Genomic DNA, 230,686 nt, shown 5'->3' on the forward strand with positions numbered 1-230,686 from the left:
AGTAAGCGCTTTGTTTGTCGATAATGCGGATCTTGATCCTGTAAGAACTTCACCAGCTTCAGTTGCGGCTTGATAAAGATCACGGCGCTTAGGTTCAAAGTCAATGATGTGAGGGAAATTCTCTAAATCAGTTGCTTCTTCTTTTCCTAATACAAAATAGGCGAATTCGAGAAGTGAGGATTTACCTTCAAATGTAGTAATGACTACTTTTTGAATACCTTCTGCTTCAATGATTAGTTTATGAACTTGATTAGGTTGCAACTCTGATGATTTCGTACCAACCAAACCATCTGCAGAAAACGCTTCCATCTTTACAACTGTACTTTCTAAATAAATGATTTTAGCTTCTACAGCAGCTATTCCTGATGTATCCGGAATTTCTATAACCATCTCTTTTTTTAGGTCAAGTTCAGCATCTGTGTTGTTAGCCAAAGTTATAAGATTAACGAGGTCATTAGATGGTTGACCAGAGTTAAAGCTTACCCCGCTTTCTTCGTATGGGTCTTCTAGCTTGGTTCCCACTTTCAATGGGGGAGCATCGATTGGTGCGCCTTGTTCTCGTAGTTTAGAAAAATCTATTCTATTACGCTCTAATAGAGCTTTGTTAGCACTTGGGAAGACCGCAACGTTAAGCATAACTCCATAACAAGCAAAGTAGTCTTGTGCTATTCGATCTATAACACTTCTAAAACCTTCCTCCGGAAAATCAGGAAATTGAACTCCAGTTGGACCGACAATATGGTTTAATAAACCTATTTCTTTTTTGGTTGGCTGATAGCCTGTTATAGAAGTAGTAACCTTAATATAGGTGATTTGATCTCCACATAACTCCTCAGGTAACTCTTCGGGCTTGGGTTCATAAACTGATATGGCCATTGAAGATCGCCAAGGAAATGGAAATCGTTTGTTGCAGAATTTTTCATCCATCATATCCGGACTAACTGCAATTTGTCTCCAAGGAATACTCTTAGGTAAATTAAAATATTGTCCTGACATATATTTCTCCTTTAAAGTTTTGCCAACTGCCAAAACTTCTTACGTTTATCAAATAGGGTGGTACGGAAGCCTAAATGATGTATAAACTAGAGAGTACTCAATATTTAATGATAATAATTTTCATTATCAATTTTATTATATACAGGGTATTGAATGTAATGAAATGTCTATTTTGTATCCATCGCTTAGAGTTATTAGCGAAGATTAAAAACTAATTTAATTGAGAGCGTAATGTACTTGTTATACAACAGCATGTTCTATGAGAGTTCGTGATACGTCCCGAAAAAATTCTTGATCGTTAATTGTAGAGCTTCTCTAAGTGTGTTCAACTTATTCAAACCCTAAAGCCTTTTCGATTATTAGTATAAATTCTAGTATCAGCTTCGCTTCGTTTTTCATACGTATATAATTTAGAAAAATGTTCTTTCATACCATTATCATCATTTTTTTGAAAGCATTCGGCCTATGGTTACTCAACAACTTGTCATAAATCTTCTAAACAAAAACCACAGTAATACTCAAAAAACAGACAAAAAAAAGCCTCACTGCTCGTATAAAGAGTAGTGAGGCTTTTTAAGTATTTGGAGCGGGATAAGAGATTCGAACTCTCGACCCCAACCTTGGCAAGGTTATGCTCTACCACTGAGCTAATCCCGCTGATTCATCGTTTGATTAACTATCATCAGATGATGAAGGCGTATTATACGCGGTTTTTTTAGGTTGTCAACAACCACTATGAAAAAAAGTAAAATTTAATAAAATAGGCATGTCATCATACTAGCAATGTATGATATAACAGTTTTTTATAATATGTATTCCAAAAGATTTTTATCAGATAAATGATTTTGGGTTACGTTTTTATAATTACTTTCAACCATTTATATTATTGCTAGTGTTTATAAATATAATTCTTAAGGATAAGAGCTATGAGCCAACAGTATACCATCGCTGACTATTTGTTTGATCGCATCGCTGAGGCGGGTGCGACTGAGATATTTGGCGTACCAGGTGATTTTAATTTAACATTTTTAGACAATGTTATTGATTCTGATAAATTACGCTGGGTAGGTAATACCAACGAATTAAATGCAGGCTATGCTGCTGATGGTTACGCACGTGAGCGTGGGTTTGCAGCTATGGTGACGACTTTTGGTGTGGGCGAGCTGTCCGCGATTAACGCGACTGCAGGCTCCTTTGCAGAGTATGCGCCAGTCTTGCATGTCGTCGGTGCGCCTAGTACGGCGACCCAAGACTCTAAGCGACGCATCCATCATACGCTTGGTGACGGTGTGTTTAACCACTTTATCAAGATGGTAGAGCCAGTAACGGTAGCACGCGCGCGCCTTACTGTTGAAAACGCTGCTTCAGAGATTGATAGAGTCATTCGTGTGACTCTCAAAAAACACCGCCCAGGCTACTTGCTACTATCACCGGATGTGGCACGTCAGCCTATTTATCCACCTTCTACTAAGCTTGTCGATAGTGCAGAGAATATAACCAGCGAAGCTGCATTGGCTGCTTTTAAGAAAGCACTAAAAGCGTTTTTACCGAATAAGACCACCACTTTGATGGCGGATTTGATGGTGCATCGTTTGGGACTACAAGATCGGCTCAAAGCTTTGATCGCTGATACTGAGATTCCTTATACGACGCTATCATGGGGTAAGACTCTATTGGATGAGCAGAGCGATCGCTGGGCAGGCACGTATGCTGGTGTGGCATCTCGTCCAGTAGTGAAAGATGCGGTAGAAAACTGTGAATGTCTCATTAAGATTGGGGTGCAGTATACTGATACGACGACTGCAGGCTTTAGCCAAGACATTGACGAAAAAACAGTCGTAGATTTGCATTATGAACGCGCAACCATCAGTGGTCAAAACTTTGCACCCATTGCATTAGAAGATGCGCTACAGGCTTTGCATGAGGTTATGACCTCCGGTATCAATATCGTGCCAAAACCCTTTTGTAGAGAAATCAAGCCGCATGAACAACATGGCACTGATGAAGAAGCTATCCGTCAAGACGACTTGTGGCATGTCATCGCAGACCATTTGGATCATAACAATCTAGTGTTCGCTGATCAGGGGACTGCTTATTTTGGTATCAGTGATGTACGTCTGCCGGAGGGTGTGACTTGTTATGGTCAGCCAATGTGGGGCTCGATTGGTTATACCTTGCCAGCGAGCTTAGGGGCGGCTATTGCATCGCCTGACAAGCGTAGCGTCTTACTCATTGGTGATGGTTCAGCGTTATTGACCATTCAAGAAATAGCCATGATGATTCAAGAGCGTATCAATCCTGTCATTGTGCTTGTCAATAATGACGGTTATACGGTTGAACGCGCCATTCATGGTGAAAACCAGCACTATAATGATATTCCTAAGTGTAACTGGCAATTGATGCCGCAAGCTTTTGGTGCAGATGAACAAAACAGTCTTGTTCTCAAAGCAGAGACGATGGGAGAGTTAAAATCTGCTCTAAAGACAGCTGCAGCGACGACAGATAAAATGGTATTTTTGGAGGTGGTGACTGACAAGTATGATATCCCGCCGCTGTTGGCCGATATCAGCGCAGCATTTAAGCCAAAGGCAGACTAAGTAGTTGGATATATTATTTATAGTGTGAGCATTAAAAAGCCTCGTTCAAAGTTTGAGCAGGGCTTTTTTACTTTCTATTAAGCGGTATAACGGTTTTTTACAATGCTTAGAAATGAAATTTAACTAGAGCGCTAGGTACGCTCTGATTCACTCCATCAACACCAAACTTGTTTTTCCAATAGCTGTATTCCATACCGACTTCGATGCGATTATCAATACCCAGCATTTCTTGCAAGTTGTATTTGATCTGCGGATTAATATGCAGCTGGTTTGCCTTATCATCGTTATTAAAAGAATAATCAATATAACCATCAACGACGAAGTTACTCTTCTCCCAACCATAAGTTAAAGTAATCTGTTGATCATCAGCGTCACTAAAACTGTCATCGTTGAAAGCATGATATAAAGTAGCTGAAGCATACTTCATATCGTCAATTGGTATGTTTAGATCAGCACCAATACCAACTAAGAAATTATCTTGCTCAAAACCATTAGTATTCGAGCCAAACTCATAAGTACCTGCTAAGTTTACCTGCTTAATAAGACCGTTGCTGTAGTCTGAAATCTTAAACTTTGGAGACAGCTCACCATAAATATCTTTAGCGCGAGTACCATTAGCATCGCTTGCACCTTGCAAACGATCAACAAAGAAGAACACACCACCCCAGCTATGAGCAGACGCATGCTCTAAAGTGACTGTCGTCAGCTCACCATCTTCTGCTAGTTCGTAATCAGTACCATAAAGTGCAGAGATACTTGTATCTGTAAAAAAAGTCTTGGCATGAGTAGAGGTTAGACTACCCAAAGCACCAATAGTAGCCACCGCTATAAACAATGGTTGTAGATAGTACAGCCAGTTTTTAGCTAAACGGATATGAGTTGTTGCTATTAAGTTAAAACGCACAGTATTACTCCCTTAAGTACAGTCGTTAATTTCCCTTACAAGCGCAATTATAGGACCATGCAAAGTCCGGTTTTAACACCCTGTCCAAACGCGCTGTTATCTCTAAGAAAAATCAATTTTAACATAGTTGACCATTTGGTCAGGATTTATATTACTACAAAGAAATTACAATTAGTAGCATTAATGAATTAAATATTAGAAAACAAAAAAGGCTTACAATTACCTGTAAGCCTTTTTTGTTTTAAGGATTATAGCTTCATTTCAATTAAACTTAGAGAGCAGAATGTAAGCGTATGATTTATTGTGGAATTATGGTTTATTTATCAGCGATAGACCTTGGTTATTCCTCTCGGTTTTAGGTCATTGTGGCAACTGACTCTCTTATTTAAACTACTCGTTTAAATATAGTAGGTTTGGATTTTTGCAGCACAATCACGTAGTATTGGTAAAAACTGTTCGATTAATACGTCATGAGAGATACGAAGGGCATTGGTGCTAATATTAATAGCGCCAATGAGTTCGTTATTTGCTTTATAGACTGGAAGTGCTAGCGATAGCAGACCTGTATCTAGCTCTTGATTTACCACGACGTATTGCTGATCTTTAGCTTCTTTTAGCGCCTGACTGAGCTGATTACGATCGGTAATACTGTAGGGCGTATGAGCGCATAGCTCAACGTTATTAATATAATCTTTAAGCGGTTCATCAGGAAGACTGGCAAGTATCGCGCGACCCATAGAGGTATAAGCTGCAGGTAGTCTCGTGCCAATCGCGAGAGTAATAGACATCAAGCGATGTTCAGCCGCAGATCGGGCGATATATACCACTTCATCATCATCCAGTACGGCAAACGAACAAGATTCACCCGTTTTTTCAGTGACGCGTTCTAAATAAAACTGAATAATATCGTGATGATGGACGCCGCTTAAATAACTGGCGCCAAGGCTTAGCGTTTTCGGGGTCAAACTAAACTGACGCTTACTTTTATGAACGTAACCAAGAGCATGCAAGGTTAATAGATAACGTCGAGCCTTTGCTCGATCTATCTTGGCGCGCTCGGCTACTTCGCTCAACGTCATACTAGAGTGGTTTTCATCAAAAGTCAGTAATACACTCATCCCTGCCGCAAGCGATGCAACAAAATCTGGACTATCTACAGGTATTTTCTCATCTTGTTCTTTATACATGCTATTCAATGATTACCAAAATTAGAGATTCTAAATGAAAATTACTCAATTAATCAATCAGCCTTTTATACATTCTGATATTGCAAAGCGCTTTTCTGATCGTTTGTTTGTGCAGGCTATGTTGGATTTTGAGCTGGCCATTATAGAGGTCAGAGAATATCATAGCCTTATTCCAGCAGGCATTCTACAGCAAACTAAAGCAGCGTTAGCGATAGATTTGTTTGATATTGATAAGATTGGGGCGCAAACTTACCTTGGCGGTAATGCGGCTATTCCTTTCATAGCACAAGCCAAAGCCTTATTACCTCAAGACATAAAACCGTATTTTCATCAGACCGTTACCAGTCAAGATGTCATTGATACAGCGATGATGATGATGCTTAAGCCAGCTCTACAGCGTATCAATGATGATTTGCTTAATGTGCTTCAAGCTTGCGCTGTATTGATTGAAACTCACCGTGCCACACCGATGGCAGGTAGGACATTGTTGCAACAAGCACTACCAATTACTTTTGGGGTAAAGGCCTCTCAGTGGGCAGCATCACTAATCGCTGTTTTGCCAAATTTAATGCAATTAGAGCAAGCAGGTTTTTATTTACAATGGGGCGGCCCTGTTGGGGTTGGTAATGAAGAAAATGAACGTCATGAATTGCCTCAGCAAGTGGCGACATTACTCGGACTATCGTTGCCATTACTGCCTTGGCATACAAATAGGCAACCTATTCATGCGCTTGCTTCTGGGTTGGATGCTTGTGCTGGCGCTATGGAAAATATCGTTGAGGATATAGCCTTAATGTGTCAGTCTGAATTGGGTGAGTTGGCTGAACCTGCTATTGAAGGAATGGGCGGCTCATCATCGATGCCGCATAAACGTAACCCTGTGTTGTGTGCTTTAATTAAGACCGCTACGTTAAGAATGCACGGGCATCTAAGTGTGATTAGCAACACAACCGCTCAGCCTTTTGAGCGTGCGTTGGGCCAGTGGCATGCGAGCTGGATGCCTTTAATGGAAGGCGTCGCTTTGGTCGCTGGTGCCGCCGATTATCTAAAAACGTTGTTACAAGGAGTACAAGTACACCCCGAGCGCATGGCGGCCAATCTTGATTTGAATAGTGATGCGTATCTCATCGAACCTTTAAAACGCCATTTTTTAGACCGTCAAGAGCGAATCTATCCTTTAATAGAACAAGCTAGCCAACAAGCACATAGAGAACACAAAGGCTTTGTGCAAACTTTCTTTGAGTTCACAACAGAGTTATTGGTAGATGATAGCGATAATGACACAAATGAGCTTGCAACACTTCTATCTCCTTTGACTTACTGCGGTGCAGCAGATAGACAATGTCAGCTCACATTACGAGCAATCGAAACAATAGTTTCAAATTCATCCAGAATAAACAAATAACCACATTGACAGAAGCTTAGAAAAGGGTTACGTTAATTCACTATACGAACAAGAATTCTTATATAGAACAAGTTACGAAAATCTTAGTACATTTATCTTTGATCATCAAAAAAGGAACTTATGATGAAAAAAACGCTTCCTATTAGTATGGCGTTGACCGCTCTGATGAGTCTTACGGGCTGTTCAACATCGAATGATACTGCTAGCGATGCTACCAATGGCGATACTGCGTCAAGTTCTCAGGAGGCGACCACATTACGCTTTGCTCACTTTTGGCCAGCGACTTCAGCGACGCATAAAGATGTTTTTGAACCTTGGGCAAAACAGATTGAAGAAGAGTCAAATGGTCGCCTAAAAGTTGAAATCTTTCCTTCTGCAACACTCAGTAAAGCTGACGCTGCCTACGATGCCGCTGCTAAAGGTACTGTCGATATTGGCTCTCAACTCCAAGGTTATACGAATGGTCGCTTTCCATTGACTCAAATAACAGAGCTTCCTGGTCTCTCAAATTCAGCCACCCAAATGAACTGTATGCTACAGACCTTATATGATGATGGGGTGATTTCGAGCGAATATGAAGACACGCATTTGCTATTTATGATGGGTACTGGTCCTGGAGGTATTCATACAATCGATAAAGAGATTCGCAAACCAGAGGACTTAAAAGGCTTACGTATCCGCCGTCCTTCTGCCATCGCAGGTGACATTATTGAAGCGGCGGGAGGCACGCCTGTCGGTCTACCAGCCCCTGATCTTTATACTTCGCTGCAACGCGGTGTGTTAGATGGCCTAAGTCTGCCGTGGGATGCGACTGGTTCATTTAAACTCATTGAGCTTGTAAACACTCATACCAATATGCCTTTTTATAGCTCCGCTATCATGGTGACGATGAATAAAGACAAATATGAAAGCTTACCTGATGATCTCAAAAAGGTCATCGATGACAACTCCGGTATGGAGATGGCTGCTATGGCTGGCGAAGTGTTTGATGGTGAGGATGCCAAATTTATGGCTGAGGCCAAAGCCAAAGGCGATACCATGATAGATATCCCTGATCCATTAAATGATCCTGCATGGAGCGCACCATTGGAAGCTGGGACACAAAAATATCTAAAAGACACTGAGGCCCTTGGTTTGGACGCTCAAGCAGTGTATCAAAAAGCCAAAGAAGCCAGCGCTGCATGTAAAGCCTAGTTTATAAAATCATAATAGACTAATCTTATACAAGAAGTTTGCATGATTTTAATTTATCTACAAGGATGTGATAAAGATGTTTTTTAAAATTAAGATGGGCGTCATACCTTTATCTTTGCTAATGGCGTTAGGCATGTCAGGTTGCTCTAATCAATCTGAGCAAGGTGTCAATACCGATTCAGGCTCAGCAGATGTAGCGACGCAGGATGTTACGACGCTGCGTTTTTCACACTTTTGGCCATCTACAGCAGCTTTGCATACCGATGTGTTTGAGCCTTGGGCCAAAAAGATTGAAACAGACTCAGAGGGTAGGCTAAAAGTTGAGATTTACCCCTCAGCCACTCTAAGTAAACCTGATATTACTTATGACTCGACTGCTAAAGGTACTGTTGATATAGGGGCGCAAGTTCAGGGCTATATTAGCGGCCGTTTTCCATTGACTGAGATTACTCAGCTACCCGGTCTGTCAAGCTCAGGTGCTCAATTAAGCTGTATGCTACAAACCTTGTACAACGATGATGTGATAGCAGATGAGTATGAGGATACCCATCCGCTATTTATGATGGCTTCAGGACCTGGCGTTTTTCATACGATTGATAAACCTATTCGTAAACCAGAAGATCTCAAAGGCATGCGTATTCGCCGCCCGTTAGAGATAGCGGCTAATATTATCGAAGCGGCAGGCGGCACACCTGTTGGTATGCCAGCATCTGATCAATATACTTCCTTGCAACGCGGGGTAATAGATGGGGTGAGCACGCCTTGGGATGCGGCAGGCGCCTTTAAGTTAGCGGAATTGACCAACACGCATACGACCATACCCTTATACAGCTCAGCATTATTAGTGACCATGAATAAAGATAAGTATGAGAGCTTGCCTGATGATCTCAAAAAAGTCATCGATGACAACTCAGGTATGGAGATGGCAAAGGTTGCTGGCGGCTTATTCGATAGTGAAGATATTAGGGTTAAAGTTGAGTCCAAAGCTCGCGGCGATACGATGATAGAGATTCCGGATCCATTAAACGATCCTGCTTGGAGCGGTATACTTAAGACAGAAATTGAAAAATACCTCAATAATGTGGAAGCGCTTGGATTAGACGCACAAGGCGTTTACAAAGAGGCTCAAGAAGCGAGCGTTGCTTGTAAGACCTAGCTTGTAAGAGTCAGTTGGCAGAGCCAATTGTTAGAAGGAAGCATTAGAGCAAGTTATATACGATAATTATGAAAGGTTTTAGCCTATCTACAAGGATGAGATAAGGATGTCTATCAAAACTAAAATGAGCGCAATGTCGTTACTTATGACGTTAACACTGGGCATATCAGCTTGTTCCCAATCTGGTGACAATGAACAAGCGGCCAGTGTGGAATCTTCAGCAGCGGATACGACAGTTTTAAGGTTTTCACATTTTTGGCCAGCAACTTCTGCCATGCAGACTGAGGTATTTGAGCCATGGGCTAAAAAGCTCGAGACTGAATCAAATGGGCAGTTAAAAGTTGAAATCTATCCTTCTGCGACCTTAAGTAAGCCTGATGTGACCTATGACTCTGCTGCAAAGGGCACTATTGATATCGGCGCACAAGCTCACGGATATACTGCTGGGCGTTTTCCATTGACTCAAATAGCAGAATTACCGGGCCTGTCTAATTCAGCGGTACAGATGAGCTGTATGCTACAAACTCTGTATGATGATGGCACTATCGCTAGCGAATACGAAGACACGCATTTGTTGTTTTTAATGGGCGCAGGCCCAGCGGCTCTACATACCGTTGATAAGGCTATTCGCGTGCCAGAAGATATGAAGGGGATGCGTATACGTCGTCCTTCAGCTATTGCAGGGGACATTATTGAAGCTACTGGTGGCTCTCCTGTTGGTTTGCCTGCTCCTGATATTTATACCTCGTTACAGCGAGGCGTTATTGATGGGCTAAGCTTTCCTTGGCAGCCCACCGGCGACTTTAGAATCACAGAATTAGCCAATGCTCATACCAATATTCCTTTTTACAATTCAGCACTATTAGTGACGATGAATAAGGATAAGTATGAAGCTTTATCTGCCGATCTGCAAAAGATTATCGATGACAATTCAGGACGGGTAATGGCTGACATCGCAGGAAAGATGACGGATAGAGAAGATGCCAAGTTTATGGAAGAGGCGCGTGCAAAAGGAGATATTATGGTCGATATACCTGACCCACTTAATGATCCTGATTGGAGAGGTCCTTTAATAGAGGGCACACAAAAATATCTCAGAGATGTTAGCGCTTTAGGTTTAGATGCGGATGGTGTTTACGAAAAAGTCAAAGCAGTTAGCGCTGCTTGTAAGGTTTGACGGTCATAGTCTTCGTTATTGAACGTCAATATTATAGTTAAAGCATGTCTTTATTTTTTAGTTGATGTAGTAAAACTCAATCTTAATAATTTTTAAGGGATTAAAAATGGTTAATAGTGTTCACCCCACAGGACTTTTTGATAATAGTGCAAAAGATTATCAGCATATTACTGCCCATCCTTTAGCTTCTGCTATGGGCGCAGAGATTAGAGGCGTAAATTTAAGCGATGTCAGTGACGATGTCATGGCTGAGATCGAAGATGCCCTTTATAGACACAAAATGATCTTTTTCAGAGATCAGGAAATAAGCTTTACCGATCATGAAAATCTGATTCTTCAACTTGGTGAGTTCGGGACAGATGCCTATACTACTGGTGTTCCTGGTCATCCAAATATTCAACCGCTTATTAAAGAAGCAAGCGTAACTACCAAAAGCGTGTTTGGCAGTGGCTGGCATGTCGATTCAGCTTTTTTAGAGTGCCCACCTTCTATTGCCATTAATTATGGGGTAGATATACCACCATACGGTGGAGATACGATGTTCGCCAATGCTGTGTTAGCTTATAACTCTTTAAGCCCAGCAATGCAAGAGATGATAGCGCCACTAAAAGTATGGATGAGTGGTAAAAAAGTCCTTGCCAATATGCAATCAGAAAAGCAATCTCAAGAGTCAGGTAAAGTAGGCGCCATTGGCAATATCGAGCTTGATTTGAATACCCAGCAAATGCTAGAAGGTTTTTATCATCCAATGGTCAGAACCCATCCCGTGTCAGGTGAAAAGTCACTGTATGTCGACAAGATTTATGCTTGCGGGATAGAAGGCATGACAGAAGATGAGGCGCGACCTTTGCTTGATTTTTTATCGAGCTTTGCGACACAAGAGTCTTTTACTTGCCGATTAAGATGGGAAAATAATACCGTTATTATGTGGGATAACAGGATTTGCTTGCATCAAGCTTTTAATGACTATGATGGTTATAGACGTGAGATGTATCGTGCGATTGTCATGGGCGAGAGACCAGTATAATAGAATTATAGTAATAGGATTGTATTATGGAAGATATTTTTGCATCTACAGTAACCCCGCCAGGCTATAGTGACGTTGAGTGGCAAGCTCGAGTCGAATTGGCGCTGTGCTATAGAATGGTTGATTACTATGGTTGGACGACTCAAGTCTACAATCATATTTCTTATAGGATACCCGGTACTGATCATTTACTTATTAATGCTTTTGGGCTGCTATATAGTGAAATAAAACCGTCAAACTTAGTCAAAATTGACTTTGATGGAAATAAGGTCGACGACTCACCTTATCCTATCAATCAGGCAGGCAATGTGATTCATACTGCGCTTCATAAGGGTAGGCCGGATGTACACTGTGTTATGCATACTCACAATACTGATATCCAAGCGGTAAGCGCATTAAAGTGCGGTTTTATGCCTTTATACCAAGAAGCGTTTATGTTCTACGATCGAATTGGTTATCACAATTTTGAAGGTATTGTGTTAGATGAGAGCGAACAGCAACGACTGATAGCTTCACTTGGACCGACCAATCACACTTTGATGCTGAATAATCATGGGGTTATCACGACTGGACCTGACGTATCTTGGGCATTTATGAGAATGTATCAAATCATTCAAGGATGTCAAGTGCAGTTAAAAGCCATGGCATCGGGAGGAGAGATGATTCAAGTAAGTGATGATGCTATGAGAAAAACAAGAGAGCAATTTGAAGGTGGTGACGCTCAAGCTGGTGCTGCAGTGAGATTGCCTGAATGGCCCGCTTACTATCGCTTGATGAATAGATTGGATCCAAATTGGGATAAGTAATCGCTCTTTGAAAGTTACACGCGCAGGAGAACAAGCATGGCATTTTTTGCAACCGACGTACACCTTATCGCTTATCAAGATAGTGGTGAGGCTTATCTACCAGCATTATTTATGGCGCATCCACTTGGGATGAGTCGTGACGTCTGGGATAAACTCTGTGACCAATTACACGGACACTATCGTTGTATCCGCTGGGACTTACCGGGACACGGTCGTAGTGGGGTCGCAGCAGATGATGTCTCTGCAGAAGTGCTGGCTTACGATGTACTTGCCTTAGCCGATACGCTAGAGATTGAGAGCTTTAGTTTTATCGGTACATCGATTGGCGGTGTCATCGGTCAAAGCTTATGTCAGATAGCACCTGAGCGCTTAGAGCAAGTATGGTTAACCAACACTGGTGCTGTCATCGGTACTAAAGAAGCTTGGGCCGAACGTGCCAAAAATGTCCGTCATTTAGGCTTGGCTGAGATGGCTGAAGGCATCGTGACACGTTGGTTCGCTCCAAGCTATGCTAAACAATACCCCGAAACGCTACAAGGCTGGCAAGTACAATTGTTACGCAGCGATGATGAGAGCTATGCCAAGCTTTGTGAAGCATTGGCACAAGTCGATAACCGCGACAAACTAGCAAGCTATGCTAAAAGTGTTGCCTTACTTGCTGGTTCGGAGGATGTGTCGACCCCTCCTGCTACTTTAGAAGCATTACAGACGGCTTTTCCTGATGCCCACTTAACCGTATTTGCAGGGGTGGGGCATGTGCCGTCAGTTGAGGCACCAAGTCAGCTAGTCGACTATATTCAAACCAATGCTGCTCGTGCGACCGTCGGTCAAACAGGTGTCAGCTATGAGCAAGGGCTTGTACAACGTAAACGCATTCTTGGGGACGCTCATGTCGAAAGAGCGTCTAAGAATGCCACGACGCTAGACAGTCCGTTTCAACAGTTTATTACTCGTAATGCATGGGGCGAGCTATGGGGAGATCCCAGTTTGACTTTTCAGCAGCGTAGTATGATTACGACCGCTATATTAGCAGCACTAGGGCGCGATGGTGAATTGGGATTGCATTTACGCACAGCGCAGCGTTTGGGTATTACCGAAGCTCAGTTGCGTCAAGTACTGATGCATGTGTCTATCTATGCTGGTGTACCAGCGGCCAATCATGCGTTTTCTTTAGCTAAAGAAAATGGCTGGGGTGATGCAATATCCTAATATTAAAATATTCAATGCTCTAAGCCTTTTATAAAAATGGAGATACTCCTAATGAGTCAAAACTATCCTTATTTTGTCGCGCGCGACCGTGCATGGCAACCTGCACAGTATACACCAGGTTATAAAACCTCAGTTTCTCGTTCTCCGCGTCAAGCATTAGTTAGTATTCAAAATGCCAGCCCCTCAGAGCGCAGTGGTCCTGTCTTTCATAACTTAGACATGGGTCAACATGATAATGATTTATTGATGAATTTTCGTACAGAAGGCTCACAAGCAGGCTTACCTATTGGTGAGCGTATTGTAGTACATGGTCGTGTGATTGATCAGTTTGGCAAGCCAGTTCCCAATACACTAGTTGAGATGTGGCAAGCCAATGCTGGGGGCCGTTATCGTCATAAAAAGGACAGCTACCTTGCACCTCTTGATCCAAATTTTGGCGGGGTCGGCCGTTGTATGACAGATGCTGATGGTCGCTATCGTTTTCGTACAGTGCGACCTGGTCCTTATCCTTGGCCAAACGGTATTAACACCTGGCGTCCTGCGCATATTCACGTCTCAGTCATGGGACCGTCGATCTCGACTCGCTTAATTACTCAAATGTACTTTGAAGGTGATCCATTGGTTCCACTGTGCCCAATCGTACAGGTATTAAAAGACCCAGAAGCGGTAGAAACGATGATTGCGCGCTTGGATATGGCTATGAGCAAACCGATGGACTACCTAGCGTATCGTTTCGATGTGGTCGTTCGCGGCGCATTACAAACCTATTTTGAGGAGTAAAACATGTATAGCCAATACAAATCACAAGACGAGACGGGTTTACTGCGTGAAACAGCCTCACAAACGGCAGGGCCTTTCGTCCATATCGGGTTAGCGTTAGAGATTGCAGGCTTTGAGTCAAGATCAGACGAGATATGGCAGGATTTGGCTAAAGAAAATGCCGAGGGTGAGCATATCGAACTGGTTGGCTCTGTATATGATGGCAATGGTGACTTAGTACATGACGCCTTAATTGAGATTTGGCAAGCTGATAGCCACGGTAACTATGTTGCTGATTTTGATAATAAAAAACCCTTTAGCGGTTTCGGTCGTAGTGCCTGTGCGATGGATGGTGACTTTTATTTTAATACGATTAAACCTGGGCAAGTAGATTTCGACGGTAAATCAATGGCGCCTCATATCAATATTGCTATTTTTGCACGTGGTATCAATCTTCATTTGCAGACCAGAGCGTACTTTGATGACGAAGAGACTGCTAATGAAGATTGTCCAATCTTAAACAGAGTCCCGTCGCCTGTACGCCGCAAAACGCTGATAGCAGTAAAAGAGTCGAACAATGGAAAACCCCGTTATCGATTTGACATACACTTGCAAGGTGACGACGAAACGGTCTTTTTTGACTTTTAATTTGACTTTTAACATTGGGGCGGCATAGGACTCTAAACGGACTTTATTAAATATAGAGAGGGATTTCATGACTAAGACGCAGGCAACTTCAAATGCACAAGTAACCACCAAAACTCAAGTTGCCATCATTGGTGCAGGTCCATCTGGTTTGTTACTTGGGCAGTTATTGACCAAAGCTGGTATCGACAATATCATCTTAGAACGTCAATCAGGTGAGTATGTATTGGGACGTATTCGTGCAGGTGTGTTAGAGCAAGGTACAGCAGACCTCATTCGTGAAGCGGGTGCTGGCATGCGTATGGACAAAGAGGGCTTAATACATACTCACACAGACTTTAGTTTTCAAGGTGAGCACTATCAGTTGGACCTCGAAAAATACAGCGGTGGCAAACATGTGATTGTGTACGGTCAGACAGAAGTCACTCGCGATTTGATGGAGGAACGTGAAAAAGCAGGCGCTATCACAGTGTATCAAGCGGATAATGTCAAGCTACATGATATTGAGTCAGACAGCCCTTATGTGACTTACCAACATAAAGATGAAATATTTCGTGTAGATTGCGATTATATTGCTGGGTGTGATGGCTTTCACGGCGTTTCGCGCAAATCCATTCCTGCTAGTAAATTAGAAGAATATGAAAAAACCTATCCATTTGGCTGGCTAGGTTTGATGAGTGATACGCCACCAGTCAATGATGAGTTGGTTTATTGCGCCCATGAACGCGGCTTTGCACTGTGTTCAATGCGTTCCCCGACCAGAAGTCGTTATTACATCCAAGTGCCTGATACAGACAAAATAGAGAACTGGAATGAAGAAAAGTTTTGGGATGAGTTAAAGCGCCGTATTCCACCAGAAATGGCTGAACGCTTAGTGACTGGCCCAGCATTGGAGATGAGTATCGCTCCATTGCGCTCTTATGTATGTGAAACCATGCAGTATGGCAAAGTGTTTTTGTTAGGGGATGCCGCGCACATCGTACCGCCGACTGGGGCGAAAGGCTTGAACCTTGCTGCCAGTGATGTAGAGACTGCCTTTCGTCTATTTGCAAAAATCTACAAAGAAGGGCGTACTGATCTGATTCCACGCTATCAAGAAATATGTTTGGCACGGGTCTGGAAAGCGGTACGTTTCTCGTGGTGGATGACTATGTTATTACATCGTTTCCAAAGTGCGGGTCGTTTTGATTTCCGTGTGCAGCAAGCTGAGTTTGACTACTTTATTAACTCAGAAGCAGGTAAGACAACCATTGCAGAAAATTATGTGGGCTTGCCGTGTGAGGCATTGGAATAGTCTATAAATACTAGTTTATACTTAAAACGAAAAGGCTTTTAATGCTATGTTTACTATAGTATTAAAGGCCTTTTTATTATTTAAAAACCCATATGTTTTTCCAAACTCTTATAACACACAACTGCTACGATTGAGTACAGCAGTTGTGCTACGTTTAAACGTAATTATTCAATGTACCAAATAAACTAATCGTTTTCTTTCACTCTAATGGAATAGCTAGTCATATGAATATTAACTTTCCTGACCTTGAAAAGCTCATCAAAATAGCTGAACGCTCTAACATAAATTCCTTAGAAGTAACGGATGGTGACGCGTGCATCTCTATAGTATGTCGCTCTGATGACAACAAAGATATCAGTGATAACAACAATAACAACAAGCGCAATCTTGCTAGCACCTCCGGCTCAACACAGCGAACAATGACAAGCGCTGAGAGCAGTCAAAACGCTGTTAATGATAGCGATGCAGTTCTCAATAAAAAAGAGGTAAATGAAGACGCCCAAAATCGAGTAACAGCACCTATGCTAGGAACTTTTTATCGGCGCTCAGAGCCTACTGCTGACGAGTTTGTTAAAGCAGAGGATAAGGTAGATGAGGGACAGACGCTATGTATCATCGAGGCTATGAAAATGATGCATGAGGTCAAAGCTGATTTTGCTTGTACTATCAAAGACGTACTAGTAGATGAAGGTGATGTCGTAGAATATGGACAGGCCTTGTTTGTCATTGAACCAGCCAACTGAGATTGGTTCATCTTACTTACTGTATTTTCTATGAAGACCAGCTTAGGAAGACCGACATGTTCTCAAAAATCTTAATTGCTAACCGTGGCGAGATTGCCCTACGCATTGTGCGAGCTTGCAAACAGCTGGGTATTCAGTCAGTCATAGCGCATTCGGAGTCAGATAAAGACTCACTCCCAGTTCGCCTCGCTGATGAGAGTATATGTATTGGGCCTGCTAATGCAACACACAGCTACTTAAATCAAAGAGCCATTGTCGCCGCGGCAAAAATGACCAACGCTGACGCCATTCACTCAGGCTATGGGTTTTTGTCCGAAAATGCTGAATTTGCAGATTTGATTGAAAAGTCTGGTCTCATTTTTATCGGACCGACCGCAGATAATATCAGACAGATGGGAGACAAGGTCGCTGCCAAAAAACAGATGATTGCCGCAAGTGTGCCTTGTGTGCCGGGTTCCGAAGGTGCTTTGCCCGCAGATAGCGCTCAGATAATCAAGATTGCAAGTGATGTTGGCTATCCCGTTATTATTAAAGCGGCGAGTGGCGGTGGTGGCCGCGGTATGCGCGTCGTAGAAAAAGAGGCCGATTTATTATCCGCTATTTCTATGACGCAAACAGAAGCCAAAGCCAATTTTGGTAGTGCTATTGTTTATCTCGAAAAGTACCTACAAGCGCCGCGCCATATCGAAATCCAAGTGCTATCTGATACCCACGGCAATGCTATCTATCTTGGTGAGCGCGATTGCTCTATGCAGCGCCGCCACCAAAAAGTGATAGAGGAAGCGCCAGCGCCAGGTATCACAGATGAACAAAGACAGCGGATAGGTCAAGCTTGCGCGACTGCCTGCCAACAAATGAAATATAGAGGTGCGGGGACGTTTGAGTTTTTATACGAAAATGGTGAGTTCTTTTTTATCGAGATGAATACACGTATTCAGGTTGAGCATCCAATCACCGAGATGGTCACTGGGGTCGATATCGTCCAAGAACAAATACGAGTAGCCGCAGGGTTAGAGCTTGCGCATAAACAAAGCGATATCGTTATCAATGGACACGCTTTTGAGTGCCGTATTAATGCTGAAAATCCGGATACCTTTTTGCCCAATGCTGGCCGTATAGATTACTGTCATATGCCAGAAGGGCTTGGTATTCGAGTCGATAGCCATATCGAGTCGAACTATACCGTTCCGCCCTCTTATGACAGTTTAATAGCGAAAATATGCGTGCATGATCACTCAAGGGAGGCGGCGATTAAAAAGATGCAAGCGGCCTTATCAGAAGCGCAAATTATAGGCATTGATACCAATATCAGCCTTCACGAGCGGTTGTTTAAAGATAAAGCGTTTTGTCAGGGTCAAGTGAGTATTCATTATCTGACCGAATGGATAAAAGAGAATATCTAAATTGAGCTTTAATATTTCTAAAAATAGATCTGAAGCCGAAATGAGAAACAAAGATAACGGAGCGTGTGGTAATGGAATTACAATGGCAACTATGCAGTGAGACCAATCTAACTTTGTTTTTCCCTAAACCTATAACGTTAGAGAAGCAGCAACAGTGCTGGGCGCTCGCCGATACCATACAGCAGATGCCAGAAGTCTTAGAAGTCGTCATCGGCATGAATACACTAAGTGTCTTCACCGTCTCCTTAACATGGGTGGAGCTTGAAGCGTTTAAAGATAACCTATCAGCTTTGCTTAACGACATTCCTTCAAAAACCATAAACGGTAAGCATGTTGAAATCCCCGTACATTATGGCGGCAAATATGGCCCTGATTTAAAAACACTGGCCACTGAATTGGGTCTGTCCGTTGAAGCGGTTGTCAAGTTACACACCGAGGCGACTTATACGGTTTATTTCATTGGTTTTCAGCCAGGCTTCCCTTATCTTGGCGGCTTATCTGAATCCTTATATTTTCCAAGACATGCGACCCCAAGAACAAGAGTGCCTGCAGGTTCGGTCGGCATCGGTGGTGAACAAACCGGTGTCTATCCCTTTGAATCCCCAGGTGGTTGGCAGCTGTTAGGCCAAACTGATATACCTTTATTTGATTTAACAAAAGCGTCGCATGCTTTGCTTAACGCAGGCGATACCCTGAAATTTACCGCTATTGATATTTATGAATAAAACATCTTTAAATCAGATATCTGCTAATAACAATAAATAGGTGCTATCAATGAAGATTTTAACCACGAGTGCGCTTGCTAGCATCCAAGACTCAGGACGATTTGGCTACCGAAGCATGGGCGTGGATAGAAGCGGGGTGATGGATAGCTGGGCTTTGCAAGCGGGAAACGCGTTGTTAAAGAACGATCTTAACGAGCCTGCTATTGAAATAGCGGTCGGTAGTCTTACGGTACAGTTTGAAGAGGACGTCAGTTTTTGCTTAACGGGTGCGCTGTACGAGGCATATATAGATGATAAGCGTATTCCTTGCTATTGGCGTATTAATGCACAGGCGGGGCAAACGCTTAAACTACTGCGTCCATTGCAAGGTATGTATAGCTATCTGTGTGTACACGGCGGCTTTGATATCGAGCCGGTACTGCAATCGTCGAGCACCAATCTGAAAGCCAGTTTTGGCGGTTTTAAAGGCAGGTATCTTAAAGCAGATGATGTGGTGAAAGTGAGAACAGATTCAAGCTTACGGGTTATAGGGGTGGCTCGCCTTGAGCCGACCAATAGGATTAGAGTAATAAAAAACAGTGAGTACGAGTATTTTACCTCTGCCTCAAAAGCCGCGTTTGAATCACAGCAATGGCAATTACAAAGCAGTAGCAACCGTATGGGCTATCGCTTGGATGGTACCGCACTTGAGTTTAATGAAGCTGTGCAAATGAGCTCGCATGGTGTCGATATCGGCATGATTCAAGTACCGCCACAAGGACAGCCGATTGTTCTGATGGCTGATGCCCAAACGACAGGCGGCTATCCTAAAATTGCGACGGTAATTAACGCTGATATAGGGCTCATGGCGCAAATTCGGTTTGGTAAAAATTGTCAATTTGTCGTCGTAGAGGTAGAGCAAGCATTGCGTGAGCAGCAAAAAAGACAACATTATATTGAGCAAATTAAGGAGTACGCCCATGAAAGTTGATTTAAATGCCGACGTTGCCGAAGGCTGCGGACAAGACGATAAACTATTGACCATAGTAAGCTCGGCTAACGTGTGCTGCGGCTTACATGCAGGCTCCTATGCCGAGATGCTAACCACCTTACAGTTGGCAAAAAAAAATAACGTCAGGGTAGGGGCTCATCCCAGTCTAGACGATAGAGAGAACTTTGGTCGCAGTGATCAAGTTTTGAGTGAGGAGGGCTATCGTGCCTTAATGCGGTATCAGTTGGGCGCAACCAAAGCGCTTTGTGACTTGGTTGGTGTGCCGTTAGAGTATGTCAAACCGCATGGCGCTTTATATAACCAAGCCGCTGCCAATGAATCATTAGCAGATATTCTGGTCAGTGAAATTAAGAGTTTCGACTCCAATCTAAAAGTAATGGGTCTATCAGGTGGCTATCTAGTCAAGTCAGCAAAGAACCACGGTCTAGAGGCGATATCTGAAGTATTTGCCGATAGAAACTATGAAAAAGATGGCACGCTCGTCTCACGTAGCAAAGACAATGCCCTAATAACTGACACGAATGAAGCGACCAATCATGTCATGCAAATGATTACTGAAGGTTCTGTTACCAGTGTATACGGTGAAAAGGTGCCGGTAGATGCCCAAAGCATATGCTTACATGGTGACGGCGAACATGCCATTCTTTTCGCAAAAGAAATAAAGAAGCAGTTAGAACTAAAAGGTATTGAGATATCAGCTTAATATCAGATTAATAATCGCTTGAACCACCTACTCTGTATAAAACAAGGATGTTTATGAGTACCTTAAAAAAACACAATACAGCTTTTACCGAAAGCCTGATGGCAAGTTTTGGTTTTGTTATTTTAATCTCTATTATTATGGATATTGGCGTCCAGCTTAACGTTTGGCGAATAGTAGCCGTGTCTTGGTATCAATTAAGGAGTTTATGATGGATATAGAACAAGTGGCGCGGATAGTTAAACTGGTAGAAAGTAGCCAATTGTATAAAGTAACGATTGAAGCTAGTGGACAGTCAATTACGGTAGTGAATAATGTAAACCAGCAGGGTACTATCCATCCTTTAAAGACAAAGTCCATTCAAAAAACTGAAAACATTGGCAGTGCTCTATCACAGGTGCGCGCGACGCATGTCGGTCGAGTTTATTTAAGTGAAGATGGGGCAACTGATCATTTAGTTAGCAAAGGCGATCGCATTAAAAAAGGTCAAACGATTTGCTTTATTGAAGAATTGACTCGACTGCTACCTGTGGTCAGTGACAAAGAAGGTGTCGTGAGCGATATATTGGTTGAGGATGGGCAAAGTGTTGAATACGGGCAGTCTATTTTAGCTTTGGAAATATAAAGAAATTAAAGTGAGAAAATAGTCTTTATTAAGGCTATTATTTATATGTAGCTTAACTCTTTTTGTTAAGTTGCTTGAAAGGCGGATGACGGATTTATCAATAGTATCTAAAACAGGAATGTATGACATCATGGAAAACGAAACGATATCAGATGTAAAAGGAAGGGTAACTCAACAAGAATGGGATATGCGAGTCAATCTTGCCGCTTGCTACCGACTTATTGCATTATATGGTTGGGATGATTTGGTCTTCACACATATCTCAGCACGAGTACCAGATACTGAGGATGAGTTTTTAATCAACCCTTATGGTTTATTGTTTGAAGAGATTACTGCCTCAAACCTTGTTAAAGTTAATCAAGCGGGCGAAAAAATATTATCATCAGCCTACGATATCAATCCAGCAGGATTTACCATTCATAGTGCGGTCCATGAAGCCCGCGCCGACGCTCACTGTGTCATTCATCTACATACCAGTGACGGGGTTGCCGTCTCTACTCAAGTGCAAGGCTTACTACCTATTTCTCAGCAATCATTATTTCCGTTATCTAACTTGGCCTATCATGATTATGAAGGGGTAGCACTAAACCCTGCAGAAAAGGTGCGACTAGTCGATGACCTTGGCGATGCCAACTTTATGATTCTGCGTAATCATGGCCTGCTCACTTGTGCGAGCACCGTTGCCGATGCGTTTTTATTTATGTATATCATGCAAAGGGCGTGCGAAGTGCAAATTAAAGCCCAGAGTGGCGGTAGTGAGTTGACCCATATACCACCGCAAATCTTAGCTGGTATTAAAGCAGCATCAAATGCAGTCACTAAAGAGGCCAATGGTGATATCGCTTGGCCAGCCTTACTAAGGAAGCTACGCCGTACCGATCCGTCATTTGAGGAGTAATGATTGATGATCACTCTGAATGGCAGCAGCAGGGACAGCTACTCTACAGTTTAGAGAGCGTATTAGCTAAGGTATAAAGATAACATTGAATACTTTTTATATATTGTCTCAGATTAGGCTTGTTATGCATGTTGATTTGGCGCAATATACAATTTGGCTTGTATCATTATTCATTGCTTTGCAAGGTATGGATTATAGACCCCATCTCTGTTTTTAGTGTCGATCAGGGCGACAAGGGATTACTTATATTTTTTAGCTATCACTCGATTTATCACTCTGATCAAACTATAAACATAGTTACTTCTAATGGGTTATCTTATAAATTATTATGATATCGAATCCATTTACTCGCCTTATCAATGTTTGGATTGCTATTCTTGTTATAGTATTACATGGTGTCACTGTATGGGCTATGGTATCTATGAATAGTCCTGAACGTCCTATGATAAATGCTCTCGAGCCTAAGACAATTCAATTAGAGTTAATAACATTATCAGCACTATCCAACGAAAAACCTGACGTAAGACCAAAACTCAAGTCCGTTTCTCAACCTCAAGAGTCATTGCCACCAGTACAAGAAGTAACTGAGCAAACTGAAAACATCAAACTTACCAAATCTGCCAAGCCCGCACCCATATTAGAAGCTATAGAACCTGAATTAAAAGCAGAACCATTAAAGCCCATAAAAGAATCTGTCATAGCTACAAAAGAGCCTAAGTCAAATCAAGAGACCAAGGATTTTTCATCAGAGCAAAAGCTAGTAATCACAGAATCAAGAAAAATATCGAATGCCAAAGATGAGGCAGAGTCAGATTTATCCGCGATGATTCTGGCCGTGACAAAACAGTTCAATCGCGAACAAGCTATACAGCAGCAAGCTGTTCAAAGTCAGTCTAATAGGAAGCGTATCGAACAAGATAAATTGCAGCTGCAGGCGGTTAATGATGCCGTTTCTAAAGTGTTGGCAACAGATCAAGCGAGTGAACGAAAACCTGAACAATTAGCTCCAGACGACAAAATTGATGAGAGTAGTGAAGTAGTACCGTTTTTGGAAGAACAAGCCAGTTGGCTTGGCGAATACGAACCTAATACTAGCCTTCCGCTGCTAATATGGCGCAATACTACTGCCCGCTCGGGTGATATCTTTCATGTACTATTGGAGCTACATGTCGATAAAAATGGTCACATTACTGAGGTACAACTACTTCAGTCATCGGGCAATGTAATTATCGATGCGGTAGCAATGATTCAAATAAGAGAAGGACAGCTCAATCCATTTCAAAAAAACGGTGTGCTAGTAAATGCCACTGTACCCATGCAGTTAAATTATGAGATGCCTTGATGTAGACAATTATATCTAAAACTCTGCATATGAATAAAAATATATTTCTTGTCAATATGTTCATACTGACAAGAAATATGATGTGCTTTAATGAAGTTTAGTCGTTTTAAGATCATGAATGGAATTAATACACTAATTGATGACACAGCCTAAAAAACTCGCTGAAAAAACCACCATAATGCAATTAAAATACTAGCCACTGAACCTGCATAAAATATGATCGTTTTATAAAAACGCGTATGCCGTAGTAACAGCGCTATGGGAAATACCAAGGCGATAAATACAAGTTGTCCTAGCTCTATCCCTATGTTAAAACTTAATAATGCTAGTACACGCTCGCTTGTGGTTAGTGGCAAATCTACAAGTACATTAGCAAAGCCAAAACCGTGAATTAGTCCAAAAAAGAATGCTAGATAGACGGCGCGTACGCGTAGCAAAGGTACTAAGTTGTTTAATGCTGCGAACGCTATGGATAGAGCGATTAAGGATTCAATAAAGCGGGCAGGTATACTGACGATCTGAAGCGCCGCTAAACTCAAGGTAATTGAATGTGCTAATGTAAATGAGGTTGCAATCCAAAAGACTTCAAGTAATGCCGCTTGCGGTTTAGTAACGGCAACCAATGATTTTTGCTTACGTAAGTAGACTGCAGGGATTAGCAGTACAAATAAGAATAATAGATGGTCCCAACCAATCAACAAATGATGAATGCCACTTTTCAAAAAATTCGTTGCCGTGAACAACCAGCCAGATTCAGTCCCTGAACCTAAAGGAGTTTTTCCTACAGCCAACACTTGAAGGGGCGACTCATCACTAGCCCCAGTCAGGATTAAGCGGTGATTGGCATCGATACCTGCTAAGATCTGATAATTTAGATTATCGATTGGGGTAGCACAGTTTATCTCAAAGTCTGTGTATAGGTAATTAAACCCGCCGCGTGTATTAATTGCCAATGGGGCAAAGCTTGCTATCTCGCAGGCTTGCGTACCTGCTTCTAACTTTACTTGGGATTCGATTAGCTGCTTTATGAGTGGCGTTTGCGATTTTACCTCTATCCAACTTACTTTATGATCTTGGTTTGAATCTATATCCACTAGTAAAGCAAGGTCGCGTAATGACAACTCATATTCAGCGTTATAATTAATACTTGCTGTGTCTGTGGAATTGCTCGCTTGAAGGTTCAAGTAAGCGGTACTAGATTCGTGTGCCTGTAGGATCGTGCATGTCATCGCTAGTAACAGCAGCGTCAAGTAACGATAGCTATGATTCCAAAGGCGTCTACTAAGGGCGCTCATAAAGGCTTATCCTTGCTTGAAGTTTGCAGGCCTGAGATTGGGCAGTTTAAACAGTCACTAATTTTACCCAAACGTAGATCACGCTCAAGCGCTGGATATTCAAACTGAGTATCTTTGATGAATTGGCGTATCACTTCAATGTCTTTTTGGCTGCCAGCTTGGATGGCTGCTCTTGTATAAATCTCAATATCAGCTGTTTCGCGCTGCTGTTGCCAGTTGTTTCGAGCCAACTGGAGTGCCGAATCAATTTGATTAGCAAGCATAGCGTAAGTAGCCTGTTCACGCCTGTGTGCATTTTCTTTGCGTATTTGCCACACCTCAGTACGCTCTTGCATGAGTGCTAAGTTTTGTTCAGATTTAGGGTCGCGCAGTTTTATTTGTGCCGCGATAAGCCGCAGTAACAACGCATCTTTGTCAGTATGATCTTTAAGCAGTTGATGCACTTTTTGATACTCTCCTTTACTCAAAAGCCAGTCAGCACGAGCCATAAGTGCAGGCACAGTTTGAGCATCCATAACGCTAAAAACCTCATTAGCAAGAGGAGTATCTTGGCTTCTTAAAGCCGCATCTGCTTGCATCAAATATATCCAGCGAGCGGTTGATGTATCTAGTCCAGGCGCAATGGCCGCCAAGCCACTGAGCGTTTGTTTTGCCTGTTCAAGCTGTCCAGTCATGCTCTGTATCTGGGCTTGACAAGCCAACTCATACACGCGCAATTCAGGGTCAACAAGTTTGTTGCAATAATCGATAGCTTCTTCAAACTGGCCTTGAACAACTAATAGAGAGGAGAGAGTCAAAAGAGCATCTGGATTGGCAGTATCTTTAGTTAATATCTGTTTTAACATCTCTTTTGCTTCAGAGAACTTATGATCTGATTGTAAAGCCCGCGCTCGTAGCATGAGTGTCTCTACGCTTTGATCTGTTAGGTGATCAAGTTGCGCTTTTGCTTGGCCTAGGGCGCGCGGGTCGCCTTGCAAGTAAGCGCGTTCTAATAGCTGGCTGGTCTGTTTAGGATTATTTGTATTTTGGCTAGACAAAAAATCATCTGAGCTGAGGTAGCGTGCAGGCGGTGAATCTGAAGGTAGAGTTTCAAGAATTTGTTGGTCAGTTTTAGGAATAAAAGGTGCAGCATAAAGTAATTGGCAGCTGATGACTAATAAAAACAGTAATTTAATAATGTGCTTAATCCATTGCATAAGTTCTGTCCGTTCAAAACATAAAGGAACACCTGAACAGTAGCCTGATCAGGTGCTCGATTTACCTCATATCAGACTACAATGAGGCGTTGGCGCCCGTCACAGCGACAGGTTCTGCCAAGTTGGCTTCGGGAAGTATGATCCGATCGATGTCCTGTGGCTCATCGGTGTTTACATCTCTACTGACGTCGATGACGGTAGATGTCCTGCTAGCTGCCAATTCCGCTTTAGCTTGATCTATCGCTACTTTACTATCAGCCCGATCTTGCGAGCTAGAATTGTTATTATCATTAAAGCAACCAGAAAGAGCGGCCGATCCGGTGACTAATACTGCTAAAAGTACATAGCGCATCGTATTTCTCCTTGAGTTAGATTCAACTTATCGGCTACCTGGATTAGGGGTGGTTAGATAAGGAAAGACTGAGTCAAACTCGGTAGCGGGTTTAAGTGCACCGTCAGTAAATAGAGCTTTTCCGGCCTTGGCATCAGCAGGGACGCAGGTAACATCTGCTGGCAAGCCCGCGTGACATAAGGCACCCATAGATACCCTCAACGCGATATCAGTAACATCATCACCAGGTCTTCTACCGTTTGGAAATCCTGCAACGTCTTTGCTATTGGCACTAGGTCGACCATCGTTTTGACCAGGGATAATACTAATGACACCTAAGTCGTTTTGATTAGCAGCTGCTACGGCAGGTGTGCTGGTGTTTAAACGCAACATATCTGCTGGTACAACTTTGGCAGGCTTATTGATAGTCGGAACACCTGTCAAAAAGGCAGTGACTAAGTCTTGACGCGGAAAGTTAGTTGGTGCTGGTGCTTGTGGATACAAAGTCTGAATCAACGCAGGCAATGTAGGATAAAAGACATAAGGTGCAAATTTAGCCACATCATCTTTTGGCTCTGAGGCATTAAATTTGTCTTTATCTTTAAGACCGATCACAACTTCGTTTACCAGTGGCATACCGAGCCTTGAAACCTGCGTCCATGCACCGCCTTTTTTCGCTGTGGTACTGATGCCGGATTCAGGAGAAGGATTGACTAAGGTTGCTTGACGGACACTAGCGGTCGTCCAAGCTCCAATGACAGGGTCGTTACCTCATAACTCTACGATGGCTAGATGCTATAGCACTTGCACTAACGCATAATGTCATTGCTGCTATCAAAGCCTTAGTAGTATGTTTCATACGAAATCCTTGTAGAGAAACTTAGTAGGTACTAGCAATTAAAATGATTGAGCGTTACGTGTAATTAATAAGTAACTTAAACTAAACTATTCTTATGACAAATTAAACTAAACTATACACATAAGCAAGACGTCAGTTAGGAAGGTATGGGCAAGTTAATCAATAACAACAGTCAAAAAAGTACTAATTGTATTGTAATTTGTACATCATAATATAAAAATATATACTCTCTACAAGCTATATATTTTTTAGAATTTGATAACGCAAAGTTTCTACTTCTATAAAAATTAAGGAATAGAAGCTTTTTATAGGTAGCAGACTTTAATCAATACTTTAGCTTTTGTAATGAGTTTGATATAAATAATTCTTTGTAAATGAAACGTTTAGAATTTCTACGTTACTCTTAAAGGTGAATATTATTCAGCTTATTCTTATTAACATGAAAATTAATATTGCAAAAAGTGTCAATTTATTAACAATTTATTCTTATTTTCAATCAATTATGATAAAAATGCACATGAATAATAGTATCAATGGTTTGGTACGTTAATGACAGCATCGAATAATAAATAGTGCTCTTTCATTGGATTTTAGCAATTTAGTAAATAAAAATTAATGAAGGACTAATACTTTCAAAAGTATTATAGGTTTATTGATATATATGTATTAGTAAATATATATTTTTTATACCTTTATATTATATGCCTAAATTTAATCTTACTAAAACCCAATAAAACACCGCCAAATAAACTAATTATTTGGCGGTTCTAAAATACAGGGATTAGTTTGCTGATTATAACGAGATTTGTTGAGCTTCGCCTTTTTCAAGTGCAAGTTTAGCAGCAGCAGAAGCAACTGCTAAATCTTGTAAACCAACCCCCGTACCATCGAACAAGGTAATCTCATCATCTGAGCTGCGACCTGGATGCTCACCGTTAATGACGTCACCAAGCGTAGTGATATCACTTTCTTTGATAGCACTAGACTTAATAGCATGCTGAGCTTCACCGAGGCTAATCGATTGAGCGATTTCATCAGTAAAGACAGTAGCAGCGGATATCAAGTTGACATCAACTTCTTGTTTTCCAACAGTATCAGTACCCATACAAGCGATATGTGTACCGGGTTTGATCCACTCTTTCATAAGCAGCGGCTCAAACGCTGAAGTGATGGTAATGATTACATCGGCCTCGCTACATAATTGCTCGCGCTCAACAGATTCAAACGGTACGCCTAGTTCTTCAGCGACTGCTTGTAGGTTTTTAAGACGGTCTTTATTGTTGTTCCAAGCAACTACTTTTTCAAAGTTGCGTTGCTCAAGAGCGGCTCGCAGCTGAAAAGTAGACTGATGACCAGCACCGACCATGCCAAGCACTTTGCTGTCTTTACGTGCTAGATGGGCAATCGATACTGCTGATGCCGCGGCGGTACGTACCGCTGTTAGGTAGTTACCACCGACGAGCGCACGCAATTTACCATTATCTGGATTGAATAAGAAAATCGTTGACTGATGATTGGTCAAGCCCTTGTCAGCATTACCCGGCCAGTAACCTCCTGATTTTAGACCTAGGGATTTACCAGCGCGATCAAAACCTGATTTGAAGCCATATAGCGCATCAGCATAGCCAATTGCTTCACGGATGACAGGGAAGTTATACGCGTCGCCTCGTGACATTGACGCAAAAACATTTTCAACTGCGGTAAAGGCAGAAGGGCGATCAATCACTGATTTGCAAGCGTCTTCTGATACGATCAATAACCCTTCGTCACTATGAACACTATTTGCTTCACTCATGATAAATTCCTTTTTATTATAAGTTCATTAAATAAAAGAGACCGTTGCAGGCTAAAACTACAACAACCCCTTTGAACTAAACTGATAAAATGATACTAATTTAGCTGATAGGTCTTAGTACATTCTACCGCGTGCAGATACTGGCCATACGGTTTCAACTTTACCGTTACGCACACCAACATAAAAATCATGAACGTTACAAGTGGGATCACAATGACCTGGTACCAGTTTTAGTTTTTCATTAATTTTCAGCACGCCATTTGGATCGCTTACTACGCCATGCTCATCTGAACATTTAACATATTCAACATCGTCGCGACCATAGATAAAGGGCAGGCCACTATCAACTGACTGAGCTTTTAGACCTGCATCAACAATGGCTTTGTCAGGTTTTGCATGGCTCATAACGGAGGTTAGGATAAATAACGCATTTTCCCACTCACCAGCGTCAATACGGTTACCGTCTTCATCTAAGATACGACCGTAGTCGGCATCCATAAACGCGTAAGACCCGCACTGTAATTCGTTAAAAACCCCTGAATTACTTTCAAAGTAGTAACTACCTGTACCGCCACCAGAGATAAATTCTGGTTTTAGTCCGATTTCAGTTAATGCATCAATGGCTTCTTGTACTTGATCGATAGCAGCTTGGGTCTTAGCTTTACGATCGCTATAGCTGTCCATGTGCTGCATCGCACCTTGATAGGCTTGAATGCCAGTGAATTTTATATTTTCAGCCGCATCAATCGCTTTAGCAATCTCTATCACTGCTTCTGTCGTCGTGACACCGCAACGTCCTGCACCGCAGTCGATTTCGATGTAGCAGTTAAGCTCGGTGCCTGCTTTGGTTGCAGCAGCTGATAGCTCAGCAACGTTGTCGACATCATCGACACAAACGGTTATTTTTGAGCCCATTTTAGGCAAATTGGCTAAGCGCTCAATCTTGGCTGGATCGCGCACTTGGTTTGAGACCAATACGTCTTTAATACCGCCACGTACGAATACTTCTGCTTCAGAAACTTTTTGACAGCAAACACCAATAGCGCCGCCAATATCTTCTTGTAGCTCTTGGACATCAACCGATTTGTGCATTTTTCCGTGGCTACGGTGACGCATATTATGGTCTTTAGCGTAATCGCCCATTTTTTTGATATTGCGCTCAAGAGCGTCTAGATCTAATATCAAGCAAGGGGTTTGGATATCTGCCTCATCCATACCAACTTTAGCAGGGACGTTAAAACCAACTTCTAATTCTTCAGTAATCATGTTCAAGCTCCATTTGTTTTCATTGATTATATTTACGTAGTTACGGACAATTAATTCCAAGGCAACTTATCAAGATCGACGTTACCACCCGTGATGATGACACCAACCTTTTTACCTACAAAGACGTCTTTGTTCTTTAAGATAACAGCGAGCGGCACGGCACAGCTGGGCTCAATAACGATTTTCATATGTGTCCATATAAGCTTCATCGCTTCAATGATTTCTTGTTCAGTGGCAGTTAAAATATCAGTCACGTAATTGCTGACAAAATGCCAAGTCAAATCTTTAAGCGGTACTTTTAAGCCATCCGCAATAGTATCTGGTGCATCATCAGCGATAATGTGACCGGCTTTAAGTGAGCGCGCGGCATCATCAGCGTTTACCGGCTCTGCCGCATAAATTTTGACATCAGGTGCTAGGTTCGATAGCGTCAAGCAAGTACCTGAAATCATGCCGCCACCACCGATTGGTGCGACTACCATGTCAGGTTTTTGTCCCATCTCTTCCATTTGCTCTAAAAACTCACGTGAGCAGGTTGCTTGTCCAGCGATGACACGTGGGTCGTTGTATGGATGGACAAAATCACCGCCTGTTTCTGCTTGAACTTTGGCAAATACTTCTTCACGTGAAGTGGTTGATGGCTCGCATTCAGTAATGATGCCGCCATAGCCACGTACTGCCGCCTTTTTAGCTTCTGGTGCAGTATATGGCATGACTACATTACAGGGTATGCCGCGCCGACCAGCCGCATAAGATAAAGATAACGCATGGTTACCTGAGCTGTGTGTGCAGACGCCATTTTTTGCTGTTTCATCGGACAAGCCAAACACTGCGTTTGATGCGCCGCGTACTTTAAAAGCACCTGCCTTTTGAAAGTTCTCACACTTAAAGAACATCTCACAGCCTGCCATTTCATTTAAAAACCGCGAGGTTAAAACTGGTGTGCGATGGATATAAGGTTTGATACGCTCATGCGCCTCTACCATATCTTCAAGGGTTGGAATCACTAATCCATCATCGTTTGTTATCATAAAAAATATTCCTTTATTTTTCTGTTTAATCGCCTTTATTTAGTTGTTGCGATAATACTCTTGCGCAGCAGCGACGCCTTGACCCAGTTTAATAGGGTAATCTAGGTCAACCATCGCCATCTCAATAGTGGCAAGCCCTGCTAGTACCATGACTTCGGTCAATGAACCCAAATGTCCTATTCTAAAAGCTTTACCATGCATCTCACCTAAACCGATACCGAAAGATATGCCATATTTATTAAACGCATGATCGGTCAGCTCGTTACTGTCAAAGCCTTCGGGAACATATATTGCGCTAACAGTTTCAGAATATAAGTCAGGAGATGCTGCACATAGCTTAAAGCCCCAAGCGCTTACCGCTTGTCGTACGCCTTCGGCCAAGCGGTGATGACGCGCATAGACATTCTCAAGGCCTTCTTCAAAAAGCATATCGAGGCTTGCTCTCATACCATAAATTAGATTGAGTGGGGGCGTATAAGGAAAGCCACCGTTGGCGTTTGCTTTTAACATATCGCGAAAGTCAAAATAAGTACGGGGCAGTTTAGCCTCATCCATATGACTCAAGGCTTTTTGACTGACGCCTAATATAGCCATGCCAGTTGCGAGCATAAAGCCTTTTTGTGAGCCAGCGACAGCAATGTCTACGCCCCAATCATCCATCTCAAAAGGAACAGAGGCGATTGAGCTGACGCCATCGACGAATAATAAAGCGGGGTGGTCACTGCTATCCATGGCTTTGCGAACGGCGCCAATGTCACTTAAGACACCTGTCGCTGTTTCATTGTGCGTGACCATTACGGCTTTTATTTCGTGCGCTGTGTCTTCGCTCAAAATTGCTTGGAATTGATCAGCGGGAGCGCCCGTACCCCAAGCGCATTCAACGATTTGCACATCAAGGCCGTGACGCTGACACATATCAATCCAGCGATGAGAGAACATACCGTAGCGTGCAATCAGAACTTTATCACCAGGCGATAAAGTATTGCTAATAGCGGCTTCCCAGCCGCCCGTACCACTAGAGGTAAACAGGATGATTTCACCATCTTGCGTACCAAATACTTTTTTACAGTCGGCAAGTACCGGTAAGAAAGTGTCTGAAAAATCAGGCGCACGGTGATCTTGCGTCGGCACGTTCATCGCACGACGTAATCTGTCAGGAATATTGGTAGGACCAGGAATAAAAATTGGGTTTTGTAATGACATAATTTACATCCTTGTAATTGCATATAGAGGGGGGGCAACAGGTGTATAATCAGGATTCATACGAATTTAATGCAAGAGTCTTCCTGACTCATACAGTTTGGTTTGTTTTTTTTAGATTTAAAAAATTAACCATGTCAAAGAAAGGAGTTGCAGGTGATCGGTCACTTTACTACTTACTGCGTTCTTTTTATGGTGTTCTTGCGGTAACGATTTGTACGAAGGATAAACTAAGAGGTCTTGGTTGAAAAAGTGTAGAAACTTATCAACTGATCAAAATATAGCATCAAAAGTAAGTTGTAACAAGGTGTTTTTACATAACCTTTGTGCTAGACTTCTCACAATTATTACAATGACTATTTTGCTTCAAGAGCCAACATTAGGCTCTATGCTGATAAGCTTACTTTGATAGATTTTGTTGTACCAATCGAATAACGATTGCATCACGGTTCCTAATTGCTGACCCGTTACACTCAAATTAGCGTTATTATCTACTATCTTTTGGGCAATGTCTGCTTTAAATTTTGTACGATATAAACTGCTCATTGATTAGAGAGTCTACCAAGTTTATCTTTACAGTGCTTTTAGCAAAACTCAGCTTTTAACTTAATAATAACTGTTTATTTAATTAAATAAACACGTTAAAACCATCGCCTCATTATCAATATTGACAGCTTATAAAAGACATAAGTTTAAACAATTTCTATTGTTCAATGAATGGATAGAAACAACTGCGTATTTCATCTCGTACAATCCTATACCTTTAATAAGAAGACTTTATCATGCTAAACCAACGTCCTTTATATATTCCCTTTGCAGGTCCTGCACTATTAGAAACTCCTTTACTAAATAAAGGTAGCGCCTTTTCACCAGAGGAACGTCATAGTTTTAATTTGACAGGTTTATTGCCTCATGCCATCGAGACGATTGAGGAGCAATCATTACGCGCTTATCATCAACTTAGCTCCTTTACGAGTGATATGGATAAGCATATTTACCTGCGTAATATACAAGATACGAATGAGACTTTATTTCACCATTTGATTGAGCAGCATATTGAGGAAGTGATGCCGCTCATATACACCCCAACGGTTGGCCAAGCTTGCGAAAAGTTCTCTCAGATTTATCGCCGTAAACGTGGTCTATTTGTCTCTTATCCTGAGCGCCATAAAATCGATGACATGCTGCAAAATGCAACCAAGCAAAAAGTAAAAGTGATCGTTGTCACCGATGGTGAGCGTATATTGGGCTTAGGTGATCAGGGGATTGGTGGAATGGGTATTCCAATCGGTAAACTATCGCTATATACGGCCTGTGGTGGTATTAGCCCAGCTTATTGCCTACCAATTTTGTTAGATGTTGGTACCAACAACCAAAAGCTGCTTGACGACCCTATGTATATGGGCTGGAGAAATCCAAGAATTTCTGGCGATGAATACAATGAATTTGTAGACTTGTTCATTCAAGCGGTTAAACGTCGTTGGCCAGAGGTGTTATTACAATTTGAAGATTTCGCCCAGGAAAACGCCACGCCATTATTGAATAAATACCGTAATCAGCTATGTTGCTTTAATGATGATATTCAAGGAACTGCTGCTGTGTCAGTCGGTACATTGATTGCAGCATGTTTAAATAAGGGGCAAAAACTTAGTCAGCAAAAAATAGCCTTTTTAGGGGCAGGATCAGCAGGTTGCGGTATTGCTGAACACATTATTCGCCAGATGCAGCGTGAAGGGTTGACAGAAGAGCAAGCACGCAAACAGGTATTTATGGTTGATCGCTATGGCCTGCTCACTGATGGCATGACAGAATTGCAAGCATTCCAAGTACCGTTAGTACAGAAGGAGTCAGATATTGAACACTGGGATCACAGTCAGCAGCTTGGTTTAGCCCAAGTGGTTGAGCAAGCAAAAATAACGGTATTGTTTGGCGTAAGCGGACAAAAAGGTCTGTTTACACGAAAGGTGATCGAAACGTTATGTGCTAATACTGAAAATCCAATTGTCTTACCGCTTTCAAACCCGACGTCTCGTGTTGAAGCAACACCGCAAGAAGTGACAAGCTGGAGTAAAGGTCGCGCAATTATTGCAACTGGCAGTCCTTTTCCTCATACCACTTTTGAAGGTCAGTCTTTTGAGGTCTCACAATGTAATAACAGCTATATATTTCCAGGTATTGGCTTAGGCGTTTTAGCATCACGTGCGACGGGCATCAGCGATAACATGTTAATGGCTGCAAGCCAAGCACTTGCAGATATCTCAATAGAATATGAAAGAGCGCCAGGTGCAGTATTACCGCCAATCAAATTTATTAGAGAAATCAGTGAAAGGATAGCCTATGCAGTGGCATTGCAAGCGGTTGAAGATAAACTTGCATTACCAGTCACGGCAGAAAATTTAGAACGTCGATTAAAAGCTAATTTTTGGTTACCTAAATACCGCAACTATCGTCGTACCTCCTTCTAGCTAGTAAAAAGTATAGCCAATACTAACTAAAAGTGTTATGTATTTTATATGTAGGTCGCAAAGCTGATAGTAATTTTCTTGCTTGCTGTGCCTGCGCAGACAGAGGCTGCAAAAATTTATATCAGCTTTGCCATAACATCTATAATGAATTAACCATAGCTGCTAGAAAGTCTCTAAAAATTGCTCGAAAAAAGCGCTTATAAAAAAGCCGAATGTTATTAAAAATAGCATTCGGCTTTGCTTGTTATGACAATTCACTAAAAGTTAATCAACAAAACCCCCTTTAAACTCGACGATTCAAAGGGGTTAAACAATGACTAGTCTTAATAAGTCAACATGAGTGGTACGATTGAGATTTTTAATATCTGTATAAGCTATTAAAAAGCGGTTTAGCTTATGTAAATATTGCTTTCAATGGTGTTTTTCATGTGCAGCAAACGCGGAGCGATATCTTCTTCTAGTTTAGTACGGCTTAGAACAAAACTTGGCGCACCGCAATTAAAAGTCAGTAAGCCCTCAGTCGGGTGCAGCATTGCAGTGGCGACAGCATTGACGTCTTTTTGCCATTCACTAATCGAAAAACAATACCCATAATCCTCATAATCTTTAAAGGCTTTGTCCAGTCCTCGCCTAATTTTTAGCCAGTCGTCTTTATACTTACTACGAATAGCATCAAGGATGAATTCTTGCTCAGCAGGCGCCATACTGGCCAAGCACGCTCGTCCCATAGAGCTTAGATGAATAGGTAGGTATGAGCCGACATTGCGCTGCATCGTAGTCGTGCCAGCTCCTTGTACGACATTTAGATATACCATCATGAGTCGATCGCGGGTTGCCATTGCAACTGCACTATCAGCATAATTTGCCAATTCTTCCATGTAGGGGGTAACTAAGTTGTTGATAGAGATGTTTGCCATCATCGTATAGCCAAAACCGAGTACACCAGCAGAGAGCTGGTACTTACTACTGTTTGTTGACTGCTTTAGATATCCTAATTTGACTAAAGTATAAGTAAGGCGTGTAATCGTTCCTTTGGGTATTCCTGTCATCTGACTCAAGTCTTGATTGCCTAAATAAGGGCGCTGCGGGGTAAAGCAACGCAGCAGCTCTAATCCACGCGCCAAAGCGGTGACAAACTGTCTGTCGTTTTTATCTCTCATTTCACTGATTGGCTCTAACAATTCGACGTGTGCTGGATTATCAGAGTTTTCATCCGCAAGGGTTTTATTAGTCATATACGATTTTTTAGTCTCAATTAAGTTTATATGAATATTATAAAGAATACACTACTTGAGGGGCTTTATAAAAAAACAAAAAACATTAGTACGTGAATAGTAGTTTGCCCCTTTGATCATACTATATCAAAGGGGCATCAAAATTCTTAACACAGCCATTATAAGCTATTTCGCTATGCGGTATATGTATTGAATAAAATTATGCCTTTTGTGGATCGTATTGCTTTTCTTTGATAAATAAAGTCGGAATAAGACCACATAAGAAGTATGCGCCTGCCATAAGTAATAAACCTGCACCGATAGAATTTTGCATGGCCATATAACCGATGGCAACAGGTGCAATAACTGAGCCAAGGCGTCCAATGTTGAACGCACCACCAATAGCAGTCCCGCGAATAGCAGTAGGAAAGCTTTCCGTTAAGTAAGTGGCATTGATCGCATAAGGGATACCATATAGGAAACCAAAGGCTATCATCAACCAACCGATATTGTCTGGAGTATGCATATAGACCAATACTGGAATAAATAGGGCGGTGCCCATGGTGCCAAAAGCGAATACTATCTTGCGACCGATTCTATCAGCTACTATACCTGCCACTAATTTAGCAAACATCATGGTCAAATAAGTACCCGCCATATATAGAGCCATCTCCTTAAATTTGATACCCAGCTCAGTCTCTAGATAAGAAGGAAGCCAGTTACTTACACCAAAATAACCAAAGAGTAGTAAACCTGAACTCATGGACCATAAAATGAACATAATGCGATGTTTGGGATTTTCAAAAATTGCTTTGTAAGGGTTTTCTGGTTTTTGGAGCGAGTTTTTTGCGCCACTGAGTTTCAGTGCCCGTGCCTCTTTCCAAGAATTTGGTTCAGGTATAAGAAAGTACATCGCTACTGCGAGAATAATAGGTAGAAACGTTAAGAGATATAAGGTGCGCCAACCATAGCTGGGAATAATCCAGGCAGAGACGCTAGTGATCACTAAAGACCCTAACGTGAAACCTGTCATCAACATCGCAAGCACAGTCGTTCGATGTTGGGTAGGTACCATTTCAGACATCAAAGTATTGGTCGCGATATATAGACTACCAAGACCCAAACAAGCGGTGAACCGTAATGCTATAAACTGCTCATAGCTCTGCACAAATCCACTAAAACCAGATAATAAGGAGAAAAGCGCTGTCGCAAACACGATAACACGCACTCGGCCAAAGCGATCACAAGCCCAACCACCAAAAAATCCACCGATTGCCATGCCGAATAATGACCAACTGCCTAAAGCACCAGCTTGTACGTTGGTCAATCCGAATTCTAGCTTTAGGCTTGAAAGCGTAAAGGCGAGAATACCAATATCAGCGCCATCACATAATAAAACTAAAAAACAAAAAACGAATGCCAATTTCCAAGGTTGTTTTTGTACAGTATCTAAGCCTGGCTTTGAAGTTATAGCAGCACTTTTCACAATATATATCCTTATTGTTGTGATAATAGAAGACTACAGTTAAGGGTAGGGTTTGGTGGTATTAGCATCCTAGCAAACACCTCAATACTCTAATAACGTACATACTTATTAATCAGCGAATAAATATTACTTACTCGCTAGCTTCTTTAATCATGTTGCGGGCAATGATAATTTGCTGAATTTGAGTAGTGCCTTCATACAAACGATATAAGCGCACATCACGATAAAAACGCTCAATGCCATAATCCGCAATATAGCCCGCACCGCCATGAATTTGCACGGCTCTATCAGCCACGCGGCCGCACATCTCGGTGGCAAACATCTTGGCACATGATGATTCGGTCACGACATCTTTACCTTCATCGCGCAGACGTGAGGCATCTAGTACCATAGATTTGGCCGCATAAATCTCAGCTTTTGAATCAGCAAGCATCGCTTGAATCAGCTGAAAATTGGCGATCGGTTGGCCGAACTGTTTACGATCAACGGCATAACGTAGTGCATCATCTAGCATCCGAGTTGCAGCTCCAGTACTGGCTGCAGCGATATGTAGTCGACCTTTGTCAAGTACTTTCATTGCGGTTTTGAAACCAACACCTTCCACGCCCCCAATTAACGCATCAGCAGGCACCACACAATTATCAAAGATAACATCACAAGTATGCGCGCCTTTTTGGCCCATTTTTTTATCAATTTTACCTAGCGTAATACCAGGAGTATCACTCTCAACGATAAATGCTGAGATGCCACCAGCACGTTTATTTTGTGGATCAGTACGTGCCATCACAGTAAATATACCGGCTTCAGGAGCATTGGTAATATAGCGCTTAGTACCGTTAAGCACGTAAGTATCACCATCTCTAATAGCCGTGGTTCTCAAAGATGCAGCATCTGAGCCTGACTCTGGTTCGGTCAAACAAAATGAGCCGATAATCTCACCGCTGGCAAGCCTAGGTAGGTATTTTTGTTTTTGCTCTTCGGTACCATCAATGACTAAACCAGATGAGCCAATACCATTATTTGTCCCTATTAGTGAGCGAAACGCAGGGGAGGTGCGACCCATCTCAAATGCCACGATGACTTCTTCCTCCATAGTCAGGCCAAGTCCACCATAAGCTTCAGGGATAGTAAGACCAAACAGCCCTAATTCACGCATCTGACTAATAATGTCTTCTGGCAGGCGATCGTTCTCTGCTACCCAATCTTCTTTTGGAATCAGCTGATTGTTCACAAATTGACGGACCGTTTGTACGATGTGGTCGAGGACTTCCTTATCTCTGATCATATGATTTTCCTTATTGAGGTATAGATTGATAGCGGCTTTAGACTGCCTTGAATAAATAGCATAGTTGATAGTTTATTAAATTACAATACTTTTGGTTTAAATAACCGCTATGCGGTATATAGAAATTAGTTTTCTTCTCAATAGATAGAAAATTACTTAATTTAAGTAGATTTTATACTTCACAAAGGAAAATAAACAGTATATATTAGTCCTAAATATCGCTATGCGGTATTAATTTTTATAATTATCAATGTATTTCAAAAATTGCGGTATTTTATTTAACGATACTATTTAAAGGACAGCATCATGGAAGAGCCAATCATTATTTGTGAAACGTTAGAGAATGGTGTCAGTCTGATAACACTCAATCGTCCCAAAGTTCGTAACGCTTTAAATGCTGAACTACGTGAAAAAATGGCAAGTATTTTTATTCAATTAAACGATGACCCACAAACCAAGGCTATCGTACTAACTGGTGGCGAAAAAGTATTCGCAGCGGGTGCTGATATCAATGATTTCTTAACGGCAAAAACGGTTGATGTGTATCTACGTCGTAGTGAGCAATATTGGGATGCTATAACTAATTGTCGTAAGCCTATTATCGTAGCGGTCAATGGCTATGCGCTTGGCGGCGGCTGTGAGCTTGCTATGCACGCTGACATTATTGTCGCGGGCACATCTGCTAAGTTTGGCCAACCAGAAATAAAAATCGGATTAATGCCTGGAGCAGGGGGCACGCAGCGGCTGTTTCGCTTGCTTGGTAAACATAAAGCCATGAAGCTGATATTAACAGGTGACATGATAAGCGCTACCGAGGCGGATCAAATGGGGCTGGTCTCTGAAGTGGTCGAAGATGAGGCGACTATCAAGCGTGCTATTGAGATTGCTGAACAACTAGCGGGTTATTCACCGATTGCTTTAGAACAAATCAAAGAAGTTGCCAATCTTGGCGTTGACATGCCATTACAAGGTGCATTGGCTTTGGAGCGTAAAGCCTTTCAAATTCTATTTGATACCGAAGATCAAAAAGAAGGGGCGAAAGCCTTTTTGGAAAAGCGTGACGCAAACTATAAAGGGCAATAGCTTGTCAAAGCATAGACTTCTCAAAGCATAAAGAAGAACAGCAAATATACTTTGAAAACGAGATCATTCAACAAGACCCTATAAAGCAACAAGAGCTCATAAAGTAACGAGACCATATAAAGGATTATTATGACTGTTAAATCATTGGCCATTATCGGCACCGGTATCATGGGCATGGGTATTGCGCAAATCGCAGCGCAAGCGGGCATTCAAGTGCTGTTATTTGATGCTAAAGCGGGCGCCGCCGAACAAGGACGCCAATCCCTAAAAGCCACACTCGAAAAACTTGCGGCCAAAGGTAAATTTACTGATGAGCAGCTGCAATCTACCTTGTCCAATCTGACCGTGATTGAAGATATAGCCAACATTGCTGAGGTAGATGTCGTTATTGAAGCGATTATTGAGAATTTGGAGATAAAAAAACAGCTTTTTAAACAACTAGAAAGCATTGTTCCTGCTGAAACCATATTGGCAACCAATACCTCATCGCTCGCGGTAACCGCGATTGCCTCTGATTGTCAGCACCCAGAGCGCGTGGCAGGATTTCATTTCTTTAATCCCGTGCCACTAATGAAAATCGTTGAAGTGATTCCGGGACTCTCTACCGACCATCGTGTTGTAGAGACGCTTACGGATTTAGCCAAACGCATGGGTCATTTAGGGGTGGTGGCAAAAGATACCCCAGGCTTTATTGTCAATCATGGCGGCAGAGCTTATGGCACAGAAGCTTTAAAAATATTAGGCGAGGGGATCGCTAGCTTCGAGGACATCGATCGTATTTTACGTGAAGGCGCTGGCTTTCGGATGGGGCCATTTGAGCTGCTAGATCTCACTGGTATCGATGTGTCGCATCCAGTAATGGAGTCAATTTATAATCAATACTACTTTGAGCCCCGCTATCGTCCGCATCCGTTGACTCGTCAAATGCTAATAGGAAAAAAGCTTGGTCGTAAAGTTGGTGAGGGCTTTTATCATTACACAGAAAATAAAAAACAAGACGCTCAAAAAGCGACATCAAATACGAATCAACAATCATCTTATAAGACAGATTCCGATACCTCAAACATCTCGGTTTGGATTGGCGCAGATTTAGCAGAAGATAAAAAACAGCTGGTTGATTATCTAAACGCTAATGACATCACTATTGATAAAAACGACGAACCACAATCTGACAGCTTAATATTGCTCGCCATTTACGGCGAGGATACCACTAACGCTGCTATTCGCTATCAAGTGAACCCTCAACAAGCGGTCGCCATTGATATGCTGACTGACTTATCCAAGCATCGTACTCTCATGCCAAGTATCGTTACAGAGGATAAATTTGTGGCGCAAGCTTATGCTCTATTCGCTAGCAGTAATAAGTTTGCCAAGAGCTTAAATGATCACTCGGATGAGGGCTCAACTACTGCTGTCGATGCCACGCTAATTGCCGAAAGCACGGGCTTTGTAGCGCAGCGAGTGGTGGCTATGGTCATTAACTTAGGTTGTGATATTGCGATGCAAGGTATTGCCATACCAGAAGATATCGACAATGCCGTCAAGCTTGGATTGGGCTATCCGTATGGTCCTATCTCTTGGGGCGATGAGCTTGGTGCCGAGCGTATTTTACTTATCTTAGAGCGTATCTATGGATTAACAGGTGACCCGCGCTATCGTCCTAGCCCATGGTTGCAGCGCCGCGCCAAGCTAGGCATCTCATTATTTACTCAACAGAACAATTGCCAATGCTAGATTGCTGATGCTAAGAGCTAGACCAATTTAATAAACGCTATATTTTAATAATGCAAACTCTTAAAACACAACCAAAACACAACAAGGAAACGTTATGTTAGACGCCTATATTTATGATGGATTAAGAAGCCCTTTTGGTCGTCACGTTGGTGCTTTAGCCACCGTACGTCCTGATGATTTGATTGCTACGGTGATTAAAGATTTAGTTAAAAAGCATCAATTACCTGATGATATTTTTGATGAAGTGTTGCTGGGTAGTGCCAACCAGGCGGGTGAGGATTCACGCAATATTGCTCGCAACGCTACTTTACTAGCAGGACTTGATGTAAAAACGCCAGCTCAGACCGTCAATCGTCTGTGTGCCTCGGGATTATCCACCGTTGTTGATGCTGCTCGCAGTATTACCTGCAATGAAGGAGATATCATTTTGGCAGGCGGGGTGGAATCCATGACTCGTGCGCCCTTCGTATTTGCCAAGACCGAAAAACCTTTTAGTCGCGACTTTAAAGTATTTGACACCACTATTGGTACTCGCTTTCCCAATCCTCAGCTCATTAAAGAGTTTGGCGGCGATAGCATGCCGCAAACAGGCGATAACGTTGCTCATGAATATGGTATTAGCCGTGAAGAAGCGGACAAATTTGCTGCTAGCTCGCAAGCTAAATATGAAGCTGCCAGACAAGCCGGATTCTTCGATGAAGAGATTACTCCTATTACCGTCACTCAAGGCAGAAAACTGCCGGATAAAGTAGTAGCAGAAGATGAGCATCCCCGTCCCAGCTCTACTGTGGAAGCACTGCAAAAACTGAAACCTTTAAATGAAAATGGCGTAGTTACCGCAGGGAACGCATCGGGCATTAACGATGGGGCGGCTGCGCTAATTATTGGCTCAAAGCAAGCAGAAGAAAAGTTAGGCTTTAAGCCTATCGCCAAGATTATCTCATCTGGCGCTATGGGTGTTGAGCCAAATATTATGGGCGTAGGCCCTGTTGAGGCCATTAAACTGGCATTGAAACGCGCCAATCTGACCCTTGATGATATGTCCATCATCGAGATTAATGAGGCATTTGCCTCGCAGGTACTCGGCTGTCTAAAAGGTTTAGAGATTGACTTTGATGACCAGCGCGTCAACCCCAATGGCGGGGCGATTGCGGTCGGGCATCCGCTGGGTGCCTCAGGCGCAAGACTTGCGTTGAGTACGGCGCGCGAGCTACAGCGTACGGGTGGACAATACGCGGTAGTCAGTTTGTGCATTGGTATCGGGCAAGGGCTTGCCATGGTGATTGAACGAGTTTAACTCTTTCTATAGTCAATCCACTATAAAAGAGTGACAGCGTTAACCTCGTTTGAAGTATTACCTATACATCTGTACTCGGTTGCCTTGCCCCTCTTTTAAATTGAATCAACTATATGACCACGCCATACTCTTTTATTATCAAGGACGACAATAATGACAACCATACTCAACCAACATGAGGACTACCAACAAGCCGAAGAAGCGTATGGTTTTCCTTTGATTATTAAGCAGCTGCTAAACCGTGCAAAGATTGCTTCTACTCAGCAAACCATTAGTTATGCCGATAAGGTCACTTTTACCTATGCTGAATTTTTTAAGCGAGTTAATCGCTTGGCAAATGTACTTAAAAACATGGGATTGCAAGCGGGCGATGTAGTAGCGGTCATGGATTGGGACAGTCATCGTTACCTTGAAGCGTATTTTGCCGTGCCCATGTCTGGCATGATTTTGCAAACGGTAAATGTACGCTTGGCTGAAGATAAAGTGCTCTATACCATCAATCATGCTAAGCCTAAAGCCTTGTTATTAAATGCTGAATTTGAGCCCATGGCTAAAAACTATCGTCATGAAGCCCCTTCTATTGAGAAAATTATTTGGCTCGATGATGCTGGTTTCGATGTTGCTAATTTTGATGGTACTAAATATGGTGAAGATAATATAAAAACTAAGCAAGCTGACATGCCAGATTATGTCGAAGGTGAGTATGAAGCCATGCTAGCCGCGGCTAGTGATGCGTTTGATTTTCCAGATTTCGATGAAAATACCATCGCTACCACATTTTATACCAGTGGCACGACGGGAGACCCAAAAGGCGTCTTTTTTACCCACAGGCAAATCGTATTACAGACGCTATCGAGTACCCTAGCATCTGCACTCAGTGCCGAAGGTCAAGGCGCTCGCTACAATGATGTCTACATGCCGATGACGCCATTATTCCATGTGCATGCTTGGTGTTGGCCGTATGGGGCAACCATGATAGGGCTCAAACAAGTGTATCCTGGGCGATATGTCTCCAAAGTATTGGTCGACTTGATTGAACATCATAAGGTGACCCTCTCACATGGTGTCCCAACCATTTTACAGATGTTAATTAAAGAGATGGCAACACGAGGACGCAAGTTTAACGGCCTTAAGTTATCAGTAGGGGGTTCCAAATTAAACGAAGGCCTGGCTGAAGCTGCTCTTGAAAGCGGTATCGAGTTTATCTCAGGGTTTGGGATGTCAGAGTCCTGTCCTGTCCTTGCCAGAATGGCATTCGGTGATCAGACAAATGCGATGACAAAGACAGAAGAGATCAATTATCGTTGTCTTTCTGGCTCACCGATTATGCTGGTATCGATGGAGATTTGGGACGAGAATGGCAAAGCCCTACCAATGGATGGTGAGTCGACAGGGGAGCTGGTTGTGCGAGCGCCTTGGCTGACCCAAAGTTATTTTAAGAATGCCGATGCTGGCAATGAGTTATGGCGCGGCGGTTGGATGCATACCCAAGACATTGCTTGTATTTCACCTGATGGCACGCTAAAGATTACCGATAGACTCAAAGACGTCGTTAAGTCTGGCGGCGAATGGATATCCTCGCTTGAAGTCGAAAATATTTTATCCTTTCATCCGAGCGTTGCTGAAGTGGCCATAATCGGAGTAGCGGATGAAAGATGGGGTGAACGTCCTTTGGCATTAGTAGTCTTAAAACCTGAGCATGCCGATACCAAAGCGGAAGATATTTTAGCGATAGGTCATCAAGCGGTTGAAAAAGGCTATTTACCAAAGTATGGCGTGCCAAGTGAAATAAAATTCTTAACAGAAATGCCAAAAACCAGTGTGGGTAAGCTCGATAAGAAAAAGATGCGCATGATGTACACAGAAAAATTGATTTAACCCATAGCGATAATTGCAAAAAAATCATTTGAGCTTACTGATAATTTTAATGTTTGTTACTAATACCTGTGTTCATTGGCATAACTAGAAGAGAGAACTATGAAGGCTGTAGCGATATTACCAGAGATACAAGAGACGCTGAATAAAGATAAACACCATCCCATGCATGGTTTTGCGGTTATTTATTCTCAGCAAGTAGAGTGGGGCGATATGGATTCTTTTGGTCATGTCAATAATGTGGTCTATTACACTTATGCCCAAAACGCTCGCATTCACTATAACACTCAATTAAAACTATTCAATGAAAAGACTTTCTCCGTCATGGCAGCCTCATCCTGTCAATATTTCAAGCCAGTGACTTATCCCGACACCTTATGGATTGGGGTTCGAGTCAAGAAAATCGGCAATGCCAGCGTGATTCATGAATATACCTATTATAGTACGGCTATGAATACTATCGTCGCGAGCGGTGAGTCAGTGCTGGTATATCTTGATAAAGATACTGGACAAAAGAAAAACATCGATGAGACCAAAAAAGCCGCGATTACTGCTTTTGAAAGTCTTAACTAAATTAGGAGACAATTTTTCTATAAGGAGATAGTGCTGGTATTTACAGGGTTAAAAATACGGTAGCAGCAGAGATTTAAAGGGATTTAAATTAATTTAAGTGAATTTTAAAACAACACAAGGAATGTGTAGGTCATGCTTTATATCAAAAAGTTGTCTTTTGGTTTGGCTGTCTTGGGGGTATGCGTACAGGCACAAGCGATAGAGCTTGTCACCAACGGCGATACTACTTTAAGTATTGGTGGTTATGTTAAAGCGGAAGGTATATTTTATTCTCCAGATGAAGGGGAGTCTGAGTTTAAAGGAAGTGGACGACAATCTCGGATTAATCTTAAAACCACAAAGAACATAGAGGATAAAAAATTAACGGGTTTTATTGAAGGGGACTTTTATGGCAACGCTGCAAATGGCGGTTCAGACTTACGGCTTCGCCATGCTTATGCTCAAATCGATGATTTGACCGTAGGTAAGACATGGAATGGTCAATTCTTAGCGGTCTACCCACTTTTGACTGAGCAGCTTGACTTTCGAGGTACAGGTTTGGGCACTATCTCTGGTGGGGGCGCTTATATTCGTCCAGATTTGACGGTGCATTATACTCATAAAGGGTTTCGTTTTACAGCGCAAGAACCTGTTGATGACGAAGCTGATTTGCCGGATATGGTTGTTAGCTACAAAGATAATATATCTGATCTTAGCTATAACTTGGCGGTTACGGCTCGTGAGGCCAAAAATGGAGAAGACTCTGATATAGGTGTAGGTGTCTCTTTGGCTGGCAAGTTAAATTTGGGTAATGATTCACTACATGCGAGCGTCTATAATGGTAAAGGGATGGGCGCCTATTCCACCGTATGTGTTGGAAGAGTCCTTGGATCGACTGACAATGTAGATTGTGATGCCGAAGACGGTAAGCTTGTATCACAAACTGGCTTCACAGTAGGGTATAGGCATAAATTTACAGAAAAACTGATGAGCAACATGCGTTATGGTGAGATTAATGTAGATGATGCGGTAGATACCTCTGTGAATGTAAAAAGCATTAACCTTGTCTATGAGTATTTTCCAGATTTAGATATTGGTGTTGAGTGGAGAGACAGAAGCGATAGGACCACTTTAGAAGTAAGAAAAGGTCAGCAAGTTGAAATAATGGCCAAATATGAGTTTTAAGCTAATATGTTCTTATTGAACATTCAATAAAAAACCCCTTCAAGTCTAATAGATTTGAAGGGGTTTTTGTTTTTCAATATATGGTGGGCCCAGTAGGACTTGAACCTACGACCAAAGGATTATGAGTCCTCTGCTCTAACCAACTGAGCTATGGGCCCTAACGTTAGACGCATAATGATACCTGATTTTTTTAAATTTTCAAGTAAAAGATAACAACTAAACGAAATTATTCAGCTATTATCGCTTATTTGTTAAATATTACCACCAGCGAGGGTCAAACTACGGCCACCATCGACGTTAATAATCTCTCCTGTGACATAGCTGGCTTTTGCCAAATACAGCACGCTGTGGGCGATATCATCTGGCGTACCGATCCGCTGTATAGGAATAGAGTCGATAATACTCTGTTGCTGTGTGTCGTCAAGCGCTTGGTCACTATCGGCTTCAGGTAAAATGTTTACCCCAGGTGCAATCCCATTAACACGAACATAAGGCGCCATATCTAGCGCAAGAGACTGTACCATCATACGGTGAGCGGCCTTCGCCATATTATAGACAGTGTAGTGTTTAAACGGTTTATCATGAGCATGAATATCAAGTAGGCTAATAATGCATCCATGCTGCGTTTGCAAATGAGGTAGAAATGCTTGACTCAGTAACAAAGGTGCTTTGGCATTGCTCAAAAACAGCTCGTCCCATTGGACATTGTTAATATCATTGAGCGGAGTCGGGTAAAATCGTGATGCATTATGTACCAGTACATCAAGCCGTCCAAAAGTATCCATGATAGTTTGGACAAATTGAATAAGTAAATGGTCATCGTTGACAATTGCTAAATCCGCAACGACAATTGCCGCACTGTTATCGTGGAGGCTATTGAGCTCGTTTGCTAACGCGTTTGCTTGTTGCTCGCTACGATGACAATGGATAATGACACGATAGCCTTGATGATGTGCTGCTCGAATAATGGCTGCGCCAATACGCTTAGCACTACCAGTAACTAGCATGACTGGCCTGTTACTGTATGAATGGTGATTATTCACTTCAACAGATGGGTTTGTGTCGCTCTTCACTGCGGTTTCGATTGCCATAAAAATACAGTTTCCATCGTCTAATCGTATTTTGTTTAATAAAAAGAGTTAATAGCTATGCTATGACTCTTTTAGCTAGTATTGGCTACAGACTGCTCCAGAGTGACAAGATGCGCCGCACGTGCCTCATTTAACGCTTTGCCGATTGCAGCGCCTGTAATATCTGGATCTATGTTTTCTATACCAATGGCATGAAAGCTGTTTAATGCAAGCATCATTTGACGATGTTGTTTTGCTAACTGTAATACGTGACTGGTGACCAATAGCTGCGAGAGCTTGGCAGAATCTTTGTGAGCGCTACAAGCTTGGATAAGGTCAATTTTTTCAGCTGCAGACAGACGATCTATAGTATTTAGTCTGCTGGCTTGTTGAATAAATAGGGTTGCAAACTGGGTAGGCGCCTTAGGTACTTTGGCACTGTTGCTTATAGAGGTTATGGCTTTTAGAGCGGCTTTTTTATCCTCAGCCATAATACTTATATTTGGACTGCTTGATGGTATGTCAGGATTAGGGTTCACGAATAATGATTGATCAAGACTAGCCATTAATAATGTCCAGCGCTGGGATAAATTCAACTGCATTTGACCGGCAAAGTATAGCGCCGTCTGCACTGTTTCTCGTATGTGCACATTGCTCCAAGCATGATGCAATGGCGCAAAGTAATCAGTTAGAGCACCGATTGCATATAGCTGCTCCCAATAAACTTGAGGGGAGCTTTGCATGGTGGCACGGTTTGATTCTTGCCAAATGCGCTCTGCACTTAAATGTGCAAGCTCACCTGAGGCGACCAGTTGGCGCATGAGTATGAGAGTTTCCTCAGCGATGTGAAAACCTAAGCTATAATAACGTCCATAAAAGCGCGCGACTCGCAAAACCCGTAACGGATCTTCGCTAAAAGCCTGCGATATATGACGTAAAGTCTTGCTTTGAATATCATCGAGTCCACCATAATAATCAATCACTTCACCGATAAGAGGCGTATCGTCGGTGAGACTGGTTACTTCAATTGCCATCGCATTGATGGTTAAGTCACGGCGCTGTAAGTCATCTTGCAGTGTTACGTCAGGGCTAGCATGCACGCTAAAGCCTTTATAACCATGGCCAAGCTTGCGCTCGGTACGTGCCAATGCATATTCTTCTTGAGTGGTCGGATGCAAAAACACTGGAAAGTCTGCACCGACTTGAATAAAGCCCGCGGCTAGCATCTCATCTACGGTTGCACCTACCACCACAAAGTCTTTATCGATAATAGGGTGATCTAACAGCTGATCACGAACTGCGCCACCAACAAGATAAACTTGCATTGAAACCTCTTTTATTCGCCAAACAAATTTTAATCAGATAAATCTTGCCATCAATTTATTGGAACAAAAAAACCAGTCGATACCATTTGTGACAATGATATGGACTGGTCTTAGTATAGCAAACCACTACTATTAATAATAAATAGTAGTAGCTTATCGATAAAAATAATATGGCAACTATTTCTCGTTTTCTAAATCTTGCGCTTCAGTGACAGCCAGGGCCGTCATATTAACCACGCGACGAGCTGTCGCTGATGGAGTCAAGATATGAACAGGCTTGTTAGAGCCTAATAAGATTGGGCCAATAGAGGCACTGCTTGTTGCTGTTTTAAGCAAATTAAAGGCAATGTTTGCTGCATCGAGCGTCGGTAAAATGAGCAAGTTGGCAGCACCTTTTAAATGACTTGATGGCATATCTTCTAATCGTATATGCTCATTAAGCGCGGCATCACCTTGCATCTCGCCATCAAAATCGAAGTCTACATTCATCTCATGTAGTAGCTCATAGACCTTGCGCATTTTAACTGCACTAGCGCGATCAGAGGTACCAAAGTTTGAGTGTGATACCAATGCGACGCGAGGCGTAATACCGAAACGATGCAATTGATCCGCAGCCAATACGGTCATTTCAGCCAACTGTTCAGCAGTAGGGTCTTCATGAATATAGGTATCAGCAATAAAGATATTGCGATCTTGCATGAGGACAGCATTCATCGCATAAAAATCTTTAACGCCTTCTTTTTTGCCGATGACGTTTTGGACATATTCTAAGTGTAATTGATAATGGCTAAACGTACCACAAATCATGCCTTCAGCATCACCGTTTTCGACCAACAGTGAGCCAATCAAAGTGGTCTTACGACGAACATCGCGACGAGCAAGCTCAATACTAACACCGCGGCGCTTGTTTTTCTCATAATAACCTTGCCAATAGTCTTTATAACGAGGGTCATCATCTTGATTGACAATCGTGATGTTCTCGCCATCTTTTAGACGTAAGCCAAGCCTTTCGATGTTATTTTCAATTACCGCTGGACGTCCAACCAAGATAGGTTTTGCTAGCTTCTCATCAACGACAACTTGTACGGCAAGAAGAATGTTATTGTCTTCGCCTTCACAGTAGACGATACGCTTTGGATCTGACTTCGCACGAGAGAAGATAGGTTTCATCACAAACGCTGAGTTATATACAAACTCTGATAAGCGCTGACGATAAGCATCAAGATCATCAATCGGTAAGGTTGCGACCCCTGAATCCATCGCCGCTTTTGCAACTGCGGAGGCGATCTCGATGATTAAGTTTGGCTCTAGAGGTCCTGGAATTAGATAATCAGGACCAAAGCTTCTCATTCTGTCGGTATTTTTGACGTTTGTAGTTGGCGTCGCTTCAACATGTGCCATCGCGGCAATCGCACGTACGCAAGCGATCTTCATCTCTTCGTTGACAGTCGTTGCACCTACATCTAGTGCGCCGCGGAAGATATAAGGGAAACACAATGCGTTGTTAACTTGGTTTGGATAATCCGAGCGTCCGGTCGCCATAATGACATCTGGACGTACTGAATGCGCCAATTCTGGCATGATTTCAGGCGTTGGGTTGGCGAGGGCAAAGATGATAGGGTTTTTTGCCATACGGCGTACCATATCTGGGCTTAAAATGCCAGGCATTGACAAGCCTATGAACATGTCCACATCGTCCATCACCTCATCAATGGTGCTAGCATCAGTGTCACGAGCATAACGTTGTTTTGATTCGTCTAGATTCTCACGACTAGTGGTGATAATACCGCGTGAATCAGAAACAAAAATATTGTTCTGATCAACACCAAGTGCACAGATAATGTCTAGGCAAGAAATAGCGGCAGCACCAGCACCTGAACAGACGATTTTGATCTCTTCGATCTTTTTACCCGTCAGAATTAGGGCGTTGAGCATGGCAGCAGCAACAATAATTGAGGTACCGTGTTGATCGTCATGGAAGACTGGAATGTTCATACGTTTACGCAGTTCGCGCTCGATTTTAAAACATTCAGGTGCTTTGATATCTTCTAGGTTGATACCACCAAATGTTGGCTCAAGCGATGCCACTGCTTCAATAAATTTGTCAGGATCATTTTGTTGAATCTCAATATCAAAAACATCGATACCAGCGAATTTTTTGAATAATACCCCTTTACCTTCCATCACAGGCTTTGAGGCTAGCGGACCAATATCACCCAAACCCAGTACGGCAGTACCGTTCGTTATAACACCGACCAAATTACTACGTGCCGTATATCTAGCAGCTGTCGTTGGGTCTTTTTGAATTTCAAGACAAGGCACTGCAACACCTGGCGAATATGCTAAAGCTAAGTCGCGCTGGTTGGCCAACTGTTTAATAGGTGTTACCGAGATTTTACCAGGTCTTGGAAACTCGTGATAATGTAGAGCAGCCTGTTCGAACTGCTCTTTATCCGTATTAGGATTATCCGTATTCAAATTGGTATCGTCATTCATAATAATGGCCATTGTTGGAATAAATTGAAATAAAACAAAGTGAGATAAACAAAATAAATTAACGCTTAATCCTAAAACAATCGTTGAACATAAGCTCCAGCAATCGTCACACTAAGAAGCTAATAATCGATTATTAAAAGGAGATGCACAGTCAAAAAAGCGTTAATCTATGATTAGATGGTATCGTAAAGCAGAAAGCTAATAGACTTAGCTATTCTAGCACCATTGATAATTAACTGCCTAGTCACCCATAGCGAAATGCATAACTTATATAATAAATTGATAACGAACATTTAGCCAGTTGATAGTAACAAATTAAGCAAAATTTACAATATATATTCAATATCGTGACTATTGTTTTAAATTCAGTTTAAATTTTACTGTCAATTAAATGGGCTAGTGGTTTCGTCTCAAAATTTTTTAGAAGTGACACGATGATTAACAACGAAACAGAGGATAATAAAAGTCATTTATTACCCTCTGTTTAAGATTTAGTGTTAGCAATCAAAAGGAGATTTTGTAGTATTTATGAGGAGCAACTGATTGGCATTTGCGGTGCATTGGGAGCTGGAGGAGTGCTATCAAGCGCTGTTGCAATATCTTGTACCGTATATGGGCTAGCAAGCAACTCGTATAAACGTGCTACTTCTTCAAACTGGCCTTGTTCAGCAGCAGTGATAGCGCGCTGAGCCATACTATTACGAAGTACATAGACAGGATTGGTCGTTTGCATGTCATTAACGACTTGTTCAAGAGATAGTGCTTGCACATACTCTACATAACGCGCTGACCAGTCTTGCCATACTTGTAATGCTTCACCTGGTAGCTCATGAGTCAAGGTGGCTAACAGCTGTCGCTCATAAGCATGCTTTTCTGGGGCAATGAGACCTAATAAGGCACGAAAGCTATTGGTATAATCAAGTAAGTTGTCCTCTAGCAAGGTCAACCATTCAAAAGCCAGTGTCAGACTTTCTGGTTGATGAGGTAGTCCTAACTTACGACACAATCCTTGTTGATAGTGTTGCATAAAGGTTGGTTCATAAGGTGCTAAGCAATCTGATAAAGCTTCACGCGTCACTCCTTCTAAGCGCATAAAGTGTGGCAACCAGATATTGAGATTCCAGTGTCCAATAGCAGGTTGGTTTTGGTAAGTATAGCGCCCAGTATGATCTGAGTGGTTGTTGATCCAAGCGGGATTAAAACGTTCCATAAAGCCAAATGGCCCAAAATCCAAGGTACTACCAGTAATAGAAAGATTATCGGTATTCATCACTCCATGAGCAAAACCAATCAGTTGCCAGTCAGCTATCATACGTGCCGTACGCTCAACGACTGCTTGCAAAAATGCCAATACTGGCGCCTCACTATCACGACATTCTGGATAGTAAGTATCTATCATATAATCGGTAAATTCGCCAAGTAGGTCAGGGGCAAAGCTTGCAATCCACTCTATGTGTCCTAAACGAATATGACTATCGGCTACGCGCATTAAAGCTGCACCTGCCTCCATACGCTCGCGGCGTACAGGCGTATCGGATACGACAAAGCCAAGCGCGTTAGAGGAGGGGATACTGAGCTGGTTGAGAGCATGCCCGCATAAATATTCACGAATAGTACTACGTAAGACTGCACGTCCATCACCCATCCGCGAGTAAGGTGTCAGACCTGAACCTTTGAGGTGTAAGTCTTGTGGTTGGTCGTCATTATCTAGTACTTGCGCTACGAGCAAGCCACGTCCATCACCCAACTGTCCTGCCCATTGTCCAAACTGGTGACCTGCATAGGCCATCGCTAAAGGCTCAAATTGAGTAGGCACATAATGACCACCGAGAATCTCAACCCAGCGTGCCATTAAGTCTTCATCATCTGCCCAACCTAGATGCTTTGCCACTTGGGTATTAAAATGTCCTGCACGCGGATTTTTTAGCGCTGTGGGAGGCTGCTTGTGATACAAACGTGGGTCTAAATTGACGTAAGTGTTTTGATAGCGCATGTGGGATTTTCCTACTAAGACTGACTAACGATAGGTAATAAACAACGATAAATCTACTATAACATAGCCTTAATATTACACCTGTAGACTCTGTCCATATCTTGTAATCTACTGTTAATCAACGTCTCATACAAAGTCAAACTACAAGCATGTTTTTAAAGTCCATAAAAAATCCCCCTGTCTTATATAGAGAGGAGGATTAATAACATTGTCATAGAACACTAATCAGTAATAAATCAACTCATCTTAAGCGGCTTTATTGTTATAGCCAATTGAGCGAAAAGCAATCTTCAAGTTGTCATTATGCGCATGGATTTTTTGTTCAATCTTAGCATATTCAAGCTTGAGCTTATCATCAACTTCATGCAAGCGATCTGCAAATTCAGTCTTTTTCATCTCAATCGCTTTGGCTTTTAACGCCTGCCATTCTTCTACTGTTTGTGTAAAAGCATCATATTCAAACTTAATGCGATCTTGGAAGTTTTGCATGACATGAGGGATATCCAGACCACTTGCACTTACCGTATCGATTTGCTGCTGAGCTTGTTTGAACTGCATTTGCACTTCAGCATGTTTGATTGTAGTGTCGTCGACCGTACGTAGCTCAGTTGTCAAACCAACTTTAGATAGACCCGCGATCAACCATTTGGTTGGATCGTACTGCCACCATTTTACACCGTTACGATAATCATATTGGAAGAAGTGATGATAATTGTGATAACCCTCACCCCATGTAAAGATAGCTAAAAAGAAGTTATCGCGTGCAGTATTGGTATCAGTATAAGGACGGCTACCAAACATATGACATAACGAGTTGATAAAGAAAGTGAAGTGATGCGTCAATACTAGACGTAGCAGACCTGCAAGTACGAGCGTACCCCAAACATCACCCAACAACCAGCCAACCGCTGCGACCAGTCCAACGTTGGTTGCAAGTACCCAAAGGCCATAATACTTATGCTGGATTTGCAGTACTTTGTCTTTAGTTAGGTCTGGGATGTTTTTGTAGTCAAACTTACCACTTGGATAATTACGTAACATCCAACCGATATGACTAAACCAAAAACCACGTTTAGCCGAATAAGGGTCTTCTATACGATCATCAACATGACGGTGATGTGTACGGTGACCTGAGACCCAATCAAACGCAGAGCCTTGTACTGCAAGCGTCGAACCTAGCAATAAAAAGTTTTTTACAACAGGATGAGCTTTATAAGCACGATGTGACAGTAGGCGGTGATAACCTGCAGTAATACTGATACCTGTCCATACCATAAAGGCACCAAAGACACCCCAAACAGGTGCACTTACTTGATGGGTAAACAAATACCATGGAGTAATGACAGCAGCAGCAATAGGGGTCGCTACTAGTATGGTCGCTGGTATCCAGTTGATTGGCGCTTTTTTAAACTCAAACTCACGTAAATTAAGAGTCTGGTTACTGGCGATGACATCGTTTTGCTCAGCCGTTTTTGTATAGTTGCGTTTTGCGGTAGGCTGCTCATCAAGCGCAGCTTTCGCCTTGTTATTATCAAACCAAGTTTTAAAACGCCCAACTTGAGTGGTTGCGTTATCCAAAATGCTGTCACCAGATTTGATAGCGAAACGTAAGCCTTTAAGCGGTAAGCCCATTGCTTTTTTTGCAATCATATAATTTTCCTAGCGGTATTAGTTTCAGGCTCTATATTAACCTAAAAGAAGCAGAAAGTGAACGTTTATGCACTAGAAAAATATTAATAAATAACAATAACTTGTATGAGTTATTGGATATTTTATTGTAAAAACCCTATTAACTATCAGGTGTTATGTGAAAGTGTAAGTTCTACTAAAGCTGTGTTAAGAAACCATTGATTAATAAATAGCTAAAACAGACGTAACTTAAGCGATAAAAACTTTGTCAAATTGGGCTAAACATATGACGCGAATAGTAATATAAGCTATTAGTTTACGATAATTGTTGAAACAAAAGGATTTATAATAGCTGGGTTGGAATATCAGTAATAATGACGTCTACTTGCCATTTGACAAGTTTTTTTGCGATTTCTATGTCGTTTACTGTCCATGCGCTTACCGGTAAGCCGTAACGATGTGCGTTTTGGATAATAGATTGGGTGATGAGCGGATAGTGTATGCCAAGCTGCGTACAACCCAATTGTAGAGCAGTATTGGGCGCTAACGCCATTGATTGCGGTGTACGTACTAGTAAACCGCGCGGGATGTTTGCTAGTACTTTATTGCATTGCAGCTGGGCCAAAAGTTGTACATCAAAAGTAGTAAGAACGATAGGCAAGCTGGCAAGTGGGGTATCTACTAAATAATGTATCAACGCTTGTATCAGTTTGGCGTAATTGGTCCGGTCATGAGTTTTAATCTCAAGCTCAATATGGGTAAACTGAGTCAGAGCAGGTAGCAAAATCTGGGGTTTTTGAGTCTTATTGGTTGTAGATGCTTTGGTTACCGTTGTTTCAGTTACTGAGGCGTTAGGTACATCTGAGCGAGAAAAGATAGCAGAAGGGCAGGTCATGGACTGCGCCAACATATCCAAGGTAATAATTTTATGGCCTGATTGAAGTTGGCGTTGAATTTCAATCAAACTTAGCTGGTCAACTCGCGACTGTAAGCCGCAAAGTCGTTGCAACGTTTCATCATGAAATATTATCAGATGACCATCTGCGGTAAGTTGTACATCAAATTCTACGCCTGATAAGCCTTGTGCCTGTAGGCCATAAGCATGTTCAAAACCAAATAGCGTGTTCTCTAATGCTTCACTGCGTGCACCTCGATGACCTAAGAGCAGCGTGTTATCAAGCTTTATCATAAAGATCCATCGTCAATTATCTTTTAGTTAAGAGTATGATACCTTGTAAAGTTTTGCGCAAAATGTAAGAGATGTATAGTAGGGTTTGGTTTTGTACCGCTAAGTAAAAATAGCGATATCTACTAGCTTAGTCGGGCAATTAGTCTGTTTTATTTTTAAGTCGCTTGATAAAGGTTTGTTGCGTTTTTGCAACTAAAAAGGGTTTTTATAGTCTTCGTTGGGTTTTATTTGTATATCAATGGTCCACATTACTGACCATCTGCGACAAACCTCGTATAATGACCTGATTTTAATATTGGTCGTATAAAGCTGTTATAGCGTTATGACAATCTAGATAGCTATACTGTCTACCTTTGACGGTGCAAATGAGTAAATCGGGAGCAAAATAGATATGAGCGTAGCAAATAATAAGTGGTCAAAATGGCAGCGAGTTGCTGGTATTAGTGTGATATGTGGTTTAGCGATTGCTGGTTGTGAACGTTCGGATAAAGATGAGGCTACTGAGACAGCTGAGGTTACTACTGAGCAACCGGCAGCCAATGATGGTACAGTTGTTCCTGCTATCAGTTGTGATAATCCAATGGTACAAGATCGTCTAAAATCTGCTTTAAAAAATACCCTTAATCAGCAAGCACAGTCATCAGCTGCCACTTATGCAAACATCGCAGAAGTCAATATAGACAACAATGTGCTCATGGATAAAGTAGATGGGGTAATGATTGATGTGCAAAATGCTGCCATCTTACAAGAAGCCAATGCGAATGGTATGACGACCTGTCAAGCAAGTGTCAGTATGACATTGCCAAGCGAAGATTTGTACCAAGCCAGTCAGATGAGTGCCGCGAACAATCAGCCAAGTCTGCAAACGCGACTCGCTCAAAACAACATTCGTATTAATAATAATATGTTAGTCGACGACGCCTTTACATATGTTGCTGGTGCGCAAAGTGGGCAAATACAAGCCCGTATTGCAGGTCAACCAGCTCTCATTACCATTGTATCTGATGTGATGGCGAGCTCTGTGACACAGTCGGTTGTAGATGAACAACGAGCGGAGCGTCAAAAGCAAGAAGCCGCGCGTCGCCGTGAAGCTGCTCGCAAGAATAGTGAGAATCAGATAAAGCGTCAACCAAAGCCTGTCACGCCAGTCGAGCCTGCGCGCCCAGCTGAGCCTGCGCGCCCAGCTGAGCCTGCTACGCTGCCTACTATCAATAAAAGTAATAATGATAATGGTATCGAAGAGACAGCTGCACTACCTAGTGTCGATGCCAAGCCGCCGGTAACGCCTGAAGTACCGAAAGTTGCTCCAAAAGATGACAGTATCGATATGATTATTGTTGAAGATGAAAGCGCTACTTATTAAGTATTAGTATCCTATATGGCTAAAGCTAATAAACGCCTGCAACTAGCATAAGTTGCAGGCGTTTTGCATATAGCGTGCGCTCATTAGTTGTTAGGTTAACTGTTGTTTTGTTTATCGTTGATAGTAACGTTATCTAAAACTTGACTGTCCCACAGTACCTCAGAGACCTGCTGTGGGTCAGTACAAAAGCGCGCTGCAACAAACAACCAATCAGACAAACGATTGATAAAGCTAAGCGCAGTACTACGAATGGCTTGCGGATGCTCTTGCTGTAATAGTACAGCTTGGCGCTCAGCACGGCGACACACACTACGCGCTACGTGCAACTGACTGACCAATAATGAACCTGTAGGTAGGATGAAGTCTTTTAGCGGCGGTAAGGTAGTATTCATCGCATCGATTTGCTGCTCTAGCCAGTCTATATGAGTGGGAGTAACACCTTCATATCCTGGCATAGCCAGCTCGCCACCGATATTGAATAACAAATGCTGAATGATCACTAGAGCTTGAGTGAAATCTGACTCTTTATGTTGCAAACGCTCTGGTAGCTGTTGTTTATTTGGTGTCACATTGTTGTCAGTTATGGCTTGTGTCAGATGTGCTCGTACCAAACCGATGTGTGAGTTGAGCTCATCGATATCACCCATGACACTAAATAGATTATCCGCTTTACTCACGCGACTGCCATCTGCCAGACCAGTACTACCATCATCACCGGTACGTGTATATATTTTGCTCAAACGATTGCCCATCTCTTATCCTTAATAGTTTTTGAATGTGTGCAGGTTTTAGTTATCTGGCTATTGTAGTATTTTCCTGCCGTTTTCGCTAAGATAATAGGTTACGTTTTATTTTCTTTATTTTTATCAAAAGGCTTTTTTATTATGACCATACCACTTGCCGATGCGATGTCTCAGCTTGTTATTTATGATTCACTCACTGGCGGCAAACGTCAGTTTGAGCCACTCAAAGCAGGGCAGGTAGGCATGTATGTATGCGGTATGACTGTCTATGACTATTGTCACATTGGTCATGCTCGCGTTATGGTTGGGTTTGATATGGTAGTGCGCTGGCTGGCACGACTAGGCTATGATGTTGATTATGTGCGCAATATTACCGATATCGACGACAAAATCATCGCTCGTGCTAATGAGAACGGCGAAGATATTAGTGCGTTGACGCAGCGTTTTATCGAAGCGATGCACGAAGATGCGGCCGCACTCGGCTGTGAGATGCCAGATGCTGAGCCACGTGCCACTGACCATATTGATGAGATGCAGCAAATGATTGAGGCGCTGGTTACGGGTGACTATGCGTATGCTGGTGACAATGGGGATGTCTATTATGCAGTAGACAGCTTCTCTGACTATGGCAAATTGTCTAAGCGTAATCTTGATGATATGCAAGCAGGCTCGCGCGTCGATGTCGAAAACGACAAGCGTAATCCGTTTGACTTTGTACTCTGGAAAGCGGCAAAGCCTGATGAGCCGCAGTGGGCGTCCCCTTGGGGTCAAGGGCGTCCAGGCTGGCATATTGAGTGCTCGGCGATGTCAACTAAGTGCCTTGGCAATACTTTTGATATTCATGGCGGTGGGCATGATTTGCAGTTTCCGCACCATGAAAACGAGATAGCGCAGTCTGAAGCGGCGACAGGATGCGAATACGCGCGTAACTGGATGCACATCGGTTTTATCAATGTTGATGGCGAAAAGATGTCTAAGTCGCTGGGTAACTTTTTTACCATTCGTGATGTAACCGCCAAGTATTTGCCTGAGACGGTACGTTTTTTCTTATTATCAAGCCATTATCGTAGCCAAGTAAACTTCTCTGATAGTGCTTTAGATGAAGCACATAATAGCCTAAGCAGATTATATAACGTCTTAAAACTGGCTGAACAGCAAAAAGGACAATCGCTAACAGTCACTGACGAATTGATAAACGACGCTTATAATAGCGCGGCTGGACAAGATTTTATCAAAGCGATGAATGATGACTTTAATAGCTCGACAGCGATTAGTGTATTATTTGGGCTGGCACGTGATATTAATAAAGCTATCAAAGCTGAAGATTTAGACACAGCATGGCGCTTGGCGCAGCATCTAAAAGCGTTGGCACAAGTACTCAATATTTTGCAGGAGCCAGTACAACAGTTTTTGCAAGCTGTGATAGGCGAGCAATCAGATGATGGGCTAACAGATGCCGCTATTGATAATTTGATCATTGAGCGTGCAAATGCCAAAACCGACAAAAACTTTGCGCGTGCTGATGAAATACGCGAGCAACTAAAAGAGGCGGGTATTGAGCTTGAAGACAGCCGTGCTGGTACGACATGGCGCCGTGCTTAAGTAAACTGCTTGTGACAATAAATACGTATACTAACAAATTAAGTCAGCTTTACGCTGGCTTTTTTTTGCGCGCTGTTTTAGTTTGACTTTATCTTTAAGATACTTTTTTTATATAAAACTCTCAGACTTATAGGCGCTAATCGTATGAACCGCCTTACCAAAAAAGATTTTACGATGAACTCTTCTAAAGCTTATATTATGGTTGGGTTGCTGAGTATCATGTCTAGCAGCATTTACATGCCAGCTAAAGCTGCGGCGAGTGATACTGAGATCACCACTAATAAAAACAATGCACTCGCTACGAGAGCAGAGCAGACAATAGACAAGCCTGATGGTTTTATAGAGTATGCTGAACAAAAAGTTGAATCCCTTGAGCAAGAAGGCATTGAGCTGTCCGATACTATAAGTGACGCTTTATACGAAGATGAGCGAGCAGCGATGCAGCAAACGGACAAGCTGCAAGGATATACTGGGCTTACAGGTGGACAGGACGCAAACTACTTTGTTTTAAAGCGGTTAAATACAGGTCTACCGACATTGTCACCACCGCCAAACCTGTCCACACCGTTTGCAGCGTTGGAGTTTTTTCAAACGTCTGCGGTCACAAAACGATTTGACTTGGCTGCTTATGCACTTAATCTAAATTTGTTTGATCCGAGCTTGCAGCCAAACCGCGGTATGGAGTTGTCCAAACGTCTTGATTTTTTGCTTCATAGAAAGAATCTTTATGTTTTTAATAAAATGCCAGATCGTCCTGATGGTTTGATTGAACCCTCTATCGGTAGCAGTAATCCCCTGCACGGTGTTTCGCGCCGCGCTATTCAACTTGGTCATATTGATTATCGTGGGCATCGAATACCTATATTCGTCGAACGAGTAAAAGTCGGCGACAACGCTCCTGTTTGGGTGTTTTCTGCCCAGACCGTCAGTCATATCGATAAGCTTTATGAGCAGTACAAACCTGCAAAGTTCGAAAGCTATTTGCCATCACTGCTCAAACTGCGAGTCCTTGGTATCGCTGTTTGGGAGTTTTTGGCTTTATTTATCTTCTTTATCGTGACGCTAGGACTGGGCTGGGTGGTTAGTAGGCTTACTGGTCGTTTGATAGATCGTTATACTAATGAGGAAGATGGCTCTTACATCGGTCGCAAAAAAAGCATCACGGACTTGGTCAATAAATTTACCATACCGCTGACTTTTACCATTAGTTTGTCTTTAGTATTTACCTTGGTTTCAGGTGGTTTTCCTTTTATAGACGCTATTGCAACAGCGACGCGTCCTATTGTATGGATAGCTTTAGTACTGAGCGCTATTTGGCTTGGTATTCGCGTCATTAACTTCTTTGCCAATCGTTATGAGGACATTCAAATCGACAGCTTAGAGTATGACGAGTATGACGAGTACCGTAAGCGTACGACTTATTTATCAGTATTTCGACGCGTTTTTATCTTTGTTATGGTCATTGGCAGTGTTTGGATTGGAATGAGCGAATTTGTCAATCTTGAGGGCCTTGGTAAAACCTTATTGACTTCTGCTGGTATTTTGAGTGTAGTGATTGGTATTGCTGCGCAGCCCACGCTTGGTAATATCGTCGCAGGCTTACAGATAGCCATGACTCAGCCCATACGTATCGGTGATACAATTATGTATGATGGCAATTGGAGTACTGTTGAGGATTTAGGTTACACCTACGCTACCATCAAAACTTGGGATGAACGCCGTTTGTTTGTACCGATGCGCTACTTTGTGACAGAGACCGTTGAGAATTGGTCACATCCTGACCCTCATCAAACATTTACGGTAACTGTGCTGGTGGACTATGGTATCAATGTCGATGACGTTCGTGATAAATATGCGGCAGTGGTGCAAGCTAGTGAGTACTGGGATGGTGAGACTGAACCTATGCTGTATGTGTTGTCCGTAGATAGAGACACTATAGAGCTGTATGGCACTTTAGCGGCTGACAATCCTGATGATGGCTGGATGCTGCAATGTGAGATTCGTGAACAGCTGCTGGCTTATCTTTATGATGAGCAAAAACCCTATCTACCTGCCGAGCGTATCACTTTTAAAAACATTTAATGTGTTTTAAAAAATCTAACGAGACTGTGTGGACAATAAATACGTATACTAACAAATTAAGTCAGCTTTACGCTGGCTTTTTTTTGCTGACTACATTAGCTTATCATCATACTACAGCCAAGATTTTTTATATGAAAACGCCTTGTCATTCAAAAATGCATAAAAATATGAATACTTTAAGAAGTGTTACTGGTAAAGACAATAAGCAAGTCAGTCATTCTATACAAGATAGTCACGCAATGCATTATAAGAGGCACTATAAAGCGCTACAAATACTATTAAGCTTTTTTATCATTGCACTGAGCGCTATTTGTATGCCTACTTACGCTGCAACCAGTAATGATGGGCCTAGTACTAGCGAGCAAATGGTTAGTGAATCAAGCACTAATGCTCAGGATGATGCAAAAACTGAAGTGGCTGCTAAAGCAGAAAATTTGGTCGACTATGCGGCTCAAAAAATTGATACGATCAAAAAAGAAGGCGTTAGTATCTCTGGAGTGACAGAAGAGATATTTGATCCTACAGAACGCAATGCTGTGCAACAATCTGGAAACTTACAAGGCGATGCAGGATTAAAAGGAGAGTATAACGAGAGCTATTATATTTTAGACAAGCTCAATACTGGTTTACCGCCTTTATCTGAGCCACCAAACCTGTCAACACCACTGGCTACTTTGGAGTTTTTTCAATCAGCGGTAATGAAACAGCAGTTTGACTTGGCCGCTTATGCGCTCAATATGAACCTGATTGACAGTGAAGTTCAGCGCAGTCGCGCCCTTGAGCTGGCAAAGCGACTTGATTTTTTGTTATCTGAAAAAGAGCTTTATGTATTCGATGACCTGCCAGATCGTCCTGATGGTTTAATCGAACCGCCACTTGGTAATGCCAGTAGCGTCATGGGTATTCCTAGACGCTCTATCCAATTAGGTTATATTGATTATCGCGAACGCCGTGTGCCTGTATATATGGAACGGGTACAAGTCAACGACGATGCACCGATTTGGGTGTTTTCAGCGCAGACCGTTGGCAATATCGATAATCTTTATGAGCAGTATCACCCCGCAGAGTTCGAACGACATTTACCCATATGGATGAAACTACAGTTTTTTGGTATTGCGTTATGGGAGTTTTTGGCTTTATTTTCATTTTTCTTATTTACCATGGCGATGGGTTGGTTACTAAGTAAAGGCACTGAAAAGCTCATTAGCCGCTATATTGATGACGATCAAAAGTACAGCACCTATTATGTAGGCAGTACTAACAGTGTGGCAGACTTGGTAAGTAAGCTGACCGTACCATTAACTTTTAGCATCAGCTTCTCGTTAGTTTTTACTTTAGTATCAGGCGGTTTTCCATATTTAGACGCGGTAGCTTCCTCGACTCGTCCAGTTATTTGGGTTGGGTTGGTGTTTAGTACGATGTGGCTTGGTATACGTGTTATTAACTTTTTTGCCAATCGCTATCAAGACATGCAGATTGAAAACCTGTCTGAAGAACACCTTGATAAAGAGCGACGTCGTCGTACTTATGTGTCGATATTTCGCCGTGTCTTTATTTTTGCCATGATACTTGGCAGTATTTGGATCGGTCTTAGTGAATTTACTAATATGGAAGGTCTCGGCACGACCTTATTGACCTCGGCTGGTATCGCTGGTGTGATCATTGGTATAGCCGCGCAGCCCATATTGGGTAACATCATCGCTGGGGTACAGGTAGCGGTAACCCAGCCGATCCGTATCGGCGATACTGTGATGATGGAGGGCGATTGGACCACTATTGAAGATCTGCGTTATACCTACGCGGTGCTAAAGACATGGGATGAGCGCCGCTTAATCGTGCCAATGCGTCATCTCATCACTGAAGTGGTAGAAAACTGGTCACATACTGAAGCACATCAGACTTGTGTAGTCTATCTATACGTTGATTATGGAGCAGATATCGATGCTATTCGAAACAAGTTTAGTGAGCTGGTGAAAGAAAGCGAATTTTGGGATGGTGAGACAGACCCTCAAATGCTGACAGTGTCATTAAGTGAAAACACGATTAAATTACGCGGTAGTCTGGCATCTGATAGTCCTATGAATGCGTTTTATTTAGAATGTGAAGTGCGTGAGCAGATGCTCAGCTATCTATATCAGGAGCAAAGAGAGTATCTACCGGCCGAGCGTTTAATATTTAAAGATAGGGACGAATAACGAATGATTGGTTGATGCTTTTTATTAGTAAAATAAGCGAGTAAATATAACATGCGATTTACGCGCTTATTTGTTATAATATGGCGTTATTTTTAAGGGATAATTAAGTCAATAAGAGTAAGGCGACGCTATATTTGCGCTAACCAACAAATGGTAAATCAATAACAGTCTTCTAGTGTTTTATTTAACTGGCACATTGTTTACTATTTAATGCCTTATAAATCAAAGCATTGTGAGATAAAGTCTTTAAAGATTAGATATCATAAAGTTGCATTGGTCATCTTGATAGATTGTCTTAATACGAGCATCCCGCCCATCAAAATAACCACCACTAGAGGTCTGTATGTTGCGAATTGTCGATGAAGCCTTAACCTTTGATGACGTTTTATTGTTACCAGCCTATTCTGAAGTCCTGCCAAAAACTGCCAACTTGTCTACGCGTTTGACCAAAAACATCACGCTCAATTTACCGCTGGTATCTGCTGCGATGGATACGGTAACTGAGTCTGAGATGGCAATCACCATGGCTCAGCTAGGCGGGATGGGTATCTTGCATAAAAGCATGGATATCGTCAAACAAGCCACGCAAGTACGCCGTGTCAAAAAGTTTGAAGCAGGTACGGTGGTTGACCCTATTACGGTACATCCTGAGATGACTATCGGTGACTTATTAAAGTTGACCCAAGATAACAACATCTCTGGTGTGCCTGTGGTAGAGAAGGGCACAGATAAAGTCGTTGGTATCGTGACTCATCGTGATTGGCGTTTTGAGACTAATTTATCATTGCCTGTTAGCCATATCATGACGCCAAAAGAGCAATTGGTCACCGTTCATGAAGGCGAAAGTAATGAAAATATCAAAAAATTACTTCACGAGCATCGTATCGAAAAGGTCATCGTTATAGATGACGAGTTTCGTTTGCGCGGTCTAATTACGGTTAACGACTTTGCCAAAGCCGAAAACAATCCCAATGCTTGTAAAGATGATCAAGGTCGCTTACGTGTTGGTGCCGCTGTCGGTACAGGCGCAGATACGCAAGCGCGCGTTGAGGCATTAATCGACGCTGACGTAGATGTTATCGTGGTAGATACAGCTCATGGTCACTCAAAAGGAGTGGTGGATAAGGTTTCTTGGATCAAGAAAAACTATCCGAATGTGCAGGTTATTGGTGGTAATATCGCAACGGGTGATGCGGCCAAAGCATTGCGTGATGCAGGTGCTGATGCAGTTAAAGTAGGTATTGGTCCTGGCTCTATCTGTACGACGCGTATTATCGCTGGTATCGGTGTGCCGCAAATCTCAGCTATCGATAATGTCGCTAGTGCCTTGCAAGACAGTATTCCATTGATCGCTGATGGGGGTATTCGCTATTCAGGCGATATGGCAAAAGCCATCGCTGCTGGTGCGTCTTGTATTATGGTAGGCTCGCTTATGGCTGGTACTGAAGAAGCGCCGGGCGAAGTGGAGCTATTTCAAGGCCGTTATTATAAAGCGTACCGCGGCATGGGCAGTCTTGGCGCAATGTCAGGGTCAAATGGTTCGTCAGATCGTTATTTCCAAGATGCCAAAGATGGCGTAGAGAAGCTCGTGCCAGAAGGTATCGAGGGCCGTGTTCCTTATAAAGGTCCAGTCGCTGGTATTGTCAATCAATTGGTCGGTGGTCTGCGCTCATCAATGGGTTATACAGGCTCAGCAACCATCGAAGATATGCGTACCAAACCGCAATTCATCAAAGTCACCTCAGCGGGTATGAAAGAGTCGCACGTCCATGATGTACAGATTACCAAAGAAGCACCAAACTATCGTGTGGACTAAACTGGCGTATTAACCAAATTATTGCTTTAAATATTCATTCTTTGATATATAATGTCTTAGAATACAACAGTCAACAATGCTCGTGTATTGTTGGCTTTTTTTATAAAATAAATTTAGTGGACAGACTATCATGCCTAAAGGCGTTTGGATTCTGTTATCGCTAACAGCTAGCACAAGGATATAATCATAATGAGCTATTTTGGCACCGATGGTATACGTGGAAAATTTGGACAACTACCTATTACACCAGATTTTATTTTAAAATTGGGCTATGTAACAGGACGGGTGCTTATAGAGAATAATGATAATCCTAATCGTAAACCTAGTGTGGTCATCGGTAAAGACACCCGTCTTTCAGGTTATGTGATTGAGGGAGCACTTCAAGCAGGCTTTAACGCAGCAGGCGTCGATGTACATATGCTAGGTCCGCTACCCACGCCAGCTATTGCGCATATTACTCGTAGCTTTCATGCTGATGCTGGTGTTGTGATTTCAGCCTCACATAATCCTTACTATGATAACGGTATCAAGCTGTTTTCAGGCGATGGCAAAAAGCTAACTGATGAGATGCAAGATGCTATCAACGATAAATTGCAAGCGATGATGAATCCTACTAACGACGACTTACTGATGCCTATCATAGACCCATCGCAGTTGGGTAAGCACACTCGCATCAATGATGCTACAGGCCGCTACATCGAATTTTGTAAAGGAACTTTTCCTTATCAATATGATCTGAGTCATTTGACTGTTGTCGTAGATTGCGCCAATGGTGCAGGCTATAGTGTCGCTCCAAGAGTCATGCGTGAGCTTGGCGCTACTGTAATACCTATTAATAATAAACCTGATGGTATCAATATCAATGCCGACTGCGGCTCAACACATCCTGAAGGTCTGCAAAAAGCGGTTTTAGAATATGATGCAGACGTTGGCATTGCACTAGATGGAGATGGAGACCGTATCGTCATGGTAGACGAAACGGGTAAGCTGGTTGATGGTGATGGCATCCTATATGTGCTTGCTACTCAAGGACAGTCACGTGTCAAGGGGGTTGTTGGAACCTTGATGAGTAATATGGGCCTAGAGCTTGCACTACAAAATGCAGGAATTGAGTTCACTCGTGCGAAAGTCGGTGATCGCTATGTTATGCAAGAGCTTGCCGCCAATGATTGGTTATTAGGCGGTGAGCCATCAGGGCATATATTATGTTTAGATAAAAGCCGTACCGGTGACGCTATTATTGCAAGCCTGCAAGTACTTGCCGTTATGCAATCAGAGGGCAAAGCATTAAGTGAGCTAACAGAAGGGTTTGAAATCTTACCGCAAAAGCTTGTCAATGTTCGCTTGAATCAAATGCAAGATCCTTATGAGCAAGAAGAGTTGGTGCAAGCTTTTGATAAAGCACAAGCTACTTTAGAAGGTCGAGGTCGTCTGCTTATTCGTCAATCAGGTACAGAGCCTATGATTCGGGTGATGGTCGAGTCAGATGATGAGATTGAGTGTGATGTCATGGCCAATGACTTGGCAGATAAAATCAAAGCAGTATTGGGTTAACCGTTTAATATAATATCTTAAGATAAGGGTGCAGCATGAGCATGGACTTTACTGATCAGCGTTTATCATATGAAAAAGGCAGTCTTGATCAACAGTCAGTACCGGCATCACCGTTTGAGCTGTTAAAGACTTGGATGAATGAGGCGATAGAGCAGCAAGTACAAGAGCCGTATGCTATGAGCTTAGCAACGTGCGGCGCGGACAATAAGCCTAGTGTCCGTATCGTCCTTATGCGTGAAATCACTGAGAATGGCGTAGTATTTTATACTAACTACGAGAGCGCCAAGGGTCAGGACATTGCAGAGAATCCAAATGCTGAGGTACTATTCTTTTGGCATGAGCTTGAGCGTCAAATTCGTATTGGTGGTAGCATTGCTAAAATAGATGCTAATAAATCTGCTGCTTACTTTCAAAAGCGTCCGCATGATAGTCAAGTAGGTGCGTGGGTCAGTCAACCACAAAGCGGTGAAGTGGCCAATCGTGAAGTAATGGAACAAGCGTTTGAGGCGCTTCAAAATGACTATCCAGAAAACAGCCAAGTACCAACACCAGAATTTTGGGGTGGTTACGAGATTACTATTCATGAGATAGAGTTTTGGCAGGGTCGTGCCAGTCGCATGCATGACCGTATTGTCTATACTCGTGATGGCAATGAAGCAAATAAAAAGGACGCTAGCTGGTCTACCAAGCGCTTATTGCCATAAATTCTCATTCTGTCTTATAAATAAAAAGGAGCCCAATTTAATTGGACTCCTTTTTTTGATGACTGTTTTTAACGATGGTTTATAAAAACCAATCTTACATACAAGAACCTATTTAGTTTTGTACTGATTCATCATGCTCGGCCTCAAGTCGCATAGCGTTTTGATAGCTCTCAATGCCAGCAAGCTGTAATGCATATTGCTTAATGTGAGGATAATCCTCCAGCTGCTTACGCTTAGCCAGCATAATCAAATCAAACGATAGCATAAAGTCTGCACCACTTAGCTTATTGCCAACGATAAACGATTTACCTTCGATTTCGTCATTTAAATAGCTTAACAGTTTGTGCTTTTCAGCACCAATATAGCCATTCAAAAACTCATTGTCAGTGATGCCGGCTTTATTAGTAAACAACTCAAGCAATAAAGGCACCATGAGCGAGCTCTCAGCAAAATCTATCCACTGTAAATAATGCCCATAGTCACTGCTATCTGTAGCAGGACGCAAGCTATCAGGTGCAAAGCGCTCAATTAATAATTGGGTAATCGCTCCTGATTCTGCATACATCACCCCATCTATCTCGATAACGGGCGACTTACCAAGTGGATGTACTGCTTTAAGACTATCTGGTGCCAAATTGGTTTTGGCATCACGTTGATAGCTGACAATCTCATAAGGTTCGCCAAGCTCTTCTAAGAGCCAAAGCGTACGTAACGAGCGCGATTGATTAAGATGATGTAAACGAATCATAGTATTGGCCTTTATTGCTTAGTTTGTGGTGTTAATCATCAAATGCTATTAGCCTTTAAGCTTGGTAATCAAATGCTTGGCTGCTTCTTCTGATGAGGCTGGATTCTGACCTGTAATGAGCAGACCATCTTCGACCACAAACGACTCCCAATCAGCGGCTTTCTCATAGTTGCCACCGTTGGCTATCAGTGCATCTTCTACTAGGAATGGCACCACATCGGTAAGGCCAACCGCTTCTTCTTCTGTATTGGTAAAGCCAGTAACGGTCTTACCTTTCACTAGGTACTCACCGTCAATCTTGACGTTTTTAAGTGCTGCAGGAGAATGACAAACAAAAGCAACAGGTTTGTCTTGCTTCACGAAAGTCTCAATCAAATTGATAGAGTTTTCATCAACTGCCAAATCCCATAATGGGCCATGACCACCAGGATAGAATACTGAGTCAAAGTCTTCCGCTTTCATATCAGCAAGTTTTTTGGTATTGGCAAGATGCTTTTGCGCATCGCTGTCTTCTTTAAAACGCTTGGTATCTTTCGTTTGCGCGTCTTCAGTATCGCTACTAGGATCAAGGGGTGGCTGACCGCCAGCAGGAGAGGCGAGTGTCACATTGACACCAGCATCAAGAAAAGCATAATAAGGGGCTGCAAATTCTTCTAGCCAAAAGCCAGTTTTCTTACCCGTATCGCCCAATTCATCATGTGAAGTTAGTACCATTAAAATATTCATAGTTGTCCTTTTTTATTGAAGTGATTTTTAAGTGATTGGTGTTTAGCAGTCACGTTTAAACAACCATACTTAATCGTTATTTGTATTAACGATGACTGCTAGCCGTATTCATGTAACAGTATTCATGGTAAAGATGTCATTTTCAGTAGTTGTCTTAACCAATTGTGTTGTTAAGTCGTTATTTACCACTGACTTGAATTTCGTCAACAAATACTGATTATTTAACGTCAGCTACTTTGACTACTGTTTTACCGAAGTTATCGCCATTTAGCATACGAACAAAGGCATTTGGTGCATCGTCTAAGCCTTCAGCGATGGATTCTTTAGTTTTCACATCACCTGACTCTACCCATTTGCTCATGGTTTTGAGGAACTCTGGGAAATGATCGCCATACTCTTCAAAGATGATAAAGCCTTTGATGGTTAAACGACGGCTCAGAATATTGCCCATCAATACACCTAAACGATCCTTGCCATCAGGCAGTTCAGTCGCGTTGTACTGTGAGACCAGACCACATACTGGGATACGGGCATGAGCATTTAATAACGGCATGACCGCGTCAAATACTTTACCACCGACGTTTTCGTAATAGATATCGATACCATCTGGGCAGGCGGCTTTTAACTGCTCAGCGAAGTCATCCGCTTTATGGTCAATACAGACATCAAAGCCAAGCTCATTAACGGCAAAATCACACTTGTCTTTACCACCAGCAATACCAACGGTACGGGTACCGTATTGATTACCCACTTGACCAACCGTTGCGCCAACGGGACCTGTTGCGGCAGCGACGACCAGCGTCTCACCTTTTTGTGGTTTACCGATATCAGTCAAACCCATATAACCGGTAAAGCCGGGCATACCGAGTACGCCTAAACCATAGGAAGGGTTTGGCATATCTTTATCTAATTTCAGCACGCCTATCCCATCACTGACACTGTAATCCTGCCAGCCTGAATTTGCTACCACCAAATCACCGACAGCAAATTTATCAAGGTTAGATTTAACGACTTGAGCAACGGTTGCGCCCATAATGACATCACCAACCTCTAAGGGGTCAGCATAGCTTTTGGCATCGCTCATGCGGCCACGCATGTACGGGTCTAATGACAAATAGACGGTACGTAGCAGCATCTCATTGTCATTTGGCGTCGGGATATCGCTGGTTGTCATGTCAAAGTTTTCAGCTTTTGGTTCGCCAGTAGGACGGCTGGCCAATTTAATTTGACGGTTTGTTTCTTGATTTTGCTGTTTATCAAAGCTCATTTTAATAATCCTTTTTATTTATTGATTTAAGATTTTAGGCGGCGCTGCTTAACGAACGCTCTAAGATACGACGTGATACTTCTAAGTCATTGTTACCATGTTCGCCCAGTTTTACCATGTTATGCGCTTCAAGCTGCTTGATGATAGGGTCAATCGCTGACTCATCTAATTGGGCATCTGCTAAGCTAACTGGTAGGCCAAGGCTACGGAAGAAGTTCTCAGTCTTAACAATAGCAGTCTCAATGATGCTGTCTTCGTCTTGTTTTGTATCAGTATTGCTATCGATGGCCCAAACGTTACGTGCATATTGAAGTAACTTGTCTTTTTTGCTTTCTTTGAGCTCGCGCAGTACTGATGGTAATAAAATAGTAAGGGTGCGGGCATGGTCAATGCTATGTAATGACGTTAATTCATGGCCAACCATGTGTGTCGTCCAATCTTGTGGTACACCAGTGCCAATTAGGCCGTTAAGCGCCATGGTAGCTGTCCACATAATATTCTTACGTGTTTCTAGATTCTCTGGATCATCTTTAACCGCTGCGCCTTCTTCAATCAAAATCTTAAGTAAGCTCTCAGCAAAGGCATCTTGTACTTTTGCATTGAATGAATAAGTCAGATATTGTTCCATTACATGGACAAAGGCATCCGCAACACCGTTCATTACCTGACGTTCAGGTAATGTGAGGGTCTTAGTCGGATCAAGAATTGAGAACTTAGGGAAGACTAGTGGACTACGGAAAGGAAGTTTTGCTTGGCGCTCACTATGGTTGACCACGCCGCCATTGTTCATCTCAGAACCCGTCGCTGGAATAGTTAGCACGGCACCTAAATCGACAGCAGTGTCTATGTTTGCACAGCCGCTAAGTAGTGCATCCCATGCTTTTTCACGTGAGACGGTGCTGTCATCTTCGTTAAGTGAAGATACGAGTGCGACAAATTTACTACCATCAATGACTGACCCACCGCCAACTGCCAATAGAAAGTCGATATTGTGTTCATTGACCATATCAGCAGCTTTGAGCAAAGTATTAAACTCTGGATTTGGTTCGATACCGCCAAACTCAAAGACTTCGCGACTACCACTCGCTGCTAGCGCTGTCCTAACTTCGCCTAAAGTACCAGTGCGTTCAGCGGAACCGCCACCATAAGTAATCAGTACTTTTGCATCGTTAGGCACTAGGTCTGATAGTTTCTCAATTTGGCCTTCACCAAAGACAATACGTACTGGGTTGTAATATTGAAAATTGTTCATAAGATTCCTAAAATTCATTGGGTATGTATGGATTGTGCGTATAGTTTGCAAAAGCGAATAAGAAAATTATCCAAATCGTTTTTGCGTATGTGGGCATTCTACACGAATTAGACCGGTCGTCTAGTAGTGTTTACAAAACTCTCGTATTTATAATTTATGTGAAACTGATTATAAAAATGAGAAGGCGAAAATCTTCGCGCAGAACTTAGGGTGAAAGTCTAATAGCACATATGCTGTTAAGCGCTACTTAGATTATTTTGAGAGTGGCTTAGTTAGAACTAGAGTTAGGTGACCGGAGACAAGTAAAGAAACCTATCAAAAGATAGTAGATTTTAAAAATATTTTTGCAAAATCGAGGTTAAGTATAGAAAAGAGCTAGGTATAGAGCAAAGAGCCGCTATTAGCGGCCCATCTCAGTAGTCGTCATTTGCCATACTTCTGCAAGTGGTGTATTGGTTTGACTAATTTTAGCAATCAAGCTTGCACCAAGCCATGCAAAGTACCAACGCTTTGCTACGCTTTCGGCAGCGATATTATCGAGTTGTGGTACAGAGTTATCTGCCCAGCCCGCTTTGATTTGTTCGGCAAGCCAACTGATGGTTTGCTGGTAACCGGCGTAAAGTACTTTACGCATGGGCTCTGACATATCGGCAACCTCCGCACTAAGCTTAACGACCAAGCATTTTTCATGATCACAGCCATTTTGCTGGGTGTCATACCAGCTTTGAAAGTAATCATAAAGCTTTTGCTGCGCGCTGATGTCTTGTGCGCCAATAGTCTCAAGACGTTTCTTATACTTGGTAAAGTAATGATTGATAATAGCTTCACCAAACGCTTCTTTTGAAGCGAAGTAATGGTAAAAAGACCCTTTAGGGACGCCTGCCGTGTCTAGTATCTGCTTGATACCGACAGCAGTAAAGCCCTTCTGCGCAATCAGTTGGTAGCCTATCGCTAGGAGGTGAGCCCTAGTATCTAATGGAGCAATATTTGATGGTTCAATATTTGATGGTGTAGCAGTTTTAGTAATAGACATAAAAGTTATGTTCTCCTTAGAACACTATTCTTTAGTTTTATAATTATATTAGTATAAGAATTTTGAAATAAGATATCAGGTCATAGCGCTTAAAAACATTGCGTAGTGCCATGTAGTGCTATATTACATGAGTATAATTTTATAAAAGTTACGTTTTATCAACAATGTTTAAAGCTGAAGCAGTCTTGTTTCGTTTAACTTCTATGTTACCATTAGACCAGTCGTCTAGCAAGCTTAGCTTCTGACTCAATAGCTTTATCATCTATATAAGGTATATAGTCTAGAATCTTGCTAGCGCTTTTTTATGATTTTCGCAAAATATTTTATAAAGAATAATTTGAATTAACATCACACTAATAATTATCACAACTAATTAAGGATAGTAGTTATGACAACCAATAATACTGATAGCAATAACAACGCTTATAGCGACTTTCATTTGCAGTATATTGCAGGTGAGTGGCAGAGCGGACAAGATGACAGCATCAATACTGATATCAATCCATATAATGGCGACACGCTGGTCGAGATTAAACAGGCTACCAGTAAGCAGCTTGATGAAGCCTATCAAGCGGCAAATGCGGCACAAAAAGAATGGGCGCAAAAGACACCAGCTGAGCGTGCCAGTTTAATGTATAACGTCGTCAATATTTTAGATCAGCGTCAAGATGAAATAGTCGATTGGCTCATCAAAGAGTCGGGCAGTACGCGCATTAAAGCAATGGTCGAGTTCGGTAGTGCGCGTGCGATCACGCTTGAAGCTGCTACTTTTCCTAACCGCATGCATGGTGAGATTCGTCCATCGAATACGCCAGGCAAAGAGAACTTTGTCTACCGTGAGCCAATCGGGGTCGTAGCGGTTATTAGCCCATGGAACTTTCCGTTACACCTTACCCAGCGCTCTATTGCACCAGCGCTCGCACTTGGTAATGCGGTCGTACTTAAACCTGCCAGTGACACACCTATTACGGGGGGCTTATTGCTCGCCAAAATATTTGAAGAAGCGGGTCTGCCAAAAGGATTACTCAACGTCGTCGTTGGTGCTGGTAGTGAGATTGGTGATGCTATCGTCACGCATGATATTGCAAGTTTTGTCTCATTTACTGGTTCGACCTCAGTCGGCAAGCATATTGGCGAGCTGGCCAACGGTGGCGATTACCTCAAACAGGTCGCGCTTGAGCTGGGCGGTAACAGTCCATTTGTGGTATTAAAAGATGCTGATATCGAGCAAGCGGTAAAAGCGGCAGCCTTTGGTAAGTTTTTGCATCAAGGTCAAATCTGTATCGCTATCAATCGTATTATCGTTGAAGACGAGATTTATGATGAATTTGTAGAGCGTTTCTTAGTGCACGTCAAGACTTTAAATGTTGGTGATCCAAGTAAACAGGACACAGCAGTCGGTCCAATTATCAATGAAAAACAAGTCAAATCACTGAAAGAAAAAATCGCTAAAGCACAAAAAGAAGGTGCCAACATGATTTTGAGTGGTGAGATTAAAGGTCAAGTAGTGCCGCCGCACATTTTTACCGAAGTGACTCGCGAGATGGATTTATCGTGTAATGAAGTATTTGGACCAGTGGTCGGTATCATCCGTGCTAAAGATGAAGACGATGCATTGTCGATCGCCAACGCTTCTATGTATGGTTTGTCTAGTGCTGTATTTACATCGGACATGCAAAAAGGTCTGCGTTTTGCCCGCGGTATCAGAGCTGGCATGACTCATATTAATGATATCTCAGTCAACGATGAGAGTAATGTACCGTTTGGCGGTGAGAAAAACTCAGGTATTGGCCGCTTCAATGGTGAATGGATACTCGAAGAGTTTACCAGAACGCATTGGATATCAGTACAGAACGAACCACGTCAGTATCCATTTTAATAGCATTAGGTCTCATTGAGACAGATGAAAAAGACCGCTCCAATAGCGGTCTTTTTGTGCGAGTCTTGCATCTAAACATCAGTCATCTTATATATGGCAGTGCTAATGAGAATGAAAACCTAGCAGAGCGCCAATCTCTTCGACAGTCATATTCCTGACGAGTGCTTGCTCTTCTACTGATAAGCGATTGGTATGTTCTTTTATCATCGTATGAATGCTACGAGAGATCTCAGAGGTCGTCGCATAATACATTTGTGGCTGCTCTTTTGTAAGGATCATCAAAAACTTATTGACGATTTTGCGCTTTTCTTCCGGTGCATTTTCTTCAGTCATAGTATTCTCCTAGAAGTGAACCATTTAAGCAGTCAAGCTTATGACAGTCAATGCTAGGAGTGTAATGTCCATGATGAAGGAGCATTAATGTTCATAGCTATTCATTGTATAATTTATAAGATTCATATAGTATGAATCTTATAAATATTTTTTTATATGACTGAGAAAGTAGTTATGCAATCTATCAATTTGCCTAGTAAGCCGCCAAGCTCTCCGCACTCTATTCTGAATTTAAGCTTTCGCATATTTTTTAGTGGTGCGGCATTGTTCGCTATCATAACGATGGCGTTATGGGCATTTGTATTTACCGGTCATACTGACATAGAGGCACAGGAGCTAAACCCACTATATTGGCACGGTCATGAGATGATTTATGGTTATGCCTTGGCAGTGGTGGCGGGGTTTTTGTTGACAGCGGTAAAGACTTGGACAGGAGTGATGATGCCACATGGCTATAAGCTACTGGCTATTTTTACTTGCTGGCTTTTGGCACGACTTAGCTGGTTTGCTTTTGGTTTTGGAATGACGGTTGCGGGTAGTAGTGTACCGTTATTACATGCTGCTGCAATTTTTGATTTATTGTTTATCGGCTCGATGGCTTTTGTTATTTTTCGAGCAGTATTGCAAGTCAAGCAATATAAGCAGATGGGTATATTGGCAAAGCTGGCTTTATTAACTTTAGGCAACGGATTGTGTTATTGGGGTATTATCAATGCTGATATGAGTACGACTAAAATAGGTATTTACTTAGGTTTTTACTTAATTATCGGCTTGGTATTGACCATTGGCAGGCGCGTTGTACCATTCTTTATTGAACGTGGTCTTAGCATAACAAATTCTGAGGGCATTAGAGAAACGGTGAATTTGCGTAATAACAAAGTACAAGATGTCGCCAGTCTGTTATTTTTTTTAGCTTTTTTTATCGTTGATTTGTTTTATCCTAATAAGTACTTGCTTAGCATTACAGCGCTTGGGGTAGCAGTAGTCAATATCGTGCGCCTAATTGGTTGGTATCATCACGGTATTTGGCAAAAGCCCTTATTATGGTCGCTATATATTGCGTTTATGGGCATGTGTCTAAGTTTCTTGTTGTACGCGCTGCAACCATGGTTAGGTTACGCCCACAGTATTGCTATGCATGGGTTAGCTATTACAGGTGTTGGGATGATGACGGTCGCGATGATGACGCGGGTCTCACTTGGACATACAGGGCGCAGTATTCATAAGCCGCCTAAGACCGTAAATATTATGTATGTCTTGATGGTATTGGTATTTGTTAGTCGAGTATTATTACCGCTCGCTGATATGAATCATTATCTGCTATGGGTTATGATCGCTCAGGGTGCATGGATTGCCTGCTTCGTACTATTCTGTATCAGCTATCTACCGATGCTCGTACGTCCTAGACCTGATGGTTTATTTGGGTAAAGAAATGTGGAGGTTAAAGGTTCACCAAGAAGGTCTAATTAATAATTTTAGGACAATCAAGGTTTAGATATATTTAGTCAATTTCAAAACCGGTACAGTAGCACAGCGATAGTAGGCTATCGACTTTATTTTGAACTGACTATAGCTAAGACTGATTTAGATAAATTCTTGAAATGTGATTTTGAGAGAAAGTTTTAAGTAATTTAAATTAAATAGGGACGTAAATTTATGCGACTGACCAATTATAGTGATTATGCACTGCGTTCGCTGATTTATCTAGCAGTAAGACCAGAACCTGAGATGCTAGCAAATATTAGTGATATTGCAGACAGCTATCATATTTCTAAAAGTCATTTGACCAAGATTATTCATCAATTGGGCCAGCTTGGCTATATAGAGAGTGTGCGCGGCAAAAATGGCGGTATTCGTCTGGCTTATGAGCCAAAAGACATAAATTTGGGTGTGTTGATCAAACAGATAGAGCCTGACTTTGATTTGGTGGAGTGCTTTGCCACAGTGAGAAGTAATAGTCAAAAGCCTCGCTCAGAAGGCTTACCGATTACCTTTATTAGCGAAGAAGACAATAAAGCTATAGGTTGTGTGATTACGCCAGCATGTCAACTTAAAGGCATATTTTTTGAAGCGCTAACAGCATTTATTACCGTTCTTGAAAAATACACCTTGGCAGATGTTATTGATAATAAAGAGGAGCTAAGTCAGTTTTTATTTTCATAGAAGCGAGATAGAAAAGATATAAAAACGTTAAAAGGGTTCAAAACCAGCGACACTAGATCACAACTTTTGAGCCCAAATCTTAAGCATTTAAATTTATCATTCTTTGAACAATCAATAATTAAATTAGTAATTAAAATTAATGACTAATTAGTGATTAAGCTGCTCTACCTTACGCGAGCCTTGTGGCTGAATAGGGCGGTTATTGCCTTCATACAGATCAGACATAATCGCAAACTGATCACTAGCGAGGGTTAGTGGTTTTTTACTGACAAACCATTGTACTTCTTCTGAACATGGCGGCGTCGTGAGCGAACCATCGTAATGATAGAAGGTAGGCATCACAGGGGCTAAAGCAGACAAGCCTACGCCATTAGCCGTGTATTCATCGTCGTTTTGAGTGGTCAGCTCAGTACCATTTAGTAACACCCGTAGCGCGTCATTGGCCTCACCAATTTGCAGCATGACACCCACTACAGCAAGATTGCCTTCGCTATTAGCGTGCACAAAATGGATCTCGCCAGGATAGCTCTGACTGCCGAATTGATGCTCGCTTGGGGTATGGTAATGAAACTGCTTGAGCACATAGCGTTCGTTCTCTACCATAATAGCGTTGTCTTCGGTCGTTGGCGTATAGACGACTGTATGTCCATTGTCATGAATGCGAATGTTGGTCGATTGAACATAGTTAATGACGGGCGCAGCTGAGCTACTGGCAGTCACTTCTTTGATATTAATAGGTGATTGCTGTTTACCAATCTTGCAAGCACTAGCGCCTTCGACATCACCCCAATACTCTGGACCTGTATTACCTTCGTATGACCACTTAGGATGATGGACACCACCATTGCCTTGCGGTGTCACTACGGTCACATTGGCATCAGTAGGCTGATCTGTCAAAGCCTGCTGATTAGAAGTACAAGCAGAAAAACCTAAAGCGCTTACTGCCAGCACAGCAGTCGCTAAATAATGACGATTCATATTATAGTCCTTTTTATAGTCAAAATATCCATGTTACCGTTAATTCAAAAGTGAATGAACGATAAGGTATGTCTGTTAAAGCTTAAAAAATTAAGACTTCTCAAGCTTAGGGCGTGCTTTTTCAATCGCTTTTAATAATGCCTTCTCAAACCCACCAACTTCAAATGTGATCAAGCTTGAGTGGGCAGCACAGAAATTATGGGCATCGCGCCATTGATGAGCAAGCTCGGTCGCCCAGTCGCAATATTGTTTGCCAGCGTCTGGCTCATCTTTAAGCGCTTGCTTGGTTGTAGGATGTAAGAGGAGCTCAGGTAATACCGCCTCAAGCACCTTTGCTGGTGGGCTCATAAAAGTATCATCTACATGCAAACTTCTGCTGGCAGGATGGTAAGCCAATAACGAGCCTGCATGAATTTTCTCATTAGGAGAGATATAGTAGATGCCTTGAGATAAAGAAAATTTGAGCTCCGGATAGCGTTCGGCTACTGCATTGCTCTCTACTAAGTCATCTGCCCATGGTATTTGGGGTACTTGTTTATGATGACGGCTACTTCCATAAAATTCGGCTAGCGGAAAATCTTTTGCCATTTGGACGCAATGTACGGTATGAAAAGGATGAAGGTTCAACACAGCTTCGACATCTTGGCCGTCATTGGTCAATGCCATAACTTGATCTCGTACATCACCAGTCAGCTCGTAACTGTCCAAAAAGACAAACTTGCCTGACTCTAACCGTACGAGCGAGCACTGGGTACCTATGTCAAGTACACCGCCTAGACGAAAAGATCCACGTATGTTCCAAAAACCTGCGCCTAAATTGTAAATTTTATCTGCCATGAACAATATTCCTTAATAATGGATGATTTATAAAAATATTAAATTAAAAGGTCAAATTAAAAAGTTGAGGAGTTAAATTATACTATGCTTCAAGCTCAGGACGCGCTCTATCGATAGCAGAGAGTAGAGCTGCCTCAAATCTGCCTTCTTCAAACTTGACCAAACCTGAATGCGCGCCACAAAAATTGCGTACGTCACGCCACTTATGCGCCAGCTGAGTTGCCCAATCGCAATACTCTTTACCCGCATCAAGCTCATCTTTAAGTGCTTTTAGAGTTGTTGGATGTAAGCCTAAGTCAGCTTGCATGGTATTAATCAACTTTGAAGGTGGAATCTCAAAAGTATCATCAACATAGATGCTGAGACTGGCTGAATGGAATACTAGAAGTGAGCTGGCATGAACACTTTCATCAGGTGCGATATAGTGAATACCTTTAGGTAAAGAAAATTCAAGCTCGGGATAACGCTCAGCGACAGTGTCACTTTCGACCAAATCATCACTCCATTTTACATTCGGGACTTGCTTGGGATGGCGGCTGCTGCCGTAAAAGATCGCTTGCGGAAAGTCTTTTGCCATCTGCTCACAATGAACAGTATGAAAGGGATGAACGTTCAGCACCGCTTCGACATCTTGGCCGTCATTGGTTAATGCCATTACTTGAGCGCGTACGCCATCTGTCAGAGTGTAACTGTCTAAGAAAATAAAACGACCAGATGAGAGTTTTACCAGTGCGCACTGAACACCTATGTCTAGTATGCCGTTTTTGATAAATGAGCCTCTGATACTCCAAAATCCTGCCCCTAAGTCATAAATCTTATCTTCCATTGTTTTTATTTCCTGTTGATTAATAAATGCTCAAGTCATTATTTAGACAAGAATCCCATGACTGCCGTCACAGTTTTTCAGAGATTATGAACTCAAGGTTTGCCAAAGTCTGTTATAAAAGGGAAGTGGAATGTATAGATAGTTTAAATTAGCACCAGCTAAGCAACTATAGTAGAACATAGTAGAGTTATAACAATGAACAAACGGTTTTAAAGAGTTTAAAAATTATGTATTGAAACATTTGGTAGGCAATACTTGACAGTATGTACTAGCAATTGGTATAAAGCATCTACCTAAACGAATATAGACAGACAAATGCCTACATCATCAGACTCAAACCTTAAGCAGATATATGTTAAAGATTATCGCTCTCCGCAAGCGGCGATAGACTATGCTAAGTCTATCGGTGGCGCTCGGATTATATTCCCTAATGGCGACTATCCTTGTAGTTTGGTGATAGATAGTCCGAATATTGAGCTCTTTAGTGATGGTAATACCATTTTACGTGCAAAAACACCTTCTACTGTCGTCGATGTAAAGACAGGCGGAGTAAACTTCGTCTTAGATGGATTCGACATACGAGGTCAGACCTTGCGAGATGAGCTTACCTCTAACAGAAATGGCACGCACAAAAACACCAAAGCTCTGCACTGTATACGCATTCAAGAGCGGGGTGCTCGTCTCAAAAATTTTAAGACAAGCGGAGCAAGGTATGATGGTCTTTACCTAAAGTATGATGGTCAGATTGATTTTGAAGCTCAGGACTTCTTAATTGGATCAACGGCAAGAAATCCAGTAACTATCGTTGCAGGACAAGGGTTTCGGTTTACACGTGGTAAAGTTAGTATTGATAATAGGTTTACATCAAAACAAGGTAAACTGATAAGCGGTCTGTATTTATTTGACTGTGAACCCAACAATATCAACGATAAATATCGTGGTATTAAGTTTACAAACGTGATCTTTGAAAACGCGGGTACAGGTTATGGCAATAATCAGGTTATATTTCAAGACACCAACATAGGTAATTCAAACGATTTGGGCGTGTATTTTGAAGACTGTCAATTTATTAAAGCGGGCGCAGCGACAGGCTCTGCTTATGTACGCCTAAAAGCTGACACAAAGTTAAAGGAATTTAGCAATATTCACTTTAAGAGTACGCGCCATCAGTTTAGAGCAATGGCAATTGCAGGAGGTCGTGAGGTATTGCTCAAAAACTCAACGTTTGAAAATATGATTATTGACGAGCAAAATTTAACATTTGCCATCCGATTGTCGACTGGCTGTAAGGTCGTAAATATAAAAACAACCGCAAACAAGCCTGTGAAGTTGCTTTTGGATAAGAAAAGTAATGTCAAAGTTATAAATGTCGCAGGATATTAAGATCATGGTACTGGTTTATAAGTACTGATTGATAGGTACTGACATACAACTACTAATTCATACAAGCCGCAGTCAGCGGCTTTTTTTGTGTTTTAAGATAAGTCAACTATGCAGTGATTTTTTAATGGCTCTCGTAAGTCACTTATGTAGTGAGGATTGAATTGTCGTTAGTAACTCATGAATAATAATACTGATAACTAAATTAATTTTCACAAAAATGTAGAAATGACAGTGTAAGCAACCAATTAGTGGAAAACAAGCACTATGTATATTAATGCGACAGGTGATGTCGTAGTAAGTTGAAGGGCAGTAACTTGGGTACCAAAATTACATAACATTTTGCATCTTAAGCCTAACTGTCAGTGTGATAACATGATGTCCTTTTCGTTAATATAATTTTAGACTTGGACATTTATATGTTTATAGTCTGTTCCTACCATCCGTGTCGATAGTCATCGTACCTTATGATAATCATCGCGCTTAATATAGTCAGTATCCTGTGAATCATAAACCAAACAACGCTTTATCCATCCATAAAAAACAAGATGATGCTAAGTCCAATGGACTTATGAAATCAGCAAATAAAAATATCTCGCAGCCCAGTCCGCCTTCTTGGGTTTTGAAGCTAACCGTCGGTTTGATTGGGATGTTTGCTTTTTTGCAAGTGTATTCTATTCAAGCGGTCTTACCTGTACTAATGCTAGACTTCAATGCCACCGAAGTACAAGCAGGTATGGTCGTTGGTGCGACAGTGATGGCGATTGCTATCATGTCGCCATTTTTGGGCATGTTATCTGATGCTGTAGGGCGCAAATCATTTATTGTTGGGGCTTTATTATTTTTGGCGATACCGACAGCGCTTATAGCACAAAGCCCAGATATTGGCTGGATGGGTTTGTGGCGTTTTATGCAAGGCTTGTCCGTACCTGGTATTACGGTAGTGACGATTGCTTATATTGGTGAGGAGTTTGAAGGACGAGCAGTTACCGAACTGATGTCATTTTATGTCTCAGGTTCGGTACTTGGCGGTTTTTTGGGACGGTTCTTGCTTGGGCATTTACATGAGTTTATGGGTTGGCGTCATGGCTATTATGTGATGGCCGCAATGACGCTTATAGGTGCAGTATGGGTGGGTAAAATGCTACCATCGTCGCGTCAGTTTGAGGCCAATCCAAACTTTCGCTCAGCCATGCAAACACTGGGTGAACATCTGACCAATCGTTACGTAGTGACGGCTTGCTTACTTGGTGCTTGTGTGTTGTTTTCTCTCGTAGGCTGCTTTACCTTTATCAATCTGCATCTGGCCAAGACTCCATATGAGCTAGGTACTGGACAGCTTGCCAATATCTTTGCCGTCTATCTGATAGGCGTCGTCATTACCCCGTTATCGACCACACTGTTGCGTCGATTTGGTTCAGCACGGACAGTGCGAGTAGCTGTCATAGTATCTATGATAGGAGTGCTGTTAACTCTAGTGACACCATTATGGGGAGTGGTTATTGGTCTTGCTATTATGTCATCTGGTGTCTTTATCACCCAATCTGCGACCATTAGTTACATCGCAGTCAATGTCAAGAAGGGACGCAGCTTAGCCTCTGGTCTGTATTACATGAGCTATTACGCGGGCGGTACAATAGGAGCATGGCTGTGCGGTATTGCTTATGGGCGCGGAGAGTGGACAATGACAGTATGGCTGTTATTAATCCTGCAGATTCTTGCATTATTGATAGCGAGCTTTGGCATGGTTAAAACCAAGCCTCGTACTGCATAAGTCTTATACTCTTAAAACAACTATCTGCTAACACAATGTGATAAGTAGTGGAACCATTATCCTCGAATGCTGAGTATTGTCATGCTTACGTGCGCACGCTTTACATAGCACTGGTTTTTTCTTACTATCAATAAATGATTGAGTAAAAGACAGCTTATCAAAGAAGTCGATACGCTGAATAAAAATGGGCTCTTACCAAAGCCATCGTTTATTTAAAAATATAACTATTACCGTACTCAATTATTTATATTTATAAACAGTTCACAATAACGACAAACAAGGAAGTCTCATCTATGTCAAATATTTACAATAGTGCACCGTCGGCTTATGAATTTCCATTACTTATTAAACAATTACTAAACCGTGCCAAAACCGTATCATTGGATCAAGAAATTATATATGCGGACAAAAAGCGCTTAACGTATAAAGATTTATTTACTCGTATCAATCGCTTAGCCAATGTCTTAGCAGACTTAAATCTCAATGCAGGTGATGTGATAGCTGTCATGGACTGGGACAGCCATCGCTATCTTGAATCGTACTTTGCTGTGCCTATGTCGCAATATATTTTGCAGACGGTCAATATTCGCCTGTCACCTGAAAAGGTTCTTTACACCATCAATCATGCCAAGCCAAAGGTACTAATGCTGAACTCTGAGTTTGCGCCTTTGGTCAAAGACTATCAGTTTGAGAACTCAAGTATTGAGCATATTATTTGGCTTGATGATAATGGCGTGTCGCATGAAGGCATCTTTGGTAGCAATCAAAGTCGTGTAACGGGTGAATATGAGGCGTTATTAGCAGCAGCCGGTGATGAGTTTGATTTTCCGGATTTCGATGAAAACACGATAGCCACAACTTTTTATACCTCAGGGACCACAGGCGATCCAAAAGGCGTATTTTTTAGTCATCGTCAACTGGTCTTACATAGCTTGGCAGAAGCAGCATCACTGGGTATGTTGCCCAATAAACAAGGCGTCAGCTACGGTGATGTCTACATGCCAATGACACCGATGTTTCATGTCCATGCTTGGGGTTTCCCATTTACTGCCACTATGATTGGACTAAAGCAAGTCTATCCAGGACGTTATGCACCTGATACTTTGTTAGATCTAATCATTAATGAAAAGGTAAGTATCACGCATTGCGTACCGACAATATTGCAAATGGTACTTAAAGAGGCACAAGATCGTGATGTCAGCTTCAACGGTCTAAAAATGATTATTGGTGGCTCAAGGTTGACGGAAGGTTTAGCCAAATCCGCATTGGCGCAGGACATCGAGGTATATACAGGTTACGGAATGTCAGAGACTGCACCATTGATCAGCTTGACTGACTTTAGCCTCAATGAGCCTGAGATGACTGAGGAAGAAGACATTAATCGTCGCTGTATGACAGGTAAGCCCGTACTTATGGTCGATGCACAAGTCTGGGGTACAAACAATGAGTCGGTAGGCGTTGGTAAAGAGAACACAGGTGAGCTAGTGCTGCGTGCGCCTTGGCTGACTCAAAGCTATCTAAAAAATGATGATGCAGGCAAAGAGCTGTGGGAAAATGGTTATATGCATACTCAAGACATCGCTTACGTTCGACCTGATGGTTATATAAAAATCACCGATCGTCTCAAAGATGTCATCAAGTCAGGCGGCGAGTGGATCTCATCATTGGAGATTGAAACCATTTTATCATTGCATCCAGCAGTGGCCGATGTGTCAGTCATTGGTGTCCGTGACAAGCAGTGGGGAGAGCGTCCCTTGGCGTTAGTAGTCTTAAAGCCTAATAAGCAAGATACTAGTGCTGAGGATATTATGGCGGTTGCAGAGCAAGCAGTTAGTAAAGGTATTATTCCCAAATATGGTGTGCCAAGCGAATTTAAGTTCGTTGATGAGCTACCTAAAACCTCAGTAGGGAAGCATGATAAAAAGGTAATGAGAGAGATGTATGCCGATCAGACACAGGTGTAATATCTATCAGTTTATATGACCTCATCATAGTTTATGAGCGAAACAGTTGACCTTTATTGTTAGCTCTGTTACATTTTAAACCGATATCCACTAAACCGATACACTATGTATTGTTTTTGTAGGTATCGGTTTTTTGTTTTTGGCAAGGATAGCCAACATAATAATAGCCAATCAGTTATATAGATATGCAGTATTATTTTTATATGATACAAAGCTACTATTAAAATCCATTCGTCATTGCATATATTATAGTTGTGTCGTTGTACACTTCGTTTACGCTAAGGATAGCCAATATGAGCGAGCAAACCGTCAATCTAGCTTCTAATCAAACCTTCAAAAATACCGACGCCTCTGTGCAAGATTCCACTTTTGCTGATATTTACAGTGATTCGATAAATGATCGAGAGCAGTTTTGGGCAGACCAAGCCAAACGTATCTACTGGCATAAAGAGCCTGAGCAAATTCTTGACGACAGTAATCTACCGTTTGCTAAGTGGTATGTCGGTGGCGAAACCAATCTTTGCTACAATTGTGTAGACCGTCATATCCCCGAACGGGCTGAGCAAGATGCTTTTATTTGGCTCTCATCGGAGATCAATCAAGAACTGATAGAGACTTATCCTGCAGTCGTTGATGCATTTAAAGACTTAGGAAACAACGTTGAGTTTTATACTGATTATACTAAGCGTCGTTTGACCTATAATGATCTTTATAAAGAGGTCAATTACTTCGCAGATGTGCTGCAGCGTCATGGTATCGAAAAGGGCGATCGTGTCATCATTTATATGCCGATGATTTTGGAGGCTGCCTATGCCATGTTAGCTTGTGCTCGTATTGGTGCGGTGCATTCGGTCGTCTTTGGTGGCTTTGCGGCGCATAACCTCGCCATTCGTATGGATGATGCCGAAGCAAAAATGGTCATCACCGTCGATGCTGGTCTACGCGGTGGTAAAGTAGTCAATTATAAAAACCTTGTCAATCAAGGGGTTGAACAAGCAAACATAAAACCTGAGCATGTGTTGGTGGTCAACCGTGGGGTGTTGCCATTTAAACCACAAAATATTGATGTGGATTATGCAACCCAGCGCCAAATCAGCTGTGAGGCCAGCGCTGTGGTTGAGCCAGTTTGGCTAGAGTCAAATACTCCCTCTTATCTACTTTATACCTCTGGCACCACAGGTACGCCAAAAGGTGTGCAACGTGATACGGGCGGTCATGCAGTAGCACTCACTACCTCGATGGATTATATCTATGATGGCAAGGCGGGCGAGACCTTTTGGGCGATATCAGATATCGGCTGGGCGGTTGGGCACTCTTATACGATTTATGCGCCATTATTGGCTGGTATGACAAGCGTAATGTATGAAGGCTTACCGCATCGTCCAAACCCCGGTATCTGGTGGCGAATTGTCGAAGCAAATAAGGTCAACATATTATTCACCGCGCCGACTGGTGTGCGTATGCTCAAAAAGCAAGATGAGACTTGGATGACGCGCTACGATGTATCAAGCGTTAAATCGTTCTTTTTGGCAGGTGAACCCCTTGACGAATCAACGGCCAATTGGCTGACTAAGCACTTAGGTGTGCCAATTTTAGATCATTATTGGCAAACAGAGTCTGGCTGGCCAATTTTGAGCAACACCCCAAAGTTTGATCACAAACCGCACAAACAAGGCTCACCCGGTTATCCAATGTATGGCTATGATGCTCATGTTATCAATGAAGAGACGGGCGAGCCTTGCGCTGCTGGCGAAAAAGGCCTATTAGCGATTAGCGCGCCACTGCCGCCGGGTTGTCTCACGACGGTATGGCGTAATGATGAGCGCTTTATGAGTAGCTACTTTGGTTTGTTCGATGGTAAGCAATACTCAACCTCAGACTACGCGGTAACCGATGAAGATGGCTATTTTTATATCTTAGGACGTACCGATGATGTGATTAACGTTGCGGGTCACCGTATCGGGACCCAAGAGATTGAGGAGGCAATCAGCACCCATCCAGAGATGGCGGAGTGTGCGGTCGTAGGCATTCAAGATGAGTTGAAAGGGGAGTTGCCTATTGCCTTTTGTGTGCTAAAAGATCATGAACAAGTCGCGACGACCGAAAACCGCTTTCGCATTGAGCAGCAAGTCATCGGTGCGGTGGTAAAATCCCTTGGCGGTATTGCAAGACCTGCAGCGATTTATTTCCCGCAAGCACTGCCAAAGACCCGCTCTGGCAAAATCCTACGCCGTGCTATTCGCGCACTAGCAGAGAATAAGCCCACAGGCGATATGTCAACGCTTGACAATCCAACTGCGATTGATGCGATTAAGCAGTCTATGAAAGACTATTGATTAATATGAAGGGTTAATCCGTATTCGCTAGTTGTGAATAACTATCTTAATATTGCACAAAAGCTCATGAATCGTCATGGGCTTTTTTTTATTTGATCAATAGGTGTATCTGTCAACGTAGAGAGTTAACGTTACCAAAATTTTAATAAAGCCCTTGACCCTAAAAATGTTTTATTGCTATAGTCAATAACGATACGAAATAAATCATTTTAAAATAAAGCGTTATTGAAAGTAGTCCATCACACTTAACACTCTTAATAGATACAGACTCGCTTAGCGGCAGTCTCGCAAAAAAGATAAGGATATCTTATGCACCACGTTCAGCAGCTCATCAATGGCCAATTCACTAAATCAACGACTGATGAATGGCTTGATATCACTGACCCAGCCACACAAGAAGTCATTGCCAAAGTCCCACAAACTTCTGACGATGAAATCAATCAAGCAGTCGCTGCCGCCCAGACGGCTTTTCAAACATGGCGCAAGACCCCAATTACCACACGTGCGCGTATCTTTTTAAAATATCAACAATTGATCCGCGAGCATATGGATGAACTAGCAGAAACCTTGACGGCAGAGCAGGGCAAGACTATCGCTGACGCTCGCGGGGATGTGTTCCGTGGTTTAGAAGTCGTTGAGCATGCAGCAGGCATCGCTAACTTACAGATTGGTGACTTCGTTGAAAACGTCGCTTCAGGCGTTGATACTTATAGTATCTGGCAGCCACTAGGTGTGTGCGCAGGTATTACCCCGTTTAACTTCCCAGCGATGATTCCGCTATGGATGTTCCCAATGGCGATTGCTACTGGTAACACTTTTATCCTAAAGCCGTCCGAGCAAGACCCGATGGTGACTATGCGTTTGGTTGAGTTGGCAGTTGAAGCTGGCGTGCCTGAAGGCGTACTCAACGTGGTTCATGGCGGCAAAGCGACGGTTGATGCTATCTGTGATCATCCAGATATCAAAGCGGTTTCCTTTGTTGGTTCTACCGCTGTTGGTAAGCATGTCTACGAGCGCGCTAGTAAATCTGGCAAACGTGCCCAGTGCATGATGGGCGCTAAAAATCATGGCGTTATCTTGCCTGATGCCAATAAAGAACAAACGCTCAATCAGCTAGCGGGTGCTGCCTTTGGGGCAGCTGGTCAACGTTGTATGGCGCTGTCAGTCGTAGTGCTAGTCGGTGCAGCAGGTGAGTGGATTGATGATATCAAAGCCAAAGCAACAGGCTTAGTCGTCTCTGCTGGCAAAAACGACAAGGATTTGGGACCACTTATTTCTCCTGCCGCAAAAGCTCGCGTCGAACATTTGATTGATACTGGTGTAGAAGAAGGGGCGAGCTTGATTCTTGATGGTCGCGGTATCACCGTCGAAGGTTATGAGAAAGGTAATTTCGTAGGACCTACCATCTTTGATAATGTCACAAGCGATATGCAAATCTACAAAGAAGAAATTTTTGGCCCAGTCCTTTGCATTATGCGTGCAGCCAGTCTTGATGAGGCGATTGAGATGCTTAATGCCAATCCACATGGTAATGGCACAGCTATCTTTACTCAGTCGGGGGCAGCTGCACATAAATTCCAGCAAGATATTCAGGTCGGTCAAATTGGTATTAACTTGCCAATTCCTGTGCCATTACCGATGTTCTCATTCTCAGGCTCACGTGCTAGTAAGCTTGGCGATCTTGGTCCTTATGGTAAGCAAGCGGTGCAGTTCTATACTCAGACTAAGACGGTGACTGCACGCTGGTTTGACGATGAAGCAAGTCGCGGAGTCAATACCACTATCTCAATTTAATCGTTCATCCACTATATTTGCGATATAGCGTCAATCTTACTTAATATGTGCTTTACTAGTAGAGCAGAATTTTGTGAATGTCGTTATGTCGCTGCTATACTGTATAAACGATATTGAACTGATGACTTACTAAACTTTCTCCACCATATTTGCTTTGCAAGCACAAGGATGATTTCATGGATTTCTCATTAACGGAAGACCAAATTGCTTTTCGCCAAACCGCTCGGCAATTTGCCCAAAAAGAGCTAAAGCCGAACGCGGCTGAGTGGGATCGTACCTCACATTTTCCAGTTGATGTGATTAAGAAGTCAGGAGAGCTGGGCTTTTTGGGACTGTATACCAATCCAGACTATGATGGTCTAGGGCTACCGCGTTTGGATTCTGCCATGGTGTTTGAAGAGCTGGCATGGGGAGATACTTCAGTTGCCGCCTATATGAGTATTCATAATATGGCAGGTTGGATGATCGGTGAGTATGGTAGCGATGCACTATGTAAAAAGTATTTGCCAAAGATGGTCAGCGGTGAGTGGCTTGGCAGCTACTGCTTAACAGAACCCAATGCAGGCTCAGACGCAGCATCATTACGTACCAAAGCCGATAAGCAAGGCGACTATTATGTGCTCAATGGTGAAAAAACTTTTATCTCAGGCGCAGGCTCAACCGATGTGTTGGTCGTTATGGCACGGACAGGCGGTGCCGGACCAAAAGGGGTTTCGGCATTTGTCGTCGATGCTCATAGCGATGGCATTGAGTATGGCAAAAACGAGCATAAAATGGGCTGGAAAGCACAACCAACGCGTGCTATTAGCTTTAAAGATGTCAAAGTGCCAGCAGAAAACCTAATCGGTGAAGAAGGGCAGGGCTTTCGTATTGCGATGAAAGGCTTAGATGGTGGGCGTATCAATATTGGTATTTGTGCCGTCGGTACCGCGCAGTCAGCGCTAGAGACTGCGACCAATTATGTACAAGAGCGTAGTCAGTTTGGTAGCCCAATCGCAAGCTTACAGTCAGTACAATTTAAACTTGCTGATATGCTCACTCAAACGATTACTGCACGGCAAATGCTTTATCTAGCGGCTAATAAAGTCGACAATCAAGACAGCCAAGCCTCTACCTACTGTGCGATGGCAAAACGCCTCTCTACTGATCTTTGTTTTGAAGTTGCCAATCAAGCCTTACAGCTACATGGAGGTTATGGTTATCTCAATGAGTATCCGCTTGAGCGCCATGTACGGGACTTGCGTGTCCATCAAATATTAGAAGGCACCAATGAGATCATGCGGGTGATTGTCTCGCGTCAACTTATGCAGGATGAGGCGCTGAGCCAGTTGCGCTAATCTTGGCATTAGGTTTTTAGCAATTGTATAAAAATAAAGGACTATTTATGACGGATTATACCAATCTTAAGCTTTCAATCGACGGACACACCGCTACCGTCACCTTAAACAACCCACCTGCTCATACGTGGACAATGGACAGCTTACCTGCTCTTAAGCAGCTGGTTACTGATCTCAATGCTAATGACGATGTGTATGCCCTAATCATTCATGGTGATGGTGAAAAGTTCTTTTCAGCTGGTGCGGACTTAAATAATTTCTCAGACGGTGATAAAGGCCGAGCGATCAGCATGGCCATTGCCTTTGGTGAAGCGTTTGAAGCGTTATCAGCTTACCGCGGCGTTAGTATCGCTGTCATCAATGGCTATGCGATGGGTGGCGGACTTGAATGTGCGCTGGCCTGTGATATTCGTATCGCAGAAGAACATGCACAGATGGCCTTACCAGAGACCGGCGTGGGACTTCTACCTTGTGCTGGCGGTACGCAAAACCTCCCTTGGCTGGTGGGCGAGGGCTGGGCTAAGCGCATGATTTTGTGCGGTGAGCGTGTTGATGCCGATACAGCCTTACGTATTGGCTTGGTCGAAGAAGTCGTGGACAAAGGCACAGGACTACAAGCAGCACAAACGCTGGCACAAAAAGTCGCTAAACAATCACCTGTTGCCGTCAGTTATTCTAAAGAGCTTATTCAAGCAGCAAGAGACAACCCGCCTGCACAAAACCTCATCCATGAGCGCGAGGCTTTTGTAAAGCTATTCGATACCGAAGATCAGCGCGAGGGCGTGCAAGCGTTTTTAGACAAGCGCAAGCCTACTTGGCAAAATAAATAAATCCAATCAATCCACTTTTATTCTAATATTTTTGTTTTCAAACTTGATAGGTCGATTTTATGACAGTGACGGACAATATTAATAATCAAAAAGCCGTAGAGACAAGTGATCAAGACGCGCCCGTATTGTTTGAGACCGAGTCGACAGACTGTGGTCATCTAATTGGCATTATGACGCTTAACACACCAAAGTCTCTCAATGCACTTAGCGTTGAGATGTGTCAGTTACTCGCCCAGCAGCTAGAGCAATGGGAGCGTGACGATCAGGTGGTAGCGCTAGTCTTAAAAGGGGCAGGCGATAAGGCGTTTTGTGCTGGCGGTGATATTCGTAAGCTGTATGACAGTATGTCTACCAGCGCGCCATTACCCAACCCTTATGCAACTGAGTTTTTCAGCCATGAGTATCGCTTATATAGGCAGATGCACTTTTATTCTAAGCCATTAATACTCTGGGGTGACGGTATTATCATGGGCGGCGGTATGGGATTGATGGCTGGCTGTAGTCATCGATTGGTTACTGAGCGCACCCGATTTGCTATGCCAGAAGTGACTATTGGACTGTTCCCTGACGCTTCTGGCAGTTGGTTTTTGCAGCGTATGCCAGCTAAGACAGGGTTGTTTTTAGGGCTAACGGGTGCGATGTGTAATGGCAATGACGCGCTATTAGCCAATCTTGCAGAGTATGCCGTCGATAGTCAGGATTATGATGCCATCATCCAGCGTCTAAAACAGAGTAATTGGCAAGCATCAGCTGATAGCACAGATAAATGTCATCAGCACAGCGCTCACAGTATCGTTAGCCGTGCATTAGCTGCCCAGCCTGTCGCTGAATTGCCTGCTAGCAAATTAGCGACTTATTGGCAATCGATTGGACAGTTGATGAACAGCGGCGGACTAGGAGATATCGACGCGATCCTACAAAGCGATGAAGCATTGGCAAAACTAGATGAAGACTTTGCCAATGACAGCTGGACACAGCGTGCGGTGAGCACTTATCGACATGGCTGTCCTGTGACCATCGCTTTGACGTATGCGCTTTATCATAAAGTTGCTGACTTATCGATAGAGCAGGTTTTGTATCTAGAGACCAATGTAGCGGTACATTGCGCCGCCAATCCTGACTTCAAAGAAGGGGTACGGGCATTATTGATTGATAAAGACCGTACGCCTAACTGGTCACGCTCATTAGCGGACTGTCTCAGTACCGAAGGGCAAGAATACATACATCAGCATTTTACCAACCCTTATGCTAAAGATGAGCATCCTTTGGGCGATTGGTTGGGTGATAAAGCCTTAGCCAGCCAGCTTGTGCGTTAAAAGCTTATAGGCTCATTATAAGAATCAGGTATAAATTAAAAAACGTAAAACTATGTGTAGCAATGTCTGCATAAGCAATCATCAAGGAGCGATGAGATGGGTACAAAGGATACAGATTTAAGTAACACAGAATCAAATACTACTACGTCCGATAGTGAGGTTAAGCCAAATATCGCCTTTATTGGGCTTGGTAACATGGGCGCACCGATGGCAGAGAACTTGCTAAAAGCTGGTTATACGCTATCTGTCTATGACTTATCTGCGGACGCAACTCAGCGTTTGGAGCAAGCGGGTGCTAGCGTTGCAGATAGCCCTAAGAGTGCTGCGAGCAATGCACAAGTTGTCATCAGCATGCTGCCTGCTGGCAAGCACGTCCACTCTGTCTATTTAGGTGACAGCGGTGATAATGGTTTGTTGGCAGAGTTACCCAAAGGCACATTGGTTATCGATAGCAGTACCATCGCTGCCGCTGATGCAAGATTGGTGGCAGAGGCAGCAAGTAAGTTTGATATAGACTTCTTGGATGCTCCAGTCTCTGGCGGTACGGGCGGCGCCATCGCTGGTAGTTTGACTTTTATCGTCGGTGGCAGTGCTGAGGCGTTTGCTAAAGCTGAGCCGATACTTGCCGTCATGGGCAAAAACATCTTTCATGCAGGCGAGCATGGCGCTGGCCAAGTCGCTAAAATCTGTAACAATATGCTCTTAGGGATACTAATGGCAGGGACGGCAGAAGCGATAAATTTGGGAGTAAAAAACGGCTTAGACCCTAAAGTCTTATCAGATATAATGCTGCAAAGCTCAGGTCGCAACTGGACGCTGGAGGTTTATAACCCTTATCCAAAAGTGCTAGAAAATGTCCCTTCTAGCAATGGCTATAAAGGAGGGTTTATGAGTAAGCTTATGCAAAAAGATCTTAATCTTGCCATGCAAACCGCAAAAGACACTGATGTTGAGACGCCAATGGGCGCTAAGGCCACAGAGCTCTATGAAGCCCATGCACGCGATAATGGCGACAGGGATTTCTCTAGTATCATGGCCCATCATGATCATTCAGTATTGTCTTAAACCTATCTACTTGTCTTAAGACAGTACGTTGCTCGTTCATGCAGCATTACACAAAAAAGGTCTTCATTATAATAATAGTGAAGACCTTTTTTATGCAAGACACAAAAGCTAACTTTGTAATTCGTAAACCAGTGCTTGTATATCCTGCGCTGCTGTTTGTAAGCGTGGTACATGTTCGAGTAGATCATCTAAAGACACTCGCACAGTAGGTGCGTGCACATATAAAGATGCCAAATACCGCGATTTTTTATCTAAGATTGGTACTGATACCGCTACCATCTCTGAGATAAATTCTTCATTATCTACACCGACTCCCATCTTAGCAATATGATCAAGTTCAGTATTTAATGCATCAATATCTACAATAGTGTTCTTGGTAAATTTATTTAACGTCAGATTGCTTAGCATCTTGCGCCGACTCGAAGCTGAAAGCTGGCTCAAATAAAGTTTGCCAGTTGCTGTACACCACATAGGAGATTTGGATCCAACAGGCAAGTATATTTGTAGGGGCAATGAGGTTGTCACACGATTGGTATAGACCATGTTCATATGATAGGGAATACCGATACCACAGGTCTCTTGAATATCTTCGACCAGTTTTTGCAAAATAACTTCACGCTCATTAAAGAACTGACGCTGTTGCCACAATGCCACGCTCAAATTGCGCACCCGCTTACCAGGAATGATACCGCCACCAATATCAACAGCTACAAATCCTTCATCGACCAAATTTTGGATCAAACGATGAATCGTCGGTTTCGGTATATCAAGCTCTTGTGATAGCTCAAGTGGAGAGATGGGTTTAGGTGCATAGGATATCTTTTCTATAATCTCTAATACACGCGTAATTGAAGATACTTTAGGCATATAGGTAGCTTAATAATAGGTGATAGATAACATTATGTATCGTATGATTAGTCACGCTAACGATTTGGAGCGGCTATCATAAGACAAACGCTATGATTTATATTATAAAAGAAAATAAGTAATAAATGTCAGAGGTATCACAAACTTTTTTTGAGAGCAACTATTGATACATCAGCTGACAAATCACAACAAACAGAAGTAATAAACTATATAACCGTTATTGTGTTAATTTGTCAGGTAAGACATTATGTTTACATACTTTGCAGTACTGTTGCACAAGCTTTTAGTATTTAGAGTGTATGTATGCATGCTTTTATTTACTTTGAGAGAATCGTGTAACGGCAGGGCGATGTTTTACAGGTTCGTGTAGCAATTATTACAATTTCTATGCAATCTTTACATAATGGCAAATAAAATGCCTCTATTGAGGGGTGACTTTTGGAGCCAAAATTGTTTTAATCTGCTCAACAAAACGATTGTTTAAAATACAGAAGAAGTAATCGTTTTTTTGGGGCTAGTTATTTCATATCTTTAGGAGAACAACCATGAAAATTATTAAACTAACTGCAATTTCAGCCGCTGTCCTAGCGTCAACTGCTGCTTTAGCCGCTGAGCCTGTAATCGTTGTAGATGATACTCAAGCTGCAACTGCAGATGCTGTAGTATATGAAGCTGAGCCTGTAGCTGTTGCCTATGATGCAGAGCCAGTTGCTTATGAAGCTGAATCAGCTCCTGCCGCTTATAACAACGACGCTGGTATCATCCGTAACACTACTGGTGCTATCTTCGGTGGTACTAAGACTCTATTTAACACAGCTATCAACCCAGCTGCAGTTAGCGCAGAAGTCGGTACGCTAGGTTACGGTGCTAACGTAGCATGGAGCATGAACGACAAAACTGAATTACAAGCTGGTTGGGCAGGTGGTGACGTTGCTGACCTTTTTGGCGGTGACTTCGATGCAAAAGATATAAACTATGATGTGGATACTGATTTTAGCAACCCATACCTAGGCGTACAACTACGTCCTGCTAGCAATTGGCTTACTGTAGGTGCTGGTGTTATCGTACCTGACAACGACATCGATGTACGTGCTAATGCTGAAGGCGACGGCTATTACAGTATTGATGGACAAAAGTACTATGCTGGTCAAGCTAGTATAGACCAAAGCACTGCTGAAGACTTTGGTGGTGATAACGTTGGTAATTTAGAAGGTTCATTAGAGCATCGTAATAAACTAGCTCCTTATGCTACTATCGGCTTCCGTCCTAACATCAATAATAACTGGGGCGTATTCGGTGAGCTAGGCGCTGCTTATCTAGGTAAAGTAGATGCTGATGTTCGTTACACTGGCGAAGGTGGTAATGAAGTTGCTGCACAAGATGCTGCTCGTGAAGCAGAAGCAGAGCTAGAAGATAAGAACTGGTTAGAGTGGATGCCAATTGTTAAAGTTGGTGCAACTTACCGCTTCTAATCTGATGACAGTTTAAGTACTGTTGTTAGAAGAAAAGCAAGTATATAAAAAACGACCCTCTTTAGGGTCGTTTTTTTTCGTCTATAATAAAGTATCGATAGTGGTAGATATTAAATGTTTTGATAACTTATCAATGTTTAGAATCTTAAAATACTACGACTGTTTGATAAGAGGATAAAACGACGATTTGATAAGGAAGTGGCTGATGGTCAGTCAGAGTGACAAGCGACTTATCTTGTTCAAGGTTAGTGGCGATATCAGAGATAAGATGTTGGTAGTTTATCCCCAGCCCTTGCGCAAGTGTATGATGGTTAATCTTGATAAAGCTCTCTTTTACTTGCCAAAGTAGCCTGACAACAGTATCACGCTGATCTATTGGTAGTGCTTGTAATAGCGTGATTTCGTCAGGATGATAAAAACGCTGGGCTACGTGCCAAGCAACTTTATTGGTTTCTATGTCAATACCAACCGTACGTTGATGACTAATGACGACTGCAACCTTAGTAATAGGATGGTTATCATTTATGTTGCCATTACTTGAATGGCTAAAGCACACATAGTGTTTATTATTATTGAGACGATAGGGAAATTGAGATTCGTTTAAAGTATCATATATTTCTAATTTAATGAGAAGCTCTTGTAGTAATTGACGTACACCTAAGCGTTGCTGTCGACGTTGTCTTTGGGCGTTCTTTTGTACTGACGTACAAGAATTATGTGCATCGTATTGCCATTTGCGAGTAGAAAAGTTGGTAGGATGGGTGCGTAGAGTATTAGCTGTTAATAATACAGACAGTTTATCCCACAAGCGTAGGTCCATAGGTATGCTCACGTGAGCAGTTGCACACCACGTCGTAGGACTAAGCTGCGTATATTGAATGTCATAAAGATGCGGAATTTGCATAATTTATAGATCAAGCATTAGAGATGCAAAACGACGGATAAAATTGTAAAAGCCCAACAATAACATTCTTGTTGGGCTTTTGATATTAGAATATCTTTTAATAAAAATGTAATGAACGTCTCTACTAAAGACTAGTAAGAAAGCTCAGCGCGGCGGTTTTGTGCATAGGCTTGTTCAGTCGTGCCAGCGACAGCAGGGCGCTCTTCGCCATAACTTATGACCCGTATGTTGTTGATGTTGACACCTTGAGCAGCAAGATAGTTACGTGCTGCTTGTGCACGGCGCTCACCGAGAGCCATATTGTACTCGCGGCTACCACGCTCGTCAGTGTGGCCTGCAATCACAACCCCAGCGGCAGGGTTTGAGTTGAGCAAACTTGCGTGCTGATTTAGTACACTGGCTGCTTGTGGAGTGATTTCGCTACTATCAAAAGCGAAGTAAACCACGGCTTGTAAATTGTCAGCGTCAGTCACGATAGCACTTGAATTGTCTACGACTACAGCGCCCGTATAACCAGCTTGCCCACCTGGGATACCTAGAGGCGCCACAACGACTTCTGAAGTAGCGCGCTTGGTGGCACAACCAGTTGTTAGGGCAACCGCACCTGACAACAGAGCAAGTGTAGCGATTTTTGCAAAACGACTATTAGATACTGAGTGAGAGTAAACTGACATAATGAGCTCCTAAAATTTTAATAGAATTGTTTTTTTTGGAATACTTGCAATAAAACTCAGGCATAAATGCCCACAGTAAAATCAATGTTACGTTATGTAAATAACATTACCACAAATCATGTCAAAATTTGTCAACTATTACAATATGCTTTTAGCAACTTTTAGTGAGAATCCGTAATTTGATCACCTACGCTGCTACAAAATACTCACCAACGATGCTTATCCCAATTTTCAGGATTGGCCCAATAGTCGGCATTTAGCCAATTTGGTAGCCTTTTATAATCATATAAATTAAATTGCCATAGTGTTAACGATGCTGGCAAGTTTGAAGATGAGCTAGGCTGACGAGTGTCACCCAAAAGATTAAGCGGCGTAAAACCATAAGCTCGTAGATCTAAAGTACTATCAAGGACGATAAGTAGGTGAGCAGCATAAAGGTCGCGGTAGCGCATGAGTAAAGGAATAGAGGCATGTAATATATCTGATGATAGATTAGGTAGCCAAAAGCAGGCAAGCTGATAGCGCTGTAATTGCTGCTTCGTATTTAGCTCTGATAATGTAGATAAATGGACTAAAATGTCCGTCTCATCGTTGTTCAGATTTAACTGTGACTCTAATTCAGTCATCATTTTTTGATCTTTAGCTATCCATAATAACTTAAATAACTTAAAAGTTTCTTGCCTGTTTTCGTCACCTGTTTCATCACTTGAGTATTCAAGAGTAGGTAACAGTGCCTCGATATATTCCCTCAGTATTGTGAGAGCCGTCATACCAAGGTCAGTTGCGTTTGCCGAGAGGTCAGTCATAGAGTATTGTCAGCTGATAAATAGATGGGTTTTATTTTATTATAAAGGATAAATATAGAGTTTGGCGACCGATCTTAAAACAGGTTTGCGCTTGAAATCTCGTAGATTAGGCCAATTTAGCAGTATAATTAAGTACTATATAATACTTTGTATATGTAGAGCATAGCTCAATCTGTAGTTTTGCTCGATAGCTATGCTTATTATAATGACAACCATCGCTTAAAATGTATCTATCCCGAATAATAGGAACCTTTATGTCTGTCTCTGAAACCGATGCTCAAATCATTAATCCTGATATGCCTGACGTGCCCCCGCATGCCCCCAGAAAAATCCACCTGACAGACTATCAGTTGCCAAGTTTTGATGTAGATACTGTTGATTTAGATATAAAGATATTTGATGATCATGCAACGGTTGATAGTAAGCTAGTCATGAATCGTCAAGCGACAGGTGATTTGGTGCTGTACGGTGAAGACGTTGAGCTTGTTACTATTGAGATGGATGGTGAGCCTTTAAGCTCCGAGCAATATAACCAAGCAGATGGCAAACTTACGATTAGCGATGCGCCTGATAACTTAACATTAGAGTTGCAGGTTCGTATTCATCCGCAAACCAATACGGCACTCGAAGGTTTGTATATGGCAGGCACTGGCAGTGATACCATGTTCGTCACTCAGTGTGAGCCAGAAGGCTTTCGCAAGATTACTTTTTATCCAGATCGTCCCGATGTGTTGGCGATATTTACCACGCGCGTTGAAGCGGATAAACGCTATCCAACACTGCTTGCCAATGGTAATTTGGTCGAGCAAGGGGAGGTTGCAGATGCGCCAGACCGTCATTATGCCATTTGGCACGATCCGACCAACAAGCCAAGCTATCTGTTTGCCTGCGTCGCTGCTGATTTAGATGTGCTTACCGATCATTATACGACCAGTGAAGGTCGCAAAGTCCTGCTTGAGTTGTACGCTAAAGCTAACGATATTGATAAATGTCATGTCGGTATGCAAGCATTGAAAGATGCAATGGAGTGGGATGAGATCAATTACGGCCGTGCGTATGATTTGGATCGCTATATGATAGTCGCAGTCAGTCAATTTAATATGGGTGCGATGGAAAATAAAGGCTTAAACATATTTAATACCGCCTGTGTATTGTCTAGCCCTGAGACCACGACCGACGCGCGTAGCTTCAATGTCAAAGCCGTCATTGCTCATGAATATTTCCATAACTGGACAGGCAACCGTATTACCTGTCGTGACTGGTTTCAATTGTGTCTAAAAGAAGGCTTTACCGTCTACCGTGATCAATCGTTTTCGGCAGATCAGCAATCAAGTGCGGTGCAACGTATCGATGACGTAGCGACATTGCGAGCGCATCAGTTTACTGAAGATGCAGGACCACTGGCGCATCCAGTACGTCCTGAAAGCTTTGTTGAGATTAACAACTTTTATACCACGACTGTCTATGAAAAAGGCGCTGAAATCGTGCGTATGCTGGCCAATACATTGGGGACAGATAATTTCCGTAAAGGCACTGATGAATATTTTCGTCGTTACGATGGTCAAGCCGTCACGGTTGAGGACTTTTTGTCAGCCCTAAGCATTACTGACGATAAAATTGAGGACTTCATCGATTGGTACCGTCAGCCAGGTACGCCTATGCTATCTGGTCATCAAGACTATGATAGCGAGACGCAAACGCTGACCATTACTTTAAGTCAGCAAACGCGCCACGTTAGCGGATTTGAGGCACCTAAGCCTTTACCTATTCCAGTCGCGACAGCGTTATTCGATAAAGCGTCTGGTGATATAGTTGGCAAGCGTATGTTGCTTTTAGAGCAAGCAACGCAGACCTTTAGCTTTGATAATATTACTAGCGAGCCTGTGGTGTCATTACTCCGTGATTTTAGTGCACCAGTACAGCTTAACTATGATTACCAAGATGAAGACCTGGCATTTTTGCTCAAGCATGAGACCAATGGTTTTAACCGCTGGCAAGTGACGCAAATGCTGGTAAATCGTATTTTATTGCAAGGTCAGGGCACTAAAAGCAGTCCTGAGATATATCTGCAGGCATTGGCGCAGACACTACCTACGTTAGCTACTGATGATGCCATGTTGGCTGCGCGCTTGCTTGATATTCCATCAGCACAAGAGCTGGCCTCTGCCATTCACAAAAACTATGACCCAGTATTGATTAAAGAGCAGCGTGAAGGCTTGTATCGCCAAGTGGCGGAGTCGCTAGCGGAGCAGTGGACAGCGCTATATAAGCAACTGCCGTTACAGTCTTATGAGGATAGCTCTGAGGCTCGCGGCAACCGTGCACTACGTAACGTAGTATTAGATATGGCGTTGACTGCCAAAGTCGCAGGCGCAGCTGAATGGGCGCAGCAGCAGTATGATAATGCTAGCTGTATGACCGAACGCTTTGGCGCTTTAAAGGCGATGGTTAATCATCAGGTCGCAAATGCTGATAAGTATTTGGCAGATTTTTATCATCGCTTTCAAGCAGACGACTTAGTGATTGACTTGTGGTTCAGTGTGCAAGCTGCTGCTGACAATGTGAATACGGATAAGATTAAAGAGCTAATGAATCATGCAGATTTCGATTGGAATACGCCCAATCGTGTACGCTCAGTCATTAGTGCTTTTACTTCGCAGCCGACGATACTTTGGACGCCAGACGGATTAGATATCTATACCGATGTTATTCAAAGGTTGGATGACGCCAATCCTGTCTTGGCCTCGCGCTTGTTACAAGTGCTCGCACGCTGGTATACTTTGATTGAGCCGCGTCGCCAGATGGCGCATGAGCAGCTTATCAGCTTGCAGAAAAAAGCTTCTTCTAAACATGTAATTGAGAGCTTAGATAGTGTATTGAGTGCAAAAGCGGATTAAGAATTTACTTCAACAATTAAAATAAAAGGCTAAGCTAGAATATTAGTTTAGCCTTTTGGCATTATGTAGCATCCATTGTGTTCCCTTTTTATATAAAGCTCATTTATTGCATAGTAAGAAAAAGCCTCTAACTCCAATTTGGTTAGACAATAAAAATCCCACCTACGAATAGATGGGACTTTTCTTTTTTAATGAGCATTTAGGCAATCAATGGAAGACAATTAGCGATTAGGTAAAATATCTTTAACCGTATCACGTAAGTTATGTATGGCAGTGACTGTGCTGTCCCAATCAAGACACCCATCAGTGATTGATTTACCATACTCAAGCTGACTTAAGTCCTCTGTCAGTTTTTGATTGCCGCCTTTTAGATGGCTTTCAATCATCATACCAATGATAGACTTGTTGCCTTTTTGAATTTGCTCAGCGACGTTTTGGATCACCATCGGTTGCAAATAAGGATCTTTACCTGAATTTGCATGGCTTGAGTCAATCATAATCTTGCTGTTGGTCTTACCTTTAGCAAGCTCGTTTTCAGCTTGAGCTACAGCAGTTTCATCATAGTTAGGTTTGCCATTACCGCCGCGCAGTACCACGTGTGCGTAAGCGTTGCCTTTCGACTTGATGATAGAGACTTGTCCATCTGCTGACAAGCCTAGGAAGCTATGACCTTCTTTTACTGCTTGCATCGCATTGACAGCGACAGTCATACCACCGTCAGTGCCGTTTTTGAAGCCTACTGGACATGATAAGCCTGAGCTCATTTCACGGTGTGTCTGGCTCTCAGTGGTACGCGCCCCAATCGCTGACCAGCTGATTAAGTCTTGCATGTATTGCGGCGTATTTGGATCCAAAGCTTCAGTGGCACAAGGCAAACCCTTCTCATTTAAATCAAGAAGTAGCTTACGAGCGGTGCGTAGACCTTTTTCGATATCAAAGCTGTCATTCATATCAGGATCGTTAATCATACCTTTCCAGCCAACAGTGGTACGCGGCTTTTCAAAATAGACACGCATAACGACAAATATAGTATCTTCGACTTCTTTAGCCAATACGGCTAAGCGATCAGCATATTCGTGAGCTGCCTTGATATCGTGGATAGAGCAAGGGCCGATGACTATAAACAGGCGCTTGTCTTTACCATCCAGAATATCTTGAATAGTATGACGACCTTTTAGGACGGTTTTATACGCTTCGTTCGAGAGGGGTAGCTCAGCTTTTAACTCAGCGGGAGTAATTAAAGGGATGAATTGTTCAATATTCACGTCATCAATATCTGCGTTGTGGGTAGCTGTTGTTGTCATGATTTTACTTCATCTAGCTAATATATAGGGATATTCATTATGCGGTCTAAATAGCAGGTTGGCAAGGGCAGTCGATGAGTTAATTGACTGATAACTGGAATGTTAAAACCAAAATTTTGTTATACTTGCCTATTACTGGAATACATAGGGTCGGTTTTTGTTCTACATAACTTATCTAGTGTCTATATTTATATGCATAATCGTGCTTACTATATTTAATAAAAGAACTAAAAATAATAGGTTAAGGCCAATAGTTTTATACTTTACTGCTTAGACAAGACTTGGCTATTTCGTTTGTACTAGCTATTTTAAATGTTTGATCTAAGGCGCTTTCCTATCCCATTCTTACGACATAAGCTTTAATATTTCTTAAAATTGTTCATTATTTATTGTTACGTTGTTCAGATTGAGAGTTTGTCATGACTGATTCTGCCACACCCTTTCAAGCTACACAGGTGTCTGCCGACCCGCTTGGTAAGATAAAAGATAAACAGCATTTGTCGCATAAGCCATTGGTGATTGGTATTGTAGCAGGTGAGGTATCTGGCGATAGCTTGGGTGCAGACTTTATGCAGCAAATGAATAATCTACGTGATGATATCGTATGGGTCGGGGTTGGCGGCGCAAAAATGCAAGCGCAAGGATTACATAGTATTTTTCCACTAGCGCGTCTAGCAGTAATGGGATTGGTAGAGGTTTTATCGCAGCTATCTGACTTGCTTAAAGCGCGCCGTGAGCTACTAGCAGCCTTTCAAACTGCTCATATAGATTGGTTTGTCGGTATTGATGCGCCTGATTTTAATTTAAGGGTTGCAAAGAAGCTCAAACCAAAGGGGGTGTTCTGTGTGCAGTATGTCAGCCCATCAATTTGGGCATGGCGCGAATCGCGTATACATGGTATCAAGGCGGCGACCGACTTGGTGTTGTGCTTGTTTCCATTTGAGCTGACAGTATATGAGCGTCATAACCATCCGGCGATATGTGTCGGTCATCCGCTATTACGAACTCTCAATCAAGACTTAGTAGATACCCCAACCAATCAGCTACGTAGTGAGCTGGTTTGGCAAAATGATGGTTTACAGCAGTTTTTCGTTGAACGTTTTGATGATGTGAGTCAGCTGATTTGTGTAATGCCAGGGTCAAGGCGTGGCGAGATAACAGCGATTTTGCCATTGATGTTAGATGGTATTCAAAAACTATTGTTAGTCGATCCTAAGTTATGTTTCATCATACCGACTGTTGATCAAAACCATCAATATATCGTGCAAGACGTGATTGATCGGCGCTCAGAGCAGTTGCGTGCAGCCATCGTTGTAGTCTATGACCAAAGTCAGCCAGCCTTTAGCCAACAAGCCATGGCAGCTTCTGATATTATTATGCTAGCGTCAGGTACAGCGACACTTGAAGCCATGCTTCTTGAGCGTCCAATGGTCGTTATTTATCAATTAAATCAGCTGACTTATCAAATTGCGAAGCGTTTGGTAAAAGTGCCTTATGTCGCATTGCCCAATATATTGGCGGCAAAAGCTATCGTGCCTGAGCTGATACAAGAGCAAGCAAATGGAGAGAATATTTGCCGGACAGTCACAAAACTATTGCAGCCTCGTGCCTATGCCGAGCAGCTCCAAGCTTTGGTTGATACTAAGCGAACATTACAGCAGCAAAGCAATCATGAACCGGCCAATAGTGTCATTATGCAATGGTTTGCTCAAGATAGCCAAAAGCCGTCATAAAATCACTATCAGTTAAATATCAATAAAAAGTCATACAAGAAGTAGGCTATTCATGAGTCACAAAACCATTTTAGATAATCATATTATCCCTATTAAAAGTGATATTGGGCTTATAGATATTAAAGGGCAGTTTATAGACTTAGCGGCCCTAATTCGTTTGCACGGTCAATTAAAGCTTACTGACGATTTATGTCAGATGATCGTAAATAGAGGTCATGAAACAGAGATAACCTCGCTACAGATTGGTATTGATGAGGCAGGACGTGGACCTTTGCTTGGTAGTGTGAACGTTGCTGGCGCAATTTTGCCGCGCATATGGTCAGATCTTATAGAAAATCAGCCACTGCTAAATACGCCTTTATCGATATTGACGGACTCCAAAAAGTTGAGCGAAAAAAAGCGCGATAAGCTCTATCCGCTGGTGCAGCAACATGCTTTGGGTTATGTTATCGCGGAAATTCCAGCAGCGGTTATCGATCAGATCAATATACTACAAGCGACTATGCTCGGTATGCGCTTATGCACAGAAGCACTACTAACGGCAGTGGCAACGCATTGTGCAGATATTATGAATAGTGCATCTTGTAAGCTGCAAGCTCAAGTATTATTCGATGGAAATCGCTGTCCAGATCTGGATTATCTGACACTTGCAACGCTTGGTATATCTGAGTCCAATATTGATTGCCAAGCTTGGGTAAAAGGAGATGCAAGGCACACTAGTATTGCAGCTGCCAGTATCTTAGCAAAAGTCAGTCGCGATCAAACTATGTACCAGTTAGATTCATTGTATCCGCAATACGGTATTGCCAAGCATAAAGGTTATCCTACTCGTGCTCATATGGAAGCTGTGACACTTTATGGTCCGCTACCCGAGCATCGTCGTAGCTTTGGGCCGATAAGAAAAGCATTGAATAATGAAGGATAGAGTAGCCGTAAAAGCGCTATTTACTTCATTATTTCCTGTGTTTCTTCATTAAGTTGTATAGAGGAAAATAGCCTAAGCAAAACTACATAATATTTTCAAAACACCACTCAAGGCCGCCCTCCAAATCGTCTTTCCAATAAATTATAAAATCCACGTTCTATCAAACCGTCTACTACAGACGGTTTTTTTATGGTCATAAACGGTTCTATTTATCCTCAATTGGCATACTTATTGCTCATTCTGATTATGGTCACCCAATATGCTCATTTTACGAAATAGGATAAACGATGAATTTTATTACCTCAAAGAAAAGTCTTGTCATGGCTCTCTCGTCAGCACTTCTTCTAACTGCTTGTGGTGGCGGTGGTAGTGATAGCGGAAGCAGTAGCAGTAGTAACACGAGCAATGACAAGGGTTCAAGTAGTAGCCCAGATACCTCTAACTCACCTGAAACAGTAAACCCAACAGTATCTAACGACACGTCCACCACCTCAAAGCCTACTACCTCTACTGAATCATCAGAATCTACTACTTCTCCAGAATCCTCAGACGCTGACACTACACCGACAGTATCAAAGACTGAAGTCGATATGATAAACGTTGAGAGTAAGAGTCATAAAGGGGCTGCGCAAGTAGGGTCAAGCCTACTAAGCTCGCAAAGACAGGCTTGTGCGCTTGGCGGAATGGCAGATAATGACGAGCTCAACAAAATAGCCACGCAACATGCGCAGTATATCCAGCATGTGTTTTCAAATAGTAGACCGACAATTTTTAATGCTCATGGTGAAGAAGAGATTTCAGATATAAGGAATTGGACAGGAAAGAATAACCCGTTCTTTACAGGTGTTAGCTTTAAAGATCGACTGCTTAAAGCTGGGTATTCAAATCTGGCTCATGGAGTCGTGGAAAATATTTCGAGAGTTACTTACTACAGCTCAGCTGGTAAAGTTGCATCACCAGATTATGCGGCCCATTCGATGACAAAATCTCTATTAGCAGCGCCTTATCATATGCGTTTATTAGTAACACCTAACCTCAGCCAAACAGGCTCAGGCATGATAGCTTATAAACCTTACGGTAAAGCTGCTGACAAAAGCCAAAGTTATGTCTTTGTCAACGCCTCATCAGCTGATCAAAAAACAGAAAATCGTACGGTTAATGGTCTATTTACTTATCCATGTACTGATGTAGTAGATACCAATACAGCGCTCTACAATGAATTTCCAAGCCCAGTGGCGGGGACAGGCCGTGACCTAGGTACTGACCCTATTGGACAGCCTATCTATATTAATATGCCATCCGCCAAAAGCATTAAAATTAGCAATATCAAGTTTCGTGATGTCAAGCGTAATATAGATGTGCCAGTTGATTTATTAGACTATAGCAACGACCCTCATAAGAGAACCGCTTATGAATTGCCACAAAATGAAGCCTTTATCTTACCACTCACTGATAGTTTACAAAGCTGTGAAACGGGTCGTAGAAAAGGGAAGAACTGCGGGCTTTATGGCAATAGTGAATATCAAGTTAGCTTTGATGTCTTGGTAGACAATAAGACGCAAGAGTCTAAGCAAATTACTTTTACAACGGGGGAAGTCAACTACTAGTTGAATGACTTTGTAAATATTATATAGAGTCTTTATAAAGAAAGGGCTGAATCAGATTGTTGATCCAGCCCTTCTTCTACGAGACGGAAAGGCTTAAAATGATGAATTTGGCTGCTTTAAAAACTCTTCTTCAGCAGCAGTTGATTCTCGGTCTAATACCTCATTACGGTGCGGATAACGACCAAACTGTTCAATGATGTCTTTATGACGATGCTCAAAGTCGAGTGTCATTGCATCATTTAACTGTTCAAACAATGGTAAGTAGCGATCATGAATCATCAAAGATTCAGAATGCATAAACGGCATAATCATAAATTTGCGCCACGGCATCGGTAGGGTATCGAAATAGGGTTGTTGAATGGCTTCTTGAGCTAATACCAGTGCCATTCCATCTTGCGCAAAAGCACCTACTTGATTGCGGCACAGATTACGAGAAAACTGATCTAACACGATAATCTCTGCCAATCGTCCTGCCAAAGCGGTAATTGAGCTGTTGCTATCTGCTGGCGCGTCTGTAATACGCCAAATCACGCATTCACCTTGCTGGGCGGCTTGCCAAATATCGTCAAATTTCTCTTTTATTTGATTATCAAAGTTATTGTTTTGTTCGAACCAATACTGCTCATTATCTTTATCAAACCAAAAATCTAAGACCGCACATGCATCAGCGTTAAGGTGTTCTAAATTGATATTCTTTAAATTAAGTTGCGATAAATTAGCTTGGCTGGCAGAGGTGGAATAATCAGTTGATAGTGACATAAGATATTCTAATTATAATGAATTTAGTCTACTATAGCGCAAATATTTATATCTGTCATGATGCCAACAGCAGCGATTAGGTAACCTCTTATGAATACAAAACACTCTGAAAAAACCAACACTTTATCATTACCGTCTACGCCTTATTATTTGCTTGATGAAGCGGCAATCGTTGCCAATATGCAGACTATCGCGCGTCTGTGTGAGTTGTCTGGTGCCAAGGCTTTGCTTGCGCTAAAGTGTTTTGCCACGTGGGGCGTGTTTGATGTGATGCAGCCTTATTTGCATGGTACGACTTCATCGTCACTCAATGAAGTGCGGTTAGGCTATGAAACTTTTGGTAATAATAGCGCCGATAGCAATGATGAAGATAAAAAAGAAACCCATGCTTACAGCGTCGCCTATAGCGCCGATGAAATCGACGAAGTATTAAGCTATGCGGACAAGATTATCTTTAACTCTATCTCGCAGTTGCATGCCTTTAAAGATAAAGCGCGTGCACAGAACATCCCTGTCGGGCTACGTCTCAACCCAAAGACCAGTAACTCGTCTTTTATCATCGCTGATCCTGCCCGGCCTTTTAGCCGCTTGGGCGAGTATGATAAAGACAAAATCAAGGCGGTACTTGGCGATATCACAGGCGTGATGATTCATAACAACTGCGAGAATGACAGCTTTGAGGCGTTTAGCGCAAGCTTAGCGGATATAGAAGATAGGTTTGGTGATGTTTTAGCGCAGCTCGAGTGGGTCAGCTTGGGCGGCGGTATTCATTTTATCGCACCTGATTATCCATTAGAAAAATTGGCCGACAGATTAAAAGGCTTTAGTGAAAAATACGGCGTACAAGTCTACCTTGAGCCAGGTGAGGCGAGCATTCACGGCGCTGGCACGCTGGTCACGACAGTGCTGGACACCATGCACAATGACAAAAACCTCGCCGTCGTCGATGCCTCTATCGAGGCGCATATGCTTGATTTGCTCATTTATCGCGAGTCTGCGCCAATCACTTCTGTCAATGCAGAGTCAGTAGAGGTGATGCCTGTCGATCAAGCGCAACAAGATGCTGCTGACAATACTATTATCTACGGCCGCTCCTGTTTGGCAGGCGATATCTTTGGTGAGTATGCTTTGGCGCATGAACTGCAAGTGGGTGATACCGTTGCGTTTGGTAATGCGGCAGGCTATACCATGGTAAAGAAGAACTGGTTTAATGGTGTTAATATGCCAGCGATTGTGATTCGACGTCTAGATGGCAGTATTGATGTGCAGCGCGAATTTGATTATCAAGATTACAAAGCCAGCTTGTCTTAGTATAGTTGAATCCAAATAAATCAGATACATGGCTATCAAGCCGCTCAATGAAACGTTGTTTTTCTTGCTTGCTGTGCCTACGCAGACAGATGCTGCGAAAAACAACGTTTCATCTCACTGTATCGTTTTTATATCGGATTGACTATATAAGGCTTCGTCGTTAAAGTTAAGTTATCAAAAACAAAGACTTAAGGTTAATTATTAAAACTTTTAGTTCGTTGGTTTTTTATACATTATTTTTGCCGATAGTGGGATAAAAATTGTTATAATCGCCTCGGGCAAACAGCCATCGATAAAATGGTGCTTGCTCGACGGGTGCGTGGGTTTTCCTCGGTCTTCCTTTTTAATTCACGCATATCATTCACTCGTTTCTGTTTTGCATAGCCAATATCAATGGTATCGACAGGGACACAAAGGAGGATTGTTCATTGAACACAAATCAAACCAAATCTAGTAAAAAAAACGTACTCATTATTGGCGCAGGTGGTGTCGCTCAAGTGGCTGCGCATAAATGTGCAATGCATAACGATGTGCTGGGCGAGATTCATATTGCTTCACGTACCAAAGATAAGTGCGATGCTATCGCTCAAAGCGTCAAAGACAAAGGTAGCTTTAAGCAAGCAGCAGTCTTGCATACCCATCAAGTCGATGCCATGGACAGCCAAGCGCTTGTGCAGCTAATACAAGACACTGGCGTACAAATCGTCATCAACGTCGGCTCGGCATTTATCAATATGACCGTATTAGAGGCCTGTATTGAGACGGGCGTGGCTTATATTGACACTGCCATCCATGAAGATCCACGTAAGATTTGTGAGACGCCGCCATGGTATGACAACTACGAATGGAAGCGTAAACAGCGCTGTGCCGACAATAACGTCACAGCGATCTTGGGTGCAGGGTTTGATCCGGGTGTGGTCAACGCTTATGCGCGTCTGGGCTATGACATGATGGACACAGGTTCGGTCACTGATATCGACATTATCGACATCAATGCCGGCAGTCACGGCAAGTACTTTGCCACCAACTTCGACCCTGAGATTAATTTCCGTGAGTTTACCGGTACGGTGTACTCTTGGCAGGACAGCAAGTGGCAGTCGAATAAGATGTTTGAGGTCAAGCGTACCGATGATTTGCCTGTGGTCGGTGAGCAAAACAGCTACTTAAGTGGACATGATGAGATTCACTCATTATCAGCCAACCTAGATGTGCCAAATATTCGTTTTTGGATGGGCTTTGGCGAGCATTATATCAATGTCTTTACCGTGCTCCAAAACCTAGGTCTATTGTCTGAGCAGCCAGTAACGACCGCCGAAGGACAAGAAGTGATTCCGCTAAAGGTGGTCAAAGCGGTACTACCAGACCCAAGCTCGCTTGCACCAAACTATACCGGCAAGACCTGCATCGGTGACAAGGTCAAAGGCCAAATAGATGGTGTTGATAGCGAGGTCTTTATTTACAATGTCTCAGACCATAAAGACGCCTACAATGAAGTCGGTAGCCAAGGTATCTCTTATACCGCAGGCGTGCCGCCCGTTGCCGCAGCCATGCTGGTTGCGACCGGCGAGTGGGACGCGGGCAAGATGGTCAATGTCGAAGAGCTCGATGCCAAACCTTTTATTAATCTATTGAATAAGATTGGTCTGCCAACGCGTATTCAAGACGCCAAGGGTGACAGAGCGCTTGAGTTTGATATTTAAAAGACTCATTGTCTGCTAGATGAGCCCACCTATTCTTTTTGAGGATAGGTGGGCTTTTTAATAAATTTAAATATCACTCGCCATTTACACTTTTTGTACTCATTCCATGGACATTATTTATAACAATCCTGCGTGACACATTACCACCACTATTAAATTACTGAGTATATGACATAATCCTATTATTAAATAATATAATTACTTAGCTTATGATTCAGGTCTTCTGCAAACGATCAATCTAAGCTAGAGGCAGGGGGTAAAATAAGAATGACCAACGAACCAAATGACGACAATTTAACCGGGGCTGGCAAGCCAAATGAACAAATTGAGAGTTCACGCACACCGTTTGAGCGCAGTCAATTTGGTGGTACAGAGCGTCAATCTAAACCCTTTGATGAAGACCTACCCATATCCCGTAGCGATCTTAGACGAGGCGCGCAAGAGTTGTCAGAAAACAGCGTGGCTCATATTAATTGGAGCGTGCTGATTATCTCATCGATAGTCATTGTTGCCTTTTCATTATGGGCAATTTTTATGCCTGCTAGTGCCAGTACAACCATGAAAACAGTCGTGGATTGGATTGCAACCAACCTTGGCTGGTATTACGTGATTACAATGGTGATGGTCATTGGTTTTGTATTGTGGGTGGCATTGTCTAAGGAGGGCAGTGTGCGCCTTGGGCCTGATGATTCACGGCCACAGTACAAGCTTGGCACTTAGGCGGCGATGTTATTTGCCGCTGGGGTTGGTATTGATCTATTGTTTTTCTCGGTCACCGGTCCTGTCGTCCAGTATTTAACGCCACCCTCTGGTGATGGGGCGAGTGCTGAAGCCATGCAGGATGCCGTTGTTTGGACGATGTTTCATTACGGTATCGCTGGTTGGTCAGTTTACGCATTGCTTGGTATGGCTATGGGTTATTTTGCTTATCGCTGGAATATGCCGTTATCGATTCGTGCCGCTTTATACCCTCTACTTGGTAAGCGTGTAAAAGGCTCTATCGGTCATGGTATTAGTATTATCGCTTTAGTAGGCACGGTATTTGGTGTCGCGACGACAATGGGCATTGGTGTGGTACTGCTTAACGTTGGTTTCTCAAAGCTATTTGGTTTAGAAGAAGGCTTAACGCTGCAAATAGCTTTAGTGGTTGGTGCGGTTATTTTAACTATTTTGGCGACCACCTCAGGGGTTGATCGCGGTATCCGCTGGATATCGGAGCTAAACCTTTGGAGTGCAGTGGCGATGATGGCGTTTATTCTTGTCGCTGGCGAGACAGCATTTTTATTAAACGCTCTGGTCGAAAATTTGGGACAGTTCTTTGTTACTTTGCCCTCTAGAATGTTCAAAACCTTTGCTTATGTCCCCGGTAGCAGTGACTGGATGGGCAGTTGGACGCTGTTCTTTTGGGCGTTTTGGCTGGCATGGGGGCCATTTGTTGGTGTGTTTTTAGCGCGTATTTCGCGTGGACGTACGCTACGTGAGTTCGTCATTGCAGCGATTACTGTACCCGTATTATGCGATTTTATTATCGTTTCTTTCTTTGGAAACTCAGCGCTTTATGAGGTATTACAAGGCAATACAGCCTTTGCTGAGCTTGCGGTTCAAAGCCCAGAGCGCGGTTGGTATGCGTTGCTTGAATTATTCCCAGGGGCGACTATCTTGGTGGCTTTAGCGACGCTGTCAGGTTTGCTGTTCTATATCACCAGTGCTAACTCAGGCGCGATGGTTATGTCGAATTTCTCAACGTCCATTCCCGATCCAAGCGAGGACGGTCCTAAGTGGCTACGTATATTTTGGGCGGTATTGACAGCGATGTTGACTATCTCTATGTTGATTGCAGGCGGGGTCATCACGATGGAGTATGCCACGCTTATCTTTGCGCTCCCAGTGACTATTATTGCCTACCTAGTAATGTTATCTTTTTCTAAAGCGCTAAGAATTGAGCGCGCTGAAAACGAAGGCAAAGTGCTACGCCGTCCTTCTATAGCGCCAAGCGGTGGTCATATACCAGAGCGCTCATGGAAACAGCGATTGGGGCAGATGCTGACTTATCCCTCCAAACGTGAAGCGGTACATTACTTGGATCGTGTCGTGAGACCTGCGCTCAATGATGTGGCCAATGAGTTTGAACGTCAAGGTTATGAGATCGACCGCGATAACATTCCACATATAGATAACGATATTGATATTGGTGGCCCACTATTAAAAGTTGCCTCCGATGCAAAGAATAACTTTTACTACCAAGTGTCAATGGTCGAGACGCCGTCACCGACTTTCAGTGGCAAAATGGCGCCAAATACCGACGTTTATTATCGTTTAGAGGTGACAACTCAGACTGGTTCAGGCGGTTATGATTTAATGGGCTTGACCAAGCAGCAAGTTATCGACGATGTGCTTGAACAATATCAAGCCTATTTAACCTTTATTAGTACTCCAACGGACACGGTAATCAATACACTATAAAAGAATGTTAGCGCTCGCTTAAATCAAGTTGCTTGGTACTTCTTTTGAATTGTATTAATCATACTATGAATACAAGCATAGGGTTACCGCTAGGTTTTAGCGATAAAAAATAAAAAGTTTTATAATGGATTCATTAATCATTAAATCAGGGAGATGATGTTATGGAAATGAAGAGTATACCGTTTGGAATTACCGACTGGACAGAAGTACAAGCAGTAGAAGTCAAAGGTGAGACTGGCACAGGATATTGGAAAACGCTTGAATTTAATAATATCAATGTGCATATGGTTGAGTATTCTGCAGGCTATCTTGCTGATCACTGGTGCTATAAAGGGCATATTTTGTTATGCGTGGAAGGAGAGCTGCACACAGAGTTAAAGGATGGTCGCATCTTTACTCTAACGCCAGGTATGACTTATCAAGTGGCGGACGATACGATTGCCCATCGCTCATCAACACAGGTAGGTGCTAAGCTATTTATTGTTGATTAAAGGTATCCATAATCTATAACAATAATACAACTTTATAAAATAAGAGTATGAACTGCAATATATGGCAGCTTTTATCCTCATCAAGGAGTCATTGATTTGCCTGAATTAAAGACAGTTGGTCTTTTTGTGCTGACAGCACTGGCGGAGATTGTTGGCTGTTATTTGCCTTATTTGTGGTTACGAGAAGGTAAATCAATTTGGCTATTGATTCCTGGTGTGCTTAGTCTGGCAGCCTTTGTATGGTTGCTGACATTACATCCAACTGAAGCTGGTCGAGTTTATGCGGCTTACGGTGGTGTGTATGTTGCGATGGCAATTTTATGGTTATGGACCATAAACGGCATTCGGCCAACCTCATGGGACATACTGGGCTCTGCGGTCGCGCTGACAGGGATGGCGATTATCATGTTCGCCCCGCGTCATTAGTCGCTAATGGCTCTAAGGAATAGAGGTGTTAATAAGTGCTTACTTACGGATACATATTGATTTGCTATAATAAGTGGTAAGCCAATGATTAAGTCAGGCAAACTCCTACTGGTTAATATTTAGCACGATAGTGCTTATTGTTTTGGTCAAAATTATTATGCGTATACGTAAACTATTCAAATTCGAAAATGCTCATATTGTGCGTAATTGTAGCTCTGAGCGCTGCAAACACTCTATTCATGGTCACAGTTATCAGATTGAGTTGATTCTTGAGGCCAAGCGTCTAGATCATGGACAGATGGTCTATGATTTTGGGCTACTAAAATCCTCAATCAAAGACATTATTGATAGTTTTGATCATGCCATTTGTTTTTGGAGTAAAGACGATCCTGAGTATATTGCTGCTTGCAAAAAATTCAGCGCCCGCTGGATAAGTTTGCCAGTGTCGCCATCCGCAGAGCAGTTCTCACGCGTAATATTCTTTTGGGCGCAAGAGATTTTACAGCAAACCCAAATGCAAAACGGTGAAGCCGACGTCAGTGTCTATTCGGTAATCGCTCACGAGACTGCTACAGGTTACGCGCAATGCTTCGCTGAAGATGTAGCAAACGCGCAAATGGGTAAGCTTAAGCTAGAAGACTTTGAGTTTAGTGAGCAAGTACGCGCTGAGTGGCATGATCCTGAGCTGTATACCAAATTGATTGGTGGTGAACGTTTTGTCAATCCATCGGTAACCATGCAAGTATATGAACAACAAGTGGGTACAGTCTAATGTCTAACCATAACGATACCTGTTTGAGCGATAAACAGTTGCAAATATTAACCTTATATTCAGAAACCGATACTGAGCGTTTGGCCAAGCAGCTTGCTACTTTGCTACCTTCAGGTAGTATCTGGTTGGCGGGTGATTTGGGCGCAGGCAAAACCACATTGACACGCTATTGGTTACAAGCTTTGGGGCATAAGGGCGCGGTGAAAAGCCCAACCTATACTTTGGTTGAGCCTTATAGTATTGAGCAAGATGACGGTACAACTAAGCTTGTCTACCATACTGATTTATACCGTATACAAGATCCTGAAGAATTATCTCTTATTGGTTTTGATGAGTATCTTGAGGATAAGGACGCCCTAGTCATCATTGAATGGCCAAGTCGCGCTGACAATTATCTACCACCTCCTGCGTTGTTTATTGACATTACCCAAAGCGTAGATGAGACTCGTCAGGTTGAAATAAGACTATCAAAGGTAGGACAAGCACAAGGACTGGACTTATCATTACTAAATATTTAGTTTGGTAAAACACGTTCGGGTTTCACAATATATGACACTCCTCAATGCCAGATAACTATCCAAATACACGTATCAAAAAACTATCACCATTGCTAATCAATCAACTGGCAGCCGGTGAGGTCGTAACGCGTCCGGCAGCAGTGGTTAAAGAGTTGCTAGAAAATGCCATTGATGCTGGTGCTTGCAATATTGAAGTACATATCACTCAAGGTGGTATGGGTATGATAGAGGTAGTGGACGACGGTATCGGCATTCATCCTGATGATATGGTCATGGCAATTACCCGTCATGCAACCAGTAAAGTCGCTGATGTGGCTAATTTGCATGGTATTACGACGTTAGGTTTTCGCGGGGAGGCATTGGCAGCGACAGCGGCTGTTTCTCGTCTGACTTTAACCAGTAGTCATGATGACAGCGGTATTGGTCGTCAGTTACAGGTCGCAGGCGTATTAGAAGATAGCCCAAAGCTAGTACCTGTCGTACATAAACGCGGTACGACGATCACGGTTAAAGATTTATACTTTAACGTACCAGCACGCCGAGGCAATCTAAAGTCTATTGCGACTGAGTTTGGACATATCGAAACCATCGTACGTGAAGTAGCTTTGGCGCGGGCAGATGTGGCACTAAGTCTGTTTCACGATAATAAAAAGCGCTTGGCACTATCGTCAAGTTCTATAGTACCAAGTCTGATGTCTACAAATGACAAATATGAACGCGATCAGTCTGTCGGAGTCAATGGGAGTAGTGACAACACTGATCGTTTGCCATTATCACGCCTTGAGCAAGCAACTGGTATCTCATTAATGGATGACGCATTAGAGGTAATAGTCGATCTATCCAGTCTAATGCAGGCATCTGTAGAATATGCTGACCAAGCAAATGCTAGTAGTCAGGCAAGTATCAATGGTTGGTTATGGCCTAGCGATAAACAAAAGCGACAGCAGGACAGTTTGCCAAAGCTATTATACGTAAATGGCCGTTTGGTTAAAGAACCAATAATCAGTAATCAGATTCGACAGCTTGCACAGCATGCTCAATTAGATGTCATGGGGTATGCGCTTTATTTTGATGTTCCTACTAAATGGCTAAATATTAATGTGCATCCGTCTAAACAGCGCATCAAGATAAGCCCGCTTAACAACATCATGGCGCATTTAAGCCATGCAATTCGTTTAAAGCTAAAAAAGCAAGCTTTGACAAGTAAATCATTGGATGATTTGTCACTTAACATGTCTGCTACTAACGACTTACTACAAAGCCGGCAAGTACAAACGCCTAAATATCCGTATCAGGTGTCATCAGATACGACGTTTTCTAAAAAACTAGCGAACTCTTATTCAGCAAATGCTTCTGTAAAAAAGTCTTATACTGACAAATCATTGCAGCAAGATATTAAGCCTGTGAGTGTAGTTTCAAATGTTAACGTTAATAGCGCTAGTAGTTTAAATGGTTCAGATATATCAATCAAATCTCTACCAGTTTGCTTAGACGTTATTGATATGATGGATAGCGTGATCAGTAAGTTTTCACATATTGAGGCTATTGATAACAAAAAATTGCCTTGGCTGTTATTTTATAATAAAGGCCAGTGTGTGCTGATTAGTGCAGAGGCTTGGCAGTCGAAAATGCGCTCGCTATTCGAGTCACGTATACTGAGTGACAATGTACTTAAAAGAAGCAAACTGCCTGATAGTCCTATATATATCAACCAACAGCTTGCAACTGTAAGTACGCAAATGAGTGCGCAGGATTTGGCAGTTTTTATAGCGGATACAGAAAAGCTGCTAATTGATGAGGCAATCATAAACATTGATCGCAATCAATTGATCTCATTTATGTTGTCGTCTTTACCTGAATAAATTACGACCCAATCTAATTATAAAAAGCAGATGACGTGCTTATAAACAGCCAGTCTCTAGTTCGACTATTTAAATTATTACTCACAAAGGCAATTCTATGCAGCTTACGTCTAATAGTATCACTCCTAAATTGGCGGATAATAGCGTGGTTTGCTTGATGGCACCAACGGCTAGTGGCAAGACCGCCTTAGCCTATGAGTTATACGATACTGGTCGTTATGAGTTAATCTCAGTAGATTCAGCACTTATATACCGTGATATGAATATAGGTACGGCCAAACCTACGACTACTGAGCTTACGCGTTACCCGCATCATCTAGTCAATATTATTGACCCTATGCAAAGCTATAGCGTGGCTGAATTCGTCAATGATGTCGCTCGCTTGATTGATAGCTGTCACAATAATGGCAAAATACCGCTGTTGGTAGGTGGCACCATGATGTATTACATGGCGTTACTCGACGGGCTATCTCCAGTGCCAGACAGTGAGGACAGTGTCCGCTTGCGGGTAGAGCAGTGGCGACAATCAGAAGGTATTCAGGCACTATTTGACTATCTTGGTAAAGTGGATCCCATCAGTCATCAGCGTCTTCATGCAACTGATACCCAGCGTATTACGCGCGCCGTAGAAGTATATTTGCAAACTGACATTGCTATAAGCGACTGGCAGCGTAAACCTAAGCAAGCACTAGCAGACAATCCACATCAGCATTGGCATGTACTTACAGTGATGCCGGATCGTCCTTGGCTGCATAAGCGTATCGAGCAGCGTTTAGATATTATGTGGCGTGAGGGACTAGTAGCTGAAGTAATTGGTTTGCTTAAAACTTATCCGCTGACACCTAATTTACCATCTATGCGCTGTGTTGGTTATCGGCAGGTCTTAGAGTACTTAATACACATTGATCACCGAGTATTTGAGCAGACACATCTTGATAAGAGGCAGTTTGAAGATGTCTTTGGCAAATTTGAAAACCCAAGCAAACAAAAAGTAGGCCAAGATAAGATGCTGCAATCACAGTTGTTAACGCTTGATAGTCAAACGGAGGCGCTTGCTTGTTATCAAATGCAAAATAAGGCATTATATGCTACAAGACAACTGGCCAAACGCCAATATACTTGGCTACGTAAGCTAACCCGATTATCGAATATCGATAAAGATTTGCATAATAACAACGAAATTGTCATATCTTCCTACGAATCTATGGCGCAAGCTGGAGAGTACCTACGCTAATTGACCCACTGACCGTGGTCAAAAATACTATTAAAGAAACATAGAATATTAAACATCAAGTGGATTTATTAGTAGCGAGGGTAAGTTATAAATACCTACAGTTGAAAAGCACAAATCACAATAAGTTTCAAAGTCTGGCTTAGATAGCTGTTATAATTTGTTAACTTGATATTTATAATATATCGTATTAACTGTCGTTTATTTACTGTTATTGTAAGAGTCACTGATTACTTATTTGTTTACAATAATATAATATTGAAACAAAGTAGAATTGATAAAGAAAAACTGGTGCTTATTTAGATACGTTTTATTGGTAAAACTTATTATTGTATCTTTTTCTAACCATTATAATTAAACAAGCACTTATAATATAATTATATAATATTTGGGAGAGTTTTTATGTCAAAAGGACAAACATTACAAGATCCGTTCTTAAACTCACTACGCAAAGATCGTATTCCAGTGTCTATTTTTTTGGTAAATGGTATTAAGTTACAAGGCCAAATTGAATCATTTGACCAATATGTTGTTTTACTAAAAAATACGGTTAGCCAAATGGTTTATAAGCACGCCATTTCGACTGTAGTTCCAGCACGTAATCCACGAGGCGCCAGTACTACTGCATCATCGAGTAGTAGTATGCAAACCCAAGGTACTAGTGGGTATCAAGGTGGGAGTACTAATAGTGGTTTTGAGAGAAGTGGCAGTGTAAGTGGCGGTTTTGAAGAACGTGGCTTTGCTTCTAATCGTAGCGGTTTTAATCGTGGTGGCTTTGGACAGGGACAAGACCGCGGGTTTGAGCGTGGTGGTTTAGGTCAAACTCAGGATCGTAGCTTTGATCGCAGTGGTTTTGGTCAAGACCGCGGTTTTGAGACGCCAGCAGAAAACACTGAATTTGATGACAAATCAAACAACGATTTTGATGATAATAACAATTAATTGATATCATCTGTATCTGTAAAGGTATACTGTTGAAGCCTATTTCAATAAAAAGACCTGCTGCTCAGTGGGTCTTTTTTGTATCAACGATTTAACTATTTTAAGCCTGCTAAACTATTTTAAGCCTGCTAAATAGTTAAAGGATACAACCAATCAAATGTCTTAGCGATGTCTAAGTAGCACCACTGATATATGTTTTTTAATCAACCTTTCATTGTGCTGTTTTAAGCCATGTTATTAAAATGGCGTTCAATATAGTAAAATATGTTATCAATAATAATCACCGAGCCAAACCATGAACAACTGTACAAACAATCTTACCCATGACCAATTTATAACCACTGCTGTTGATGCTATTCAAACTGAGATAGCCGCGTTGGCATTGTTAACTGAACAGATAGACGATAGGTTTGTGCAGGCTTGCGAAATCATTTTGGCTTGTAAAGGTCGCGTAGTCGTGACTGGTATGGGTAAGTCAGGTCTGATAGGGCGCAAGATAGCAGCGACGTTTGCCTCGACTGGTACACCAGCGTTTTTTATGCATCCTGGCGAAGCAGGTCATGGCGACTTAGGAATGCTGGTAAAAGGCGATGTGCTACTTGCTATCTCCAATTCTGGAGAGTCTGATGAAATCAAAACGTTACTGCCAGTGGTTAAGCGTCTGGGCATTCCGCTCATTAGTATCAGTCGGGACAAACGTGGTATGTTGCCACGCGCAGCCGACATTATGTTGACACTTGGCAAGTCACAAGAAGCGTGTCCGCTTAATCTAGCACCTACTTCTAGTACAACAGCGACTTTAGCGTTAGGAGATGCTTTGGCAGTTGCTTTGGTACACGCACGTAACTTTACCTCAGAAGACTTTGCTTTATCGCATCCAGCAGGTGCGCTTGGTCGCCAGCTATTAACACGAGTAGAGGATTTGATGCATAGTAATGTAGATAATCTACCACTCGTTAATCAAAAAGCACCATTACAAGATGCCTTGTTTACGATGTCTGCGGGCCGTTTGGGTATGACTGTTGTGATCGATGATGAACAAAAAGTTGTTGGTGTATTTACAGATGGGGATTTGCGCCGGGGTTTAGAAAAACGTATCGACCTTGCAACCCCAATACAAGATGTGATGAGCACGAATCCCCGCCAAGTAAGTAAGTCGATGCGTGCATCTGATGCCTTAAGTGTCATGAATGAAAATGCAATCAGTCAGCTATTAATCATAGATGAGGAAGAGCGCTTGGAGGCCATTATCACCGTGCATGACTTGCTACAAGCAGGTGTGAAATAAGCGCTTAAACCGAGTAGGTTTTACATTCAAATAATAATATTTTATAAGAGATAAATTATGCAAGACTTAATCGAAAAAGCAGGGCTGGTCAAAATGTTGGTCTTGGACGTTGATGGTATTTTATCGAATGGTCAGATTATCTATGATGCTAATGGCATTGAGACTAAAGTATTTTCGGTACAAGATGGCGTCGGTATTAAGTCTTTGGCACGTTATGGTATTTTAACTGCTATTATTACAGGCCGTAATAGTCCTATGGTCAATAAGCGTGCTGCAGAAATAGGCATCGATTATGTGGTGCAAGGACGTGATGATAAGCTTATCGCCTTAAAAGAGCTGCTGTCTACCTTAGATCCAGCGCTTGATATTACTGCTGCCGACTGCGCTTATATGGGAGATGATTTGCCTGATATTAAAGCCCTGCAAACCGTCGGCTTGGCCGCGACAGTACCCAATGCGCATGCTGAGGTTATTAGTCGCAGCGATATGGTAACGACGCGCGCTGGCGGGATGGGAGCGGTGCGTGAAGTATGTGATTTGATTTTAAAAGGTCATGGGTGTTATCAAGATTTTATTGCGCACTATACGCTTGATGAAGTACCAGCGCAGGATAACTTATCGTGAATACTCGTGTCTTAATTATTCTAGCATTAATCATTGCCGGTATTGCTGGTTGGTTTTTTCAACAACAAGGTAAGGTCACACCGCCAGTAAAAATAGAAGCCTCCGAGGTTGATTATGAAGCGACTGATATAAAAGCGGTACAAACCAATGAAGAAGGTGAGACTGAATACGAGCTAAATGCCGACTCACTAACGCACAACCCAGTGACCAACCAAGATGAGATGTCAGGTATTACCATGAACTGGGAACCATCTGATGAGCAGCGTTATCAAATCCAAGCAGGTAGTGCTACTATCAATCAACAAACAGGAGAGCTGCGTCTGTCTGGTGGTTTTACTTTAGTCAGTGAAGACAAAGCGGATGGTGCATCAGATATTGAGCCTATTAAAGTTACAGGCCAAACGCTTAAAGGAAACACCAAGTCTCGCCAAGTCTATAGCGATGAATCTGTTAAAGTTGAGCAAGGTATGAATCGCTTTGAGGCTTCTAGTATGAAGGCCAATCTTGAAACTGGTGAATATGAGTTTGGGCAAGTTGCTGTGACTTTTACACCCGCTGAGCGTCAGGATCAGGCTTTATTTTAATGCCTTGTATATTACGTATTATTGCCTTAGATAGTTTAAAATATAGTGAGTTCAGTATAAAAGCGATATAGTGGAACTGAGATAAATTTTACGCAGCCTTTGTCTGCGCAGGCACAGCAAGCCAGAAAAATTTATACCAGTTCCGTGTTGAAATATAATGTATCTGTTCTATTTAGAATCGATATAGTTGGTAAAGGTAATAGTAGTAATTGGCTCGCTTATTGCTACTTATCCATGTAACCAATCTAGGTTGCTCGTATTTTCCAATAGCTTTTGCTTTTCTACTACTTATCACTTTCTCACTCTAAAAGAGTAACTGCTTATGAAATCTAACTTTTTGCCTGTCGTTAGCCAAAACTATATGTCGCAAATCTTACGTGTATTGCCGACAGCTATGCTAATAGCATTACCGTTATATAGTCATGCATTGCCATCAGATGCCAACCAACCCATTAAATTGTTGGCAGATAAAGCAACCTATAGTGAGCGTACAGGTGTCACCAGTTACTCTGGTAATGTCATTATTACCCAAGGAACATTAAAGCTTACCGCTGATGATATCACTGTGAATTTATCGCAGCAGCGCAGCATCAATTCAGCAGTGGCAACCGGACGTCCAGCAACCATGCAACAAGTTATCACTCAAGAAAAAGGACTAGCAAAAGGTCAGGCAAACAAGATTGATTATAATGCAGTGAGCGGTATTATTACTTTAACGGGTAATGCAAAACTGGTGCAAAACGGTGCTAGCTTTGCTGGTAATGTCATTCGTTATAGCCTAAAAGCTGGCGATGTCGAAGCGACAGCTGGTGGCAATCAGCGTGTTGAGTTGGTACTGCCGCCCAATAATAGTACCAATCAAAGCAGTATACGCTAAAATAATTTACCAAATCTTATAAGCATTTAAATTTGCCTTAGTATGAGTAACGTATGAGTGATAACAGTAGTTTTAATAGCGACCTTGATGGTCATGATACATCTATGTTAAATAACACGTCTACGCCCATTGTTGAACGGCTGACAATGCAAAATTTAGGCAAACGTTACGGTAAGCGCTGGGTAGTCAAAGATGTCTCGTTCTCAGTTGAGCAAGGTCAAGTTGTTGGGCTGTTAGGGCCTAATGGTGCAGGTAAGACAACCAGCTTTTATATGGTGGTTGGTTTGGTCAATATGGACAAAGGCCGTGTGACCTTGGGTAAAATGGATTTGTCCAAGTATGCCATGCATGAGCGTGCCCGAGCTGGCATTGGTTATTTGCCACAAGAGGCCTCTATTTTTCGTAAGTTATCTATCGAAGAGAATATTTTAGCCATTCTACAAACTCGTAAAGAGCTATCAGCTACTCAGCAGACGCAAGAGCTTGAAAAGCTGATTGGAGAGTTTCATTTAGAGCATGTACGAAAATCATTAGGCATGAGCGTCTCAGGCGGTGAGCGTCGTCGCTGCGAGATTGCGCGTGCCTTGGCCGCTGACCCCAAGTTTATCTTGTTAGATGAGCCTTTCGCTGGGGTTGATCCCATCTCAGTTGGTGATATTAAAGATGTTATCTTAACATTAAAAAATCGAGGCATTGGCGTACTCATTACCGATCACAATGTACGCGAAACTCTCGCTATCTGCGAAAAAGCTTACATTGTCTCAGAGGGCGCCATCATTGCCGAAGGTACGGCATGTGAAGTTTTAGACAATGAGCTGGTAAAATCGGTTTACTTGGGTAAAGATTTTCAAGTGTAGGTCATGGTTTGCATTGGCTTTTTATTGCTCAAAAAAGCACTAATAGGTGATTAAGCGTACACTGATGATGTCTCACTGACCTTGAGTTTTTGTCTGTCAACACCATTTAATTAAGGTATCTCAACTATACGCCAATGGTCTTGGTCAGTGGCCATTGGCGTATATTCAACATGTCCAACCTTATTCTTTCTTATCAAAGCTATTACTAATTCATCATAATCTATGATGCCTCTTTTTCTATAAATAACAGTATTTTGACCTCTTTTTAACTTGCAACTTAAATAGGGCGCATACACGATGGCAAAAAACAAAAGTAGCTACGTCTGTCAGCACTGCGGTGCGCATTTTGGTAAATGGTCAGGACAGTGCTCTGACTGTGGCGAATGGAACAGTTTGGTTGAAGCACCAAATGTCAGCATGCCGCATCATAATAAAAATACAGCCAAATCTGCTGCCAATCGAGCAGCACCGCGCAGTACAAACGGTAGTACGTCACCAGGGAACTATTCAGGAACGCAAAGTGCGGTTATGCCACTTAACGCCGTTAGCATGACATTAGATACCCGACTACCAACAGGTATTAGCGAGTTTGACCGAGTATTGGGCGGCGGGCTGGTAGCGGGTTCCGTGGTACTAATAGGTGGTGATCCAGGTATTGGTAAATCTACCATCTTACTTCAAACAGCGACCAATATGGCGCGTGCTGATTCATTAGCAGGTAGTGCGCTTTATGTCACAGGGGAAGAATCACTGGCACAGGTGGCGATGCGAGCCAAACGTCTAGACCTACCTGCTGATCGCTTGCGAGTGTTGGCTGAGACAAATGTAGAAACCATTTGTGCTGCCTTGACTCAAGAGCAGCCTGCTATCGCGATTATTGATTCGATTCAGACCATTTATACGGATGCCATCAATTCGGCTCCAGGCGGTGTGAGTCAAATACGTGAGTCGGCAGCTATTTTGACTCGTTATGCCAAACAAACGGGAACGGCTTTATTTTTGGTTGGACATGTGACCAAAGAAGGTACGCTTGCGGGACCACGTGTGCTTGAGCATATGGTTGACACAGTTTTGTACTTTGAAGGACAGTCTGACTCACGATTTCGTATGATTCGTGCGGTCAAAAACCGCTTTGGCGCGGTCAATGAGTTGGGCATCTTTGGGATGACGGATATGGGTCTTAAAGAGGTTGCCAATCCATCTGCTATATTTCTAAGCCGCTATGATAAGCCAGTTGCGGGCTCAGTGGTTATGGTTAGCCGTGAGGGTACACGTCCATTATTAGTCGAGGTACAGGCGCTGGTTGATGACTCACAAGGGCAGCCAAGACGTATGGCTTTAGGGCTTGATTTTCAGCGTCTATCGATGCTGCTTGCTGTGATGCACCGTCATGGCGGTATCCATACCAGTGGACAAGACGTTTATGTCAATGTAGTTGGCGGCGTCAAAGTAATAGAAACGGGCTCTGATTTGGCAGTACTATTAGCTTGTGCGTCAAGTATTAGAGAAAAGCCATTACCTTCATCATTGGCAGTGTTTGGTGAGGTAGGTTTGTCAGGTGAAATTCGCCCTGTACCAAACGGGCAAGAGCGCTTAAAAGAAGCCATGAAGCATGGTTTTACTCACGCTATTATCCCAAAGTCAAACGCGCCTGCCAGTGACTCACCGCAGTTTAAGGGTATTGTCGTACATGCTGTAGAGCGCCTAGATGATGCAATAGAAAGAGCGTTTGAGATTTACTAGCTATGTCAATAAGAGGATATGTCAATAAAATAACTTCTAAAAACAATATCCACAAAAAAAGTGTCAAACTTATCTGAGTTTGACACTTTTTTATATTTTTACGCACTTTACAGATGGCTAATTTTTACATGCTTATAGTTCTCATACAATTTTACAAGCGTCGACTTTAGAATAAAACTATGGACCTGAAACACGTTCAATTGACACGTTACCAACGCCTTTATTGGTAATACCCAAACGTTTGGCTGCGCCATAAGACAAATCTAGAACGCGATTGCCGTGGAATGGACCTCGATCATTCACCTTTACAACCACACTTTTGCCATTGGTTTTATTGGTCACTTTTACGTAGCAATTCAAGGGCAACGAGCGATGAGCAGCAGTCAGACCATTCATATCAAAAGTATCACCGCTGGCCGTTTTACGACCATGAAACTTACGGCCATACCAAGAAGCAAGGCCAGTTTGCTTAAATTTACTCACAGAATTAGAAGCAACAGCAGTCAATCGCTCTAATACATCTTCATCATCGGTAACTTGACTCGTATCATCAGCTAGCAAAGAGCTGTTAATAGCTAGCGATACTGGTTGACGTGCAGATTTTACCAAGCTTGAAGCATTATCATGTTGACGAGTAAGCTCACCAAGGACACGATCAATATGGGAGGCGTTATCTTGAGACAAAGTTGTAAGAGACGTTTTTGCTTCAACTGCGTTAGCATTAGAAGCTACTGCAGAGCCAGCAAACAAACACACTGACATTATAAGTAGACCAGATAGACGCTTATTCATAGGTACCTCTATAACTTATATATTAAGACCTAATATTTAAAACCTTGTGTCGAGCGTGACAAAAACGAATGACTCTAATAGAGTGATAGCTTTACTATACTTACCGACAGTACAAGAGCTATAGAGTAGGATTAGTCTTTATATAGGTTTTAAAATATAGACAGTCTTTACGGTGCAAATTAATAAAACAAAACCAGTCATCAATAAAACAAAAATATAACTACAATAGTTTGTTATGAGTCCGTTAATTTAGGTAGTAGCTTTGAAAAACTAATTGCTCAATATACAGAGTAGCTACGTCTAAAATATAATTAATTGCAATCTTTTTTATTAACTATGTATTGGTTATGTATCAAAGAGTATTAAAAAGAGAGTAACGCAATTTTTTGTAAATGGCAAGTGCTAATAATTAATAACAAATGTCAATTATATATAAAGATATAACAGTATAATTGAGTGACTTTGGAAACATTTATGTAACAATAACAATAATTTATATTTTCTATATGCTTAATATTTGTAAATTATTTATTAGGATTACTTTCTTAAATTGTAAAGAATCTTTCTAAAATTTATACATTCTCTTTATATTCATTAATACGAATTTTTATTTCTAAAATGTTTTTTTATATATATTGTATTGTGAATATATATAAATGAGTATAAATTAACTTTCCATTTTATATCTCAGCTTGTTCACTTGGTTTTTATGAACTTTTTTTGACTTTAATTTGCATTTTCCTAATATTATTTAAAGTCTATAGCAATAGCGTGTTTATAAACTTATTGCATGGAAAATTAACTGCATATAAGATTTGGGTTAAAGAACAAAGAACCTGCTACATAGTTCCATGAGCAGGTAACGTGTGATCTTATATGATGCTCAACTTTGTTTAGGTCTAATCGCTCTTATGAGTATGGATAGACATCAAAAGTCCAAACCCTCCCATTAATGTCACGATTGCAGTGCCGCCATAACTAATAAAGGGTAGAGGTACGCCGACTACAGGTAAGATGCCTCCTACCATACCGACATTGACAAAAACATAAACAAAAAACGACATGGCAATAGCGCCAGCCAATAGGCGACTATAATTGTCGGGATGCGTAAAAGCAATATAGAGCGCACGTACCAATAAGCATGCGTATATCAGCATCAGTAGTATCACGCCAAATAAGCCAAACTCTTCTGAAAAAGCTGCGATAATAAAATCTGTATGGCCTTCAGGCAAAAAATGCAGTTGTGATTGTGTGCCCTCTAAATAACCTTTACCTGACAAACCGCCAGAACCTATGGCTGTCTTTGACTGAATGATATTCCAGCCTGCTCCTTGGACATCGGCTTCAGGGTTTAGCAGCGTTAGTACGCGTGTGCGCTGATAATCATGTAATAAAAAATTCCAAGCAATAGCGACAAGAGGTATGGCTAGGATGGCTGCGGCTGAAATCAGTCGCCAAGATAGCCCTGCTAAAAACAGAACAAAGAGCCCGCTTGCTGCTACCAACAATGATGTACCAAGATCTGGCTCTTTTGCAATTAGTATGACTGGTACAATGATAATGCACAAAGTAATCATGATACTAGAATATGATGGCGGCAAATCTCGTTTAGATAAAAACCATGCACACATCATTGGCATGCCAAGCTTCATAAATTCTGATGGCTGAACGCTGCCAAATCCTGGTAAATTTATCCAGCGCTGTGCACCCATTCGTACTTCACCAATAATCTCAACCAATACCAGTAATATTAGTCCCATTACATAAAATACAGGCGTCAACGTACGATAGAGACTAGGCGGTACTTGCGCCATAATAAACATGACTGTAAAAGCGACCCCATAGCTGACTGTCTGCCTTAGAACCATACCAACATCTTGAGTCGAGGCACTATATAAGATAGTCAACCCAATACAGCAGATAAGTAGTAACAGTATCGTTAACCACGGGTCTATATGAATATGTTGCAACAGTGTTCGTTCATGACGTTGACCGAAATGATGGCTTTGGCGCGAAAAGCGATACTGGGGATTGGAGGACATAAGCAAGAGTGACTGTAATCAAGGGAGGTATATGGAAAGGATTGGTTTAGAAGTATTTGTCATATAGTGGTAAAAGAATGATCTAATTATAAAAAATGACAATACTAGAGGCAAATAGCAAGATTATTCACCATTATCAGGAGCGATAGTTTAGCTTGCTTGCGTAAAATTTGATAGTATCGATAAAATATTTATTAGTAATAACGACTCACATGACTTATGCAAATAATAGACTTTATAAGTCTTTCTATAAATCTGTCTGCAAACAGACTGATATGTTTATTCTTCAAAAAGACATCTATCCCTCTATAACTCTAAAATCCTATATGACATCAATTATCAAGCCCTTAGCTATATTCATTGTTTGTAGTAGCAGTATCGTTGGACATGCTGCGATTTTGAATGATAGCGAGCGCCGTATTCAAGTACGTCATAGTAGTAGCAATGCTTATGTTGCACCTTCTACCAATACCAGATCGACCGTACTAGGTGGCGATAGTATGCAAGGTTTAATTGAACAAAAACAACGCGAGTATGAGTTTGAGGCCAAACTATCGATTGAAGAAAATAAACGAGTAAATGTTAATACTCGTCGACCCAATTATAATACGTCAAGCATTAGAAAGGTGACGTATAATCCTAAGTACAATACAGCCAGTAATACTTATAATAGTATGGCCAGTATAGATTTTGATGACTGGTTAAATAGTAATAGCTTTCGGGCGCAAGAGGTTGCCAATTATCATCGTTATTTAAGCGCACAGATTGGCGCTCAAAACGTACCGCCACTTGAAGAGCTACTCACTACCGCACGTAGCTGGGATAAATGTGGCTATGAGCCTTATCAGCTACCGCCCCAAGAGTTGTGGTCAAATATCGTCCCTACTTTAAGGCTTTATACCAATCTAAAAAATCAGGGTATCTTGCCTGCAAGTAGTAAGATACGTTCGGTATATCGTAGTCCAGGACTCAATGGCTGTGCAGGTGGGGCAAATAATAGCAAACATATGACTGCGGGAGCTATAGATATTTGGGTACCTGAATACGCAAATGATTTTTGGCAGCTAAGCAACTTACAAGATAATTTATGCCAGTATTGGCAATATCAAGGTCAATCTCATAATTTTGGGCTAGGGTTGTACTCAACTGGTGCGATTCATCTAGATACGCAAGGCTATCGAAAATGGGGGTTTCATCATACTAGTAGTAGCTCGTCATGTCGTTACTAAACCCAAGCAGTAGGTTAGCTTAATGGGCAGAACAAGGTAAAATCCACGACACTAAGTTATTTAAGTATGATTAATGTATTAAGCATGTTTCGAGCCCAAGATAAGTGTCATATTATCGTTTGATTGAACCTTTAGTCATTAAAAGCTGGTCACGTAATCTCAAACCGTGTTCTAATATTGTTAGATAATTGTCCATATTTTATATGGTTTCTTGTTTAAAAAACAAAAAACCATGGTTTGATAAAAGCAGGATTTATGAAGGGTTTTCGCTCAATAATATCAAATGTCTACCGTTTGCATTTAAAGAATATGTTTCATACTCAATCGAATATGCCGTATCTGGCATTGATTGCTATTACGCTATTAGTTGTGCTCATTAGTCATTCTTGTCGCCCAGAACTCTCTGTTGATCATCAAACCAATACTATAATGAATGCGCAAAAACAACTTGAAGCTGCAAAAATTGAAGATAATATAAAAAACTCTTATGCACGCTTAGCTGCCAATCGCACAGATATCTGTCCCAAACTATTACAAAAAGATATGGGCAGTAGTAATATTGAGCGAGTTGATGAGGTAATGGTCGATGATTATTGCGATTATTTTTTATACCTAGATACTGGGCAGCGTCTTGATGTCGATGTCGACAACAGACAAATTGAGGCACTATTAATTGTGCCTACTATACATAATTTTGCTAATGGGGAATACCAAGTAGCATCTTATGATAAACATGTGATCCGATTGGCTTATAATGGAGCCACATATAAGCCTGAACGCTTAAGCTACGATGTGGCGATAACGGTTACGGACTAAATATCTATAGCGTCTCTTTTCATGTTGCATCAAAACCTTCTGCTAAAAATATTACTGACTGTTTACTTCTTTATTTTTCCAAGGGTCATCCTGTCCGACAGTGACGATTAAGAATTTGTCTGGCTCAAGGGTATTGCGTAGGGTCTGATTGACTCCTGATAGCTTTACATTGTCAATACGCGTTATATAATCCGTCAAATAGTTGTCTGGCAATTGATAAAAATTCATCATTCCTAGCAATCCATTAATCCCCGCATTGCTTGCAAAGCCCATGGGAAAACTATTCTTCATATTGTCCGTAGTTAGACGCATCTCATTATTAGTAATCCCGCTATCTAACGTATCATCAATAACTGCTAAGCTGGCATCAATAGCATCAAGAGCCTTATCATTGCGTGTCGAAAAACCTATTTGATAAGGACCACGAGCCAGCATTGGATTCATAGAGCCTGATATACCATAGGTATAACCGAGGTTTTGACGAATCTCAGTCATTAAACGCGCATTAAAATTACCACCTGCTAATACTTCGTTGCCAATAGCAAAGTTGGTTTGTTGTTGCTGCGCTTGAGGATCGGTGGCGCGCTTACTACCTAATTGACCCATCAATACTGTGGTTTGGGTGCTAGGAAAGGGGATATGGATATGCTGTGCTTGGGTGAGAGGTTTCGGCTCAGGTAAAGCATCAGCTGCCATACCTTTAGGTAAATTAGCAGTAATGTCTTCAGCGAGTTTTTTAGCTTGAGCGAGCGTCAAGTTACCAGTCATTGCTAATGAAGCGTTGGCAGCGACAAGGTAGCGGTTTTGAAAATCAGTCAGATCTTTTTTCTCGATGCTAGGTACAGTCTCAAGCGTGCCTGATGAAGGATGAGCATAAGGATGATTGCCATATAGTGCTTCATCAAAAGCGAGGCTGGCAAGGCTATTAGGATCTTGTTTTTGTTGTTGCAAGCCAACCAATAAACGTGCTTTATTACGCGCTAAAATTGATTGATCAAAATTTGGCTTTGTCAGTATTTGCGTCATCAAGTCAATGGCAGGTAAAAGATGATCGTCATCAGAGAGGCTACGTAACGAGACGATAAACATATCTTTATAGGCACTACTATTTAAATTGATCCCTAGTGTTTCGACCGCCCGCGTAAAGTCATCTTCGTTCAAGCTTTCAGTGCCTTGTGTGAGCATCGTCGCAGTCATATTGGCAATACCAAAACCGTTTGCACGTATATTACCATCGCGTGCGCTACCAGCATTAAAACGCAAATCAATATCGACGATAGGTAGCGTGGTTGCGCGTACAAAAGACACGGGCACGCCAGTTGTAGTTTTAAAGTGTTCGATAGTTGGTACAGTCACTTGTAACGGTTTAACGTCGTTAAGGCTAGTAAGCTTAGACAATGCGGCAATAGGTGCGTTTGCATCGATCGCAGCAGTAGGCTCACGATATTCTTCAGCACCGACTGAGTCTGCATAAGCTGGAGTAATAAACACAGTCAAACCTAACATGATGCTGGCATTGAGATAGGACTTACGAACAAGTTTGGATTGGCTGAAATCTTTATGTTGAGACGTTTTTTTTATCAGGGATGTAAAATTTTTTAGAGTCATTTCTTTCTTCTTATAAATGTTCTTAAATAATGAGTTTCTTAAAAATGGAGTGCAGAACTATGGCAAACATTACAATCTTGTTTCTCGCACGGAGTTTTAAGCATTGATTGTTAATTATTCACTTGTGTTTTGCTTGTCTCAGCTTTATCCGTCTTTTCTTTAGGTGGTACGATATGCATTACCGTCAAATTATCTTTTACGAGATACTTTTTGCTAGCAGACTGAATATCAGCGACGCTCACGCCATCAAGCTTTGCAGGTAAGCTTGCAAGCAGTCTGTCATCAAGCCCGATAGATTGCAGCGAACCTATCATGCGTGCTTGGCCTTGCATGCTGTCTTGCGCATATACTAAGCCTGTAACGGTGTTGGTTTTGGCACGACTTATTTCATCAGCATTGATAGGATCAGTGGCGAGTTTATTAATTTCAGCCGTAATAGCATCCTGTGCTTGCGTTAAGCTCACGCCCTCACGCGGGGTTGCTTGAATTAAGAACAGTCCATCACCGCGATCAAGTAAGTCATAAGAAGTTCCGACGCTGGTGAGTAAACCTTGCTCGCGTATGAGTCGGCTCTCTAAGCGCGCCGATAACCCGCCATCTAAGACATCTTGGGCAAGTGAAAGCGCATAAGCCTGCTTTTCATTGTCCGAGCCAACGGTTGTTAGGCTAGGGACGTTATAACCCATTAATAATACGGGCACTTGTACTGCCTGCTCAGAGTCAACTTTTTTATAACCACGAAAGCCTTGTTGCTTTACTGCAGGGCGTGTTGGTAATTTGCTGGCAGGCAGATCACCGAAGTAGCGTTTAACTTGCGCCAAGACCTCTTCTGGGTCAACGTCACCGACGATGACTAAGGTTGCATTATTAGGTGCATACCAAGTCTTATACCAATCTTTTAACTCTGCCAGTTCAATCGATTCAAGCTCGCTCATCGGTCCGATGACAGACTCACCTTTAGGACTATCAGGTAGGGCTAATAGTCGAAACGATTCGTAAGCTTTGGCAAGAGGGTTGTCGTCAGTACGCTGGCGGCGCTCTTCCATAACTACTTGATGCTCTTTAACAAAAGCTTTTTCATCAAAGACTAGATTGGTCATGCGATCTGCTTCTAATTCTAAGGCTAAAGGCATTCTATTGGCTGGGAATAGCTCATAGTAGCCAGTGTAATCGTAGCTGGTAAAAGCGTTATTAACGCCGCCAAACTTAGCAATCAAGCGTTCATAGTCATCACTTGATACATTCGCTGTCCCTTTAAACATCATGTGTTCAAGCAAATGTGAGATGCCGCCTTTGTTTAACGGCTCATCTGCCGAGCCAACCCGATACCAGATCTGCGTCATCACCACTGGCGCACGATGATCTTCTTTAACGATGATTTTTAGTCCATTTTCTAACTGATATTCATGCCGACCTGACATATCGATAGCCAAATCCGAACTCGCGGCTGGCTTAGCAATTACTGAGTCAGGCGTAGCCGTTTGCTGGAAGTTGCTGGTTTGACATGCAGTCAAAGTAGTGGCAAGCGCTAAGGCACAAACAACGCGTAGCGAGGTAGCAGATAATGATGAAGACAAGGACATAGGGTTTTCTACTTATAAAACAGTGGATAATGAATTTTGGCTAAAAATAAAAAAAGTTTAAGCGCCTAAAAGCTAAATGCAAGGTACTATATTGTTTTATGTCCACCAACGATGACACTGGCGGTTGGTTTAAATTCTTGCGTTGTGCTACAGCCGGTAGTTGATAACAGGAGTATGGAGATAACTGTTGCAAGTCCAATATTAATAATAGGTGCCAAACGAGAAGGTCGTGCGTCAAGGTTATTATTGGCTTTATAAGTTGATATGGGTAGTATTGACGATGACATAAGTATTCCTAATATTTAGTTTGTATAAGGAGCGATTTTTAAACTCACCTTTCATCTCAGTATGGCGCTACAAATATTACAAAATCTTTTTTAGATCATTAATCAAGTCAGCTGTTGGCTCTAATGCTTGCAAAGATGCGCAGCCGACTGTCGAAAAAGACAATATTGCTAACAGCAAGGATAGACCTAGAAGATTAGCTTTTCTATTGATAAGAGCATACTTAGTGTCAGATTCTATAGACCTTGATAAATGCTTGCGCTGTGGTAAAGATACATGTTTTGAGATGCAGGTTTGTGTTAAAAATGGCATAGCAGTTCCTACTCAGTGAATAAAGAGACTGGACGTCTAACGAATAGCACAAGGTGAGTAAATATAAGCTTGACTGTAGCGAAATTTACTTTTATCAAGGTCAGATTTTTGTGTCTAAACCTTAACCAAATTCTATGATAACTCTACTATTACTGTATCATTAGCTATCACGGTCAGCGCTAAGCGATACTTGAATTATGCTAAACTAGCACAAAAATGAAGCTTTCGTTTTGATGAAATTAAATATACTGATGTTAATTGCACCATTATCCATTACAAAATAAATATATTACTGACATTATGAACTTTTAGGGCAAGCTTATGAACAATCCAAATAATGCCAATCGCGTGGTCATCAACCTTGATGGTAGTCTTGATGATTTAGATGACGATGATATTACCTTACCAAGTCTACCGACGCAATCAGTCCCCATTATCGATGAGCCTGACACCGTCATCAAAGCTGATGAGCAAAACCACGACGTCAGTCAGACGACAAGCGCAGACACAGCAGGTGCAGAGTCAGCAGAACATATAGCGTTGGGTGCACCGATTATAATGCCTGAAGGGCAGCGTACGGGCGATGATGCTCTGGTTAGTAATGACCAAATTGAAAACAAAGTTAGTCCTACTGCTATACCCAAAATGCCGCTACAAGAGCAGTGGACTGATAATACTGCCAGCAAGCATTTACCTGTTGGCGCCAAACAAGCCAGCATCGACGATGCTGTAAAACAAGCTGCACCAAGTACGCCCCAAGCATTGGCTGGCGATGCTACAAGCCAAAAAGAATCGCTGCAAGAAGACGAGACGCAGGGTCGCCAAAAAGGCAGCTGGTTCAACCGCATGAAATCGGGGCTAAGTAAGTCGCGTAAGAATCTTGCAGAAGGTATGGTGAGTATTCTTATTGGCGGTAAAGAGATCGACGATGAGCTGTTAGAAGAGGTGGAAGATCAGCTGCTAGTTGCTGACATTGGTGTCAATGCAACCAACCGTATTATCAAGAGTTTAACTGAGCAAACCACGCGCGGTGATTTGATTTATGCGCATTCATTATATAAAGCACTGCAAAGTGAGCTTGTGGATATATTAACGCCAAAAGTTGCGCCCTTGGTCGTCGATACAAGCAAAAAACCATTTGTTATCTTGGTAGTGGGTGTTAATGGTGTGGGTAAAACGACCACCATCGGTAAGCTTGCCAAGCGCTTACAAGGCGAGGGTAAATCAGTCATGTTGGCAGCTGGTGACACTTTCCGCGCTGCCGCCACTGAACAGCTACAAATCTGGGGGGAGCGTAACAGCATTCCGGTTGTGGCTCAAGGCCACGGCTCAGATAGTGCTTCTGTTATCTTTGATGCCATGCAATCTGCCAAAGCCAAAAATATTGATGTGTTGATAGCTGACACCGCTGGGCGCTTGCAAAACAAAACGCATCTGATGGCAGAGCTTGAAAAAGTAGTACGTGTCATGCGTAAAGCGGATCCAAGTGCGCCTCATGAGGGAATGATCGTTCTTGATGCGGGTACAGGTCAAAACGCCATTAACCAAGTGGAGCTGTTTAATAAAGTAGTGCCATTAACGGGCATTACCATTACTAAACTAGATGGTACTGCTAAAGGCGGCGTTGTATTTAACATTGCCGAAACCACGGATGTACCTATTCGCTATATTGGGGTTGGTGAGTCAATCGATGATTTGCGTGCCTTTAGTCCAAAGCAGTTTGTCGCAGCACTTTTTGATACAAATGAAAGTTAAGCTTTTTTGCAGTTTTGGTATTATCTTATTGGCACTAAGTTGGAGACAGTTATGATAGTCACTACAGCAAGATTTGATCAATATCAGCTAATTATAATGGCCAATGCCAGTAAAAATAATACGCCCAAGCTGACTGAAGTTAACTGGCTTGTAGAAGGTCAGTCATGGCGTCACTCAAAATCATTCGCTAAGCTCAAAAAGCACTACCAGCTTAGCGATGATGATTTTATATTTATAGACAAAAACGACTTAAACAGTAATGATGCTACTCAATCTTTACTACTGACGGCCATCGACCAGCTTTATGAATATACCAATGGCAAACGCAATACTTTTGCTCTGCCATTAGACATCTCTTTGGGTACCGAATTTCAGCAGCAGGTATGGCAAGCTCTACAAGGTATCAATCATGGCGAAACCATCAGCTATGCGACACTGGCAAAGCGCATTGGCAATCCTAAGGGCTTTCGTGCGGTGGCTAACGCTAATGGCAAAAACCCTTTTAGTATTATTATTCCTTGTCACCGAGTGATTGCTAGTGATGGCAAGCTGGGTGGTTATACTGGTGGATTAGATAAGAAGCGTTATCTACTTGAGCTTGAGGGGTCGATGAGCAAGTTCTAATTATAGTAAAAGTGTATGAGAAGCAAGAAAGCCAAACGCTAAAAACGTTTGGCTTTCTTGTATTAAACTATCAATTATTAAATGAGCAATGATATCTATTGTTCAAGTTGTGCCATGACATCAGCAGAGAAGTTTACGTTGCTATAAACCTCTTGCACATCATCTATATCTTCTAACATATCAATCATTTTCATGACTTTTTCGGCATCATCGACATTGTCTATCTCAGCAGTGGTGGATGGCGACATAGTCACCTCAGCATTGTCAGAGACCAATCCAGCTGCATTAAGTGCATCTTTGACTTGACCAAAGCTGTCGACTTCGGTGATAACGAGTAGCGATGTTCCATCGTTTTCGATATCGAGTGCGCCTGCATCTAGTGCAGTGAGCATGACTTCATCTTCTAAGTTTACGTCATTAAAAGTGATTTCACCGCGCTTAGTAAATAAATAAGCGACTGAACCTGAAGTGCCAAGATTACCATCGAATTTGGTAAAGGCGTGACGCACTTCACTGACGGTACGATTGACATTGTCAGTCATCGTCTCGACCAAAACAGCGACACCGCCCACACCGTAGCCTTCATAGCTGATCTCATCCATGTTTTCAGTATCGCCGCCGCCTGTGCCACGATCAACCGCGCGATTAATAGTATCGCGGGTCATATTGACCGACAAGCCCTTTTCTATAGCGGCACGAAGACGTGGGTTTTTGTCAGGATCAGGATCTCCTTGTTTAGCGGCAGAAACAATTTCACGAATAACCTTGGTAAATACTTTACCTTTTACTGCATCCTGACGGGCCTTGCGATGTTTGATGTTTGCCCATTTTGAATGACCTGCCATATTATATCCTTAAGTGCTATATGCTTTTTAGTATGATCTCAATGTCGTCATACCTATTATAGATACTGCGTTATAACCAAGTTTGTCTATTTATAGTGCGTACCAATCTCAGCATAACTAAGCGTCGCATGTACTGCTATGACGTTATAAGCTTACGCTGGTATGAGTAATTTGTATGTTGTTGAGCACTATTTTTTGCTACACTGTGGCATCTTATATGTTGCAACAACGGCTATAGACGCTCAATATTATAGACCAATTTTGCGTATTTTAAATAATTTGCGCTTATTCATCACACTTTAAATCATTAAGTGCTATCCAGCCATTGATTTTACGAAGCCACTGATTCTATGAAGCAACCGACTGCTGAAGCTATTACTCATTTACGTAACCGCATTCATATCATTATTGAAGGCACAGACACCCGTTTGGGTAAGCTCTTTGATATTGTATTATTGATTGCGATTTTGGCCAGTGTGGCCATAGTAATGCTTGATAGTGTGTTATATATGCGCTTGCAGTATGGCACGCTGTTTTTTTATGCAGAATGGTTTTTTACCATTTTATTTACGATTGAGTATAGTCTCAGGTTATTCTCAGCACCCAATCGCCTTCGTTATGTTTTTAGTTTCTTTGGTATAGTAGATTTATTGTCTGTATTGCCAAGCTATCTAAGTCTAATGTTTGTGGGTGTACAGTACCTGCTCGTGATACGTATTCTACGTATTTTGCGTATTTTTCGTGTCCTCAAGCTTAAAGCTTACATGCAGCAAGCAGGTTTTTTGGCTTCTGCGCTTAAAACCAGTCAGCAAAAAATCACCGTGTTCTTCTTGTCGCTTGTCCTATTGGTAACAATCTTTGGCTCAGTCATTTACGTGGTAGAAGGACCAGAGAATGGTTTTACAAGTATTCCATTATCTATTTATTGGGCAGTCGTTACCATGACGACAGTAGGATACGGTGATATATCGCCAAAGACACCGCTGGGTCAAGCAATTGCGACCATGGTCATGATTACAGGTTACTCGATCATTGCAGTGCCAACGGGAATATTTACCTCAGAGCTGGCACGTAACATGCGACCACAACTCAATCCTATTACTTGCCCTAATTGTGGAAAGTTTGGTCATGCCGTTGGCGCAACGTTTTGTGATCGTTGTGGTCATGCGCTGCATGTCTAAAAGTCCTTGATACTACTATTGTGTTTTTTATGAGTCAATATATTCATCAACTAAGGATGAGAGATCGATTTCAACACCAAGGTTTACCAAGTTCCAATATTGTCCCGATACAGTACGATCAAGCATCATCGTCGTTGCAGAAGGCTGAAACTGACCAAAGTACTTTAGGGACGTACGCATTTGAGCAATGGCTTCATGATGGACTTGACTACTAGAAAAATCAAAAGCGCCTACTTGGTAAGGCAAAATAGATAAAGGTTTGAGACCAATAGCGAGCCACTCTTGATAAAATTCGCCAGGAATGTCAGTGTCATCAGTCCGGCGTATTTGTAGCGCAATCAAGTCTTGTTCAAGAGCAGTTACATCACCTTTTATAGCATGCCTTGCAAATCGTCGAAATAACTGCACTTCGTTATCACTATAGCTGCGAATACCACCAAAATCATAGGCGACTACGCTGCCATCAGTTCGAAAGGCAAAGTTACCTGGATGAGGGTCACAGTGCATTCGGTATAACCCAAATAGCTGACCTGCTGTAAAATGGAACAATCTTACCGCTATTTTTTGCTTGATATCATTGTCCCATGATGCAGCTTCGGTTAACGTATCTCCCATCTCTTCTGTCAAGGTCAAAATACGTTTAGAAGAGTGACTGCCAATGACTTTGGGTATGATAAGTCCTTCATCTTCAGCATGGAATGCACCAAATACCCGCAAGTTATGCGCCTCTTTAGTATAGTCAAGCTCATCATAGAGGCTTTGCCGTATTTCATTAAATAGCTTATCTTGTAGTTCGCGGCTCATATTAAGCACGCCAGCAATCTTCAATGCCATACGTACTTGTTTTAGGTCACTGTCACAATTTTCATCCACATCGGGATATTGAACTTTTACCACGACCTTTTGGCCAGAGGGGAGAGTGGCTTTATGTACTTGACCGATAGAAGCAGCTGCAAAAGGGGTTTCTTCAAATTCATCAAACAGCTCATCGATAGGCGCTTTAAGCTCGCGCTCGACTTGCCGGCGAATCTGCGAGTAGGGCATGGGCGGCGCGTCTTTTTGCAGTTTTTCTAGTGCTGTTGCCACCTCAGGCGGAAACACGTCTTTATACTGTGAGGCAATCTGTCCTACTTTCATGACAGCACCTTTCATCTCGCCAAGGGTCTCAGCGATTTGAACACCCACATCTTGCATCAGCGCTGAGCGTGCTTGCAAACGTTTTTCTTCGTCACTAGAGAGGTGCTTTAGTGAGTTTTTAGCGGCCTTTCCTGCAATACTCGCAGTCATGCCAGCAAGTTTCATAAAGCGTTTTCCGGACGATTTTGCCATTCATATCACCGTATATTAATTTTTGGTTTTTGTCCAAAGATTGAAAATTGACTTAAGAACAAGTCGTACGTATTTAATGCAATTTTTCTACCAATAAAAATATTCTATATCAAAACTAAATTGGTGTTTATTAACTCTATATTTTCTTAAGATTCATTTAAAGTAGGTATTAGTGCAGAATTATCCAGATCAATATCGTATAGATTTACCAGCCAGTAATCGAGCGCCATCTGATAACCCAAATGACCCAAACCACATATTACTCCCACTGCCACATCACTCAAGTAAGAGTGATGACGAAAAGGTTCACGAGTATGAACGTTTGAGAGATGCACTTCTATAAATGGCTTTTGAGTGGCCAGCAAGGCATCGCGAATGGCGACTGATGTATGAGTAAACGCAGCTGGATTAATGATAATAGCATCTACTTGTGAGCCTTCATCTGCTAATAGACCATGCTGTTGAATCGCATCAACGAGCTGACCTTCATGGTTGGATTGAATACAAACAAGCTCAACATCATGACGGGCTGCTTGTGCTGTCAAACGTGTTTCGATGTCGCTAAGCGTGGTGTGACCATAGATGTCGGGCTCACGCTTGCCTAGTAGATTTAGGTTGACCCCATTAATGAGCATTATTTTACGTGTGGGGGGATTGACTGTTTTTTTGGCCGTTACTGAAGAAGAAGGGTCACTCATACGTTTCTCTATGAATTAAAGGGAAGGTAATATTGGATACTCACAGTATAAATAAACAATAAACTGATTTGTCAGATATGGGACTTTATCACAATAGCTCAATTATAAGTTTATAAAAAATTACATAGAAAACTTACCTAAACGTTAAAAATCATGTTAAATGGCTTTGTGTTGCTAAAAACCCATGCTATGATATTTTTAAGTAGTAAGTCTTGCAACTGTGTTGCTATTGCTTTTGAAGCAGTTATAAGGAGCAATCATCCTCAAGTGATGACGCAACATCGGTAGCAAGCGTATTGAGACACGACGACTTCAACTAAGAAGGCGTTTTTATTATTCAATAAAAATAAGTGTCCTTATGTACTTTAAGTACAAATTTTAAACAATGGCATTTAAATCGTTATTTAATAAATGGTTTAAATACTGATTTCATAGTCTTAGACCCCGTTTACATGCAATGTCGCAAAGGAAGTTGGGGCTGAGTGTAATTTTAGGAAGCAATATTATGTCAGATCGTGAGCAAGGTGTCGTTAAGTGGTTTAATGATTCAAAAGGCTTTGGTTTTATTCAACGTAACAGCGGTGAAGATATCTTTGTCCATTTCCGAGCGATTCAAGGTGACGGTTATCGTTCTTTAAAAGATGGCGAAAAAGTTGAGTTCAACGTAGTTGAGGGCCAAAAAGGCCTGCAAGCTGAAGAAGTCAGAAAAGTAGAAGACTGATCCATTTATTATAGCAGTTTAGGTTTAATAGTTTTATTGACTGCTGATATACTACTGAGTCAAGCCTGTCTAAGATTACCGATGTTGAACTGATTGCAACATGGGTATATACAGACTTTGGGCTTGGCTTTTTTACGTTAAGGCTTTATCAAGGTTTATAGTAAGCTTGTTATGACATGAGTCTGTTGCCACTAATATATAAGGATGATTTTTTGAGTAATTTTACGACATTTACTGATCTACCACTCTCAGAGCCAACATTGCGGGCGATCAGTGATTTGGGCTTTACTGCACTAACGCCTATCCAAGCTCAAATATTACCACACACCTTAGCGCATCAAGATGCAATTGGGCAGGCGCAAACGGGAACAGGAAAGACGGCGACTTTTTTAATTACTATCATAGAAGCTTTACTCAAGCGTCCTTTTCATCATGAAGAAAAACGGCATTTGGGCGAGCCGCGTGCTGTGATAGTAGCACCGACGCGTGAGCTTGCCCAACAGATTTTTGACGATTGTATTGCTTTGACAAAATATACAGAATTGCACAGTGTGTGTATTATGGGCGGTACCAATTACGAGACTCAGCAACACGAGCTTGAGCGTCAATACGTTGATATTCTGGTTGCGACACCTGGACGTTTGATTGATCTTATGCACAAAAGCATGCTCTATTTGGATCGTGTAGAGGTGCTAGTATTGGATGAAGCGGATCGTATGCTTGATATGGGTTTTATTCCTGATATCAAGCGCTTGGTTGGGCGGATGCCAGCGAATACGGATCGCCAAAGCTTATTGTTCTCAGCCACGTTCAATCAAGATGTTATGAATCTTGCTTACCGCTGGTTGCACGAGCCACAGTTTGTCGAAATTGAACCTGAACACAAGACTAGTGAGCTGGTAGACCAACATTTTTATCTATTGACAGAAGATCAGAAGTTAGAGGCGTTGCAGCGTATTATCAATGATACGGCAGTAGACAAGGTTATCATCTTTGCCAATCGTAAGGATCAAGTGAAGCGTCTGTATCACAAACTGCGTCCAGCTCATAAAATCGTTATGTTATCAGGTGATGTGATTCAGCAAAAACGTGAAAAATACTTACAGCGCTTTAAAGATGGTCATGCATCGATATTGGTTGCAACCGATGTGGCAGGGCGCGGCATTCATGTCGATGATGTCAGTCACGTAGTTAACTACACTTTACCAGATCAGCCGGATGATTATGTACATCGTATCGGTCGTACAGGGCGCGCTGGACAAACAGGTATTAGTATCAGCTTTGTAAGTGAGGATGATGCTTTTAATTTACCGGCGTTAGAGAAGCATTTGGATACTAAGTTCAGCCTTGAGCAATGGCAGCAATAATGCTATTGAGATTAATGTAGCTACAAAAAAGCCTGCAACGATATTACGTTGCAGGCTTTTTATTTGAAATGCTTTTTAACTATGGGGTTTTAACTCAATCTAAGGATAATTATTGAGAATGATTCATAGTGTTTGAGTTGGTATCCATGTTATCCATATCGTGCATACTATGATTCATTTGGCTCATATCATAAGAGTCTGTCTCAGACATCAAGGCAGAGTGGTTATCATGATTCATCTGAGTATGACCACCGTGGTGCATATTAGACATCGCAATAGGCACAAGGGCAACGGCCAAACCAGACACTACCATGATGGCTCCATTTAGCTGGCGCAAGCGAAAGCGCCCAATCTTATCGCGCATCCAGTGAACTGTCTCATGAGTGGCAACTAACATCGGTACTGTACCGAGGCCAAAAACAAACATCAGCGCTGCACCGCCTATAGGGTTATGAGCGACGACTGCGATGAGGAGGGCGCCATACACGAGACCGCAGGGCAAAAATCCCCATAATAGACCAGCTACTAGAGCACGTGGGAAAGTAGTGAGCGGAAATACTTTTTGGCGTAAGGGGCTAAGGAATTGCCAAAAACGCATACCAAAACGCTCAAGCTTGGTCAAAAATGGAGCACCCAGCATAGTGACACCTACCAGCACTAAAACCGCGCCCAGTAATAGACGCGGCATGCTATTGCCTATCATCAGAGGCTCAAGTACGGTTGTACCAATCAATCCAGCCAGCAAACCCAAAAACGAGTAGCTAAGCAGACGTCCAAGATGATAAGTGGCTATCAAAACACGGCGCTTGACTGGACTGACATCTTTCATTGACAATCCAAACGCACTTACCAATCCGCCACACATGCCTAGGCAGTGCGGTGAACCAAAAAACCCCATTAGTAATGCTGCAACTAATAATGCTGTGGTCATAAGCAGCACCTCTCAAAATAAGTAGTAAACGAAGACGGTATTCTATTAAAAGTCAAAACAATAACGCCCTCATAAAATCAAAGTTTTTAAAATTTTAATGCCGCTCTTTATTATCGAGACCAGCGTTATCATTAGTATTCAGTGGTTTACGAGTATCCAAATCCAAGCTTTCGGCATCAGCAGCAGTAGACATAGTATCCGTTTGCTCAGCAGAATTAGCTGGTTTATGCGACTGGATAACTTGACGACGCTCTTGACGATCATCCAATATAATGCGCTGTGAGGCGTTGTCTAAATCCTCAAACTGATTGGATTTTACAGCATAACGAACGGCCCAAATAGCTACCACGAACAGCATCAAGCTTAGTGGAATCAATAAAAATATACTGAGCATGGCAAACCTCTTAAATAGCCGTTTATTCTATTATTATACACTTATTGCAAGTGTGATAAATTTAACTTTATAAGTGAAATTCATGCAATTAAATCTGCACAGTTTTGAGACATTCGTATCTATTGATCAAAGGTTTTGACTGCGTTACCTCGGGGCGTTAACAATTGTTGAATGCTGACTTCATCGGCAAGTCGGCAATCTAATTGTGGGCGCAAGACATCGCGTAAATAGGCAGCTATTTCATAAACCGCACGTCTTGAATGGCTTAAGTTTTGTGCAGGTTCCATCCAATCAAGTGGTACAGGAAGTGGTGCATTTATAGGCGTGCTATGAATTCCATTTAAGGCAAATTGTCTACGTGCTCGTGCCATATGATAATTATCGGTAACAAGGTAGACATGGTATAAAGGCACGCGCTTGGCGGTAAACCGTGCATTTTCACAAGTATTCATACTGGCATTTTCGCTAATAGGTTCATCGATGCCATGCTCTATAAGCCACTGACTCATCCAAGGGGCTTCTGCGCCACTGATAATGATAGGTAGGGGTAAGTCATGATAAGCAATAGCAGCGGTACGAATACGGTTCAGACTATAACCATTAAGGATAATTTGGTTGTTGTTGTCGTTCGTAAGACCGCCACCAAGGACAACGTAGGCAGAGGGTGTTGAGCCCATATCAGTAGCTGGTATCGCAGGCAATGACAAATGATCAAACACATAAATAACTGCACGAGAAAATAGTGGCGTGAACAGACTAACAAGAACCAGTATAATCGCTGTCGAACCCAATAAAAAAGTTATATTGATGATACGGAACACTTTAATCATGCGTTCAGCTGCGCGCAAGTAGTGACGGGACAGCTTATGAGACCATGAGCGCTTCTTAGACCCCATGCTCACCATATCCAACTGTACCATCAGCATTAACCCAAACCGGCTCACGAGCTAAAGTGATGGCAAACTTTTTATAAATACAGCTTATGATATGGTTTTGGGCTGCTACCACATCAGCTTGGGTGGCTTGATAAGGAGCGTGATTGGTAAGGACTAATGCTTGTTTTTTATGGGTAATAATTGGTTCAATACCGCCACCTTTTAAGCCTGCTTGCTCTATTAGCCAACCTGCTGCAACCTTGACTGTCGAATCTGGCATCGGGTAACCGACGATATCAGGATAGATGGTCTGTAATGATGTAAACTGGCTTTGAGTGATAATAGGGTTTTGAAAAAAGCTACCGCAGTTGGGTAGCTGGCTAGGGTCAGGGAGTTTTTGTTGTCGTATATCAATGATAGCGTGCATTACATCTACAGGAGCCAATTGACCACGCCCTTGCTGCTCAGCATAGCGTTGAGCCACTGTATGCACATCACCATAACTGGCCAATACCTTTGTTGCATCGGTATGCAAACGAAACCCCACCCGGCTGATTAGCCAAGTATTCGGTGTGCGCTTAAAAATACTATCGCGGTAGCCAAACCCACAGTCAGCAGCAGTGAGATGGTGCCAAGCTTTGGTCGGTAAGTGATAAGCGCGAACATACTGCAAACGGTCCTCTAGCTGCACACCATAAGCACCGATATTTTGTACAGGAGCTGCACCAGTGAGCCCTGGAATTAATGCTAAATTTTCTAGTCCGTACCAGCCTTGATTGACGGTATGAATAACCAAATCATGCCAGTTTTCACCTGCCATAACCTCAATATCGACATAGTCTTGGGTCCGATCGATAAGCGTAATACCACGCATGTGCAGTCGTAATACGATCGCTTGCAGATGCGTGGGCAATAAGACATTGCTACCACCAGATAGCACAAACAATGACGGATTAGGCTCAGTATTGTTTGTATAACTTGCCATAAAATGGTCTAGCTGTGCCTCCTCCGTCAATGTCACTACAGTATCAGCGATGCAAGCGAGCGCCATCGTATTGGCGTAAGACAGATCATGCAAGCAATCGTACTGAGCATTAGGAGCATGGTGCAAATCTATAGACATAACACGACCTATTAGACAAATAAATAAAAGCTATCAAAGCAACAGCTGAATATCAGCTAGGCTTTAATGCGCTGGCTATTATAAGGGATATACGGTATAAAAGCAGATAAAATGCTTGGATTTTGCTGTTTGGTATTATGACACTTACTCATTCAAACAACCCTTACATAGCCTTCCAGCTCTCTATCCATGCCTTCGCGCTCGACTCAATACGTTCAATGACATCTTCAAAATCATCTCCGTCACCTTTGTAGGGATCTGGAACGTCATCACCGCCATAAGTAGGATCTTCTTCGCTAAATAACGCCAGTTTAGCCAACGATTCTTGCGATGTATTGTCAATGCTATCTTTCAATGCTTGCAAGTCAGCCAAGTTCTGAGAATCCATTGCTAGAATTAAATCAAAGTCACGAAAGTCATCAGCATTTACCTGACGTGCAACCAATTTACTAATGTTGTAACCATGACCTTTAGCATGACGCTGCGATCTGACGTCAGGGGCATTTCCAACGTTCCAATCACCTGTACCTGCTGAATCTACCTTTATAGAAAGCCCTGCAATAGCAATTTGTTGACGAAAGATTTCTTCAGCAGTTGGTGAGCGACAGATATTACCTAAGCAAACCAATAAGATAGAGGATGGAGCGGAAGCTTTAACCAGCATAACATGACCTTTTATGACAAAAAATGCTACAGAAGACGAATATTAAGAATATGGTCCATTAGCGTGTCAGTATATAAATGAGTTGATACTAATCTAGAGAAGCAATAACACACAGTTATTCTTGCTCATTTTAACAGTTTTACTTGAAAATTATTATCATTTAGCGTGACTTATCAAGCGTAACGGTTAATACCGTGCATAACAAGCACACAGACTTAACAACAAAGTTTTTAATCCTTGTGGTGTTTAAAGCGTTGTAAATCACGGCGCTGTTTTTTATTGGGCTTATTATCAGGGCGTGCAAGGTTGGCAAGTTTGCGCTGCTCAGCATAGTAAGCACGGCGCTCTTCGCTCTCTTTAGTCTCTGAATACAAAACTTGGGCGGCAGTCGCGTTGCCACGTTGCGCAGTTAACGCTTCGACGACGACTGTCTTTTCTGTCATGGCAGTGGCTGAGCCCTGGCGAATGGTTAATTCATCACCGACCGAAATCTCTTTACTAGTCTTTACGCGACTACCGCCATAATGTACTCTTCCGCTTTCAATAGCTTGCTTGGCCAGGGTGCGCGTCCGATAAAAGCGTGCGGCCCATAGCCATTTATCGAGACGAATTTTAGCCAAGGCTTGGTTCTTATCATCAGTATTATTCTTCATAATTGCTACTCTATATCTATTTCTATATCAAATAAGATTAGGGCAACTTTAATATTTGCAAATAGATTTTTGTTATGAATAATACTGAGCATTGAGTAATAGGCGTTGAATGATAGTTGTAAGCGACCACTCATATTAAAAGAGGTAGCCTACTATACTAAAAGAGATCATCTGTCGCTTGTCGCTATTATTTATAGAACTGTTACTTCACTATACTATTTTAGGAACAGTTTATAGCCAATATTGTCATTTAGCATGGTGCAGTCATAACCGATGTCGAGTAGGGCGTCTTGTAACTGACGTGAATTACTCTCAGAGGCTTGCAGACCAACTAACACTCGTCCTTCAGCAGCACCATGATTACGATAATGAAAAAGCGTAATATTAAAATCATCACCCAACTTTTCTAAAAATGTCAGTAATGCTCCTGGGCGCTCAGGGAAGGTGATTTTTAGCAACTGCTCGTTTTCGACATGAGCATGACCTCCAATCAGATGACGAATGTGTGATTTGGCGATATCATCATCTGTTAAATCATGTGCTGCGTAGCCGTCAGCTGTCAATTGATCGTTAATGGTTTGACGTTCTCTCTCCCCATCTTTTAGAGCGATACCGACAAAGATTGAGGCAGGCTCCATCGAATCTGGCGACTTTTTGCTGTCAGCACGGTAGTTGAACTCTGTAATATTACGTCCATGTAAGCTGCGGCAGAAATTTAAAAATGCGCCAGTTTGCTCAGGAATAGTCACACCAAAGATGGCTTCTTTTTTCTCACCAATCTCAGTACGTTCAGCGATATAACGCAGGCGGTCGAAGTTCATATTGGCGCCGCAAATGATACCGACACAGTTTTTACCTTGTAGATTGTTAGCTTCGATATACTTTTTCATACCAGCGACTGATAATGCGCCAGCAGGCTCAACGATACTACGGTTTTCTTCAAAGATGTCTTTGATAGCCGCGCAGACTTCATCATTGGTACAGGTTACGACTTCAGGCTCAACGATTGGCCCCGAATTATCGCCTTTTTGCGTACGTACAACGTCAAAAGGCAACTCGCCAATTTGAGCAACTGCCACACCGTCGACGAACAATCCTACTTGCTCAAGTCTGACTCGCTCGTCTGCTTGTAGTGCTGCTTTAAGAGAAGCTGATTGTTCCGCTTCTACGGCGATGACTTTGACATGGGGAGCCACTTCACCTAAGAATGCTGCGACACCTGAGATGAGGCCGCCACCGCCCACCGCAACGAAAACATAATCCATGTTGCGCCATTGTTGGGTCAGCTCAAGTCCAATGGTACCTTGACCGGCGATGACCAGTTCATCATCGTAAGGGGGGATAAAGGTTAAGCCTTCACGCTCGGCGCGTTCGATCGCATAGCGGTTGGCTTGATCGAAGCTGTCTCCATGCAAGTCAACGTTGCCGCCAAGTGCTCTCACTGCATCTACTTTGATATCAGGTGTCGTCGTTGGCATAACGATGATGTTATTCAACGCTAACTTGCGGGCAGAGTAAGCAACGCCTTGTGCATGGTTGCCTGCTGAGGCGCAAATGACACCGCGCGCTTTTTGCGCATCACTTAATTGGCTAATGCGGTTATAAGCCCCGCGCAATTTAAAGGATTTGACTGGTTGCAAATCTTCACGTTTAAGTCGAATATCATTGGTAAAACGCTGGGTCAGCTTAGGTGCAGCTTCAAGTGGAGTTTGAATAGCAACATCATAAACCGTGGCTTGCAAGATGGCTCGTACCCAATGTGATAGCATAATAATCCCTAAACAAGTAATAAATGAAGATAAAAATGAAATAGATTAGCCTATGCTGATTTTGGCTATCTTGCAAGACTCAATTGCAAGTTTTGCTTAGAATTTGAAGCTATATTCATGTCAAATATTGAATCATTCCGAATAGTGTAATGAAGCAAGGACTCAATGAGAATTGGTATTACGCTAACATCGATTAAAATCATCAGTTATAATAGCCGCGCATTTTACCTTTTTTATAGTGTTAAGTTTATTTTGCCAAGGATTTATGATGAGCGATCAGCAAGCACAAAAGCAAGCCGCAGCCAAAGCTGCTCTAAGTTATATTGAAGATGACATGATACTTGGAGTAGGCACAGGCAGTACGGTCAACTGTTTGATTGAATTGTTGCCTACCTTAAAACTTGCTGGTGCTGTTGCCAGCTCACAGGTCACCGAAGATAAGCTACGTGCGCTTGGTATCGAGATAGTTGATCTGAACTTTGCCGGAACGCTCGATGTCTATATTGATGGCGCAGATGAAGTAAACGCACAACTGCAACTGGTTAAAGGCGGCGGCGGTGCACTCACTCGTGAAAAGATCGTCGCAGCGGCATCTAACAAGTTTATATGCATGGTCGATGAGAGTAAAAGTGTCGATATACTAGGACGCGCATTTCCAGTGCCGATCGAAGTGCTGCCGCAAGCTCGCTCCTATGTCGCTCGTCAGCTTGCGCAAATGGGCGGCGAACCAGTCTACCGTGAAGACTTTGTCACGGATTATGGCAACGTCATTCTCGATACTTACGACTTAGATGTCAGCAACCCCATTGCGCTTGAAAAAGAGCTTAACAATATCGTTGGAGTCGTGTGCAATGGTATCTTTGCTGCCAATCAAGCAGATGTGTTGCTAAAAGCAGGTAATGATGGAGTAACAACATTGACTCGTTAGACGGCTGGTTAACTAGTTGTTAATTGCTGATTGAAAACTAAAAAGGCAGAACACAATGTGATCTGCCTTTTTTATACGTAATGCTTTATGCATAAGTTTTTATAAGTACTTTGTTTGGTTATCTATGCAGGTAGCTTAATCTTATCTTTTAATAAAAATTCCATTAAAGCTTTTTGTGCATGTAGGCGATTTTCTGCTTCATCCCATACTACTGAGCGTGGATCATCGAGCATATCATGAGAAATCTCTTCGCCGCGATGGGCAGGCAAGCAATGCATAAACACCACTTCAGGATCTGCTTTATCTAAGAGTGACGGTGTGACTTGATAAGGAGCAAAACGACGCGCGCGAGTATTTTGCTCGGACTCTTGCCCCATGCTGGCCCAAACATCAGTGACGATTAGGTTAGAATCTTTTGCGGCATCTTGAACATTTTCAACCAAGCTGACACAGTGCGAAAAGCGCTCCATTAACTTGGGATCTGGCTCAAAACCGTACGGCGCTGCGACGCGTAGCTCAAAACCAAACTGATTAGCGGCTTGCATAAATGATGAGCACATGTTGTTACCGTCACCAACCCACGTCACGATTTTATTTTCAATACTGCCGCGATGCTCATAATAGGTCTGCATATCGGCGAGCAGTTGGCAGGGATGAAACTCATCGGTTAGAGCGTTGATAATGGGGACACCTGAGTACTTGGCAAAGGTCTCAACCTTTTCGTGACCAAAGGTGCGAATCATTATAATATCGACCATACTTGAGATCACGCGGGCAGAGTCTTCTAAAGGTTCACCGCGACCAAGCTGTGTATCGTTTGGCGACAAAAAGATGGCGCTACCGCCAAACTGTCCCATACCCGTCTCAAAGGAGATACGTGTGCGAGTTGATGACTTCTCAAATATCATGCCAAGCGTACGTCCAACAAAGGGCTGATATATCTCGCCTGCGTGTTGCATCTTACGCAGCTCGCTTGCGCGTTTGATTAGGTTTTCTAGTTCTTGTTTGGTTAAATCAGATAAGGTCAAAAAATGGCGCAAACTCATAGCAGTCCTAGCAGTCGATCACAGTCAATGAAACGTTATCAGCCGTCAATGGCGACAGGAAGCTACCTAAGCCGTGGTGACAACAAACTTTTAGTATAGCGCAATTACTTTCAATGTAAACGCCAAATTTTGATAACCAATGGCAGTCAGCTAGCAAGACTACACAGGTAGATTAAACGAGAATGCAACTAATCTCATAAAAGTAACTTTATGCACGCTTAGGACGTGCGCTCAACCTACACAGTAGCTCATAGCCAATCGTACCTGCATGACTGGCCACTTCATCAACGTGTGGCATAGCGCCCCATAGCACAACTTTACTATCAAGCTTAATATCTACTGGGGCTGCACTCAAATCAACCACAATCATATCCATAGCAACTCGACCACGAATAGGGCAGCGGTAGCTTGTACCGCTATCAGCATCTACAATACAAACATAAGCATCGTCGCTAACGACACGTGGATAGCCATCACCGTAGCCGACACTAACAAGAGCAGTTCTGACATCTTGCGCTGCAGTCCAGCGGCTACCATAACCAATGGCCTCTCCAGCATTGACTACATGCATAGCCATAATACGGGCGCTAAACTCCATCGCAGGCTTTAGGTTTAAGTCGATAGCCGACTGATCGATGACAGGGGAGCTACCATAGAGCATGATACCTGGGCGTACCCAATCATGATGGTGTTCAGGAAAGTTTACTACGCCTGCAGAGTTACACAATGAGCCTTCGACACTTGGGGTTATATGCTGTTGCAAATACTTCAACATGTCAGAAAAGCGCTGTATTTGAGTAGCGTTTAGCGGATGGTCACGATCGTCAGCATTGGCAAAATGTGTCGTAAGAATAAGTTGATAACCTACATCGTGCAAACGCTGTGCAGCTTCTATAACTGTCTTTTCATCAAAACCTAAGCGATTCATACCAGTATTGTATTTTAGCCAGACCTGCCGCGCTGGGCTATCGGCTGCTGGGACGTTCTCTAACGCCCAGTCTAACTGCGGTGTGTGGTGAATCACGCAGCTACAAGCATTATCGATAGCCTGCTGCCATTCATAAGCGCTAAACACCCCTTCGACTAGGCCAATTGCTTTATCCCAGCCCAATTGCCGTGCCTCTAATGCTTCAGTGAAGGTTGCCACACCAATACCATCTGCTTGCTTTAAAGCTGGTAATACAGCGGCCACGCCATGACCATAAGCGTTGGCTTTTACCATTGCCAGTACTTTAGCATTAGGCGCACGTTTTTTGACTTGAGTTAAGTTATGGGTAAGAGCGGCAGGGACAATAGTAATGTTAGCGGTGCGCATAGTTCACTTCTTTATTAGTATTTGGACGTTAGATAGTAGTTGTAATTAGCAGTTGTAGACAATTCGCTATAAAAACGATACAACAAGACTGGTATAAGTTTTTCGCAGCCACTGTCAGCGTAGACACAGCAAGCAAGAAAAATTTATACCAGTTGCGCATCACGTTACAACGTAATGATTTTATAATAAATTGATAGTTATTAATTGGGTATTATTCATCGTCAAAAGTCGCCCCTTGATAATACTCAGGCGTAAGGTTAATAAAGCGGGTAAACTGACCTTCAAAACCTAAACGTATGGTACCGATAGGGCCGTTACGCTGTTTACCGATGATGACTTCAGCCACACCTTTATGGTCTGAGTTTTCATTGTAAACTTCATCGCGATAAATGAACATAATCAAATCGGCATCCTGCTCGATCGCGCCAGACTCGCGTAGATCTGACATGATTGGACGCTTATTGGGCCGATTTTCCAGGCTTCGGTTCAGCTGTGATAGGGCAATGACTGGGCATTCAAGCTCACGCGCTAGGGCTTTTAAACTGCGCGATATCTCCGATATTTCTCCAACACGGTTACCATCAAGACTGGGGACTTTCATCAATTGTAGATAATCGACAATGATAGCGCCAATCTTACCATCATGGTTTTTTGCAATACGGCGGCAACGTGAGCGTAGCTCTGATGGCGGCAGGGCAGTACTGTCGTCAATATACAAATGCTTAGATTGCAGATGCTGAATTGCGTTCATCATTTTTGCCCATTCATCTTCGTTCATTTGTCCTGAGCGTAGATTGGTTTGATTAATCGCGCCCCACGAAGACAACAGACGCATTACGATAGATTCAGCGGGCATCTCCATAGAAAATACCACAACAGGCAGGTTTTCGTTAAACAATACACCTTCTGCCAAGTTCATCGCAAAAGTGGTCTTACCCATAGAAGGGCGTGCAGCGACAATGACCAAATCGCCCGCTTGCAGGCCTTGAGTTTTGTTATTTAGCTCAGCGAATGGGGTTTGCAGTCCAATCATACCGTCGGGATTGGATTTGAGCTCTTGAATTTTATCAATCACGTTGGTCAATACTGAGGTGATACCGACAGGTCCGCGCTGCTCAGCACGTTTGTTATGCTGCTCGTTGATACTAAATATTTTACCTTCAACACTATCTAAAATATCACTAACGCTTTGATCTTTTGGGTTATACGCTAGGGTTAGCATATCGTTACCCGTGGTAATAAGTTGGCGTAGGGTCGACAACTCTCGTACACGCTGAGCGTACGCTGTAAGGTTAAATAATGTCGCTGGACTTTGGCTTAAAATGTCAGCCAAATAGCTGTCACCACCAGCCGACTTGAGCAGCTTTTGAGCCTCCAGCCAGTCATGTACCATAACCGTATCATAAGGCTCATTTACCGCTGCCAAGTGAGCAATGGCATCAAATATGTGCTGATGACGCCCTGCATAGAAGTCATCTTTGGTGACGATATCGGCAATCTTGTCATAGGCCTCTTCAATACTCATCAAAGAAGCCAGCAGCGCTTTTTCAATATCTATATTGTGCGGAGGCTGCTGATTGAGTAAGTCGTCGGTTTTACTGGTGTCTGCCATGTGTACCTAAATGTATGTATGAGTTGATGTATTGATAAGTGAATGCCGCTAAAAAAGACACAGGTATTGTGCTTACAATAGACGTTATATTATAAAGGGGCGCGTTTAGTACCAATAGTAAGTACCATAAAACAGGCTTTAATTAATGCTACAATCAAAAGCGAAATTCTAGCACATTATGGCTGCCATAAGGCTGTTTGCAGATACTTTTCTCTATCTCTGCAAGGCACATAATAAAGATATTTAGTAGGTGTTGCCCTTAACTAAAAAACTAACCGATATATAAAAATACAGTAAAATTAAACAGTTAAGTAAAAATAAAAGGTGGATGTATGAAACAAAAACAGCCCTTATTAATCACCACAGGTGAGCCTGCTGGCATTGGGATGGACGTGGTTTTGTTACTTGCGCAAGAAGGTAAGCTACAAGATTTCAACCGTCCAATTTGGGTCACAGCTGATGCCAATGCTATGCAGGGACGTGCAGAGCAACTGCTAGCTACTGGCGCACTTAAAAACTGTCCAGCTTGGCAAAGTGCCACAGTGACTCCATCATTAGGCACTGATGTAAATGGTATGGATTTTGATACCATAAATAATGCATTTTTATTATTGGATGTACCTTGCGCTGCATCTGTGCGGGCAGGTCATATTGACATTGAGAATGCAGCAATGGTCGCCAAACAATTAGAAATCGCACATCAGCTTGCAACAAGTGAAACGGTAGCCGCTATCATCACTGGACCGTTACAAAAGTCTGCGTTAATTGATGCTGACATCAAACTTTTAGACGGCACGATGTTTAGTGGGCATACTGAGTTTTTTATGCAGCAAAGCGGTTGCAAAAAAGTAGTCATGATGCTGGCCAATCAGGCAATGAAAGTTGCGCTGGTGACCACCCACTTAGCGCTAAGAGATGTGCCGGCTGCTATCACGGCAGACAATGTCCGCAAAACAGTGCAAATTGTACTTGATGATATGCAGTCAAAGTTTGGCATAGCAAGTCCGCGTATACTGGTCTGCGGACTCAATCCGCATGCAGGTGAAGGTGGGCATTTAGGCACAGAAGAGATTGAAATTATTAATCCTGTACTACAAGCGTTTATCGCAGCTGGCGTAGACATCTCTCAGGCCATGCCCGCCGACACGTTGTTTACCACTAGACATCTGAGTAATTGTGATGCCGTGATTGCTATGTATCATGATCAAGGATTGCCAGTATTAAAGTCGCATGGTTTTGGCGATACAGTTAATTTAACACTAGGATTGCCTTATATTCGTACCTCAGTCGATCATGGTACAGCGCTGGATTTGGCAGGTCGCGGCGAGGCAAGTGCTACAAGCTTGTATCAAGCATTGGTCATGGCGAATGAAATGGCTAATAAATCATTGACTACATCATAAATGCGTAATTTAGCTCAGTGCTAAAATGCAGCCAGATTATAAGCTATGGTATAATTTTGCACCAATAACAAAGCTATAAAAGTCATTTTTTCATCGTATTATATTGTCGATGTTCAAGACCAAGCTATTGTGTTGCTCTACATTCTCATTTTTATTTTACTAATTAAGAATCTTTTATGTCCACAAACTCGTTTGATGCCAAGACATTAGCAGCTAGCTTGCGAACTGCGAAACACCAACCGCGAAAACGCTTTGGTCAGAATTTTTTGCATGACAGCAGTATTATTCGCCAGATTGTTGATAGTATTCGTCTAGACCGCGATGACAACTTAATAGAGATTGGCCCGGGTATGGGCGCGTTAACTGAGCCGTTATTGGCAGAAGTGGATGCGATGACTGTGGTCGAGCTTGACCGTGACTTGGCCGATAGTTTACGTATACGCATTGGCGCAAACAGTCACCCTAATTTTACGATTGTCAAAGAAAATGCCATGAATGTGGACTATCGTGAATTTTATAGTACCGATCGTGGCAAGCTACGTGTGGTAGGGAATCTGCCTTACAATATCTCAACGCCGATACTTTTTCATCTGCTAAGTTACTCTGATGTCATTCAGGACATGCATTTTATGCTACAAAAAGAAGTGGTCGAACGTATCACCGCGGACGTCGGTAGCAAAACTTACGGCCGTCTGTCCGTTATAATGCAGTATTATTGTGAAACGGATTATTTGCTGACCGTCCCTAAAGGCGCGTTTAATCCGCCGCCAAAGGTAACCAGTGCTGTGTTTCGTTTGACACCACATATCGAAAAACCAATTGTTGCAGAAGATGAGCAATACTTCGCTATTGTAGTACGTGAGACCTTTAATCATCGCCGTAAGACGCTGCGTGCTATTTTCAAAAAATCCACGCTACTGCCGACATTGAGTGAAGATGACTTTGCTGCTTGTGGTATCGATCCACAATCGCGTCCAGAAACACTGAGCGTTAGCGATTTTGTAGCTTTGAGTAATCAGGCAAAAAGCGTAGAAGAATAATACAAACATCGAGGAATTATGAGTTTTCGCCATCAATATGTCATCGGTGACTTACAAGGTTGCTATGCTGCGTATCAAAAACTACTTGAGACACTTAATTTTGACCCTACACAAGATAAATTGTGGTTTGCAGGTGACTTAGTCGCACGTGGAGAGGATTCGTTAAATACTTTGCGCCATGTGAAAGCATTATGCGAGCAGGGTGCGGCAGCGACAGTCCTTGGTAACCATGATTTAAATTTACTTGCAGTATGGCGGGGCGCAACTAAGATTAAGAAAAAAGATAAAACGGCGCCGATTTTTGCCGCTGAGGATAGAGACGACCTATTACAGTGGTTACGGTGTCAGCCGATTTTAGCATACCCTGATAGGCATACCGTATTGGTCCATGCTGGGATACCACCGCATTGGAGCATTGAGTCTGCCGCACAATATGCGCAGCAACTAGAAGCACAATTAAAGGGCAGTTTGAACCAACTTGATCGAGTGCTACCGCATTTGTATAGTAAGAACGCTGATGAGTGGCATGACAATATTAATGGCTTTACTAAGATGCGTGCGATAGCCAATTATTTTACTCGGATGCGGCTGTGCAAACAAGATGGGACACTTGAGTTTAGCTTTACATCCAGCTTAGATCAGCACATGCCCGATGACTTTATGCCTTGGTTTGAATGGCAAGTGCCACGGACGCGTAAGATATTATTTGGTCACTGGGCTGCGCTAAAAGGAGATGTGGACTTACCGCATGCTCGCGCGCTCGATGGCGGCTGTGTTTGGGGTAATTCTCTACTGGCTTACCGACTTAGTGATGGTAAAATCATTAGCTCAAGCACCCACTGTCCAAGCCCGTAACGAGGATTATAGCTAACCGCTGACCTTGATATATAAGGCTAAATAAGTAGTCTATTTTAGATGGTCTATCAATAGGTTTAAATAACTGGTTTTGCCAGGGTATAGTCAGGCCAGATTGGCGAGTCACCAATCCTCTCTATTAAGAAGTCGATAAAAACCCTAACTTTTACCGTCAGAACATTCGATTTTGGATAGATGAGCCACAGGCCCGTCTGGTCATCGATCGTGTAGTCGGGTAGGACATGGATCAGCGAGCCGTCAGCCAGTTCGCGGTGAACACTCCATAGTGAGTTCATTGAAATGCCTGCTCCAGCAATGGTTGCGACTTTCTGACTCAAGCCATCGTCAACGATAAGCCGGCTCTTGGTCAGTCGTGGATCGAACTCCTCAGTACTGCCATCATACCCAACAAACTTAATCAGTGCCGGCTCTTTGAATACAATGAATTGATGCGTCGCAAGGTCATCTGGATGCGAGGGCGTGCCCTGCTGATTCAAATACTCGGGGGAAGCGCAAAGGATTCGCATATCGTTAGCTAATTTTCGCCCTTTTAAGCTGCTATCTGATAGTGTTGAATTGCGCAGTGCCAGATCAAAACTGCCTTGGATAAGATCAAACTCCATATCTGTAAGCCGCAGGTCAAGAGTGTTACCTGGATGCAACTGTAGGAACTCAGGCAGGATAGGCGCGATGTAGAGCTGGGCAAAGGTGCTTGGCGCCGTGAACCTTAGGGTACCTGTCACAGTTGCATCGCCATGACCTAAAGCTGCGCGTGCAGCATCTTCTTGAGCTAAAATTTCCTTAGCATAAGGCAAAAAGTCCGCCCCTTCCAAAGACAAAGCCACCTTGCGCGTAGAACGATGCAAAAGATCCGCCCCTAACAACCTTTCTAGTTTTGCTAATTTGGCACTGGCCATAGATGGCGCCATACCCAGTTCCCGACCAGCGGCACTGATATTGAGTTTGTCGGCTGCCAGAACGAATAAACGAACGCTTTCTGTATCCATTAGATTATATCCAAATTACGAATTCTGTATTTCATAATAGCCAGTTTATTTTGTTTTTACGAAATATTATACTGATTATAACAATTAATCTTTAGGAGAAGCTCAATGAAAGCAATGATACTTAATGAATATGGTGACAATGCTAAATTTCAATTAGATGAACGACCTCAACCTGATGCAAAAGCTGGACATGTGGTAGTGCGAGTGGCTGCGACTAGTGTAAATACAGTTGATACCATGATCCATCACATGGGTAATGATCTACCGTTTTCACCCGATCTGCCGGCAGTACTCGGTATGGACTTTGCAGGCACTATTGAAACTGTTGGTGAGGACGTGACCGACTTTGCTCCAGGCGACGAAGTATATGGCTGCGCTGGAGGACTCGCAGACTTGCAAGGTACGCTGGCAGAATTCATGCTGGCTGATGCCAAATTGATTGCTCACAAACCAAAAAGCCTGTCGATGCGTGAGGCTGCGGCATTACCACTGGTTGGTATTACTGCCTTTGAAGGCTTGCAGAGAGCGGGTACTGGTACAGGACATAAGGTACTAGTTCACGGCGGCGCAGGTGGCGTAGGACATGTTGCCGTGCAATTGGCCAAACATTTCGGTGCTGACGTCTATTCAACTGTCTCCAATGAAAAGCAGATGGCTGTCATTGAAGGTTATGGCGCCACGGCCATTAATTATAAGACCGAAGACGTGGTAGATTATGTCGAAAAACATACTGACGGCGCGGGTTTTGATATTGTGTTTGACTCTGTTGGCGGAGAAAATCTAACCAAGTCTTTTGAAGCAGCTGTACTGAACGGACAGGTTGTAACGACGGTATCTATGCTAGAGCTGGATTTAACGCCGGTGCATTTTAAGGGTTTATCGTTGCACGTTGTCTTTATGCTTATTCCAATGCTGCAAAACTATAAGCGAGAAGATCATGGCGCTGCTTTAGCGAAATTAGCCAAAATTGTGAATACGGGTGCACTTAAACCATTACTTGATGAGACGCAGTTTGATCTCAAAGAAGTTGGCAAAGCATACGACCGGCTAACCAGCGGACAAGCAATCGGTAAAGTGGTTGTAGAAATCTGAATCATTGCCAAAACTGACTTGTCGCCCTAGCAAATATTAACCTGAATAAGTCTTTGACGACTAAACCGCCAAAACAGCCGTATTAACTTGGCAGCTTTGGTGGTTTTTTAGGTTTCGGCAAGGGCGTTTTTGCATCACCAGAGGCCTTGCCATCAGAGCTTTTATCGTGATTGCTGGTTTTTTCATTACTCACATCCCCTAATGTTTTAGTGACTTTATCATATTGGATATCACTATAGTAAGGCACGCTATTTAGCTCTTCATCTACTAACCCATCATCAAGATCAATAACTTTTTTAGTAGCATCTTTATTTACAAGATCTTCCTGTCCATGATTTTGAGACTGTTTGTCATAATGTATATCCGTGGTCGTCCGTTCACCTTTTGCATCAATAGGAACAGAATTAGGGATGATCTTGACGTCAGATAGACGTCTTACCACGTAATTGCTGGGCAATGGTTTCCCACCTTTTTGTCCAGCAGTATCATCGAATATCATACGACCTTGGCTATCAATGCGTGCATATTTCATCGGTTTGTCACGTGGCCAAAAAAAGTCAGATGGATGACTGACGATGTGACCAAAAACAAGCTTAGATAGTCTACGCCACTCAAAAAAGCGGACCTCTTTTGATCGTAAGGCGACCAAAAGTGCCAAAGAGAAACTGACCATTAAGTTGACGATACCGATAAGTGCGACGCCAAGAATAGAGGTCAAAACCACATCCCAACTTATCTGAGCCGCTGACATATTGAACAGTCCATGAGCCAAATTAGCAGACGCAAATGCAATATGACGAATATCAATCGGTAAACCAAATAAATAACCAATGGTTGCAGTGCTACCTAAAAATACGCCAAATAAAAAATTGCCCATGATAGCGCCAAGATTGGCCTCTATAAAGCCGCTTAAGCGTCGCAGCCATCTCTTGGGTAATAAACGCTGAAGTAGCCAGTGTCTATTAATACGAGCACCAATTTTATTGTAAACAGCTAAATTGTCGTAGTAGCCTGCAATGAGACCAGACAAAAACAGATATACTCCAGCGATGGCCGCGTGAGGTAGGGCTAATGAACGAAAAGGATCTAGGTCATGAAGTAAGTGACCAGCTTTTTCGGTATCAATCATCGGCGTACCTGTATATTGCAACCATGCAAAAGAGATGATTAATGCAACAGGGATGGCCAGCATGATATTACCCATGATAGCGATGAACTGGGTGCGCAAGATATCGACTACTAGCTCTGATAACTTCGTCAGTTGGTGTGACTTTTTGCCTGAGCCCTCTGATATGGTTGAGGCAATAGCAGCAGCAGTCATCGCTGGCTGCTTGGTTGCAACCGTACCATGAACGATATGAATAAAGACAAAACCTAGGCCATAAATCATGCTGTTTATAAAGGCTCGGCCCATTGGCGCAAGGGCCAAATGATAGGCCAAGATTTTAATAGTAGCCATAAAAGCAATAAAAAACCCCCCAATGGACGCTTTTTTGAACATTTTTTGATAGCCAGCTTTGTCTGTGCTGATATAGTGCTCGCCGACGCGGCTGGCATTTTCAGTGACTTTACGTGATAACAGCTTAGTATTGTTGTCGATTAGATAGCCGATGCTATAACGACGATTGGCAGTAGTAATGAGAGTTTGGATCAGATTGATCACGGCTTGGTCGCGATTCTGACCACTATCAGCGACCAGCTCAGTCAAGATACGTATGCGTTGTAAGCTTTGATCAAGCCGTAGCATCATATTGGTCAAGCGAATAGAGATACCAGTTTTGTAGATGCGTTTACGTACTGTTGCAACGATATCTTCACACTGCTCGAGCATGACCAGTAGGGGCGCAGGATCAACCGCATGTTCAGGCGTAATGTCCGTTAAAGTGTCAAGCTCGTGCGCCTGCCGATATTGATTGACAAATAATACGGCTTCTTGGTTTTGAGCGACAAAAGATGCGGAATAGTTCAAGATTTGCGGATAAGCTTCCATTAGATCAGGGTGCAGACCAATACCGCTAATACGATAAGATAAAATAACTATGGCATTTAAAATACTGTTTTTGGCTGTCGCTACTAAGTATAAATGCTCTTCTTTAACGTTAAGCAGATCAACCAGCGCTTCCCATTTGTCTTTTTCGATGTGAGCAAGCCAGCGTTCATCTTGACGCTTATGAAACAGATAACCGACTAACTCAACGACTGAGTCATCTTGAGGCAGGAGCGGTAAAAACCGATGACCAAGCAAGCGACGCAAGCTACTAAAAAACCCTTCATCTGACATAATACCAGTATCGGTATATAGAGAGATTTGACGATATTGGATGATGAGTTTTAATACAAAGCTTGCAAGACCATCGCTATATTCTGGATGCTGGCGCAAAATATCGATAAGGATTTGGATGTTTTGATTGGCGAGTGTAGGTTCTTTTTCAGTGACCCGCAGCTCATCGATCAAACGTCGAAGTACAGATGGCTCTGGCACATCACTTAAGGCAGTAATCTGTTGTAAAATGCGTTTTATCTCTGACACAGCGTACTCTTTATCGTTATTATTCTGTTAGTTGATGTTTTACTGTTTTGATGTGTATGGCAATGCTTGTAAGGTACTGCTCTTGGGGGTTATATAAAGAGTCTATATTGATGTATTTACTGAGCACTAGATACAAGTATTGGTGTTAAGTTGAAAGCTAATGCAGGTTATTTTAATCGCAAGTGCATGGTAATGTTTAGTTATTTTGTTAGCAGTTGTTTTGAATATAGTTTTGGCAAAAAAAAGGACAGTAATTATACTGTCCTTTTTTATTCATAAATCTCATTGATGCCTAAGCAGCTATCAATTTTAAAAAACTTGATTAGCTGGCAGGAACGTTAAAATAGTCTAAATCAAAGTTCATCATCGGATCGCTACCAGCTTTGACCATTTGGGCGTGCGCATCAATACGCGGTAAAACACGACCAACAAAGTAATCAGCAAGCTTGGCTTTGTTGATATAAAACTCACCGTCTTTACCATTTGCCGCTTCAACCATTAGCGCAAACATATATGAGTAGCATAGATAACCAACCGCATGCATATAATCCACTGCGCAGCCATTAATCTCATTTTTACGAGAGCCAATGTTAGTCAAGACTGTCTTAGTTAACTCTTCAACGGTATCAGCAGCATCCAATGTCGCTTGCTTAATACCATGATCAGCCTGCATATTACTCACATAATCGCGAATTTCACCTAAGAAGTGAGTAATATATTTACCATCATTACGAGCAACTTTACGGCCTAACAGATCAAGTGCTTGAATACCGTTTGCACCCTCATAAATCTGAGCAATACGCGTATCACGTACGATTTGCTCCATGCCCCATTCACGGACATAACCATGACCACCAAAGACCTGCTGACAATCAACAGTGGCTTCTAACGCTTTATCAGTCAAGAATGCTTTTGCGATCGGCGTGAGTAGAGCAACACGCGCAGCAGCGGCTTGAGCTGCTTCAGGATCTGTGCTGAACTTTTCAGTGTCGAGTTGTTTTGCAACATACATCGCAAAACAGCGTGATGCCTCGCTATTGGCTTTAGCATTCAATAGCATACGACGCACATCGGCATGATGAACGATAGCATCAGCTGGTTTTTCTGGACTTTGTAGCTGAGTATCGCTACGACCTTGAGCGCGTTCAAACGCATAAAGCGCAGCGTTTTGGTAAGCAAGCTCAGTACCACCAAGCCCTTGTAGACCCATCGTTACGCGCTCATAGTTCATCATAATAAACATTGACGATAGACCAGTATTTTCAGCACCAACCATCCAGCCCTTTGCATCATCAAAATTCATGACACAAGTCGCTGAGGCTTTGATACCCATTTTGTGTTCGATAGAGCCAGCTGATAAGGTGTTACGTTCGCCTACGCTGCCATCATCATTGACTAAGAATTTTGGTACAACAAACAGAGAGATACCTTTTGAGCCTTCTGGAGCATTTGGCGTCTTAGCTAGTACGAGATGAATAATGTTTTCAGTTAAGTCGTGCTCGCCACCAGTGATAAAGATTTTGGTACCGGAGATGTTATAGCTACCATCATCATTTGGCACAGCTTTGGTTTTGATAATACCTAAGTCAGTACCTGCGTGCGGCTCAGTTAAGCACATGGTGCCTGACCATTCGCCTGAATACATTTTTTCTAAATACGTTTGCTTTTGCTCTTCTGAACCAGCCGCGTTGAGACATAAGGTGGCACCAACCGTTAGGTTAGGGTAGAGCGTAAATGATTGGTTGGTGGTAAAAAGCATCTCTTCGGTGAGCATGGTGACCATTTTTGGAAAACCTTGACCGCCATACTCAGGATTACCGCCAAGTCCGACCCAACCTGATTCAGCATATTGCTGATAAGCTTCTTTAAAGCCTTTAGGGGTAGTAACAACACCATCGCCTTGATAAGTCGCGCCTTCTTCGTCACCAGTACGATTGATAGGCAATAGAACGTTTTTGCTCAACTTGGCCATTTCTTCTAAAATCATATCGACTGTTTCCATGTCGACATGAGATAAGTTGTCGTTATTTTGCCAAAACTCAGGAGCCTTAAAAACATCTGTTAAGATAAAGCGCATGTCAGTTAGAGGGGCATTATAAACAGCCATAAACATTCCTTTGGTTTAAAATTAATAGAGTTGTGTACATATTTGCTTATATTTATCATGATGTTCTTTAACTGTCATGGCAAATAACGCAATGGTTTTTATTAAGTTGAGCCTATGATAATCAGTAAAGTTTAGCAAATTAATGGCTAAGCTTGTGTATCTCTTAGTGAATAGTGCGTACACCAAAAGTCGGTCGCCACTATTGTAGTGCCTAAATAAAGCACAAAAAAGAAAGCTTTATCGAAAGTTTGCTAGCCATAAAATAAACTACTGATTACAAAACATGACCGATTAACGGCAGCTTTGGCTCATGTGTTTAATGAAAACTAGGTTAGGTCAACATGTCCTAATGAGTGATCCAAGAAAAACCGCAGCATCTCTTTTGAAGCATTCGGCCCCTTGGGGTCAGTATAAGATCCTGCGCTACTGCCACCTGCCCAGCTATGTCCAGCGCCATGAATCTTCCAATATTCCAACTGGTTAACTCCTTGACTATCACGAATCTCTGTTTGGGTGCTACGACAATTTTGCTCAGAACATTGCTTATGCTGGCGGGTCGTTAAACCAGTCTTTTGCGCTTGTAAGCGCTGTTCTGCCTGCTCAAAGATCTGTCCGCCATTACGGATGCTCACCGTATGATCCTGATCGCCATGAAACACGATCATCGGGACAAACTTACTGCTTCCTGTATGTTTTGGAGCAGCAGAGCCACCCTGACGCATGGCCATTAATGCAGATGGTAAATCAGTGGCACTACGATAAGCCAACCCTGAATGAACGCCAACTGCTGCAAACATCTCGGGATAATTCTCTGCCATAATCACTGCCATAGCAGCGCCTGCAGATAGCCCCGCAATATATACACGTGATGAATCTACTGCGTAATTCTTAATAATGGATTTAGTCAATGCCGCAAGCCATGCAGGCTCACCCTGACCTTGCTGTTGATCAGTAGGTTTGAACCAGTTCCAACAGCGATTTTGATTAGCAGAAGCTGGCTGAGAAGGATAGACAATCAGGCAACGGTGCTCTTCTGCCAATTCATTCATACGTGTACCTGCTGCAAAATCTTCCGGCGATTGAGTACAACCATGCAACATGACTATTAGAGGCAAGCGCAAGCCTTCTTCTACCGCTTGAGCGTAGTTTGAAGGAATATATAACCGGTAGTCATGACTGCCTTGAGAGGACTTAAGAGTGCCTTTGAGAAACTGGGCATTGTCAGGAATAGACGGTTCGATATGTGTATCAACCCCAGTACGCAGAGCACTTACATTCATAACCGTTGGCAAGTCCAGCTTAAAGTTTTTCATTTTATCTGTAAAATCTTGCAATTTATCAGGCAGCTTACTAAATAGCTCATCAGTGCCTGTTCGCTTGTCTGTCGGGGACGTGCGATCTTGTGACATTGGCACATCAGATGTTACACCAGGCGTCACATCCTTAATAGGCGTCACATCTTTAATAGGGTTTTTTTCGGTATGACTGGCTGGTGCTGCCCCGCTTAAGTTCTTTTGAATGGCAATGGTGGCTTCTTTTAGCTGACCAGATTTCATAAGTTCCATAGCTTCTTTGAGATGCGGCGGTGTCATATTAAATTTTGAAAAATCCATTGGCTATTTCCTTGATATATCTATAAATGTTAAGGGTGGCTGCAAAAGTAAAAACAGATGCTTAAACCATTTTGTTAACCAAAACTGCTTTTATCTCTGGGCTTGCTTGCAGCACCCCTAATACAGTAATGCTTTCAATAGTGGCCTCTACAAGCTCTGGAGTTACATCGGCGGCGATGGTCGCCAGACCCAATACTTGAATATGTAGTTTTTCATTACGTTCTTGAACAGCTTCAAGGTCAGCGCGAGTGTAATGCCGTAGTCCTAACTCTAAAGTTTTACGAGCAACGGTTTGACGTACCACATCAGCATGTGTGGTTAGCTGATTACGTATCGCAGTGCGAATAAAGTCAGTGCGATTAGAATAGAAACCTTCTTGCACCATCAAATCTACTTGTCCAAGATCTACGTAGCCGAGATTAATAGTGACCTTTTCTGTCTCGCCTGCGCGAGCGCGAATAGGCGTTGTATTCTTGCTTGCCATCATATAATCCTTATAATGAACTCTCTTAATTTCAATATTATACTCCATATGGATTCCATTTGGAGTATATATTTTATATTTTGGAAAAAATTAATAAGCCAATACCAAAAAAATCGGCAACACACCTAAGTATGTTGCCGATAGTGGTACCGCGTCTAAATTCTTAATCAATCAAAAGTGGTAGCAGTTAACCATAATAGAATCCATTACAGCTCAATTCTAAAAAGCAAATTGATCAACGTTCATGCTCATGTATGGCTCAACACCAGTGTTGATGCGCTTTACATGGGTAGTAGTACGCGGTAATAGCTTAGCAAAATAGAACTGTGCCGTCTTTACCTTGGCATCATAGAAAGCATGCTCACTGTTGCCGTTTTTAATCTCAGTCTGAGCAATAAGTGCCATACGTGCCCATAAGTAAGCAAGGGTAACATAGCCACTGAAATACATGTAATCAACGGCAGCACCGCCAACAGCATCTGGGTTTTCAGTCGCTTGCATGCCAATACGTGCAGTCAAATCACCCCATTCTTTTAGATGCTTGGCAAGTGGACGAATGAACTGTCCCATCTCATCATTGTCTTTATTTTCTTCACAGAACTTCTGAATGATATTAGAAAAGTTTGCCAGCAATTTACCTTGTGAGCCTAAGACTTTACGGCCCAGTAAATCAAGCGCTTGAATCTCAGTGGTACCTTCATATAAACAAGCAATACGGGTATCACGGACGTTTTGTTCCATACCCCATTCACTGATAAAGCCATGACCACCATAGACTTGCACACCATGATTAGCGGCTTCTAGACCAGTTTCAGTTAAGAAAGCTTTGGCAATCGGCGTCAGTAATGACAGCATTTGATCGGCAAACTTAAGGTCATCGCCTTCACCTTTTGCCACCGTATCAGCAAAATGAGAGAGATAATATACTAGTGCGCGGCCCCCTTCAGCGAAGGCTTTTTCAGTCAATAGCATATTACGGACAGCTGGATGCACAATGATAGGGTCAGCGACTTTATCTGGCGCTTTGGCACCTGACAAAGAACGCATCGCTAGGCGGTCTTTGGCATAAGTCAATGAGCCTTGGAACGCATATTCTGCTGCAGTCAAACCTTGAACAGCCGTACCGATACGTGCCACATTCATAAAAGTAAACATGCATTGTAGGCCGCGGTTTTCAGGACCAATCAAGTAACCTGTTGCGCCATCGAAGTTCATTACGCAAGTGGCAGAAGCTTTGATACCCATTTTGTGTTCGATAGAGCCGCAGACAACATTGTTGTTTTCGCCCAAGCTGTTATCTTCGTTGACCATTACTTTAGGTACGATAAACAGTGAGATGCCTTTGGTGCCGGCAGGTGCGCCTGGTAGACGCGCCAGCACAATATGAATAATGTTTTCAGCCAAATCATGCTCGCCGGCTGAAATAAAAATCTTTTGACCAGTGATGCTATAACTGCCATCGTCATTTGGCTGAGCTTTGGTACGAATAATACCTAAGTCAGATCCTGCATGCGCTTCAGTAAGACACATAGTTCCTGACCATTCGCCAGTGACCATTTTTTCTAAATACGTTTCTTTTTGGCTATCAGTACCGTGATGCTCGATGGTTTGGATAGCACCATGGGATAAGCCTGGGTACATAGAGAATGACCAGTTAGCCGTACCTACCATCTCATTAATGACGGTAGATAACGAAAACGGCATGTTTTGACCACCAAACTCTTCTTCAGCAGAAAGCGCAGGGAAGCCAAGCTCACAGTACTGTTGATAAGCTTCTTTAAAGCCTTTAGGTGTGGTTACTTTACCATTATCGAAATGGCAGCCCTCAGCATCGCCACTTTGATTCAGTGGTGACAATTCGTTTTCAGCAAAGCTTGCAGCCATCTCAAACAGGCTGTCCATTAGCTCACGATCGGGTTCTTGAAATTTTGGTAGACGTTTATAGTGGCTTTCGCTATCAAGTAGCTCATGCATAACGAATTGAATATCACGTAATGGGGCTTTGTACTGCATAACTTCCTGTCCTTTTTTTGATATGACCGACAGCAAACAAACGACTTGGTTTGTGATTATTTTGACTGTTAGTATGTTACTGATATCAGATTTGCCTACAAGAAAGACTTAGGGCAGCGATATCGGTCATATAATATAACGTTGAAAAATGCTAAAAGAATTATGACTGTATTAGTAAATTCACCTCAAAAGATAGGCGTTCACTAGAAATTATACAAGTTTGGTTATAATACTGATAAGTCATGAACCTATCTTGCATCCTTTATACAATCAACGTTAGCGCTTAAAAAAAGACAGTACCAAAGTTGTGGTAGATACCGTACATACGGTAGATGTACAAGTCTATAAAAGGCCAGTATGTCTGGTAACAAGGACAGTTAAGATCAGCTAAAGTTTGGGTTTGGAAGAGTTGATTGTCTTAACATATCGGTTGCTATATCGGCAGGTACAGGACGTCCAAACCAGTAGCCTTGTCCATATTGACAGCCCATTTGTAATAACAAATCACGTTGCTGCTCAGTCTCGATACCTTCAGCGACGGCACTCATATCCAAAGCAGTAGCCAGATCTAAAATAGCTTTAACGATGGCAGACTGAGTACGATTATTCACGATTTTATCGATAAAGCTTTTGTCAATTTTAATAAAATTAAAGGGATACTCTTGTAAGTAGCTAAGAGAGGCGTAACCCGTACCAAAATCATCAAGAGACAAACAGACTCCCAACTCTTTTAGCGCGATAAGCTGTTGTTTAACACTTGCATGCCGCAGCATCAAAGAAGACTCGGTGACTTCGATATGCAACTGATCAGGTTGAATAGAATGATGAGTGAATAGATTGGTTACAAAGTCAAAAAACTCAATATGGCTGAATTCTGCAGCGTCAGCATTGATGCATACATGTTGCGTAAAACTCATCGATTCCCAAATACATAGCTGTTCAGCGATCTGAACAGCCATCTGACAAAATAAATCAAATGACAGTTTATGCTTGATGATGGCTTCAATAAAATCTTTTGGTTGTAGCAATCCGCGCGTAGGATGGTGCCAGCGTACAAGCGCTTCAAAACCAGCGATAGCGCCTGTTTCTAATGTGACTTTGGGTTGATAGTATGGCACGAACTGCTTGGCCACTATGGCTTCACGCAGCTCAGTCTCTAATTGTAAGCTATCAATTGTTTCGTGATTTATCTCGTCGTTATACCAGCAAACATCATCTCCGCCATGCTCTTTGGCGTAGTGTAACGCTTTTTCAGCTTTATTTAGTAAGCTGCTTAACTGGTTACCATCTTTAGGGTAATAACTGACCCCAACTGATATTTGTAGATAAATACTGGTATTGTTTAGGACAAATGGTCGCTCGCACATATGCATCAAGCTATCGAGTTCGTGGCGTACCAAATGAGCATCACTAAACTCAAACAATAGTCCAAAGTCATCGCCACCTAAGTGTGAAAAACATAGTAGCTGGTTGAGCTCAAGGGCATTTACTCTAGCAACGAACTCTCTTATAAGCTCATCAACATTGTCTTGCCCAAGATTATTGACCAAAATACGATAACGATCGATATTGGCTCGAATAATCACCACTTCTTGAAAGCTATCCATCAAAACATCATTGGTCTGACTCAAAAACACTTTGCGATTGGGTAGACCTGTAAGCTGATTATGATTGAGCAGATGCGCGACTTGTTGTTGGTCTTCGACGACTGAGGAGATGTCACGTACCATACCAACATAGTAGACAGTTTTGTCCACATAAAATCTGCGATAAGATATATGACAATTGAGTGTGCGTCCATAACGGTTTAGTAGAGCGAAATTATTTTCATAAAACCCCTCATCATCTAGTCGATTGGATATGTCTTTTAAAATGGACTGTTCTTTTTCTGATAAGAATTCTGCAGCATATATACCAAGAGGCCGTCCAATCATATACGGCTCTTCAAAACCAATCATCACTTCATAAGCAGGATTAATGGACATGTAGCGTAAGTTAGCGTCCAAGATAAATACAGCATCTTCGAGACGTTCGCACAGCTCTGTCATTAATTGCTGCTTAACTGATGGCAAAAGGGGCGCAAAGGTAGTCATAATTGAGACTCAATAGTCAAGCAAGGATGTTAATATTATAATAAAGTTATAAAATAGCGATTGTAAATAATTTGCGGACATTTGTCCGATATTTTTTATTTTATTGGGATGTTTATACTTTTTATTTGTGCGGATGATAAAGTGCATGTAATGTGGCTAAAGCGACAACAGGGGCAGTCTCGGTACGTAAGACCCTTATGCCAATCTGCCAAGGTATAAATCCAACATCAACTGCTTGTTTGCGTTCTTTTTCACTAAGGCCACCTTCAGGACCAATGATTAGTTCGATATAAGGTAACTCTTGTTTCAATACTGTCAATAACGACTCAGGCATTGCAGGTTGATCGGGCGCTGGTACACTAAGCTGCATACGTAGATCAGCTGGCTGCTGTAATATCTGGTAGTAAGGGTCTTGATTAAGCATAGTGACAATAGGGCTAACAGCTGTTTGTCTGCCTGCAGTATTGGTGTTTAAGCCTTGCAGCCAGTCATGGATAGAGATAGGGGAAAAAATAAGAGGCGGCCGATTTAGTCCGCACTGTTCACTTGCGGCAATAGCCACTTGCTGCCAGTGTAGAAGCTTCTTGTCTACTTGTGCAGGCTTTAAATTTACCTCACCATGATGACTGCTTAATAATTGAATACCAGTCACACCTAGTTCAGTGGCCTTTTGAATCGCATAATCCATTCGATCTCCACGACTCATAACCAAACCTATTTTGGTATGGATAGGCGCACTACGATCCTCACCGATATGAGCCAATAACGTAACCGTGGCGTTTTTTTTGCCAATGTCTTGCAGCTTTACATGATATTCGCCACCGAAGCCGTCGAATAAAATACCTTCATCTCCGACATTTGCACGTAGTACACGGCCCCAATGATGTACGATGCTTTCTGTCAAAGCGATATCTGTACCAATAGAGAAAGTACTTAATTTAGGGTAATTGGCATCAGTATCACTGCTAGTAGCATAAAAAAAGCGTCTCACAATTACTAAATCCTATGTTTTAAACAATAACGTTGTTCGATATTTTAGCAAAATATTGTTTAGATAAAAGTATCTCTATAGTAAATAGAGCTTAATTTAAAAGTACATTTTTTATAAAGGTAGTATGGCAATGATAATTTATAGTTAGCACAAAAAAACTGGCCCTCCGAAGAACGCCAGTTACTATAAATAATCTGTTATAAGAACTAAGAGACAAGACCCAAGGCTTCTACCAAGCGCTTGTTTGGCTCAACTTTATTCATGCTATAAAAATGCATGGCTGGCACGCCCTCACTGATAAGACGCTCGCACAGACGATAAACCACTTCAAAACCAAACTCACGAATGGCTGTGCGGTCATCGCCAAAGTCAGCCAATTGTTTACGCACATAACGCGGAATATCAGCGCCACAGCTATCAGCAAAACGCATTAAGTTACTTGAGTTGGTGATCGGCATGATACCTGCAACCAGCGGCTGAACAGCAGTATCGATACCGCGTTTTTCTAAGGTGTCTCGCAGATATAGATAGCTATCAGCATTATAAAAAAACTGCGTGATAGACGCATTTGCACCAGCCTGGTACTTATTAACCAAGTTATCAACGTCAAACTCAAAGCTACGCGCTTGTGGGTGCATCTCAGGGTACGCGGCCACTTCGATATGGAAATGATCGCCTGAATGCTCCCGAATAAACTTGACCAAGTCTAGTGCAAACGGTAGCTCACCCATGCCGACTTGCCCTGAGGGTAAGTCGCCGCGTAGGGCAACCAGACGCTTGATACCTAGACTTTTATAATGCGTTAGAAGCTCAGCAATCTCGGCCTTGTCGTCACCGATACAAGACATGTGCGGCGCAATATCGGTCTCACCGCGCGCACATAATGCTTGGACGATATTTAAGGTGCGGCTACGAGTCGAGCCACCAGCGCCATAAGTCACCGAAAAGTAGCTCGGTGACAGTTTATTGAGCTCATCGTAAGTACCAAGTAGCTTTTCATGTCCCAGCTCAGTTTTGGCGGGGAAAAACTCAAAAGAAAAAGCGGGCTTACTCACAATCGCGCTCCTTAGTATTTATAAGCGTCAGGCTTAAACGGACCTTCAGCTGGAACACCTAGATACTCAGCTTGCTTTTCAGTTAGCTTAGTCAATGTACCGTTAAAGCCTGCAACCATCGCAGCAGCGACTTCTTCATCAAGCTTTTTCGGCAATACTTTGACATATAGATTATCGAAGCGCTCATCAACAGGAAGCTCAGCAAATCTTTCTTCAAACAGATACATTTGAGCCAATACTTGGTTGGCAAATGAGCCGTCCATCACACGTGATGGGTGACCTGTAGCGTTACCTAAGTTGACTAGGCGACCTTCGGCAAGCAAAATCAGATAATCGTTTTCGTCATCTGAGCGGAATATTTGATGCACTTGCGGCTTGATCTCAACCCAGCGCCAGTTATCACGCATAAACTGAGTATCGATTTCGGTGTCGAAGTGACCGATGTTACAAACAACAGCACCAGGCTTTAGCGCCGCTAGCATATGTTTGTCGCAAACATGATAGTTACCAGTCGTCGTGACGATCAAGTCAGTATCTTCTAACAGACGAGTATTAATACTATCCGCGCCGCCGGTGTTGTCGCCATTGATGTACGGAGACAATACTTCATAACCGTCCATACAGGCTTGCATGGCACAGATAGGATCGACTTCTGAGACCCGTACAATCATGCCTTCTTGACGTAAGCTTTGCGTTGAGCCTTTACCGACATCACCATATCCGATGACTAGCGCGCGGCGACCAGCAAGGAACATATCAGTAGCACGTTTGATAGCGTCATTTAAGCTATGACGACAGCCGTATTTATTGTCGTTTTTAGATTTGGTAACCGCATCATTGACGTTGATTGCAGGGACTTTTAGCGTGCCTTTATTCAGCATCTCAACCAAGCGATGCACACCAGTGGTGGTCTCTTCAGAAATACCATGGATATTATCAAGCATTTGGGCATAATCGTTATGAATCAACGCCGTTAAGTCACCGCCATCATCCAAGATTAAGTTGGCATCCCAAAGCTGACCGGATTCTTCGCCGCCAACGTGGATTTGTTGACGTAAGCACCACTCGTACTCTTCTTCGGTTTCGCCTTTCCAAGCAAATACAGGCACACCCGCAGCAGCGATAGCCGCAGCAGCATGATCTTGGGTTGAAAAGATATTACATGAGGTCCAGCGTACGTCAGCACCTAGCGCGACGAGCGTCTCAATAAGGACGGCAGTCTGAATCGTCATGTGGATACAGCCAGCGATTTTGGCGCCTTTGAGTGGCTGCTCGTCTTGATAGCGACGACGCAGACCCATAAGGGCCGGCATTTCGGCTTCGGCAAGGGTGATTTCACGGCGACCATAATCAGCAAGGCTGATGTCAGCGACTTTATAGTCAGTGAAAGAGGGGTCAATCGTATGGGCAGATGGTATGTTAGACACTGCGTCCATAATATGCTCCTATCAGTTAATAGATAAAAAGAATAAAAACGCAGGTGCCGTTGTTTATGCTGTCAATGACCAAATAAAGGTCATTCACAGTTCACCGAGCCTAACATAATGTCTGATTTGCAAAGCCCTAGAGCTTCAATGTAATAATCAACTATTATGGCGCAACACCTCTCGGGAGGGTTATTGTAATAGATGAGCCTGCGATTGTCACCTATTGGCTGCGGAAAATCGTAAGTGCTTAAGTTATAAATAATCAAGGCCATCCATCGATGGCCTTGATTATTTATAACTTAAGCTTTAATAGACGTTCAATGAGCTTAGTACCAGTATTATTAGTACCAATCGTAGGTAAGTGAGCCGAAGTAGCTGGTGCCTTCTGTGGCGTATTCATTACCGAATTGGCTGGCGAGGGTATAATCCTCATCAGTAATATTGTCTACTCGCAAGTTGGCACGAAGATTAGGAGTGATATAAACCGCGCCGCTCAAATTAAGCAGGGTATAGCTATCAAGTTTATTGTTTTCCGCTGTCAACCTATCATCGGTATGTTTGGCTTCGAGGCGAACATCGAACATCGGTTGCTGATAGCCCACATAAACCATGCCGCTGTTTTTAGGGCGATAGGCAAGCTGTTGATTATAGCTTGCGCTATTTGCCGTTTTGTCTTTGGCATCCAAGTAGTCATAACCGAGACCAAATATAAAGGCATTCATATTCCAGTCGGAGGTCAGGCTCAACCCCTTGATTTTCGCTTCACTGATATTTGCTGCACTAGAAATCAGGTCTTCTGCATCGGTGTAATAGCCTGTCAATCGTGACGTTTGGGCATCATTTACGTATTCAACAAATACTTCAATGTTCTCTGTTCTTTCGGGTTTTAGGTTGGGGTTGCTAAAACCAGGCCAGTATAAATCATTAAAGGTTGGTGCGCGAAATCCGGTCGCATAGTTGGCACCGATTCGCATGCCAGCCAACGGGCGTATCGCCGCTCCTAGATTGTAGGTGCTTTCATGACCATACTGCGAGTTGTCATCCACGCGGTAGTTGGCTTGCACGTCATAATAAGTGTCTGCCAGCTGATAACCAACAAAGGCACTTTTGACCGTTCTGTCCTCAGGGTTATAAGGGGTTTGCACAGCTGGATCAGGATAACCTGAAAAATCTAAAACATCTGAGGCGTCTAGCTGTTGTGACAACCATTCTGCGCCAACAATCACAGTACCAGGTTGCGCGTTGATACTGGTCTCTAAACGTGCTTGCTCTTGGGTGGTGTCGTACTGACTGCCTTTTTGATAATCAATAGAATTGGCGTCATGAGTAGTCGATTTGTCGATACTTTGACCATAGCTAAGTTTGCTGACTGTTAAAGGCGTTTTGTATTGAAGATAAGCATTGGCACTGCCGTTTTTTTGGTCTGAATAAGCATTTGGAAAGACGTTGCCTGCTGAGTCAATATCAGTGGTAGAGTCGGTATACAAGGCACTTATTCCCGCGCTTAGCGAGTCTGATAGCTTATGCTGCAATGCTAGACTGGCATTGGTAGATTTAAAGCCATCATCGTCCGTGTTATAGTCAGCCGAGCTGCTATTGGCAATGGCGTTAAAGCCATCTGTTTCGTTACGACTGACACCCAAGCTCAAGGATGACGTGTCATTTTTCAGTTGACCTGTGATGCCGACTTGGTAGTGATTGTTACTACCATAACCCACAGTTGTAGAAACATTGGATTGCTCTACGTTATTGCCTTTGGTAAAAACCTGGATAACGCCGCCCATGGCGTCAGAGCCGTAGATGCTAGAGCCTGACGCACCATACAAAACTTCGATGCGGTCGATTTGGTCTGCGGCCAACAAGTTCAGAGATGGACTACCTAAAGAGATAGAGCCATAACGTATCCCATCGATAATAACCAAGACCTGCTTGCTATCAAAGCCGCGCATATAAAAATTACTGGCTGTGCCCATGCCGCCACTTTGTGTGATATTAATACCAGGCTGATTCTTTAATACATCGACCACGGTCTGACCCTGATAACGCTGTAGCGTCTCGCTATCGATCACACGGGTTTGGGCGATGACGTTACTGGTCTTGGTCGGCGTACGGGTAGCAGTCACGACGATCTCATCAAGCTCAACTTGTGGCAGATTGCTATCGTTGATGGAAGTGTTTTCAGAGGTGGCCGCCGTTGCAGTATTAACTGCAAGTAAACCAAGCGCGCTTAAAACGCTTAGGCGAAGATAGGTCGTCGAAGATGAACGCAAAAAAGTCATAAATTATCCAAAAGTTATCAAACCAAAATTACCAAAACTGTCAAATGGTTGGAGCAGCGCTCATTATCTATAAAAGTTACTACTTTATAAACTATTTTAACCTAATGTTTCTTCACGGTAAGGTGAATGGTTTTCACTATAAACTGCAAGAAGTTCATGCAAATACTTTGACGCTATTTATATGAGTTCTTAGCAGACGATAGTGATAAGGTGAAAATGAGAATTAAAAGTATAAATTACTATAAAAACCTGCAATCAAACCCACTACTTTTATGAATAATTGTTATGATAGCGGCAGATATTGTTCATTGCCTATTGTCAGTTGTACTACTACTAGAGTTAAGAGGTTGGTTTTGTTTATTAAGCGCGATGTGAGTTCTAATACTGCTTTATCTCTATTAATGTCATTGATCAAGATGCCATTAATGGTCATTATACTTCTAGCCTTTATGATACTTAGCATGATGTTGCCTCATAGCGTCAATGCTGCTGAGCCCGGTGCGCTTGGTGTCAGTAATGGTAGTAGTGAAGAGACCGTACGTCAAACATTGCCAGATTCATTTGGACGCGATACACCGCGTCATACAGTACAAGGGTTTATCAGTGCACTGGGCGAAAACGATTATCTCCTGGCAAGTAATTATCTTAATTTGTCCAAATCTGATAATCCAACGACGGCGGTACGCGAGTTTAAGCAAGCGCTTGATGCTGGTGGACGCTTTCAGCCTGACTTGCAAATCAATAATACGCCTGAAGGTAACTTAACCGATCAGCTGCCACCAAGCCAAGAAAACGTGGGTAATATCAGTATTGGCGAAAAAAGTGTGCCATTATTACTTGAAAGAGTTGTGTCCAAGCAAGGTGAGCAGTATTGGCAGTTTTCTACTGAGACGCTAAGCTCTGTACCAGAAGTATTAGAAAATACAGAGCCTACTTTGGTATCTCGCTACACGATTGAATCACTAGAAGATAAGAAGCTATTTGGCTATCAAATGGCTGATTTGGTCGCGGCGCTTACTATGATTATTAGTAGCTTTGTGCTGACTTATATCGTGGTTTGGCTACTGTATCATTTACTAAAAATCGTTTACCCACGTGTACGCAACACCCCGTTACCTGTACCGGACAAAGTTATCTTGCCACTGGCTGTTGTCATCATGGCATTGATCTTGTCAGAGGTGATGGTCTATGCAGGCGTGTCGGTAACGCTACGGGAACCCGTTAACCGTTTTACTGAAATCGCTTCTTGGCTTGCAATAACGTGGTTGCTGCTACGAGTGATCGATGCAATCTTTACTCGTGCGGTCAACCTAAGCTATAAGAAAAACTATACTGAACGTGTCTCTATCTTAGGACTATTGCGAAAAGTCGTCAAAGCCTTGCTGCTCATCTTTGCAGTGATTGTCATTTTTGGCAATTTAGGGTTTGATTTGACAACTGGTATTGCCGCATTGGGTGTTGGTGGTTTAGCGTTAGCACTTGGTGCGCAAAAGACGATCGAAAATCTCGTCGGTAGTGTGGTCGTCGTGGCGGATTCGCCAGTGCGGATAGGTGATTATTGTAAGTTTGGCACCTATGAAGGTACGGTAATTGATATCGGTATTCGCTCATCGCGCGTACGTACGCTATCACGAACCATTGTGACCGTGCCAAACGGTGATTTTTCATCCATGCAAATTGAAAACTTTACCTCTCGTGATATGTTCCGCTTTTATCATCAGTTGTATCTTAAGCGTACTGCTGATATCGAAGTGGTCTTTAAAATGGTCAAAGACTTGGACGAGTTTTTAAATGAGCATTACTTAACCAACCAAGAATGGAATCAAGTCAATATCTTAGAACTGCGCCAAGATTGCTACGTGATTCAGCTGCAAGCGTATATCAACGCCAACGATGTGATGGAATTCTATGATAAGCAAAACGTCGTGTTCGTTGATGTGCTCAATGAGGTAGCAAAGTATAAAGTCGAGCATGCGCTGCCAACGCAGCAGCTGATTGTCAATCAGGCGGAGATTGAACATCATCAAGAATTTAACAGTGATGTTGATAGTCAGAAAACCGATAGTAACCGTAGTTCAGATACATCAGGAGAGGATACGACAAACGCTAGCATCGACGATAATAGTGAGGTTCATACTACTACTGATAATGACAAGAAAAAGGATGCCATCGATTTAGATAAAGGTGTCAGCCATACTAAAAATGCTGAAGCAGCGGCGAAACAAAAAAGAAAAGCTAAAAAAGCTGAGGCTAAAAAGGCTCATAAAAACAAAAATTTCGCTTTAGCAAAGCGTAAATTTAAGCATGCTAAAAAGAACTTTAGTCTTTCTATATGGAACCAGCCTTAAAGTAGAGTTGGCGCTATTGTTTATGGCGCTATAAATATTTTATGTTATAAATATAAGTCATCAGCTTTATAACGGGATAGCCGTTTTATTACGCAGCAACCCGTAATACGACCAAAGCAAAAGACTGGCAGCGCTACGGTGCGGTGACCAGTCTTTTGTTAGCGTGTCTAACTGTTTTGGCGTAGGTCGCTCAGGCAGATTCAATAGTGTCATCGCGGCAACTTTAATCGCCAAATCATCGACAGCGAGGACATCAGCGCGTTTTAGAGAAAACAGCAAATACATCTCAGCCGTCCAGCGTCCGATGCCTGTCACGGCTGTCAACGCTTTTATTACTGCTTCATTTGGCATGGTTTCTAGTGCCGCAAAGTCTATATCGTGCGCCACCAAGGATCGGACATAGCGGGTCTTTTGTTTAGATAAGCCTTGGGCTCTGAGCGCGTCATTGCTTGCGTGCTGAATCATGCTAGGAGTGGTCAAGTCTGCATCGTCCAATCGTTGCCAAATGCTGGCTGCAGCCGCTACGGATAGCTGCTGACCGACCACCGCCCGCATCAGTTGCTCAAAGCCGCCAGCATTATGCCTGAGACTTGGTACGCCAACTTGCTCATAGACAGGCGCAAATCTTGGCTCGATAGCTATCAAAGCATTGATATGTGTGGTTAGCTGTTCAGGAGTGTTAAGGGTTTGTATATTCATGATTGATTCACTTTATTTAGATCCAACAAAAAGTGCAACACGCTTTAAAAAAATACGCAATGTATTTGTATAAAAAAAGACTGCTTATCGGCAGTCTTTTTTTTGCTTTACCCTAAGGTTTATTCACCATCGCCTTTAGGCTTTTTTAGCAGTACTAGTACCGCACCATTACCGCCGTCTTTTGGCGGAGCAGAGCAGAAGGCCAATACTTCTGGCAGCTGACGTAGCCAGCCATTCACACAAGTTTTTAAAATAGCCTCAGAGCCTTTACCATGGACGATTTTTACCATGGTTTCGTTTTTTTGCTTGGCTTGGCTAAGTAGCTGGGTCATCGCTTCGCGTGCTTCTTCGATGGTGCAGCCATGAATATCTACTGCGTCATACCAGCGAAGCTTACCTTTTTTAAGTTGATCAAAAATCTTATTTTGTAAGGTAGGTTGTTTATAAGACAAATAGGCTTCGCTTGCGACAGGGTTGAGCAATGCTTGCATATCTGACAAGCCTGCACCTAGGTCATCGCTATTACTGCCTTGCGCGGCGGCACGTTTTGATAAAGTCGTGGCGTCAGGTTTGCCAGATTTATTGCTTTTAACAGGAGAGCGTACATTTTTGTCTTCAAGCTGATTTACACCGTGCATCGCTTGCATAAACAGCACTTTATCATCATCGATATGTTCACTGTCTAGTTGTTTGACGGTTTTTTTGACCTGCTTTTGCGTTGGCAGTGACACAGGTTCCGTCGGCTTTTGGTTTTCACCTTCAGGCGAGTTGGTATCGCGTCCTTTACTCAGTTGGCCTTTTAGCTCTTTGAGTTGGTCCTGCATTTCTTTTGAAAATAGAGAGTTTGACATAAAATTTAATGTATCGTTGGTTGATGAAAAGTTGATTTGATCGTTTATACAATATATATAATGGGCGTTTTTCGTTACTTTACTCGTCTGTAGCGGTGCCTGCAAGTAAGGATTGTAACGCTTGTCCAGGATGGTCGGTTTTCATAAACTGCTCACCGATTAAAAAATGCTGGATGCCGTTATCTAGCATCAGACGAATATCAGCGCTGCTATGAATGCCGCTTTCAGTGACGATAAGGGCTTTTTGCGCAGTATTATCAGTATCAGCTGTCAATGCGTCAATTAAGATGTTTTTTAGATCGAGTGTGGTTTGCAAGTCGACATCGAAAGTGTTGAGATCACGGTTATTAATGCCGTAGATATTGTGCGCTGAGCGCGGTAGCTGGAGCGCGCGCTCCAGCTCGGTTTTGGTGTGTACCTCAATCAATACATCCAGACCCAGCTCGATACTGAGTGCATGCAGCTCCTGTGCTTGCTCATCATCAAGGCAGGCCATAATGAGTAGTATGCAGTCAGCACCCATCAAGTAGGATTGATAAATTTGGTACACATCGATCATAAAGTCTTTGCGTAGTATCGGTAGGCTTACGGCATTGGCAGCGGCAATAAGGTAGCTGTCATCTCCTTGGAAATAATCGCGATCGGTGAGGACAGACAAGCAGCTAGCCCCTGCCTGCTCATATTGCTGGGCAAATAATGCTGGGGCAAAGTTATGATTGATGATGCCTTTAGAAGGGGAGGCCTTTTTGATTTCAGCGATGATGCCGATACCACTCTCGCTAGTGCTGGCCGCGCGCAATGCCTGAGCAAAGCCGCGACGCGGACGCGTATCAGCCGCTACTTGTGCCTGCAAGTCTACAAGAGATAGCGCTTGACGAGCCGCTTTTACCTCGATTTGCTTGGTCGCGACAATCCGCTGTAATACTGAAGGTATGTCTGTATGGGTCATGCTCGTATCCAGTTATCGTTAAAGGTAAATGGGCAATGATGTTTAAATTATGCGCTAGCAGCAAGCTTTTGGGTATATTGCGCTAAAGACTCAAGTTTGGTTAAGGCGTCACCATTTTGTATCACCTTTTGTGCACGGCTAACACCATTTGGATAGTTGCTGGCAAGTCCTGCCGTGTATATAGCAGCGCCTGCGTTTAGCGCAATCATGTCTCGCGCTTTAAGTACTGCACGGTCGTGGGTGTCTGTACCTGATAGGGCAGCGCGTATCAGCTCAAGACTTTGCATTGGTGAGTCTACATCAAGACCGATGAGGGTTTGCGACTCGACACCGGCATCTTCTGGCATCATCTCATAAACCGTTATGTTACCGTCTTTTAGCTCAGCGACGGTTGTAGAAGTGGCAAGGCTGATCTCATCTAAGCCATCTTTTGCACCGACTACCATGACGTGACGCGCGCCTAAGTTTTTCATCACTTTAGCGATAGGCTCACATAGCTCGGCAGTAAAGACGCCAATCACCAGATTGGGTACGCTGGCAGGGTTGGTCAAAGGCCCTAAGATATTAAATATCGTCCGCGCTTTTAGCTCGCGGCGTACTGGGTTGGCATAACGCATGGCGCTGTGATGATTGGGTGCAAACAAAAAGCCAACCCCTTCGTTTTCTATGCATTGTTTGGCTTGATCGGGGGTGAGAGCCAAACTAATACCAGCCTGCTCGAGTAAATCTGAGCTACCAGACTTGGTAGACACACCGCGGTTACCATGTTTTGCCACTTGCGCGCCTGCTGCGGCTGCGACCAAGGCTGAGGCGGTAGAGACGTTAAATAAGTTGGCCCCATCACCGCCAGTACCGACGATATCGACCAAATAATCGCAGTTTTTTGGTTCTATATTAGCAGCTAAGGCTCGCATGGCACTGGCTGATGCGGTAATCTCGTCGATGGATTCGCCTTTCATGCGCAGGCCCGTCAAGATAGCGCCCATCATGGCATCGCTACATCTGCCTTGCATGATAATCAGCATGACTTTATACATCTCATCAAATGTCAGATCAATGTGCTGAAATATTCTAGCCAGCGCAGTGGTTAGTAGTTTGTGCGTTTCTTCATCTGATAGCTGTGCGATATAACTTGGTATATCAGCGGCTGGTTTATAGTCTTCTTGTAATTGATCAATAGTCATTAAAGTCTCACTTCTTATTATCTTTTATCGTATTTTTAATTGGTTTTTTGCGCGCGTTGACTTATCTTTTTAATATAGGCTTCATATAAGGGCACACACAACAGTTATCCTACTTGTGGCAACTCATCTACAGACAATACGGCCAAATTATGGGTCTGTAAAAAGTTATTAAGCAGCTGATATCCTGCTTCACTTAAGATAGACTCAGGATGGAATTGTACCCCTTCGATGGCAAAGGTATTATGCCGTATGCCCATGATCTCCTCAATGCTACCATCCGCATTTTGCGTCCAAGCGGTTACTTCTAAGCAATCAGGTAAGCTGGCTTTATCAACGACAAGAGAGTGGTAGCGCGTAACTTGTGAAGGGTTAGGTAGTTCTGTAAAAATACCTTTATTCGTATGATAAACAGCGGATAAACGTCCGTGCATCACTTCGCCAGCTTTGACCACTTGACCACCAAATGCTTGACCAATGGCCTGATGACCTAGACATATACCCAAGATAGGAATAACACCTTTAAAAGTGTCAATAACATCTAAGGAGATACCGGCACGATCTGGATCGCATGGACCAGGGCCAATGACGATGACGTCAGGCGCCAGCGTTTTTATTTGTTCAATAGTGGCTTGATCGTTACGCCAGACGGTGATGTCCTGCTGCAATTCACCGAAGTACTGTACAATATTGTACGTAAAGCTGTCGTAGTTATCGATCATTAGAATCATTCTGGTTTCAACCTGTTGGTGTGATGTTTTATAAATGCTCTACTATTATACCTTTTACTGTTATATATGCAGACAATTAGCATGTTTTATAGAGGCTGAATATCTTACCACTATTTTGCTGGGTATCAAACGTCACATATAGCAGTTGGTTATTTTTGCAATTCTTATACCTTATGACAAACACATCTTTTAGAACAATCCATACTTTATATGAAAATAAAATTATTACGCACTATTTTGCGGCAATTCAAGATATAAAGCACTAATTTGGTGCAAATACTGCGTTAGAGCTTTTCATCGTTGTGCATATTATAAGATTGGTCTGTTAAAACTGGTTTGTACAGTGTATATCGTGTTTTTAGAACTATCCTATGTTTATTACGGCTTAGAGGCCAAAAGCAAGTTTAAATCGTTATCAAAAAATAAGTTTGGCACAAGCTTTGCACCCCTATATTTGTAACATGATGCTGGTATAAATTTATATCCTATCATTCCTTATTGTAAGTTTAAGGTTAAAATCTAGCGGATAAGCTCCTTAAGATGTTATAACTGTCCAGCATTATTGAATAGATATTGCTAAAATAGCGCCAGCATTGTATGAGCTTATGAGTGATAGAGGAGAATGGTTGAGCATTACTACCATCATAAATCTAAACCAACACTTAAATATAATAGTAAATGTCGCATCTTAGAATTGAACAATAAACGTAACAACATGACCACTATAAGGGAGACTATTCATGTCCAATAAATTATTAGATCTTATCGAATCCTCAAATGCGAAATGGGTGGATTTTCGCTTTACCGATACTCGCGGTAAAGAGCAGCACATCAGCTTTCCAGCGCATAGCGTTGACGAAGAGGTGATGGAAGATGGCAAAATGTTCGACGGCTCATCCATCGCAGGCTGGAAAGGTATCGAAGCGTCAGATATGATCTTGCGCCCTGATCCAGAGACCGCTTTTGTTGATCCGTTTTTTGATGCAGTGACTGTCGTTGTGACTTGCGATATTATTGAGCCCTCAACGCTACAAGGCTATGATCGCGATCCACGCTCTATCGCACGCCGCGCTGAAGAGTACTTAAAGTCGACTGGTATTGGTGACACCGCTTACTTCGGTCCTGAGCCTGAGTTTTTTGTTTTTGACGATGTAAAATGGTCGATTGAGATGTCAGGTGTGAGCCATAAAATTACCGCTGAAGAAGCGGCTTGGTCAACCAATGAGACGTACGAGTGGGGCAACATGGCGCATCGTCCACGCGTCAAAGGCGGCTATTTCCCAGTCCCACCAATCGATAGCTCGCATGATATGCGTTCTGTGATGTGTGAACGCATCGAAGAAATCGTTGGTGAAGGCCGCGTAGAAGTTCATCATCATGAAGTGGCTTCTTGCCAGTCTGAGATTGGTGTTGCATTCAACACCATGGTACGTAAAGCGGATGAAGTTCAGCAGTTGAAATATGTTGTCCATAACGTGGCGCACCAGTTTGGTAAAACAGCAACCTTTATGCCAAAACCAATCGTTGGTGACAATGGTTCAGGTATGCACGTTCATATGTCAATCTCAAAGGACGGCGTAAACACATTCTCTGGTGATGAGTATGCTGGTCTGTCTGAGACAGCATTGTACTTTGTTGGTGGTATCATCAAGCACGCTCGTGCATTGAATGCAATTACCAACCCATCAACGAACAGCTATAAGCGCCTTGTGCCGCATTACGAAGCACCTATCAAGCTTGCTTATTCAGCGTCTAACCGCTCAGCGTCTATTCGTATTCCGCACGTGAGCAGTCCAAAAGCGGTACGCGTCGAAGCACGCTTCCCTGATCCAGCGGCTAACCCATATCTAACTTTTGCCGCGCTACTAATGGCTGGTCTTGACGGTATTCAAAACAAGATGCACCCAGGCGATGCTGCTGACAAAAACTTGTATGATTTGCCGCCAGAAGAAGAAGCACAAATTCCAACAGTTGCAGAGAGCTTAGACGTGGCACTACAAGCTTTACGTGATGATCACGAGTTCTTATTAAAAGGCGATGTCTTCACTGAAGATATGCTTGAAGCGTTCATCGCGCTAAAAGAAGAGGAAGTGCAACGCGTTAATGTCACAGTGCATCCAGTAGAATTCGATCTGTATTACAGCTGCTAATCTATCGTCAATACTTAATATGAGTTTTATAAAGGAGCCAGTCAAGTCAATCTTGACTGGCTTTTTTGGTTTGCGTAAACGGCGTTTTCTATTAAAGTGCAGTAAGAGCGGTAATATGAAACATAGCGCTTTTATTAAATCGGTGCTGATTTAACAGCAAAAATCCCGCATAATGGTTTTATATATCAATAATAGACATATAGTAGGTTGGCACATTATGACACTAGTAACGAAACGGATTTTCTCAAAAAAGAGTTCTTCTAAAACTAGTTTAAGGATAGGGATGCTGTGCGGTATGGCTATGATTACGGCCATTTTGCCTATATCTATTGCAAACGCTACGCCGATCTATAAGGTAGTTGATGAGCAAACAGGACATGTGACCTTTACAGATCGTCCTCAAAGTTATGAGCAACAGACCGATAAACAAGTCAGCCAAACTGATGTCGTGACCAATGTTACGGCTAATAATAATGCCAATAACCGCTCAGATACAAACTTCAAAGGTACGTCTGCAACATCTTCTCAGGCAGTTGCTCCCTTAGTCTTGCAGCAAGCGGCTTCTAATAGTACAAAATTTTCACAGATCAATTACCAGTTAACGATGTTAGAGCCAAGTGAGGCGCGTGCGTATAGGCGTCCTGCACAGAGTATCGATGTCAAACTAGAGCTTAGACCTGCTCTACAAGATGGCGATAGTGTCGGTATTTATTTAGATGGTAACGAAGTGGCGCAAGGACTTAGTGTTTCAATTGCGACGGTAGATATTTTACCAGGGACGCATAGTATTCAAGCTATTATTAAAAACAAAGCAGGACGGACGCTCAGCCAAATTGAGCGCACTGTCTATGTGATTCAGAACACTGTAATTTTGCAAAATAAGAAGAAGGTTGCTATGCAAATGCTCGCTTATGAGCGCTTGCCGTGGCGTAAGAAGATGCTACTAAAACTGCGCCAAAAGGACAGTTATTTGCAAAAGGTAGAGAGCAGTCAACCTGTTACCAATGATGCCTTTACCAAGAGATAGGAATGTTCAACAGACCCTAAACTATTTGGTTTTTAGAACTTTGAAAAAGGGGCAGTCACTGTGATAAGTGACTGCCCCTAGTTTTTATTTAATGGATTATTTTTAATTAACTGACACTAAATGAGCTTAACCCAATTATTTAGTAAGCTCAATGGTGCCATTTGCTGTCACAGAAATAGTGCTATTACCTGACTCAAAGTTTTGACTTGGTACTGAGGCATCTGCAGCTTCCGCTCTCACACGCATGCCACTATACATTGGACGAGGATAATTGTTTCCCGTATTCAGATTGACATTGACCACACGATAGCCGCGAGCATCCCAAGCGCGTGTTAGGTTTTTAGCTTGATTTTGAAAGGCTCGAGAAGCATCGGTCATCAGTTTTTGCTCTAGCGCATCTTTTTTAGTCTCAGACACGCCAAAACTTAGGTTATCCATGACTAAAGTTTCTTGCAAATCTGCAATAAGCTGGCTAGTCGCCGTGAAGTCGGTACTTTTTAGGTCGATACTCGCTTGTCCTGTCCAGCCGATGATTTTATCGTTTTTATCATAACGAGGGTAGGTGCGCTGCTGGCCTGTACTGACCGTCACACTAGGATAGCGTTTAGCAATTTTCATAGCATTATTGATTGAAGTATTGAGGGTCGTCGCTAGTGTTTTGGCGTTGGTTGCCTGCGCCTTTTTATACATACTAGCGCGCACTTCATCGTTTTGTATCTCTTCTTTGACTTCTGTTTGGAAGGTAAGTTGGTTATAGCCTGTGGGTTCTGCGTGTGCGCCGCTCATCATAGCGGTTAGTAGGCAAGCGGTTCCTGTGGTTAAAGCCATCTTATTAAGCAAAGTGGTTTTCATAATAATCTCCTAAGTAAAGTGGATAACATTGACATATATCACCTTTAAATAAAGGCTTTTGTTTATGACTTGGGTGAGTCACTAATCTAATCGCTGCTTATCTAAACGAACTAAAAATAGATAATTTTGATTAAATATTGTCAAAATGAGAATATACCTAAAAAGCTATCAGTCTGTATTTTGTTTTATTAAAGAATAACTGGTCTTTTTAGCGTCACTAATTAAAATAGCAAAATTTAGACGAGTCCTTGTAAAGATTTTGTCACTAAACCTCGCAGTTAATCATACTGCGTAATAAGAGGTTTTAAGATAGGGGTTGTAATACTAAAAAATTCTTGTATAATCTTCTCTGGTGGCTCCATTGGTAGCCTCGCAACATTGTACTACGAATCCCGCCAGGACCGGAAGGTAGCAACGGTAGTAGATTCAATGTGTGCCGAGGATGTGCTGATGGAGTCGCTTTTTTTTGCCTGTAATTTGAGTAAAATGCCCAAAGCGTGCTAAAAAACGCTAGCAAATTTAGTAAGCCCTTCATTGTAAAGGGCTTTTTTTGTGCCTGCATTTCGTCTGATTCTAGCGTTTCATTGATTAAGATAGGTTAAGATATAGTATATAAAAATTTATCAAAACTGATATAAGTATGGAATGCTTTGAGGCTTATTTATGAAAACACTGGTTTGGCTATTTATTATTATTTTGGTGCTGATTGTTGTTTTTGGCGTGTCGATATTCAACAAGTTGGTGCGGGCGCGCAACCAAGCGAAGAATGGCTTTGCACAGATAGATGTGCAGCTAAAGCGCCGTCATGATCTGATTCCAAACTTAGTAGAGGTTGCCAAGCGTTATTTGACCCATGAAGAAGAAACGCTAACTCGCGTGATTAGTGCGCGGAATCATGCCCAAAGCCTACAAGACTCTAGTAAGCATCAACCAGACTCGCTTGAGCATATGGCGCTATTTGCCAAAGCAGAAAGTATGCTGTCCAAAGCATTGGGGCAATTCTCAGCTGTGGTGGAAGCGTATCCTGAGTTAAAAGCGGACAGTATGATTAAAGAGCTGATGGATGAGCTGACCAATACAGAGAACCGTATAGGCTTTGCCCGTCAGCATTATAATGATAGCGTGATGTTTTACAATAATGACCGCGAAGTGTTCCCAAATAACCTTGTCAGTAGTACTTTTAGTTTTCGTCCGCTCAGTCCTTTAGTGTTTGAAGATAGAAAGGCCATTGCTAAAGCACCTGTCGTCAATATGGGCTGATGTTTCATTATATTCAGATGCGTTTAGCTATCTTTAAGTCAGGCATATAGATGGATTTTTTTGGTGAACAGCGGACACGTACTCAGCGCAGCCTGTGGCTCTACGGGCTGTTTTTTCTTATCGTATTTGCACATATAGTAGTGGCGCTTGGGGTAATGACGCTGCTGCTTACCCTATTTACTGGTGGTGTGTATTATTGGGCACTGGTACTGGTCATTGTTTGGACGTTGGCTAGCTTTATTGGTGGTAGCTTTTTAGAGTATCGCCGTTTAAAGACTGGTGGTCGTGCTATTGCCCAGCGCGTGGGTGCCGTGCGTTTGTTTATCGATAACAGTCAGGACGCTTGGGAGCACAGCCACGGAGTCGCCCATCAGCACGAATCTGTTTCAAAGGTTCGTTTTAGTGCTCGTCATATAGCGGTACGTAATGAGCGTGATTTTCCGCCTGTCTATCGGCGTTATTATGAGATTGCCCAGCAGTTGGCTATTGCTTCTGGTCTAAGTATGCCAATTCTTTATGTGCTGCCTGATGAGCAAGGCATCAATGGCTTTGTCGCGGGTCGTCATAGTCAGGATATGGTGTTAGTCGTCACCCAAGGTGCACTTGATAAGCTTTCTGATGAGGGGTTATATGGGCTGATAGGTCATGAATATGGTCATATCCTGCATGGTGATGCGACGTTCAATTTGCAGCTGATGGTGGTACTGGCAGGCTTGCAGATAGTCTATGACTGGAGCGATCCTATCAGTAATAACGCCTCTAGCTATAGGCGGCAGCAGAGTTATTTCGATAGCTCGATTGATAGCTCTTTTAATAGTGCTGTTAATCGAGACACGCCTTTGTCACAAAGCGCAATCGATAGTCGTGCACGCAGCACTGAGGCGCAAACAGCAAGCTTTACAAGCCATAGCGATTGGGTAGCATACTGGCAATCTCAATCGCACAGACAGTCACAGAGCCAGCAGTCATCAGCAAAGAGTCAGTCACGATGGCTAGAGAATAGACCTGTGATTGATCGGCAAGCACCGCGCAGTGTTTGGACATTGTTGTTACATGGGTTGAGTTTTTCGAGTATGGCAAGTGCGCAGCTGATTAAGCATAGCTTTAACCGTCAGCGTGAATTGCTCGCTGATGCGACCAGCGTGCAGCTGACACGCTCGCCTGCAATTATCGAAACTTTAAAAGCCATTCATCAAGATTCGCTTGGTTCGCGTCTATCAAATATCGCTGATATCAACGGGCTGAGTCATTTCTTTTTTGCCAGTAGTGGGGCGGACTTAGGTGATGTTTCGTGGTTTGCTACGCATCCTAGCTTAAGCGAGCGCATGAGTGCCATTAATGCCAATGCTTATCATGACTTTGCCGTTCAGGTCGCAAGAGAGAAGCGCATAAACCAGCAAAAAATAAAAGAGATATATGAGCAGCGTCGCCTTGGTGATTGGGGAGCAATAAAAGAAAATAGCCTAAGCAATAACCAAGAAGCAATCACACCCCAATCTTATATATCCAAAGCTCAATCAACATGTGTTAATCATGTTGTTGATAATAATTTCATCGAAAATCCTAATGATATGACTGACAATGAAGTTTCAGCTTTTTCTGCGAATGAACCTAGCAGTAAATTGGAAACAGATGTAGGTCTTGAGTTTGTCATAGAGGAAGATTTGGTTGTTGATGGGCGTTTGCAGGTACAGGCAGAAGATATTGGTACTTATCAGCTGTTAAAACCATGGATGGCAAAACCTGACAGCGATTTGCCATCAGCAGCTTTGATTAGTATTGACGATATAAATAAAGTGACACTACCACAGCATGTGCTCAATCACAGTCATCACCCATTAGGAACGCAGGCATTAATAGAAGCCATCATGCTGTGCCATCAAGGACAGGCAATATCTACGACTGGCATGTATGATTTAAAAGATATTTGGATTGGGCTTCCAAACGATAGGATATTTGCTGCTGACACTAATGCTGATATCAATACTAAGATGAAGCCTGGTACTTTCAGTAACCCTCAAGTTTTAGCGCATACGCTAGACCATAAATTGTTAGAGCTAATTGCAAATCTTGATAGACGTTTAGACAGTGCTTTGATGGCATTCGCTATCAAGCAACTCAGCCAGTATGATCTATCAGAAAGCACCATTAATCAATTACGTCTAAAAAGCGAAACCAGTCATAGTAACCAAGCACATCAACACTATGTAAAGCAGCAAAAATGTCGTACGATGCTGTTGCGCTATCAACAAGGCATGCTTGAGTTGTTTGGAAAACAGCTATCAGCTGATCTGACCAAAAGTTTTTCTGATAACCTATCAGATGAAAAAGATTTAATGGGTAATGTTCAGTCAGTACCGACTCATTTAAAAAGTGCTTCAATATCAATTTTAGCGCAGCAAGCTTCACCAATCCTATCGTTATGGCAAGCACTGCATTTACAGCAATTACTGCCGATATTTTCCGAAATTTTAAACGATAATGATGGAGACACACAGGCTGAATGGCAACCGCTATTACAGAGGGATGTGAGTGATATATGTGCTCAGCTTGATCCTTCAGGTCAGGTATTTAATGGCCTTAATTTGGCTAAGAGAGCCATAGTGACGTTGCTTGCATACCGGCTATCGAAAGATGTCAAAGGTCAGATGATATCGCCGTCACATAGCTCAGTACATGTGTCAGGGCTCGGCTATAATAACGACAGCGTTGCGCATTATATCGTCGATTTGCGCCGCCATGCGCGCTTGATTGATATTGATTTAACCATGATCAGTGATGCCAACTTGCAGTGGTTATTATTAACTGCCCAAAGTCTAAATAGTGTTCAACTGCTGGCTATTATTAATGCTGTGCCTGCCCATCCTGCATCTATTGCTACGGACTCTATAATAGAGGATCAGGGGAAAGAGAATTATCCAGAGAGACAACAGGAAAGCCGTCAAATAGACTATAATGAGTATCGACAATGGCTAAGTACATTGCATACCGTCATGTTACACGATACGATAATCAGTCAGGATGAATACGACTGCTTGATGGTACTCGCAGAGCGATGGCTAGGCGTTCGCGAGCTTTTTTGAATGCAGTTTAGTTGACACCTCAGAAGTCATTCAGCAGCTATGATGAATACTTTGGTTAAGCTGTCAAACTGATCAGCACATCTTTAAATGATTCAAACAAAATGAGCAAGGTAATAGAGACACATGAGTGATATCCAAGAACCGCTAATTGTATTGCAGCGCCGTATGCAGCAGCGCCAAATCCTAGCGATGATGGGTATTGAGCAATGGGTACAGCCGAATTCAGCGACGCTCAATATTACGGATATTGAGGCGGCTGAAAGTCAATTTGACTTATCTAATCAAAGCGCCTCTAACCAAAATATTGCACAACCAAGCGTTGAAGCAGAAGTCGTGGCGCGTTTAAATAATAACTCTTTAGACAATGAATCAGCAGACTCTATACTGGATACAGAAAATACGCCTGCTAGCGATTATGGTGATATTCAGAGTTATAATGACGTTCAAGATATTAACGAGCATGCCAATGAGCAAAGCCCAGTAAGCTATAGTTTTGACAGTACGACAAGCCATGCATCGAACTCTCCAAGCAATAGCGACTCTCAAGATAGCTTGCAACAAATACCACAAAACGTTGAGCAAGCGGTTGCCCCTTTAATAGACACCGTAACAACGACAGCCACTCCATCTATCAATCAGAATAATATTGCCGAAACCAATAATGATAATAGCCTTAAAAAGGTAGCACCATTTGATCTACAAGGTGGTCGCTATGGCGATTGGGTAATTCTGGTTGATATCCAAGCACTCAACAATGACAGCGAAAAGCTATGGCAAAATATCACGCAAGCATTGTCAATCACTTGCGAGACAACCTCATTTCCGATATGTGAGGGTATGGATACTGCCGAGCTTGCCAATGCTAGCCTTGCTGGATATGTGTTTAAGATTGGGCGCACTGAAGAAATAAAAGTAATGTCACTAACCGCACTGCCTGAAGGTCTTCACCATCCTAAACTTACTGCAGTACCCACCTTGGATGAGATGCTCGCTGATAGTAACCTAAAGCTTCAATTGTGGAAGCTGCTGTCGAGTCAGAGTTAAAGGCTGATGGCTTGCTGCAATAGCTATTGAACATAGCGATTAAGAATAAAATAGAGATAAGACTTACCTTAAGGGGTTTTAAAGCTGCAGTTCGAAAACTTGGCTTTTAGAACTTAGCTATTAAAACTTACATAACCACGATGACTTCATCATATTTAGGATATTGATTATGACCAGTAAAGCCGCTCCTAACCGTGTACCTAATTTTTCAGCGGGACCCGCTACGATACCGACCGCAGTGCTTGAGCGTGCGCAAAGTGAGCTGCTTGATTGGCAGGGGCGCGGTATGTCGGTCATGGAAGTAAGTCACCGTAGTAAAGAATATGTCACGATTACTGAAAAAGCCGAAGCTAAATTGCGCTCGTTAATGGATATTCCAGATAACTATAAGGTGCTATTTTTACAAGGCGGTGCCAGCTTACAGTTTTCAGCGATACCATTAAACTTATTAAATGGTGGGCGCGGTGACTATCTGACTACCGGTGCATGGTCAGGTAAAGCAGTCAAAGAAGCCAAGCGCTATGCCAAACTGGGTCTTGGTGAGGTTAATGAGGTCGCTACCGGTAAAGACAGCAATTTTACTAATGTGCCGGCTCAAAGCGATTGGAACCTAAGCGAAGATGCTGCGTACTTCCACTACTGCGCCAATGAAACCATTCATGGTCTACAGATATTTGAGCCGCCACAAGTTGATGCGCCGATTATCGCCGACATGTCTTCTTGCATTTTGTCACAGCCAATTAATGTATCTAAGTTTGGCATGATTTACGCTGGCGCACAGAAAAACATCGGTCCAGCGGGACTGATTATTGTGATTATTCGTGAAGATTTATTGGGGCAGGCAAGTGAGTGGTGCCCGCTGCTCATGAACTACGAGCATCAGGCTGAAAAAGAGTCGATGTCAAACACGCCAGCGACGTACTCTTGGTATTTGGCAGGGTTGGTATTTGATTGGTTAGAAGAGCGGGGCGGCGTTGAGGCTATTTATAAAGTGAATCAGCAAAAAGCGAATTTGCTATATAAAACAATCGATGACAGCAGCTTCTACAGTAATCCAGTTGAACCTAAATATCGCTCTATCATGAATGTGCCGTTTACGTTAGCAGACGATAGCCTTGATAAAGTGTTCTTAGAAGAGTCAGAGGCTGCAGGCTTAATGAACTTAAAAGGTCACCGTGATGTGGGCGGTATGCGTGCCAGTATCTATAATGCGGTGTCGCTAGATTGGGTACAGCAATTGGTTGACTTTATGATCGCATTTGAAAAAAAGCACGCTTAAATCAGTACAGTTTCTAAAAAAAGACGCAGCTTTATTGAGTTGCGTCTTTTTTTTTATGAAAATTAACATTCTTTGTGGATGAATAAAGCCTCATAGCACCTACTTAATAATGCAAACCATTAGGTTAAAAAACTGAAGTTTGTTATGATAAAATCTCGCGACATGGCTATTTTGCAGTCAGTATTTAAGTTTTCATTAGTTAAATTGATTGAGTTTAGAGGGTAGTTACAAGGTCATGATGATAAAAAATGCCATGCTAAAAGCCGTCTTACTCATCACCACTATGAGCTGGATACCAGCCAGTATTGCGGTGCCAATCACCACTACCGCGCTTGGTCATAATAGCCCGACTAAGTATATTGACGCGCCATACATGCCTTATGCCAATCCAAATGCGCCGACAGGGGGGACATTGTCGCTTGATGCGCGTGGTACCTTTAATGCAGCCAATAAATGGATGACCACGGGTGTAGCAATGATTGGTACTGACTATTTATATGATACTTTGATGACAGGCTCACTAAATGAAGCCTTTACCATGTATCCGCAGCTGGCAAGTAAGGTGACCTACGACCCTGAGGATACCAGCTGGATTATCTATCATATCAATCCAGCCGCGCGCTTTTGGGATGGGTCACCTGTCACCAGTCACGATGTCAAAGCCACTTATGATGCGATACTGAATAAAGGGCCGATGTATATCCGCAGTTATTTGGGCGATATTAAACATATTGAAATTATTGATAAGCAACGAGTGAAGTTTGTCTTTGCTTCTGATGACAATAAAGAGATTCTATTAACAGTCGGGCAGTTTCCGATTTTTGCCAAGTCTTCTATTGATGTTGATTTTGAAAAAATTAGCTTAACGCCATTGATGGGTAGTGGACCTTATAAGCTTGGACGCGTCGATGCCGGACGTTCAGTCAGCTATGTACGTGATCCCAATTATTGGGGGCGTGATTTGATGGTCAATCGCGGTCGTTATAACTTTGATATGATTAAGTTTGTGTATTATCAAAGTGATGAAATTGCTTTTGAGGGTTTCAAATCTGGTCAATATCGCTTTCGCCCGGAAAACAAAGCTTCTAATTGGGCAACCGGTTACAACTTCCCAGCAGTAAAAGCAGGCCTTATTCACAAAGAAAGCATCAGCAGTCAGAATCCCGTACCGATGCAGGCACTGGTTATGAATATGCGCCGACCACTTTTTCAAGATATTCGCGTGCGTCAAGCATTAACCGCAGCTTATGACTTTGAATGGATGAATAAGACATTATTTCATGGGCAGTATGAACGCTTGCAAAGCTTCTTTCATGGCTCAGAGCTTGCCGCTACTGGTACGCCATCTACTGCTGAGGTGCAGGTGCTAGCGCCTTTATTACCTAAGCTTGAACCAATTCAACGTAGAGCGGTATTAGCAGAGTGGCAACTGCCCACCAGTGATGGTAGCGGCTTTAATCGTGAAGCGTTATTAAAGGCGCGTAAGCTTTTGCTCGATGCTGGGTTTTATTATGACGATATGAAGTTATATCAGCCTGATGGCAAGCTTGCTCAAATTGAGATTTTGATGACAGGCGAGACCATGGGGCGTGTTTTATTGCCTTATATTCGTAATTTAAAACGTTTGGGATTTGATGCGACTCTACGGCAAGTGGATGGGCCGCAATATTACGAGCGAATGCGCCGCTTTGATTATGATATGGTGGTCGATGTATTTGCGCAGAGTTTATCGCCTGGCGCTGAGCAAGCGGCATTTTGGGGTAGTGCGGCGGCTGATCAACCTGGCAATAGAAATACAGTCGGTATTAAAAACACAGTCATTGATGAGATAACAGCTGCACTTGCAAATGCTGAAAATCGCGACGAGATTGTTTTATACACTCAGGTGCTAGATCGTCTACTACGCGGGGGACATTATGTAGTGCCCCTATATGGCAAATCTGGTACCAATGTGGCCTATTGGGATCAGTATCGCCATACCCAAAAGCTACCAACTAATGCTGTCGGTATCGATTATTGGTGGGTTAATAAAGAAGCCGAAGCACGCGTCAACAAATACTTAAGAAAATAAACGATGGTTTTTAATTTTTCATCAAAAAATAGCTACTCTCAAGATTTGAATAAAAACATAAGCAACACCTATAACTACTGGTAAGGATTTGATATGAGTATTCGTATTCACCCGATTAAAGCGTTTAATGATAACTATATTTGGACGCTCATTAACGAGGGTAACAAGCAAGCCATCGTTATTGATCCCGGTCAAGCTGAACCTGTCATTACCTACTTAGAAGACAATGAGCTGGAGCTTACGTCTATTTGGACTACGCATCATCACCATGACCATATCGGCGGCGTTGCAGAGTTACAAGAGTCTTATCCGATGACGCATCTGGTCGCACATAGTGAGCATACGGTAGATGAAGACCAAACTATTAAAGATGGTAGTACGGTAAGTGCTTGGGGCTGCTCCGCGCAAGTATGGGATGTCTCAGGTCATACGGCCAGTCATATGGCTTATATATTAGATATCGATGGTAGTAAACATTGCTTTTGCGGTGATACCTTATTTAGTGCGGGCTGTGGACGTGTATTTACGGGGACGATTGAGCAGTTGCATGAGAGCTTTAAGCGTTTAAATGGCTTGCCAGCAGAGACATTATTGTATCCAGCTCATGAATATACCGCCAGCAATCTGCGCTTTGGCCTATCTATTGAGCCTGCTAATGAAGCAATGCAGCAAGCATTGGCGCAAGCTGAAGAGAAAACCGCCCAAGGTATCCCGACATTGCCAGTCACTCTAGAACATGAGCGCGCAATCAATGTGTTTTTGCGCACGCAAGAGCCGAGTGTGATTGCAGGCGTCAAAGCTAAGATGGCTATTGATGATGATAAGTCGCTGACGGTATTTGCCGCGTTACGTGAGCTGAAAAATAACTTTTAAATTCTAGGGCATGTCCTCAATTCAATTTTTCAAATGAGGACACGCCAAAAGTGGTCCTACCTGTTTATTTTAGGAAGCTGTCATATGGGTCGTTATATCTTAAAAAGATTGCTACTGATATTACCGACGCTATTTTTGATATTGCTGGCGAACTTTGTAATTGTACAAGCAGCGCCTGGCGGTCCTGTGGAGCAGCAGCTAGCGCTTATCGAGCAGGGTGCGAAAGACAGTGCGCTCGGTGGTAATATCGGCGCGGGTAGTGCAGGCGGCAACGATAGCACCTATCAAGGCACGCGCGGTCTATCGGAGGAGATGGTTGCGGCAATTAATGCCCAATACGGCTTTGACAAGTCAGCCCCTGAGCGCTTCTGGTTAATGCTAAAGAACTATGCCCAGTTAGATTTTGGTGAGTCGTTTTTTAAAGGCCAGACAGTGACCGATCTCATTATAGAAAAGCTACCAGTATCGATCTCGCTTGGGCTGTGGAGTACGCTGCTGATTTATATGATCGCCATTCCACTCGGGGTCTATAAAGCCATGCATCATGGTTCGGGGATTGATAAAGCCACCGCTATGCTACTTGCCATTGGGCATGCAATACCAGTATTTGTGTTTGCAGTCATACTACTGGTGTTTTTTGCGGGTGGTAGCTACTGGAATATCTTTCCACTGCAAGGACTAACCTCTGAGAATTTTGATCAATTAAGCGCACTGGGTAAAGTGAAAGATTACTTTTGGCACCTGGCATTGCCGCTGCTAGCAAGTACCGTTGGCGGCTTTGCAGGCTTAACCTATTTGACCAAGTTTAGCTTTTTAGAGGAGCTGGGTAAGCAATACGTGCTTACCGCTCGAGCCAAAGGCTTAGGCGCGCGTCAAGTGTTGTACGGTCATGTGTTTCGTAATGCGATGCTGATTATTATCGCTGGTATTCCGGCAGCTATCGTTGGGATTTTCTTTGCTGGTAATTTTCTTATTGAAATCATCTTTAAGCTCGATGGTTTAGGACTGCTTGGCTTTGAAGCCATTCAGCAGCGTGATTATCCAGTGATATTTGGTACGCTGTTTATCTTTACCTTAGTTGGTCTACTATTGCAGCTCATCAGTGATTTAAGTTATCATTTAATTGATCCTCGTATTGATTTTGAGGGGCGTTAATGTCAAGTCATCCATTACCTTCAACACCCTCAACCGTATCTTCTATTCCTATAGAAAAAAAACGTCGCCTAAATCCTATCTGGCAAGCACGCCTAAACCGCTTTCGTCACAACCGTCTTGGCGTCATATCGCTCGTTATTTTTGCTCTGATATTTGTCCTTTGTATGGCAGCCAATGTGATCGCCAATGACAAGCCACTACTAGTGCAGTATCAAGGCGATTATTATTTTCCTGTGCTAAAAGCCTATCCTGAGACGACTTTTGGCGGGGTATTTGAGACCGAAACCAATTACAAAGACCCTGCGGTGCAAACGCTGATTAATGAGCAAGGCTTTTATGTGATGCCGCCCATTCCCTTTGCCGATCAGACGCCAAACGTTGAGCTGGGCATTCCATATCCTGCGCCACCCAATAGCCAGAATTGGCTTGGTACTGATGATTTAGGCCGTGATGTGCTGGCGCGGATACTTTATGGCATGCGGGTATCGTTATTGTTTGGTCTGGCACTGACGCTAGCAGGTGCGTTGATTGGCGTCATCGTCGGTGCGATACAAGGTTATTACGGTGGCTGGGTAGATTTGGCAGGGCAGCGCTTTATGGAAGTGTGGGGCGGGATGCCGCAGCTGTTTATGATTATTATTTTGGTCAGCTTGTTTAGTCCCAGCATCTTTATGCTGTTTGCCATGATGCTGCTATTTGGCTGGATGGGATTGGTCGGTTTGGTACGCGCCGAGTTTTTACGGGCGCGTAACTTTGATTATGTCCGTGCCGCTCGCAACCTTGGTGTTTCGGACAGTCAAATCATGCTCAGACATATCTTGCCTAATGCGTTGGCCTCAAGCTTGTCACAACTGCCGTTTATCCTAACCGCTAATATCATTGCTTTAACAGCGCTAGACTTCTTAGGGTATGGTTTACCGCCTGGGTCACCATCGCTTGGTGAGTTGATGGTGCAAGGGAAAAACAACCTCGATGCCCCTTGGCTGGCCTTATCTGGATTTTTCAGCTTAACCTTTATTTTATCATTGCTCATCTTCGTTGGCGAAGCGCTGCGTGATGCCTTTGATCCGAGGCTCTCCTGATATGACAACTGATAAGATGATAAACGCCAATATGAAAACTGCTACTGAGCAAAACAACCGTTTAAACAACAGTCATAGCAACGTACAAAACAAACTCATGCTGATAGTGGATGAGCTTAGCATTGCTGTCACTTCTGGCGTGCCTTTAGTCGATAATTTATCCTATGAGCTACGGCAAGGACAAACCCTAGCCATCGTTGGTGAGTCGGGTTCTGGTAAATCGATTGCCAGTCTTGCGCTGTTGGGCTTGTTATCAGACAGTTTGACCGTTACTGGTGAAGTGAAATTGGCCGATGACACGGGTATGACGACATTGCCGATAAGCAATCAAAAAACACGTGATGCTGCGCTACGCTCTATCCGCGGTCAACGCATCGGCATGGTGTTTCAAGAGCCGATGACGGCGCTCAATCCACTACATACCGTCGCTAAGCAAATCGCCGAGTCGTTGCGTCTCAGCGGTGTATCCAAAAAGCACTGGCGAGAGAAAAGTATTGCCTTGTTAGACGATGTCAATATTACTGAGCCTGCTGACAAGCTGAATCGCTATCCGCATGAGCTGTCTGGTGGTCAACGTCAGCGGGTAATGATTGCTATGGCATTAGCGCAGCAGCCAGATATCTTGATCGCTGATGAGCCGACCACCGCGCTTGATGTCACCTTGCAACATGAGATTCTCACCCTGTTAGATGATCTCAAGCGTCAGCACAATATGGCAATGATATTAATCAGCCATGATCTCAATTTGGTTAGACGCTACAGCGATGAAGTCATCGTTATGCGTCAAGGGCACACTATTGAACAAGGGCAAACCGCAGATGTGTTTAGTCAGCCTAAAGCGGACTATACCCGATCGCTTATCAAGCAAGACTTTGGGCAAGCGCTAAGTTCATTTAATAATGCAAGTCAGCAACCAACCGTATTGCAGGTCAGCAACTTACAAGTACAGTTTCCGATTGAAAAAAGCTTGTTCGGCAGTACTAAACGCTGGTTCGATGCGGTAAAAAATGTCGATATGAACCTGCAAAAAGGGCAGGCACTCGGTATCGTTGGTGAGTCAGGCTCTGGGAAAACCACGATTGCCCTTGCGCTAAGTCAATTACTCAGCAATCAAGCGCGTGTCGGTGGTCGGATACTGGTTAATGAACAAGATATTTCAGCATTGTCCAAGAGCGAGTTGCGTAAGTTCCGCTCGCAGATTCAAATGGTATTTCAAGACCCTTTTGCCAGTATTAACCCGCGTATGACGGTCATGCAGATAGTTGAAGAAGGTCTATTAGTAAAAGGCGTGGGCAAAGTTGCTCGCCAGCAGGCAGTAATAGATAGTCTGGCGACCGTGCACCTGCCTGCTGAGTTTGCGCAGCGTTATCCGCATGAGCTATCGGGTGGGCAGCGTCAGCGGGTAGCACTTGCGCGCGCACTTATTATGAAGCCAAGTCTATTGATACTGGACGAACCAACGTCTGCACTTGATAGCACCACGCAAGTCACTGTGGTCAGCTTGCTACGTGAAATTCAGGAAAAACTGCAAATCAGTTACGTGTTTATCAGTCACGACCTAAAAGTCGTACGCGCATTATGCCAACATATTATGGTGCTAAAAGAAGGCATATGCATTGAGTCTGGACCTACCGAAGATGTTTTTGAAAATCCAAAGCATCGGTATGCAAAGCAGTTACTGCAGGCAAGCAAGATTTAGCATCAGTAGAATTAAAAACGTCAATTTAAAGCATTTTTTTTACATCGCTGCTGTGGCCTGTGGTCTTATATAGCCGTTTTAACGAGCATGGTTGGTTAGGTAAATAAGAACACATCAGTTCACAATAATAACTATATTTCAAGAAATACACTGTCACAATGATGCTAGACAGTAGTTAGTTATAATGTGATTAAAAGGATTTTTTTATGCCCTCAAAAAAACAAAACCCTATTACTAAATTAATAAATACCGATGGTTTGCAGCACGCAGGTTATCTGGCGGTTGCCAAGACTCGCGCCAAGGCACTAAAAGCCTTTTCTTATGTGGTACCTATTAGAAGGCCAATGTTATTCGTCGGTGAGACCTCTTGTGAGGATCTATGCGATATGCTTATCAGTGAAGGTAGTAGCAATGTATTTATTGTCACTGATGCGGTGCTTAACAAGCTTAGTATTTCTGCCAAAATCGCTGATTATCTAGATAGTAAAAACATCAGCTATCATGTCTACGATGGCATCACGCCAGATCCTACTTTTACCGTCGTTGAAGAAGGTTTGAGCCAATCTATTGACGCTCAGTGCGACTCAATTATTGCCATCGGCGGTGGCTCGGTCATCGATGCAGCCAAAATGATCGCTATGGCACAGGGAAATAAATGCACACCGCAGCAGCTTATTGGTCTTTTTAAAGCGAAAAAACCCTCTATGCCATTATACTGTGTGCCAACGACAGCTGGTACGGGTTCAGAAGCGACATTGGGAGCAGTCGTATCCGACGATAAGACCCATCAAAAGGCCTTGTCTATCGACCCGAAGATGGTGCCATTAGCTGCAGCCATTGATCCAACTATTATGCAAGGTATGCCAGCACATATCACCGCCGATACGGGTATAGACGTGTTGACACATGCCCTAGAGTCTTGGATGAGTGCCAATGCCAGCGTCGAGACCGACTATTATGCTGCCTCTGCGGTCAAATCCGTTATGGAGTATCTGTCAGTCGTATACAAAGATGGTGGCAATCTAAAAGCCCGTGAAGAGATGGGAATAGCGGCGCACTATGGCGGTATCGCTTTTAATAAAGCGGGTCTTGGTTATGTCCATGCTATCGCACATCAGCTAGGCGCATACTATAGTATTCCTCATGGTCGCGCCAATGCCATCGTCCTGCCTTATGTTCTCGATGTCAATCGACAAGCGTGCCAAAAAAGACTGGCGGAGCTGGCCAAAAAAACTGGCATGGTAAAGGACGGGCAAGCTGGCAATAGTGACGCTGAGATTGCCGATCATCTTATCGCGCAAGTACGAGAATTGATTGCCACTTTAAACATCAGTCCAACGGTCAAAGGTATGCAAAGTAGTGACTTTGATAGCATTGCGAAAGCTGCGGCTAAAGAAGTCAGTGACACCTATGCAGTTCCGACTTATCTGTCTAAGTCTGAGATTAAAGACATCTTAATAAAGATCAAGCAGGCCAGTGAGGATCGGATGAGCAAGAATGAAAGTAACGACGAAGCTGCATAATAAAGTAAGCCTTAGTAAGACAAGGTATTACCAGTTTTGTGTATGAGGTGTTCTTAATTGGTTGAAAACTTATCAAAAGCCCTTCATATATAATGATACAGGAATCTTTTAGTATTGCTTATTTTGGGTGCTTTTTAAGGGTTCTATAATTTTATAACGTTACTGTTAGGAAATCTTATGAATCGAAAATTAAAGACGAGCGCTGTGGTTATGGCTATCGCGGCAAGTAGCACTCTTTACGTTGGCTGCGCTTCTACTGAGAACACTGCTACTGTAAAAAACACGCCCATTGATAACCCTTATGCACCTACTGATCCAAATTTGGCAGTGGCTACTGTAGCTGGCGGCTGTTTTTGGTGTGTGGAAGCGGGTTATGAAAAGATACCTGGTGTGATTGAAGTAGTATCTGGTTATGCTGGTGGACAATCTACCAATCCAACTTACAGTACAGTATCAGCAGGAGGTACAGGTCATACTGAGGCGGCTCAAGTGTACTATGATCCAACGAAAATCACTTACAATGGCATCGTGCAAGCCTTATGGCGAATTGCTGATCCTACCGATGATAAAGGTCAGTTTGTCGATCGCGGTACGCAGTATCGTCCAGCTATTTTTTACCAAAATGAGCAAGAAAAACAGATAGCCGAGTCGGCTAAGCAGTCGTTGCAAGCTTCGGGTGTTTATGACAAACCCGTCGTGATTGAAATTGTTCCTGCCAGCGATTTTTATCCGGCAGAAGAGTATCATCAAGATTATTATAAAAAAAATCCGTTACGTTATAAGGTCTATACCTTTAACTCTGGTCGTTACCAGTTTATAGAAAGCGTGTATGGTAAAGATTATGAGCTGGACTTTAGTCAGTTTAAGCCAACTTCTACTAGTGTAGAGTTAGGAGTGGAAGATAGCGCATCGAAAGTGCTAACTTTAGAAGAGACAACAAAATTGGGCTTTAATCCAGATAATTTTGTCAAGCCCTCACAAGTTGAGCTAAAAAAGTCGCTGAGTAGCATTCAATATAAAGTCACGCAAAAAGATGATACTGAACGCGCCTTTGATAATGCTTATTGGGATAATAAAGAGCCTGGATTATATGTAGATGTAGTATCAGGTGAGCCATTATATTCTTCACGTGATAAGTACAAATCTGGCACAGGCTGGCCGAGCTTTACCCGTCCTTTGGATACAAGCTTCGTCATAGAAAAAGCAGATCGGGGTATATTTGGCACTCGTACCGAAATTCGTAGCCGCTATGCCGACTCACATGTCGGTCATGTCTTTGATGATGGTCCAGCACCTACAGGCAAACGCTATTGCATGAACTCAGCGGCATTGCGTTTTATTCCATTAGCGCAAATGAAAAAAGAGGGCTATGGTAACTGGATTGATCAGGTCAAACCAGTTAGTTAATGCCGTCTTATTAAATTTAAGAATCGCTCACTACTGTCTAAATAGCATAGTGAGCGATTTGCGTCTGTGAGCGCTCAACGATTGCAGTATATCAACTACAGTGATGGCCTAAATTAGCACTATTGAAACTGGCACAAAAAAGGATACTTAAGTATCCTTTTTTATTGTCTATCAAAGACTAGAAAGCTGGCTGACGCTTGGGCACCGCCCCTAAGAACTCATTACGTGCTTGATTATCGTGTACATATTCACCAAGCATCGCTGTACTACGAGTGGTTGAATGCTGCTTACTGACACCGCGCATCATCATACACATGTGTGATGCATCCATCACTACTGCCACACCGCGGCAACCAGTTACATCCATAATGGTTTGAGCCACTTGCTCACTTAAGTTTTCTTGAATTTGCAAACGACGGGCGAACATATCGACGATACGAGCAAACTTTGACAACCCTAATACGTGTCCATTAGGCAAATAACCAATATGAGCGATACCGTGAAAAGGCAACATATGATGCTCACATAGCGAGTAAAATTCAATATTTTGTACCAATACTAGCTCACGGTTGGTCGATGGAAATACTGCATCGTTGACGACTTCATCTAAGCTTTGATGATAGCCTTCGGTCAGATGAGCAAAAGCCTTTGCTGCGCGTTCGGGAGTATCTTCAAGACCAGGGCGCGCCAAATCTTCGCCTGTTGAACCAATCAACTGACGGTAAGATTCGATACTTTCTTGATGTTCTGAGATTATGGTTGGGGTGTTACTCATAAGTTTGGCAGCCATCCAAAATGTAGGTGTAGCTTAACGCTAAATCCTTGGTCATAAACAACCGTTATAAAGGATTTTTATAAAAATGTGCAAGCTGGGAAGGGCTACGATTATACTTGAAATCGGTGCAACTTCATACCGCTATAGACAATGCTAAACTGCTTAATAAATGAGAGCAAATATAAAGCGATAATAGTTTACGACTGTTTACTTATTTTGAATCGTGTATAATGAGTCATCTTTTTACAATGACATTTGCTACTTCTTTTATTGTAGCGTCAATGATTGGCTGAATCACTTTACCTTAACTTTCATCATTTTAATTTATTAACAAGGAAATATTATGCTACTGCAAGGACAACGTTTCGTCGTAACTGGCATTGCAAGCAAACTATCTATCGCATGGGCTATCGCTGAGGCATTGCACCGCGAAGGCGCCTCATTGATCCTAACATATCCAAACGACAAGATTAAAAAGCGCGTCGATATGGCAGCTGAGCAGTTTGAAGCTGATTTAGTGCTTGAATGCGATGTGGCATCTGACGAATCTATTGCTGCTTGTTTTGAGCAAGTGAGTAATCATTGGGGCGATGGTATCAATGGCGTGGTCCATGCGATTGGTTTTGCACCAATGGATCAGCTGGATGGTGATTTTGTTAGCGCCACTACTCGTGAAGGCAGTCATATTGCTCATGATATCTCAAGCTATAGCTTTGTTGCGTTGGCTAAAGCCGCTCGCGAATTGCTGGCTATGCGTCACGGTTCTATGTTGACCTTGACTTATGAAGGCAGTATTTCAGTCCTGCCTAACTACAATGTCATGGGTATGGCAAAAGCAAGCTTGGAAGCCAGTGTACGCTACCTTGCTACTTCTATGGGCGGTGAAGGTATCCGTGTTAACGCCATCTCAGCAGGTCCTATTCGCACCCTTGCAGCCAGCGGCATCAAATCCTTTCGTAAAATGCTTGATATCAGTGAAAAAATCGCACCGCTACAGCGCAATATCAATCAGATGGAAGTCGGTAATGCAGCACTATTTTTGCTTTCGCCTTGGGCATCTGGTATTACCGGTGAGATTATGTTTGTTGATGCAGGCTTCAACACGGTTGCTATTAGTGAGCAGTTAATGATGCTTGATGAAGAACCAAAATAACTGTGTTTAACCACAGATTCTATAGTTTGTAATATATTGAAGACAGCCCATTGGCTGTCTTTTTTGGTTATACTGTTACCTTTTTGAGGACAAGCCTTTAGGCTATAGACATGATAACCAAACTACCAAAGTGGATACTGTGGGGCGGGGCGGTACTAGCGTTTAGTGCTGGTTGTGTTAACACCGCAGCACTCATGGGTTTTGCCAGATTATCTGTCTCGCATGTCACAGGCAACGTCAGCTTGTTTGCAGCAGCTATTGCTTATTTAGACGCTCGTAGCATCTTATATATTGGTGCGCTATTACTGTCCTTTTTGGCAGGCGCAATACTGAGCGGTTTCGTGATTGGTCAGACTTCTTTGAAATTAGGTAGACGTTATGGGCGTGCCCTATATATTGAAGCGGCGTTACTATTACTTAGTTACTGGTTATACCAACAGCATGATTATTTAGGGCAGTTGACTGCGGCAATGGCTTGTGGATTACAAAACGCGATGGTAGCGACTTATAGTGGCGCCGTCATTCGTACCACACATTTGACAGGCTTGACATCAGATATGGGGGCAGCGATTGGCAACTGGCTAGCGGGACGATCAATTAGCAAGCCTACGCTAGGGTTTCAGGCCATCATTTGGTATTGCTTTTGTGGTGGCAGCGTTGTAGGAGCATTGTTATATGCTAGCGTTGGTTATGGTGCGCTATTATTACCGATAAGTATTGTTTTGATAGCTGCAATTGTCTATAACCGTGCTTCGGATCGTCTGCCCGAAAGGAGAGACTCGATATAATAAAGGTGTCTACCGAATCAATCGATAGACGCCATTGTCTATGCTTATAAATGAAATAAGGTCGCTATAAAAACTACAGACTCAGCTCTTATTGTTCTTTATCTTCTTCATGATCTTCATGCTCATGCAAACCTTGCATCATATCGAGCGCGCAATCATCAGTACGCTGCTGATCTTCTTTATCAAGACCATCTTGATTGATATCTTTTGGTGCCATTTTAGTGGTTGCGTCGGCTTTTTCACGATTGGCCATGGGATACTCCTGATTGCCTTAATGTCTTGTAGTACAACTATCAATACTACGATGACATTTTATAAAAGTTACTAATATCACTTAATTTATATCATTTATATGTATATGAGTCATATTAATCTACTCATTTAGTATGAGTAATCTTTGATTGCTTGTACAGCGTTAGACTGAACCAATTTGGTGACGATGTGTAACGCTAAATAAGGGAAAGATATAAAGATTATTGGTAGTCAAAAAAGTAATCAATGTATCTTACAGACAAAGATTTTTATAATCATAAGAAAAATACTGTCAGACCAAACTCTGTTATGATAGCCACGTATTTTTAGCGGTGCTACAAAAATGTAACCAGCTATCAAAGTACGCTTTTATTTTTACAACTTTCAATAATGTCTCTGGGCGCAATAAGGACACTCTATGTCAGAGCAAAAACTAGACAGCCATCTTCCGGATGATGGCAACGAGTATTTATTTACCGATACCTTTCCAAAAGGTACTGGAAAAGGGCTGATAGTGGTCGCCGTTGCTGCGATTATTAGTATGATTATATACAACGTATTACCGTTTGATATAAATGCTAATAAAGGCCTCGCCATGCTGTTTTTTATCGGCGTATTATGGCTAACCGAAGCGGTACATGTAACGATTACTGCTCTTTTAGTGGTGGTGGTAGGCGCATTAATCGGCATACCTGAATTTGATGCCAAGATAGGGTTGCAAAGCTTTGCAAGTCCGATTATCTATCTATTCTTTGGTGGTTTTGCTTTAGCGGCAGCTCTACATGTACAACAATTGGACAAAAAAATTGCCCTTAAGATACTATCAATGTCTGGTGGTAATCTTGGCACAGCGGTCTTTTTAATATTTGCTGTAACCGCATTTTTATCAATGTGGATATCGAATACAGCGACTGCTGCAATGATGTTGCCATTGGCTCTTGGTATTTTAACGCAGGTCGATCGTGAAAAAGATCGTGGTACCTTTGTGTTTGTATTATTGGGTATCGCATATTCTGCCAGTTTGGGCGGCCTAGGTACCATCGTTGGTTCGCCGCCTAACGCTATCGCTGCAAAAGCCTTGGACATCGCTTTTGTTGATTGGATGAAGTTTGGCGTACCGATGATGTTGGTACTACTGCCACTATTGTTAGGTGCTATGTACTTTGTGCTCAAACCTAATCTAAACCGTAAAGTTACGGTTGCACAAGAAGCACCTATCAAATGGAACAAACCTCGTATATTGACTATTATTGTCTTTATCGTGACAGCACTTAGCTGGATATTTTCCAAAAAAATTGGCGCTGCACTCGATATTGCTGACACTGATGCTATTATTGCCTTGTCTGCAGCTGCAGCGGTGGTTAGTTTAGGCTTGGTATCTTGGAAACAAGTATCAGATAATACTGACTGGGGCGTACTCATGCTCTTTGGTGGCGGTATTGCGTTATCGACAGTATTAAAAGTCTCTGGCGCCTCGTTAGTACTTGGTGAGACAGTCGCTAACGCGTTATCCACAGCGCCTATTATTTTAGTAATGATTGCGATTTCAGCGTTCATTATTTTCTTAACAGAGTTTGCATCTAACACAGCCTCTGCCGCGCTATTGGTGCCAGTATTCGCTGCTATCGCTGAGCAGATGGGCTTGCCACATGAAGTGCTGGTGTTGGTCATCGGTATTGGTGCATCGTGTGCCTTTATGCTACCAGTAGCGACGCCGCCGAATGCGATCGTCTTCGGTACTGGTCTAATAAAACAATCAGAGATGATCCGTACAGGTGTGATACTAAATATTATTGCCACCTTTGTAATCGGACTATGGGCATACTTTTTCTTGATTTAATGATGTGTGAGATAACAAAAACCGATATCTGAGTCTTCAGATATCGGTTTTTTATATAATGCTGATTGTGTATCAGCCAGTTGTTTATAGAGACCAATTAAAGGCTACTCAGTATAATCAAGCCAAACCCAGCCGTTTTCTAGCCATTCGCTTAACTCGTCTGGATCGATATCGGCCACATCTTGATAAGTCAAACGCTCGCCATTTGCCAACCGTATTAGTACCGCCGCTGCCGCCTCATCGATGCCATCAAGGCGTTGACCATTGGCATATAATGTGATGTTATCGTCATTTTGGGTATAGAGTAGGCGATTAGTATAATCTGCCTGCAGTGTTGCCCCATCAGATAACGCTTGCATTAGCTCGTCAGTCTCCAATGTCTCCTCTGGTACCAGCGCATCATATTGGCGTTTGCTGACGACCTCAGACACTGCTTGACCAATGATGTCGTCGCCGCGCTCAGACTGCAGCATTTGTAATAGTTGGCCCTTAATCGCCTCAATGCTATCTGCTTGCAACTCACCCGACGCTTGCAGCCCTTGCGGCAATAGCATCGGAATAAATAAATCACTGTCATTGGTGGCGATGTCAGCCAAGCTGTCGATGATTTGCATGAGGTTGGGACGACGACAGCCAAATGAAAACGTCAGGCAGTCATCTTGCGCCACCCCAAAATGCGAGAGCTTTGGCGGTACATAAAGCACATCGCCCGCCTCTAGTATCTCATCAAAGATAATCTCGCCCATATCGTCAAACACCCGAATCGGCTCATCTGCCACAAACTCAGTGTCTGTATCACAAAACTTGCCGAGCTGCCAGCGTCGCGAGCCAAACCCTTGCGCCAAAAACACATCATAATCATCATAGTGCTTGCCAACCGAGCCACCAGCAGGCGCGTATGAGACCATAATATCGTCGCGCTGCCACTGCGGAATAAAGTCAAACGCTTGCCACAGTTGCCCAAGCTCAGGCGACCACTGCTCCATATTTTGCACGAGTACGGTCCACTGCGCTGGTAGGTTATCAAAATCGCTTTCAGCCAATGGGCTTTTTTTAAGTTGCCATTGCGGCATATTTTTTTGTTTGGTCGCGGCTTGAGTGAGCAGACGCGCTGAAGCGTCTTCTTCCAAAGCCAGACCAAGCATATCTTCTGGCTCAAACATACCGATCAGCTGCGGTAGACCTTGCTTAATCAAGAGTGGTTTTTTTTGCCAATACTCGTTCAAGAATTGTTCAGATGTCATTGAGTCGGGTAAACAAAGGGGAATTGAGGTCATTGGTAAATCCATATTCAAAAACAGGTATAAGATTAATAGTGAGGAGTACTTTATAGGACGGTTTTAATAGTTTATGATTATCGCTTATCTGATAGCGAGCATTACAGCACTAGTGACTGCTTCAGAACATCCCATTAATCGTAGGACATTTATGAAAAAATTACATTTTATCGTCATTATCGCTAGCGCATTTTTACTTCAGGCTTGTGTACATAAGATAGTAACGGTACCTGCTAAAGTCGCGTATAAAACCACTAAAGGCGTAGTAAAAGGCACGGTTGCGGTCGGTAAAGCCATCATACCGGGCGACAGTGACGACGATGATAAAAAGGATAAAAAATAAAACCTTACTTATCATCTATGAGTTTTTAAGACAATCATAGCATTCAAAGTAAGGTTGTTTTTTTATAGACTTAGGCGAATATACAGTCAGTTTGTCCAAATAGAAATGAGGCATTTGCGCCTCATTTCTATTGCTTTAAGGTCTTAAATTCACCTTAGCAAACTTTATAGCTTTGCCATCCAGTCTTTGATAGCGCGTGCTTGCTCAGCAGCGTTACCAGTATAAGTAGCTGGCGTAAGCTCACGTAGACGTGCTTTGTCACTATCAGTTACCGCGGACAACTCGTCACTGTCTACGAAAGTAAGCATCGCTTCACGCGTCATGGCATTGCCACGGGTTAGGGCTTTTAATTTCTCATACGGGTTTTCGACCCGGTAGCGACGCATGACCGTTTGAATTGGCTCTGCCAATACTTCTTGTGCCTGATCCAAGTCATCATTTAAGCGCTGTGGATTGACTTCTAATTTGCCCACGCCTTTTAGGCACGCATCAAATGCAATCATACTTTGCGCCAGACCAACACCGATATTACGCAGTACCGTAGAGTCTGATAAATCGCGCTGCATACGCGAGATAGGCAGCTTTTCCCCTAAGTGCGCTAGCATGGCATTGGCCACGCCCAAGTTGCCTTCTGAGTTTTCAAAGTCAATCGGGTTGACCTTATGCGGCATGGTTGACGAGCCAACTTCGCCGTCTTTTAGGCGCTGCTTAAAATAGCCTAAGCTTATATACTGCCAAATGTCACGGTTAAAATCGATCAATACCGTGTTAAAGCGTTTGACTGCATCAAACAATTCAGCGATATAGTCATGTGGCTCGATCTGCGTGGTATAAGGGTTGAAAGTCAGCTCAAGGCGCTCGGTGATAAACTGCTCAGCATGGCTTTGCCAGTCGACTTCTGGATAGGCCGATAGGTGAGCATTGTAGTTGCCGACCGCACCATTTATTTTACCTAATAGCTCAACCTGACCGATTTGCTTGATTTGGCGGGCGAGGCGATAAGCCACGTTTGCCATCTCTTTACCTAGCGTCGTTGGGCTGGCAGTTTGACCGTGCGTACGTGACAGCATTGGCTGATCGGCGTGCGCAATGGCTAACTCAGCGATACTGTCGGTCACTTGCTGCATTTTTGCAACCACAAGCTCACGGCTGTCTTTTAGCATCAACGCGTACGATAAGTTGTTAATGTCCTCACTGGTACACGCAAAGTGAATAAACTCCAAGCTGTCTTCTAGCTGCTGATTGCCGCGAAACTTATCTTTGATAAAGTACTCAACGGCTTTGACGTCGTGATTGGTCGTCGCTTCGATGTCTTTAATCGCTTGCGCGTCGCTTTCACTAAAATCATCAACGATACTGTTTAAAAATTCATGGGTGTCGGCATCAAACGCTGCTAATTCGCCAATCGCGCTGTTATCCGCCAATGACTGCAACCAGCGAATCTCAACGGTGACGCGAGCTTTAATCAAGCCAAATTCAGACAAATAAGGACGCAAGCTGTCGGCTTTCGATGCGTAACGACCGTCGATTGGGGAGAGTGCGGTAAGTGGAGTCATAGTGATGCCTCGATAGTTATGAGATAAAAAATTGCAAAGGTATAGCTACTAAAAATTGCTATATAAGCACGGGGTAAAAATAGTTGCGCGTAATATAGCAGAAATGCGAATGTAAAAAACCCGTCTATTCATATAACTTTATATTTAAGGTGTACTTTTATATTTAAGGTGCATCGACAGTATCTGATTGCGTTGTCCCATACTGAGTATTAAAGTAAAAACTACGGTGAGTTCTGGCACTTAAGATTAAAGGTACTGTTTTCACTGTTCCGTTTTCTCCGATCGGCACACTATCGCTCGCATAATCGCTTGCCTGATAACTAGGATTAGCGAGTTTCGACGTTACTTTGGCATTGTTGTCGCCTTTTTTTTGGAGAATGTCGCGCATGACAAAGTTGTTAATATCGATATTGGCACGGTTGGTTGCAGTGATCTTATAAGCAATGCAATTCCCAGGCTTAATATCTGCACCCGCCCCAGTCTCTGAGCTAGAAAGGGGGTCTTTGCTATAAGTGAGACTGGTAATATCAGTCACTTTGCAGTCATTAGCAGCCTGTTCTTTTTCTAGCACTAGAGCTACGTTTTGATCAATAACTCTACCAAAGTTATTATTTTGATACTCATATTTCGCATTCTCTAACGTAATTGTCTTTTTATTAGTCGTCGTACGAATAGGGTAAGTAGTACCGCTTCTTTCTTCTAATAGACAAACACTAGCTTGACTACCAAGGTCAGTTATAGGGACTTTAAGTTGGTATGTACCAATATCGCTACCAGAGGATTTTACAGATTGTGCGGCATATGTGATGGTTGGATTATCACAGCTATTGACTATTTTGACTGTGCTACCGGCAATACCAGATTCGAAAGCACTGTTAAATAGCCCATTAAAATAATTGGGTCTATTGCTGTAGGCGCCGCTCGTTATGTTTGCGTTACTAGCATCTGCCTCTGCAGCAGTAATACCACCATTGTCATCAAATACAATACCAGAAAAGACATAGTAATAAGGAGTGCTTTCTATACCAAAGCTGATCCATTCATTATATGTCTCTCCAACCACATCGGCCTCGATAGCACTGTTGCCTTTCATAATGCCTTCATAGGTTAGCGTTACCGACTCTGCATTTCTGACTGCAATCACATAATTGCTTTTTGAGTTTTCGATACCATAGCTTACGTAGCTACTGTTATTAGGGATAAGAGTATTAGTATTTAGAGGAGAGTATGAGTTTCTATTATTAGGATTGGTGGAGCTGTCTTTTAAAATATTTTCAAAGGTAGGAGTTGGAGGTAATGTACCTCTTTTTTGCGCGCCAAAGCTCACTTCACCGCTATTATTGGTGCTTGGCGTAAATGAGCTACTGTTACCCGTACCGTTTAGGGCTGTTAAGCTATAATAGTAAAGGTCGTTATTGCCACCACTGAAGCTATCAACACGTAGCTGCGGCTGACTAGTCGCATTATTAGAGCTAAAGCTATTGCGTGATATCCTCTTACCCATAAAGTAATCACCCATGGCGCCAAAAAAAATAGCCAACGTCAGGGTTTTTTCTAACCGTCGCTTCTACAGGCAGATTGATCTGAGAGTTTTGAGTAAAGCTTAAGGTTTGACGAGCAATCTCAGAGTTACCACCTGTGGTATAGCTGGTTTGACCAATCTTTATGGTGTGTAAAGAAGTGATGTCATCAGGCGTAATAGTTATCGTATAAGTAAACTTATCTCTGTCATTGCCAGCATTGACCTCATTTTTTATTTCAATACCATTGTCGCCAACTCTAACGCTTGCGCCATTGTAACCGTTAGCTGCCCCTGCGGTGATCTTAAACTTACCCGTGGCATTTTCTGCTGTTCGGTAAGTACCTGATGCAATACTGCCTGGCACTGTCTCTGTGTCGCGAATAAATGTGCCAAAATCTGTAGGAATAGCTTGAGCAAATAACGGAGTAGTAACAACGAAAAAAGCAATGATCTGACTTTTGAATGTTGAATAAGATTTTACAGTGTTCAAAACAGGTATAAAGCGGCCAGTCATGAAGTATCCTATAAGTGTAACTGATATAACTAATACAATTGAAAATTTGCAAGCTACCATTTATGAGCTATTATTTTTAGCTATTCATAAGTATTGGTAGAAAATAATTAAAGCCCGCATGGCGCATCAATAGAGGCAATCACCCCGCCACCAAGACATACCTCATCGATATAAAATACTGCTGACTGACCTGGCGTCACGGCGCGCTGCGGCTCATCAAATACGGCTCGTACTTCACTGCCATCTAAGTTTGTGGCAAATACATGACAAGCTTGATCTGGCTGACGATAGCGAGATTTTGCCATGCAGCGTAATCCTTCGGCGCTAAATATATCTGTAGGCGGTAGACCATCAATCCAGTCGAGCTTGTAAGCTTGCAGCTCATTACTCATAAGCATCGGATGCGCATGGCCTTGACCGACGATAAGACGGTTTTTGTCCAAGTCTTTTGCTAATACAAACCAAGGCTCTTCAGGACGGTCTTTGACACCGCCAATACCGATACCGCCACGTTGACCTAACGTGTAGTACATCAATCCATCATGAGTGCCGATGATGTGTCCGTCGTCAGTCACGATATCGCCTTTTTGCGCAGGCAGGTACTGCTGTAAAAAGTCCTTAAAACGGCGCTCACCAATAAAGCAAATGCCAGTTGAGTCTTTCTTTTTAGCGGTGACAAGATCATGCTCTTCAGCGATCTGACGTACGACTGGTTTTTCAAGCTCACCCACTGGAAACAAGGTCTTGGCAATTTTGTCGCCACCAACTGCATGTAAGAAGTAGCTTTGGTCTTTGTTGTTGTCCAGGCCACGCAGTAGCTGTGCAACTAGCGTGCCATCGCTATTTTTGTAGTTGACACTACGGCGTGTATAGTGGCCTGTCGCAATATAATCAGCCCCAAGGGTCAGAGCATAGTCTAAAAACGCCTTAAACTTGATCTCTTTATTGCACAAAATGTCAGGATTAGGCGTGCGCCCCGCTTTATATTCTGCTAAGAAGTGCTCAAACACGCGGTCCCAATATTCCATGGCAAAGTTGGCCGTGTGCAACTTAATACCGATTTTGTCGCACACTGCTTGCGCGTCGGCGAGGTCGTCCATGGCAGTGCAGTATTCAGTGCCGTCATCCTCTTCCCAGTTTTTCATGAAAAGACCCTCTACCTTAAAGCCTGCTTGCTGGAGTAGGACGGCTGATACAGAAGAATCAACGCCACCAGACATACCGACGATCACATGCTTGGCGCTGGGGTTGTCGATATCAGCAAGCGTCAAAGGGCGCTGGATGCTAAAAGAGTCAGAAGCTGATAGGGTTGATGTATTTGGCATGACAGACATAGAACGGCTCAACTTTTTATACCTTGTCCAAAGTTTGAAATACTACTGAATTAAGACAACTACTAAAGTTAATAAGCTTAGTAAGTTGACAGAATATCTCATCTTTTGAATTTGGTTTATTTTTAGAGTAGGTATGATGATAAAATAAAGGCTATATTATACCAGCTAATTGAAACTGGTGGCGACCTATGGCATCTTACTGCTTGGAAAATTCAGATAGTAGTTTTAAATTATTTTAATCACGCTTATTTTGGGATAACAATGATAAAAATTGGTCAAGGTATTGATGTCCATGCGTTTCACAATAATGGTCAACAGCAGCAATATGTCATACTAGCGGGCGTGCCTATCGAGCACAGCCATAGTCTACTTGCGCACTCAGATGGTGATGTGGTACTACATGCGCTTGCGGACGCGCTATTAGGTGCATTAGCGCTTGGCGACATCGGTCAGCACTTTCCTGATACTGACGCGGCCCATGCGGGTTTAGATTCTCGGGTATTGCTACGCTACGTCTATAGCAAAGTTCAAGAGGCAGGTTATATGTTAGGCAATGCCGATATTACGGTGATGTGTGAGCGCCCAAAACTTGCCCCACATAGTTTGGCCATGCGCGAAAATATCGCCAGTGATTTGCAAACTGCCATCAACAATGTCAGCATTAAAGCCACAACCACAGAAAAACTCGGTTTTACAGGTCGGCAAGAGGGTATTATGGCTAGTGCCGTGGTATTATTGGTCCCTAATGTTGTCGAATCTAGGTAGCGTTATTCTAACAAATTGGCCGCACCAAATGATATTCTGCTTGTAATACTGTGATGGTCGCCCCATGTATCTACCATATGTTTACCTAATTATTAATTAGCACAGCTTTTTCAATTTCAATGAACTGCTTTATCAATAGGAGCTTTTATGAGTGAGCAAACCCCAAATACCGCTGCAAATGATGTTGAACAACTGATTCGTGATCAGATCAAAGAAAATAAAGTTCTTCTATATATGAAAGGTACACCGCAATTTCCGCAGTGCGGATTTTCTGCGCGCTCTATCGAAGTATTGACCCAAATCGGTCGTCCGTTTGCGTTTGTTAATATTTTAGAAAATCCAGAAATCCGTGCGACCTTACCGAAAGTTGGTAACTGGCCAACGTTTCCACAGCTATGGATTGATGGTGAATTAATGGGCGGGTCAGATATTATTCTTGAGATGTATCAATCAGGTGAGCTAAAGCCGTTGGTTGAAGCAAATAGCCCTGCTGCTTAACGACTTATCGCTTTTTTGGACTACTTTATTGTCTTAATAAGTGATTTGTATTTTTTGGCATCGCAAACCTGAGTGGCTGATATGGTTGCTCGGGTTTTTTGTTGTCTGTGCACTTTGTTGTTTTTATCGGTTTTAGCCCCATATAGGGGTTAAGATAAATACAATTTAGATAATAAGAGATACTTATGAATGACCAATTAAAAAACGATGCATCAACTAAGCAACAAGAAGCGACTGAACAGGCTGCCATCGAGAAGCGCCGTGAACATCTAAAAGCTGAGTCACTACGACTTATTGAGATGGCAGGCAAGGAGCCGAACTCTGCGCTTAAGTGTATCCATCAGCTTAGTGTGGCAGGCGGCGCTACAGAAGCGACTTATGTTGCTATTGAGCAGCGCGTTGTAGCCGATCAAGACACTGCTGGCGCTTATCATTTGGCATTATTGGCGCAAAATACGCCAGACTTACCCATTGACGCGCGTCAGCTTATTGAGCTGGTTGTAAACAAAGGTGACAATGAGCAGCGTTTGGCATTACTCAAAAACTTGCCTCTACCACCCGTTGATATGATAAAAGAGCAGGTTTTGGCCAGTAACGATGGGGATGCTATTGGTCAGATGAATGCTTATCTACAGATTAATCCAGAAGGCTATGGTAGCCATCATATGTTGGGTAGTAGCCAAAAAGATCGCATTGTACCGCTTAGTCCTGGTAACAGCATAGAATAACGCCTTATATAGTTGATTCGATGTAAAATCAATATGTTCTAACATGCTTTAATTTAAATAGTTTTTATTTGAGCATTTTTTAAATATCAAAAAATTGTTATAATAATTGGTTATCTAATTTCTAACCAACGGCTTGTTTTGGTCGTGGTTTCTTTTAATTCGACCGACGTTTATTTGCTCATGGCTTGCTTGTTATAACTAAGATGTGGTGAGCCAAAAGCGACGTTGTGAGTCAAGTGAGGCATACATGCAATACCCAAAAAGTTACGACGTGATAGTGATCGGTGGCGGTCATGCTGGCACAGAAGCTGCTTTAGCATCCGCACGTATGGGCGCGCAGACCTTGCTGTTGACGCACAATATTGAGACGCTGGGTCAGATGAGCTGTAATCCGGCGATTGGCGGTATTGGAAAGTCGCATTTGGTGCGTGAGATTGATGCGCTAGGCGGTGCCATGGCATTGGCAACGGACAAGGCAGGTATCCAGTTTCGCGTGTTAAATAGCCGCAAAGGTGCTGCTGTACGTGCTACTCGTGCGCAGGCAGATCGTATTTTATACAAAGCTGCTATTCGTGAGACGCTTGAAAACCAGCCCAATCTTGACTTATTTCAACAAGGTGCTGACGATATTTTGGTAGAAAACGGCCGTGCGACTGCGGTTGTCACCTCGACAGGTATTATCTTTAAGACCGAAACTGTCGTTTTGACCTCTGGTACGTTTTTAGGCGGGGTCATTCATATTGGTCTTGAGAACTCAAAAGGCGGCCGCGCTGGGGATCAACCTTCTATTAAACTGGCTGACCGTTTGCGTGAGCTTAAGCTACCAGTGGGTCGTTTAAAGACAGGGACGCCTGCGCGTATCGATGCGCGTAGTGTCGACTTTAGTGTGATGACGGTGCAGCCAGGTGATACGCCACTACCTGTGATGAGCTATATGGGTGATGTGTCGATGCACCCTGAACAGGTCAACTGCTATATTACCCATACCAATGCGCGTACCCATGACATCATCCGTGAAAATCTTGATCGCTCACCGATGTTCTCTGGCAAAATCGAAGGCGTCGGTCCACGTTATTGTCCATCAATCGAAGATAAGATTCATCGTTTTGCGGATAAAGACAGCCATCAAATATTTATCGAGCCTGAAGGTCTGACCACGCATGAGCTGTATCCAAATGGTATCTCAACAAGCTTACCATTTGATGTGCAGCTTGAATTTATCCATAGTATGAAAGGGCTTGAGAATGCGCATATTACTCGTCCAGGCTATGCGATTGAGTACGATTATTTTGATCCACAAAACTTAAAGCCAACGCTTGAGACCAAGTCCATCGATCGCTTGTACTTTGCAGGACAAATTAATGGTACGACTGGCTATGAAGAAGCAGGCGTGCAAGGTTTGCTAGCAGGAACGAATGCGGCGTTAGTGACCACTAATAATAGTGAGTTTGAGACGTGGACACCGCGCCGTGATGAAGCTTATCTTGGCGTGCTTGTCGATGATCTCATCACCCACGGTACGACTGAGCCGTATCGTATGTTTACTAGCCGTGCTGAGTATCGTTTGCTACTGCGTGAAGATAATGCCGATCAGCGTTTGACCGAGACAGGTCGTAAGCTTGGTCTGGTCGATGACGTGCGTTGGCAGGCGTATCAAGAAAAAATGGAAGCCATTGCTACAGAATCTGCCCGCCTAAAAGATATGTGGGCAACCCCTGCGAATGCTTTGGGACAAAAAGTCACTGAGCAAACAGGCGAAATACTTAGCAAAGAAGCGACTGCTTTTGATTTGCTGAAACGTCCGCAAATCCACTTTGCCGATATTGCCGCTATTACTGATTCGCAAGTCGATGCGCAGGTGGGTGAGCAGATTGAAATCTCGGTTAAGTACGCCGGCTACATTGATCGTCAGTCCGAAGAAATTGAACAAATGAAGCGCTTGGAAAATACTAAGCTGCCAATGGATTTTGACTACAGCATCGTGTCAGGGCTATCAAATGAGATTGTACAAAAGCTCACGCAAGTACGTCCTGCCACGCTTGCCCAAGCTGGGCGCGTGAGTGGTGTGACTCCTGCTGCCGTTCAACTATTAGCAATGACTGTTAAAAAGCAGAAAAAAGTAAAAGCGGCACTAGGTTCTTAATGTATGCATTTTTGATGACGGTGAATTAAAGCGTATATAGTGTGCATAAAACCCATAGTGATATTTCATTATGGGTTTTTTTATGGCTATACGCTTAACAATTCAAAAACAGCTTAGCACTGTTATATTTTGGTTTAGTAAGAAATAATAGGTAGAATAAAAATGCTAGAAATAACGTCAACCAAACATAAATGAGGAGTAGAATCATGCCTTTTGACAAATTATCAGACCTACCAGATTCGGTAAAAGACAACTTACCCAAACATGCACAAGAAATCTTTCGTGCAGCATTTAATAGTGCAAGCGAGCAGTATGATGATGAGTCACGTTGGTTTGCCACTGCGTGGGCAGCCGTTGAAAATGTTTACGAAAAAAACGAAGATGGCGAGTGGGTAAAAAAACCAGATCATAAGTAAAGATACAGTACATCCTTTACTCTTCCATAATTTGACCTAACCTATAACAAGTATGTGCTCATGGCTTTGAAAATACAGCTTTGAGTACATTGTCGTTCCGAGTTTATTTATGATCGAAGCCATTGTTTTTGCGATTACCATTGTACTGCCCAACCTAGCTCTAATGGGGTTGGGTTTTTTTATGCAAAGACGCGGTGAGGCGAGCCAAGCCTTTATCGATCAGTCCTCAAACTTTGTCTTTAACTACTGTTTGCCCTGTTTACTTTTTTTTAGCGTCGTCGATAGTGACGTTGATTATGGCAAACAAATCACGCTAATAATTGCTGGTATTTTAGTGACCTTTATCTTATTTATCGGCGCAGAGGTTTATGCCAAGCGCTTCGTCAGTCGCCCAGCAGATCAAGGAGTGTTTGTACAAGGTATATTTCGTAGCAATATGGCAATTATTGGACTGGCGACAGTTGCCAACGCTTACGGAGAGCGCGGCTTGAGTATTGGTGCAGTCTACATGGGTGTGGTGACAATATTATTTAATATTTTAGCTGTTATTACCCTCAGTCGTGTGTCGAAGAACGTAGATGATACGTGGGTTAGTCGTAGCCTTATGATAGTCAAAAAACTATTTACCAATCCGTTAATAATCGCCTTACTGGCCGCCTTTGCCTACAAAGCGCTTATGTTGCCACCACTTACTGGTGTCATTCATACGACTGGCGACTTATTGGCAGCGGTAGCATTGCCATTAGCCCTAATTTGCGCTGGAGCCAGCATTGATTTAAAGTCGATGCTGCATCCTTCAGGATTATCCATGCAGGCAAGTATTGGCCGTATTGTTGTGGCACCAGTAGTCGCTATCACAGTAGGATTGAGCTTTGGGCTGACGGGGGTGCATATGGGAGTGTTGTTTTTAATGGCAGCATCACCGACTGCCGCTGCCAGTTATGTAATGGCAAAAGCCATGGGCGGTAATGATGTGCTCGCCGCCAATATCTTGGCATTTACCACGGTAGTGGGAATGTTTGGCATGGCGATTGGCGCGGCGATGTTACGTGTTTTAGGGTGGATGTAGTAGCTATATATCGCAGCAATCTAGAAAAGCTACCTTAAATCGCATTTTTTAATTTACCTAGAAAATCAGACAGAGCTTTATTTTGAAGTTTTTTAATAATATAGTGCATGCTGGGTAATTTTTAACTCAGTATCGGATGGTTGTCGTTACGCCTATTGTCTTATTTGATAGATAAAGGCATGATGAGACGTGTATAAGTATCGAGTAGATGGAAGTAACAACAACTCCATAATAAATACGATTATAAATTTACAAATTCAACAAGCAAGGAGTGCTCACAGTGCAGTTATTAAACCAAGCAGTAGTGACCGAACATCTCAATATGCAAGCAGCTATTGATGCCATTGAAGAGCTATTACATCAGCAAGCGGCGCATCCTAATTGGGTAAAGGCGCCTGAACGTTTAGTCATTGAGACATTTAGTGAGGATAAGAAGCATAGCTCAGGCTCGCATTTATCGATGCCAGCAACTATCTATAATGGTGAAAAAGAGTACACTGCCGTAAAGCTCGTCACTATTTGCCCTGATAATCCTAGTCGTAATATGCCAACGACCACCGCTATTATTACCGTATCAAACAATGATACTGGCGAGATATTAGCCATTATGGATGGCATTTATATAACTCAGGTGAGGACGGCAGCATTATCAGGTATCGCTACTAAGTATATGACAAAGTCTGATTGTCAGAGTGTCGCTGTGGTTGGTTGTGGCGGTATGGCTTATGAGCAGTTAAACGCTGTATTAACGGTACGCCCTGACATTAAAACAGTGTATTTATGGAACAGAAACCATAAAGGTGCGGAGCAATTTAAAACCCGTTTTGCTAATGATTATGCCCAGTGGGACGTTGAAATCAAGGTCTGTGAAGAGATGAGTGAAGCGGTTCGTGATGCCGATATCATTAATGTTGCAACACGGGCGACTGAAGGTTTATTTAGTGTTGATCAAATTAAAGCCGATGCCCATATCAATGCGGTAGGCGCCTATCAAGCAACAATGAAAGAGATCGGTAACGACATCGTTGCAAGCAGTAGCATGGTCGTCGTTGATGACTTGGCTGGTAGCCGTCACGAAGCGGGCGATTTAATCCAAGCGCATGATAACTCTGATTGTACATGGACTTGGGATGATCTCAGCGGTGATTTGCAAGCGTTAGCAACGGGTGCGTTAAAAGAAGAGGTCACTAAGTCTGATGGAGTCACTTTGTTTAAGTCTGTAGGTGCGGCAAGTTTCGATGCAGCAGTGGCTTTATATGTCGCAAAACAAGCAGAACAAAAAAACCTTGGGTCGTCAATTGATTGGTAAGGCTATTTAAAAATACTTTGTATTTTACTAATTAAGATAGTTATTCAAAGCGTAAAAAAGCCGCCTTCTCAAATAAGAGAAAGCGGCTTTTTTGGTATAAATTTAGGCTACATCAATTTAAATTATCTCTATCTCGCTTGTCTTTACGCTGCTGCTTTCTTTTTGCACTTGTATGATACGTCAAATACCCTCCAACGACCATCACTGCAATAAATGCAACAATGTATAAAAATATTGATGAACCAATAAAAGCAGATGATTCCATGACCGTTATCTCATTAGAGTTCACCTTCAATTATGCAAGCGTCTCCTCTTGTTGTAAAGTAAACAAGTTTAGCTCAGGTGTAAGTTCAAGTGAACGTAAACGCGTGGCTTGATCATAAACGTTCGCCGTTACGATTAGCTCGTCTGGCTGATACGTTGCCAAAAACGCAGTAAGTTTTGGCTTAACGGTATCAACAGAGCCAATGAATGATATCGATAGCGCGTTTTCTACCATCATTTTTTCGCTTGAGCTCCAGATGCTGTCCATATCATGAGTGGGCTTTGGCATTTGACCTGTTTCCCCGCGGCGTAAGCGTACAAAGCTTTGCTGTGCTGAGGTAAAATGATAATGCGCCGTGGCGTCATCATCAGCGAGTAATAGGTTTGCCGCTATCATGACGTAAGGTTTGTCAAGGTAGGCGGACGGCTTGAATTGCTCGCGATAGGTCGTGATGGCCTGCTCAAGCATCGCGGGGGCAAAGTGAGAGGCAAATACATAAGGTAAGCCCAGATGCGCTGCTAGGGTAGCCCCAAATAACGATGAACCTAAGATCCAAATAGGAACGTTTGATTTGGCACCAGGAAACGCTTGTACAGGACTGTTATCTGTACTATTACCCAAGAAATACATCAATTCTTGTACATCTTGTGGAAAGCGCTCAGCATCTTTCATCTGTCGACGTAAGGCCTGAAAAGTTGCACCGTCAGTACCAGGAGCACGGCCCAACCCTAAATCGATACGGTCACCGTATAACGCTTGCAAGGTGCCAAATTGCTCAGCGATAACCAATGGCGCATGGTTTGGCAGCATGACACCGCCAGCTCCAATACGAATACGCTTGGTTTGGCTGCCAATATGTGATAGAAGTACCGATGTCGCTGCACTAGCGATACCTGGCATATTGTGATGCTCTGCCATCCAGTAACGATTTAAGCCGATCTTTTCTGCGCACTGCGCTGTCTCGACCGTCTGGGCAATGCCTTCAGCGATGGTTTTACCTTCAGGAACGGGCGCTAAGTCTAAAAAGGATAATGGAATTGTATTACTCATAGTTCACCTGTTTCATAAATTTTAAAGCACTCATAATTTTTCTGGCAGTTTTGTATAGGCTGTTTATAAAAAGTCTTGAATGCTCGATAGATAATATGATGGGGCGGTTATACAGAATATAAAGGTCAGGAGTTAAGACGATAACAAATCTTAATAATGGGATGGACGTACAAAAGCATGTAACAAATTTATAGCATAAATGACATGATGAAAAGCGAACGGCACCGCTATCTACTGATAACGGTGCCGTTGAATGTTTATATAAATAAAAGTGTTAATTAACTATGCCTAGAATAGTTACTGTTCAAAGAGCTATGTACTAAACTGCTTTTGACACAGCTCCATGAAAGCACGGCCATATTGGCGAATTTCAGCATCATCTCGTACCGCCATCCAACTGGTAAAGCGACCAAAGTGCTCTACTGGAATTGCGGTTAAATTCTGGTAATGGCTTGGTTCAAATGCCATCTCAGCGATAATGCCAACTCCTAAACCCAGACCGACGTAAGTACTAATCACATCAGCATCAAGTGCGGCCAACACAATATCAGGCTCTAATCCTGCTTCATCAAAAGTTTTATCAATGGCCCCGCGTCCGGTAAAACCACCGTGATAGGTCACAATCGGATAGCTTGCAAGGGTAGGTAAGTCGATGGATTCTTGTTCGGCAAGCTCATGATCGCTTGGTACGATGACGCGATGTGTCCAGTCATAATAACGAAAGCAGCGTAGATAGTCGTTATGCAGTAATGACTCGGTTGCAATACCGATATCAGCTTGTCCACGTATCACCATTTGTGCGATGGTCTCAGGGTCAGCCTGCTGCAATATGAGATTTACTTTAGGAAATCGTGCTTTGAACTCTTTGACTACTTTTGGTAAAACATATCGTGCCTGCGTATGAGTGGTGGCAATCGTCAATGTGCCAATATTGGGATTATTAAAATCGAGACTGAGATTCTCAATCGTACGAATTTCGGCAAAAATAGTTTCAATATGCGGCATGAGCGCTGTGCCCATGGTTGTAAGACCCGTCAAACGTTTGCCTTGACGAATGAATACTTCAGTTTTGAGTTGGTTTTCAAGTGCTGCTATATGCTTTGATAAGCTTGATTGACTGGTATGTAATACTGTCGCTGCTTGGCTTAGATTATAGCCGTTGATTACCGTATGCCATACCGTTTCCAACTGCTTGAGCTGGATTTGTAGATGCCGCTGATTGACCACTACGTCGATTGCCATTAGTTAATCCTATTGTATAAATACACAAACGCTGTCTGTATATAAAAATAAAAATGTACAGTTATGCAGTAGAAAACCAGTGTAAATCAAATCTATTATTCTTGTATATAAGATATTGCTATCAGCTTATGATAATTCGGAATATATAAAAGATGCAAAGTTTGAAAGGTATGATGATTCTACTCAATATTGGTCTTGTTTTTCTCACAAAAAAATATGAAGGTAGTAAAAATGCTTATAGATAACAAGTGCGTAAGTAATGATTGTATAAGTAGTGAGTATATATTAGTAATTTCGTAAGCTAATAATACATAAGTTTACTATGCTAGAAGATACAAAGTCATTGAGTTAAGTTATCAAACTTTAATGCATAAATTTCGATAGAATGTCTAGTCAATGTAGACGTTCTGAAGTACCATAATTCAATTTTGCTACAAGTGTGGCTTTTTTTATACAACTTTGACCAGCTTTTATCATCTCAGTGCATATAATTGATACTAATGATTGATAAAAATGGTAGAAGGTTGTGCTTTTTGTTTCAATTTTTGGTGAATAGTTATGTCTGCTGTCCAACCTGTGCCTCCAAATCCCCCAGTTGCCAAAAAGTCATGGGGAGAGGCGGCAAAAGCTTATCTCGATCGACGCGCCATTATTATGTTGTTCTTAGGGTTTGTCGCTGGTATTCCCATTTTGCTTATCTTTTCGAGTCTCTCACTGTGGCTGCGTGAGGCTGGTATTGATCGCAGTGTGGTAACAATGTTTAGTTGGGCGGCACTTGGCTATTCGTTCAAGTTTATTTGGGCACCATTGGTTGATGCTGTGCCACTACCTGTATTGACCAAACTATTGGGCCGTCGTCGTAGTTGGATACTGGTCGCTCAATTGATGATTATTGTGGCGATTTGTCTGATGGCGAGCGTCAATCCAACCAATGAAGGTAGCCTTATTTTCATGGCAGTTGGGGCGGTATTACTGGGTTTTTCCTCCGCTACTCAAGATATTGTCATCGATGCTTATCGCATTGAGCTTGCTCCCCCAAGTCTACAGTCGGTATTGTCTGCCATGTATACTGCAGGCTACCGTTTTGGTATGATTGTCGCTGGGGCAGGCGCGCTATATTTGGCTGATTATTTTGGTTCAACTGAGGCGCTTTATAGCTATGAAGCATGGCGAAATACTTATTGGATTATGGCAGGGGTCATGGGAATCGGGGTCGCGACCACTTTGATTATTCATGAGCCAGTTAGTAATCAGGTGCGCGTTGAACGCAAGACATCAGACTATTCGCGTCTAGTCTTGGTATTTGCATTATCAGTCATAGGTTTTGTGTTCATATTTGCAAATTTAGGAACATTGTTGCCTGAGACAGAAAGTGCGCTTTTAGGGTTTCTATATGAATTAGTGCGTATGACCTTGAGTCTGACAGTGGCTTTGGCCATAGGTTATGGGTTGGTAAAAGCCAATCTTGTAGAAGCAGAAGTTGCTAAAACAACGTGGGTTGAGCCTATCGCTGATTTCTTTCGTCGTTATGGCAAAAAAGCCTTGTTGCTTCTAGCACTTATTGGCTTATATCGTATTTCAGATATTGTGGCTGGGGTAATATCCAATGTTTTTTATCAAGATATGGGTTTTACCAAGACCGATATTGCCAATGCGGTAAAGTTAGTTGGCGTCATTATGGTGATCGCTGGAGGGTTTTTGGGCGGGTTACTGGCTCAAAAGCTGCGTATGATGCAAGCCATGATGGTTGGGGCAATATTGGCTTGTGCGACTAACCTGTTGTTTGTATTGTTGACGTATCATCCTGGTAGTTTGCCGTATATGTATCTAGCCGTTATCTTCGATAACCTTGCTGCAGGTCTTGCTAGTGCGGTATTTATTGCCTTTTTATCTGCTTTGACTTCTATTCGTTTTACTGCAGTACAGTATGCGATATTTTCATCACTTATGACTTTGCTACCCAAAGTACTGGGTGGTTATTCGGGAACTATTGTCGATAACACCAGTTATCCGTTCTTTTTCATTTTCACTTTTGCTATCGGCATACCCATTTTGGCACTGATTTATCTTGTCGATAAACACATTATAATCGGTGATAATGATGATATTTATAGTGACAACGACGACAGTAATAATGGTAGTAACACTGTTACTAGCCTAACTAAAACCAATCCAAATCTAACCGACACTAAAGAATCACCACGTGCAACAGACTAACGCTAACGAGCAGCCATGTTGTAACCCAAATTGCTAGACAGTATTTTTAAGAGTTATCTATGACAGCGTTCACCATTTATCAAATAAAGCAGCAAATCTGGCAACTAACAAATGGTGTTACGAGAGGTACGCTGCCGCCATTTTGGCTAACGGATTGGTTGTTACATGTTATCAATAAACCAAGCTCATTTTTAATCACTGATGAGAGTTATCAGCTGTCCGATAGTGAGCTTGAGCAATTTAATACTGGCGTTGTCAAAATGCAAGCTGGCACACCGCTCGCTTATCTAACTGGACAACAAGAGTTTTGGTCGCTTAATTTTACGGTTAATGAGCACACTTTAATCCCTCGGCCTGACACTGAAGTTTTGGTCGAACAAGTTTTAAATTGGATAAAGTCTCAGCCAAAAATTTTAGGTGAGGATAATAAACCAAAGCGGTTACTAGACTTAGGCACAGGGTCAGGTTGTATTGCTATCAGCTTGGCGCATGAGTTAAAACATCAATTGAAATATGGTCGTTGGCAAACAGTAGCGGTTGATTTATCAGCAGAGGCGCTTAAAGTGGCTAAACATAATGCCGCTATCAATGATGTTGCCGATATTGATTTTGTACAAAGCAGCTGGTATGAAGAGCTGTCTACTCAGGACGAGCACTTATTCGATGTGATTGTCTCCAATCCTCCTTATATTGACGAAACCGATGAGCATTTGGTGCGTTTAGTAGCCGAGCCTATTAGTGCCCTAAGTGCACCCAATCACGGACTTGCGGATATAGAGCATATTGTCCGGTATGCACCGCAACATCTACATGCAGGTGGAATATTGGCGATTGAGCATGGTTATGATCAAGGAGCAGCAGTACGGCAAATATTGTCAGATAAAGGCTTTAGCGCAGTACAAACGGTGCAGGACTTTGGTGGTAATGATCGTGTGACGCTTGGACAGATTGGGTAGTTGGTTTAATTTTATCAGCTATTTATGGTAATAGATTTTTGGTGATAAATATGGTGCAGTCGTTAGAATCCAAGCAGTTATCAGATGATGAGCTAATGCGTTATGCACGGCAGGTATTGCTTGAAGGCTGGGATGTCGACGCTCAGCTAAGACTGAAATCGTCTCGCGTAGTCATGATAGGCGCAGGCGGTTTAGGTTGCCCAGCTTCTGAGACTTTGGTGCGAGCAGGACTTGGGCAAACTCATCTGATTGATGACGATGAGATTGAGGCGAGCAATTTACAGCGGCAAACGCTATTTTTACCCAAAGATATCGGTCAGCCTAAGGCATTGACCGCTGCCAAGATGCTTGAGGAAATTAATCCATTAGCATCTGCTTGCGGTACAGTTGCACGCTTGAGTGAAGACAACGCTTATGAGCTGCTTGGTATGGCGACAGGTAAGCCCAATCTTTTACTAGATTGTACCGACAACTTTGCCACGCGCGACATTATTAATCGCATTAGTGTGCGTTTCCAAATCCCGCTATTGACTGCCTCAGCGATAGGCATGCAAGGTCAATTGGCATTATTTGAGCCGAAGTTAAATACAGGCTGTTACTACTGCGTCTTTGGTTCAGTGACGCATGATGCAGAGGTCGATGAGCGTACCTGCGCCAATTCTGGAGTGCTTGCCAGTACCACTGCTATTATGGGTAATTTGCAGGCCAACGCTGCGCTACAATATTTAGGATTAACCAAAAATCCACTGATTAATAAGCTGCTTTTGTGGGATGGTAGCCGGATGCAGCAGCGCCTGATGGGCTATCGGCAAGACAAGCATTGTCCTGTGTGCGCTGTTTAGTTATTTCACCGTTATTTGGTTTTGTATTATTTAGCGTCACATTTTAACTGTCACAGTATTTTTTATCACCCAATTTTGTTTTCTAATTATAGTTGTTTTTTATGAAAATTCATCGTCCTCATTTACTCAAGCATTCGTTCAATGTGGTTAACCGTATGCGTCAGACGGTCAGTGTCGCCGGATTATCTGCACTAAGAGTTGCAAAAGGCGAGAAGCCTGATGCCAAGCTGTTAAAAGATACTTTTGAGCAGCTTGGTACGACTTATATTAAAATCGGACAGTTTATAGCCAGCACGCCCTCGTTATTTCCGCGTGAATATGTAGAAGCCTTTCAAGACTGTTTGGATCAAACGACACCATTATCTTATACCTACATCGAGCAGGTGTTGACGGATGAGCTGGCCGTCGATGGGCAAACGCTGTCTGACAAATTTGCATTCATCGATGAAAAGCCTTTAGCATCAGCCTCCATTGCTCAGGTGCATGCCGCGCGTTTACATAATGGCGATGAAGTGGTGTTAAAGGTGCAAAAGCCTGAAGTCGAAACCATCATGCAAACCGACTTAGGCGTGTTGCATGGGGTGACTAAAATCGTTGAGCTGCTCATGCCTTCGATGAGGTTTGCCAGTATTGCACCGATTATTGATGAGATTCGTTTACGTATGTTGGCCGAAACTGACTTTATTAGCGAGGCACAAAACATCCGTGATTTTCAGCAGTTTTTGAGCGTATCAGGAAATACAAAGGTAGTAGCGCCAGAGGTCTATGATGATTTGACGACCAAACGTGTCCTGACTATGAGCCAATTACATGGCGTCTCTATGATTGATGAGACGGCAATGCGCCAGTATTGTGATGACCCAGCGCAAGTGATGGCAGATACGCTGAATACGTGGTTTGCAAGCCTGATGTTCTGCAATAGTTTCCACGCTGACTTGCATGCGGGCAACCTAATGCTCTTAACAGATGGCCGAATTGGCTTTTTAGATTTTGGTATCGTGGGTAAGCTTAAAGCCGAAAGCTGGCGTGCCTGTATGGGCATGATGCAGGCATTACAAGATAATAACTATCAAGCAATGGCGCAGCATATGATCGATATGGAGATGACTCATGGTCGCAGTAATGTCGATGCACAGGACTTAGCAAATGACTTACAACGTATGATGAAAACCATCATGGCAGAAGACATTACGTTTACAAGCGGTGTGCCTTTTAACAGTAAAGAGCAGGCTGATGAGTTGAATCAAATGATGCTTGAAATCGTTGAAGTCGGTAAACGTCATGGTATTCATTTCCCCCGTGACTTTGCGTTACTGACCAAGCAGTTGTTATATTTTGATCGGTTTATGCGTACTTTAGCCCCTGATATGGATATGTTTAGCGATCAACGGGTACAGATATTAGGACAGACCGACACAGAGCAACCTTCGACGCCAGCACTTAATGTTTCCTAGTTTTTAAGTAGTTTCTAATTAGTTTTATGCAGTTTATATAACCTATTGCTGCTTTTGAGCGTTGTTTGTAGATTTTTTAACACAAAGGATTGTGTGCTAATTGCCACAAATTGGCTTCGTCATGATGACTGCTCCCAACAGCCGCATTCTTCCTATTATCACCAATGAAATTACCATCGCTTGGACAGGTCTTTATTGTCTAGCGGTGGTGATGGGTTATGGGCGCTTTTTATTTACGGCTACCTTGCCTGATATCATGATTCAGTTGACGTTATCGACTGCCATTGCTGGATGGCTCGCCTCAGTGAATTATATTGGCTACTTTATCGGTGCGCTTATTGCCATGTTTGTCCCGCAACGTCTCACGTGGCAAATGCTCATGCTATGGACGGTTGTTAGTGTGTTCACAACGACATTGCTCGCCGTACCGGAGATGTCATTAAACTTATGGTATGTCATT

General features: G+C 42.6%; 189 protein-coding genes, 2 tRNA genes, 1 other RNA gene and 1 pseudogene (2 of these 193 running past the window's edge). 110 read left to right on the forward strand and 83 right to left on the reverse strand.

The window, feature by feature from the left end; translation table 11 throughout:
• Window positions 1-996: the beginning of a hypothetical protein gene (locus BTV98_RS04925; protein WP_058369167.1), read on the reverse strand. Its footprint begins 1,458 nt before the window's first position; only the first 996 of its 2,454 coding nucleotides appear in the window; it begins with the start codon at window positions 994-996; its stop codon lies beyond the left edge, outside the window.
• A gap of 582 nt (window positions 997-1,578) precedes the next feature.
• Window positions 1,579-1,653, reverse strand: a tRNA-Gly gene (locus BTV98_RS04930).
• Window positions 1,654-1,922: 269 nt separating this feature from the next.
• Here BTV98_RS04930 and BTV98_RS04935 point away from each other — a divergent pair.
• Window positions 1,923-3,593, forward strand: coding sequence for an alpha-keto acid decarboxylase family protein (locus BTV98_RS04935; protein WP_075103060.1), 1,671 nt, complete (start codon window positions 1,923-1,925; stop codon window positions 3,591-3,593).
• A 106-nt stretch (window positions 3,594-3,699) separates the two neighbouring features.
• On the opposite strand, the gene BTV98_RS04940 is transcribed toward BTV98_RS04935, so the two are convergent.
• Both BTV98_RS04940 and BTV98_RS04945 read right to left on the reverse strand, forming a co-directional pair.
• A complete protein-coding gene (locus BTV98_RS04940) occupies window positions 3,700-4,497 on the reverse strand; it encodes a DUF5020 family protein (protein WP_256713841.1) in 798 nt (265 codons plus the stop codon).
• A gap of 398 nt (window positions 4,498-4,895) precedes the next feature.
• Window positions 4,896-5,684 (reverse strand): IclR family transcriptional regulator C-terminal domain-containing protein, encoded by a 789-nt coding sequence (locus tag BTV98_RS04945; protein WP_058369808.1) that lies wholly within the window; start codon window positions 5,682-5,684, stop codon window positions 4,896-4,898.
• A gap of 34 nt (window positions 5,685-5,718) precedes the next feature.
• Between BTV98_RS04945 and BTV98_RS04950 the strand changes: the two genes are divergently transcribed.
• The 19 genes from BTV98_RS04950 (at window position 5,719) to BTV98_RS05035 (ending at window position 23,783) form a co-directional block, all read left to right on the forward strand.
• On the forward strand, window positions 5,719-7,089 hold the full coding sequence (locus BTV98_RS04950) for a lyase family protein (protein ID WP_058369809.1): 1,371 nt from the start codon (window positions 5,719-5,721) through the stop codon (window positions 7,087-7,089).
• 123 nt (window positions 7,090-7,212) lie between these two features.
• The gene (gene dctP, locus BTV98_RS04955) at window positions 7,213-8,283 is read left to right on the forward strand and encodes a TRAP transporter substrate-binding protein (protein ID WP_058369810.1); all 1,071 of its coding nucleotides are present in this window, start codon (window positions 7,213-7,215) and stop codon (window positions 8,281-8,283) included.
• Between the two features lie 76 nt (window positions 8,284-8,359).
• A complete protein-coding gene (locus BTV98_RS04960; protein ID WP_227511814.1) occupies window positions 8,360-9,439 on the forward strand; it encodes a TRAP transporter substrate-binding protein in 1,080 nt (359 codons plus the stop codon).
• A 145-nt stretch (window positions 9,440-9,584) separates the two neighbouring features.
• Window positions 9,585-10,616 carry a TRAP transporter substrate-binding protein gene (locus tag BTV98_RS04965; RefSeq protein WP_227511815.1) on the forward strand — a complete coding sequence of 344 codons (1,032 nt, stop codon included), beginning with the start codon at window positions 9,585-9,587 and terminating at the stop codon, window positions 10,614-10,616.
• A 106-nt stretch (window positions 10,617-10,722) separates the two neighbouring features.
• On the forward strand, window positions 10,723-11,643 hold the full coding sequence (locus tag BTV98_RS04970) for a TauD/TfdA family dioxygenase (RefSeq protein ID WP_058369811.1): 921 nt from the start codon (window positions 10,723-10,725) through the stop codon (window positions 11,641-11,643).
• Between the two features lie 26 nt (window positions 11,644-11,669).
• Entirely contained in the window at window positions 11,670-12,449 is a 780-nt protein-coding gene (locus BTV98_RS04975; protein ID WP_058369812.1) for a class II aldolase/adducin family protein, read from the forward strand.
• 36 nt (window positions 12,450-12,485) lie between these two features.
• Window positions 12,486-13,658 carry an alpha/beta fold hydrolase gene (locus tag BTV98_RS04980; RefSeq protein WP_075103061.1) on the forward strand — a complete coding sequence of 391 codons (1,173 nt, stop codon included), beginning with the start codon at window positions 12,486-12,488 and terminating at the stop codon, window positions 13,656-13,658.
• Between the two features lie 51 nt (window positions 13,659-13,709).
• Window positions 13,710-14,438 (forward strand): protocatechuate 3,4-dioxygenase subunit beta, encoded by a 729-nt coding sequence (gene pcaH / locus BTV98_RS04985; RefSeq protein WP_058369882.1) that lies wholly within the window; start codon window positions 13,710-13,712, stop codon window positions 14,436-14,438.
• 3 nt (window positions 14,439-14,441) lie between these two features.
• On the forward strand, window positions 14,442-15,065 hold the full coding sequence (gene pcaG, locus BTV98_RS04990) for a protocatechuate 3,4-dioxygenase subunit alpha (RefSeq protein ID WP_075103062.1): 624 nt from the start codon (window positions 14,442-14,444) through the stop codon (window positions 15,063-15,065).
• 67 nt (window positions 15,066-15,132) lie between these two features.
• Window positions 15,133-16,356, forward strand: coding sequence for a 4-hydroxybenzoate 3-monooxygenase (gene pobA / locus BTV98_RS04995; RefSeq protein ID WP_075103063.1), 1,224 nt, complete (start codon window positions 15,133-15,135; stop codon window positions 16,354-16,356).
• Window positions 16,357-16,580: 224 nt separating this feature from the next.
• The gene (gene accB / locus BTV98_RS05000) at window positions 16,581-17,099 is read left to right on the forward strand and encodes an acetyl-CoA carboxylase biotin carboxyl carrier protein (RefSeq protein WP_058369836.1); all 519 of its coding nucleotides are present in this window, start codon (window positions 16,581-16,583) and stop codon (window positions 17,097-17,099) included.
• A 56-nt stretch (window positions 17,100-17,155) separates the two neighbouring features.
• Entirely contained in the window at window positions 17,156-18,502 is a 1,347-nt protein-coding gene (gene accC, locus BTV98_RS05005; RefSeq protein WP_058369835.1) for an acetyl-CoA carboxylase biotin carboxylase subunit, read from the forward strand.
• Between the two features lie 71 nt (window positions 18,503-18,573).
• The gene (gene pxpB, locus BTV98_RS05010) at window positions 18,574-19,227 is read left to right on the forward strand and encodes a 5-oxoprolinase subunit PxpB (protein ID WP_058369834.1); all 654 of its coding nucleotides are present in this window, start codon (window positions 18,574-18,576) and stop codon (window positions 19,225-19,227) included.
• Between the two features lie 49 nt (window positions 19,228-19,276).
• Window positions 19,277-20,197, forward strand: a complete 921-nt coding sequence (locus tag BTV98_RS05015; protein WP_058369833.1) for a biotin-dependent carboxyltransferase family protein — start codon at window positions 19,277-19,279, stop codon at window positions 20,195-20,197.
• On the forward strand, window positions 20,187-20,921 hold the full coding sequence (pxpA, locus tag BTV98_RS05020) for a 5-oxoprolinase subunit PxpA (protein ID WP_058369832.1): 735 nt from the start codon (window positions 20,187-20,189) through the stop codon (window positions 20,919-20,921). The genes BTV98_RS05015 and pxpA overlap by 11 nt, the downstream gene beginning before the upstream one ends.
• A gap of 53 nt (window positions 20,922-20,974) precedes the next feature.
• A complete protein-coding gene (locus BTV98_RS13615; protein WP_156410101.1) occupies window positions 20,975-21,130 on the forward strand; it encodes a hypothetical protein in 156 nt (51 codons plus the stop codon).
• Window positions 21,127-21,543 (forward strand): biotin/lipoyl-containing protein, encoded by a 417-nt coding sequence (locus BTV98_RS05025; RefSeq protein WP_227511817.1) that lies wholly within the window; start codon window positions 21,127-21,129, stop codon window positions 21,541-21,543. Before BTV98_RS13615 ends, BTV98_RS05025 begins: the two co-directional genes overlap by 4 nt.
• Window positions 21,544-21,673: 130 nt before the next feature.
• Complete coding sequence (locus BTV98_RS05030) at window positions 21,674-22,441, forward strand: class II aldolase/adducin family protein (protein ID WP_058369830.1); 768 nt, start codon at window positions 21,674-21,676, stop codon at window positions 22,439-22,441.
• A gap of 421 nt (window positions 22,442-22,862) precedes the next feature.
• Window positions 22,863-23,783, forward strand: coding sequence for a TonB family protein (locus BTV98_RS05035; protein ID WP_075103064.1), 921 nt, complete (start codon window positions 22,863-22,865; stop codon window positions 23,781-23,783).
• A 149-nt stretch (window positions 23,784-23,932) separates the two neighbouring features.
• Here BTV98_RS05035 and BTV98_RS05040 read toward each other — a convergent pair whose 3' ends face one another.
• The 8 genes from BTV98_RS05040 to bhcA form a co-directional block, all read right to left on the reverse strand.
• On the reverse strand, window positions 23,933-25,078 hold the full coding sequence (locus BTV98_RS05040) for a HupE/UreJ family protein (RefSeq protein ID WP_058369962.1): 1,146 nt from the start codon (window positions 25,076-25,078) through the stop codon (window positions 23,933-23,935).
• Window positions 25,075-26,274, reverse strand: coding sequence for a lipopolysaccharide assembly protein LapB (locus BTV98_RS05045; RefSeq protein ID WP_058369963.1), 1,200 nt, complete (start codon window positions 26,272-26,274; stop codon window positions 25,075-25,077). The genes BTV98_RS05040 and BTV98_RS05045 overlap by 4 nt, the downstream gene beginning before the upstream one ends.
• Before the next feature lie 76 nt (window positions 26,275-26,350).
• On the reverse strand, window positions 26,351-26,626 hold the full coding sequence (locus BTV98_RS05050; RefSeq protein ID WP_058369964.1) for a hypothetical protein: 276 nt from the start codon (window positions 26,624-26,626) through the stop codon (window positions 26,351-26,353).
• A gap of 27 nt (window positions 26,627-26,653) precedes the next feature.
• A complete protein-coding gene (locus BTV98_RS05055; RefSeq protein WP_256713857.1) occupies window positions 26,654-27,361 on the reverse strand; it encodes a DUF4331 domain-containing protein in 708 nt (235 codons plus the stop codon).
• Between the two features lie 896 nt (window positions 27,362-28,257).
• Window positions 28,258-29,259 carry an iminosuccinate reductase BhcD gene (gene bhcD, locus BTV98_RS05060; protein WP_075103065.1) on the reverse strand — a complete coding sequence of 334 codons (1,002 nt, stop codon included), beginning with the start codon at window positions 29,257-29,259 and terminating at the stop codon, window positions 28,258-28,260.
• Between the two features lie 114 nt (window positions 29,260-29,373).
• Complete coding sequence (gene bhcC / locus BTV98_RS05065; RefSeq protein WP_058368524.1) at window positions 29,374-30,525, reverse strand: 3-hydroxy-D-aspartate aldolase BhcC; 1,152 nt, start codon at window positions 30,523-30,525, stop codon at window positions 29,374-29,376.
• 50 nt (window positions 30,526-30,575) lie between these two features.
• Complete coding sequence (gene bhcB, locus BTV98_RS05070; RefSeq protein ID WP_058368525.1) at window positions 30,576-31,556, reverse strand: beta-hydroxyaspartate dehydratase BhcB; 981 nt, start codon at window positions 31,554-31,556, stop codon at window positions 30,576-30,578.
• 39 nt (window positions 31,557-31,595) lie between these two features.
• Window positions 31,596-32,759, reverse strand: a complete 1,164-nt coding sequence (gene bhcA / locus BTV98_RS05075) for an L-aspartate--glyoxylate aminotransferase BhcA (protein WP_058368526.1) — start codon at window positions 32,757-32,759, stop codon at window positions 31,596-31,598.
• Window positions 32,760-33,538: 779 nt separating this feature from the next.
• Here bhcA and BTV98_RS05085 point away from each other — a divergent pair.
• On the forward strand, window positions 33,539-35,221 hold the full coding sequence (locus BTV98_RS05085) for an NAD-dependent malic enzyme (protein WP_058369239.1): 1,683 nt from the start codon (window positions 33,539-33,541) through the stop codon (window positions 35,219-35,221).
• Between the two features lie 389 nt (window positions 35,222-35,610).
• On the opposite strand, the gene BTV98_RS05090 is transcribed toward BTV98_RS05085, so the two are convergent.
• The 3 genes from BTV98_RS05090 to BTV98_RS05100 form a co-directional block, all read right to left on the reverse strand.
• A complete protein-coding gene (locus BTV98_RS05090; protein WP_075103066.1) occupies window positions 35,611-36,456 on the reverse strand; it encodes an IclR family transcriptional regulator in 846 nt (281 codons plus the stop codon).
• A 199-nt stretch (window positions 36,457-36,655) separates the two neighbouring features.
• Complete coding sequence (locus tag BTV98_RS05095) at window positions 36,656-37,921, reverse strand: MFS transporter (RefSeq protein WP_058368719.1); 1,266 nt, start codon at window positions 37,919-37,921, stop codon at window positions 36,656-36,658.
• A 130-nt stretch (window positions 37,922-38,051) separates the two neighbouring features.
• Window positions 38,052-39,206: an acyl-CoA dehydrogenase family protein gene (locus BTV98_RS05100; RefSeq protein WP_058368720.1), complete on the reverse strand. Its 1,155-nt coding sequence runs from the start codon at window positions 39,204-39,206 to the stop codon at window positions 38,052-38,054.
• Window positions 39,207-39,512: 306 nt separating this feature from the next.
• Between BTV98_RS05100 and BTV98_RS05105 the strand changes: the two genes are divergently transcribed.
• The 6 genes from BTV98_RS05105 (at window position 39,513) to BTV98_RS05130 (ending at window position 46,932) form a co-directional block, all read left to right on the forward strand.
• Entirely contained in the window at window positions 39,513-40,289 is a 777-nt protein-coding gene (locus tag BTV98_RS05105; protein ID WP_058368721.1) for an enoyl-CoA hydratase, read from the forward strand.
• A 123-nt stretch (window positions 40,290-40,412) separates the two neighbouring features.
• On the forward strand, window positions 40,413-42,023 hold the full coding sequence (locus BTV98_RS05110) for a 3-hydroxyacyl-CoA dehydrogenase (RefSeq protein WP_143505652.1): 1,611 nt from the start codon (window positions 40,413-40,415) through the stop codon (window positions 42,021-42,023).
• A gap of 94 nt (window positions 42,024-42,117) precedes the next feature.
• The gene (locus BTV98_RS05115) at window positions 42,118-43,320 is read left to right on the forward strand and encodes a 3-oxoadipyl-CoA thiolase (RefSeq protein ID WP_075103067.1); all 1,203 of its coding nucleotides are present in this window, start codon (window positions 42,118-42,120) and stop codon (window positions 43,318-43,320) included.
• Between the two features lie 153 nt (window positions 43,321-43,473).
• A complete protein-coding gene (locus BTV98_RS05120) occupies window positions 43,474-45,198 on the forward strand; it encodes a fatty acid--CoA ligase (protein WP_075103068.1) in 1,725 nt (574 codons plus the stop codon).
• Between the two features lie 99 nt (window positions 45,199-45,297).
• Window positions 45,298-45,768 carry a thioesterase family protein gene (locus BTV98_RS05125; protein ID WP_058368723.1) on the forward strand — a complete coding sequence of 157 codons (471 nt, stop codon included), beginning with the start codon at window positions 45,298-45,300 and terminating at the stop codon, window positions 45,766-45,768.
• Between the two features lie 132 nt (window positions 45,769-45,900).
• The gene (locus BTV98_RS05130; RefSeq protein WP_058368724.1) at window positions 45,901-46,932 is read left to right on the forward strand and encodes a hypothetical protein; all 1,032 of its coding nucleotides are present in this window, start codon (window positions 45,901-45,903) and stop codon (window positions 46,930-46,932) included.
• A gap of 81 nt (window positions 46,933-47,013) precedes the next feature.
• Here BTV98_RS05130 and BTV98_RS05135 read toward each other — a convergent pair.
• From BTV98_RS05135 to BTV98_RS05165, 7 genes are all read right to left on the reverse strand, one after another.
• Window positions 47,014-47,090: transfer RNA gene (locus BTV98_RS05135), tRNA-Ile, on the reverse strand.
• Window positions 47,091-47,183: 93 nt separating this feature from the next.
• Entirely contained in the window at window positions 47,184-48,023 is an 840-nt protein-coding gene (locus BTV98_RS05140; protein ID WP_256713842.1) for a pteridine reductase, read from the reverse strand.
• Window positions 48,024-48,094: 71 nt separating this feature from the next.
• Window positions 48,095-49,327, reverse strand: a complete 1,233-nt coding sequence (locus tag BTV98_RS05145; RefSeq protein ID WP_075103069.1) for a tRNA nucleotidyltransferase — start codon at window positions 49,325-49,327, stop codon at window positions 48,095-48,097.
• Window positions 49,328-49,504: 177 nt separating this feature from the next.
• Window positions 49,505-51,823: an NADP-dependent malic enzyme gene (locus BTV98_RS05150; RefSeq protein WP_058368528.1), complete on the reverse strand. Its 2,319-nt coding sequence runs from the start codon at window positions 51,821-51,823 to the stop codon at window positions 49,505-49,507.
• Window positions 51,824-52,349: 526 nt separating this feature from the next.
• A complete protein-coding gene (locus tag BTV98_RS05155; protein ID WP_075103070.1) occupies window positions 52,350-53,816 on the reverse strand; it encodes a YdiU family protein in 1,467 nt (488 codons plus the stop codon).
• A 246-nt stretch (window positions 53,817-54,062) separates the two neighbouring features.
• On the reverse strand, window positions 54,063-55,466 hold the full coding sequence (locus tag BTV98_RS05160) for a fatty acid desaturase (RefSeq protein ID WP_075103071.1): 1,404 nt from the start codon (window positions 55,464-55,466) through the stop codon (window positions 54,063-54,065).
• A 322-nt stretch (window positions 55,467-55,788) separates the two neighbouring features.
• The gene (locus tag BTV98_RS05165; RefSeq protein ID WP_075103072.1) at window positions 55,789-56,634 is read right to left on the reverse strand and encodes a glycerophosphodiester phosphodiesterase; all 846 of its coding nucleotides are present in this window, start codon (window positions 56,632-56,634) and stop codon (window positions 55,789-55,791) included.
• Window positions 56,635-57,025: 391 nt separating this feature from the next.
• Here BTV98_RS05165 and BTV98_RS05170 point away from each other — a divergent pair, with 391 nt between their 5' ends.
• A complete protein-coding gene (locus BTV98_RS05170; protein ID WP_075103073.1) occupies window positions 57,026-57,997 on the forward strand; it encodes a hypothetical protein in 972 nt (323 codons plus the stop codon).
• Between the two features lie 95 nt (window positions 57,998-58,092).
• Here the strand turns inward: BTV98_RS05170 and BTV98_RS05175 are convergent, their stop codons facing one another.
• On the reverse strand, window positions 58,093-58,749 hold the full coding sequence (locus BTV98_RS05175; protein ID WP_075103074.1) for a cob(I)yrinic acid a,c-diamide adenosyltransferase: 657 nt from the start codon (window positions 58,747-58,749) through the stop codon (window positions 58,093-58,095).
• A 132-nt stretch (window positions 58,750-58,881) separates the two neighbouring features.
• Here BTV98_RS05175 and cysS point away from each other — a divergent pair, with 132 nt between their 5' ends.
• From cysS to pdxH, 6 genes are all read left to right on the forward strand, one after another.
• The gene (gene cysS / locus BTV98_RS05180; protein WP_075103075.1) at window positions 58,882-60,342 is read left to right on the forward strand and encodes a cysteine--tRNA ligase; all 1,461 of its coding nucleotides are present in this window, start codon (window positions 58,882-58,884) and stop codon (window positions 60,340-60,342) included.
• Between the two features lie 144 nt (window positions 60,343-60,486).
• The gene (locus tag BTV98_RS05185; RefSeq protein WP_256713843.1) at window positions 60,487-62,424 is read left to right on the forward strand and encodes a mechanosensitive ion channel family protein; all 1,938 of its coding nucleotides are present in this window, start codon (window positions 60,487-60,489) and stop codon (window positions 62,422-62,424) included.
• Between the two features lie 167 nt (window positions 62,425-62,591).
• Window positions 62,592-64,619, forward strand: coding sequence for a mechanosensitive ion channel family protein (locus BTV98_RS05190; RefSeq protein WP_083606129.1), 2,028 nt, complete (start codon window positions 62,592-62,594; stop codon window positions 64,617-64,619).
• 343 nt (window positions 64,620-64,962) lie between these two features.
• Window positions 64,963-66,435, forward strand: a complete 1,473-nt coding sequence (gene guaB, locus BTV98_RS05195; RefSeq protein WP_058368540.1) for an IMP dehydrogenase — start codon at window positions 64,963-64,965, stop codon at window positions 66,433-66,435.
• Between the two features lie 189 nt (window positions 66,436-66,624).
• The gene (glmM, locus tag BTV98_RS05200; protein ID WP_058368541.1) at window positions 66,625-67,989 is read left to right on the forward strand and encodes a phosphoglucosamine mutase; all 1,365 of its coding nucleotides are present in this window, start codon (window positions 66,625-66,627) and stop codon (window positions 67,987-67,989) included.
• A 41-nt stretch (window positions 67,990-68,030) separates the two neighbouring features.
• Window positions 68,031-68,693 (forward strand): pyridoxamine 5'-phosphate oxidase, encoded by a 663-nt coding sequence (gene pdxH, locus BTV98_RS05205; RefSeq protein WP_075103242.1) that lies wholly within the window; start codon window positions 68,031-68,033, stop codon window positions 68,691-68,693.
• Window positions 68,694-68,805: 112 nt separating this feature from the next.
• Here pdxH and BTV98_RS05210 read toward each other — a convergent pair whose 3' ends face one another.
• From BTV98_RS05210 to BTV98_RS05230, 5 genes are all read right to left on the reverse strand, one after another.
• Complete coding sequence (locus BTV98_RS05210) at window positions 68,806-69,441, reverse strand: glutathione S-transferase family protein (protein WP_075103076.1); 636 nt, start codon at window positions 69,439-69,441, stop codon at window positions 68,806-68,808.
• 48 nt (window positions 69,442-69,489) lie between these two features.
• Window positions 69,490-70,167 (reverse strand): type 1 glutamine amidotransferase domain-containing protein, encoded by a 678-nt coding sequence (locus BTV98_RS05215; RefSeq protein ID WP_075103077.1) that lies wholly within the window; start codon window positions 70,165-70,167, stop codon window positions 69,490-69,492.
• Window positions 70,168-70,384: 217 nt separating this feature from the next.
• A complete protein-coding gene (locus BTV98_RS05220) occupies window positions 70,385-71,434 on the reverse strand; it encodes an NADP-dependent oxidoreductase (protein WP_058368546.1) in 1,050 nt (349 codons plus the stop codon).
• Window positions 71,435-71,468: 34 nt separating this feature from the next.
• Window positions 71,469-72,686 carry an iron-containing alcohol dehydrogenase gene (locus BTV98_RS05225; protein ID WP_075103078.1) on the reverse strand — a complete coding sequence of 406 codons (1,218 nt, stop codon included), beginning with the start codon at window positions 72,684-72,686 and terminating at the stop codon, window positions 71,469-71,471.
• A gap of 400 nt (window positions 72,687-73,086) precedes the next feature.
• Window positions 73,087-73,719 (reverse strand): TetR/AcrR family transcriptional regulator, encoded by a 633-nt coding sequence (locus BTV98_RS05230; RefSeq protein ID WP_075103079.1) that lies wholly within the window; start codon window positions 73,717-73,719, stop codon window positions 73,087-73,089.
• Window positions 73,720-74,107: 388 nt separating this feature from the next.
• On the opposite strand from BTV98_RS05230, the gene BTV98_RS05235 reads away from it, so the two are divergent.
• The gene (locus BTV98_RS05235) at window positions 74,108-75,598 is read left to right on the forward strand and encodes an aldehyde dehydrogenase family protein (protein WP_058368548.1); all 1,491 of its coding nucleotides are present in this window, start codon (window positions 74,108-74,110) and stop codon (window positions 75,596-75,598) included.
• A 102-nt stretch (window positions 75,599-75,700) separates the two neighbouring features.
• On the opposite strand, the gene BTV98_RS05240 is transcribed toward BTV98_RS05235, so the two are convergent.
• Window positions 75,701-75,931 (reverse strand): hypothetical protein, encoded by a 231-nt coding sequence (locus tag BTV98_RS05240; protein WP_058368549.1) that lies wholly within the window; start codon window positions 75,929-75,931, stop codon window positions 75,701-75,703.
• Window positions 75,932-76,105: 174 nt separating this feature from the next.
• Between BTV98_RS05240 and BTV98_RS05245 the strand changes: the two genes are divergently transcribed.
• The gene (locus tag BTV98_RS05245) at window positions 76,106-77,359 is read left to right on the forward strand and encodes an NnrS family protein (RefSeq protein WP_058368563.1); all 1,254 of its coding nucleotides are present in this window, start codon (window positions 76,106-76,108) and stop codon (window positions 77,357-77,359) included.
• A 228-nt stretch (window positions 77,360-77,587) separates the two neighbouring features.
• Window positions 77,588-78,094 (forward strand): Rrf2 family transcriptional regulator, encoded by a 507-nt coding sequence (locus tag BTV98_RS05250; RefSeq protein ID WP_058368550.1) that lies wholly within the window; start codon window positions 77,588-77,590, stop codon window positions 78,092-78,094.
• 147 nt (window positions 78,095-78,241) lie between these two features.
• Here the strand turns inward: BTV98_RS05250 and BTV98_RS05255 are convergent, their stop codons facing one another.
• The 3 genes from BTV98_RS05255 to BTV98_RS05265 all read right to left on the reverse strand — a co-directional run bounded on the left by BTV98_RS05255 (window position 78,242) and on the right by BTV98_RS05265 (window position 80,735).
• Entirely contained in the window at window positions 78,242-79,072 is an 831-nt protein-coding gene (locus BTV98_RS05255) for a carbonic anhydrase (protein WP_075103080.1), read from the reverse strand.
• A gap of 90 nt (window positions 79,073-79,162) precedes the next feature.
• Window positions 79,163-79,909: a hypothetical protein gene (locus BTV98_RS05260; protein ID WP_075103081.1), complete on the reverse strand. Its 747-nt coding sequence runs from the start codon at window positions 79,907-79,909 to the stop codon at window positions 79,163-79,165.
• An 82-nt stretch (window positions 79,910-79,991) separates the two neighbouring features.
• On the reverse strand, window positions 79,992-80,735 hold the full coding sequence (locus BTV98_RS05265; RefSeq protein WP_075103082.1) for a hypothetical protein: 744 nt from the start codon (window positions 80,733-80,735) through the stop codon (window positions 79,992-79,994).
• 315 nt (window positions 80,736-81,050) lie between these two features.
• On the opposite strand from BTV98_RS05265, the gene BTV98_RS05270 reads away from it, so the two are divergent.
• The 9 genes from BTV98_RS05270 (at window position 81,051) to mmsB (ending at window position 94,531) form a co-directional block, all read left to right on the forward strand.
• Window positions 81,051-82,118 carry a hypothetical protein gene (locus BTV98_RS05270; RefSeq protein WP_058368553.1) on the forward strand — a complete coding sequence of 356 codons (1,068 nt, stop codon included), beginning with the start codon at window positions 81,051-81,053 and terminating at the stop codon, window positions 82,116-82,118.
• 568 nt (window positions 82,119-82,686) lie between these two features.
• The gene (locus tag BTV98_RS05275; RefSeq protein ID WP_058368958.1) at window positions 82,687-83,889 is read left to right on the forward strand and encodes an MFS transporter; all 1,203 of its coding nucleotides are present in this window, start codon (window positions 82,687-82,689) and stop codon (window positions 83,887-83,889) included.
• A 293-nt stretch (window positions 83,890-84,182) separates the two neighbouring features.
• Window positions 84,183-85,853: a fatty acid--CoA ligase gene (locus BTV98_RS05280; protein WP_058368954.1), complete on the forward strand. Its 1,671-nt coding sequence runs from the start codon at window positions 84,183-84,185 to the stop codon at window positions 85,851-85,853.
• 293 nt (window positions 85,854-86,146) lie between these two features.
• Window positions 86,147-88,189 carry a propionate--CoA ligase gene (locus tag BTV98_RS05285; protein ID WP_058368953.1) on the forward strand — a complete coding sequence of 681 codons (2,043 nt, stop codon included), beginning with the start codon at window positions 86,147-86,149 and terminating at the stop codon, window positions 88,187-88,189.
• A gap of 309 nt (window positions 88,190-88,498) precedes the next feature.
• The gene (locus BTV98_RS05290) at window positions 88,499-89,983 is read left to right on the forward strand and encodes a CoA-acylating methylmalonate-semialdehyde dehydrogenase (protein WP_058368952.1); all 1,485 of its coding nucleotides are present in this window, start codon (window positions 88,499-88,501) and stop codon (window positions 89,981-89,983) included.
• A gap of 176 nt (window positions 89,984-90,159) precedes the next feature.
• Entirely contained in the window at window positions 90,160-91,320 is a 1,161-nt protein-coding gene (locus tag BTV98_RS05295) for an acyl-CoA dehydrogenase family protein (RefSeq protein ID WP_058368951.1), read from the forward strand.
• A 47-nt stretch (window positions 91,321-91,367) separates the two neighbouring features.
• Window positions 91,368-92,150: an enoyl-CoA hydratase gene (locus BTV98_RS05300; protein WP_058368950.1), complete on the forward strand. Its 783-nt coding sequence runs from the start codon at window positions 91,368-91,370 to the stop codon at window positions 92,148-92,150.
• A 59-nt stretch (window positions 92,151-92,209) separates the two neighbouring features.
• Window positions 92,210-93,466, forward strand: a complete 1,257-nt coding sequence (locus BTV98_RS05305) for an enoyl-CoA hydratase/isomerase family protein (RefSeq protein ID WP_075103083.1) — start codon at window positions 92,210-92,212, stop codon at window positions 93,464-93,466.
• Between the two features lie 96 nt (window positions 93,467-93,562).
• The gene (gene mmsB / locus BTV98_RS05310; protein WP_075103084.1) at window positions 93,563-94,531 is read left to right on the forward strand and encodes a 3-hydroxyisobutyrate dehydrogenase; all 969 of its coding nucleotides are present in this window, start codon (window positions 93,563-93,565) and stop codon (window positions 94,529-94,531) included.
• Between the two features lie 108 nt (window positions 94,532-94,639).
• On the opposite strand, the gene BTV98_RS05315 is transcribed toward mmsB, so the two are convergent.
• Window positions 94,640-95,398, reverse strand: coding sequence for an IclR family transcriptional regulator (locus tag BTV98_RS05315; protein ID WP_075103085.1), 759 nt, complete (start codon window positions 95,396-95,398; stop codon window positions 94,640-94,642).
• 545 nt (window positions 95,399-95,943) lie between these two features.
• Here BTV98_RS05315 and BTV98_RS05320 point away from each other — a divergent pair.
• Window positions 95,944-96,870 carry a hypothetical protein gene (locus tag BTV98_RS05320; RefSeq protein WP_075103086.1) on the forward strand — a complete coding sequence of 309 codons (927 nt, stop codon included), beginning with the start codon at window positions 95,944-95,946 and terminating at the stop codon, window positions 96,868-96,870.
• Window positions 96,871-97,015: 145 nt separating this feature from the next.
• Here BTV98_RS05320 and BTV98_RS05325 read toward each other — a convergent pair whose 3' ends face one another.
• The 3 genes from BTV98_RS05325 to BTV98_RS05335 all read right to left on the reverse strand — a co-directional run bounded on the left by BTV98_RS05325 (window position 97,016) and on the right by BTV98_RS05335 (window position 99,254).
• Window positions 97,016-97,774, reverse strand: a complete 759-nt coding sequence (locus tag BTV98_RS05325) for a 4'-phosphopantetheinyl transferase superfamily protein (protein WP_075103087.1) — start codon at window positions 97,772-97,774, stop codon at window positions 97,016-97,018.
• A gap of 131 nt (window positions 97,775-97,905) precedes the next feature.
• Entirely contained in the window at window positions 97,906-98,448 is a 543-nt protein-coding gene (gene pal, locus BTV98_RS05330; protein ID WP_075103088.1) for a peptidoglycan-associated lipoprotein Pal, read from the reverse strand.
• A gap of 206 nt (window positions 98,449-98,654) precedes the next feature.
• Window positions 98,655-99,254 (reverse strand): DUF6231 family protein, encoded by a 600-nt coding sequence (locus BTV98_RS05335; RefSeq protein WP_143505654.1) that lies wholly within the window; start codon window positions 99,252-99,254, stop codon window positions 98,655-98,657.
• Between the two features lie 296 nt (window positions 99,255-99,550).
• Between BTV98_RS05335 and pepN the strand changes: the two genes are divergently transcribed.
• On the forward strand, window positions 99,551-102,151 hold the full coding sequence (gene pepN / locus BTV98_RS05340) for an aminopeptidase N (protein ID WP_075103243.1): 2,601 nt from the start codon (window positions 99,551-99,553) through the stop codon (window positions 102,149-102,151).
• 221 nt (window positions 102,152-102,372) lie between these two features.
• Here pepN and BTV98_RS05345 read toward each other — a convergent pair whose 3' ends face one another.
• Window positions 102,373-103,455, reverse strand: coding sequence for a 3-deoxy-7-phosphoheptulonate synthase (locus tag BTV98_RS05345; protein WP_058368938.1), 1,083 nt, complete (start codon window positions 103,453-103,455; stop codon window positions 102,373-102,375).
• A 419-nt stretch (window positions 103,456-103,874) separates the two neighbouring features.
• Here BTV98_RS05345 and lpxB point away from each other — a divergent pair, with 419 nt between their 5' ends.
• The 3 genes from lpxB to BTV98_RS05360 all read left to right on the forward strand — a co-directional run bounded on the left by lpxB (window position 103,875) and on the right by BTV98_RS05360 (window position 107,720).
• A complete protein-coding gene (gene lpxB, locus BTV98_RS05350) occupies window positions 103,875-105,188 on the forward strand; it encodes a lipid-A-disaccharide synthase (protein WP_082638024.1) in 1,314 nt (437 codons plus the stop codon).
• 52 nt (window positions 105,189-105,240) lie between these two features.
• The gene (locus BTV98_RS05355; RefSeq protein ID WP_083606112.1) at window positions 105,241-106,113 is read left to right on the forward strand and encodes a ribonuclease HII; all 873 of its coding nucleotides are present in this window, start codon (window positions 105,241-105,243) and stop codon (window positions 106,111-106,113) included.
• A 287-nt stretch (window positions 106,114-106,400) separates the two neighbouring features.
• Window positions 106,401-107,720, forward strand: a complete 1,320-nt coding sequence (locus BTV98_RS05360; RefSeq protein ID WP_058368937.1) for a hypothetical protein — start codon at window positions 106,401-106,403, stop codon at window positions 107,718-107,720.
• Between the two features lie 93 nt (window positions 107,721-107,813).
• On the opposite strand, the gene BTV98_RS05365 is transcribed toward BTV98_RS05360, so the two are convergent.
• Window positions 107,814-108,479 (reverse strand): DUF924 family protein, encoded by a 666-nt coding sequence (locus BTV98_RS05365; protein WP_082638023.1) that lies wholly within the window; start codon window positions 108,477-108,479, stop codon window positions 107,814-107,816.
• A 90-nt stretch (window positions 108,480-108,569) separates the two neighbouring features.
• Here BTV98_RS05365 and BTV98_RS05370 point away from each other — a divergent pair, with 90 nt between their 5' ends.
• The 16 genes and pseudogenes from BTV98_RS05370 (at window position 108,570) to radA (ending at window position 126,168) form a co-directional block, all read left to right on the forward strand.
• Complete coding sequence (locus tag BTV98_RS05370; protein WP_075103090.1) at window positions 108,570-109,790, forward strand: carboxynorspermidine decarboxylase; 1,221 nt, start codon at window positions 108,570-108,572, stop codon at window positions 109,788-109,790.
• A 428-nt stretch (window positions 109,791-110,218) separates the two neighbouring features.
• Window positions 110,219-111,490, forward strand: a complete 1,272-nt coding sequence (locus BTV98_RS05375; protein WP_058368935.1) for a saccharopine dehydrogenase family protein — start codon at window positions 110,219-110,221, stop codon at window positions 111,488-111,490.
• 267 nt (window positions 111,491-111,757) lie between these two features.
• Window positions 111,758-113,953 (forward strand): annotated as a pseudogene (gene betT, locus BTV98_RS05380) (choline BCCT transporter BetT).
• 161 nt (window positions 113,954-114,114) lie between these two features.
• Window positions 114,115-114,444: a DHCW motif cupin fold protein gene (locus BTV98_RS05385; RefSeq protein WP_058368934.1), complete on the forward strand. Its 330-nt coding sequence runs from the start codon at window positions 114,115-114,117 to the stop codon at window positions 114,442-114,444.
• 96 nt (window positions 114,445-114,540) lie between these two features.
• Window positions 114,541-114,870 carry a YnfA family protein gene (locus BTV98_RS05390; RefSeq protein ID WP_058368933.1) on the forward strand — a complete coding sequence of 110 codons (330 nt, stop codon included), beginning with the start codon at window positions 114,541-114,543 and terminating at the stop codon, window positions 114,868-114,870.
• Between the two features lie 157 nt (window positions 114,871-115,027).
• Window positions 115,028-115,642, forward strand: coding sequence for a 6-carboxytetrahydropterin synthase (locus BTV98_RS05395; RefSeq protein ID WP_058368942.1), 615 nt, complete (start codon window positions 115,028-115,030; stop codon window positions 115,640-115,642).
• On the forward strand, window positions 115,642-116,160 hold the full coding sequence (gene tsaE / locus BTV98_RS05400) for a tRNA (adenosine(37)-N6)-threonylcarbamoyltransferase complex ATPase subunit type 1 TsaE (protein WP_058368932.1): 519 nt from the start codon (window positions 115,642-115,644) through the stop codon (window positions 116,158-116,160). Before BTV98_RS05395 ends, tsaE begins: the two co-directional genes overlap by 1 nt.
• 44 nt (window positions 116,161-116,204) lie before the next feature.
• Window positions 116,205-118,022 carry a DNA mismatch repair endonuclease MutL gene (mutL, locus tag BTV98_RS05405; RefSeq protein WP_058368931.1) on the forward strand — a complete coding sequence of 606 codons (1,818 nt, stop codon included), beginning with the start codon at window positions 116,205-116,207 and terminating at the stop codon, window positions 118,020-118,022.
• Between the two features lie 97 nt (window positions 118,023-118,119).
• Window positions 118,120-119,256 (forward strand): tRNA (adenosine(37)-N6)-dimethylallyltransferase MiaA, encoded by a 1,137-nt coding sequence (gene miaA, locus BTV98_RS05410; RefSeq protein WP_058368930.1) that lies wholly within the window; start codon window positions 118,120-118,122, stop codon window positions 119,254-119,256.
• 399 nt (window positions 119,257-119,655) lie between these two features.
• On the forward strand, window positions 119,656-120,195 hold the full coding sequence (hfq, locus tag BTV98_RS05415; RefSeq protein WP_058368929.1) for an RNA chaperone Hfq: 540 nt from the start codon (window positions 119,656-119,658) through the stop codon (window positions 120,193-120,195).
• A 295-nt stretch (window positions 120,196-120,490) separates the two neighbouring features.
• On the forward strand, window positions 120,491-121,483 hold the full coding sequence (locus BTV98_RS05420; protein ID WP_075103091.1) for an SIS domain-containing protein: 993 nt from the start codon (window positions 120,491-120,493) through the stop codon (window positions 121,481-121,483).
• A 57-nt stretch (window positions 121,484-121,540) separates the two neighbouring features.
• Window positions 121,541-122,107 carry an HAD family hydrolase gene (locus tag BTV98_RS05425; protein ID WP_075103092.1) on the forward strand — a complete coding sequence of 189 codons (567 nt, stop codon included), beginning with the start codon at window positions 121,541-121,543 and terminating at the stop codon, window positions 122,105-122,107.
• Window positions 122,104-122,691 carry an LPS export ABC transporter periplasmic protein LptC gene (gene lptC / locus BTV98_RS05430; protein ID WP_058368926.1) on the forward strand — a complete coding sequence of 196 codons (588 nt, stop codon included), beginning with the start codon at window positions 122,104-122,106 and terminating at the stop codon, window positions 122,689-122,691. The genes BTV98_RS05425 and lptC overlap by 4 nt, the downstream gene beginning before the upstream one ends.
• A gap of 361 nt (window positions 122,692-123,052) precedes the next feature.
• Window positions 123,053-123,568, forward strand: coding sequence for a lipopolysaccharide transport periplasmic protein LptA (gene lptA, locus BTV98_RS05435; RefSeq protein WP_178379363.1), 516 nt, complete (start codon window positions 123,053-123,055; stop codon window positions 123,566-123,568).
• 104 nt (window positions 123,569-123,672) lie between these two features.
• The gene (lptB, locus tag BTV98_RS05440; RefSeq protein ID WP_058368925.1) at window positions 123,673-124,425 is read left to right on the forward strand and encodes an LPS export ABC transporter ATP-binding protein; all 753 of its coding nucleotides are present in this window, start codon (window positions 123,673-123,675) and stop codon (window positions 124,423-124,425) included.
• A 297-nt stretch (window positions 124,426-124,722) separates the two neighbouring features.
• The gene (gene radA, locus BTV98_RS05445) at window positions 124,723-126,168 is read left to right on the forward strand and encodes a DNA repair protein RadA (RefSeq protein ID WP_058368922.1); all 1,446 of its coding nucleotides are present in this window, start codon (window positions 124,723-124,725) and stop codon (window positions 126,166-126,168) included.
• A gap of 177 nt (window positions 126,169-126,345) precedes the next feature.
• Here the strand turns inward: radA and BTV98_RS05450 are convergent, their stop codons facing one another.
• Window positions 126,346-126,960, reverse strand: coding sequence for a septal ring lytic transglycosylase RlpA family protein (locus tag BTV98_RS05450; RefSeq protein ID WP_075103093.1), 615 nt, complete (start codon window positions 126,958-126,960; stop codon window positions 126,346-126,348).
• An 899-nt stretch (window positions 126,961-127,859) separates the two neighbouring features.
• Complete coding sequence (gene rodA, locus BTV98_RS05455) at window positions 127,860-129,002, reverse strand: rod shape-determining protein RodA (protein WP_058368920.1); 1,143 nt, start codon at window positions 129,000-129,002, stop codon at window positions 127,860-127,862.
• A 275-nt stretch (window positions 129,003-129,277) separates the two neighbouring features.
• On the opposite strand from rodA, the gene BTV98_RS05460 reads away from it, so the two are divergent.
• Window positions 129,278-130,231 (forward strand): D-Ala-D-Ala carboxypeptidase family metallohydrolase, encoded by a 954-nt coding sequence (locus BTV98_RS05460; protein ID WP_227511752.1) that lies wholly within the window; start codon window positions 129,278-129,280, stop codon window positions 130,229-130,231.
• Window positions 130,232-130,486: 255 nt separating this feature from the next.
• Complete coding sequence (locus BTV98_RS05465) at window positions 130,487-131,047, forward strand: hypothetical protein (RefSeq protein ID WP_143505656.1); 561 nt, start codon at window positions 130,487-130,489, stop codon at window positions 131,045-131,047.
• A 51-nt stretch (window positions 131,048-131,098) separates the two neighbouring features.
• Here BTV98_RS05465 and BTV98_RS05470 read toward each other — a convergent pair whose 3' ends face one another.
• From BTV98_RS05470 to BTV98_RS05480, 3 genes are all read right to left on the reverse strand, one after another.
• Window positions 131,099-132,553, reverse strand: coding sequence for a pitrilysin family protein (locus tag BTV98_RS05470; protein WP_075103094.1), 1,455 nt, complete (start codon window positions 132,551-132,553; stop codon window positions 131,099-131,101).
• A gap of 212 nt (window positions 132,554-132,765) precedes the next feature.
• Window positions 132,766-134,238 (reverse strand): pitrilysin family protein, encoded by a 1,473-nt coding sequence (locus BTV98_RS05475; RefSeq protein WP_058368916.1) that lies wholly within the window; start codon window positions 134,236-134,238, stop codon window positions 132,766-132,768.
• Between the two features lie 86 nt (window positions 134,239-134,324).
• Window positions 134,325-134,525, reverse strand: coding sequence for a hypothetical protein (locus BTV98_RS05480; RefSeq protein ID WP_058368915.1), 201 nt, complete (start codon window positions 134,523-134,525; stop codon window positions 134,325-134,327).
• A 1,156-nt stretch (window positions 134,526-135,681) separates the two neighbouring features.
• Between BTV98_RS05480 and ftsY the strand changes: the two genes are divergently transcribed.
• Together ftsY and BTV98_RS05495 are read left to right on the forward strand one after the other, a co-directional pair.
• A complete protein-coding gene (ftsY, locus tag BTV98_RS05490) occupies window positions 135,682-136,590 on the forward strand; it encodes a signal recognition particle-docking protein FtsY (RefSeq protein WP_256713858.1) in 909 nt (302 codons plus the stop codon).
• Window positions 136,591-136,641: 51 nt separating this feature from the next.
• Entirely contained in the window at window positions 136,642-137,214 is a 573-nt protein-coding gene (locus tag BTV98_RS05495) for a methylated-DNA--[protein]-cysteine S-methyltransferase (protein WP_075103095.1), read from the forward strand.
• A gap of 95 nt (window positions 137,215-137,309) precedes the next feature.
• Here the strand turns inward: BTV98_RS05495 and BTV98_RS05500 are convergent, their stop codons facing one another.
• Window positions 137,310-138,059, reverse strand: coding sequence for a YebC/PmpR family DNA-binding transcriptional regulator (locus BTV98_RS05500; RefSeq protein ID WP_058368911.1), 750 nt, complete (start codon window positions 138,057-138,059; stop codon window positions 137,310-137,312).
• Between the two features lie 350 nt (window positions 138,060-138,409).
• Between BTV98_RS05500 and BTV98_RS05505 the strand changes: the two genes are divergently transcribed.
• Window positions 138,410-139,240 (forward strand): ion transporter, encoded by an 831-nt coding sequence (locus tag BTV98_RS05505; RefSeq protein WP_058368910.1) that lies wholly within the window; start codon window positions 138,410-138,412, stop codon window positions 139,238-139,240.
• Between the two features lie 27 nt (window positions 139,241-139,267).
• On the opposite strand, the gene BTV98_RS05510 is transcribed toward BTV98_RS05505, so the two are convergent.
• Window positions 139,268-140,569, reverse strand: coding sequence for an AarF/ABC1/UbiB kinase family protein (locus tag BTV98_RS05510; protein ID WP_058368909.1), 1,302 nt, complete (start codon window positions 140,567-140,569; stop codon window positions 139,268-139,270).
• A 146-nt stretch (window positions 140,570-140,715) separates the two neighbouring features.
• Window positions 140,716-141,267 carry a type II 3-dehydroquinate dehydratase gene (aroQ, locus tag BTV98_RS05515; RefSeq protein WP_058368908.1) on the reverse strand — a complete coding sequence of 184 codons (552 nt, stop codon included), beginning with the start codon at window positions 141,265-141,267 and terminating at the stop codon, window positions 140,716-140,718.
• A gap of 505 nt (window positions 141,268-141,772) precedes the next feature.
• Here aroQ and BTV98_RS05520 point away from each other — a divergent pair.
• Together BTV98_RS05520 and BTV98_RS05525 are read left to right on the forward strand one after the other, a co-directional pair.
• Window positions 141,773-141,988 carry a cold-shock protein gene (locus BTV98_RS05520; protein WP_058368907.1) on the forward strand — a complete coding sequence of 72 codons (216 nt, stop codon included), beginning with the start codon at window positions 141,773-141,775 and terminating at the stop codon, window positions 141,986-141,988.
• A 176-nt stretch (window positions 141,989-142,164) separates the two neighbouring features.
• A complete protein-coding gene (locus tag BTV98_RS05525) occupies window positions 142,165-143,355 on the forward strand; it encodes a DEAD/DEAH box helicase (protein ID WP_178379357.1) in 1,191 nt (396 codons plus the stop codon).
• A 109-nt stretch (window positions 143,356-143,464) separates the two neighbouring features.
• Here the strand turns inward: BTV98_RS05525 and BTV98_RS05530 are convergent, their stop codons facing one another.
• From BTV98_RS05530 to ilvA, 7 genes are all read right to left on the reverse strand, one after another.
• Window positions 143,465-144,286: a sulfite exporter TauE/SafE family protein gene (locus BTV98_RS05530; protein ID WP_058368905.1), complete on the reverse strand. Its 822-nt coding sequence runs from the start codon at window positions 144,284-144,286 to the stop codon at window positions 143,465-143,467.
• Window positions 144,287-144,380: 94 nt separating this feature from the next.
• Window positions 144,381-144,680 carry a cbb3-type cytochrome oxidase assembly protein CcoS gene (ccoS, locus tag BTV98_RS05535; RefSeq protein WP_058368904.1) on the reverse strand — a complete coding sequence of 100 codons (300 nt, stop codon included), beginning with the start codon at window positions 144,678-144,680 and terminating at the stop codon, window positions 144,381-144,383.
• Between the two features lie 119 nt (window positions 144,681-144,799).
• On the reverse strand, window positions 144,800-145,576 hold the full coding sequence (locus BTV98_RS05540) for a YdcF family protein (protein ID WP_058368903.1): 777 nt from the start codon (window positions 145,574-145,576) through the stop codon (window positions 144,800-144,802).
• On the reverse strand, window positions 145,566-146,678 hold the full coding sequence (murB, locus tag BTV98_RS05545) for a UDP-N-acetylmuramate dehydrogenase (protein WP_075103096.1): 1,113 nt from the start codon (window positions 146,676-146,678) through the stop codon (window positions 145,566-145,568). Before murB ends, BTV98_RS05540 begins: the two co-directional genes overlap by 11 nt.
• A 163-nt stretch (window positions 146,679-146,841) precedes the next feature.
• Window positions 146,842-147,342: a low molecular weight protein-tyrosine-phosphatase gene (locus tag BTV98_RS05550; protein ID WP_058368901.1), complete on the reverse strand. Its 501-nt coding sequence runs from the start codon at window positions 147,340-147,342 to the stop codon at window positions 146,842-146,844.
• 230 nt (window positions 147,343-147,572) lie between these two features.
• Complete coding sequence (locus BTV98_RS05555; protein ID WP_058368900.1) at window positions 147,573-147,995, reverse strand: RNA-binding S4 domain-containing protein; 423 nt, start codon at window positions 147,993-147,995, stop codon at window positions 147,573-147,575.
• Between the two features lie 215 nt (window positions 147,996-148,210).
• Window positions 148,211-149,764 (reverse strand): threonine ammonia-lyase, biosynthetic, encoded by a 1,554-nt coding sequence (gene ilvA / locus BTV98_RS05560; RefSeq protein ID WP_058368899.1) that lies wholly within the window; start codon window positions 149,762-149,764, stop codon window positions 148,211-148,213.
• Window positions 149,765-150,032: 268 nt separating this feature from the next.
• On the opposite strand from ilvA, the gene rpiA reads away from it, so the two are divergent.
• Complete coding sequence (gene rpiA, locus BTV98_RS05565; RefSeq protein ID WP_058368898.1) at window positions 150,033-150,692, forward strand: ribose-5-phosphate isomerase RpiA; 660 nt, start codon at window positions 150,033-150,035, stop codon at window positions 150,690-150,692.
• A gap of 122 nt (window positions 150,693-150,814) precedes the next feature.
• Here the strand turns inward: rpiA and argF are convergent, their stop codons facing one another.
• From argF to dnaB, 3 genes are all read right to left on the reverse strand, one after another.
• Complete coding sequence (gene argF / locus BTV98_RS05570; protein WP_075103097.1) at window positions 150,815-151,738, reverse strand: ornithine carbamoyltransferase; 924 nt, start codon at window positions 151,736-151,738, stop codon at window positions 150,815-150,817.
• Window positions 151,739-151,946: 208 nt separating this feature from the next.
• The gene (gene alr / locus BTV98_RS05575) at window positions 151,947-153,053 is read right to left on the reverse strand and encodes an alanine racemase (protein WP_058368896.1); all 1,107 of its coding nucleotides are present in this window, start codon (window positions 153,051-153,053) and stop codon (window positions 151,947-151,949) included.
• A gap of 211 nt (window positions 153,054-153,264) precedes the next feature.
• Window positions 153,265-154,665, reverse strand: a complete 1,401-nt coding sequence (gene dnaB, locus BTV98_RS05580) for a replicative DNA helicase (RefSeq protein ID WP_058368895.1) — start codon at window positions 154,663-154,665, stop codon at window positions 153,265-153,267.
• 332 nt (window positions 154,666-154,997) lie between these two features.
• Between dnaB and pdxA the strand changes: the two genes are divergently transcribed.
• From pdxA to BTV98_RS05595, 3 genes are all read left to right on the forward strand, one after another.
• Complete coding sequence (gene pdxA / locus BTV98_RS05585) at window positions 154,998-156,068, forward strand: 4-hydroxythreonine-4-phosphate dehydrogenase PdxA (RefSeq protein ID WP_058368894.1); 1,071 nt, start codon at window positions 154,998-155,000, stop codon at window positions 156,066-156,068.
• A 176-nt stretch (window positions 156,069-156,244) separates the two neighbouring features.
• The gene (rsmA, locus tag BTV98_RS05590; RefSeq protein WP_058368893.1) at window positions 156,245-157,108 is read left to right on the forward strand and encodes a 16S rRNA (adenine(1518)-N(6)/adenine(1519)-N(6))-dimethyltransferase RsmA; all 864 of its coding nucleotides are present in this window, start codon (window positions 156,245-156,247) and stop codon (window positions 157,106-157,108) included.
• 18 nt (window positions 157,109-157,126) lie between these two features.
• Window positions 157,127-157,963, forward strand: coding sequence for a symmetrical bis(5'-nucleosyl)-tetraphosphatase (locus tag BTV98_RS05595; protein WP_058368892.1), 837 nt, complete (start codon window positions 157,127-157,129; stop codon window positions 157,961-157,963).
• A gap of 77 nt (window positions 157,964-158,040) precedes the next feature.
• On the opposite strand, the gene BTV98_RS05600 is transcribed toward BTV98_RS05595, so the two are convergent.
• The gene (locus tag BTV98_RS05600; protein ID WP_075103098.1) at window positions 158,041-158,970 is read right to left on the reverse strand and encodes a LysR family transcriptional regulator; all 930 of its coding nucleotides are present in this window, start codon (window positions 158,968-158,970) and stop codon (window positions 158,041-158,043) included.
• Between the two features lie 105 nt (window positions 158,971-159,075).
• Here BTV98_RS05600 and BTV98_RS05605 point away from each other — a divergent pair, with 105 nt between their 5' ends.
• The gene (locus BTV98_RS05605; RefSeq protein ID WP_058368890.1) at window positions 159,076-160,062 is read left to right on the forward strand and encodes a zinc-dependent alcohol dehydrogenase family protein; all 987 of its coding nucleotides are present in this window, start codon (window positions 159,076-159,078) and stop codon (window positions 160,060-160,062) included.
• Between the two features lie 82 nt (window positions 160,063-160,144).
• Here BTV98_RS05605 and BTV98_RS05610 read toward each other — a convergent pair whose 3' ends face one another.
• From BTV98_RS05610 to BTV98_RS05655, 10 genes are all read right to left on the reverse strand, one after another.
• Window positions 160,145-162,592 carry a site-specific recombinase gene (locus BTV98_RS05610; protein WP_058368889.1) on the reverse strand — a complete coding sequence of 816 codons (2,448 nt, stop codon included), beginning with the start codon at window positions 162,590-162,592 and terminating at the stop codon, window positions 160,145-160,147.
• Window positions 162,593-162,914: 322 nt separating this feature from the next.
• Window positions 162,915-164,699, reverse strand: coding sequence for an acyl-CoA dehydrogenase C-terminal domain-containing protein (locus BTV98_RS05615; protein WP_058368888.1), 1,785 nt, complete (start codon window positions 164,697-164,699; stop codon window positions 162,915-162,917).
• Between the two features lie 326 nt (window positions 164,700-165,025).
• Window positions 165,026-166,312: a PHB depolymerase family esterase gene (locus BTV98_RS05620; RefSeq protein WP_058368887.1), complete on the reverse strand. Its 1,287-nt coding sequence runs from the start codon at window positions 166,310-166,312 to the stop codon at window positions 165,026-165,028.
• A gap of 61 nt (window positions 166,313-166,373) precedes the next feature.
• Entirely contained in the window at window positions 166,374-166,796 is a 423-nt protein-coding gene (locus BTV98_RS05625) for a hypothetical protein (RefSeq protein ID WP_058368886.1), read from the reverse strand.
• A 219-nt stretch (window positions 166,797-167,015) separates the two neighbouring features.
• Window positions 167,016-168,809, reverse strand: a complete 1,794-nt coding sequence (locus BTV98_RS05630; RefSeq protein ID WP_075103099.1) for an acyl-CoA dehydrogenase C-terminal domain-containing protein — start codon at window positions 168,807-168,809, stop codon at window positions 167,016-167,018.
• Window positions 168,810-169,192: 383 nt separating this feature from the next.
• Window positions 169,193-170,902, reverse strand: coding sequence for a GGDEF domain-containing phosphodiesterase (locus tag BTV98_RS05635; protein WP_075103100.1), 1,710 nt, complete (start codon window positions 170,900-170,902; stop codon window positions 169,193-169,195).
• Between the two features lie 121 nt (window positions 170,903-171,023).
• Window positions 171,024-171,893: a 16S rRNA (uracil(1498)-N(3))-methyltransferase gene (locus tag BTV98_RS05640; RefSeq protein ID WP_058368883.1), complete on the reverse strand. Its 870-nt coding sequence runs from the start codon at window positions 171,891-171,893 to the stop codon at window positions 171,024-171,026.
• Between the two features lie 206 nt (window positions 171,894-172,099).
• Window positions 172,100-172,948: a methylenetetrahydrofolate reductase gene (locus BTV98_RS05645; RefSeq protein ID WP_075103101.1), complete on the reverse strand. Its 849-nt coding sequence runs from the start codon at window positions 172,946-172,948 to the stop codon at window positions 172,100-172,102.
• Window positions 172,949-172,959: 11 nt separating this feature from the next.
• On the reverse strand, window positions 172,960-174,384 hold the full coding sequence (gene ahcY, locus BTV98_RS05650) for an adenosylhomocysteinase (protein WP_075103102.1): 1,425 nt from the start codon (window positions 174,382-174,384) through the stop codon (window positions 172,960-172,962).
• Between the two features lie 332 nt (window positions 174,385-174,716).
• A complete protein-coding gene (locus BTV98_RS05655) occupies window positions 174,717-176,654 on the reverse strand; it encodes a TonB-dependent receptor (RefSeq protein ID WP_075103103.1) in 1,938 nt (645 codons plus the stop codon).
• Window positions 176,655-177,115: 461 nt separating this feature from the next.
• Here BTV98_RS05655 and BTV98_RS05660 point away from each other — a divergent pair, with 461 nt between their 5' ends.
• Entirely contained in the window at window positions 177,116-179,002 is a 1,887-nt protein-coding gene (locus BTV98_RS05660) for a mechanosensitive ion channel family protein (RefSeq protein WP_256713845.1), read from the forward strand.
• A gap of 66 nt (window positions 179,003-179,068) precedes the next feature.
• Here BTV98_RS05660 and BTV98_RS05665 read toward each other — a convergent pair whose 3' ends face one another.
• The 5 genes from BTV98_RS05665 to BTV98_RS05685 all read right to left on the reverse strand — a co-directional run bounded on the left by BTV98_RS05665 (window position 179,069) and on the right by BTV98_RS05685 (window position 183,413).
• On the reverse strand, window positions 179,069-179,701 hold the full coding sequence (locus tag BTV98_RS05665) for a DNA-3-methyladenine glycosylase (RefSeq protein WP_075103105.1): 633 nt from the start codon (window positions 179,699-179,701) through the stop codon (window positions 179,069-179,071).
• Window positions 179,702-179,820: 119 nt separating this feature from the next.
• Window positions 179,821-180,552, reverse strand: coding sequence for a Smr/MutS family protein (locus BTV98_RS05670; RefSeq protein ID WP_075103106.1), 732 nt, complete (start codon window positions 180,550-180,552; stop codon window positions 179,821-179,823).
• Between the two features lie 79 nt (window positions 180,553-180,631).
• The gene (gene trpC, locus BTV98_RS05675; protein WP_075103107.1) at window positions 180,632-181,501 is read right to left on the reverse strand and encodes an indole-3-glycerol phosphate synthase TrpC; all 870 of its coding nucleotides are present in this window, start codon (window positions 181,499-181,501) and stop codon (window positions 180,632-180,634) included.
• Between the two features lie 47 nt (window positions 181,502-181,548).
• Window positions 181,549-182,685: an anthranilate phosphoribosyltransferase gene (gene trpD, locus BTV98_RS05680; protein ID WP_075103108.1), complete on the reverse strand. Its 1,137-nt coding sequence runs from the start codon at window positions 182,683-182,685 to the stop codon at window positions 181,549-181,551.
• A gap of 104 nt (window positions 182,686-182,789) precedes the next feature.
• Entirely contained in the window at window positions 182,790-183,413 is a 624-nt protein-coding gene (locus tag BTV98_RS05685) for an aminodeoxychorismate/anthranilate synthase component II (protein ID WP_075103109.1), read from the reverse strand.
• Between the two features lie 740 nt (window positions 183,414-184,153).
• Between BTV98_RS05685 and glnA the strand changes: the two genes are divergently transcribed.
• Both glnA and BTV98_RS05695 read left to right on the forward strand, forming a co-directional pair.
• The gene (gene glnA / locus BTV98_RS05690) at window positions 184,154-185,563 is read left to right on the forward strand and encodes a type I glutamate--ammonia ligase (RefSeq protein WP_075103110.1); all 1,410 of its coding nucleotides are present in this window, start codon (window positions 184,154-184,156) and stop codon (window positions 185,561-185,563) included.
• Between the two features lie 295 nt (window positions 185,564-185,858).
• Window positions 185,859-186,590, forward strand: coding sequence for a DUF4124 domain-containing protein (locus BTV98_RS05695; protein WP_256713846.1), 732 nt, complete (start codon window positions 185,859-185,861; stop codon window positions 186,588-186,590).
• A gap of 135 nt (window positions 186,591-186,725) precedes the next feature.
• On the opposite strand, the gene BTV98_RS05700 is transcribed toward BTV98_RS05695, so the two are convergent.
• Window positions 186,726-187,442: an SIMPL domain-containing protein gene (locus tag BTV98_RS05700; protein ID WP_075103112.1), complete on the reverse strand. Its 717-nt coding sequence runs from the start codon at window positions 187,440-187,442 to the stop codon at window positions 186,726-186,728.
• Window positions 187,443-187,801: 359 nt separating this feature from the next.
• Between BTV98_RS05700 and ffs the strand changes: the two genes are divergently transcribed.
• From ffs to msrB, 12 genes are all read left to right on the forward strand, one after another.
• Window positions 187,802-187,898: signal recognition particle sRNA small type (gene ffs, locus BTV98_RS05705), an RNA gene on the forward strand.
• Window positions 187,899-188,105: 207 nt separating this feature from the next.
• A complete protein-coding gene (locus tag BTV98_RS05710) occupies window positions 188,106-188,702 on the forward strand; it encodes a LemA family protein (RefSeq protein ID WP_058368872.1) in 597 nt (198 codons plus the stop codon).
• Between the two features lie 50 nt (window positions 188,703-188,752).
• Window positions 188,753-191,785: a M48 family metalloprotease gene (locus BTV98_RS05715; protein ID WP_075103113.1), complete on the forward strand. Its 3,033-nt coding sequence runs from the start codon at window positions 188,753-188,755 to the stop codon at window positions 191,783-191,785.
• A gap of 123 nt (window positions 191,786-191,908) precedes the next feature.
• Entirely contained in the window at window positions 191,909-192,829 is a 921-nt protein-coding gene (locus BTV98_RS05720; RefSeq protein ID WP_058368870.1) for a hypothetical protein, read from the forward strand.
• Between the two features lie 169 nt (window positions 192,830-192,998).
• Window positions 192,999-194,108: a 3-phosphoserine/phosphohydroxythreonine transaminase gene (serC, locus tag BTV98_RS05725; protein ID WP_058368869.1), complete on the forward strand. Its 1,110-nt coding sequence runs from the start codon at window positions 192,999-193,001 to the stop codon at window positions 194,106-194,108.
• 238 nt (window positions 194,109-194,346) lie between these two features.
• Window positions 194,347-196,179, forward strand: a complete 1,833-nt coding sequence (locus BTV98_RS05730; protein ID WP_058368867.1) for an extracellular solute-binding protein — start codon at window positions 194,347-194,349, stop codon at window positions 196,177-196,179.
• Window positions 196,180-196,272: 93 nt separating this feature from the next.
• Window positions 196,273-197,052 carry a hydroxyacylglutathione hydrolase gene (gene gloB, locus BTV98_RS05735; protein ID WP_058368866.1) on the forward strand — a complete coding sequence of 260 codons (780 nt, stop codon included), beginning with the start codon at window positions 196,273-196,275 and terminating at the stop codon, window positions 197,050-197,052.
• An 84-nt stretch (window positions 197,053-197,136) separates the two neighbouring features.
• Entirely contained in the window at window positions 197,137-198,207 is a 1,071-nt protein-coding gene (yejB, locus tag BTV98_RS05740) for a microcin C ABC transporter permease YejB (protein WP_075103114.1), read from the forward strand.
• Entirely contained in the window at window positions 198,207-199,289 is a 1,083-nt protein-coding gene (locus tag BTV98_RS05745; protein WP_075103115.1) for an ABC transporter permease, read from the forward strand. Before yejB ends, BTV98_RS05745 begins: the two co-directional genes overlap by 1 nt.
• 1 nt (window position 199,290) lies before the next feature.
• Window positions 199,291-200,988 carry an ABC transporter ATP-binding protein gene (locus BTV98_RS05750; RefSeq protein WP_227511750.1) on the forward strand — a complete coding sequence of 566 codons (1,698 nt, stop codon included), beginning with the start codon at window positions 199,291-199,293 and terminating at the stop codon, window positions 200,986-200,988.
• 206 nt (window positions 200,989-201,194) lie between these two features.
• A complete protein-coding gene (locus tag BTV98_RS05755; protein WP_075103116.1) occupies window positions 201,195-202,511 on the forward strand; it encodes an iron-containing alcohol dehydrogenase in 1,317 nt (438 codons plus the stop codon).
• Window positions 202,512-202,688: 177 nt separating this feature from the next.
• Entirely contained in the window at window positions 202,689-203,918 is a 1,230-nt protein-coding gene (gene msrB / locus BTV98_RS05760; protein WP_075103117.1) for a peptide-methionine (R)-S-oxide reductase MsrB, read from the forward strand.
• Window positions 203,919-204,096: 178 nt separating this feature from the next.
• On the opposite strand, the gene folE is transcribed toward msrB, so the two are convergent.
• Window positions 204,097-204,693, reverse strand: a complete 597-nt coding sequence (gene folE / locus BTV98_RS05765) for a GTP cyclohydrolase I FolE (RefSeq protein ID WP_218612948.1) — start codon at window positions 204,691-204,693, stop codon at window positions 204,097-204,099.
• 343 nt (window positions 204,694-205,036) lie between these two features.
• Here folE and BTV98_RS05770 point away from each other — a divergent pair, with 343 nt between their 5' ends.
• Window positions 205,037-205,846 (forward strand): enoyl-ACP reductase, encoded by an 810-nt coding sequence (locus BTV98_RS05770; protein WP_075103119.1) that lies wholly within the window; start codon window positions 205,037-205,039, stop codon window positions 205,844-205,846.
• 110 nt (window positions 205,847-205,956) lie between these two features.
• On the forward strand, window positions 205,957-206,634 hold the full coding sequence (locus tag BTV98_RS05775) for a YoaK family protein (RefSeq protein ID WP_075103120.1): 678 nt from the start codon (window positions 205,957-205,959) through the stop codon (window positions 206,632-206,634).
• Window positions 206,635-206,722: 88 nt separating this feature from the next.
• On the opposite strand, the gene BTV98_RS13620 is transcribed toward BTV98_RS05775, so the two are convergent.
• The gene (locus BTV98_RS13620) at window positions 206,723-206,887 is read right to left on the reverse strand and encodes a hypothetical protein (protein WP_178379358.1); all 165 of its coding nucleotides are present in this window, start codon (window positions 206,885-206,887) and stop codon (window positions 206,723-206,725) included.
• 417 nt (window positions 206,888-207,304) lie between these two features.
• Between BTV98_RS13620 and BTV98_RS05780 the strand changes: the two genes are divergently transcribed.
• Window positions 207,305-208,726 carry a DASS family sodium-coupled anion symporter gene (locus BTV98_RS05780; RefSeq protein ID WP_075103121.1) on the forward strand — a complete coding sequence of 474 codons (1,422 nt, stop codon included), beginning with the start codon at window positions 207,305-207,307 and terminating at the stop codon, window positions 208,724-208,726.
• Between the two features lie 104 nt (window positions 208,727-208,830).
• Here the strand turns inward: BTV98_RS05780 and BTV98_RS05785 are convergent, their stop codons facing one another.
• The gene (locus BTV98_RS05785; protein ID WP_075103122.1) at window positions 208,831-210,003 is read right to left on the reverse strand and encodes a cupin domain-containing protein; all 1,173 of its coding nucleotides are present in this window, start codon (window positions 210,001-210,003) and stop codon (window positions 208,831-208,833) included.
• 151 nt (window positions 210,004-210,154) lie between these two features.
• On the opposite strand from BTV98_RS05785, the gene BTV98_RS05790 reads away from it, so the two are divergent.
• Window positions 210,155-210,346 carry an NF038104 family lipoprotein gene (locus BTV98_RS05790; RefSeq protein ID WP_075103123.1) on the forward strand — a complete coding sequence of 64 codons (192 nt, stop codon included), beginning with the start codon at window positions 210,155-210,157 and terminating at the stop codon, window positions 210,344-210,346.
• Window positions 210,347-210,510: 164 nt separating this feature from the next.
• Here the strand turns inward: BTV98_RS05790 and purB are convergent, their stop codons facing one another.
• The 4 genes from purB to mnmA form a co-directional block, all read right to left on the reverse strand.
• The gene (purB, locus tag BTV98_RS05795; protein ID WP_075103124.1) at window positions 210,511-211,902 is read right to left on the reverse strand and encodes an adenylosuccinate lyase; all 1,392 of its coding nucleotides are present in this window, start codon (window positions 211,900-211,902) and stop codon (window positions 210,511-210,513) included.
• Between the two features lie 163 nt (window positions 211,903-212,065).
• A complete protein-coding gene (locus BTV98_RS05800) occupies window positions 212,066-213,406 on the reverse strand; it encodes a hypothetical protein (RefSeq protein WP_143505660.1) in 1,341 nt (446 codons plus the stop codon).
• A 7-nt stretch (window positions 213,407-213,413) separates the two neighbouring features.
• Window positions 213,414-213,938 carry a hypothetical protein gene (locus BTV98_RS05805; protein ID WP_075103126.1) on the reverse strand — a complete coding sequence of 175 codons (525 nt, stop codon included), beginning with the start codon at window positions 213,936-213,938 and terminating at the stop codon, window positions 213,414-213,416.
• A 107-nt stretch (window positions 213,939-214,045) separates the two neighbouring features.
• Window positions 214,046-215,272 carry a tRNA 2-thiouridine(34) synthase MnmA gene (gene mnmA / locus BTV98_RS05810; RefSeq protein ID WP_075103127.1) on the reverse strand — a complete coding sequence of 409 codons (1,227 nt, stop codon included), beginning with the start codon at window positions 215,270-215,272 and terminating at the stop codon, window positions 214,046-214,048.
• Between the two features lie 261 nt (window positions 215,273-215,533).
• On the opposite strand from mnmA, the gene ispF reads away from it, so the two are divergent.
• From ispF to BTV98_RS05845, 7 genes are all read left to right on the forward strand, one after another.
• Window positions 215,534-216,037, forward strand: coding sequence for a 2-C-methyl-D-erythritol 2,4-cyclodiphosphate synthase (gene ispF, locus BTV98_RS05815; protein WP_075103128.1), 504 nt, complete (start codon window positions 215,534-215,536; stop codon window positions 216,035-216,037).
• Between the two features lie 147 nt (window positions 216,038-216,184).
• A complete protein-coding gene (gene grxD, locus BTV98_RS05820; protein ID WP_058368655.1) occupies window positions 216,185-216,535 on the forward strand; it encodes a Grx4 family monothiol glutaredoxin in 351 nt (116 codons plus the stop codon).
• Between the two features lie 185 nt (window positions 216,536-216,720).
• Window positions 216,721-217,263, forward strand: coding sequence for a hypothetical protein (locus tag BTV98_RS05825; protein ID WP_075103129.1), 543 nt, complete (start codon window positions 216,721-216,723; stop codon window positions 217,261-217,263).
• Window positions 217,264-217,510: 247 nt separating this feature from the next.
• Window positions 217,511-219,406, forward strand: coding sequence for a tRNA uridine-5-carboxymethylaminomethyl(34) synthesis enzyme MnmG (gene mnmG / locus BTV98_RS05830; protein WP_075103130.1), 1,896 nt, complete (start codon window positions 217,511-217,513; stop codon window positions 219,404-219,406).
• Window positions 219,407-219,612: 206 nt separating this feature from the next.
• Window positions 219,613-219,822 (forward strand): ChaB family protein, encoded by a 210-nt coding sequence (locus BTV98_RS05835; RefSeq protein WP_075103131.1) that lies wholly within the window; start codon window positions 219,613-219,615, stop codon window positions 219,820-219,822.
• 109 nt (window positions 219,823-219,931) lie between these two features.
• Window positions 219,932-220,891, forward strand: a complete 960-nt coding sequence (locus BTV98_RS05840) for an AEC family transporter (RefSeq protein WP_075103132.1) — start codon at window positions 219,932-219,934, stop codon at window positions 220,889-220,891.
• A gap of 280 nt (window positions 220,892-221,171) precedes the next feature.
• Window positions 221,172-222,200: an ornithine cyclodeaminase family protein gene (locus BTV98_RS05845; protein WP_075103133.1), complete on the forward strand. Its 1,029-nt coding sequence runs from the start codon at window positions 221,172-221,174 to the stop codon at window positions 222,198-222,200.
• A 112-nt stretch (window positions 222,201-222,312) separates the two neighbouring features.
• Here BTV98_RS05845 and BTV98_RS13625 read toward each other — a convergent pair whose 3' ends face one another.
• The 3 genes from BTV98_RS13625 to BTV98_RS05855 all read right to left on the reverse strand — a co-directional run bounded on the left by BTV98_RS13625 (window position 222,313) and on the right by BTV98_RS05855 (window position 224,757).
• Window positions 222,313-222,465 (reverse strand): hypothetical protein, encoded by a 153-nt coding sequence (locus tag BTV98_RS13625; RefSeq protein ID WP_178379359.1) that lies wholly within the window; start codon window positions 222,463-222,465, stop codon window positions 222,313-222,315.
• A gap of 30 nt (window positions 222,466-222,495) precedes the next feature.
• Window positions 222,496-223,515 (reverse strand): LLM class flavin-dependent oxidoreductase, encoded by a 1,020-nt coding sequence (locus BTV98_RS05850; protein WP_075103134.1) that lies wholly within the window; start codon window positions 223,513-223,515, stop codon window positions 222,496-222,498.
• 312 nt (window positions 223,516-223,827) lie between these two features.
• Entirely contained in the window at window positions 223,828-224,757 is a 930-nt protein-coding gene (locus BTV98_RS05855; protein ID WP_075103135.1) for a LysR substrate-binding domain-containing protein, read from the reverse strand.
• Between the two features lie 558 nt (window positions 224,758-225,315).
• Between BTV98_RS05855 and BTV98_RS05860 the strand changes: the two genes are divergently transcribed.
• From BTV98_RS05860 to BTV98_RS05880, 5 genes are all read left to right on the forward strand, one after another.
• A complete protein-coding gene (locus BTV98_RS05860) occupies window positions 225,316-226,974 on the forward strand; it encodes an MFS transporter (RefSeq protein ID WP_075103136.1) in 1,659 nt (552 codons plus the stop codon).
• Window positions 226,975-227,033: 59 nt separating this feature from the next.
• Window positions 227,034-227,930 (forward strand): peptide chain release factor N(5)-glutamine methyltransferase, encoded by an 897-nt coding sequence (gene prmC / locus BTV98_RS05865; protein WP_075103137.1) that lies wholly within the window; start codon window positions 227,034-227,036, stop codon window positions 227,928-227,930.
• Window positions 227,931-227,980: 50 nt separating this feature from the next.
• The gene (locus BTV98_RS05870) at window positions 227,981-228,772 is read left to right on the forward strand and encodes a HesA/MoeB/ThiF family protein (RefSeq protein WP_075103138.1); all 792 of its coding nucleotides are present in this window, start codon (window positions 227,981-227,983) and stop codon (window positions 228,770-228,772) included.
• 101 nt (window positions 228,773-228,873) lie between these two features.
• On the forward strand, window positions 228,874-230,226 hold the full coding sequence (locus BTV98_RS05875) for an AarF/ABC1/UbiB kinase family protein (protein ID WP_075103139.1): 1,353 nt from the start codon (window positions 228,874-228,876) through the stop codon (window positions 230,224-230,226).
• A 121-nt stretch (window positions 230,227-230,347) separates the two neighbouring features.
• A protein-coding gene (locus BTV98_RS05880) for a YbfB/YjiJ family MFS transporter (protein ID WP_075103246.1) crosses the window boundary here: on the forward strand, window positions 230,348-230,686 show its beginning. 942 nt of this gene lie beyond the right edge of the window; the window shows 339 of its 1,281 coding nt (coding positions 1-339); its start codon is at window positions 230,348-230,350; the stop codon falls past the right edge of the window.

Source organism: Psychrobacter sp. Cmf 22.2 (genome assembly GCF_001921745.1).
Classification (GTDB): Bacteria; Pseudomonadota; Gammaproteobacteria; order Pseudomonadales; family Moraxellaceae; genus Psychrobacter.

What these genes read in the sequence shown, in the direction of transcription:
- BTV98_RS05860 (WP_075103136.1), top strand. Translation starts at nt 225,316, where the DNA reads ATGTCTGCTGTCCAACCTGTGCCTCCAAATCCCCCAGTTGCCAAAAAG.
- mnmG (WP_075103130.1), top strand. Translation starts at nt 217,511, where the DNA reads ATGCAATACCCAAAAAGTTACGACGTGATAGTGATCGGTGGCGGTCAT.
- BTV98_RS05370 (WP_075103090.1), top strand. Translation starts at nt 108,570, where the DNA reads ATGAATACAAAACACTCTGAAAAAACCAACACTTTATCATTACCGTCT.
- BTV98_RS05695 (WP_256713846.1), top strand. Translation starts at nt 185,859, where the DNA reads ATGGCTATGATTACGGCCATTTTGCCTATATCTATTGCAAACGCTACG.
- grxD (WP_058368655.1), top strand. Translation starts at nt 216,185, where the DNA reads ATGAGTGAGCAAACCCCAAATACCGCTGCAAATGATGTTGAACAACTG.
- BTV98_RS05775 (WP_075103120.1), top strand. Translation starts at nt 205,957, where the DNA reads ATGATAACCAAACTACCAAAGTGGATACTGTGGGGCGGGGCGGTACTA.
- ilvA (WP_058368899.1), bottom strand. Translation starts at nt 149,764, where the DNA reads ATGCTATCACATTGGGTACGAGCCATCTTGCAAGCCACGGTTTATGAT.
- BTV98_RS05215 (WP_075103077.1), bottom strand. Translation starts at nt 70,167, where the DNA reads ATGAATATTTTAATGGTACTAACTTCACATGATGAATTGGGCGATACG.
- BTV98_RS05730 (WP_058368867.1), top strand. Translation starts at nt 194,347, where the DNA reads ATGATAAAAAATGCCATGCTAAAAGCCGTCTTACTCATCACCACTATG.
- BTV98_RS05240 (WP_058368549.1), bottom strand. Translation starts at nt 75,931, where the DNA reads ATGACTGAAGAAAATGCACCGGAAGAAAAGCGCAAAATCGTCAATAAG.
- BTV98_RS05745 (WP_075103115.1), top strand. Translation starts at nt 198,207, where the DNA reads ATGTCAAGTCATCCATTACCTTCAACACCCTCAACCGTATCTTCTATT.
- bhcA (WP_058368526.1), bottom strand. Translation starts at nt 32,759, where the DNA reads ATGTCATTACAAAACCCAATTTTTATTCCTGGTCCTACCAATATTCCT.
- BTV98_RS05750 (WP_227511750.1), top strand. Translation starts at nt 199,291, where the DNA reads ATGACAACTGATAAGATGATAAACGCCAATATGAAAACTGCTACTGAG.
- BTV98_RS05155 (WP_075103070.1), bottom strand. Translation starts at nt 53,816, where the DNA reads ATGCGCTATCAAAACACTTACGTCAATTTAGACCCACGTTTGTATCAC.
- bhcD (WP_075103065.1), bottom strand. Translation starts at nt 29,259, where the DNA reads ATGAGTGAAGCAAATAGTGTTCATAGTGACGAAGGGTTATTGATCGTA.
- BTV98_RS05355 (WP_083606112.1), top strand. Translation starts at nt 105,241, where the DNA reads ATGAGTCACAAAACCATTTTAGATAATCATATTATCCCTATTAAAAGT.
- ccoS (WP_058368904.1), bottom strand. Translation starts at nt 144,680, where the DNA reads ATGCTCAGTATATTTTTATTGATTCCACTAAGCTTGATGCTGTTCGTG.
- BTV98_RS05665 (WP_075103105.1), bottom strand. Translation starts at nt 179,701, where the DNA reads ATGAATATACAAACCCTTAACACTCCTGAACAGCTAACCACACATATC.
- BTV98_RS05470 (WP_075103094.1), bottom strand. Translation starts at nt 132,553, where the DNA reads ATGTTAGGTTTGACTGTGTTTATTACTCCAGCTTATGCAGACTCAGTC.
- BTV98_RS05230 (WP_075103079.1), bottom strand. Translation starts at nt 73,719, where the DNA reads ATGTCTATTACTAAAACTGCTACACCATCAAATATTGAACCATCAAAT.
- dnaB (WP_058368895.1), bottom strand. Translation starts at nt 154,665, where the DNA reads ATGGCAGACACCAGTAAAACCGACGACTTACTCAATCAGCAGCCTCCG.
- BTV98_RS05090 (WP_075103066.1), bottom strand. Translation starts at nt 36,456, where the DNA reads ATGACTAATAAAACCCTTGCGGATGAAAACTCTGATAATCCAGCACAC.
- BTV98_RS04960 (WP_227511814.1), top strand. Translation starts at nt 8,360, where the DNA reads ATGTTTTTTAAAATTAAGATGGGCGTCATACCTTTATCTTTGCTAATG.
- pepN (WP_075103243.1), top strand. Translation starts at nt 99,551, where the DNA reads ATGCCTGACGTGCCCCCGCATGCCCCCAGAAAAATCCACCTGACAGAC.
- BTV98_RS05250 (WP_058368550.1), top strand. Translation starts at nt 77,588, where the DNA reads ATGCGACTGACCAATTATAGTGATTATGCACTGCGTTCGCTGATTTAT.
- BTV98_RS05600 (WP_075103098.1), bottom strand. Translation starts at nt 158,970, where the DNA reads ATGGATACAGAAAGCGTTCGTTTATTCGTTCTGGCAGCCGACAAACTC.
- BTV98_RS05040 (WP_058369962.1), bottom strand. Translation starts at nt 25,078, where the DNA reads ATGAGCGCCCTTAGTAGACGCCTTTGGAATCATAGCTATCGTTACTTG.
- BTV98_RS04975 (WP_058369812.1), top strand. Translation starts at nt 11,670, where the DNA reads ATGGAAGATATTTTTGCATCTACAGTAACCCCGCCAGGCTATAGTGAC.
- BTV98_RS05465 (WP_143505656.1), top strand. Translation starts at nt 130,487, where the DNA reads ATGAAGGGTTTTCGCTCAATAATATCAAATGTCTACCGTTTGCATTTA.
- BTV98_RS05335 (WP_143505654.1), bottom strand. Translation starts at nt 99,254, where the DNA reads ATGACTGACCTCTCGGCAAACGCAACTGACCTTGGTATGACGGCTCTC.
- miaA (WP_058368930.1), top strand. Translation starts at nt 118,120, where the DNA reads ATGCAGCTTACGTCTAATAGTATCACTCCTAAATTGGCGGATAATAGC.
- BTV98_RS05840 (WP_075103132.1), top strand. Translation starts at nt 219,932, where the DNA reads ATGATCGAAGCCATTGTTTTTGCGATTACCATTGTACTGCCCAACCTA.
- BTV98_RS05325 (WP_075103087.1), bottom strand. Translation starts at nt 97,774, where the DNA reads ATGCAAATTCCGCATCTTTATGACATTCAATATACGCAGCTTAGTCCT.
- aroQ (WP_058368908.1), bottom strand. Translation starts at nt 141,267, where the DNA reads ATGAGTGACCCTTCTTCTTCAGTAACGGCCAAAAAAACAGTCAATCCC.
- BTV98_RS05460 (WP_227511752.1), top strand. Translation starts at nt 129,278, where the DNA reads ATGTTTATTCTTCAAAAAGACATCTATCCCTCTATAACTCTAAAATCC.
- alr (WP_058368896.1), bottom strand. Translation starts at nt 153,053, where the DNA reads ATGCGCACCGCTAACATTACTATTGTCCCTGCCGCTCTTACCCATAAC.
- BTV98_RS05305 (WP_075103083.1), top strand. Translation starts at nt 92,210, where the DNA reads ATGACAGTGACGGACAATATTAATAATCAAAAAGCCGTAGAGACAAGT.
- guaB (WP_058368540.1), top strand. Translation starts at nt 64,963, where the DNA reads ATGTTGCGAATTGTCGATGAAGCCTTAACCTTTGATGACGTTTTATTG.
- BTV98_RS05475 (WP_058368916.1), bottom strand. Translation starts at nt 134,238, where the DNA reads ATGTCCTTGTCTTCATCATTATCTGCTACCTCGCTACGCGTTGTTTGT.
- BTV98_RS05315 (WP_075103085.1), bottom strand. Translation starts at nt 95,398, where the DNA reads ATGCCTAAAGTATCTTCAATTACGCGTGTATTAGAGATTATAGAAAAG.
- BTV98_RS05825 (WP_075103129.1), top strand. Translation starts at nt 216,721, where the DNA reads ATGAATGACCAATTAAAAAACGATGCATCAACTAAGCAACAAGAAGCG.
- BTV98_RS04950 (WP_058369809.1), top strand. Translation starts at nt 5,719, where the DNA reads ATGAAAATTACTCAATTAATCAATCAGCCTTTTATACATTCTGATATT.
- BTV98_RS05130 (WP_058368724.1), top strand. Translation starts at nt 45,901, where the DNA reads ATGCTTTATATCAAAAAGTTGTCTTTTGGTTTGGCTGTCTTGGGGGTA.
- BTV98_RS05495 (WP_075103095.1), top strand. Translation starts at nt 136,642, where the DNA reads ATGATAGTCACTACAGCAAGATTTGATCAATATCAGCTAATTATAATG.
- BTV98_RS04935 (WP_075103060.1), top strand. Translation starts at nt 1,923, where the DNA reads ATGAGCCAACAGTATACCATCGCTGACTATTTGTTTGATCGCATCGCT.
- BTV98_RS05255 (WP_075103080.1), bottom strand. Translation starts at nt 79,072, where the DNA reads ATGAATCGTCATTATTTAGCGACTGCTGTGCTGGCAGTAAGCGCTTTA.
- BTV98_RS05030 (WP_058369830.1), top strand. Translation starts at nt 21,674, where the DNA reads ATGGAAAACGAAACGATATCAGATGTAAAAGGAAGGGTAACTCAACAA.
- lptA (WP_178379363.1), top strand. Translation starts at nt 123,053, where the DNA reads ATGTCGCAAATCTTACGTGTATTGCCGACAGCTATGCTAATAGCATTA.
- msrB (WP_075103117.1), top strand. Translation starts at nt 202,689, where the DNA reads ATGAATCGAAAATTAAAGACGAGCGCTGTGGTTATGGCTATCGCGGCA.
- rpiA (WP_058368898.1), top strand. Translation starts at nt 150,033, where the DNA reads ATGAGCGATCAGCAAGCACAAAAGCAAGCCGCAGCCAAAGCTGCTCTA.
- BTV98_RS05710 (WP_058368872.1), top strand. Translation starts at nt 188,106, where the DNA reads ATGAAAACACTGGTTTGGCTATTTATTATTATTTTGGTGCTGATTGTT.
- BTV98_RS05550 (WP_058368901.1), bottom strand. Translation starts at nt 147,342, where the DNA reads ATGCTGGTTAAAGCTTCCGCTCCATCCTCTATCTTATTGGTTTGCTTA.
- glnA (WP_075103110.1), top strand. Translation starts at nt 184,154, where the DNA reads ATGTCCAATAAATTATTAGATCTTATCGAATCCTCAAATGCGAAATGG.
- BTV98_RS05635 (WP_075103100.1), bottom strand. Translation starts at nt 170,902, where the DNA reads ATGACTACCTTTGCGCCCCTTTTGCCATCAGTTAAGCAGCAATTAATG.
- BTV98_RS05720 (WP_058368870.1), top strand. Translation starts at nt 191,909, where the DNA reads ATGAGTGATATCCAAGAACCGCTAATTGTATTGCAGCGCCGTATGCAG.
- BTV98_RS05540 (WP_058368903.1), bottom strand. Translation starts at nt 145,576, where the DNA reads ATGGGGTCTAAGAAGCGCTCATGGTCTCATAAGCTGTCCCGTCACTAC.
- BTV98_RS05715 (WP_075103113.1), top strand. Translation starts at nt 188,753, where the DNA reads ATGGATTTTTTTGGTGAACAGCGGACACGTACTCAGCGCAGCCTGTGG.
- rsmA (WP_058368893.1), top strand. Translation starts at nt 156,245, where the DNA reads ATGTCCACAAACTCGTTTGATGCCAAGACATTAGCAGCTAGCTTGCGA.
- rodA (WP_058368920.1), bottom strand. Translation starts at nt 129,002, where the DNA reads ATGTCCTCCAATCCCCAGTATCGCTTTTCGCGCCAAAGCCATCATTTC.
- pdxH (WP_075103242.1), top strand. Translation starts at nt 68,031, where the DNA reads ATGGACTTTACTGATCAGCGTTTATCATATGAAAAAGGCAGTCTTGAT.
- BTV98_RS05605 (WP_058368890.1), top strand. Translation starts at nt 159,076, where the DNA reads ATGAAAGCAATGATACTTAATGAATATGGTGACAATGCTAAATTTCAA.
- argF (WP_075103097.1), bottom strand. Translation starts at nt 151,738, where the DNA reads ATGAGTTTGCGCCATTTTTTGACCTTATCTGATTTAACCAAACAAGAA.
- mnmA (WP_075103127.1), bottom strand. Translation starts at nt 215,272, where the DNA reads ATGTCTGTCATGCCAAATACATCAACCCTATCAGCTTCTGACTCTTTT.
- mutL (WP_058368931.1), top strand. Translation starts at nt 116,205, where the DNA reads ATGCCAGATAACTATCCAAATACACGTATCAAAAAACTATCACCATTG.
- trpC (WP_075103107.1), bottom strand. Translation starts at nt 181,501, where the DNA reads ATGACCCATACAGACATACCTTCAGTATTACAGCGGATTGTCGCGACC.
- BTV98_RS13620 (WP_178379358.1), bottom strand. Translation starts at nt 206,887, where the DNA reads ATGGCCAATCGTGAAAAAGCCGACGCAACCACTAAAATGGCACCAAAA.
- BTV98_RS05265 (WP_075103082.1), bottom strand. Translation starts at nt 80,735, where the DNA reads ATGGAAGATAAGATTTATGACTTAGGGGCAGGATTTTGGAGTATCAGA.
- BTV98_RS05790 (WP_075103123.1), top strand. Translation starts at nt 210,155, where the DNA reads ATGAAAAAATTACATTTTATCGTCATTATCGCTAGCGCATTTTTACTT.
- accB (WP_058369836.1), top strand. Translation starts at nt 16,581, where the DNA reads ATGAATATTAACTTTCCTGACCTTGAAAAGCTCATCAAAATAGCTGAA.
- BTV98_RS05085 (WP_058369239.1), top strand. Translation starts at nt 33,539, where the DNA reads ATGCTAAACCAACGTCCTTTATATATTCCCTTTGCAGGTCCTGCACTA.
- tsaE (WP_058368932.1), top strand. Translation starts at nt 115,642, where the DNA reads ATGTCTAACCATAACGATACCTGTTTGAGCGATAAACAGTTGCAAATA.
- BTV98_RS05270 (WP_058368553.1), top strand. Translation starts at nt 81,051, where the DNA reads ATGCCTACATCATCAGACTCAAACCTTAAGCAGATATATGTTAAAGAT.
- BTV98_RS05035 (WP_075103064.1), top strand. Translation starts at nt 22,863, where the DNA reads ATGAATAGTCCTGAACGTCCTATGATAAATGCTCTCGAGCCTAAGACA.
- BTV98_RS05260 (WP_075103081.1), bottom strand. Translation starts at nt 79,909, where the DNA reads ATGGCAGATAAAATTTACAATTTAGGCGCAGGTTTTTGGAACATACGT.
- yejB (WP_075103114.1), top strand. Translation starts at nt 197,137, where the DNA reads ATGGGTCGTTATATCTTAAAAAGATTGCTACTGATATTACCGACGCTA.
- cysS (WP_075103075.1), top strand. Translation starts at nt 58,882, where the DNA reads ATGACCATACCACTTGCCGATGCGATGTCTCAGCTTGTTATTTATGAT.
- BTV98_RS05500 (WP_058368911.1), bottom strand. Translation starts at nt 138,059, where the DNA reads ATGGCAGGTCATTCAAAATGGGCAAACATCAAACATCGCAAGGCCCGT.
- pxpA (WP_058369832.1), top strand. Translation starts at nt 20,187, where the DNA reads ATGAAAGTTGATTTAAATGCCGACGTTGCCGAAGGCTGCGGACAAGAC.
- BTV98_RS04970 (WP_058369811.1), top strand. Translation starts at nt 10,723, where the DNA reads ATGGTTAATAGTGTTCACCCCACAGGACTTTTTGATAATAGTGCAAAA.
- BTV98_RS05510 (WP_058368909.1), bottom strand. Translation starts at nt 140,569, where the DNA reads ATGGCAAAATCGTCCGGAAAACGCTTTATGAAACTTGCTGGCATGACT.
- ftsY (WP_256713858.1), top strand. Translation starts at nt 135,682, where the DNA reads ATGAAATCGGGGCTAAGTAAGTCGCGTAAGAATCTTGCAGAAGGTATG.
- BTV98_RS05520 (WP_058368907.1), top strand. Translation starts at nt 141,773, where the DNA reads ATGTCAGATCGTGAGCAAGGTGTCGTTAAGTGGTTTAATGATTCAAAA.
- BTV98_RS05685 (WP_075103109.1), bottom strand. Translation starts at nt 183,413, where the DNA reads ATGATTCTAATGATCGATAACTACGACAGCTTTACGTACAATATTGTA.
- gloB (WP_058368866.1), top strand. Translation starts at nt 196,273, where the DNA reads ATGAGTATTCGTATTCACCCGATTAAAGCGTTTAATGATAACTATATT.
- BTV98_RS05100 (WP_058368720.1), bottom strand. Translation starts at nt 39,206, where the DNA reads ATGATCAGAGATAAGGAAGTCCTCGACCACATCGTACAAACGGTCCGT.
- BTV98_RS05120 (WP_075103068.1), top strand. Translation starts at nt 43,474, where the DNA reads ATGACAACCATACTCAACCAACATGAGGACTACCAACAAGCCGAAGAA.
- BTV98_RS05235 (WP_058368548.1), top strand. Translation starts at nt 74,108, where the DNA reads ATGACAACCAATAATACTGATAGCAATAACAACGCTTATAGCGACTTT.
- BTV98_RS05785 (WP_075103122.1), bottom strand. Translation starts at nt 210,003, where the DNA reads ATGACCTCAATTCCCCTTTGTTTACCCGACTCAATGACATCTGAACAA.
- ispF (WP_075103128.1), top strand. Translation starts at nt 215,534, where the DNA reads ATGATAAAAATTGGTCAAGGTATTGATGTCCATGCGTTTCACAATAAT.
- lpxB (WP_082638024.1), top strand. Translation starts at nt 103,875, where the DNA reads ATGACTGATTCTGCCACACCCTTTCAAGCTACACAGGTGTCTGCCGAC.
- BTV98_RS05780 (WP_075103121.1), top strand. Translation starts at nt 207,305, where the DNA reads ATGTCAGAGCAAAAACTAGACAGCCATCTTCCGGATGATGGCAACGAG.
- serC (WP_058368869.1), top strand. Translation starts at nt 192,999, where the DNA reads ATGACCAGTAAAGCCGCTCCTAACCGTGTACCTAATTTTTCAGCGGGA.
- BTV98_RS05320 (WP_075103086.1), top strand. Translation starts at nt 95,944, where the DNA reads ATGAAAATTATTAAACTAACTGCAATTTCAGCCGCTGTCCTAGCGTCA.
- pal (WP_075103088.1), bottom strand. Translation starts at nt 98,448, where the DNA reads ATGTCAGTTTACTCTCACTCAGTATCTAATAGTCGTTTTGCAAAAATC.
- ahcY (WP_075103102.1), bottom strand. Translation starts at nt 174,384, where the DNA reads ATGGACGCAGTGTCTAACATACCATCTGCCCATACGATTGACCCCTCT.
- BTV98_RS04965 (WP_227511815.1), top strand. Translation starts at nt 9,585, where the DNA reads ATGACGTTAACACTGGGCATATCAGCTTGTTCCCAATCTGGTGACAAT.
- BTV98_RS05300 (WP_058368950.1), top strand. Translation starts at nt 91,368, where the DNA reads ATGACGGATTATACCAATCTTAAGCTTTCAATCGACGGACACACCGCT.
- pobA (WP_075103063.1), top strand. Translation starts at nt 15,133, where the DNA reads ATGACTAAGACGCAGGCAACTTCAAATGCACAAGTAACCACCAAAACT.
- purB (WP_075103124.1), bottom strand. Translation starts at nt 211,902, where the DNA reads ATGACTCCACTTACCGCACTCTCCCCAATCGACGGTCGTTACGCATCG.
- BTV98_RS05875 (WP_075103139.1), top strand. Translation starts at nt 228,874, where the DNA reads ATGAAAATTCATCGTCCTCATTTACTCAAGCATTCGTTCAATGTGGTT.
- BTV98_RS05850 (WP_075103134.1), bottom strand. Translation starts at nt 223,515, where the DNA reads ATGAGTAATACAATTCCATTATCCTTTTTAGACTTAGCGCCCGTTCCT.
- BTV98_RS05595 (WP_058368892.1), top strand. Translation starts at nt 157,127, where the DNA reads ATGAGTTTTCGCCATCAATATGTCATCGGTGACTTACAAGGTTGCTAT.
- BTV98_RS04945 (WP_058369808.1), bottom strand. Translation starts at nt 5,684, where the DNA reads ATGTATAAAGAACAAGATGAGAAAATACCTGTAGATAGTCCAGATTTT.
- BTV98_RS05105 (WP_058368721.1), top strand. Translation starts at nt 39,513, where the DNA reads ATGGAAGAGCCAATCATTATTTGTGAAACGTTAGAGAATGGTGTCAGT.
- BTV98_RS05480 (WP_058368915.1), bottom strand. Translation starts at nt 134,525, where the DNA reads ATGTCATCGTCAATACTACCCATATCAACTTATAAAGCCAATAATAAC.
- BTV98_RS05025 (WP_227511817.1), top strand. Translation starts at nt 21,127, where the DNA reads ATGATGGATATAGAACAAGTGGCGCGGATAGTTAAACTGGTAGAAAGT.
- BTV98_RS05870 (WP_075103138.1), top strand. Translation starts at nt 227,981, where the DNA reads ATGGTGCAGTCGTTAGAATCCAAGCAGTTATCAGATGATGAGCTAATG.
- BTV98_RS05225 (WP_075103078.1), bottom strand. Translation starts at nt 72,686, where the DNA reads ATGAACAATTTTCAATATTACAACCCAGTACGTATTGTCTTTGGTGAA.
- BTV98_RS05505 (WP_058368910.1), top strand. Translation starts at nt 138,410, where the DNA reads ATGAAGCAACCGACTGCTGAAGCTATTACTCATTTACGTAACCGCATT.
- dctP (WP_058369810.1), top strand. Translation starts at nt 7,213, where the DNA reads ATGAAAAAAACGCTTCCTATTAGTATGGCGTTGACCGCTCTGATGAGT.
- BTV98_RS05530 (WP_058368905.1), bottom strand. Translation starts at nt 144,286, where the DNA reads ATGACCACAGCATTATTAGTTGCAGCATTACTAATGGGGTTTTTTGGT.
- pxpB (WP_058369834.1), top strand. Translation starts at nt 18,574, where the DNA reads ATGGAATTACAATGGCAACTATGCAGTGAGACCAATCTAACTTTGTTT.
- pcaG (WP_075103062.1), top strand. Translation starts at nt 14,442, where the DNA reads ATGTATAGCCAATACAAATCACAAGACGAGACGGGTTTACTGCGTGAA.
- accC (WP_058369835.1), top strand. Translation starts at nt 17,156, where the DNA reads ATGTTCTCAAAAATCTTAATTGCTAACCGTGGCGAGATTGCCCTACGC.
- BTV98_RS05770 (WP_075103119.1), top strand. Translation starts at nt 205,037, where the DNA reads ATGCTACTGCAAGGACAACGTTTCGTCGTAACTGGCATTGCAAGCAAA.
- BTV98_RS05805 (WP_075103126.1), bottom strand. Translation starts at nt 213,938, where the DNA reads ATGACTGGCCGCTTTATACCTGTTTTGAACACTGTAAAATCTTATTCA.
- BTV98_RS05345 (WP_058368938.1), bottom strand. Translation starts at nt 103,455, where the DNA reads ATGACAACAACAGCTACCCACAACGCAGATATTGATGACGTGAATATT.
- BTV98_RS04980 (WP_075103061.1), top strand. Translation starts at nt 12,486, where the DNA reads ATGGCATTTTTTGCAACCGACGTACACCTTATCGCTTATCAAGATAGT.
- bhcC (WP_058368524.1), bottom strand. Translation starts at nt 30,525, where the DNA reads ATGATTACTGAAGAATTAGAAGTTGGTTTTAACGTCCCTGCTAAAGTT.
- BTV98_RS05275 (WP_058368958.1), top strand. Translation starts at nt 82,687, where the DNA reads ATGAAATCAGCAAATAAAAATATCTCGCAGCCCAGTCCGCCTTCTTGG.
- BTV98_RS05295 (WP_058368951.1), top strand. Translation starts at nt 90,160, where the DNA reads ATGGATTTCTCATTAACGGAAGACCAAATTGCTTTTCGCCAAACCGCT.
- BTV98_RS05160 (WP_075103071.1), bottom strand. Translation starts at nt 55,466, where the DNA reads ATGATTGCAAAAAAAGCAATGGGCTTACCGCTTAAAGGCTTACGTTTC.
- pdxA (WP_058368894.1), top strand. Translation starts at nt 154,998, where the DNA reads ATGAAACAAAAACAGCCCTTATTAATCACCACAGGTGAGCCTGCTGGC.
- hfq (WP_058368929.1), top strand. Translation starts at nt 119,656, where the DNA reads ATGTCAAAAGGACAAACATTACAAGATCCGTTCTTAAACTCACTACGC.
- BTV98_RS05115 (WP_075103067.1), top strand. Translation starts at nt 42,118, where the DNA reads ATGTTAGACGCCTATATTTATGATGGATTAAGAAGCCCTTTTGGTCGT.
- trpD (WP_075103108.1), bottom strand. Translation starts at nt 182,685, where the DNA reads ATGACTATTGATCAATTACAAGAAGACTATAAACCAGCCGCTGATATA.
- BTV98_RS05700 (WP_075103112.1), bottom strand. Translation starts at nt 187,442, where the DNA reads ATGAAAACCACTTTGCTTAATAAGATGGCTTTAACCACAGGAACCGCT.
- BTV98_RS05125 (WP_058368723.1), top strand. Translation starts at nt 45,298, where the DNA reads ATGAAGGCTGTAGCGATATTACCAGAGATACAAGAGACGCTGAATAAA.
- BTV98_RS05145 (WP_075103069.1), bottom strand. Translation starts at nt 49,327, where the DNA reads ATGCAAGTTTATCTTGTTGGTGGCGCAGTTCGTGATCAGCTGTTAGAT.
- murB (WP_075103096.1), bottom strand. Translation starts at nt 146,678, where the DNA reads ATGTCTATAGATTTGCACCATGCTCCTAATGCTCAGTACGATTGCTTG.
- BTV98_RS05290 (WP_058368952.1), top strand. Translation starts at nt 88,499, where the DNA reads ATGCACCACGTTCAGCAGCTCATCAATGGCCAATTCACTAAATCAACG.
- BTV98_RS05175 (WP_075103074.1), bottom strand. Translation starts at nt 58,749, where the DNA reads ATGGGCAATCGTTTGAGCAAAATATATACACGTACCGGTGATGATGGT.
- radA (WP_058368922.1), top strand. Translation starts at nt 124,723, where the DNA reads ATGGCAAAAAACAAAAGTAGCTACGTCTGTCAGCACTGCGGTGCGCAT.
- BTV98_RS05210 (WP_075103076.1), bottom strand. Translation starts at nt 69,441, where the DNA reads ATGATTCGTTTACATCATCTTAATCAATCGCGCTCGTTACGTACGCTT.
- BTV98_RS05140 (WP_256713842.1), bottom strand. Translation starts at nt 48,023, where the DNA reads ATGGCAATCGAAACCGCAGTGAAGAGCGACACAAACCCATCTGTTGAA.
- BTV98_RS05660 (WP_256713845.1), top strand. Translation starts at nt 177,116, where the DNA reads ATGATGTTGCCTCATAGCGTCAATGCTGCTGAGCCCGGTGCGCTTGGT.
- BTV98_RS05630 (WP_075103099.1), bottom strand. Translation starts at nt 168,809, where the DNA reads ATGCAGTACAAAGCCCCATTACGTGATATTCAATTCGTTATGCATGAG.
- BTV98_RS05670 (WP_075103106.1), bottom strand. Translation starts at nt 180,552, where the DNA reads ATGTCAAACTCTCTATTTTCAAAAGAAATGCAGGACCAACTCAAAGAG.
- prmC (WP_075103137.1), top strand. Translation starts at nt 227,034, where the DNA reads ATGACAGCGTTCACCATTTATCAAATAAAGCAGCAAATCTGGCAACTA.
- bhcB (WP_058368525.1), bottom strand. Translation starts at nt 31,556, where the DNA reads ATGATAACAAACGATGATGGATTAGTGATTCCAACCCTTGAAGATATG.
- BTV98_RS05190 (WP_083606129.1), top strand. Translation starts at nt 62,592, where the DNA reads ATGAATACTTTAAGAAGTGTTACTGGTAAAGACAATAAGCAAGTCAGT.
- BTV98_RS13625 (WP_178379359.1), bottom strand. Translation starts at nt 222,465, where the DNA reads ATGGAATCATCTGCTTTTATTGGTTCATCAATATTTTTATACATTGTT.
- BTV98_RS05655 (WP_075103103.1), bottom strand. Translation starts at nt 176,654, where the DNA reads ATGACTTTTTTGCGTTCATCTTCGACGACCTATCTTCGCCTAAGCGTT.
- BTV98_RS05015 (WP_058369833.1), top strand. Translation starts at nt 19,277, where the DNA reads ATGAAGATTTTAACCACGAGTGCGCTTGCTAGCATCCAAGACTCAGGA.
- BTV98_RS05525 (WP_178379357.1), top strand. Translation starts at nt 142,165, where the DNA reads ATGAGTCTGTTGCCACTAATATATAAGGATGATTTTTTGAGTAATTTT.
- BTV98_RS05170 (WP_075103073.1), top strand. Translation starts at nt 57,026, where the DNA reads ATGAGCGTAGCAAATAATAAGTGGTCAAAATGGCAGCGAGTTGCTGGT.
- BTV98_RS05220 (WP_058368546.1), bottom strand. Translation starts at nt 71,434, where the DNA reads ATGAGCTTTGATAAACAGCAAAATCAAGAAACAAACCGTCAAATTAAA.
- BTV98_RS05365 (WP_082638023.1), bottom strand. Translation starts at nt 108,479, where the DNA reads ATGTCACTATCAACTGATTATTCCACCTCTGCCAGCCAAGCTAATTTA.
- BTV98_RS05165 (WP_075103072.1), bottom strand. Translation starts at nt 56,634, where the DNA reads ATGATAAAGCTTGATAACACGCTGCTCTTAGGTCATCGAGGTGCACGC.
- BTV98_RS05420 (WP_075103091.1), top strand. Translation starts at nt 120,491, where the DNA reads ATGAACAACTGTACAAACAATCTTACCCATGACCAATTTATAACCACT.
- glmM (WP_058368541.1), top strand. Translation starts at nt 66,625, where the DNA reads ATGAGCTATTTTGGCACCGATGGTATACGTGGAAAATTTGGACAACTA.
- BTV98_RS05045 (WP_058369963.1), bottom strand. Translation starts at nt 26,274, where the DNA reads ATGCAATGGATTAAGCACATTATTAAATTACTGTTTTTATTAGTCATC.
- BTV98_RS05625 (WP_058368886.1), bottom strand. Translation starts at nt 166,796, where the DNA reads ATGGCAAGCAAGAATACAACGCCTATTCGCGCTCGCGCAGGCGAGACA.
- BTV98_RS05800 (WP_143505660.1), bottom strand. Translation starts at nt 213,406, where the DNA reads ATGGGTAAGAGGATATCACGCAATAGCTTTAGCTCTAATAATGCGACT.
- BTV98_RS05835 (WP_075103131.1), top strand. Translation starts at nt 219,613, where the DNA reads ATGCCTTTTGACAAATTATCAGACCTACCAGATTCGGTAAAAGACAAC.
- BTV98_RS05450 (WP_075103093.1), bottom strand. Translation starts at nt 126,960, where the DNA reads ATGAATAAGCGTCTATCTGGTCTACTTATAATGTCAGTGTGTTTGTTT.
- BTV98_RS05755 (WP_075103116.1), top strand. Translation starts at nt 201,195, where the DNA reads ATGCCCTCAAAAAAACAAAACCCTATTACTAAATTAATAAATACCGAT.
- BTV98_RS05620 (WP_058368887.1), bottom strand. Translation starts at nt 166,312, where the DNA reads ATGGATTTTTCAAAATTTAATATGACACCGCCGCATCTCAAAGAAGCT.
- BTV98_RS05185 (WP_256713843.1), top strand. Translation starts at nt 60,487, where the DNA reads ATGAACCGCCTTACCAAAAAAGATTTTACGATGAACTCTTCTAAAGCT.
- BTV98_RS05555 (WP_058368900.1), bottom strand. Translation starts at nt 147,995, where the DNA reads ATGAAGAATAATACTGATGATAAGAACCAAGCCTTGGCTAAAATTCGT.
- BTV98_RS05855 (WP_075103135.1), bottom strand. Translation starts at nt 224,757, where the DNA reads ATGGCAATCGACGTAGTGGTCAATCAGCGGCATCTACAAATCCAGCTC.
- BTV98_RS05385 (WP_058368934.1), top strand. Translation starts at nt 114,115, where the DNA reads ATGGAAATGAAGAGTATACCGTTTGGAATTACCGACTGGACAGAAGTA.
- BTV98_RS05280 (WP_058368954.1), top strand. Translation starts at nt 84,183, where the DNA reads ATGTCAAATATTTACAATAGTGCACCGTCGGCTTATGAATTTCCATTA.
- pcaH (WP_058369882.1), top strand. Translation starts at nt 13,710, where the DNA reads ATGAGTCAAAACTATCCTTATTTTGTCGCGCGCGACCGTGCATGGCAA.
- BTV98_RS05425 (WP_075103092.1), top strand. Translation starts at nt 121,541, where the DNA reads ATGCAAGACTTAATCGAAAAAGCAGGGCTGGTCAAAATGTTGGTCTTG.
- folE (WP_218612948.1), bottom strand. Translation starts at nt 204,693, where the DNA reads ATGAGTAACACCCCAACCATAATCTCAGAACATCAAGAAAGTATCGAA.
- BTV98_RS05615 (WP_058368888.1), bottom strand. Translation starts at nt 164,699, where the DNA reads ATGGCTGTTTATAATGCCCCTCTAACTGACATGCGCTTTATCTTAACA.
- BTV98_RS13615 (WP_156410101.1), top strand. Translation starts at nt 20,975, where the DNA reads ATGAGTACCTTAAAAAAACACAATACAGCTTTTACCGAAAGCCTGATG.
- BTV98_RS05285 (WP_058368953.1), top strand. Translation starts at nt 86,147, where the DNA reads ATGAGCGAGCAAACCGTCAATCTAGCTTCTAATCAAACCTTCAAAAAT.
- BTV98_RS05050 (WP_058369964.1), bottom strand. Translation starts at nt 26,626, where the DNA reads ATGCGCTATGTACTTTTAGCAGTATTAGTCACCGGATCGGCCGCTCTT.
- BTV98_RS05150 (WP_058368528.1), bottom strand. Translation starts at nt 51,823, where the DNA reads ATGAATGACGATACCAATTTGAATACGGATAATCCTAATACGGATAAA.
- BTV98_RS05245 (WP_058368563.1), top strand. Translation starts at nt 76,106, where the DNA reads ATGCAATCTATCAATTTGCCTAGTAAGCCGCCAAGCTCTCCGCACTCT.
- lptB (WP_058368925.1), top strand. Translation starts at nt 123,673, where the DNA reads ATGTTAAATAACACGTCTACGCCCATTGTTGAACGGCTGACAATGCAA.
- mmsB (WP_075103084.1), top strand. Translation starts at nt 93,563, where the DNA reads ATGGGTACAAAGGATACAGATTTAAGTAACACAGAATCAAATACTACT.
- BTV98_RS05395 (WP_058368942.1), top strand. Translation starts at nt 115,028, where the DNA reads ATGCGTATACGTAAACTATTCAAATTCGAAAATGCTCATATTGTGCGT.
- BTV98_RS05360 (WP_058368937.1), top strand. Translation starts at nt 106,401, where the DNA reads ATGAATTTTATTACCTCAAAGAAAAGTCTTGTCATGGCTCTCTCGTCA.